Below are 230,686 nucleotides of genomic sequence, written 5' to 3'. Positions count from 1 at the left end.
ACTTTTTGTACAAATTTGCTTTCACACTTTATATATTGATACATCGCAATAACTTTTTCAAGAATTTTGCTTAAAGAAATTGCAAGGGAATTATAGCCATTTTCAATCCCTATTTCTATCCAATTTTCAAACACTCCACAAAAGAACCCAACATAAATTTGTCATAAAAAGGGCATTCAATTTCCCTTTATGACCTTTTTTGACTATACTTAATAAAGAAATAATCGAGAGGAGTGTTAAGATGCAAGAAGTACAAGTAGAGACGTTGCAGGAATTATTGAATTCTTTCGCCAACAAAGACGTTTATATTCATCTTGAGACGACAAACGGTTCTTACGCAGCACACTACGATGAAAAATTTTTTAATGCTGGGGCTTTTATTCGTAATGCCAAAATTAATTACGAACTGGCTAAAGTAGTGGATGACTCTCCACATCGTGTCGGTTTAAAAATGGCACATGGTTGGGTTTATGCTCAAGGTATTACACATTATGAATTAGATGATTTAGGCCTTTTGTTAATGGCTGGACTAGACTATTCAGGTAAATTGGCGATAGCACTGGAAATTAGCGAAACGCCATTTACTTATTAAGGGGGACGACTATTTGAATTTACAACCACAACGTCATATTTTAATTGTTTACCCTCACCCAGATGATGAGGCTTTTTCAGTTGCTGGAACGATTGCCTATTATACTAAAAAGATGAATACACCTGTTACATATGCCTGTTTAACATTAGGTGAAATGGGTCGTAATTTAGGAAATCCACCATTTGCTACGCGTGAATCGTTGCCAGAAATACGCCGCAAGGAGCTTGTCGCTGCTGCTGACGCTATGGGCATTCAAGATTTACGTATGCTAGGCTTACGCGATAAAACAATTGAATTTGAAGACGACGAAAAAATGGTCAAGCTTGTAGAAGGTTTAATTGAAGAATTAATGCCTTCGCTTATTTTTACTTTCCTTCCTGGCTTCGCCGTGCACCCTGACCATGAAGCAACTGCACGGGCCGTTGTAGAGGCTGTGCGTCGCATGCCTAAAGCAGCGCGACCTCAAATTTTCGGCTGCGCCTTTGCTAACGATACAATTGCTAAAAATGGTGAACCACATGTCGAAATCGACATCCGTGAAATGAAGATGGATAAAGTAAAGGCTTTACAAGCGCATGCTTCTCAAACTGGTTGGATGATGCAAGAAACAGAAAAACGCATTGATGACGGCGAGCCAATGAGCGAGAGCTGGCTGAATGTTGAAAAGTTCTACATTGTTAACCCTGATAATTATGTAAAATAATACAAAAAAGCGGTTGTAACCTTTTAAGGCACAACCGCTTTTATTTAGCTATTTTTAATTTATTAAACACATGGATAACCATCGTCAAACCAAAGGCAATGACTAAAATAATAAAAAATAAATAATGCGGTACATATATACCAAATACAGTCACTAACATTTTAAGCGCAATAATCCCAATTATGATAAATGCCGTCGCCTCAAGCTCTGGAATTTTTTCGATAATAATTAAAAATAATCCTGCAATTGTTCGCATCATTAATATACCAAGCATGCCGCCTATTAATAACACCCAAACCTGATCAGATATTGCAAAGGCAGCAAAAATGGAATCAACCGAAAACGCAATATCCATTAGCTCTACAGAAATAACAGTAGCCCAAAATACGCCAAATATCCGCACCATTATTCCAGACTTTTTTACTTCTTTGACACTGTCCTCTTGTCCTAGTTGTAAAAAATGCGCAATACTAATCCACCCTAAATACAACGCTCCCAACACTTTAATAAACCAAAACTCTACTAAATACACGCCAATTCCGATAAATAAAAAACGGAAAAAATAAGCCCCTAGCATACCATACATTAACGCCCGTTTACGTTGCTTATCGGGTAAATGTTTGACAAGTACCGCTAGTACGAGCGCATTATCTGCCGACAGTAATCCCTCAATGACAATGAGCGATGAAATTAATCCCCACGATACTGGATCTGCTAATACTTTTTTCCACATATCCCAATCGAAAAATTGCATATATGTAGATAGTATCCCATGAATAATGTCCAAATGCTTACCCCCTACTTGTCCTAAACTAATATATGCTCGGCGTTCTTCGTTATGAAAGTTTCTCCTTCTGTCATTTTTAAAAAATTTTTGATAATTCAATTTCTAGAAAACTCGAACAATAGACGTTTTTTCTCGAACATCATAAATTATGCTACTTCCATGTAATAAGATAAGAAAATGGACACCGAAAATTTAGAATTTACTAAAAATTTATAACAAAAATCGAAAAAAATATGCTATCATAGATGAATGTTTTACACGTAAAACGGAGGATGAATACTATGGAAGTTGCTGACACTAAAACAGTGCAAGTAGAGAATATCTTAATTGCACATCACTTTTTAAAAGATGTAGTCGTGCATACGCCACTACAGAAAAACGATTATTTATCAGAGAAATACGGAGCTAATATTTATTTCAAACGTGAGGATTTACAGCATGTTCGCTCATTTAAACTTCGCGGTGCTTACTATAAAATTAAAAAAATCGAGGAAGAAGCACGCATTAACGGCGTTGTCTGTGCCAGTGCGGGAAATCACGCACAAGGTGTTGCTTATGCCTGCGCACAGTTAAAAATTCAAGCGAGCATCTTCATGCCTCAAACAACCCCAAAACAAAAAATCGACCAAGTGCGTATGTTTGGCCGTGATTACGCTGAAATTATTTTAGCAGGAGATACATTTGATGATGCTGCTGAAAGTGCAATGGCCTACTGCGAAGAACAAAGTAAAATTTTTATCCACCCATTCGACGATTTTGACGTCATCGCTGGACAAGGCACAGTTGCTGTTGAAATTATGAATGACATGGAAGAACCAATCGACTATGTTTTCGGAAGTATTGGCGGCGGTGGATTAATGTCAGGTGTTTCAGCTTATGTGAAAAACCTTTCCCCAAACAGTAAAATTATCGGTGTAGAGCCAGCCGGTGCAGGCAGTATGAAAGCTGCATTTGCAGAAGGTGGCGCAGTGGCACTCGATTGGATTGACAAATTCGTTGACGGTGCTGCCGTAAAATGCGTCGGTCACCACACTTATGATGTTTGTCGCCGTTATTTAGACGATATCGTGCTTGTTCCCGAAGGAAAAGTATGTACAACCATATTAGATTTGTACAATAAACACGCGATTATAGCTGAACCCGCTGGCGCATTATCAGTTGCTGCTCTTGACAGTTATAAAGAAGAGATTAAAGGCAAATCTGTTGTAGTTATTATTAGTGGTGGTAATAACGATATTGGGCGTATGCAAGAGATTAAAGAGAAATCTTTAATTCACGAAGGATTACTATACTACTTTATCGTAAGTTTCCCTCAACGTGCAGGTGCACTTCGTCAATTCCTAACAAGCGTCCTTGGACCAAATGATGATATTACAACTTTTGAATATACGAAGAAAAACAATAAAGAGAGTGGTCCTGCCTTAGTGGGTATCGAGCTAGGCAATCGCGATGATTATGAAGGATTGTTAAAACGCATGAAAGAGTTTGGTTTCAACTACAAAGAAGTAAATAACGACATCCAATTATTTTACTTACTCGTATAAAGTCTTTTAGGGCTACTAAAAGGAAAATAGCGCACTAGAAATAGTTCTAGTACGCTATTTTTTATAAGTGCCAGGCACTCAAACAATTCTGAATTCTGACATAACGAAGCTCCCTAGATTATAGCATGGAATTATTAACAGTAGCATAGACCCACAAAACAAATAAGAACAATACGAGTCCTAGAATACAAAATCAAAATACAATTTTTCTTGCAAGAGAATCCTCTTTTAACCTAAAATCATATTTGTTTGCATTTTGATATTTCGGATCTATATAGCTAGACTTCTCATCACTTTTTGAGGCTTTTTGAAATTTAGGAAAAGATGTATATTCTTTCTCTTTCCATATCCAAATACCCGTTTCTCCTTTTTCTTTATGGAATACATTCTTTTGGAGTTTATTTTTTTGATTGGCTGTAAAATAGTTGGAGATAAAAATCCGCGATGGTCCAGCGGTTAAAACATTTCTTTCTATCACATTGTTTTTTGTATCATATTGTAATAATAGCTGTCCCCCATCTAGCCCCTTCGTGTCATTTCGATAAAGAATATTTTGAGAGATAGTAGAATTAATCGTACCTCCCCGATTTTCATCATACCCACCAATCGATATCCCAGTGTAAAAGTTTTCATAAATAATATTGTTTATTATTTTAATGTTATCAGCGTATTTTTTAGCATGCTCAGAAGTTGCTTCTATTCCAATATCACTTTTATAAACGGTATTCTTTTCAATGGTTATATTTTTGCCACCATCTACATAAATTCCGCCAGCAGCATAATCTTCCCCATAAGCTGGATTGCCATAAGAGGATATTTCATAAACTATATTATTCTTTACGATGCCATTCCGTACAAAGTCCACTTTTTTATCATTTGAAATGCCTTCATAACCAATTAGGTCAATTCCGATATTATCACTACGGCGAACTATATTATTTTCTACTTTAAAAACGTCAATATTGCCATTTAGAACAAGAGATTCACTTGCCCCTAGTTTCAAGTCTTCCAACGTATTATTTGCAATATTTATATCTTTCATTGTGCCAGTTCCGTATATAGCAATCCCATGGCCATTCCCATCATCTGCATGGGTTTCAATGCGCTGCACATGATTATTGTCTAGTGTAATATGGCTACTAGAACCTGTTACATAAATCCCCATTATTGTTTCGCCTGCTAAATCAGTAGATAAATCCTGGATAGTTAGTCCACTGATGGTCACGTAATTCTTATTATTTATCACCACTAAGGCTACATCCTCTTCAACATCCTTCAAGTCCTTTCCACTAAGGACAACCTTTTCCTTGTTGTAGGCTTTAAATGTAATTGGTTTTGACTTGGTGCCACTATGTTTTACGACAAGTTTTTCATGATAATTTCCTTTTCGTATGAGGACGGTAGTACCGGCGCTTGCTTCTAAAGCCGCTTTTTTTAATGTGCGTAATGGCTTTGATTTTGTACCAACATTATCATCATTTCCATTTGTCGCAACGTAAATAACTTGATCCTGCTTATCTTCATTATTGTTTAAAACAAAGACAATCACCATAGCAACTGCTACCAAGAGGATAAAATAAAATTTTTTCATTAAATCATTCCTTATTGAATATATTTCATAACTTTAATAATACAAGTAACAGGCACCAAAACAATTCAGAATTTTCACTAGCACAATAAAAAACGCCCATACCTATGTATGGACGTTTAATCATTAACCTAGCAATGCACGGTCAGAATTCATTTTTTCACCGCGAATGCGTTCGAATTCAGCCATTAAATCAGGAATTGTCAGTTCATGTTTGCGATCCTCGCCGACCTCCAAGATAATCTGACCTTTATCCATCATAATAAGACGGTTTCCTAAATCCAATGCTTGTTGCATATTGTGCGTGACCATTAGCGTCGTAAGATTGTCCTTTTCAACTAAATGCTTCGTAATACGCGTAATAAGCTCAGCACGCGAAGGGTCAAGCGCTGCGGTATGCTCATCTAGCAATAGAATGGATGGCTTCGTAAACGTAGCCATTAACAGTGATAATGCCTGACGCTCACCGCCCGAAAGCAAGCCAACCTTTGCGGATAAGCGACTTTCTAAGTTTAACCCTAGCATTTCTAATGATTCCTTAAAAAATTGTCGACGTTTCTTATCAACGCCAATACGTAGGCTGCGACTTTTGTTTCTTGAATACGCAAGTGCTAAGTTTTCTTCAATCGTCATAGTCGGTGCTGTTCCCGCCATTGGGTCCTGAAACACGCGACCAATGAAATGAGACCGTTTATATTCTGGCAAACTTGTGACATTATTACCGTCTATTAATACGGAACCAAAGTCTGGTGTTAACGCACCAGAAATCATATTCATCATCGTAGATTTACCCGCACCATTACTGCCGATAATTGTAACAAAATCGCCTGGTTTTAAATGTAAGTTTATTTCAGCAAGTGCAATTTTCTCATCGGGTGTACCTTCATTAAAAATTTTATTAATGCCGTCTAATTTAAGCAAGGCCTTTTCCTCCCTGCTCTACCGTTTTCACTTGCGAACGTTCTGCTGCCCGTTTTGCTTTGCGCTTTCGCTCTTTGTTTTTTTCAACAAACTGAGGAACGACAAGCGCTAAAATAACAATAATAGCCGTAATGAGTTTCATATCACCTGAATCAAGGAAATCGACGCGCAATGCTAACGCTAAAATAATGCGGTAAATAATAGCACCAGCGATTACAGCCAATGTAGTACGCATAATTGTTTTTGTACCAAAGATGGCTTCCCCTATAATAACCGAAGCAAGACCGATAACAATCATACCGATCCCCATACTAACATCCGAAAACTTCGAATATTGTGCGATTAAAGCTCCAGAAAATGCGACAAGTGCATTCGAAAGACCAAGACCAAGAATAATAAGCGTATCTGTATTCGCAGAGAAACTACGAATCATACGTTTATTATCACCTGTTGCTCGAATAGCTAGCCCGACTTCTGTTTTTAAGAACCAGTCCGCAATAAATTTAATTAAAATCGTGATGAGTAAAACTACAATCAACGTACCCCAAGTTGACGGTACTTGCTGAATGCCGATGCTTTTTAATACGTTATTTAATGCCGCATCGATACCTAAATTACTCCAAAATGTTTGAAACTTTGAAAACAAGGTTTCAGAGTTTAATAATGGAATATTCGGACGACCTATCGTATTTTCTGCAGTTAACCCCATGATGCGTAAGTTAAGCGAATACAAGGCAATCATCATTAAAATCCCTGATAATAGCGGATTAATCTTCCCTTTTGTGTGAAGAATTCCTGTCATACATCCTGCAATAAATCCAGCAACAATTGCCACTAAAGTCGCTAAGATTGGGTGGTAGCCAAGCAGAATCATTGTTGCTGCCGTAGCCGCCCCTGTTACAAAGCTTCCATCAACCGTTAAATCCGGAAAGTCTAACACACGGAATGTTAAGTAAACACCGAGTGCCATAATTGCATAGATGATTCCTTGCTCCACTGAGCCAAATATTGCTGTAAACATTGTTGAATCATCTCCTAAAAATTATCGTATCAATTATACCGAGCCGTCATTGCGCCAAGATGTTATCTAGCTTGTTCAAAAGCTTCTCTTAAAATCTGTAAAATTTACTTGGAACTCAAATCTCTTATTGATAAACGTAAAGATTGTCTGCTTGAACAAGTTAAAATGAAGAGAAAGCGGGGATAGTTCTCCCCCGCTTCAGCTCAAATGTAACATGACATATGCATTATTTTTCTAAAAGCTCTGCGCCCCAAGAATCTTTAATTTCAATCCCTAATTCATCAGCAACTTTTTTGTTCACTACTAATTTTAAGTTTTGTGGATATTGAGCTGGTGTATCAGCAGGTGTTGCTTCACCTTTTAAGATTTTGACAGCCATTTGACCAGCTTCATAGCCGATATCATAGTACTCAAAGCCGTATGCAGCTAAGCCACCACGTTCTACAGAATCAAGCTCACCAACAATAAGCGGTAATTTATTTGCTTTTGCTACATCAATAACAGATTCTAATGCAGAAACAACTGTATTATCCGTAATAATATAAAAAGCCTCTACTTTACCAATTAACGATTCAGCCGCTTGTTTAACATCCGCTGAAGTTGCAGCTGAAGCCTCTTTTACTTCAAGACCTTGTTCAGCCATCACTTTTTTCACTTCTGTTACTTGTGCTACTGAATTTTGCTCACCAGCATTGTAAACCATACCGACGTTTTTAGCGCCAAGTTCTTTTAATAATGCTACCGTTTTAGAAATCGTATCAGGATGTAAATCAATTGTTCCCGTTACATTTTTCCCTGGTTTGTCCATCGAATCAATTAACTGCGCGCCCACTGCATCTGTCACAGAAGTAAAGATAATTGGAATATCGCCCGTTGCCGTAGCTGCTGCTTGTGCAGAAGGTGTAGAGTTAGCAAAAATTAAATCTACGTTTGCACTTACTAGGTTATTGGCAATTGTTGTATTTAAGCTGTTATCACCTTGTGCAATTTGTGCATCATATTCCACTTTTAAGCCCGAATCCTCAATCGCTTTTTTGAACCCTTCTGTTGCAGCATTTAAAGATGGATGCTCTACAATTTGAGTAATCCCGATTTTATATGTTTTTTGATCTACACTACCGCTCTCACTTGCACTATTTTTTTCGTCACCTTTTGCATCTGATGAACTAGAACTACCGCTACCACAAGCAGCAAGCAATAATAATAATCCAAATAATAGGAACGAAAGCTGTTTCATATTGCGCTTCACAAATAATCCCCCCGACTAATACTCTATTATCTATCACACTTCACTCGAGCAAAGTGTGAATGTATCGCTATATTATCGTTATTATCGCTATTCGTCAACAACATTATGAATGTTCTGACTTTTAAATTTGACAAAATATTTTACTTTTTCACTTAATTTGTCGCTTTAAACCGCTAAACTACTACATTTCTTAATTTATAATTCTTTTGTAATATAATAATAATTGTATGGCAATTTTTCGAAAGTTAAAGGTTGCCTTCATAATCCAAAAATCGATAAGAGCATAATAGAATTTGGGACAAAAGAGAAAAGCGTTAAATTGACCGCAGTCAATCTAACGCTTTTTTACTATATCGTTGATGTCCACTTCGGATGGTGCTTTCCGGGGGCACACCGTAAGCAGCAAGAATGCGAGGTGTCCTCATCTTGCATTGAGTGCACGTCTTGCCTTCACTGCGCCATTTAATTAACTACTTACAGATTCAATAGTAGCAAAAATTCGCGAGTAAACATCTTGAATATTCTGTTTCTTTCCCAACTTATATCTCCATGTATGTTCTTTAATTTTCTCATCAGTTCCTAAATCGAGAAACCCTGTTGCGAAATTAGCAGGGTCAACATCAATAATATCATCATACTGAACACCTTCATTGACAAATGGTACATGTACTTTAGTCGATTGCATAAAAAATGTAGGAATTTTTAACGACCTATAAGCAGCTACATATTGGTCATCATCTGCTTCATGTAAAAATTCTTTCATAATCATAATGGCATCTAGCTCTTTAGATAGGGATTCCGTATTATTTTTTAACTTCTCAAAAGTAATATCTTGAAAATCTATATTTTCTTCCCTTACTTCTGGAATCGCCCCAATTACCCCAATTTTTAAATCCCGCCCTTGGTAAATGCCAAATTCTGTATTGTTACACCCAACGAGACAGATTAAAACCCAGATAAGCAAAGATGCAATTTTCTTCAAACGACATCCCTCCAGTTACGGATAATATCATTTTACTTTATCCTATCTAATAACCTAACACATCCCGTTTTGTCCTTAAGATTGTTAACGATGCATAATAATTACTAGTTAAGGCAACTGAATAAGTAGCACTAAAAACTGTAGTGACTCCAGCAGTGCCTGTATGTGTAGTTGATGTAGATTCATAAAAGTTTCCATTCACTGTATAATAAAAGTGACCATTGTATAATTCAACTACTATTGTACCATCGAAAGAAATTGGATTTGCTCGAAACTCTTGAAGAAGTGGCTTCGTATTTGTATCTATATATTGCGCACCACCACGGCACACATTCACATACACAAGAAGAGTTGGTTTATAGGATCTATTTGGAATTATTACTGGTGTACTTGTAGCTAACCATCCACAAGACGGATTTGATGTAACAGACCTTGCTATTGGCTTAGCTTGTGCTAAACTATCTGACATTGCCTGGTAAGCTTCGTCTAAAGAAACACCTTTTATTTCTGCATAATGTTCAGCTACTTGTTCATCGGTTAGTTCTATCGTAAATTCTTCACCTGAGTTTAAGATTGCATCCAACTCTTCCTCACTCATATTTTTCCCATCTAATATTTTAATTATGTTTGAATTAGTTTCATCATTAGCCTTTACATCCGAATCAACTAATGGAAAAAAAATCAAAAGAAATAGTGTGAGTTTAAGTATCCTCATCATGCTTTGCACCCCTTTTTCCTTTTCAAATTCAACTTTAATTTATTAAGTCATCTGAAATGGTTGCTATAGCAAATTTAAATATACTCGAGTTAATTTAATTTTATCGAAAACAGTACCGACATTTCAACCGACATTTTTTCTGTCGGTACACCCGTTCTTTATCCTTAAAAACAGGAAATTTTTACATCCCACACAAAAGATGAAATACTACGAATATTCGTGCTATATCTATTTTTCATAGAGCTATTTACAAACCCGCACCATTACTGATATGATTGCTCTTGCTCTACGTGGTTCGTAACCATCCCACGAAAAAAAACTAAGGAGAAATGAATATGAAAGTGAAATTTTTAGCAGCAAGTGGCATTATTGCCGCGCTCTATATTGCTGTTACAATGCTCGTCGCACCATTTGGTTTTACAGAGGTGCAATTCCGCGTATCGGAAATTTTTAATCATTTAGTTGCCTTTAACCCTCGCTTTGCCGTTGGGATTATTATGGGTGTGTTTATTTCAAATCTATTTTCACCACTTGGTGCCTATGATTTAGTGTTTGGCGTTGGACAGACAATGATTACGCTTGGCTTGTTAATTGTGATTTGTAAATTTGTCCAAAATATATGGGCGCGTTTAATCATAAACACATTTTTATTTACATCCACAATGTTTATCATTGCCTTCGAGCTGAACTTAGCATTAGAATTACCATTCCTGTGGACATGGTTAACTGTCGCAGCTGGTGAATTTGTTGTATTAGCAGTCGGTGCACCGATTATGTATATGCTCAACAAGCGCCTAAATTTCAAAAATATGATTTAATAGACGAGTCTTTTCGATTCGTCTTTTTTTTACTTTCGGGCGCACTCCCCCTGCTTCTCCTCTTACAATTAAGGCTACAAAAGTATTTTTTCTTTTTCTTGACACTATTCTGAAAATATATTAAAATTTTTCAATAATAAATGTGTAGAAGAAGAGGAGTAGCAAGCAATCGTACTTTTAGAGAGCTGATGGTTGGTGCAAATCAGTAGTATGGACTTGTGAATGGACTTCGGAGCAGCCTTACTAAAATAAGGTCGAACTAACTCCCCGTTACAGGAGTACAAGCGCGCATTTTTGCGAATAAAGGTGGCACCACGGTTACTCGTCCTTTTTATAGAGGATTGGAGTGACCTTTTTTTATGGAAAATTTAGAATAGAGGAGTCGAGAACAGATGGGTACAGCAGTAGAGCAAAAAGGATATTTTGGTGAATTTGGAGGCAGCTTCGTTCCTGAAGAGCTTCAAAATGTATTAAATATTTTAGATGAGAACTTCCAAAAATATAAAGATGATGAAGCGTTTAATCAAGAACTAGACTATTATTTCCGTGAATATATTGGCCGAAAATCGCCACTGTATTTTGCAGAAAATTTAACGAAGCAACTTGGCGGCGCTAAAATTTATTTAAAGCGTGAAGATTTAAATCATACTGGTTCACATAAAATCAATAATGTACTAGGTCAAATTTTACTTGCAAAACGCATGGGCGCTAATCGTGTTATTGCTGAGACGGGCGCAGGTCAACACGGTGTTGCAACAGCAACTGCTTGCGCTATGTTTGGCATGGATTGCACAGTCTACATGGGACTAGAAGATACAAAACGACAAGCATTAAATGTATTCCGTATGGAGTTATTAGGTGCTAAAGTTGTTGCCGTTGATAAAGGCCAAGGTCGTCTGAAAGATGCCGTAGACGAAGCATTTGCTGATTTAGTAGAAAACTATGAAACAACTTTCTATTTATTAGGCTCTGCAGTAGGACCGCATCCATTCCCTTCAATGGTGAAACATTTCCAATCAGTGATTAGCCGTGAGAGTCGTGAGCAAATTTTAGAAAAAGAAGGCAAACTCCCTACAGCAGTTCTTGCATGTGTCGGTGGCGGTAGTAATGCAATCGGTGCATTTGCAGAATATATCGATGATGAAGGCGTTCGTTTAATCGGTATCGAACCAGAAAAAGCAGCAACATTAAATGAAGGTACTCCTGGTGAATTGCATGGTTTTAAATGTTTAGTATTGCAAGATGCACAAGGTAATCCATTACCAACATATTCAATTGCAGCTGGTCTTGACTACCCTGGGGCTGGCACTGAACATAGTTATTTAAAAACAATTGGCCGCGCTGAATATGTAATCGTATCAAATGACGAAGTGCTAGAAGCATTCCAAGTACTTTCAAAAGTGGAGGGAATTATCCCTGCGCTAGAGAGCTCGCATGCTGTAGCACATGCTATAAAATTAGCACCAACACTATCACCTGACGAAAGTATTATTATTAATATCTCAGGTCGTGGAGATAAAGACGTTGAACAAGTATTCAATATGTTAAAAAATAAAGCTACACTATAAATTACTTTTTTTACATTCAGATGCGTTCCGCGGGCACATGGCAAGCCACAACTCGTATCATATCGATAAAAAAGACAAAGCAGGCTTGGACAAAAGAGAAAAGGTGTTAGATTGATGGCAGTCAATCTAACACCTTTTTTTGCTGCGCCGTTGTTGTCCGCTTCGGCGGTGCGTTCCGCTCAGCACAGTAAGCTGCAACCCTCGCTAATGCGCGGAATGACAGCGTCTTACGGTGTGTGCGTTCTAAGCAGGAGTCACCGCCCTCGCTACCAACAACTAGTGAACACTTCTAATTTTTTATTTTTGCAAAAGCAAGAATGGCTAAGTTCCCATAATAGCAAAAATTTACGAACACCTTTCCTCTGTTCCTTAATTTTTTTTAGTTATGTCCTAGCCTCTTTTCCTATTACACAAGCATATTTAGCTTCGGATAAATTTCCGCTACATTGTCACGTAACTTAGCTTTTAAGAACTTTCCTACAGATGTTTTTGGGATTTCATCTAAAAAGACAATATCGTCTGGCACCCACCATTTCGCAAATTGACTTTCTAGAAATGCTAGCAATTCTTCTTCCGTTGCTGCCATCCCTTCCTTTAAAACGACGCAGGCTAGTGGACGTTCTTGCCATTTGGCATGTGGAATTGCAATAACTGCTGCTTCAAATATAGCATCATGCGTCATTAGTGCATTTTCCAAATCTACAGAAGAAATCCACTCACCACCAGATTTAATTAAGTCTTTTGTTCGGTCAGTAATTTTAATAAAGCCGTCCGCCGTACGAACCGCAATATCTCCTGTAAATAACCAGCCATCTCGATAGGCATCTTTTGTACGCTCATCTCGATAATATTCATGTGAAATCCACGGACCACGTAAACGTAATTCGCCCATGGTCTCACCATCCCATGGCACTTCTCCATGATCATTAATAATACTTGACTCAATCCCAGCCATTGTCATTCCTTGCGTAGCACGAGCTTCAATACGTTTTTCAATCGGTCATTCTTCCATCCATGACATATAATTTGATAACGCAACGATTGGCGTTGTCTCCGTCATACCATAGACAACGATGTATGGAATACCGTATTTTTCTTCAAACGTACGGATTAAACGTGTTGGTGAAGCTGAACCACCACAACAAATCGCGCGAAGCGAACTGATATCTCGCTCACGCTTCTCCTGCTCTTGTAATGCTCCAATCCAAATGGTAGGCACACCTGCAGTCAATGTCACCTTTTCTTGCTCCACTAAATCTAAAATCAAATCAGAAGTAAATTGAGGCCTTGGCAGTACTTGGGTTGCACCGACATTGACACTTGCAAATGGCAACCCCCAAGCATTTGCATGAAACATTGGCACAATTGGCATCACAACATCGCGCTCTGAAATACCCATGGAGTCGGACATACTTAGCATCATACTGTGTAACACTAAGCCACGATGTGAATAAACCACCCCTTTTGGATTTCCTGTTGTGGCACTTGTATAACACATACCAGCAGGTGCTTCTTCCTCTAAATCATCTGGAAATTCGAAGTTTTCATCTGCAGCAGCTAATAATTCTTCATAGGATAAAGCATTCGGTAACGTTGTCTCTGGTAACGTCTCTTCATCAGTCATAATAATATAATGTTTTACTGTTTTTAACTCACTAGCAATATTTTCTATGATAGGGAGCAAATCAACATCAATCATTAAAATCTCATCCTCGGCATGGTTAATGATATAAATTAAATGCTCTTCAGATAAGCGAATATTCACCATATGCAAAATGGCACCAGAACATGGCACTGCAAAATACGCCTCTAAGTGGCGATGCTGATTCCACGCGAAGGAACCAATCTTTTTCCCCTTTTCCATCCCCAGCTTTGTCAGCGCATCTGCTAAACGACGCGTCCTTTTCGCCCATTCTCCATATGTTAAACGGTGAATTTTATGTGCACTTGTACGCGACACGATTGTCTTTCTAGCGAAGTAACTCTCAGCTCGCTTAAAAAAGTTTGTTAATACTAATGGTGTTTGCATCATATTACATCCATCCCTTCTTCTAAGTGAATTCCCCCAAACACTTGTAGAACATCTATGTATTCTTTAACAGAATACTATTAATATTCTGAATATGATTATATTAGAAAATTAATCATTATGCTATATATTCCAAAAATTTTCTTTTTTATACTCTGTTTTTCTATCCTGTTTTTTATTGAATAGTGCCACGTCAACAAAAAACAGGTAAAGAAAAACAATGTCGTTTCTCTTTACCTGCGTTAATTTATTTTCATTTGAAAAAGCTTTTATTTTTATGAAATAGCCTTCTTTTGCAGTTTAATTTTTAATTTCTCCAACATATCGATAGTCATCTTGGCTAAATCATATTCTGCTTTAAAGCCCCATTCATTTTTGGCTGCATCAACATTGATAGAATTTGGCCAACTATCCGCAATTGCTTGACGAATCGGATCGACGTTATAATCCATTCGGAATTGTGGCAAATGTTTTTTAATTTCGGCTGCAATTTGTGATGGTTCAAAGCTCATCGCAGTAATATTAAATGCATTGCGATGAATTAGTTTACTACTATCAGCCTCCATTAAATCCACAATCGCTTGTAACGCATCTGGCATATACATCATATCCATATACGTTCCTTCTTGAATATATGATGTATACTTCCCTTGTTCAATCGCTTCGTAGAAGATTTCTACGGCATAATCCGTTGTACCACCGCCAGGAGGCGTTACATAAGAAATCAATCCTGGGAAGCGTACACCACGTGTATCTACCCCAAAACGATTGAAATAATAGTCACATAATAATTCTCCCCCGACTTTATTTACACCATACATCGTTGTTGGACGCTGTAATGTATCTTGTGGCGTATCATCCTTAGGTGTTGTTGGACCGAATGCACCAATAGAACTCGGCGTGAAAAATTGTAACTTCAACTCACGCGACACTTCTAATGCATTCATTAAACCACCCATATTTAAATTCCAAGCAAGCAATGGATTTCTTTCTGCAGTTGCAGATAGTAGTGCAGCTAAATGCATCATCGTATCTGCACCAAAATCCTTAGCTAAATCATGCATCCTTTGTCCATCCGTCACGTCCAGCACTTCGAATGGCCCCTTTGTATGTTCAAGCTTTCGTATATCTGTAGCTAACACATTGTCCTCTCCATAAATACTACGAAGTTTTTCTACTAGCTCAGAGCCTATTTGACCAAGAGCACCTGTAACCATAATCTTTTCCATTTCTCCAAACCTCCACATATGAACAATTGTACTTCTCAGGAGTACAATATTTTATACTGAAACATTGATTTAATAACACTTCTGATGCATTTCATTATAATGTGTTCATATAAAAAATACAACAACAATCTATACGAGTTTCAAAAAAGGACGTAAATTTCCTTGTTATCAGTATATGGTTTTTGATAAATCTTGTGCTGTCTCACAACACAAAAATACATTTGTACTTTCCAAAAATACAATAATCTATTTTTCATAAAAAAAGAACCTCTTTACACATACATAAAGAGGTTCAACTTTTTTTCTTGTTCCATTAAATTGAAAAACGTTTAACAGCAATTTGCAACACCTTTGAAACTTTTCGTAATTCCTTAATCGTATGATGAAATTGTTGCTGTGCATTTAATTGATCTGTCGTTAACTTCGCTACATGTTTAGTCGAGGCTGCATTCGTATCTGAAAGAGCTGTTAACATACCTGCATCTTCGTTAACCTTCTTTGTATGTTCAGCTATATCTTGCACTGTCGTCGATACTTCTACAATATATGGCTGAATGATATTGACCTTTTCTAATATTTGATCGAAGCTTGTTGCAGTTTCTGACGTTACATTTACACCTTTTTCTGTAGCACTTAGTACACCTTCCATCATCTTTACAGCGTAGTGAGAATCGGTTTGGATATTTTGTACAATGGACGTAATTGTTTGAGTTGAATGTACTGTTTGCTCAGCTAGTTTACGTACTTCGTTGGCGACGATGGCAAACCCTTGTCCGTGTTCGCCAGCTCTCGCCGCTTCGATGGACGCATTTAGCGCCAGTAAATTGGTTTGGGCAGTTATTTTTTCAATCACTTCAACCATATGGTCGATTGTAGAGGCTCTTTCCACTAGTTTAAAAATAGCTATATTTGATTTTTCAACAGCGCGCTTTATGGCTTGAATTTGGGTTAAATTCGCCTGTACAATATCTGTACCACTTTCTGCTTCACGGGCAGTCTCATGTGCAAAGCTCTCTACAAGCTGCACTTTTTCTAAGACAATCTGTACACCGTTTAATACTTCTTCTAATGAGGCAGAATTGGACGCTAATTTACTAGTAGATGCAGTGGTCAAATCTGCAATACTCTGCACATCCTTTGCTATTTTTACTGTAGCTGTAGAAGATCGCTCCGAGGATTCTTGTAAATTTTCCGTCATTCCTGCAACCTCTTGCGCACTATTTGTAACCGTATGTAACAATCGCTTTACTTCTGTTGCCATCTGATTATATGACAATACAACTTCTCCAAGCTCATCATGCGCCACATAGCTCGCATTGGCTGTAAAATCACCTTGTTCTGCACGTTTTAATAGTGATTTCAATTGACGTGTCGGTACATTAACAGCCTTCGTTGCGATGAAACCAATGAAAACGACTAATAGTACGACAAATGTACAAACACTCCCCAATAACCAATAACCAAATTGCACATCCTTTTGGTACGCTTGTTGCTGTTCATCAGCTCTTTGAACTAAATAACTCTGCGTCTCTTCTAAAATTGCATGGCTTTGTTGGCTAACCGGTAAATAGGACTGCTCATAAAACTGCTGCCGTTTTTGCGTATTTAACTGTTGATAACTTTCAACTAATTCTATCTGCTGTGAGAATACCGAATTATACTTCTTTACTTGATGATTCATTTTTTTATCAATTACTATTTTTTCTAAATTACTTAAAGGCTGTTCAATATTTTTTAGTATAGCTGCCATCTCTTGATATTCGCCACCTGAATCCATTAAATAATCCAAGTGTCGTTGCGCTTCCTCAAGCTCATTAAGCCATCCAATCGGTACAAGTGCCTCGGTATAACTTTCGCTTGCATGCCATGACATTTTCCGTAAATAATCCACACTAAATATACCGAGTAGGACATTCGATAGTACACAAACAATCATGAGTACAAGCAGCTTATCTTTTACCTTAATATAACGAAAAAAATGCATTATTTTCGGCTCCTTCTCCAACTATTACCATTAATCATAGTATGGAGATATAAAGCTAGTGTTATGTTTTTGTAAAATTTTCTAACAGAATTATAGAACATTCGATTCTTTAATAAATTCGACACAATATAAAAACTTGCGCAACCTTCTTTACATTCTATCGTTTACTATTAATAGATAATTTTTACAATTATGAAGGAGAGGTGTTTGACTGTTGCATTTAAAAAAATTAGATAGCAGTTTAGCAATAAGTCTATTGTTGCTAGGTATTACTAGTTGCCTCTTCGTACACTCTAGCAGTACAGCGTTTGAACAGTATGCAAGTTTGTTTATCATAAAGCAATTTATCTATTATAGTTTGGGCTTTTTAATGATGTATGGTGTAGCAACACTTGATATTGAGCAACTAAAAAAAATCGGCTGGTCCTTTTATTGGGTTATAGTAGCGCTAACATTCGGATTATTTATTGCACCTGAAAGCATCGCGCGCACCATAAATGAAGCAAAATCTTGGTATCAAATTCCACTTTTAGGGTCGTTACAACCCTCTGAATTTTTGAAGTTCGCATTTTTAATTGTTGTCAGTAAAGTGATTGTCGCCCATCAAGCAAAATATGTGCGTCCTTCCTTTTTATCAGATATGCGATTGCTATTGATGATTGGCATCATTACACTTCCACCAACACTCGCTGTATATAAGCAACCAGATACAGGCATGGTTATGTTATATATGGCGATGATATTACCGATGATTTACTTTTCAGGTATCCAAACAAAATTACTCGTCATTTTCACAGCTATTCCTGTGACCATCGTTAGTGCAATCGTTATTCTCTATGTAAAATTTAATGATTTTTTTACACAAAAAATACTAAGTAAGTTATCTGGGCATCAAGTTTCCCGTATTTACGGGTGGTTACAACCCTATGAATATACGGATTCCTCCTTTCAAACTAGACAAGGCTTTATGGCCATCGGTACAGGAGAATTTACTGGTAAAGGCTATTTACAAAATAATGTCTATGTTCCAGAAAAGCATACAGATTTTATTTTTTCTGCCATCGCTGAAGAATTAGGATTTGTTGGTGGAGCCTTTGTCATTACATTATTATTTTTTGTAATTTATCGTATTGTTCTTATTACAGTAGAAGCAAAGGATCCATTTATGACCCTTATGGGTGCGGGTATCTCCAGTTTACTAGCATTTCAAATTACACAAAATATTGGCATGACGATTGGACTTTTACCTGTAACCGGTGTAACGTTACCGTTTTTAAGTTACGGAGGTAGTTCACTACTATCAAATTTCATGTTAATGGGTATTGTTATGGTTATCCATAATTCTTATAGCGGGTATATGTTTAAAACCTCACAAGTTTAGGAGGACGCATTTATCGATGAATACTCAAGTAAAGAAGCGAATTGTATTATTACTTTTCCTGACAGGAGGCGTGTTGTGCATACTCATTCTTCGCCTAGCCTTTCTGATGCTTTAAAAGCTGTCCTGAAAGCCCTTGATAGCGACTTTTAGAGACAGCTTTCTTTGTACATAATTATATTTTTTTAATATTTTCAATAACAACTTCAATTATTTTATCTAAATCATGTTGGACAATATTAAGTGGTGGTGATAGCGTTAGAACATTGTTAAACCCTGCTACTGTTGCACCATTTTTCCCTATTATCACACCCTGCCCTTTGCATGCAGCAATGACGGCGTTCACTTTATCCACTGGTAAGGGCTCTTTTGACTCTTTATCTACGACTAATTCAATTCCTATTAATAAGCCTTTACCACGTACATCTCCAACATGTGGATGTGTTTTCAAAGCTTGCTGAAGTGTTTGAAGTGTACTAGCCCCCACTACCTTGGAGCGCTCGAATAATGCTTCTCGCTCTAGAATTTCGATATTCTTCAATGCGACAGCACAGGCTACAGGAGAGCCACCAAATGTATTGACATGGCGGAAATAACCGTATGCATCTGAACCTGTAAACGCCTCATAAATTTCGCGTTTCACTGCCGTTGCTGATAATGGTAAATACCCACTTGTAATACCTTTAGCCATTGTAATAATGTCAGGCTTCACCCCATAGTTCATAAAACCAAACGGCTTTCCTGTGCGACCAAATCCACAAATGACTTCATCGACAATCATTAATGCCCCATGTTTTTGACAAACCGCCTCGATGCCCTTCATGTAATTTTCCGGTGGCATGATTACACCACCACCCGTAATAATTGGTTCTAATATCATCGCAGCAATCGTATCGCTAAGTTCCCATGTCATCAACTTATCGACAGCCTTAACACTTGCTAGCTCAACTGGAGCTGTTGCATCATTTTCTGGATCTCGATATTGGTCTGGTGGCGCGACATGAATAAATCCTGGTGTTAGCGGTTCATATTTATATTTTCGTTCTGCTTGCCCCGTTGCAGCTAAAGCTCCAAACGAACTTCCGTGGTAAGCCCGATAGCGTGAAACAATTTTATAGCGCGCACTTTGCCCTTTCTGCTGATGGTATTGGCGGGCAATTTTAAATGCCGTTTCATTTGCTTCAGAACCACTATTCGAAAAGAAAATAACATAATCGCCACCAAGCATTTGATTAATCTTTTCAGCTAATTCAACTGCAGGTAAATGCCCTTGCGATAGAGGTGCATAGGCGTTTTTCATCATCTGCTCATGTGCAACATCTGCTAATTCCTTCCGTCCATAGCCTGCATTGACACACCATAAACCTGCCATCGCATCAATGTATTCAATACCTTCCGTATCAACGATTCTTGCCCCATCCGATTTCTCTACTACATAAGTGGCTTGCGGATTATAAGGCTTCATTGAATGCCAGACATACTGTTCATCCTTTTTTAATACGTCACTCTTCAGATTTGTTTGAACCATTTACATGCACCCCTTTAATTTATAATGTTGTTCCATTATTAAAGCAGTTTGTATTGTTCTAGCGAATATAAAAAACGACCTGATGTCACCCCTTTTTCAAAATTACACTATTTCTTACAAAAAATTTTACAACTTTTAGCAAAACGAAGGAATAGACAACTTGTATAATTCTATGACTTTGTTTTTAACATAATGTAAAATTAGAATAAACTTTCTTTAAAGAAGATATTTCGTAAACTACTAGCTAAATATTCACAGTTGTCGTAAGTTACTATTTTTTATATCATGCAATACTTTGAGTGGAGGGCTACGATGAGTCAATTTAAACTTCAAGTGAAGGATGTATTAAAAAATGAATACTTTCAAAGTGCAGAGGTCATTGCAGGAAAAGACGGATTATTACGCATTGTTAAGTGGGCACATGTTATTGAAATTGTGCAAGTGGATAATTTCTTAGCAGGGGACGAATTAATTTTGACGACGGGGATTAGTTTACAGCATCATCTTGAGGACTTTATCTTTTTCGTCGAGATGTTAATTAAAAAAAACTGTGCAGCACTGTGCATAGAATATGGCACTTACTTACAGACAATACCTGAAGCTATACAATCACTGGTCAATCGCCATGACTTTCCAATCATTGTATTTCATGAGACAGTTCCCTTTGTTCGGATTACACAGGATTTACATAGCCAAATTATGAATCAACAATATTTCATGATTTCTTCATTAGAAAATTACGCACAAACGTTAAACAAAAATGCCCTTCATGGACAAAGTACTGATGACATTTTGCAAACAATTTATCATACATTACGTACACAAGTCATTTTTTCCATTAAAGACCGAGACGTTATCTTTTTCCCAAACATGCCTCTAGCGAAACGACAGCAATTATTAACGTTGCCACAATCAGCGCCACAATTTAAACATGCACCTATTTTTATTGTTGATCAGCATTATGCCGATTTGACCCTTTATCGAACGGATGGATTATTTTCTGAATTTGAATTACTCATTTTAGACCGCACAGCAACGGCACTCGCACAGCTTTTAATGCGTGAGTTCTATATAGAAGAAAAAAGAGATATTGAGGATGCCACTCTTTTAGCGGATTGGATTGATCACAAGCTGACGAAAGAAGAAATCTATAAATTTATCGTATCCCATCATGCTAACTTTACACACTATAGTAACGCTGTCTTTATTTTATCGTCGCCTTATACAATGATGAAAGGTCAAGAGGATATTGTTTATAGCAAACTTTACTATAGAAATTTATTTGAACAAAATGGTTTTGTCCCCTTTTTGTTCGAGCGAAAGAGCTACGTTGTATTTATCTTACTCCACACTAAAGATTGTAAAGCGAGTCGTGATTTATTAAATTCGCTCTTTTCTACGCTCCAGACAACGGATTTTTATAAAAAGCAGCAAGCACAGGGCTATCAACTAGCTATCGGTAAGATTGTGGCGGATGTCGAGGAAATTCCGAAGAGTTATCAAACCGCTTTGGAAACATTATATATTTGTCGCAAAGTTCAAACGACATCATTTTTTTATGATGACTTACATTTATATTACCTAATTTATAAATTACAAATGCAAGTAGACTTGCAAGAAGTCATTCAAGATTATTTACAGCCTGTGATTGAATATGATAAAAAATACAACAGCAAGCTATTAGAAACGCTGCAAGTCTACTTACAAACGAATGGCTCGAAACAACAAACAGCAAATCAATTGTTTATCGTGCGACAAACTCTCTATCATCGCCTAAAGAAGCTTGAAAATTTGCTAGGAGAAAATTTCATGAAAGGGCACAATCGGATTACACTTGAGTTTATGCTTCTAGCTCATTCGTTAATTGAAGATAAGAAATGAAATTAGTCAGAATTGTTCGGGTGACTGGCACCACAGGCATGTTGCGGCTTACGTTACACGCGTTCCCATAGGGGTCTTTGTGAATTTTCAGAATTTTTTAGGTGACTGGCACATGCTATATAATCCTGGTCTGCGGTCATCGTACACTGGAATTCTGCCGCGCACTTCATCGACAATTGAAAAATCAACATCAATAACTGCTACTTCTTCATCGTCTGCTCCAATCCATAACACTTCTCCCCAAGGTTGAATTACCATGGATTGCCCATTGAAGTTTTCTACTTTGTTGGCAATACGGTTAACCGCAATGACGAAGCATTGATTTTCAATCGCGCGTGCCTGCAATAATGTTTTCCAATGGTCAATACGTGGTGTTGGCCATTGGGCTGGCACGAATAACACCTTTGCGCCTGTTAATGCGTGCGCTCTCAACCATTCTGGAAAGCGAATATCATAGCAAATAACGCCTGCCGCCTCAATATCTCCTAGTGCAAAGCGATTCATTTCATCGCCTGCTTCTAAAAATAGATGTTCATCCATCAAACGGAATAAATGTGCCTTACTGTATTCGCCAACTAGTTTTCCATCTTTATCAAACGTATACATCGTATTGAAAAATTTATCGCCCTTCTTCGTTGCCACAGAGCCCCCGACAATATGTACGCCAAGTTCCATTGCTAAACCTTGTAAAAATGCTTTCGCTCGTTCTCCATCCACATCTGCAAGCTCAGGTAATTTTTCAAGCGCGTAACCTGTATTCCACATTTCTGGAAGCACAATAATTTCTGCACCTAATGTTGCAGCCTCACGAATCTTTTCTTCAGCCCTTGCAAAATTCTCTTCCACTTTGCCAAATCCTACATTTAATTGAATACAACCTATTTTCATTTTTCATTCCCCCTGTGTAAAAAATAGTTTTTAAATTCGAGGTATAAATAGCTTTAAACATTTCCAAAAGCGCTGATCCTACTACCGCTTTTCTACTGTTCATTATACTACAGTTAAAAGTGCACTAATTTAGATTTTTTGCACAATTAGTCGATTAAGCTAACTAACAGGCTCCAATTTTACTTAGACCCACTTACACTAAGAATGTATTTTTTTAACGTATGTACGGTTGAAGAAAATCAAATCCGGGTATCTGTTACTGCCCTTCCATTTTTAACGTTTAATGACAATAACCATGTTTATTGCTATATTTAATACATACAAAAACGACAGATTTCTCGATATTATACGAAGGAAGGTAACATCATTTATGGACAGTACATTAATCGCTTTTTTACCTCTTTTAAGTTTATTCATCTACATAGCGCCCGTGATTTTTATCATTTGGTTTCTCCTTAAATTTCTTAAAGTACAACAGGAACAAGTACAAATTCTTAAACGTATATCTGATAAGTTAGATCAACGCTAAAAGGATGGGATTTCCCATCTTTTTTAGTTACTCTACTATTTTTCTAAATACATATCAGTAAAATTTCTCTTTTCGTAATGACATACTTTTCTTCTATATACAATGGGGAATATGGCTTTCCAATAGAATAAAGCGCTTTATCAAAAATGCTAAATGGAAAGAAGGCGTATGATGAAAAAGAAAACAATAATTATCGGGTCTGTATGGCTATTCGTTGCCCTTCTATTACTAGGCACCTATAAATTAATGAATTCTAGAACCTATCAGTTATTCGGGAATATAACTAAACAAGTAGAGACCACCCAAAAAGTGGTCGCTTTAACTTTTGATGATGGCCCAGCAGAAAACGTCAACATAATATTACCGCTATTAGCTAAGTACAATGCTAAAGCTACCTTTTTTCTAATCGGTGAAGAAATCGAAAAGTACCCTGAAGAAACGAAAAATATTGCAAAAGAAGGACATCAAATTGGCAATCACAGCTATTCTCATCATCGAATGGTTTTCAAAAGCCTTTCTTACTACAAGGCAGAGATTGAAAAAACAGATGTATTAATTCGAAATGCTAGATTTAACGGAGAAATCGATGTTCGTCCTCCGAATGGCAAAAAATTAATCGGACTTCCTTATTACCTAAATAAACAGCATCGAGACACGATTACTTGGAATCTCGAACCCGATAGTTATTTCAATACAGTTTCAGACAAAGTAAATGATGTAAAAGAAAATATTAAGCCTGGGTCGATTATTTTGATTCATCCAATGTATGATGACACAGACAAAGTACGTCAAACAATCGAAGGCATTTTACAAGCACTTTCAAATAAAGGCTATACATTTATTACCGTAAATGAACTGCAAGATATATAACATAAAAACAGCGTTAGTTTTGAACTAATCTTCTTTTCTAGCCTGCAATATAGTGAAGCGCAACCTATTTAGCCATATAGGGTCTAGACAATCAGTTGAAAAAGTACTAGTATTTGCAACATATCTACAATAATTATTATATTCTGAAAAAGGTGAACATTCATGGAATTATCTAAAAAACTACAACAACTCCCTACTCAGTTTTTTGCAGCACTTGTGCAAAAGGTCAATGCGGCATTAGCAGAAGGACGAGACATTATTAATCTTGGGCAGGGCAACCCTGACCAGCCAACCCCTCCTCATATTATTAAAGCGCTACAAGAAGCGGCGGAAAACCCTCAGCATCATAAATACTCTCCATTTCGTGGTATAGCCGAATTACGGCAAGCTGCCGCTGATTTTTATAAACGCGAATACAATGTAACAATCAATCCCGATACAGAAGTTGCTATTTTAGGTGGTACGAAAATTGGACTTGTTGAGCTACCAATGGCTGTGCTAAACCCTGGTGATACAATGTTATTACCTGACCCTGGGTATCCCGATTATTTATCTGGAGTGGTCTTAGGAGATGTTCAATACGATGTCATGCCACTTTTTGCGGAAAATAACTTCTTGCCTGACTATGATGCATTGTCCGACGAAGTAAAGGACAGAGCTAAGCTTCTTTACTTGAATTACCCTAACAACCCTACTGGTGGAACAGCAACGCTTGAATTTTTTGAAGAAACTGTACGTTTTGCTAAAGAACATCAGATTATTGTAGCACACGATTTTGCCTATGGTGCTATTGGCTTTGATGGCAATAAACCCGTAAGCTTCTTACAGGCAGAGGGTGCCAAAGAGGTCGGCATCGAGCTATATACATTATCAAAAACTTATAATATGGCTGGCTGGCGCATCGGTTTTGCAGTCGGTAATGCTCAAATTATCGAAGCGATTAATCTTATTCAAGATCATTTATTTTGTAGCCAATTTCCAGCAGTTCAACAGGCAGCCGCTGTCGCTTTAACATCTTCACAAACTTGTGCACAAGAGCTTAGTGCGACATATGAGCGACGTCGTAACGTATTAATCGAAGAAGCACAGCGCATCGGTTGGCAAGTAACAGCGCCAAAAGGCTCGTTTTTTGCATGGCTCCCTGTTCCCTTAGGCTATACGAGCGAACAATTTGCCGATTTATTGCTCGATAAAGCTGATATTGCAGTAGCGGCTGGCAATGGCTTCGGGCAGTTCGGCGAAGGTTATGTACGTGTCGGTTTACTTGTAAGTGAGGAACGCTTACAGGAAGCGATTCGCCGTATAGAAAAACTTAATCTGTTTAAACAATAATTCCACAATACAAGAAGCACCCGCCATATGACGAGTGCTTCTTGTTTCATTTTATTTACGATTTTTCATCCATTCTGGTTTCCCAAAGCCTTTGAAGTCTGCATCAATAATTTCTTCAAATTTAGCTGATTCTACAATTTCCACTAAATCCTTTGATAATTGCGAATCTTTATTCTCTGCCTTTACTGCGATAACGTTGCGGAATTGGTCAGGCATATTTTCTAAAAATACAGCATCTAGTAAATCTAATCCAGCCGCTAAAGCAAAGTTACCAGGAACTCCTGCTAAATCAACACTTTCTACTGTACGTGGAAGTGCTGCCGCCTCAATCGGTTGGAATACTAAATTTTTGTCGTTTTTCACAACATCTTTTTCTGATGCTTTTAATTCTTCGATTTTAGGATCAATCTCGATTAAGCCTTGTTCTTGCAATGATAACAATGTACGTGCTGCATTAGAAGGGTCATTGGCAATTGCCACTGTCGCCCCATTTGGAATTTCATCAATCGATTTATATTTGTTTGAGAAGAAGCCCATTGGCGCTGTCGGCACAATAATTAATGGTTCTAAATCCATGTTATTCTGTTCTTCAAAGTTTTCTAAGTAAATTGTATGCTGGAATAAGTTTGCATCAATATCCCCATTATCTAAAGCTTTGTTCGGTTGTACATAATCACTGAATTCTACTAATTCTACTTCATAACCCTTTTCTTCAAGCTGTGGAATAATAGCTTTTTTCAGCATATCACTATAAGGACCTGCTGTTGCACCTAATTTAATCGATTTGCTTTCCCCTGCTGCATCTGAATCTTTTTTTGAATCTGCTCCTTTGTCGCTTGCGCCACATGCTGCTAAAACAACAGCAAAGATGATTGTCAAAAATGCTAATAACGATTTTTTCATCTTATCAATCTCTCCTCTTTTTATCTTTTATCAATTGATTTTGCAAACCAGTCACCTGCAATTTGTATCGCTTGCACGAGCAAAATGAGTATCGCAACGGTAGCAATCATAATTGTATTATCATAACGGTAGTAGCCGAATCGAATGGCTAAATCACCAATACCACCACCACCAACTACACCTGCCATTGCAGAGAAAGCTACTAAACTAATCACCGTGACTGTCACTGCTTGAATAATGCTTGATTTTGCTTCAGGAATTAAGACATCCTTAATTATCATCCACGGCGTTGCTCCTACTGCAATAGACGCTTCTATTACCCCTTTATCAATTTCTCGTAACGACGTTTCCACTAAACGTGCAAAAAACGGAATGGCTGCAACCGATAATGAAACACTTGCTGCAATGGGTCCAATTGTTTGTCCAACAAGCAACTTCGTCAACGGGAATAAAGCAACCAATAAAATGATATATGGAATCGAACGAATCAAGTTCACCGCAAAGCCAAATACGCTTTTAATCAATCGATTTTCCCAAAACAATCCCTTATCCGTAACGAATAATAAAATACCCAGTGGTAGACCTAATACAATCGACACAGATAAGGAAATACCAATCATAATAATGGTTTCTTGAAGGTACTTTAATAGATCTGGAACCATATCTATTAAATGTGTAACATCAAACATGCAAAACCACCTCCACAATCGCACCACGTTCGGTCATATAGGCTCTAGCTTTCGCTAACTCGCTGTCCTCACCTTGTAGCTCCATTAAAAAAATACCCAGTGGTCGCTCTTGAATGTACTCGATTGTGCCATGAAGGAAATTCCCTTTTACCTCAAAACGTTGCATCGTATCTGAAATAACCCCTTCACCTGCAACATTTCCTTTGAATAAAATTTTAACGATTTGACCCCGTACATCTTTTAGAATTGTTTTTGGAATATCAAAAGATACAACACTACTAATAAACTCCTGTGTTAATATCTTTTGGGGACTGGCAAAAATATCATACACATCCCCTTCTTCTATCACTTTTCCGTCCTGCATCACAGCCATACGATTACAAATTTCCTTCACAACATCCATTTCATGTGTAATAAGGACAATTGTAATGCCTAACTTTTTATTTATTTCCTTTAATAATCGTAAAATTGACACTGTCGTTTTTGGATCGAGAGCTGATGTTGCTTCATCGCATAGCAACATCGCCGGATTGTTTGCTAAAGCTCTAGCAATACCTACTCTTTGTTTTTGACCACCACTAAGCTGTGCAGGATAAACATCTCGTTTTTCTGCTAAACCAACCATCTCTAGTAGCTCATCCACTCGAGCAGGAATCGCATTGGCTGGCATACTCGCTGCTTTTAAAGCAAAGGCAATATTTTCACCAACTGTTTTTTGACTGATTAAATAAAAATGCTGGAATATCATGCCGATTTTTAAACGGGCTAAACGCAGTTCATTTCGGGATAGCTTCGTTAAATCCTTACCATTTATTAATATTTCACCACTAGTAGGTCGTTCTAGTAGATTTATACAACGCAGGAGGGAACTTTTCCCCGCCCCCGAATAGCCTACAATACCGAAAATATCACCACTATTAATTGTTAAGGATACATTATCTACACCAACAACCTCTTTTTTCTTTGCGCTATAAACTTTTGATACATTACGGAATTCGAGCATATTGTTCTCCTTACTCAATTATTCAATATCTAAAAACCTACTATTCTAATATGTTTTATAGAATAGTTTGAATTATGTTATTTGTCAATCTCTTTCGACAATAAGCTTATCCCTCATTATCTAATTTCCGTTTAAAACGATGAATATTGAGCAATATCTCGAAATTTCACAGTAAAACTAACAATGCAAGAAAAAAAAGAGCACTATTGTTCAAATTGAACAATAGCGCTCTGTCTTTATTATTTAATTACACCTAGTTCACGACCTACTTTTTCGTAAATCGCCAATGCATTGTCTAGCATTTCTTTTGTATGAGCCGCTGTCGGCATATTACGGACACGCCCAGTGCCTTTTGGAACAGTTGGGAAAACGATAGATTTTGCATAAACGCCTTCCTCAAATAAGCGACGTGAGAACGCTTGTGTAAGCTTTTCATCCCCAATAATACATGGTGTAATCGGTGTTTCAGAGTCACCAATATTGAAGCCTAACTTTGCTAATCCTGCTTTTAAGTAGTCGCCATTTTCCCATAGCTTATCATGTAGCTCTGTTGAGTCAATAAGCATTTGCACTGCTGCTGTAATGGCCTCAACATCACCTGGTGGTAATGCCGTTGAGAATAAAAATGGACGAGAACGTACTTTCAGCCAGTCAATTAAATTTTTCTTACCAGCTACATAACCACCGACTACGCCAATTGCCTTTGACAACGTGCCGATTTGGAAGTCGATTTCTTTTTCAAGCCCGAAATGTTTTACCGTACCTTTGCCTTTGCCTGTCACACCTGAACCATGTGCATCATCGACATACGTAATTAAATCAAATTCCTTGGCAATTTCTACGATTTCAGGCAGTTTGGCAATATCCCCATCCATTGAGAATACGCCATCCGTAATGACCATCACTTTATTATACAAACCTGATTCTGTCGCTTCTTTTGCCTTTGCGCGTAAATCCTCCATATCCGAGTGATTGTAGGCAATAATTTTCGCGCGCGATAAGCGACATCCATCAATAATCGACGCATGGTTTAATTGATCTGATAAAATCGCATCGTTTTTATCCATAACAGCTGAAATAGCCGCCATATTACAGTTGAAGCCCGATTGATAGGAAATCGCCGCTTCCGTTCCTTTAAATTCAGCGAGCTTTTCTTCTAATTTAACGTGTAGATCGAGCGTGCCGTTAATTGTACGAACAGCCCCTGCGCCTACACCATATTGTTCTGTTGCTTCTTTAGCAATTCGCTTTAATTGCTCATTTGTTGCTAAGCCGAGATAGTTATTAGAGGAAAGATTGATGAGATGCTGACCTCGAACCTGAATAATTGGTCCATTTGCGCCTTCTACTGCGTCAATTTCATTGTATAAGCCTTGATCTCGTAAGGCTTGTAAGTTTTCATCTAAAAATGCGTTTAGTACTTTAGACAAGAGTATCATCCTTTCTACAATTCATTTCTTCTCGGCGTCATAATATTCGGATTTTAGTACATGCATGCATTGTAAAATCCAAGGCTTCAGCCAGAGGCATTCTCTTCATTTAGCTGGCTTTTGAACATCTTTGCAACTAAGGGGTCACTTGCATCGATATTTCTTGAGCAATTAGCTATTAATTGAAGATCGACTAGTCTACCCATAGTGTAGCATAAGCGTGCAATTAGAATAAATTACTTTGCTAATCTTTCAAATAAAGGTGCTGTTTTTTCACGCCATATCGCAGTCGATACACAATGATCCATTAGCTGGCGAATCGTTTTCTCCGCTTCAGCATAACGCGTCGTATAGCCAATTGCATCTTGCATGGCGCTTTTATATTTCACACGGATATCTTCAATTTGAGCTTCGGCTTGCTCTGATAGCTTACAATGCTGACCCATATCAAAAATTTCATCGCCTAATCTTCCATCCTGCGGATTAAATACATGCGGTTCTGTGCTATCAAATATACAAAAATTTAATTCTGGTATGATGACCATATCCACTGATCCAGCATCTAAGCCACACCAAACAATTTGTGCATCTAATCCCCTTGCATTTGCTTCATCAGCCAATCCTTTCATTAATGAAGATTTACCTGTACCGGGCTTCCCTTTAATCATCAATCGTCTTGTTAAATTTTTTGTCATGCTGTCTACTGTATTTTCTGCTCCACGAGGTGTAAGTGTTCCTAATAATCGGTGTGTACGTCGGCTTGTTTTATTTAACACGATGGATTGAAAAATAGTTGACTTTAAACGGGCAACTTGTTCATCTAACGCTTGCCAATCCATGCAACTTTGCGTGACTACTTCCCAGTCATCATGTATTTTTTTTGCAATTTCAAGCATTGTAATACACTTCTCACGCCACAAATCTCGCTCTTTTATCGCAGCAGCCAACTTTTCACCTATTTTTTCAAGCTGTTGTTCTTCTAGGCAATCATAAAAGGACAGCACGCGATGCTTCGTACCAAGTAAAGTTGGTTCAATGCCCCATGTTGAAGTCCAAATAAAAAGTCGATTACAACCTCTAACAAATACTCCTTCTATTACGTTCTCTAACAATGCGTGTTGAAACCACTCTACTGCAAAGCCCTGTTTTACATAAAAATAACCAAGCTCCTTCAGAAGCTCTGACCCTTTAAACGTTGATGCGCCTTGCAGAACGTAAACAAGTTCTGCTTCGTCCATCATTTCTTTATATAAATGTTTGATTCCTTGCCCTGTAAGTGCGTGTCCAAAATAGTAGGTCACATTTCCGTTCAATGTCGCTCCTCCTTTTTTTATGCCATGACAGTATATGAACTATCACAGAAAAAAATGAAAGGGAGCTAGCTCTAATTGTATGAGAATTGTGTGAGTGCCTGACACTAAAAAAACTATCCAAGATTATTCTTGGATAGTTGTAATTGGTGCCAGTTGCGCCTTTGTTACGGCGAGTAAATCATCTAGTTGTATATGCATTTGCATGCCGATTTTTCCTGCACTTACAATAATACTTCCTTGCTCCCGTGCAGATGCATCCACAACCGTCGGATACAGTTTTTTCATGCCGACAGGTGAGCAGCCACCACGAATATAGCCTGTATAACCTAGAAGCTCCTTTACTGCTAGCATCTCAATCTTCTTCTCTCCAACTACTTTAGCCGCAGCTTTTAAATCCAATTCTTCCGCAACTGGAATGACAAAAACAAATAGCTGTTGAGCGCTTGCCTTTGCGACTAATGTTTTAAAGACACAGGACACAGGATGACCAATTTTTTCAGCCACTGAAACCCCATCTACTTGACCATCACCTGTTTCGTATTCCAATACATCAAATTGTATTTTTTGCTGCTCTAATAGTCTAATCGCATTTGTTTTCGTATGCTTTGCCTTTGCCACAGTCAATTCCCCTATCTACACCATTAAGCTGTCATTGAAAACAACGCGTTATCCCCAAAAAGATAACCGTTTTTAGCCATTTTAATGTGTGCTGCATATGTTGCAGACGCCAGTTTAAATGTTCGTGCCTTCAACGCCTCTTCATAACTCTTACCGAAAATTGTATCTGCAAATGGGTCCAATTTCAATGCCTTCGCAAATCGCTCTGGCACCTTTACATCTACCGTTTCTGTAACATAAGCTGGATCTAGAGCCGCTTCTTCCAGCTCTAGTCCATTTAACATTGCCTGAATTTGTTGTATTTGAGTATCTGCACTAGCCGCTACACGTAAATCCTGTGAAGATGGGGCAGTTGGCGCAAGTGCAGCACTTCGAACCTGCTGTAAAATTTGCAACGTATCAACATCACCACTATCTTTATCAAGTGCAACAATCGATGAATCGTCTAATGCTATAGATCCTTCAGCATTCACTTCTGAAGGCAATAACGAGTCATCAGCCTCACCGCCAACTGCTTTATAAGCTTGCTCATGTGCTCTTACACTTTTCTCTGCTTGTTGTAAGTCTTGAATCATAGCTTGTTGTTGTGGCGTTACATCTTTCGCTTCTTCTTTATGTTGCTCATATAAATCTTGATCTGTGCGTCCTAATAAAAGATTTTCGAGCTCTTGCAAAATGGGATTTTTTTTCGGTTGGAAATACTGTGCATTTTTACGATAAGCATCACCAGCCTCTTTACGCTGAAGAATCTTTTTTCGATTATAAAAGGCTGATTGTCTTTCTTGTTCTATTACATTTGATAGTTTCATAATATCACCTCGACTTTCTTTTTTAATATGCAAGTTACATCGTAAATATGAACAATTCACTCATAACGATTTTTATTCGAACAAAAGCATTCTGTACTCTTATTATCGGAATTTTCCATTATAAATTCAAGTACAAATTGATACTAACCTCCTAAAGAAACAATAATCTAAATATAATATAGGTAAAAAGACACCGCGTAAATCCATTTTTTCAGTGAACATTCCATTTCTTTATTACTTTATAATTTAGTTTCAATAAATTTTATCACTTTAAACACGTGGTAAATAGTGTAAACGTAACAATAAAAAACAGCCCATACATAAACGGACTGTTTTTTCTCTTCTTTTTTAAACGTTTCTTTTTGGAAAAATGAGAATACATTTGTAAGCTAAGTATCCAAACCAAGCGCCTAGCGTATTTAAAATCAAGTCATCGACATCCGCAGAACCTACCCTGAATATAAACTGGACTGTTTCCACAGCAAGGCTTGAGAAAAAGCCTGCGCAAACTACAATCCACACCTTCCGAAAGCGCTTTGATAGTAATGGTAACAAAAAGCCCATCGGTGTAAATATTAACAAATTGCCTAATAAGTTTAGGATAATTAAATCTAAATTAAAATATTGGGAGTAGTTGATATAACGTAAAATCGTTTCAAACGGTATAAAATTTGTCGTTACGCGCCAGCTACTATAATCAAATAAACCAATTTCACTTAAAGAATTTTCGCCTCGGAACAAACTAACACTGACATTCACTAAGCGATTAATGACTAATTTGTAAAAGGCGATAAATGTGTAAAAGCTGAAAAATACCCAGCCTATTACTTTAAGCTGTATGTAATACGTATCAATCCACGCGCGATATGGTAATGGTAGCTTGGCATCATCTTGAATACTAGGTATATTATTTTTTACCATGCTAATTCACCCACTTCCTCTTATCCATCCCATATTTTAATATGTCTGACCATCTCCATGCAAGAGGTGAAATATATCAAAAAATGCACACCAGCATGAACTGGGTGCATTTAAGTAAATCCTCTTAGACAGGATTTACACCATGTTTTCGTTGTGAAAATAACAAGTATTTTGACATATACAACTCCAAACGTGTTTCAAGTGCTCTACGTAAGTCATTCGGCTCAATGACATCATCAATAATTAGCTCAGAAGCTAAGCGATAAATGTCAATTTCCTCTTGATACTCTTTCCGTTTTTCCGCAATAAAGCTAGCTTGTTCTTCTTTTGGCAATTCAGCAATTTTATTGGCATATACTGCATTTATCGCTGCCTCTGGACCCATTACCGCAATTTGTGCGCTCGATAAAGCAATACAACAATCTGGTTCAAAGGCTGGGCCTGCCATAGCATAGAGTCCCGCGCCATACGCCTTGCGAACAATTACAGTTAGCTTTGGTACAGTTGCCTCACTCATGGCAAAAATCATTTTGGCACCATGACGGATAATACCCGCCTTTTCAACTTGTGTGCCAATCATAAAGCCAGGCACATCTACGAGGAAAATAAGCGGTATATTAAAAGCATCACATAACGAAATAAATTTTGCCGCTTTATCTGCCGAATCGTGGAACAATACGCCACCCTTCACACGTGGTTGGTTAGCTATAATCCCTACTGATTGTCCATTAATGCGCCCAAGCCCTGTTATTAATTCTGAAGCAAATAATTTCTTTATTTCACAAAATGAATCTTCATCAATCAATCGATCAATTAACTGATACATATCAAACGGCGAGTTCTGATTTTTAGGTATTAAGTCTTCAATTGATTTTTCAAAAGATGCTGGTGGCTTTGGTGCTTCAACTTTGCTACGCTCAGCATAGTTATTCGGAAAATAGCTCAAGTATTTACGAGCATAAGCAATCGCTTCCTGCTCTGTTTTTACAAGCACGTCCCCACAGCCAGATACGGAACAGTGCATTTTCGCGCCACCCATTGTCTCTAAATCTACCTTTTCACCAATCACCATTTCCGCCATACGCGGTGACCCTAAATACATGGAAGCATTACCTTCCACCATCACCACAATATCAGAAAATGCAGGAATATAAGCGCCACCTGCTGCTGAAGGCCTAAACAACAAGCAAATTTGTGGCACTTTACCAGAAAGCTTCACCTGATTGTAGAAAATACGTCCTGCGCCACGACGCCCTGGGAACATCTCTAGTTGGTCTGTAATACGCGCACCTGCCGAATCGACTAAATAAAATAATGGGCAATTTAGCTTCTCCGCCGTTTCTTGAATACGAATCATTTTTTCGACAGTTCGTTTTCCCCAAGATCCAGCTTTAATGGTTGAATCATTGGCTAACACACATACTGTACGACCATGGATTTTACCAATACCCGTAATGACACCATCTGCCGGTAAATCACCTGCTAAACAGTTTGCGTACAGGCCATCCTCTGATTGAAGTCCATCATCTAATAATAATTCCAAGCGCTCTCGGACAAATAGCTTGCCTTGTTGTGCATTTTTATCGTGATATTTTGGCAAACCCCCTGCTAAAATTTGATCTTTCATCGCATTGGATGTGTTTTCTGTAGAGATATTACTCATGTTCCATTCCCCCTTTGCAGTCCATTACTTCCCTAAGTATTGCGGTGCTCTTTTTTCTTGGAAAGCTTGTAAGCCCTCCAAACGATCTTCAGTTGGAATAAGTGCACTATAGGACAGTGATTCAATTTTCAAGCCTGTAGCCAAATCTACTTCCATCCCATTATTGATAGCATTTTTCGCCTGAATCAATGATAGCGGCGCATTTTTCGCCATTTCCAGTGCAAGTTGAAGCGCTCTTTCCTGCACTTCATGCCCCTCATAGACATATTCCACAATACCAAAACGCTGTGCTTCCACGGCATCGATTCGACGTGCTGTATAAATGAGTTCCTTTGCTTTTCCAATGCCTATTAGTCGCGGTAAGCGCTGTGTTCCTCCTGCCCCAGGTATAATACCAAGAGAGGTTTCAGTAAGTCCCACTTTTGTATGTGTAGCTGCTACCCGTAAATCGCAAGCTAAAGCAAGTTCTAGCCCGCCCCCAAATGCAACGCCATTTAATACGGCAATCACAGGTTGCGCCAATGCTTCAACTTTAGCAATTGTTGTGCCGATTTGTTGCACAATTTGTTTTACTTGTCGGTCGGACATACCATTGCGTTCTTTTAAATCAGCACCTGCACAAAACGCCTTTTCTCCTGCACCTGTTAGTAAAACAACCCGCACTACTGGATCAGCATTTATTTTATCTAGTGTTCCACTAAGGTCGTTTAGTAATTGTACAGACATGGCATTTGCAGCTTCGGGTCTAGTAAGTGTAATAAGCCCGATATTACCTGGTAATACATCAAATTGAACGAGTTGTTGTGTCACGTGACATTCGCACTCCCTTCATTACGAACAATTGCCATTTGCTTAGATGCAACGTCCTTCCCTAGCCTCTGTTCGATAAATCGTACTGCATCTAGCAACTTTTCCATGTTAACGCTGGTTGCTATGCCCATGCCGTCTAATAGATACAGCAAATCTTCTGTGGCAACATTGCCGGTCGCCCCTTTTGCATAAGGACAACCTCCTAAACCACCAAGGGAACTATCAAATTTTGTAATCCCCATTTCTAAGGATTTCGTAATATTGGCAAGTGCTGTACCACGCGTATCATGAAAATGCATAGCAAATTTTTCAACCGGATATCTCTTTAACAGCTCTTCTAAAAGATACTCAACTTGTGTCGGTACGCCGACGCCGATTGTATCCCCTAGCGATATTTCATCAACGCCCATTTCTAATAATTTGTCTGTAACTTGTAAAACCTTTTCTGGGTGTATGTAACCCTCGTAAGGGCAACCAATTACTGTTGAGATGTAACCGCGTACGTGCTTGTTTGCAGCCTTTGCCCCAATAACTACTTCCTTTAAAATCGGCAATGTTTCAAGTATCGTTTTGTTAATATTTTTTTGGTTATGACTTTCACTTGCCGACATAAAAATGCTTGCTTCATCAATACCCGCTTGCAATGCACGTTCTAGTCCTCGCATATTCGGCACAAGGGCTGCGTACGTTATATCTTTTTCTCGTTTAATCGCTTGCAACACTTCTACCGCATCTGCCAATTGTGGAATCCACTTCGGATGAACGAAAGACGTTACTTCTATATAATTTAATCCCGACTGACTAAGTAAATTGACTAGCTGTATTTTATCTTCAGTTGCGATGTGTACCTTTTCATTTTGCAGGCCATCACGAGGACCAACTTCCTTCAACGTAACATGCTTCGGTAATTGCATAGAAATGCCTCCCTATTCAATTTCTAAAATATCATCATCTACGTTAATAAAATCGCCCTCATTCGCGATGATTTTTGTGACAATGCCATCCTCTTCAGCGGCAATCGGAATCTCCATTTTCATCGACTCTAAAATCGCAACATCTTGCCCAGCTGTCACCTTTTCTCCTTCTGCCACTACGATTTTCCATACTGTTCCTGCCATGCTTGCTTTTACTGTTGCCATATTAACCCCTCCAAATTGTTAATGACTGTATTTAAGTGCTTAAATCACACTTACATCCATACATTGATTATCATTTTGTAACGCACGCTTACTCACTCCACGCTTTGCATAAGCTACTCAGTATGAAAACATCTTTTCGTCATCTCGTACTTTAAAGCACGCATGCCGAAAGCTCATATCTTATTTTGTTTCTGTTAATTGTGGTAAATAGAATTCCTCGACAAATTTTGTTGTTGTATGCCCTTGTAAAAATTGCTCGTGACTGACAGTTTTCAAAAGCATCGGTATATTTGTTTGAATTCCTTCAATTTTATATTCTTTTAGTGCCTGTATAAGGCGTTGACATGCAATTGTCCGCGTATCTCCCCAAACGATTAATTTACTAATCATTGGATCATAGAAAGGAGTCACCGTTGTGCCTGCTTCTACACCGCATTCATGTCGAATGCCTTCACCTATTGGCAATACCAGTTCTGTAATTTTGCCTGGAGACGGGAAAAACGTTGTAGGGTTTTCTGCATAAATTCGTACTTCAATGGCATGCCCCTGTTTATCAATGCTGTCACGCGTAAAGCTCAATGACTGTCCCGCAGCTACTTTCAATTGCTCTTCCACAAGATCTAGTTTTGTTATTTCTTCTGTGACGGGATGCTCGACTTGCAAGCGTGTATTCATCTCTAAGAAATAAAAATTTTGCTCTGCATCGACTAAATATTCAATTGTTCCTGCATTGACATAACCGATGTGCTTCGCCGCCTGTACAGAAGCTTCTAACATCCTTGCTCTCGTCTCTTCAGAGATGAATGGAGAGGGAGCTTCCTCCACCACTTTTTGATTGCGTCGTTGAATGGAGCATTCTCGTTCAAACAACGGAACGACATTGCCTTTGCTATCTGCAATAATTTGCACTTCCACATGATGTGGATTCGCAATAAAACGTTCCATGTACATCGTGCCATCACCGAAAAATGATTGTGCACGTTTCTGATTACCCTCGAATGCTTTTGCGAGCTCTTCTGCATCTGCCACCAGTTGCATACCGATGCCACCACCACCAGCAGAGGCTTTAAGCATAATGGGATAACCTAAGCGTGCAGCGATTTCAACTGCTTCTGTTACATCTTTAACAGGCGCTTCTACCCCTTCTACAATCGGTACACCCGCAGCTTTCATCGTTTTACGCGCTTCTAATTTACTGCCCATTGACGCAATCACAGTTGCACTTGGTCCAATAAATACGAGTCCTGCCTCCGTACAACGTTTGGCAAAATCGGCGTTCTCTGATAGTAAGCCATACCCTGGATGTATGGCATCAGCACCGCTTTCCTTGGCGATTTCAAGAATGCGTTCAATATTTAAATAGCTTTGTACAACAGGTGGTTTACCTACGCAGTATGCTTCGTCCGCATCTTTGACGTGTAAACTTTCTGCATCCGCCTCGGAATAGATCGCAACCGTTAGAATATTTAATCGCTTACATGTGCGTATAACCCGTCTAGCAATTTCACCACGGTTGGCAATTAATACTTTTTTAAACATTATGTTGCCCCCTTCCTATTTCACCTTCACTGCTGCCAAAAATTCTTCGCGTAGCTTAAATTTCTGTACTTTTCCTGAAGCAGTCATTGGGTAGCTATCGATAAAGAAAATATGTCTTGGAATTTTATGTTTAGAAATTTTATCGCGACAAAATGCTCGAATTTCTTCTTCTGTCGCCTGTTCCCCTTCTCGTAAAATAATCCATGCTGCCGCTTCTTCTCCATACTTAGGATCGGGAACACCAGCGACCTGCACATCTGCAATTTTTGGGAACGTGTATAGAAATTCTTCAATTTCACGTGGATATAAATTTTCTCCACCACGAATAATCATATCCTTCAAACGACCTGTTACTCTGACATAACCATCCTCATCCATCGTCGCTAAATCACCCGTATGCAGCCAACCGTCTTGATCGATTGCAAGTTGGGTTTCTTCTTGGTTGTTATAATAGCCTTTCATCACATGGTAGCCTCTTGTACAAAGCTCACCTTGCTCGTTTATCGGCGCTTCCACATCTGTACCAGGAACAACAATTTTAACTTCTAGATTTGGTAATGCTCGACCTACTGTCTCTACTTTTAAATGGAATGGATCATCTGCTCTTGTTTGTGTAATAACAGGTGAAGATTCCGTTTGACCATAACAAATGGTTATGTCAGTCATCCCCATTTTTTCGATGACCGCTTTCATGACTTCGATTGGGCAATTAGAGCCTGCCATTACGCCCGTACGCAATGTCGATAAGTCGTATGACGAAAAATTCTGCAAATTCAATTCACTTATAAACATTGTTGGTACACCGTGTAATGCTGTACATTTCTCTTTTTCAACTGTTCGTAACACTTCCGCAGGTGTGTATTCTTGTACTGGGACCATTGTTCCACCACTTGTCGTAATGGCTAGTGTACCGATGACACAGCCGAAACAATGGAAAAATGGCACAGGAATACATAAACGATCTGCTGAAGTTAGACGCATACATTCAGCGATGTTAACGGCATTATTAACTAGGTTGTAATGTGTTAACATAACACCTTTTGGAAAACCCGTTGTACCTGAAGTATATTGAATATTAATGACATCATCATAATGTAATGAAGCCTGTATTTGATCTAATTGTTGCTCTGTTACTTGCTTTGCAGATGCCAATACATCTGACCAATTCAGGACACCTGGGTACTTTGTTTCGCCAATTAAAATAACATTTTTTAATAGAGGTAGTCGCTTCGATTGCAAATTACCTGGTTCACAATGTTCAAGCTCAGGACATATTTCTTGGAGTGTATGAATAAAAGAATGGTCACGAAAATTTTCGATTAAAATAATCGTCTTTGCATCGGATTGTCTTAGTAAATATTCCAGTTCATGGGCACGATAATTGGTGTTAACAGTGACAATTGGCGCACCCATTTTTCCTGTACCAAACTGTAACTGTACCCACTCTGGAACATTTGTTGTCCACACGGCAATATGGTCTCCTTTTTCAATTCCAAGGGACAGTAACCCCCTTGCCACTAAACGACTTTGCTGGTTTAACTCCTCATAAGTCAACCGCAAGTCTCTGTCTGCATACACTAGCGCTTCATGTTTAGGATATTTTTTAGCCTGTTCATCGAGCAATTGACCAATTGTTTGATACACAAGTTCTGCCATGAAAATCCCCCTTCAATATGCTATTTAATTTTTAACAGCCAATTAGACGAGAAATAACGAGACGTTGAATTTCAGATGTTCCTTCACCGATTTCCATTAACTTAATATCACGCAAATGACGTTCTACATCATATTCCTTCATATAACCTGAACCACCATGAATTTGAATGGCTTGATTACAAGTACGGAAGCCCATCTCAGAAGCAAATAATTTCGCCATCGCTGCCTCTTTAGCAAATGGTTTTTTCTGATCTTTAAGCCACGCTGCTTTATGTACTAGCGTACGAGCTAGCTCAATTTCCATTGCCATATCTGCCAACTTAAACTGTATTGCTTGAAACTTGGCGATTGGTGCCCCAAACTGCTCTCGTTCATTGGCATACTTTAATGCTTTTTCATATGCAGATTGTGCAATGCCGACTGATAGCGCAGCTATGGAAATACGGCCACCATCCAATGTATTTAAAAATTGACTGAATCCACGTTTTTCGTCCCCTAATAAATTCGTTCTTGGTACGCGAACATTTTGCAAAATAATTTCACAAGTATTGGAACCACGCACACCCATCTTGTCATAATTACAATTGATTGTGACACCAGGCGTATTCGTTGGCACAATAATGGATGAAATAATTTTTTTGCCATCTTCACGTTTACCTGTTACTGCCGTGACAATAATTTGGCGCGCATGACCTGCATTAGTAATCCAGCATTTTTCTCCGTTAATAACGTAATCATCACCATCTATAACTGCTGTTGTACGGGTACCGCCAGCATCAGACCCCGCATTAGGTTCCGTTAAGCCGAAAGCACCTAATGTTTCCCCTTTCGCTAAAGGAACAAGCCATTCACGCTTTTGCTCTTCCGTACCAAAATTATAAATAGGAGCGGCGCCTAAGCTTACTGCTGCTGCATAGCTTAAACCCGTACCACCACACGCACGTCCAATTTCTTCAACAGCTATTGCATAGGAAACCGTGTCTCCTCCAGAACCACCATATTCCTCTGGAAACGGGATACCTAATAAGCCTAGCTCAGCCATTTTTTCAAAGCTTTCTATTCTCATTGTTGATGTCTCGTCGACTTCACGAGCATAAGGTTTAATCTCTTTCTCTGCAAAATCACGTACCATGTCTCGAATCATCGCTTGCTCTTTCGTTAGTTCAAAGTTCATTCCCATTTCCCCCTAATATCCAATTTGCCATAGCGGAATTCATTCAGACGACAGTTACACAATATTTAGACCGACTAGTCGGTCTGTACTAAACATTAATAAAACCAGCTTGTTCTTCTGGCTTCATCTTTACCATAAATTGAGTTGCTTCTTCCATAGCTTGGTCTGTCACAATTGCTCGTAATATCATATCTGTAAATACTTCTGTAATTTCCTCCATTGTTAACGGACCCGTTTGTTTAAACCACATATATGTCCAGTTAATCATCCCTACAATGGTCATTGTTACAATTGTACAAGGCAATTCAGCACGAAAATCCTTTGTCTGTTGCCCTTCTTCAATCACCTTTTGTAAAATATCCCGATATTGGTCCCGCTTCTTATGAATGATTGCACTATATTCTTCTGATAAAGAACGGCTTTCCTCATAAAATACGGTAATATGAGATTGGTATACATCAAACACTTGGGTCAACGTTTGAAGCATTGCACATAAGCGTTTAATCGGTGTATCGTATTTGTCATACGCTTCCTGTGACTGTTTAATCACATAGGAAATAAACACATCATGAACCTCATACAACAGTTCATCTTTCGATTTAAAATTATGATAAAACCCACCTTTTGATGCGCCAATATACTCCACAATGCGTTCAACTGTTACGTTGTGATAGCCATCTTGCTGAAACAGTACTACAGAAGCATCTACAATTCTTTGTTTTAACGTTTTTTTTACCATAGGCATCTATCATCCTTCTTTTATAACACTTACCCCTTTGTTCCCTATAACTAGGACTAACATTTTCTTAATTTTCCTAATTATAAAAACTATGACACTCTAAATATAGCATCACAAAAATTGACTGTCTAGTTTAAAAAAGAATTTTAATGACATTAAAAAGAAAATAAACTACATTAAACAGAATAAAATAATGTACCACTTCCACAAAACACATACAATAACTGTATGCACACCATTTAAAATTCATTACTTGCGTGCCAGTCACTCAAACAATTTATAAAAATACCTCGAGGCGTTGGTGTCGATGCCGAAAGTAGCACGCTGATATAACCTTATACAAACAAAACCAGCAAAACATCTTTCCGATGTCCTACTGGTTTTGTTGAAGTCCCTCTTGAATTGTAGCTAGTTCAACGTGATTGCAAATTCCGAATTCGATGCACCAGCAAATACAACCGTTCCGTTCTTCGGCAGTTTTACTTTGTTATTGCCATTTACAACAGTAAAATTAATACATAATCCCTTGTCATCATACACCGCAAACGAACTATTTGATGGCAACTCCACCGTCATCGTTTTCCCTGCTAACGCTTCCGGGATTGTAAACCAGCTCGCATGTCCATTTGCTTGTAGTGTAACTTTGGATGATTGGCTTGCATTAAGCGGTTTTAAGTTGGTTTCACTTACGTATAAAAATCCGGACATCTCTAAATATTCATCGTCACCTTCTGTATAGAAACGTGTTTCCGTTGTATCACGTCCACCCATCACAGGTATTTGGAGCTGATGCATCGCCGTGTTAGGGCCTATAATTTTACTGCTTCCCCAATAGCCTTCCATCGCTTCCTTGCTATTAATTTGGATAGGCACGATTGGTGCAAAATATAGCAAAGAACTAAATTTCTCACTCACAAGATAAAACTTGACGCCTTCTCGCTTTGCCCATGCGGCAGCTGTTTCTTTCGATAGCACATTGTCTTCAAGTTTCTCGGCTACATAATGCGTAATTGCTATTTGCCCTAAATCTGGCAGAGACGAATATGTGCTCTCCTTCAAATAAGTTCGTCCATTCTTCTCCGTGACGAAGTTAAGCTTGGCGGTACCATTCTCATTCATAAAGCTTCCATCGGCAGTATATATATATTTTTCTTCTGGATTAGTTGGCAAGATTAGTTCGTCATTCTTCGTAATTTCTATTTTGAAATGACCGGAACTATTGCCGTAAAAACCTGCATTCTTTGCTAGGTCTTCAGGCATTTTGTCCTTGACTGGCTTGCCAAAGGATTTACTCGGCTTGATGTCCTTAATTGTGCCCTTCTCTTTAAGCGCAGCGAGCAGTATTTCAGTCGCCATCAGTTGATTTGTCATGCTGCTACCGCCAGATGATAACACAGCCATTGCCATCTTCTGTTCAGGAAGTACGACCAGTGAAGCATGTTGCAATCCCGTGTCGCCGCCTTTAGCCAAACCTTTTATCCCATATTCACTAAATGGATATAGTTTCACACTATCCCAACCAAGACCATAGTTGATAATACTATCTCCATCCTCTGGCCACATTCCTTTTTTATATTCCTCTTGCTCCATCGCCTGAACTGCCTTGTCAGAGAGGATTCCTTTTCCCTGTCCCATAAATATTTGTGAGAATTGCACAACATCTTCGGCAGTGGAAGAAATCCCTCCCGTACCAATCACATTCACTGATTCAGGTGGAAGCTGTCCTTGATATGTTGGAAAATAAAGTCCTGCCCGCTTATCATTTTCCCATTCGTCCTGTGGCGTTTTCGTATGATTTAGCTTTAAAGGTTCTGTAAACTGTTGATGGATAAATTCCGTAAAGCTCATACCGCTGACTCTTTCGACCATTATCTCGGCTAACGTAAAACCGTCGTTGCAGTATACTGAGAACGCGCCAGGATCAGCCTTCAATTGTTGGTTGGATAATTGGCGTAACAAGTTATCATGGGCATAAGTATCATTATCGTTAAATAAAAAAGTATTAGTAAACGTACTACCTTGCAAGCCAGAGGAGTGGTTTAATAGCATACGTGGCGTAATGCTTTTGTAACGCTCATCTTTCATCTTGAAATCAGGAATATAGTGGACAACAGGTTCATCCAAATCGACTTTTCCTTCATCGACCAATTTCATAACAGCTGCAGTTGCATACATTTTACTGACTGAACCAATCCCGTATAAAGTATCTTTAGTCAGCGGCTGTTTCCCTTCCATATCATTCTTGCCTGTCTGACCTGACAAAACAAGTTTACCATTATCAATTAGCGCATACTGCACGCTAGTCGTCTCATAGGAATTCGTAAGTAGCGCAGCCTTCTCTTCCGCAATCTTTTTTAGTTCTTGACTAGCTAATTCTTGGCTAGCCACAACCGCAGTCTGACTGTTAGAAAACGCCAACGCCCCAGTTGGTAGACTTATTGTTAATGCTAATGTAGCGGCTAACACCGCAGATAGTTTATTTTTCATAATTGCCCCCTTAGATAAGTAATCGATTTCATTGCTTCTACCTTGTTTAGCAGTATAGCTCAACTAATCTAGATCAGAACCTCTCCTTCCAACTAATTTGGTAAATATCCACAGCAAATCTGTTATACACAAGATAACACAGTTTTGTTATTACAGTCAAATATTTCTATTAATATAAATATCAAACAAAAAATCTCTCCACTATAGCGTGGAGATGATGTTAATTTTCTTATGTCTTCCGTTCACATACTCTTTAAGTGCGGTGATTAAAATAACTGTTAGTGGAGAGAGTTGGTGTTTGAGAGAAATTGAAGAAGAACTAGCAGAAAAATGTGGACTACAAACTTCTTATTTGAAAAGAAATGGAGCGTGGAGCTAAGAATATTACTTTACTAACGTTAGGCAAAATTCCTATATACGGATTGGGGGGACGGAGATTTTCTACAAAATGCCCTCGAACATTGGTTAGGGAATTTTATTACTAATAATTTGTTGTTTCTACCTTTAGGTACATATAAAATATATAGCTTAATCCTAAAAAAATATCTCCCTGTTGGATAAACAGATTAATCTGGCTATCCAACAGGGAGCAAATCAAATGCATGTATTTCATTAAGAGCGCTACGTTAAATAGCGATTCTATGCCTCGTTTAACTGCTTTGTTAGCGAGTAATATTCTATCTACCCGAAAATAATAGACCTACGATATTCTGCAAAGATTTATTTTTTACATCGAGAAGCTTCTGGTTTAGGTCAATTTATTAGTGGTACCGATATTGAAACATATTTGCCAGAATGAAAACTAAATTTCTACTAGTTAACAGTCTATGGGCAAATTCTATTGAATTTGCCCATAGTCCTAAATCTTCCGATGATTTAATTATCAGAGTTAAAGCCTTTTAATAGATCTGCAAACGGATTATTCAAAGGTTCTTCTTCTTTTGCTTGTTGTTTCAAATACTTTTGTACACTTCGCTTATCCACTTTTCCGCCACCTTCTTTTTTGCGACGAGCTTCAAAGGCAGATAATTTTTCACGATGTCCGCATTTGCATACGAAGATTTGACCATCGCCTTCACCACGTAACTCTAGTTTTTTCTTACATTGAGGACAACGAGCGTTCGTTATGCGAGCTACATTTTTCTTGTATCCACATTCACGATCTTGGCATACAAGCATTTTACCTTTCTTACCGTTCACTTCAAGCATTGGTTTGTTGCAATCAGGGCATGATTTCGTTGAAATATTATCATGCTTATACTTCTTATCGCTTGATTTGATTTCTGCAACTATTTTTTTCGTGTGTTGCTTCATTTCATTGATAAATACTTCTTTCTTCAATTTCCCTTTTGCAATCAACTCCAACTTTTGTTCCCATTCAGCAGTCGTTGCAGGTGAGCGTAATTCTTCAGGCACTAAATCTAATAGCTGGCGACCTTTTGAAGTAATATAAATTTCTTTACCGCCTCGTTGCTCAATCATAAAGGAATTAAAAAGCTTATCAATAATATCAGCACGCGTTGCTACAGTACCTAATCCCCCCGTTGATTTTAAAGTATCGGCTAACTGTTTATCATTACTCTCTAAATACTTTGTCGGGTTTTCCATCGCAGATAGTAATGTTGCTTCATTAAAACGTGCTGGAGGCTTTGTTTGACCCGTTGTTTGTGCAATTAAATGAACTTCTAATGTTGTGCCATTTTCGATTCGAGGGAAAACTTGCTCTTTTAAGTCGTCATTCGATTCCTCATCATCAAAGCGGTTTTCATATACTTCCTTCCAACCAGCTACAGTGATTGTTTTTCCTTTTGCAACAAAATTTTCATCACTAATTTTCGCGCGTAACGTTAATTGTTCAAATTCATGTGCTGGGAAAAATACCGCTAAGAAACGTTTTACAACTAAATCATAAATCTTACGTTCTTTATCATTAAAGTTTGCGAAATTTACGTATTCTTCAGTTGGAATGATCGCATGGTGATCAGAAACTTTAGCATCGTCTACAAACGCTTTAGTTGCTTTTATAGGTTTAGATAAAATTTTGTTAGCAAACGGGCGGTATTCGCCAATTCCGCATGCTTTTAGACGTTCTGGTAACGTTGCTACGATATCGCTTGAAATATATCGTGAATCAGTACGAGGATACGTTAATACTTTATGTTGCTCATATAGCTTCTGCATAATATTTAAAGTTTCTTTCGCAGAGTAACCAAAAATTTTATTCGCATCGCGTTGTAATTCTGTTAAGTCATACAGCCCAGGTGCAAACGATTTTTTAGGCTTACGCTCTACTTCAATTACCTTTGCGTTGTTGTTACCTAGTTTTTTAATGATGGTATCGATTTTACCTTTTTCAAAGCTACGGCTATTGCCTTTTGCATCTTGCCAAGTAAGTTTTAAATTATCTTTTGTTTTTGCTTCAATACCGTAATATGTTTGAGGTTTAAAATTTTTAATCTCTTCTTCGCGAGCTGCAACCATGGCAACAACAGGTGTTTGTACACGCCCGCAGTTTAATTGTGCATTAAAACGTGTTGTTAAAGCACGTGTTGCATTCAATCCGATATACCAGTCAGCTTCACTACGAGCTACGGCAGCATGATATAGATTTTCATAATTTTTGCCTGGTTTAAGATTGTCAAAGCCCTCTTTAATTGCTTTGTCGGTTACAGAAGAAATCCATAGACGTTTGATTGGCTTTTTAGTGTTTGCTTTTTCAATGATCCAGCGTGCTACTAATTCGCCCTCTCTCCCAGCATCCGTAGCTACAATTATTTCTTTTACATCATTTCGAGTTAGTTGCGATTTCACCGCATTATATTGTTTACCTGTTTGCTTCATTACAACCAATTTCATGCGTTCCGGAAGCATTGGTAAATCTTCTAAATTCCATGTTTTATACTTCACGTCATATGCTTCTGGGTCCGCTAATGTTACAAGATGTCCCAGTGCCCACGTCACAATATATTTGTCGCCTTCTAAAAAACCATTCCCTTTTTTTGTGCATTTTAGTACATTTGCGATGTCACGCGCAACGGATGGTTTTTCGGCAATTACTAAACTTTTTGCCATATTTTCATACTCCTTTACTTACATCTGTCATGTTAAATATACCACAAGTAAAGCGTTAAATTTTTTTAGCCACTCTTACTTAGAAGTTCTACTAAGGTGATGAGTGGAATTTTCAAAAATATTAAAGAATGATTTTAAGTATGCATAGGAAGGGTGCTAGTTTATCAGGAGCAGCTAGGCAGTCTAGTTTAACGACAATTTTCATATGAAAATGTAGTTTCACATTGCAAACAACTGGTTCAATATTCAATGGGCTGTAGAGGAAAAGTTGTGTGAAATGATTAGTTGCGTCTTGAATTTTCTTTTTTTCATCTAGTAAAATGTACATAAACTAGTAAAACTTTTAACTGTTGCATCATTCATCGTTCCATCCCTCATATTTGCCTATATTGTATTCCTTTAAGGTTTTATAATTAAACATTTACATAAAAAAGTATTTTTAAAACTGCATACTCCTATTCCCTTAACATATATTGAATTGCCATAATATTCTCAAAATTATGAAGGAGGAGAAGAAAATGCAAGCTCAAGACTTTAGACCACGAAATGTGATTATTATTACGATTATTGTTGTTTTGTCACTTATTATTGGTCACGCGATTTATGTAGATTATATTGATGTTTCTTCATATGTAAATGAAATCGTTGAATAAGTTCTAAGGTATTCCATTGGATTGTGCAAAACTGAATCAAAGTGAAGCTTGTGGCAGTCATTAATATGTAAGTGGAATTATGCCATAAATTTATATAGTAATAAAAAGAAGAATCTGCATAGCACTCTTTACTGTTACGAGGAGGGGTATAGGCAGATTCTTTTTTCAACACTGATGGGAGTTTATAGTGCTTTCGCGGGTAAACCTCCTTACTCCGCGGGTATTTCTCTCACTTTCGCGGGTAAACCTCTTTACTCCGCGGGTATTTCTCTCCTTTTCGCGGGTAAACCTCTTTACTCCGCGGGTATTTCTCTCCCTTTCGCGGGTAAACACCTTTACTCCGCGGGTATTTCTCTCCTTTTCGCGGGTAAACCTCCTTACTCCGCGGGTATTTCGCAACCAGTCATTTGTGTAGCTGTTTGCGAAGATATTGTTGATGGTCAAGTATGCGTTGATCGTTTGGTTTATGGTGGCGTGCTGCTTCATTGTGTTCATAGGCATTTTCATAAAGCCGTAATCGATCATATAATAGACTTAATTGATAATGCGGTATCCATGTTGAGTATGCTCGTTTGTAAACGCCAATAGTGCAAGGCGTTACTTGTAAAGCTTGGGAATACCAATAAATTGCTTCCTTATTTTTCGATTGCGCCATAAAGTGTTGACCGATTCGACAGCATGTTTCCGGTTTTGGCTGATCATACAATAATGATTGAAAAACGGCCTGTGTCGCATTCTTGGTATCTTGTAATTGCTCATAGCAATCTGCTAAATTTAAACAAGCTTGAACTTTCAGATGTTTCGAGTGCTGTATCTAAAAATGTATGATAGTGATTAATTGCTTCTAAAAAACGGCTGTGTTGTTTTAATTCATTTGCATAATGGAAAAAATCTCTTGGCGCAAATGTATATCCGTCTGCTATTAACCGCTCATATATGCGTAGATTACGAGCTGTTTGTTGCTTTACTGGTACATGCACAACTGCTACATCACTTTTATAGATGTTACCTGTTACATCCAAAAACTCATGCACTGCTCCCTGCCACTGATAATGACGTGCTCGCTTTACTAACCGGTATCTTTTTTCACTCGTTGCGACAGTCCCATCCGCCTCTAGCGTTACAACATAATCCATTGAAACTGCATCGATGCTTGGATAAAGAAATTGCTTTAATTGTACTAACTTTTGCTGATGTTCAGATGTGAGCACATCATCTGCATCAAGCCACAAAATATAATCTTTCGTTGCTTGCTGGAAGGAAAAGTTCCGCGCCTTTGCAAAATCATCGCACCACGGAAAATCAAAAATTCTAGAGGTATAGTGCTGTGCAATATCCTTTGTACGATTAGTTGAGCCAGTATCAATAATATTGATTTCATCCACTACATGTTGGACGGAATCTAAACATCTTTCGAGCAAGCTTTCTTCATTTTTGACAATCATACATAAACTAATCGTTATCATTAGGACCCTCCTTTATGTAAGTAATATATGCAGGCTAGAAAATTTGCACGCTGTTATCTAAATGCACAAAAAAAACGAACGGCAACTGCGCCGCTCGTTCTCGCATTTATAAATATTGTGCTCGCCATTGTGGCTGCTCTTGGTCTGTAAGTTGCTGTTCTAGCTCTTCGTCCCATTTATTTAACAAAGTATTCCATACACGAACGTAGATAATATCTTGTTCCTTATCGTAAAGAAGAAATTCTAGACATGGAATATCATTGATTTGTTTCGCTTCTGATGTCACAATGGTTTCGATTATTTTCTGCGAGCTTGATGCTTCTTCCTCTCCCTGCTGTAAAGCTATAAGCAACATTGCCTCATCAAATTGTTCTTGCTGCTCTGCCTCTTTATCAACATAACGATAAGGAGCTGGCAACTCATCAAATTCCTCTATCTCGTCTTCTCCAACAGGGAGAATCGCTTGGTGGCATGGACTAAATAACAAAGTCGCTGTTTCGACTTCTAACTCCTCTTCGAAAATGCCACGTGCCAACTGTTGTTGTCCTTTAAGGGTTAATGTATAGAAGCCCTCTGATTGCTCGATAAGACGCACGCGAGACATTAATGATACTAAATCCTCAATAAACAGTGGGTCTACTAGTAAAAGCTCACTTAACTCCTGCACATTTTGAAAATTCGCTTCCTGCATGCTTATTAACAGCATTTGCATCAAGACATCCATCGTAGAGCGACGAATCGGCTCATATGTTACCTCAATGGTACGAATTGGAATGCACCAATCCGTTGCCTTTACTATTTTGACATGACGATTTTGTTGTAACTCTCTCATTAAACGTTGCTGTATTTTCAACACCCTACATCACCTGTCCTTTATGATTACGTAAGCCATTGTAGGATTTCACCGTTGTTAAAAGATTGCTGTACATATCACGTGTATCCTGATGTTTCGCACGTTTTGCAAACATATCAGCACTGCCGACAAGCATTAACAGTTCTCGCGCACGAGATAGCGCGACATTTAACCTGCGATAATCTCTCGCAAAGCCAATGTCCCCTCCCTTTGGCGTATTCCGTACCATACTCACTAAGATGACATCCATCTCCATCCCTTGGAATTTATCGACTGTGCCCGTTCTAAATTGGAGATGTGGTAACTGTAATTCTTGCTGAAGAAGGCGATTAATTTTCTTCACCTGCTCGCCATAGAAGCTAATAACGCCTACACTTTTCTGTGCATCCTGTGGTATGCGACCAGCCTTTTTCGCTTCCATTACAGCACTATTTAAGTCTGTTAAAATACTGCGGATTGTTTGTAGTTCTCCTTCATTATAACGACTTGTGCCACCCTTAACTTGTTCCTCTAAAAACGGTCTTTCCGCTGGCATATCAATCCATAGCAAATGATCATCACGACCGACAAATTGCCCTTCTAAGCCATGGTCACGGGCTGCATCCGAATCTGGTAATCCACATTGCAAGCCGTTTTCTTCCTTAGCGTAAAATGGTGTAATGCTGTGCATGATTTTTTCATGCATACGATACTGCAATGCAAGCATTTGCTTATGTGTTGAAGGTAGGTTATTAAATAATCGCTCAAATAGCGACTCACGAAGCAAGCTTTTCAACTCTTGCGCCCCATCAAAATTAGGATTTTCTTCTAGCATTCCTTTCAATGTTTCCTCCAACGTATCATCACCGAGCAACGGCGGTAATTGATGATGGTCACCCACTAAAATAATTTTTTTGCCTTTTAGCATTGGTAATAATAGCTCTGGCGGTGTAGCCTTCGATACTTCGTCGATTATTACAACATCAAACGTTGGATAGTTCTCCATAAACTCCTTGCTTGCCGAAGCAACGCATGTTGTGCCGATTACGTTGGCATGACGCACATACAATTTACGAATTTCATCTAAATCATATTCCGTAGCGTTTTGTAGCTTATCGCGCCATTGCTCTTGTAATTTCTTACGTAGAGGTAACTGCTGTTGTTTTCGATGTAGCTCTTCTAAACTTTCATTTGCTGTTTGAATAGCTTCCTTCACTTCTTCTAATGTTCGCTCTGGCGTAGCTTGTAGCAATGTTGTTAAAGCCGTTAGTTGTTTTTCCTTTTTTAGTCCTTCTATATTAATAGCTTTAATTTTTTCTTCTAATTGCGCTAGCTCTTCGTCAATCTCTTGTAAGCTTGCCTTAGCTGTTTGATGTGCCGCTCTTTTCGGTAAAAGCTGTGTATTTGCTTGTTCAACAGCCTGAAGCTGCTGACGGGCTGTTTGCACAGAGGATTGCGTTGTAGTTACGAGCATTTTCAACTGCTCTACAGATTCTTCTGGCATAGTCTCAGCTTGGAACGTATTTGCAAGTTGTTGTAAACGCTCGGTATGAGCTAAATACGGCTGCAATTGACGCTGCAAGCTTTGTACATCGAAGCTTGTAATTGCACATTCTTGGTGTATTAAACTCGCGATATTTTTGCGGAGCGACTCAAATTCACGATCTTTATGCTCCTGTTGTTGGCGAAGTGCCATCCCCTTTTGCCACACAAAATCGCGACGCATATACAGTCCCAGTAAATAGCTTTCTAACTGTTCCACTGACGGTGTTTGCCCTTCTTGAAATGAGGCATTTAGCTGTGCAAAAACGCCGTTTAAATTTTGTAGGGAAAACGATTGAACAGGCTGTTGACGACTTTTCGCAAGCGCCCGCTCTTTCCCATCAGGTGAAACCGACGCTTCAAGTTTTGCAATCGCTTTTTGTAGACGCGTATTTATGGTTGCCCATGCTTCTAAATCTTTCGCATCCTCTAAATGCTCTAGTCGTCGAATTTGCTGCGCTAACACAGGTGAAGGTTGAACTTGATAATGCTGTAAAAACCGTTGGATACGGTCATAGGTTGTTAATGAAGCGATATAATTTTGACTTTCCTTCATGAAAAGCAATCGCTTATTTTCTTGTTCATATTTCACTTGAATATCTTGAAACTGCGTTGTGAGCTCTTGTTTTTCTACAAGTAATTCTTTATATTGAATAGCCGCTTGCCATTGCTCTATTTTGATGGTGTTGTCTTGAATCGTTTGTTGTAACTGTTCAGCGGATGCGTATTCAGCTACTATGAGCTCCTGTGATTGAATAGCGGACTCTAACTGTGCAAGCTGTTTTTCATAATGCTCTTTTTGTGCTTCACTCGCTTCTTTTTCCGCTTTTGCCGTTTTTAACTCTTTTTTAAGCGATTGAATTTCTTTTTGTAAAATGGGTTCGTCGATTGCCGCTTGCTCCTTAGCAGCAATTTCCTTTGTTAGTTCTTCTAGCCACTCTTGCAATTTCGTTAGCTCATCAGTTGTTTTACTTATACTCGCTTGTAATTCTTGTTCACGTTCAGTAAAAGCCGTAATTTCTTCTTCAACAGCAGCTAATGTTTGCTCACGCCAATGTAGGGCAACATTTTCCTCAATGAATTTTTTCCCCTCTTCTTCAATACTTTCTGTTCGGCCATATCGTAAAATACGAATTTCTTGATTGGAGAGAAGTCTTCCTAAGGCATTATCAACAGCTAAGTTTGACTGTGAGGCAACGAGTGTTTTTAAGCCTGCTTTTACGTTTTGCTGGCAAATCTCTGAAATAACCGTTGTTTTCCCTGTTCCAGGGGGCCCTTGAATAACATACAAATCTTCTACAGATAACGCGCCGATGACAGCTTTCCGTTGATATTCATTTAAATTATTATGAAACTCAATATCTTCACGAAGCTTTGCTGTACGGACAGTCGGACGCTTTTCAAATAAAATCGTTTCTAAGCTAGCATTTACTGCTTCACCTTTTTCAAGCTTTGTAAAGCCGTTACGTAAGCGTCGAATTTGACTTAGTGTCGCAAAATTACTAAAGCTTACTTGTTTTGAGCGCAAATTTAGCTGGTCTTTGCGTGCTTGCTCCTGTGCAAAAGGCTTTAAGTCAACTTCCACTGTTTGCTTACCCGCATTCGCTTTTAACACTTGTCCAATTTCACCACGTACCCCTTGGATGCTCACACTTAAACCTTCAAGTTGCTTCCATTCCTTCGCTTTCACATAGGGACATACTAGTGTTAAACGTGAAAAATCTTCATTATAGTAGCTTTGTTTAAAGTCCGTATGAATATCATCGATCGTCGCATCACGTTCTTGAATTTTTAAATAGCCTTCCCAACTTGCAATACGCTTTTTCACATATTCTGTCCGTTCCTCTGCAATCGGTAACTCTCTAATTTTCGTGTGAAGATCAAGCGGGATACCAGCCCCATTATTGGGCTTTGTGACAAATTGCAGTGCCGCTGGTAAACGACGATTCGTACTAATTGGACCACGCATATGTACAAAACGTATATTTGTTGCTAATAACCCTTCCACTTTTAACACACAATCCATAATCGCTGTTTTTCCGGCCAATGTACTGTCTAACTTTTCATTATGCTCTGCATTAAAATAAATCGATAAAAACGTTTCGCCAATTGTTTTTGCTTTTCTTTTTTCAATATAGACGGTCAAAGTTTTTTGTAACGCAAAAAAGGCATGCTCATTTGCTGAGCATTCCTCTACCGCCTCCTTCGCCTTATTCGTCAAAATTAAATTACAGCGTTGTTTCTCTAGTAAAGCGATGTTCTGCATGAGCTGCCCTCCCTTCCGAATTCACTAAAGTACTATTTTATCATATCGTAAAAGGATTTCTGAAAAGAAAAATCCCCTGCACAGTGATTTCCTTCCACTGCACAAGGGACTTTATAATATTGCAAAATTACGCATCAGTGTGACTCTTGCTCGTCATAACTGTTTAGGAACAGTACTCACCTTTGTTTAATGTTGGTCTATTGTTTCTTTCGGTAATGATTTACTCATTTCACAGTACTGGACAAAAACGCGAGCCATTTCACGTAAACGATTATGAACATCCTCGTCTACAATTTTATTGTCTGCATCAAAATGTGATGTATGTGTATAGACATAGTTTGGTGTTACAAGCGCACGGAAGTAGTCTAAAATTGGTTTTAGTTGATTTTCAACTACTAAATGGTGCTGATATGTGCCACCATTCGCTACGATAGAAACAGGCTTATAACGCATCGTTTTCGGATGTAAGAAATCGAATGCATTTTTTAACACACCTGGAATTGAAGCTTGGAAAATTGGCGTAGCAATAATATACGCATCTGCTTCTTCAAATTTTTGTATCATTTTTTTCATATCATCATTTAGTGGTGAACCATCGACAATTTGATGCTTATATTCACTAAAATGCATAATTTCTAAGTCGAAACTAGCATCGAATTCTTTAATATAATGCTCTACTTGCTCTAAAATAGCACCAGTTTTACGCCCAAACATTGTGCCATCAACGAGTAAAATTTTCATATTCATTTTGCCTCCACATTCATCTTCTACAATAATATTGTAACAAATGAATAGAGTCACGGGAAGAATTGTAGCAGTCAAAACATGAAATTCAGTCTTTAGGCGGAATGATATGAAAGGTACCTATTTTTCATTTTTGCGATGAAATGTTACCTCTTTGTCTACTACGCTTTCCTCCACTTTAAATTTATCTCGATTAATGATAACCTCTCGATTTACCTTGTCCGCTTCAGTTACATCTGCACCTTTTCGCTTTTGCCAATTAAATAGCTCCTCACGTGCAAACTCTTCGTGAACCACTTTTGGAAAATCCATTGTAGCTAGCTGTTGGGAAGGATAGATGGTCACTGGTTGCTTCTTGCCATGTAACGCAATAACAAGCATCGCTTTTGCCACCTGTGAAGCATCGATAGCACGCATACGTTTTAATGGTCCTATTAGCAAAGGTTTAGCAAGCTTTAACACCTTTTCCCCAGCCTTCTCACCAAAACGAAACTCATCTCGTTGCCCTACTAACAGAGATGGACGAATAATGGATAAGCGTTGCATACCTAGCTCTATTAAAGCCTGCTCCAACTTCCCCTTCACCCGATTATAGTAAATTTTTGACCGTTCATTTGCACCCATTGCCGTTATAACAAGCAAATGGGGAATCCCTTGTTTTTTCGCTAATGAAGCAATAGCTAGTGGAAATTCAAAATCCACTTTTTCAAATTCTTCACGTGAGCCTGCCTTTTTGATAGTAGTACCTAAACAACAATATAACTCATGAGCAAATTCAATATCCTTTTCTTCTAGTGTGTCAAAGTTACGAATCTTGACCTCTAACTTCGGGTGTTCATAGTGAAGCTTTCTTCGTGCAATAACGATGACCGAAACGTATTCATCATTTTCACATAACTGTTCTATGAGCGAGCTTCCCGTTAACCCAGTGGCTCCCACAACAATTGCCGAACGCATACCCAATCTCTACTCCTCCTATCTGCCTTAACATAGACGGTTACTAGATATGTATAGTATGAATAAGAATATAGCTTATCCTCTCTATTATTCATCGGTATGACAAACGCCATTTTTGAAGTTTAACTACATACTTTCTTTATCTAATGTTAATTTTTACACATACTTGCCCATTTTTCACCATAATTTAAATAGACAGATGAAAGGATGGGATACATTTGCAAAACGAAACACAAACAATAAAACCGAAAAAATCGATTGTTTTCATAATTGAAAGCTGTATTGATAAAGGGCTGTATCCTTTTGAACGGGTTGCAACATTGGCTAAGTTGCTTGTGCAAGAGGACGTTTTCATATTCGTCAAAACCCCTTCTAATGATGGGATTCAAATTTTAATGCATCACAATCTTTCACCAATACTATTCGATCTTTTTGACGAATTACCTAAGCAAATCAAAGCCATACAGCCTGATTTAATTGTCAGGGACGGTCGTAACTCCGAAAGTTGGCAAGTGGAAAGTTTACGACCATTCTGTAAAACGATGATTCATTTTGATGATTTTGGTGATGGTGGCCAAGCCTGTGATTGTGTGTTACTCGCACTCTATCAAGAAGTGAAAGATTATTTTCCATCTCATTATATTGGTGGCAGTTTTGCCTTTGCATTACCAGAAGCCTATCAACATACGGAATCATTACCTGATGTTAAAGTCTCTGAAAACCCTCCTCATATTGTTGTTGCTTTTGAGGATGGGGACGAGCATAACTTAACGTATCGAACTCTTCGCCACCTAACCCAGCTACAAATCCCACTACAAATTACAGTAATGATAGATGATAGCTATCGCCATGCGACGGATGACTTGCAAATGATGGTACTTAGTCGTCGTAATACTGCCCTATTGCGTGATAAAGACGCACTTCTCAAATTGTTACCCAAAGCCGATGTCATTATCTGCAATGCGAACTATACACCTTATAAAATTGCTTCTTACGGTGTGCCTTGTATTACACTTGCACAAACAGAGAACGAGCTATTACATGCTTTTCCTCGTGAGCATAACGGCTTTATACATCTCGGTCTCGGCCTTAAGATGAAACAATCACAAATACAAAATGCGGTGATGGAGTTTTTATTGCATGAGGCTCGTAGTGAGCGGGCTGTAAAAAAACAGCGACAGCTGAATCTCGCAAGTAATAACCAAACATTGGAATCATTATTACTCGATTTCGCTTATGATCGACATAATATCGCTTCAACTTAGTGATTCTTTTAAGGTGAATATGATACAATATATTAGAATTTTTCACTTCTTTTCCCCTTGCTTCTAGTTGAATGTAGGCTAAAATTTTCAAGGGGGTTTAAAGCATCAGTACCCGATTGATTTTAACAATTAAGCGGTGGAGGGATGATAAAACCTCCATCGCTTTTACACGCATTGGTAATACAAATGAAACGATAAAGGAGCGACAAACCATGCCAACAAAAAGCGATATTGAATATCAAATTAAAGAATTAAAAATGGATTATATGAATTTACAAGGCGACATTGAAAAACTTGAATCTACAGGCCATAATGACCAAGTCGCTAAAGCAGAGCAACGCCTAGCTAACATGGAAACAAAGTTAGCCGAATTAAACAAACTACTAGCAGAGCTTTAATATTTTGCATATTGCAACTGTATGTAATAACAGTCGTACAGCGAATCTATCTACACAAGACGTAATCGAAATTATGGAGGAACAACCTATATGGCAATATTAACAGTTGAAAACTTAGGTCATTCGTTTGGTGACCGCACACTTTTTAAAGATGTTTCTTTCCGTTTAGTTGAAGGCGATCATATTGGTCTTGTCGGCGCTAACGGAGTTGGAAAGTCTACTCTAATGGGAATTATTACAGGGCAAACAATTCACGATGCCGGAAAGGTTGAATGGCTACCTGGTACACATTATGGCTATTTAGACCAACATACTGTGCTGACTGCTGGACGTACTATGCGCGATGTATTGCGTGATGCCTTCCTCCCTCTATATAAAAAAGAAGAAGAGTTAAACGAAATTACAGGTAAGATGGCTGAAGCGACACCTGAAGAATTAGAAGAGTTACTAGAACAAATGGCAGATGTTCAAGATGCACTTGATGCTGGTGATTTTTATTCACTCGATATGAAAATCGAAGAGGTTGCACGTGGTTTAGGTTTGGATGCGATTGGACTTGAACGTGATGTAGCTGCCCTATCTGGTGGTCAACGTACGAAAGTATTACTGGCAAAGCTTTTATTAGAAAAGCCAAAGGTATTATTACTCGATGAGCCAACGAACTATTTAGACGAAGAGCATATTACATGGTTAAAAAACTATTTAAAAAACTATCCACATGCTTTCTTATTAATTTCCCATGATACGGAATTTATGAATGAGACTGTAGATGTGATTTTCCAATTAGAGTTTTCAAAACTGACTCGCTATACAGCTACGTACGAGAAGTTTTTAGAGCTAGCTGAAATCAATAAACGTCAACATATTGATGCATATGAAAAGCAACAGGAATTCATCAAAAAACAAGAAGACTTTATCGCCAAAAATAAAGCGCGTTACTCTACAACGGGTCGTGCTAAATCTCGCGCGAAGCAGCTTGATCGTCTAGAACGAATTGACCGTCCTGAAACAGCAGTAAAACCTGAATTTGGTTTCAAAGAAGCTCGTACACCAAGCCGTTATGTAGTGGAAGCTGAAAATTTAGTCATCGGTTACGATAAAGACAAGCCCTTACTACCACCACTTTCATTTATGATTGAACGCGGCGAGAAAATTGCCTTAGTCGGTATGAATGGTGTTGGTAAATCTACATTATTGAAAACGATGCTCGGTAAAATCAATCCGCTAAGTGGTACAGTTATTCGTGGGGATTATTTAGCCCCTTCTTACTTTGAACAAGAAGTAAAGGCAGATAAAATTACACCAATTGACGATGTCTGGAACGCCTTCCCATCCATGGAACAGGCACAAGTACGCGCTGCATTAGCACGTGCTGGATTAAAAACAGATCACATCACTCGCCCACTTAATTCTTTATCTGGTGGTGAGCAAGCGAAAGTTCGTTTATGTAAACTCATGATGGAAGAAGCCAACTGGTTACTATTTGACGAACCGACAAACCACTTAGATGTCGATGCAAAAGAAGAATTAAAACGTGCTATGAAAGAATTTAAAGGCACAATCGTACTCGTTAGCCATGAACCTGATTTTTATGAAGGTTTAGTAACGAAAGTATGGAATGTACAAGACTGGTTCACATCTGGTCAACAAAGCTAAAGTGCAAAGCTAAAGTGCCAGTCACCCACACAATTCAAAATTGTGTGGGTGACTGGCACTTCCTCTAAACTTACATCATTGTAAGCTTATTTAATGAAACTTTTCCCTCTTCCCAGCGTATATTTAGTATAGATTAAAAAATATCATATTCTCTTAAAAGTTTTTTAAATAACTATTGATTTATATATAGCTTACTAGTAAGATATATGTATAACCTATTTAACTTACTGATAAGCTATTCATAAAATATAATCTAACAAAGAAAGCGGGGAATGAAGAATGACAGTTACAATTTACTCACAAGCGAGCTGCTCTTCATCCAGAAAAGCATTAAAATGGTTAAAAGAACACAACATTGAATATAAAGAAAAACGTATTACATCACATCCTCTTACACTTGCTGAATTTAAAGAAATTTTAAGCATGACAGAAGATGGCACTGATGAAATTATTGCTACAAACTCTAATGATTTTAAAAATCTTAATATTGATATTGATCAGCTTTCTATTCAAGAGCTATACGCGATTATTCAGGCGCACCCAAGAATGTTACGTAGCCCTATCCTTATAGATGAAAAACGTATCCAAGTTGGGTACAATGAGATGGACATTCGTCGTTTTATTCCACGTAAAGTACGTGCTTACGAGTTAAACGCGATGACAAGATTGGCTCAAGAAAGTTAAAACTGTTTTGGAGATGACCTTATATGGATCAAGAAAAACAACAAGCCATTACCTCATTATTTGAAGTTGTCTCTTCTATCGAGCGTAAATGGGCAAACGAGTGGAATAATCATAATGTACTCGGCTTTTCAAAATCCCATATTTTAATTTTAGACTACTTATCGCAGGAGGGACCAAAGCGCCCTTCTGCTATAGCTGAGCGCTTAAAAGTTACAACAGGTGGCGTCACGGTATTAACGACCAAACTGATTAATGCTGGCTTTATCGAAAAAACACAGCACGCTACCGATCGCAGAGCCTCGCAATTAGTTATTACGACCGAGGGTGAAGATATCCTTGAAGAATCACGTCAACAAGTTAGCGAAATTATTAACAATATGTTTGGCATGCTGTCAGCAGAAGAGGTGCAAACATTACGTGATATTTTTGCCAAGTGTTTACTAACTGTCGATACTAATCGTCAAGATTAAATTTTCAGCTTTGTGTAGAAACACGAATAAGGATGTATTGCAAATTATTGTTTGCAATGCATCCTTATTTTGATTGGCCGAACGAATACTTCCGTCTAAGTAGTTAAGATAGTGCGACCAATTGTTTTTATTACGCTGGTAGCACAGCCTCGACGATTGACACATCAGCCATAAGCATTTCTTTTAGGCGAGCTTTCGCACGGAATAAACGAGATTTCACCGTCCCAATAGAAACTTTCATAATAGTAGAAATTTCAGCAAGTGAATATTGGTCTATGTAGAAATACCATAATGTTTTTCTATAGATTGCATCTAACTGTCCCATTTTATCCTGTACTAGCTTTGTCACAATTTCTTTTTCAATTTTTTCTTCTGTTGAAATTTCATTATTGGGAACCAAATCTAAAATCGGTACGTCTAATGTTTCAGGTTGGTTCATCATGTACTTACTGCGTCGTACTTTTTTTCGATAGCGATCTCTAAATGTGTTCATTGTAATGGTTGTTAGCCAAGCTTTAATATGTTCTACTTCGGCAACGCTATCTTCGTAGCGTACGACTTTGACCCAAACTTCTTGCATCAGATCTTCTGCTTCTACATTATTACGAGTAAGTTTCAAACATAAATGGTATATATAACGATTATATTCCTCATATACGCCTTCTAATTTTTCATTCATTGTGTATTCCTCCGCTTCTTGTTCTTGCTTCTATACACATTCTCGCAAAATAATGTATTACACTCTATCGTATTGGCTTTCAATTTCATTACAATCGTGTAAGCTTAAATGCTTTTACTTGTAATATTCGTAAAAAATGTTTTACTACTATATCTCTTTTATACGGAAAAACCTATGAAAACCCTTCCAAATTCAAATTTACATAGTCGCATTTAATTATTGTAGGCTTAATATTACTTTTGCTTACATAAAGATTTGTTTATAACTAATAGCGAAGCTTTACACAGTACCTTTATCACTATCATCAAGATATACAAAAAGCTCTTAAAAGGTATTACCCGCTTTAAGAGCTTTTTAAGCTATTTATTGAAAATCTATAATGATTTTTAATGCATGCTCATCCGCCGCATTAGCAAAAGTTTCGTAAGCTTCCATCATGTCGTCAAATTTATAGCGATGTGTAGCTAACCTTTCTGGCTTAACCTTCCCTGTTTCTAACGTTTTTATTAGCATCGGTGTTGTGCTTGTCGATACTAAACCTGTGGAAATTGTCACGTTGCGAATCCATAAATCTTGTAATTGCAAATCGACAGGTTTACCATGAACACCAACATTAGCTAAACGACCTCCTGGTGATAAAATTCGCTGGCAAATATCGAATGTTGCAGGGTAACCTACAGCTTCAATTGCTACGTCAACTCCACGACCATCTGTCATGTCAAATATTCTATCAATTGCAGCTTGGGCATCACGTGAATTGATTGTCTCTGTAGCACCAAATTTCTTGGATTCTTGTAAACGATTATCATCGAGATCAATCATTATAATTTTTGAAGGAGAGTAAAATTGCGAAGTTAATAGTGCAGACATTCCAATTGGACCTGCACCTACGATAGCTACTACATCACCTGGTGACACTTGTCCATTTAATACGCCAATTTCCAAACCCGTTGGTAAAATATCAGAAATCATAACAGCAGCATCATCGGAAATTCCTTGTGGAATGTGGTATAGAGAGTTATCAGCATGTGGAATATGAACATACTCTGCTTGTGTTCCATTGATTAAATGACCTAAAATCCAGCCGCCATCTTCACAATGAGCATATAAAGATTTTTTACAATAGTGGCATTTACCACATGACGTCACGCATGAAATAATTACTTTATCGCCTACTTTAAAGTTTGATACGCCTGCCCCTACCTCTTCAACAATTCCAATACCTTCGTGACCTAAAATTGTCCCCTCTTTAACAGCAGGTACATCGCCACCTAAAATATGCAAATCCGTACCACAAATAGTTGTTTTCACAAGACGCACCACTGCATCGCTATCTTTCACTACACGAGGTTTGTCTACTTCACGTAATTCCTTTTTACCTGGTCCTGCAAATACTAGCGCTTTCATTTAGAATTCTCCTCTCTCAATAGATTTGTAGACTTAATATACTTTAAATATAATTAATTATTCAGAAAACGTCAATTAACTGGACTCTTTTTAGTTAATTTTTATAATTTTTTAGAGACAAAAAAGCCTTCTTAAATATCGCCATTTAAGAAAGCTCTCGTATTCGCATTATGCTCATTACAGATTGAAACATGATCTCTAATCAGTATATTTTACCCAAACTTTATATCTCTCACCATTATCTATTGTGATTTCTGTAAGAACTCTGAATTCATTTATTTGAGCAAGTCTAAAAGCTAAGGAATAAGCTATTTTATAATCTGGTGTGTCATAACCATCAAACAGTCTTGCATATATTTCATTTCCTATTGAATCGGCTCATACATCTGCTTCGTATAAACTATCAAATATAATATTTTCTCGTTTCCATTTAAGTTGCATCTTTAATCCTTCTATCTAGTAAATTTATTTTACTGCACATTCAAGGAAAATCAGTGTAGTATTTTTAACACCTTTGATTTCGGTAGGGTTAAGTGCGAACCAATTAAAGTTAACTATATCGCCGGATTTAAGACCATAATTTTGACCTACTACCTGATAATTTTTCAAACTACCATGAAAACTATAACTCGGTCTTTCATAGTGAGAAGAGTATGGTGAATTAATTCGAGTACCATTTATAGATGCGCTCATACTTACATTTACTGCAGGTCTGAATAGTTCGTAAGCACTTGGTCTTATGTAAAATCCCCATTGGAGTGAACGATTAACTGAACTCGTGTTTGTTTGTATCATCACATAAGAGTGTCCATCAGAACTACTGAATGTTCCTTCGCAAGCACGAACCTCATCATCATACCCTAAACGTTCTATTAAATTACTAGTATTAATAGCCGAAACGGATTCTAGATGGGAAGAAGAAGAAAATGTTAATATTAATACAAGTGAAAAAGTAATAATAGACATTAGCAGTTTTTTCATAAAAAATCCTCCCCTAGTTTTGTTGTTCCAACATAGTCTAAATACATGGAATATTCCAACAAAAATCCAATAAATATTACTAACCTGTAAATTTTTCTACTAAAGAAAGATAGCTTAGAAAATTGAAAAAAAGTAGCCTAATCGGATGTTCTATATGTGCTTCAAATAACTAGGTCAGTTCAGGAAAACTAGTCTTTAGTCAACATCATCCCCTCTTTAACAGCAGGTACATCGCCACCTAAAATATGCAAATCCGTACCACAAATAGTTGTTTTCACAAGACGCACCACTGCATCGCTATCTTTCACTACACGAGGTTTGTCTACTTCACGTAATTCCTTTTTACCTGGTCCTGCAAATACTAGCGCTTTCATTTAGAATTCTCCTCTCTCAATAGATTTGTAGACTTAATATACTTTAAATATAATTAATTATTCAGAAAACGTCAATTAACTGGACTCTTTTTAGTTAATTTTTATAATTTTTTAGAGACAAAAAGCCTTCTTAAATATCGCCATTTAAGAAAGCTCTCGTATTCGCATTATTCTCATTTATCTATGGAAGCATGGCCTCGACGCAATCGATATTGTGCACCCGTTAAAAATGGCACCATCGCTTGTAAACATGCATCATCATATAAATACTCTTTAAAAACAATTGGTGGTACTAACAGCTCTTTTTCTTTACAAGCTTCTTTACAATGTTCAATAAACGCTGGTTGTAGGCTAGTATACAAAACTAATGGCATTGGAAACTGGTCATACGCTTTCTGTATAGCCATTACCATTAAGTCTTCACTTAGTAATTGATCGAAGCTGAAGCCTGTTATTTTCTTTGTATGAACATCTATAATAGACGCCATATAAGCCCATCCTTGATGCCAAGTTGGTACGTAACTTATATTGATTACCCACTTTTCGTTAGCTTTTGTCGTTTCAAAGCCTACATTTACTATTGGTTCCGGAACTTCTTCTACTTGTGCTTCCCTTGCCTTTTTTAATACGCGCTGGACCTTCCGCAAACTCCCTTGAAAGCCTCGCATTTTCAATATTTCATAAAGCTGTGCACCATTATAAAGTTGCCCATCTTCGATAAATATTTGTTCAATTTCCTCTAATAACTCTTCCGATGCCGACTTTCTTGATGACTGTTGCTTTTTTTGCAACCCACTATAGTAAGTACTTTTGGGCAAGTCTAATAGCTCACAGAGTACTTTAACAGCATGTTTTTTACTTTCCCGTTCTATATAATCAATTACATCTGTATCATCTAATTGGCTGCGAATATGGTAATAGCCTTTTTTAATATATCGACCTCTTGTTTTAATCGTTCGTTTTCTTTTTGAACGGTTAATACTTCTGCCTTCGTCATGTCGGTGACACCATCAACTGGTGTATATAACTTTATCCATTTATAAATGGTTACTTCAGATATACCATATTCGCTTGATAATTTACTGACAGCGGTGCCGAGGCGATATTGTTTTACAAGCTCTAATTTAAAGTCAGATGAATATCGTTTATTCCCCATACAACTCCCCCTTTTTTCTCCTATTTATAATAGTTGCTTGTCATAACAATGTCTAGGTTGCTGTAACATGAAAGGGGTTTTGTAGTTGTTGTGTTGCTATAACTGGGTTCATGTTTATACAAACACCTAAATCAAATAGTGCAGTTAAAATTTTTTTGAGCGATTATTTGATAGCTTTGTCAATCGCAGCATCGAGCAAACCCACACATAATTATTTTAAATTAAATACATTTTGATTAATCATTTTATGAAAATAATAATCCATATCTTCAGCAGTTACACTTTCTCTATTCTCCAGCCACCACATAGTTAATTTTTCAATATTTTGCATAAAACGTTATGACTAATTCTTTTGGAATCGAAGAATCCTTGAAAAGTTGATACATTTCATTTCTCTCTTCCATTTGATTATTTACATTCAGTGTGTTTATGTATTCTATAAATTGGCTATCCCCCATTTGTACGGCTAAAATTCCCCTAACACTGGATGATCTAATAGCTGTTCAATCACTGTAAAAGGCTTTGTTACTCGATCATGAATAGGTATTTTTGCTATTTCTTCCCCTAATTGTTGAAGTCCAACTTTTAATAAATCATTTTTATCTTCAAAGTGTTTGTAAAAGGTTGTACGATGCACCATAGCACGGTCACATATTTGATTGATTGTAATTGAAGTATATTTTTGTTTACAGTCCGTCATCAGTTCATACAATGCCTGCCATAATAATTTATGTGTGCGTCTAATCCTCAAATCAATTTGTTCTTCATTATTTTTCATCTACACTTCTCCTATTTTGTTGTTTATCTATACATGTAAAATAATCTGATTCTTCCTAAATATAATCGACATATATATATTAAATTACATACAGTAGTTTATCTATTGTCCATAAAAATTATATGAAAGCGAAGGTAATCATACATGAGCCTATCATCTACGAGTCCTGCTAACCCTAAGATTGATCTTAGAAACATAAAACAAGGTCCGATTGTTTTCGCATTAATATTAGGAGCATTTGTCTCCTTATTGAACGAAACATTGCTTGGAAATGCTTTACCGATCTTAATGAATGAATTTAATGTAACAGCGTCTACGATTCAATGGCTTACTACAGCCTACATGCTAGTTGTGGGTATTTTAGTACCAATAACGGCTTTATTGCAGCAATGGTTCACTACAAGACAGATGTTTTTATCCGCCATGCTAACATTTTTTATAGGAACTTTAATAGCAGCCATTTCTCCATCTTTTTTCTTTTTATTAATAGGTCGAATAATTCAAGCCTTTGGTACAGGCTTAATGCTTCCCCTATTAATGAATACTATCTTAACAATTTATCCATCTGAAAAACGCGGAACTGCAATGGGATTAGTTGGTCTTGTTATGCTCCTTGCACCAGCAATCGGCTCTACTTTATCAGGTGTTATTGTTGACTCTATGGATTGGCGGTGGCTATTTTATATCGTTATTCCGTTAACTATCCTGTCAATCCTTATTGCATTTAAATATCTACAAAATGTAACAGAACTCAAGAGACCTAAAGTTGATTATTTATCTATTATATTATCGACATTAGGTTTTGGTGGTATTGTATATAGTTTTAGTGCTTCTGGTGACCTGGGCTGGTCAGATATAAAAGTGCTATCTTCAATAATAATTGGCGTTTTATCATTAATCTTATTTTCTATACGTCAGTTAAAAATTGAAAATCCTATATTAGACCTGCGAGCGTTTAGCTTTCCGATGTTCACTTTACCCGTAGTGCTAATGTTCATCGTTATGATGACCATGTTTTCTACTATGGCGTTGTTACCTATGTTTTTACAAACAGTATTATTAGTAACAGCTTTTAAATCAGGATTACTCATGCTACCGGGTAGTATTATCAGTGGGATTATGGGCCCAATTTCAGGTAGACTATTTGATAAATATAGAGCTAAGGCAATTATTATCCCTGGGATTATGCTAGTAACCATTGGCGTATTCTTATTTACAACGAACAATGCAGATACATCAATTTGGAAAATTATTGTCATGCACAGTTTACTAATGGTAGGAATTATTTTTGTTATGACGTCCCAAACATTTGGCCTATACCAACTAACACCTAATCTATATCCGCACGGCACCGCAATTTTCAATACTTTATCGCAAGTTGCTGGCGCAATTGGTACTGCTTTAGGGATTTCTAAAATGTCTTCTGGTACATCTGCTTATATGGAAGAATCCCTTGATCCAACCAATCCAATTGAAAAAATAAATGGCCTAACTGCAGGATTCCAAGATGCATTTACGATGGGATTATCTTTAATACTTATTGCTTTAATATTATCCCTGTTTATAAAAGAACAGAAAAAGAAGGTTAGCTGAAAAATCTCTAAGTTGGTTTTAATAAAACATTAGAAAGCATTGCTACGACAGGATTCCCCAACCACATTATGCTATACTATTTCTATTATCGAAATATTGAAAGAGGGATGAATGTATGACGCAATTACAGACATTAAATGCTTATTTTGCTGAACATCGTGAGGCGCACTTAAATGAATTAAATGAATTTTTACGTATTCCAAGTATTAGTTCATTATCTGAGCATAAAGGCGATATTCAGCATGCCGCAGAGTGGCTAGCTGATGCCTTCAAGAAACTCAACTTAGAAAACATTTCTATCACTCAAACTGCTGGTCACCCTGTTGTTTATGCTGACTGGTTACATGCAGAAGGCAAACCAACTATTCTATTTTACGGTCACTACGATGTACAGCCAGTTGATCCATTACATCTATGGGATAGCGAACCGTTCAACCCTACAATCCGTGATAACAAATTATTTGCACGTGGCGCAAGTGATGATAAAGGTCAAGTGTTTATGCACTTAAAAATGATCGAAGCACTATTTGCAACGACTGGTACTTTGCCAGTGAACGTAAAATTCATCTATGAAGGTGAAGAAGAAATCGGTAGCCCTCATCTGCCTGCCTTTGTTGAAGAACATAAAGAAAAATTAGCAGCCGATTTAATTTTGATTTCAGATACAGGTCTTTATGGTCCTGGTAAACCAGCAGTATGCTATGGCTTACGCGGTCTTACAGGCGTACAAATTGACGTGCGTGGCGCAAAAGGCGATTTACATTCAGGCCTATACGGTGGCGGTGTACAAAATGCCATTCATGCACTAGCAGAAATTTTAGCATCCTTCCGCGATGAACACGGTACAATCCAAGTAGAAGGTTTCTACGATAAAGTATTACCATTAACGGGAGAAGAACGTGAAGCTTATCGAGCACTAGGCTTTGACGAAGACTCCGTAAAAGAGGAAGTCGGCGTATCTGAATTGTTCGGTGAAGCAGGCTATTCTTATTTAGAGCGTACTTGGGCTCGCCCAACGTTAGAAGTAAATGGTGTATTCGGTGGATTCTCTGGTGAAGGCATTAAAACTGTACTTCCTGCTGAAGCTGGTGCAAAAATTACTTGCCGACTAGTACCAAATCAGGAGCCAGAAGAAATCGTTGCTTTATTAAAAGCACATATCGACAAACATAAGCCTGCCGGTGTAGACGTAACGATTTCAGAATTCGATAAAGGCCGTCCATTTTTAACACCATTTGATCATCCATTTATTCAAGCAGCCGGTCGTTCCTACGAAAAAGTTTATAATGTACCTACCGCTTACACACGTGGTGGTGGTTCGATTCCAATCGTTGCTGCCTTTGATGAAATTTTAGATTTACCAGTTGTTTTAATGGGCTTTGGTCTATCGAGCGAAAACTTCCATGCACCAAACGAGCATTTCCATTTAGAAAACTTCGATAAAGGTTTACGTGTATTAGGAGACTATTTATATGAGGTTGCAGCACTAAGTCAATCGTAAACAACACAACTTATCCGCGATGTACTTTGCTTTACCCGCGAAATACTTTGGGTTATCCGCGCTTTATTACCATTTACCCGCGGAATACCCGATTTTACCCGCGCTTTACTGCGGTTTACCCGCGATAATAAAAATCCCCTCGCCATCTGGCAGGGGATTTTTCATTTATTTATTCACCAAAATTCGTTACAAACTGTGCTGATGTTTTTCGTTCTTTACCTTTTGGTACTTCATCAAAATAACCGACCTGTAACATCGCTATTACACGTTCACCTGGCTGTACTTTTAATGCTTCACGGAATTTAGGATTATCTAAGAAGCCTGGTGTTTTCCAGCAAGAGCCAATACCTTTATCCCAAGCTAACAGCTGGATATTTTGAATAAAAATACTCGCTGCTGCGTAATCTTCTAAACGCTCTTTTTGACGTGCATCCTCTGGCACAATAACAAATGCATAGCCACCAGGCAATGTGAATTTTGCCATTTGCTTCGCTAAATCTTCACTCGAAAGCTCCTGCCATTTTGGAACAGCTAGCTCTCGTAATAGCTGATGTAGTGCAACTAAATCATCATCGCAAGCAATAACTAAACGCCACGGTTCACGATTACCATGGTTCGGTGCCCAGACAGCATCGTCAACAATGCCCAGTAAATCATCACGTTTCACCAATTGCCCATTAAACTTCTTAATTGAACGGCGATTTATAATTGCATCTCTTACCGATAAAAATTGTTCGCTCATTTTTTTCTATCTCCTTCTAATAATAGTAGTATATATCATTATTCTTCATTTCTATCTCCAACATTATCATAAAATGATGAGCTTTAAAACTGCTAACACTCTAAGCAAAACTATCATCTATATGATAAAAATAATAGGTCATATTTGGGGTATACGCCGTAGAATCCTGATAAAAATAAGCCCTATTAATACTATCTGATGTATGTGCATTGACATAGGGAATTCCATTTTGAATACTCGTAACAATGACCGAATGATCAATTCTGCCATCTCCTTGAAAATCATAAAATATAACGTCCCCAATGTCTAATTGTTCTGCCGTTTGCACGCGTGTTGCCTTTAAACCCGTTTTTGAGCCCTCTAAATACCATCTTAGAGAATGTGCCACGGACCAGCTAAAGCTCCAGTTTCCTTGCTGAATCCACCAGCCTCTTTCCCTATTTGGTGCCCCTCGCATCGGTGCTCCTCCAGCAAGTAAGCACTGTGAAATATAATTCGTACAATCGACATCAAAATTCGGAAATGCCGGATTACGACTATTCCACCATAAATTCGCATATTGTACAGCTGCCTGTCTGTTATACATTTTGGCCACGCTCCCCCTCCTTATGTCCATCATATGACTCCATCGTTGGTTCTATTAATTAGGCGATTCAACGCAAAATTGCTGAAAGCGGTCACATTAGGCGCTATCTTTTCCAATTTCAAGATAGTTTTTGCTACAATAAGATTAAACAAATTGGCAATTTTTTTATTTTACGAACAGAAGGGATGTTGAATGTGAAGCAGCATGCTGAGAAAGAAATTTTACAGCCTACTCTTTTATGCGATAAAAAAGGGAATTTAAATCCAGCTGCTATTGGATTTGCACGAAAACCTCTCATAAATAGCAATTTAAGCGGACATATCATGCGTAAAAAGAAATGGAACTATTGGTGCATCTATGGCGATGAGATTTTATTCTCCGCAACGATTAGTCATCTCGATTACGCAGCTGTGTGCTTCGTGTATTTCCTTGAATATGAAACTCAGCGCTATTTTGAAAAAACAATAACAATTCCACTCGGTGGCAAGCTCAAAATGCCAACACATGTACTGGAATCGGTATCTTTCACGAATAGTGAAATGACAATTGATATGACCTATATTCAAAACGAAACACATTTATCTGTTTCAATCCCTACTTTTGATGGCGATGCCTTGCGTGCCAATTTAATTATTCAGCATCCACCTTCAGACGAATCGTTAAATGTCGTCATTCCTTGGAATCGTAGGACATTTCAATTTACAGGAAAGCATCATATTCTTCCTACTTCAGGAGAAGTAATCATCGGCAATCGCCACTTTACGTTTACCCCTGAAGAAAGCTTTGCTGTACTTGATTATGGACGTGGTGTTTGGCCACGGGAAGCCACTTGGAATTGGGGCATGGCATCTCAACGTGTTCGAGGTAGACGCATCGGGCTCAACTTAGGTGGTAAATGGACAGATGGTACTGGCATGACTGAAAATGCTGTTTTTGTGGATGGGAAGATGACAAAAATACACGAAGATTTGCTGTTCACTTATGATCGAGAGGATTATATGCAACGATGGACAGTCAAAACAAAATTTTCAAATCAAGTATCTCTAACATTCTCTCCATTTTTCGAACGGGTTGCCGCAACTAACGCAAAACTTGTTAAATCAGAAGTACATCAAATGTTTGGTTATTATGATGGAACGATTTTATTAGCTAATGGTGAAACATTAGTTATTAAGCAAATGCTAGGATGTATCGAAGAACATCAAGCAAAATGGTAATAACTATTTCCCATTTCAACCTAAAACACAAAAAAATTCGCCCTCTTTTCGCCATCGATAAAAGAGTGTCGCGAATTTTTTTGTTTCCTTTGGAGTCATTAGTTGTCGTTCAGCAAAGGGTAACTTTGTTAATCTTTATTGATTCCATCTAGTATAGCTTCTGGGTCATCTGTAAATAGGGCTTGTATGCCGAGCTGTTGCAATTGCTGTGCATACTTAACGTCATTAACGGTGTAAACACGCACGGTTGCCTCTTTCTCTAGTGCTGTTGCTATAGGTTTCCTAAATGCAGTAGGTAAACTAACATGAATCGCATTAGCAGGAATGGTTGCTGTATAGGTTGTAAAATCGACTAAAACCTCCGCAAATAAGGCAGCCGTTTCAATGTATGGCGCCATCTGATATACAGTTTGAAGCGATTCATGGTTAAAGGAAGAAATAATGACCCTCTCCGTCATTTGGTGCGTCGCTATTTCCTTTAATACAAGCGCCTCAATTCCTTCGTAAGGAAAGACATCCGTTTTTAACTCAATATTGATACGATGGTGTGTAGCGACAAAAATCTCTAAAACTTCACCTAATGTAGGAATACTTTCACCTTGAAATTGTGCTGCAAACCACGAACCATAATCATATGCACGCAGTTGCTGAAGTGTAAAATCTTTTACATAACCAGAACCATTAGATGTTCGGTCAATTGTTTCATCATGAATCACTACAAGCTCACCATCTGCGGTGACATGAACATCCAATTCAATACCTGCAATTGGTAGCTTAGATGCTGCATAAAAAGCGGCTTTTGTATTTTCGGGATAATGAGCTGAAACGCCACGATGGGCAAATAAATCCAAATGCAAAACCTCCTTCTACTCTTTACTTCATAGTATAACAATAAGCTAAATAGAACGTTTACACTTGATAGGTAAAATTTTGTATAGTAGTATGAGAATCTACTTAAAATTGTAAGTACTTAGGAGGTGCTAAAAATGACTGCACAACACCCGGATTTTCAGGCTGAGTTAGAGCGCCTTGCATACACGCAAAATTATATGCAACAGATTTTAAATGAATCGCAACGAGACCTGCAATCTGCACAAGAAAATATACGAAAGTCTATGGCGGATTTAGATTATCTAGATTCAAGTTTAAGTTATTTAAACATTTTAACAAATGCTCGTTTTTTTGAAATGGCTCGCAATCAAAAAGAAGGTTTAGAGGCTGTACAAAAAAAGCCTTACTTTGCCCGCATTCACTTTCAAAAAACGGGCGATCCTGAAGAGTTTTTGTATATCGGAAAAACATCCTTATTTCATCGTGAAACACATGAACCTATTATTGTCGATTGGCGTTCGCCTGTAGCAAATGTCTATTACGACGGCCGTCTTGGTGATATGGAATATGATGTTCGCGGAGAAGTTCATAAAGGACATTTATTTGCCAAACGACAATATAAAATTGAAGATGGCGTATTGCTCGATATTCGGGATATTGACTTAACAACAAATGATGAATTACTACAAGAAGCATTGGCAGGAAAAGCAGATGTACGCTTAACAGAAATCGTCTCTACTATTCAAAAAGAACAAAACGATATAATACGCGCTCATCTGCGTCAGCCAATTATTGTCCAAGGTGCTGCCGGTAGTGGGAAAACAACGATTGCTTTACACCGTATCTCGTACTTCCTCTATACGATGGGCGAACATTTTAATCCTGAGCAGCTCATGATTTTAGCACCGAATAAGCTTTTTATTGATTATATTGGAGATGTCCTCCCAGAGCTTGGTGTTGATAAAATATGCCAAACAACATTTGCAGACTATGTCCTTGCCGCAACAAAACTAAAGTTAAAGCTACGCAATCCGAATGAACAATTGGAATCACTCGTAATAGGCGGTGCTGATCAGCCAACTCCTTGGATTTCTGAAGTGAAGGGCTCCCTTTATTATCGCGATATAATCGAACGATATTTACAAAAAATTGAATTGCAAATAGCTGAACAATTCGAGGATGTCTATATTGAAAAATATCGTATAATGCGGGCTTCACATTTAAAAAAATTATTCTTATATGAATTTTCTTATATGCCGATTGAAAAACGGTTAGCCCATATTAAAAAGGTACTTGCAAGTCATGTTCGGCAAAAGAAACAAGCCGTCTTAAATACGTTGCATGCAAAATACGATGAAGCCCTTGGAAAAGCGCTTAATGGTATTCGTGATGCTGAGAAACGAAAACACATTGTTACAAAATTTATCGATGAACGCGATGAACGTTTACCCGCCATTGAAAAGGAAGCAAAATCTACCGTTGCTGTCTATATGCGCCGCTTTACAAAATATAATGTAAAAACAGTCTATCGTACGCTGCTAACGAATGCTGAGCTATTAGCAGAAATCGCACCAGAATGGCATTATATGGAACAACAACAATTTTTACAAGCACACGCTAAAGAGCAATGGATGTTAGAAGATTTAGCTGCCCTCTATTATTTACAAGCAAAGCTAAAAGGGATTGCAGATGAATGGAAAATGCGCGTTGTCTTTATCGATGAAGTACAGGACTACAGTCTATTCCAGCTAGCCGCTCTAAAAGCAGGGCTAGAAACGGATATGTTTACAATGGTAGGTGATTTAGCACAAGGAATTCATAGCTATCGTTCCCTAACCGCTTGGGAGCCTGTGCAAAATTTATTTCCCCGCGCTAGCTTTAGAACACTTCAAAAAAGTTACCGAACAACCATTGAAATTATGGAGGTCGCTAACAAAATTTTAATGCAAATGGATGAGCAACTGCCATTAGTTGAGCCTGTAGTCCGTCATGGAGATGCTCCAACATTTGTACAGGCAGCTTCCTTTAATACGCAGCAAATTAGAGAAATTTTCGCTTCCATTAGAGCAAACGGGCACCAATCAATCGCCTTAATTTGTAAAACTACGGCTGAAGCCAAATCAATGCAACAGGCGTTAACGAATGACGCGATTCCTTGTCAACTTCTCACAGAAGATGAATCGATTAATCAGCAAGTATTACTTGTTGTACCAAGCCATTTAGCAAAAGGTCTTGAGTTTGATGCTGTCATTGTTGCTGCCTTTGATACGCCCTTCTTTGATTCGAAAATTGATAGAAAATTACTTTATGTGGCATTAACTCGTGCCATGCATGAGCTATATTTAATTGGTCCTACGAAAAAGGCATTTCTATTAGAAAATTAAATAACACAATAAAAAATAGCACAGTAGGATACAGTCCCTAACATGCTATTTTAGCAGTTGGATAGCCGTGCTCATTCATATCGATTAAATAAATACTGTAAAAACTATTTATGGCGCGGTGGTAATCTGTAAAACTTTCCTTTCGATAAATAAGCTTTCACAACCTTCCACCATGAGCGAGGTGCTTCCCTCGGAGGAGACTTTTTTTTCGGCAATGCTGGCATACGCATGACAACGCCCCCTTTCTTCATCCTTATTAATACTATATGGGCATAGTACACATTTATGATAAAAAAGAGGAATATAACAGAAACTTAAACTTCTTAGCAATAAAAAGGCTGGGACATAAGAGAAAAAGTGTTAGATTGAACCTAATCAATCTAACACTTTTTTGCTATGCAGTTGTTGTCCGCTACGACGGTGCTTTCCGCTCAGTACAGTAAGCCGCAACCCTCTGCTTGCGCGCGGAATGCCCGCGTCTAACATTATGTGCTGTTCTGAGCTGGAGTCACCGCCTTCGCTACCAACAACTAGTGAACACTTCTAATTTTTTTAATTGCAAAAGCAAGAATAGCTAGGTCTCCATATAGCAAAAATTTATGAACAGCTTTCGTCTGTTCCTTAAATTTTTTTAGTTTTGTCCTAGCCTCTCTTTACATTAATTTTTCACATAATAGTCTAGTTGCTGTGCTTTCATAAAGCCTGCCTTCTCATAAACAGAAAGAGCTTTTCTATTCTCGATTTCTACATCAAGCATAACAAATTTAGCGCTTTGTTTACTAGCATAGTCTTTTGAAAAGGATAATAAAGCTGTACCGATTCCTTGCCCTTGATACTGAGGATGAACTGCAAGTGCTGTCACCCATTGAATTTCATTTTCTTCTGCTGTGGTCACCGTACCTACAACGTGACCATCTTTATGTGCCACCCATAGTTTTCGGCCTTGCGTTGACGTATTAAAATCGATTAGCTCCTCCGATTCTGATGGCAAATCCCCAAACGCATCACTATATATAGCGATTAGTTCAGTCTGCTCCCCAGCGTATGGGGCAATTTGAATATCATCTCGAAGTTCAACTGGCTCTGCTTTCGTTTCCAATGTTGCTTCTGAAAAACTGTATGAATAGCCAAACTTTTCGATAAATGTATGCCCGTAAGGAGAGCCATCAATAACAACTGCTAACTGACCTTCTGCTCCTCGCTCTTCTAGTCCAGCTTGTAACACATTGACTAAAGCTGTTCCAATTCCTTTTTGGCGATAAGCTGGTGTCACTACTAACGACCATTCATACGTATGCAGCCCCATCAAATCAATGGCACTTGCAGCACCTACTAATACATCATTGTCATCTTCATAAGCAAGCACCATAAAACCTTTCGATTCAAAAGAACCTGCCGATGGTATATTCATAATCGTTTCATATACACGATAATCGTTTAAAGTTGCTTCTTCACATAATATTTTTAATTCATTCAATGTTTCCCCATCCAAAGGGAATGACACTGTAATCACTGAAATGTTCATTGTTTACTCCGTTCTTATATCAGACTATTGCCCTATTGTAGCAAGAAAGAAAATAAACTGGCAACAAATTATCATACCCGTTTCTAATAATCAGCAATTTTACTTCCAATACAGAATAAATAGAAAGATTTGTACTACTATAGGTCTTTAAAATAAATGAAATTTACTAGAAGCTATTAGTTATAAATCATTATATGGCTTCTCATCCTAAGAAATCGGATAATTACATTTATTGTAATTATTATAACATTAATACAAATAAATTACATTAATAAAAGTACTAAATTTCTACAATAAATTATTATACAACCATTACTATTGGCAGGTGCTTCCAATTAAAAAAGAGCGATTTCTAGAAAAATCGCTCTACAATCAAACTTATCCTACTTTCGTTTACCAGTAATTTGCGGTTCTTTTCCACCGCCATAGTTCTTCCAAACATTACTCTTCTAAATGATATGCGGAGGCGCTTAGCATCTGGGCGTAAATGCCCCCAGATTCAATTAATTCTTGCTGTAAACCTGCTTCAACTAGCTCACCCTTCTGCATAACGAGTATGACATCTGCATTATGCACAGTATTTAATCGATGTGCAATGACAAAGCTTGTGCGTCCTTGCATCAGTCGGTCAAGTGCCTCTTGGATTGCTAATTCTGTTACGGTATCAATGCTACTCGTTGCCTCATCAAGCAATAAAATTTTCGGATTAGCAATTAGTGCCCGTGCAATGGATAATAATTGCTTTTGACCTTGGGAAATTTCACGACCATCTGCTTTGAGAACAGTATCATAACCATCCTTTAGTTTCATAATAAATTCATGCGCATTAGCGAGCTGCGCCGCTTCTATAACTTCCTCATCACTAGCATCTAAACGGCCATAACGTATATTTTCCCTTACTGTAGTTTCAAACAAAAAAGGGTCCTGTAATACAAAGTCCATTTGGGAACGGAGTGCTTGCCGTTCAATTTGCTGTACATTTATACCATCAAATAGCACTTCGCCCTTCGTCACCTCATAAAATCTAGCAATTAACTGTAAAATCGTTGTTTTCCCTGCACCAGTTGCCCCTACCAAAGCAACCGTCTGCCCTGGCTCAACCGTAAAGTTAATATCTTTTAGTGTGTAAGATTCCTGTGCCACATCATATTTAAAAAACACATGTTTGAATGTTACCTGTCCTACTAATGTATGATTCTTTGCAGTAGACATTTCCATTTCAGACTGTTCATCGAGTAATGAAAATACACGCTCAGCTCCTGCAATAGCTGAGAGTACTGTATTAAACTGATTCGCCAAATCATTTAATGGTCGTGTAAATTGGCGAGCATATTCTGTAAAAATAACAATTACACCTATTGATACATGACCGTAAAGTGCAAGCACCCCACCAATACCAGCAACAATCGTAAAGCTCATATTATTTAAAAAGTTCATGACTTTTGGTATATATCCAGAGTACGTCTGTGCCCAAAAGCCTGTTCTTTTCAAACGTAAACTTTTGTCGCGAAATTCTGCCTTTACACGCTCTTCCTGTGAAAAGGCCTTTACAATTCGCTGTCCAGAAATAGTTTCTTCAATCATGCCATTGAGCGCTCCCATTGCTGATTGTTGCTCTTTAAATAACGGAGCAGTTCGACGTGTAATCCAGCGCATTGCCCAAAACATAATTGGAATAATTGTCATTGTTAAGATCGTTAACAATGGGCTCAAGCTTAGCATGATAATAAGCGTGCCCCCAAGCGTTAAAACGCTGGAAAACACCTGTATAAAAGAACTATTCAAAGTAGAGCTAACTGCTTCAATATCATTTGTCATGCGACTCATTAACTCGCCATGTTGCCGTCTATCAAAAAACGAGATAGGTAACTTTTGAAAATGAGTAAAGACACTTGTTCTCAGCCTATATATCGTCTGTTGGGCAATCCCAATCATCCAATAATTTTGTAAAAATAACGAGATAGCTAAAAGCACATAAATTCCGATTAACAGCGTAATTTTACTGCCTAGTCCATTGAGCTCGCCTTGCATCACATATAGATCAATTATTTTGCCGACTATATACGGTCCTAATAGCGCCAAAAGTGAGCTGACCATAACAAGGAATAGTACGATGACTAATAACATCCGTTGTTCATCGACAATTTTCCATAGACGCCATAATGTACTTTTCCAATCTGCTGCTCGTGGCCCTTTCTTTTTCTTTACAACCTGTTTTACATCCTCTTTCGATAAAATCGGCTCATAGCCAAAAGGTTTTTGGAAAAATCCCATTATTTCACCTCCTGCTGGGAGATAGCGATTTTTTGATAGAGCTCAGAAGTTTGCAAAAGGTCTTCGTGTGAACCATAGGCGACCACTTTACCCTCGTCTATTAACAAAATATGATCTGCACCTTTTGCCGTACGAATTTTTTGTGTGACAACGAGCATCGTTGCACTTTCTTCACTAAGCGCATCCCATAGTGCCTGCTCTGTTTTAACATCAAGTGCACTTGTACTATCATCAAGCATTAATATATGCCCTTTTCTTAATAGTGCCCTCGCAATCGATAATCTTTGTTTTTGACCACCTGATAAATTAACTCCCTTTTGCCCAACGCGCGTATCATAACCACTCGGGAAGTCTTCCACAGATGCATGGATTTGTGCCTGCATCGTTGCATTTAACACTTCGTCCATTTCCGCTTTCGTATCCCCCCAACGTACATTATCAGCAATACTACCTGTAAATAATAAAGATTGCTGCGGAACATAGCCTATAATGTCGCGTAGTTCTTGCAAGTCCCATTGTTGAACATCTTTTCCTTCGACATATATCTGTCCTTCTGTCACATCATAAAAACGAGGAATAAGCTGTAGTAATGTCGATTTACCAGCACCAGTAGCCCCCATAATGGCTAATTTTTCACCTGACTTCACTTGAAAACTTACGTTGGACAAGACGGTCGCATCTGTACCTGGGTATTGGAAGCTGACATTATGAAATACCAGCTCCCCTAATTTCAGGTCACTAGATGCCCCCACTATCGATGACGAAGTACTTTCTACTTCATTGTCAACAGCCAACACCTCTGTCATGCGTTCTGCTGAAGCTTTCGCACGGGCATAAAAAATAATAATAAAAGCAAACATTGAAAACGAACCTGTGATACGCATTGCATAGTTGACAATCGCTACAATATCTCCAAGCGGTGCTGTCCCTGTAGCAACTTGCTTTGTACCAAACCAAAGAACTGCCAATAAACTCATGTTCATTACGAACAATAAGACCGGCATAATATATTCCATCGTGCGCAGTGCTTTAACAGTATCCACCTTCAAATGTGATGCCACCTGCTCAAAACGTGAAGCCTCATATTTTCCACGTAAATAAGCTTTCACGAGGCGCATTGCTTGTAAATTTTCTTGAAGCACTCGATTTAATCGGTCTACACGCTTTTGCACTTTCCCAAAATAAGACACACCTTTTGCAACCATAAAAATCAGGAAAAGAAAAATGATTGGTGCCCCAATAACTAAAAACAATGCTAGTTTTGCATTGACAACAAATGCCATAACAATGCTTCCCACAACAGCAAGTGGTGCTCGGAGCATAATACGAAGGCTCATAAACAACACTGTTTGAACTTGTGTGACATCATTTGTTAGCCGAGTAATGAGCGAAGCTGTAGAAAATTTTTGATACGTAGCCAATGTAAAAGATTGTATTTTTTCAAACAAAGCGTTACGCAAATCAAAAGCAAAGCTTTGCGCAGTATGTGATGAAAAATATGAATTAATGACACCGGCTAAAAAGGCGATAAAAGATAAAATAAGTAATACGGCTCCCCATTGTATAATCATCTGTTGATTTTGAGCACGTACACCATCATCAATAATTTTGGCCATAATAAGCGGTTGAATCAGCTCTACGAATAATTCCATAAGCATCAAACATAATGCAATAACGGCTGTCCACTTATAAGGTTTTACATACGAAAAAATTACTTTCACATTCTCTCCCCCTTGTTTGAGAAGAACTAGTATTCTATAAATCTAGTCAAAAACACCTATACAAATAATATTTTTATGCCTTTTCTCCTGCGATTGATAGCCATGTTACACAAACAAGCATAACGAAAACTCCCACTAATTGCCACAATCCAAGTGATGTACCAAATACAATAACTGAGATCACCATCGCCGTTAACGGTTCGATACTTGATAAGATACTTGTCTCTACAGCAGTAATATACTTCATGCTACTTAAAAATAGAATGAAGGCAACTGTGCCCGTAACGATTAGCGCCAGCATTAAACCTGTAATTTTGAAATCTGTAAAAACCGTCCACTGATTGGATTGCCATACACGACTTACTATACCTAACGTCACACCACCGATTAGCATCCCCCAGCCTACGACAAGGAGCACATTCCACTCTTTCATCAGACGTGCGGGATACAATGTGTAAAAAGCAAACGTTAATCCAACTGCTACTCCCCACAATAAGGCTTTATTACTAACTAATAAAGATTCAAAAGAAGCGTTCGTTAGTAGTAGAAATAAACCGAGTAATGTGCCTATAATACCTAATACTTGATATTTAGGTGGCCATTTCTTTAAACTAAGAGATACATAAGCAACAACAAATATTGGCGCTAAAAATTGTAGTAACGTGGCTAATACAGCATTACTTTCATTTATCGCTCCAACGAAAGCATATTGCACACCGAGCATTCCTACAATACCAAAGGTTATAAGCTGTCTACTCCAAAATTTTTGTTGCCATATGCTAAAAATATCTTTACCTGTTAACAATAAGTATGTAAGTAGAAAAATACCTGCAACCGATAGACGAATTGTCAACATAAAAGAAACTGTCAATGCTGTATGATTGAGTAACCATTCCATTAAAGGTCCTGTTGCTCCCCACAACATCGCTCCAGTGATAATAAAAAGTATACCTTTTAATCGTTCCATTCAATTCCCGCTTCCTATATACGTACTAAAAACTGTTATTTTTCTTCAAAACTTTTCTTTAATTTCGTTAGAAAAGTCCTATTTTTTCTCATTATCAAATATTTACAATTATATTCATAATGACTAATTCCCGATAATTATCTATAATATTAGTATATATTGATTACCCAAGGAGATCGAATACTCATGAGTCTTATGCATAAATCATTTACGATAGATGAACATTATATAAATTCACTTCCTTTTCCTGCAATTGTCATAAAGCAAAATGGACAAGCAACAATTTCGGGAAAACACGCTGAAGAACTATTTGGTTTCTCAGTTACTGACATTACAGGACATACTACTCCATCCATACATGAAAATCTACTAAGAAATCTTTCATCTGAGACGTTTCAAGCGATTTTACACAATACAGAAAGTACATATATAGATAAAGTTCAAGTGTACACACATTCTGAAGAAGAAATCTCTTCAGCATTGCTGGCAAAACCATTTATTGAACAAGGTGAACACCTTATTTTAATTATGTTTATGTTACCAGAGTTAATGATTAATTCTGTTTCAAACAGCAGTACATATGTAGACTTAAAGCAAGGCTTAGACTCTACATTTATGACAGTGACTTTGGATCGTGATGGCTTTATATTAGAGTGTAATGCAGAATTTTTAAAAATTAGCCAATGGACACCAAAGCGAGTAATCGGCAAAACTTTTTGGCAACTATTCCCTGAAAACGAAGCGAGTGAAAAAATTACAAATACGATATGGCGCAATTTGAATAATGGCCATACGTGGCAAGGGGAAATCGAGAAGGTTACGAAAACAGGGCAGTCCTATTGGGTACTTCTCACAGCTATCCCAACTTTTAATTTAGAGGCAAATGAACAACAGTTTATTTTAATTGAGAAGGATATTACAAAATCTAAGACCATTCAACACCAACTTGAAAAAATTGCTTATATCGATACAGAAACAGGCTTAATGAATGCCCACCGTTTAGAAAAAGTGATTACAAAAATGATTGAGGAAGAAAAACACTTCTCCTTCGTCTATTTAAGTATCGATAAATTTTATACATTAAAGGAATTACACGATCAACAAATCAATCAAAGCCTAATTATCGAATTTACAAACCGCATCAAAATGTACTTCCAAGACAGTACGATGGCTCGTATTAACGAAAATGATTTTGTTGTCATTACGCCATTAAGTGAATGGTTTATACAAGGCTTCTTGTCCTATTTACAACAGCATCCAATCTATAGCAGCAATATCGCAGTACCTATTTCAATTAGTGGTGGTATTACACGCTACCCTGAGGATCAAACAACCTTCTCTCAACTAATGAAGGCCTCAATCGCAACGATTACGAATGTGCGTGAAGCAGGTGGTGACAAAATTGTCTCCCTTTCAAAAGCAACACATAAAGCATTAAATCGAAAAGCTTTAATTGAAAAACGTCTGCTACAAGCGCTAGACCAGAAAAACCTAAAAGTACTTTATCAACCACAAGTTGACATCTATTCGGGTAAAATTACAGCGGTAGAAGCGCTCGTTCGTTGGGAAGATGAAGTGATTGGTGTCGTTTCACCAGATGAACTAATTCCAATCGCTGAGGAAACGGGTCTTATTAACAATATTGGATCGTTTATGATAGAAAAAGCTTGCGAGCAAGCACTTATTTGGAAGAAGGCTGGTCATAATTTAAAAGTGGCTATTAACTCATCTGTGCGTGAATTCCGCGATAAAAACATGGCCAAATCCATTCTTGATATGTTAGCCAAAACAAATTGCCCTGCCAATCTCATTCAAATTGAAATTACTGAAAAATTCGCCTTAGAAGCAGAAGCTGCTACCTTTATTACACAGCAAATGCGAAAACTTGAAAACGAAGGGATTGCTTTTGTTTTAGATGATTTCGGTACTGGTTATGGTTCATTCCGATACATGCAAATTTTACCAATCGAAACATTAAAGATTGATAAAACATTTACTAGTTCGTTATTAAAGTCCGAAAAAACACAAAAGCTTATGCATGGCATGGTACAGTTAGGAAAATCTATGGAGTTAAAAGTGGTAGCTGAAGGCGTTGAAACAGCCGAGCAAGCTGATCTATTAATCACTTACGGCTGTGATGCTATTCAAGGTTTTTATATTAGCAAACCTGTTACACCAGACGAAATCGAAGCATTACTTATAAAATAAATAATGTGATAAAAAGCTGTTCCGAAGTATCCAACACTTTCGGAGCAGCTCTTTTTATTCACCATATTTTGTATAATGTAAAGTGATACTTTATTTTCGATAAGTTCTTTGCAACTTCGACTTGCTTGAGCGGATAGCACGAAATACAAATTGCATTAGGACCTCTGCAAACACTAAGCCCATCACGATTGCACCTGTAATTAAAAACGCCTTCAGCCCATATTGTAAGCCCTGTAAATAATCATCTTCCACAACATTACGCATTGCATTGTAGGCCATCCCCCCTGGCACAAGCGGAATGATTCCCGCCACAATAAAGATAATCATCGGCATTTTAAAGCGGCGTGCATATAAATGTGCAACAATTGCAATGATAAATGAGCTGAAAAACGAAGCGTCTACAACGTCCAATCCCTGCTCAGTCAAAAGATAATAAATCATCCAGCCAATCACACCAACAAAACCACAATGAAACAAGGTTTTTCTTGGTACATTAAAAATAATCGCAATACCTGCTGTTGAAAAAAAGCTCACAATTAATTGTGTAATTATATCCATCTCTTCCGCCTCCTAAAACGATAGGATGACGGCAATCGCTGAACCAATAGCAAAGGCTGTTAAAAAAGCCTCTGCTCCCTTTGCCATCCCTGACATAAAATGACCTGCCATTAAATCCCTTACCGCATTGGTGATTAAAATACCTGGCACTAGTGGCATAACAGAGCTAATAATAATTTTATCGATTTCTGTACCATAGTTAAACTTCACTGCTAAAAAAGCAATAACGCCAATAATTAACGAAGCCGTAAACTCCGAGAAAAATTTCACTTTTGTTAAATGATTCATTAGAATAAGAGTAAGAAATCCTAGCCCACCTGCAATAAATGCTGTAGGGAAATCAGACCATCCACCCTTAAACATAATCAGAAAACAGCCACTGGCAAGTGCTGCTGCAAATATTTGTATATAAATTGGTAAAAAATAATTTGTTTTTTGTATCGACTTTAGCTCGTCATAAGCGTCTTCTAATGATATTATGTGAGATGTGAGTCTACGAGATACTGAATTTACCAAGGATATTTTTTGCAAATCTGTAACCCTACTGGAAATAGAAGTGATTCTCGTCGGCTGTGTCTTGCCTAACGAAAAAATAATACCTGTAGGTGTAGCATAACATTGCGCATCTAGCATATTTTGAGATTGTGCCATACGCAGCATCGTATCTTCAACACGATATGTTTCTGCACCACTTTCAATCATAATTCGCCCTGCAAGAAGCAAGCAGTCAATAGTAAGTTCATTATCCACTTCACGTGATAGCATTCCAGTTATCTACCTCCTTCAAAAGGTTCCTTGCATATAGTAACGAACTGTAAATAAAAACTCAACAAAAAATCTTCGATATTATCAATTATATTTTGTCATAATTGTATCTGTCGCTAAATGATACAATGCCTTCGGTACAAAATCCATTATCCGTCGAATTTCATTGAGCTAAAATGTGCAAAATACAGTTTGCTTTGAACGAGTCTTTTATAAGTTCTTGTCGTGATAGTTTTTAAACACTGTTACATACTATTTTTTATTGTATTTCTATTAAATTCAACAAAAACTTTGTAGATTTCTACAACTTTTCCGTTGACTCGCACGTCTGATTTTATAGAAGAATAATTATAGAGAGGAGCGTACCAACATTGATTCAGGAACGCAGAAAAAAACGCGGCCCTATGATTGACTTTCTGTTAATTGGGCTTATTGTTACATTAATATCCATCATCCTTGTCATTGTATTGTCTAAGGACCATTTTAAATTCCAAAAAATCAGTGCTTCCAAAGACACAAATAGTGAAGCAACTAGTAATCTATCCACTGAAAACTCTGCGTTTCCAGGTATACGTATTACATCTGACGTTTCTAAAGATAAACGCACACCTTTTGCCGTTCACTATCCACAAACAGAAAGTGAAGTTTTTAACGATGTCGTACTGCAGTATATAACAAAGGCAAAAGAAGACTATCTGTTATCTATGAAAAAAAATAAAGATAAAAAGGCAACAGGTGAGCTTACTATAAATTTAGAGACTTTCCCATATCAGGATCACTACTATTCTTTTGTCTTGACGAAAATGCTGTATTTAGGCGGAGCAAATCATGTCGTCTCCACTAAAACATTTTTCTTTAATAATGAAACGGGTGAAGCAATCAATATCCAAACATTATTACAGAACGACAACAATAACCTGACAACTTTAGCAGCCTATGTTCGCAAAGACTTACAGCAAAATCTTGAGCTAAAAGATCAACTCAATAATGATGAGCTACTGAAAGTAACTGAGCCGAAGTGGGAAAACTTTAATCGATTTGCTATTATCGATGATTCAATCCATTTTTACTTTGATGAGTACGAAATTGCCAGTGGCGCAGCAGGTGCACCTATAGTGAAGCTTGCTCTTTCACTTATTAATCCATTATTAGCATCCGATTTTCAAATTGCTATGGAAACAATGGAACCTACAAAACCTGTTTCTCCAGGGGATCCAAACGCCAAACGTATTGCATTAACGTTTGACGACGGTCCACACCCGAAAGTAACCGAACAAATTTTAAATACGCTCGATAAATACAATGCAAAAGCGACGTTCTTTATGCTCGGAAGCCGTGTGAAACACTATCCTAATATCGCGAGAGATGTTCTCGCACGTGGTCATGAAATCGGCAACCATTCTTGGAATCATCCAGTATTGACTAAAATGCCAATGGAGCAAGTTTTAAAAGAATATACGTCTACTGCAAATGAAATTGAATTAGCGATTAATCAAGGCGCAACTGTTTTTAGACCTCCATACGGCGCTACTAATGATGACATCAATGCAAAAATACCTGTTCCTGTAGTACTGTGGAGCATTGACACTTTGGACTGGAAACATCGTAATTCACAATTATTACTGACATATATTAAAAAAAATATGCACAACAATGCCATCGTGTTAATGCATGATATTCACCAATCAACAGCAGATGGACTTGACGCTGTATTAGCCTACTTACAGAGTGAGGGCTATGAATTTGTGACTGTCTCTGAAATTCTCCCTTATCGTGAATAGCACGAATAGAAAAAGTGTTAGATTGACCGCAATCAATCTAACACTTTTTTGCTATGTCGGTGTTATCCGCCTCACCACGCACACGCTAGTTGCCTCTTACGTTGTGTGCATTTTAAGCAGAAGTCACCACTCGATTTAATCTATTATTTAATAACCAGTGTATCTAGCGCTTTGAAATCTTTTAATTGGTAGCTCTTTACTTCATTGCGAGCAACGGTGTATAAAGTATCGCCAACATAGACAACACGTTGTACAACTTGCTCCCAATTCTCATATTGCTCATTTGTCTTTCCATTTATAATATTTCCTTTTAGCACAATGCCCTTCTCTGCTGTAATTTCGTAAATTTGTGCACCCTGACCTTGGTAGACTATCTCATCGCCTTTTCCTTCTTCATAAAGCACGACTGGGAAGCCGAAGTAATGATAGTCTTTATTGCGGAATAAAGCTTTTGGATTGTATTGTACATCTGAATAAGAGCCTTTACCGCCTATTTTAACGGTAGATTGCTCTTTAGGATTTTTAAAATCTGTCACATCAAACAAGGACATTTTCATATTCGTTGACACTGTGAAATTGCGTTTCGTATAAGCATCATAACGTTCTTCCGTATCATAACCAATGCCTATTAAGTGTGTATCATCAAGCGGATGTAAATAATTGCTATACCCTGGAATTTTCAATTCTCCTAGTATTTTTGGTTTTCGTGGATTAGCTACATCAATAACAAATAGCGGATCCACTTGCTTAAACGTTACGACATAAGCTTTCTCCCCCATAAAGCGGGCAGAATACACCTTTTCCCCTGGTGCCATATCCTTTACTGCACCAATTTCTTTTAAGTTCTCATCTAATATGAACAGATGGTTACGAGAAATATTTTTTTCATCCCACGTATTTCCTTCAGTCGTCACAATGCGGAATTTCCCGTCATACTCATCCATTGAATATTGGTTTAACACGGATCCTTTCACTTCACTCGTGCCTACAAACTTCAAGACCGTTCCATCTAAGTCCCACTTAAACACTTGTGTATCATTTGATTGAGGCATCCAGATTCTATCCTTTATACCTCCCATTGGCGTTATTTGTTTATCGTCATATTTTGGTGTAGTTAAGTAGAGGGCATCTTCTGACATATAAAGTCCACTACTACCACCTAAATAACCTTTCGTACTCGCTGATGTTTTGGCACCATTTTTTAAATCAATTGCTGTAATTAAACTATATGAGCCATCCATCGTGTTTGGTAAAATAGAAATTTTCTCGATAGCTAAGCTTTTGTATTCCTTACTTACTACACTATCATACGTTTTAGGTTTTAAATCTGGTTTACTTCCCTCTTGAAGTATCCAATAATTCGGATGCATGTTACCAATTAAATACAACGTATCATTCGTAATACGTATATCCTGTAAAGAGCCCTCCTGTGCAACTTCCCGTATCACTTTGGGATTTTTCGGATTTGAAATATCATAAAAAGTTGCCGTTGACATACTTGTGCCTGCTTGCTCAATATATTCTTCTCCGATAGCAATTAATAGCTGATCGTATAATGCTAGTTTCGTAATATATTGAGATTCCTTTTGTTTAATTGTCGTTGCAAGTTTCAAATCTTGGGGATTATTAGCGTCAACAACCGTTATACTTTGATCTTTTATAGCGTAAATAAAGCCATCTTTAACAACGACGATATCCCCCTCCTCGACACCTTCTACTTGGTTGTTTGTTGTAGAAGAATTATCTGCAACTGGGGCACTATCTTTACTACTAGAAGCACTATCTTCAAGGACGTTTATTTCTGGTCCTCTATTTCCATTTGCCACAACAGCTTCAAAATATTGTTGTAACTCTTTTTCAGATTTAACAGCCTCTATTTTGTCAATAACAGTAAAGGCAATATCATGCGATGTTGCTTTCAATGTACTATAAGCAAAAGCTTCCTTTTGCACATGTAAGCGGTAACTCCCAGCAGGAAGGTTACTGACAAAAAGAGATTTTTTATCTTCTCCTAATGTAATCGTTGCCGTCACCTTTTTGCCCGACTCATCCGTAACATAGACATATTCATCTGTTACATTTTTTAATGTTTGTGAAAAGGATGCTCGCCAACTTTGCGTTGTCATTATTGTACTTGCTGCTTTAGCTTGTGCCTCTGGGGAAATCATCAATGTAAAAATCCCTGGTAAAGCAGCTAAAACGATAATCATGAATATAGCTAGCCATTTACTTCTCATTATTTTCCACTCCTTCATATTACTTGTTTTATAATTAGACTACTAAAAGGTTATAAAGTTACATTACATGAAAAATTTTCATAAAAATAAAAGTGACTACCACCAAATTCAGAATTGTTTCGGTGCCTGGCACCATAACAAAAGACATCTGGAATAGGTCATCCGGATGCCTTTTGTACAATAAATTTAAAATAGCTGTCGTTTACTCATCAAATGGTCATTTCGGTAACATTTTGGCTAATGGCTTATCGTTTCTTCGACCAAGTACATAATCTGCTTGCATAATTGTATGGATTTCTCGTGTACCTTCATAAATAACGGGCGCTTTCGAGTTACGTAAATAACGCGCTACAGGATAATCATCCGAATAGCCGTACGCACCATGAATTTGCAGCGCGTCATCAGCCGCCTTATTGGCAAAATCACATGCCTGCCACTTCGCCAAGGACGTTTCTCTAGTATTACGAATACCTTTATTTTTCAACTCGCCAACCCGATAAACGAGCAGTCGGCTCATTTGATAGCCCGCTTCCATTTTGGCAATCATCTGTCCGACAAGTTGATGCTCGCCAATAGGCTTCCCAAATGTCTCTCGTTCATGGCAATATTTCACACTTGCCTCAAGACACGCTTGAATAAGCCCAACTGCGCCTGCAGCCACTGTAAAGCGACCATTATCCAGTGCAGACATCGCAATTTTAAAACCCTCTCCCTCTTCTCCTAAACGATTTTCAACTGGAATGCGTAAGTCTTCGAAAAAGAGCTCACCTGTATTGCCAGCACGAATACCGTACTTGCCCTTAATCGCCTTAGAAGTAAAGCCAACCATGGAGCGTTCTACAATAAAGGCACTGATACCGTGGTGCTTTTTCGCTTTATCTGTGTAAGCAAAGACAATAAAATGATCTGCTATATCACATAAGGAAATCCATGTTTTTTGCCCATTTAACACATAACAATCACCATCTCGTATGGCTGTTGTCGTCATGGCTGCTACATCCGAACCCGCACCAGGTTCAGTCAGCCCAAAAGCCCCAATCCGTACCCCCTTCGCCTGTGGTACAAGGTATTGCTGTTTCTGCGCCTCGGTGCCCCATTGCATTAACGTCATACTATTTAAACCTATATGGACGGATACAGCTGTTCGAAAGTAGTATCCCCCGTTCAAGTTCCTCACATACAATGGCTAGTGCGTTATAATCCATGCCGCTACCACCGTACTTTTCTGGCACGCAAACACCCATTAGTCCGAGCTCGGCTAGTCTTGACCAAATGCTTGTATCAAAACTTCCTGCGGCGTCCCATTTTGCAATATGTGGCATTATTTCATCATCCACAAACTGGCGTACGGTTTTTCGTAAGATTTCCTGCTCCGTTGTAAAATCGAAATTCAAGGACTTCACCTACCATTTCACAATCATTGCAGACTTATGTGATGTTTCTTTAATGACAACACCGCGCTTCGCCATTTCTTTAATATACGTCTCCCCTGGAACGATCGTTTCTGGAGCAAACACGCCACGTTCTGTAATCGCGCCATCACCAATCATTTGGGCAACGACAGAAATTGTATTCGCTGTTGCACGAGCCATCGCTGTTTCATTATTCGTCATATCTTTACGTACGACCATTTCGTATTCATATGTGACCTGCTGTTGCGCCTTTTCTCCTGAAACAATTACTCGTAATAACACCGCATCAGGCTTTGTTCCAAGTTCAAGCTTCTTCTTAAGCGCCTCCCTGACAACAGCTCTAACAGGCACTTCTAGGTTATCGACTTCTACATTATTACTTGCATCTAAAAAGCCTAAATCAGCTAGCAATTTAAACTTTTCTGCATGCCCTTTATATCGAATTGTCTTATATTCTAATGTGTGGACATTTGGGAATGTCTTATAAAGAGTGGATATACCACCCGATGTATAAAATGCCTCAAGCACACCAAAATCATCGAAATAGATAGGCTCAATCCCTGATAATGATGGGACTTCTTCAAGTTTCCCCTTTTGAATCATTTTAGAAGGCTCTGTATAGTGGTCAAATACACCATCCAATGAAAAGACACGTGTATAGTGCAACGGTGGCTTCGGCTCTGTTGGAATACCTCCTACATAGAGTTTAATAGATTCCACTTCATCTAGTTTTGTTGCGCCATAGCCCGCTAATATATTGACCATACCTGGAGCTACACCTAAGTCAGGAATAAGTGTCACACCTTTTGCCTTTGCTTCTTCATGTAAAGATAAAATCTTATCCGTTACACCGCCAATATGCCCCCCTAGATCGACAGAATGGACACCGGCTTCTATCGCAGCTCGTGCTACACGTTCATTGAACGAATAGAACAGTGCATTGACCACAACATTACCTTTCGCAATAACCGATGTTAAAGAGTCATCATTTTCCGCATGAAGCTCTACGACTTCAACTTTATCTGTCTTTAACGTCTCAACAAATTGTTGGGCTGTCTTTACATCAATATCCCCTAAAATGACCTGTTCCACTTTACTATTTTTTATTAAATCACGAGCAACCTCTTTCCCCATCAATCCTGCACCTAATACAACAACTTTCATCAAGAACATCCCCTTTCATTGATCTGTTACTTTGTATCGATTTGTGCTCTTTGTAATTTACCGCTGTAGTCAACGTAGATGCTCTTCCATTCTGTGTAAACGTCCAATGCTGCCACACCGGAATCTCGATGTCCATTCCCTGTTCCTTTCGTTCCGCCGAATGGCAAATGGATTTCTGCACCTGTCGTACCTGCATTGATATAAACAATACCTGTATCTAAGTCGCGTTGAGCGCGGAAAATCGTGTTCACATTTTGTGAGAAAATAGAGCTTGATAAGCCAAATTTCACACCATTATTGACTTCGATTGCTTCATCTAAATTTGCAACTTCAATAAGAGAGACGACCGGACCAAAAATTTCTTCCTGTGCAATAATCATATGAGGCTTTACATTTGTAAACAATGTGGGCTCATAGTAAAACCCTTTATCATAAGGTGCTTCATTTAAAATTTTGCCACCTGTTAATAAGGATGCACCTTCTTGTTTACCAATCTGTACATAATGATTAATTTTTTCTAATGCCGCTCTATTAATGACTGGACCGATTTTCACAGTTTCATCCAAACCGTCTCCAATTGTTAAAAACTGCATTGCTTCTAATAGACGATTTTCTAATTCTTCTTTTACATCTTTATGCACAATCACACGACTACATGCTGTACATCGTTGACCAGCGGTGCCAAATGCACTCCATAATATCGCTTCTGTAGCGAGCTGCAAGTCTGCATCCTCCATTACAATGACAGCATTTTTGCCGCCCATCTCTAGCGAAATTTTCTTTAAATGTTTGCCGCCAAGTTCCGCCACCTTACTTCCTGTTGAGGTAGAGCCGGTAAACGATATGACTTTTACATCGGGATGCTCTATTAGCGCCGTTCCGACAGTTGGCCCTGTACCAAAAACAATATTTGCTACTCCTTTCGGTAAGCCAACCTCTTCAAAAATTTTCCCCATTTCATAAGCCATCATCGGTGTTTCATTTGATGGTTTCCAAATAAATGTATTGCCAGCGACAATTGCAGGGAAGGATTTCCACGTAGCAATTGCCACTGGGAAATTCCAAGGAGTTATTAACCCTACTACGCCTATTGGTGCGCGTACACTCATAGCAAATTTATTGGCAAGCTCTGACGGTGTCGTCTCTCCAAATAACCGTCGACCTTCACCCGCCATATAATAAGCCATATCAATTCCTTCCTGTACCTCACCTCTAGCTTCTTCAATCACCTTACCCATTTCTTTTGTTAAAACGGTCGCCAAATATTCTTTCTTGTCTTTCATCTTTTGACCGATGGCATATAAATAATCTGCACGCTTTGGTGCTGGCACAAGTGCCCAACTTTTTTGTGCTGCCTTCGCTACAGCTACCGCTTCCGTCACTTCATTTGCAGTTGAAAGTGGTATTGTTGCTAAGTGCTCTCCGTTTGCAGGATTCGTCACTGCTATACTTTGTAAATGCGAATGTGTAACCCATTTACCACCGATATAGTTTTTAATCTCCATTACACACACCCCCTGATATATCTATGATGCCTTGGCTTCTTTGAACATGTCGCTAATGCTACAGAAAATATCCGTCGCTCTCGCCCTCTATGTGTACTGCATTATATATATGCAGATACAAAATGCCAAAATTCCGAATTTTCATAACAAAGATATGACTCGAATAATAATTTCGTAGCAATGTTAGGTTAAAATATCGGTGGCACTTGCCAAAGGCTTTATCTTCATTTCCAGTAATTTTAACTAGATGATGATACTTTCACCACTAGTAGTAAAACAACTGAAAAAAGATAAATAATACACATTCTAGTTTTTTATATTCGACATTTTCTATCTTAATCCCTTTTTTTCTAAAATTATTAATTATGTAATGAAACTATCCTGCATAATAATCGTATACAATAACAACAAATGATATTGGAGGAATTACACGATGAATAACCATGAGATCGACTACAAAGTATTTGGGGATGACATGCAATATGTGCAAGTTGAACTTGATCCGCAAGAAACGGTGGTAGCAGAAGCTGGCGCCTTAATGATGATGGATGATGCGATTCAAATGGAGACAATTTTCGGAGATGGTTCGAAAGGCAATGGCCAAAGCGGTCTTATGGGGAAATTACTCGGCGCAGGGAAACGTCTAGTAACTGGTGAAAGCTTATTCATGACAACATTTACAAATAACGGTACAGGGAAACGTCATGTCTATTTTGCGTCTCCGTACCCAGGTAAGATTATTCCGATGGATTTAAGTCAACATAAAGGGAAAATTATTTGTCAAAAGGATGCTTTTTTAGCAGCTGCTAAAGGCGTTTCTGTTGGTATCGAATTCCAGAAAAAAATTGGCGTAGGCTTCTTCGGTGGTGAAGGCTTTATTATGCAAAAGCTTGAAGGCGATGGTATGGCTTTTGTACACGCTGGTGGGGCAATTCATCGAAAAACGCTACAACCAGGTGAAGTTTTACGTGTGGATACAGGCTGTTTAGTGGCGATGACTTCTGACGTTGATTATAATATCGAAATGGTTGGCGGCGTAAAAACGGCACTATTCGGTGGAGAAGGTATCTTCTTTGCAACTTTACGTACTCCTGGTACTGTATGGGTTCAATCATTACCATTTAGCCGATTAGCAAGCCGCGTCTTCGCTGCAGCACCGATTTCACAAGGCGGTGGCGGACATTCATCAGGTGAAGGTGGTATCGGTGGTCTATTTGATATGTTCAATAAGTAACTAGCCAAATAGGTCTTAGGCTTTTCTTTAAAAAGGCTGGAACAAAAGAGAAACAGTGTTAGATTGACCCCAATCAATCTAACACTGTTTTGCTATGGCGTTGATGTCCGCTACGGCGGTCGCTTTCCGCTCAGCACAGTAAGCTGCAATCCTTGCTTTCGCGCGGAATGCCCGCTTCTTATGTTTTGTGCGTTCTTGCAGGAGTCGCCACCTCGCTACCATCAACTAGTTTTCACTATGTTTTATCATTGCATGGTGATTGGATAGCGTTTTATCCGCTAAACTTTTTTATATCGCTTTTGTTTCTTCCCTTAGCCATACTTGTTCTTCTTCGTTTAAATAAGGAGCTAGCGTAGTGAATACCTCTTGATGGTAATGATTTAGCCATTGCTTTTCACTTTCTGTTAACATGTCTTGATTGATACCTGCTAAATCAATAGGACAATACGTTACTGCTTCAAACTTCATAAATTGACCAAATTCTGTTTTCTCATCTTCTACTACTGACATCATATTTTCAATTCGAATGCCATACTTACCTTCAAGGTAAATTCCCGGTTCATTCGTAATAATCATGCCTTTTTCTAATGGCACATGATTGGTATGGCGGATGCTTTGTGGCCCTTCATGAACATTCAAGAAAAAACCTACACCATGGCCTATGCCACATTTATAATCCAAGCCATACTGCCAAATTGGTTGTCTTGCTAAAACATCTAAATTAGCTCCTGTTGCACCGTACAAAAATTTCACTGAGCTTAATGCAATAAACCCTTTTAACACTAAAGTAAAATCTCTTTTTTGTTCATCCGTAAGACTCCCTAAAACAATTGTCCGTGTAATATCTGTTGTTCCATCATAATACTGTCCGCCTGAATCAATTAAAAATAGACCTTCATTTTTCAGCGTATATTGTGTTTCTTTATTAGCTTTATAATGCATCATCGCAGCATGGTCTTGATAACCTGCAATCGTATCGAAGCTAGGCCCTACAAATCCTTCTTGCTCTCTTCTGAAATTTTCTAATCTTTCTTCTGCAGCAATCTCTGTAACTTCTTCTTTATCTACAACGTGTTTTAACCATTTTATAAATTTCACCATAGCTAAACCATCTTTTATTTCACACCATTTTAGATTTTTTATTTCCACCTCATTCTTAATCGCTTTTAAGTTAGTCGTCATGTTAGGACTTTCAATTTTCGTTACATGACTGTTAATGGCATTATACAATCTAATATTGGTTTTATTTGTATCTAGACTAACAGTATCTCCGCCCGAAAGGTTTGCTAAAAAAGTTTCAATTTCATGGTACTCCCTTAACGCAATACCTTCCCCCTCCAGTTCTGATTTCAGCGCAGTAGGGACCTTGCAAGAATCAATAAATAAATAACATGTATGTTCTGCTACGATGACATTCGCTATAGCCACTGGATTGTTCGGTACATCTGCTCCTCTAATATTCAATAGCCATGCAATATCATCAAGAGAAGTTAAAATATAATAATTCGCTCCTTGATTTTTCATTTCTGCCCTTACTTCATCTAATTTCTCCGAACGTGATTTTCCAGCATAGTTGACGTCATGACTAAAAATCGTTCCTTTAGGAATTTCTGGTCTATCTCCCCATAACTCACCAATTAAATCTTGATTCATTTTGAATAAGATTGCCTTCGCTTTTAAATCTTTTACCATACTTCTAACCATATCAATTGAAAAAACATTTCCATCAAAGCCAACATTGCTGCCTTCTTCAAGAACCTCTGCTAGCCATTCTGTATAAGAAGGCACCCCTGGATCCATCATTCTAAATAATCTAATACCTGAGTTTTCAAGTTGCTTGTCAGCTTGAATATAATATCTGCCATCTGTCCATAAACCGGCATCATTTAAAGTAATGACTACCGTCCCTGCCGACCCTGTAAAACCTGATAGCCATTCTCTACCTTTCCAATGTTCTGCTACATATTCTCCTTGATGTGCATCAAAACTTGGAATGATATAAGCATCCAGTTGATGTTTTACCATGAGCTCTCTTAACTTTTTGACTCTATCTCTACTATTCATTACGAATACCTCCATTTTCCTTTACATGCATTTTTTTATTTTCACGATCATACAGCCATAAGACCAATGCTATACTAATAGACCCTGCAGTCAGTTTTGCTACTATAAACGCACCTAGCATTTCCGGAGCTACTTCTGATACAAAACCAAATTGACCCCCAAATACAAATGCTCCACTTACGCCAAAAGCCGTACATACCACTTTTCCTTTAGGGTTCATATCCTTATATGTTCCAAATATTAATAGATTACTAGCTAAATTTCCGAGAAGGCCCGCTACTGACACAGCATTTATGCCAACTTTCTCTCCTAATGCTTTAAAACTTTTTTGGAAAATTCCACTTAGCATAGCTAGCATCGGATATGCTCCCGCTAAAATAAATGCAATTTTTCCTACTATAATAATCGATTCAGATAGCGGTGCTAATCCTGAAACAAGCTTTACACCAAATATCACGTCAATGCCTTGGAATAGTAATCCAACAGTACTTAACGTCACTATAAACTTTCCAAATAGATTAAAAGCTTTTATAAAAACATGTGGAGCCTTGAGTAATCCGACCCCTAACATAATAGTAAAAACAAATATAGGAACCAGATTCCATACAAGTAGAATGATATTTATTTTTTGCCATAAGCCTGCTACAAGACATCCAATTGGTATAGTAATAATGCCAATTAGCACACCTTTAGCAAAATATTTTTCATCCTCTTTAGCAAGCATCCCTAACGCAACAGGTATTGAAAAACTAACGGTAGCTCCTAAAGTAGATGCAATAATAATTCCTGAAAATGCTCCCATCTCATTTGACAAAGCAAGCTTTTCAGCCATTTGAAAGCCTCCCATATCGACAGCTAGAAATGCTGCTGGAATAATGGAAGGGTCCAGATGAAATACTTTACTTATTGGACTAATTTGAGCGGATAAAAAATTTGTTAATACAGGTGCTAAAGACAGTATTCCTATCATACCAAGCCCCAATGCCCCCATCGTTTTTATGCCTTCCTCAAATTTTTTGCCCAATTTCAAATGATTACCAGTAATATAATCAATCCCACCGATTACAAAAAAAGAACCAATTAGGTATAATACAAATTTATCCATTCCCATTATCACTTTCTATAAGCTTTATTACTGCTCGCTAGCTGTAGTGTACATCCTACTATTTGAAAAGATAATTAGGTGTGTTAACAGCGATAAGCTTAACCTTTTTATTAGTGTAATTCGCCCAATTGTGAGAGATAGTTGAGTCCATATGAACACAATCACCAGGATACACTTCATGTCGATTACCATTTATGTAAACGGTTAATATACCTTCTAAAACGTAAATAAACTCTTCGCCCTCATGCGTATAAGATAAAATTTCTTCATCTTGCTTTTGCGGTAGAATTTCGATAAGCCTTGGAACAAGTTGTTTATTTTCCAAGTTGGTGCTTAAACTATACTTAATAAATCTACCTTCTACGGCTTCCATTATTTCTTGCTCATAACTCCTTAAAACGATATCTTTCCGCTTATGTGGATAATCAAAAAAATATGTTAAATGGACTCCCAATATTGTAGCTAGCTTTTCAAGTGAATCGACTGCTATCGTCGTAAGTCCCCTCTCTAATTGAGACAAAAACCCAACAGATAGTTCGCTTCTTTCACTTAACTCTTTCAAAGTAATACCTTTGTCCGTCCTCAATTTTTTTATTTCCATCCCTATATTCATCATCTCACCCCTATTTTTCATATTTGTGAATAATATAATATATATCAATCTTATTCGCAATAAATTGTGAAATAAATTCATAATAATGAAATTCATCTTCTAGCATTTCATTAAATATCCCATATAGTGTCTGCACTATCAATCTATAGGCACAAAAAAAGGCGCTTGATCCATTTAGATCTGCGCCTAGATTTATTTACTTTCTATGAGCCAAGCTCCATTCGTTAATCGATTCTATTTGAAAGTGGCTTACCCTGCCCATATGCCATTAGTGCATTGACATTAAGCATTAGCATAGCTGTTCTTGTCTTTAAAGATGCACTACCAATATGCGGTAATACAACAACATTTGGTAGGGTTAATAGTGGATGATCCAATGCAACTGGTTCCTGTTCAAAAACATCTAGACCAGCAGCCCATAGCTTGCCATTTTTCAAGGTGTTATAAAGGGCATTCTCGTCAATAATACCACCACGAGACGCGTTAATTAATACCGCATCTTCCTGCATTAAGGCAAGCTCCTTTGCACCAATTAAACCGACCGTATCTTTATTATAGGGTGTCATAATCACAACAAAATCAGATTTTGTTAAAAGCTCTTCAAGTGATGCATAGCAAAACCCATACATTTCTTCTGCTTCATGGCGACGTCTACGGTTATGATATAAAACTTTCATATCAAAACCTTTTGCTCGTCTTGCAACAGCCTGCCCAATCCGCCCCATTCCGATTATTCCAATTGTTGCGCCTGATACATCTTTTCCAACTAATTGCATAGGGTACCAGCTTTGCCATTTACCTTCACGTAAATAACGCTCGCTTTCTGGTATTCTACGTGCTGTAGCTAGCAATAAACCGAATACTAAATCAGCCGTCGTATTAGTTAACACACCAGGAGTGTTTGTTGCCATAATGCCTCTTTTACGTAATGCTGGCACATCAATATTATTAAAGCCCACTGCTAAATTTGTCACAAGTTTTAAATTGGGGGCGTGTGAAAGCAATTCCTCATCGACTTGATCCGCTATCGTTACCCACAAAACTTCACAGTTTGCAACGGCTGCTAAAAGTTTTGCGCGAGGTATAACGGTCTCCTCTTCCTCCCATTGTTCAATATCATAATGCTCCTCTAAAGGCTCGACAAACTGAGCCGGGAATTTACGTGTAATAAACAATTTCTTTTTCATCATCCAACACCCCTTATTCGTTTCCCCATTTTGCCTATAGCGTAACACTAATATGGGAAGGTCACAAGCAAGCTTTTACATTGATTTTCCCCACTAGATCCCTTTTTAAAAAGCGTTTTATTACTTTTTCATTCCATCCTTCTTTTTAGTAAATCTATCCTTCTGTTCAGGCATTCTATCCGTTCGCTTCAAAAATATTCCATCTAAATTCCGACAGTTCTAGGCAAAAAAATCCCTTTTGTTGTACCTAGCTCAAAATAATATTAAAAGGCATCAAGTAGTTGAACTTAATACCTTTAGTCATGTTTATGCTTTTTTATAGAAAATGAATTTTATATCCAATTGTTAATTGTAGTAAAATGCGGTGATTGTGCTACTTTTAACGAGCAGCAAAATGCTACGTGTTCCGTTAGAAATCTTTAATGGTCGTATCTAGACGACTCGCAACTCGTTCTAATTCCTCGGAAGATTCTCCAATGGATTCAATGACATTCGCCAATTCCGTTATTTGACTTCCGACATTTTGAAAGTTGACAATAGAGCCTTCCACCGAGCCGGATATTGCGTCAAAGGCTTTTAATGAATTCAAGTTTTGCTCGATACTATTATTAACAAGCACTTGAATTTCTTGAATGGCTTGTACAACGTGTTTTGTAATCCCATTGGACATACCGATTAACTCCGCAATTTGCTCTACAGATTCTTTCGTTTGGTCTGCCAGCTTACGCACCTCATCTGCGACAACTGCAAAACCTTTTCCATGTTCTCCAGCTCTTGCAGCTTCAATTGCTGAATTCAATGCTAGTAAATTGGTTTGTCCAGAAATGTTTTTGACCATTTCAATAACATTATTTATTTTTGAAGAGGAATGATTGAGTTCCTCCACCATCATTGCCATTTCAATCGTTTTATCATTGATTTTGCCTGTTTGCTCATTTAACAATACGATTTTCGAATAGCCTTCAGATGAAACCTTTTGCATCATTTTAGCCTCATCGATACTGTCTTTTAAGTATGCATTCACTTGCTTTGTGCTAGAAATAAGCTCCATTACTGACTCATTTGTCTCATGTGACTGTGCCTCTAATTGCGTCGAAATCCCACCCACTATATCCTTTACATGTGTCCGGACACTCATTCGTTGCTCTTCTATTAAAGAATTGGAGTAGTTATTATATTCTTCTAGTACAATCTGTTGTTCGAAATTACACATTTTACTTACTGCATCACAATACTTCTCTTCTTCTTCTTTAGACAAATATAAATTATAAACAGTCTTGCGCAAAGATTTTTCTAAGTTTTGAAACGCAGCTAAATACCATTTGGGATATAAGTTAATTTTTACATGCATCTTGCCTACATTTCGCCTTTTTTCTATAAAGGCATTATCTATTCTTCCTTCAAACATTTCAATTATATGGTGGCGAAGTGTTTGGCGAAGGCGTTCACTCGAACTGTACTTTTGAATAACATCCCGTAAAGTCGGTACACTCTCAACAGCCTTATAAAATGTTTCAACAATATCCACAACATTTTGTTCGATATAAGGCTTTAAACTTTTTATTAACTGCAAGTCCTGTTTTGTGAGATTGACAAGGTGTAACTGTAGCAAACGTTCCTGATCTTGAATAATTACACCTGTATTTGACACATCATTCATAACAATTGTATTTTGCTTAGGTCTATTTCTAAATTGAAACATCTCTCCACCCCATAAATTAAAATATTATGTCTATTCTTTTTGAATGTTAAAACCTATTAGCTAAAATAAGTATTATGACCTTTTCTATTATTGATTATAAAGTGTATGTAATAATAGTTACAATAGTTCGGTAAATTTTATCTACTATACCACGATTTTACACTAATTTCACCCTTTTTATATATCCTTATACCTAATAAATTTTATATATATTATTATCAATTTGACAATAATAATGTTTAAGTAGTACTTATTCTAAATAAAAAGTTGTAAAATCAAAAAAAAGCCACTCATTGTTGTGACAAATGAGTGACTTTTTAATTACATAAATATAATAACACTAAGAATTGCTGCTAACACTAAACGATAGATTGCAAATGGCATTAGTTTTACTTTTGAAATAAGTGCCAAGAAAAACTTAATGGATAATAATGCGAATACAAATGAACTGATAAAACCAACTACATAAAACCCTAAATAATCCATTGAAAGCGTATCCCAGTTTTTCAATACTGATACAAGACTGGCACCTGCCATTATAGGAACTGCCATAATAAATGTAAAATCAGCAGCTACACGGTGACTAATCCCAAAAAGAACCCCACCTGAAATTGTTGCACCTGAACGAGAGAATCCTGGCCATAACGATAAGCACTGTACTAAACCAACTTTAAACGCCATGCCATAAGAAATCTCATCTAATGAATTAACTTTTGGTCTTCTTGGAGCCAATTTATCAGCCGCAATCATTAAAATTGACCCTGCAACTAATGCATAAATAACATGCTCTACTTTAAATAAATGGTCATCAATAAAATCTTTAAAAGCAAAACCTAGCACTACTGCTGGTAACATACCAACAATCACGTGCATTAAGTTAAAACGACCCGTCATCGATTTTGACTGTCCATCAATATTATAGAGACCAACTAGACTTAGCATACGCTTCCACATGACCACGATAACCGCTAAAATTGACCCTAGCTGAACAACAATTTTAAACGTATTAGCTGGATACTTTCCTAAAAACTCTTCTGTCTTCAACCACATATCATCGACAATAATCATATGACCTGTAGATGATACTGGTGCAAACTCTGTCATTCCTTCGACAAAGCCTAAAATAAGTGCCTTTAATAATTCTATTATCTCCACATTGTCACCTTACCTTTTAACGTTATTCTACTTTTGTTCTACGCGGGGGAATCAGAGCTTCCGCAACATAAAGAAATGCCACAAATGATAAAAAGGCTCTGTGTACGTTCCATTGACAATCACCTAGACTACATTCTTTTGTGCCCACGATATTTGAAAGACTTAGCTTTAAGCGATTTTTGCGCACACCAACTTATTATAAGCTACTCCTTTTTCTTATACTACCTCTTTTACTGAAAAGTAATATCAACTACCCATAGCTCAGAGCGACTGCCGATGCGCATTGGTGGTCCCCAAAATCCAAAGCCCGATGAAACAAGTGTATGCATTTGTCCCTTCAGCTTATAACCATAATCTAGTTCAAATACACGTGCCGTAATATACTGATTCGGCCATAGCTGCCCTTTATGTGTATGTCCAGACATATGAAGGTTTACCCCTGTACGCGCAGGTGTTGTCAAATCATCTGGTGTATGATTCATAACAAACCAAGGCAACTGGTCGCTCAATTTCAAAGCTTCAAGATGTTTCCTTTCTTTATTCGTTTTATCTTCTTGGCCTATTATTATAAACGCATTGTTCACTCGAATTGTTTCATCTCGCAAAATTTTAACACCAGCTTTTTTCATTTCTTCTACAAATTCGGGAATTTTCTTTCCGTAATATTCGTGATTACCAAGTACTCCAAACACACCATAAGTCGCTGTTAGCTGTTTCATTACTTCAGCCATTCCCTCTTGAACAAACCATTTTGGATCATCATCCACAATATCTCCTGCTAAAAAAACCACATCTGGCTCCGCTTCATTTGATAACTTAACAAAACGTTGTAAATGCTTTTTGTTTGATAGCACGCCTAAATGAAAATCCGATGCAACGACAACACGCATCGAGGATAGCTCACTATCCTTTTGAGGCATTACAATATTTAAATGCCGGACAACTGGAGAGTATGCAAAATAAGAACCGAAAACCCATAATATAAAGAACATAGCAACTGCTAAACTACCAATTATGCGAATATTATGAAATGGTGTTAGCCACATTACAAGCTGTACAGTTAAACATAATAACAAGCCATATTCAAATATAAACATCCAATAGTTACCGATAACTGAAAATACGCGTAAAGACTCATGTAGCCTGCCGATAATAATGCTAAAAGAAACAATATAAAGTATGAGCCAATAAAAAATGGGATAGTGAAACCAATTCATTGCGTCAAGCCATTGCTTGATGCCCCAGCCCAAATAGAAAGTTAAAGCGCTATATATACTTATAACAACAAATCCTACAACAATTTTTGCCATATAGTAGTCCTCTTCTTTCATATATTCATTGTGATTATAGCATTCCATATAAGAATCGTATTTTTAAAAGCACTTTTATTTTGCACTGTATTTCAGTAACATTATAGATGTACTAGAAAATTTTTGCATAAACGAGCTAATAAAGGGGTGTTGTCTCAATGGGGAAGTACAAATTTGAATCAACTGAGCATGAGTTATTCCGTAAAACATTACGTAAGTTTTTAGCTGAAGAAGCAGAGGTACACTATGATCAATGGGAAAAAGATCACCTTATTCCACTAGAGTTTTGGCACAAGCTCGGACAATTAGGTTATTTATGTCCTCAAGTTGAAGAAGCGTACGGTAGGGTTAGATTTCAGCTTTGGTGTTATTATTCAAGAGGAGTTAGAACGCGTAGGTTCAAGCCTGATTGGTGTCGGTTTGCATAATGATATCGTTGTGCCGTATATCGAGGCATATGGAAGCGCTGCGCAAAAATCGCGTTGGCTTCCAAAATGTGTAACAGGCGAGACGATTACTGCGATTGCTATGACTGAACCAGGAACAGGCTCCGATTTAGCCAATATCCAAACAACGGCTATTCGCGATGGCGATCATTTTATTGTCAATGGTCAAAAGACTTTTATCACAAATGGTATTCATGCAAATTTAGTGGTGGTTGCCGTAAAAACAAATCCTCATGCAGAGAAAAAGCATCGAGGTATTAGCCTTATCGTGATTGAGGAAGGAACACCAGGCTTTACAAAGGGACGCAAACTTGAAAAAGTAGGAATGCATGCACAAGATACAGCTGAACTATTTTTTGAAGATTGCCGTGTCCCAGTAGAAAATTTACTCGGGGAGGAAGGAAAAGGCTTCACCTATATGATGGAAAAGCTCCAACAAGAGCGTCTAGCTGTTGCAATTGCTGCCCAATCAGCAGCAGAAGATATGCTTGCTTTGACGGTTGATTATGTGAAATCACGTCAAGCTTTTGGAAAATCCATTAGTGACTTCCAAAATACGCAATTTAAAATTGCTGAAATGGCCACTAAAATAGAACTTGGCAAAACTTTTTTAGAATCCTTAATTGAAGAGCATATTGCAGGTCAAGATGTTGTGACAAAGGTCTCTATGGCGAAATACTGGATTACCGAAAATGCACGCGACATAGCAGCCCAATGTATGCAGTTACACGGTGGCTATGGCTATATGGAAGAATATAAAATTGCAAGACGTTATCGTGATATACCCGTAATGTCAATCTACGCAGGCACAAATGAAGTAATGAAAATGATAATTGCCAAAAATATAGGCTTATAAAAGCATTGTCGCTCCGAGCCAATGTGACTAGGACAAAAGGAAAAAGTGTTAGATTGCTTTAGTCAATCTAACACTTTTTTTGCTATGCCGTTGTTGTCCGCTTTGGCGGTGCTTTCCGTTCAGCGTAGGGCCGCACCCCTCACTAACACACGTCGAGCAATCCTTCACTATAATCAATAAAGCTTCTCTCATATGAGTGGATATTTTACCAACACAGCTCCTTTAGCAACGTATTTCTCCAAAGTATTTGTTATCGCAGACGCTTTGAAGGCGAGGGAGTTTAATGTCACCGTAACATTTTTTAGCATAGGAGGAGGATAGGATAACTAGCAAGTTTACTAGTTGATTGGAGTGGAAGATGCGACACTCCTTCAGGAACAGCACGAGCTGAAAATCCATTTTTTGTGGCGCATGCTACAAAAATTAGTTGACGCAGTGCCTGCGGAAAGGGAGCGCTTAGAACGGAAATCAACGCTTTACCAAAATTTAAGCAGCGGCAAATAGATATGCCGCTGCTTTTTTATACTGCTGGAATTCGTACAATTACTTTAAATAAATCTCCATCTACTTCTATACTCATACGCGCTCCGTGTAAATCAACAATAGATTGCGCAATGGCTAAACCTAAGCCTGAGCCTTCTGTATGACGCGATGCATCGGCTCGCTTAAAGCGTTCAAACAATTCATCAGCATTTTCGCTTATTTCATATTTCGCAACATTTTTCACCGTGAATTCAGCATCACCATTTGCCACTCTTTTTAACGTAACATAGACACGTGTACCTTCTAGTGCATATTTCAATACATTGACGATTAAATTATCAATCAATCTCCACCATTTTTGCCCGTCCACATAAGCGTAAATCGGCTCATTCGGCATTGTCATACGCAAGTCTAAGCGTGCCTGTGATAAATCCTCTTCATGCTCTCCAACTGCTTGCTGTACAAGCTGTGTGACATCCACACGACTTCGATGGAGCTCAATATTGCCACTCGCCATTTTGGATACTTCAAACAAATCCTCGATTAGCACTTTTAAACGGTCTGATTTTTTATCGAGAATATGAATATACTGCTTACGCTCCTCTTCCGTAATATCTGGATTTTTCAATAAATCCGTATACGTAATGATTGAAGTTAAAGGCGTACGTAAATCATGGCTAACGTTTGTAATAAGCTCTGTTTTTAAGCGTTCACTCTTTGCCTGCTCATGCATTGATGTACGAACACCTTCACGTAAGTGATTAAGATTTTCGGCATGAGCTGCTAATGGGGATTTCCCCTTCACTTTTACATCTCGATTAAGTCGCCCTTCTGCCATATCCTTTGTATCTTTCATAATGCGATTTAAATAGCCCATTTTAGATAGGAAGACAACCATTGCTGGGATACCAACAATCCCACAGATGCCGAATACCATAACCGGAAATCCTCCGCCCATAGAAACACTTGCAACAAAACTACCACCACCAAAAAAGGCAGCTGCGACCATGACAATCGAGTTTAGTGCGATTGATCGATTTAAAAATAAATCAGTCATGGATTCTCCAATTCCCCATAAATAACTGTCTTGTGCATGTTCACTTAGCTTTTCAACAGTATTAACGCGACCATATAACCAAATAACTTGCACGAAAAACGCAACACCAATAATGATCAAAATCAATGCTTTAAAAGCAAAGTCAATTAAAAAACGCACATAATTGTATTGATACATATATTCAATTGCTTCAAATGCAGCATATGAAGAAAACCAATAGATACAACCTGTAATAAACAATATGACAATTTGGATATCAATGCGAAACTTCGCTAGAGATTCTTTTTCTTTTAGTGCCCCAATCGTTGGTAGCAATTCTTTCCGCCCTTTCCAAACAAAGAATGCCGCGATAAGACTTGATATCCAAATCATAAAGAACATATATTGATTGCGTTTAAATCGGTCATAGCCTTCCATAATTGCTGCGGATTGGGCTGCTTTTTTAGAAATCGTAATCGTCCCAGTGTAATCAGTCATTTCATTTAATACGTCGGATTCGATGTATACATCTGAACCGTATAATAAATTACTTGAATTGTTACTAATACTACCTGTTCTTATTGGCGGTTCTATATATGTTTTTTTGTATACATTACTGTCAGTAATATTTCCTGAACGATAGGTTTCACCATTTTCATCTGTTAATTCATAAGAAAAATAATTATAATTTTTTGCGAAATCTTTTGCTTCATCTTTTACAGATTTTATATATTTATCAATAAGCGCGCCCTTTTGCGCCACAATTTTCTTACGAACATATTCATCATCTTCAAAGTTTTTCGTAATATCTTTTATTTTGGCATCTTGCTCATTTTCAAGCTTTGTCTTTAAATCATTGGCATTATTATCAGCTGCTTCTTGAATACGAGACTCATATTGACTTTTTATATTGTCGATTTGCGTGCCGAGTGAGCCATAATAATTTCGATGTTCCTCAATTTCATTTTGCGAAACTGTAATCTTGCTCTTCAATTCCTCTGCGGTTGGTATATTTAACGCGAGCGGTCCTATTTCTGCTAGGAAATTGTCCAGTTCATGTTGAAATTTTTCAGATTGAAAATAAGATTTCCCTACATACTGATAACCAATTTTTGAAAATGTAAACACACCGAATATAAACCACGTTAAACAAATAATTGTAAGAAGAGGTTTCCAATTTTTCATCATGTTTTTAACGCTCCTCTAAAAAATTTTTTCAAAAAACTGTAGCATTTCGGAGGAGCGAGCATTGACCATTTGATAGGCATAAATACCGAAATAAATTAGACCGATTACACCTGCCACAAACCCTGCTATCGTGGCATACTTTTCTATTTTATTTTTCCATTTTATAGCCAACGCCCCACACCACCTTTAAGTAACGTGGATTTTTCGGATCCGCTTCAATTTTTTCCCGTATTTTTCGAATGTGGACTGCTACAATATTTTCTGCATTATAAGCTTCCTCATTCCAGACACGTTCATAAATTTCTCGAATCGAAAACACACGCCCTGCATTTTTCATTAATAATTCTGTAATTTTGTATTCAATGGGTGTTAAGCGAACTGGTTCGCCTTCTAACACTACTTCCTTGGCATCTTCATCTAGCACTAAACCATCAATTTCCACCTTCGCAACCCCGTCATGATACGTCCCAAGTTGTACATAACGACGCAATTGTGATTTAACACGCGCCAACAGCTCTAGTGGATGAAATGGCTTTGTTACGTAGTCATCTGCCCCAACAGATAACCCATGAATCTTGTCTCCATCTTCAGCTTTTGCACTAAGCATAATAATTGGAATATTGCGTTCTGCTCGTATTTTAAACGTTGCAGTGATACCATCCATATTGGGCATCATAATATCTAAAATAATCAAATGGACTTCATTGTTTTCCAGCTTTTCAATCGCTTCCACACCATCTGCTGCCTTAATAACATGATAGCCTTCATTTTTTAAGTAAATTTCAATACCATCACGAATATCTTGATCATCATCTGTTACAAGAACTGTTAACTTCGTCATGATATACACCTCGCTCTCAATTAATAGTGTACAGTTTAAATCTTAAAAACCAACTAGGATAAAAATGAAGAATTTCTTAAGCTTTTACCTATTGTTTATCCTTATTTATTTTTTCTTCCAGTCAATGTTAGAACCACAATTCCTCCAAGCAACATGGCTACACCTACCCAAGATGTTGAACTTAGATGTTCTCCAACTAGCAATACCCCGAGCATAGCGGCAGTCAATGGCTCTGCAAGTGACAACGTTACAGCAGAGGACGAGCTAATTTTCTGGAGCCCACTTAAAAATAATAAATACGCTATGCTTGTACACATAACGCCCATAAAAATCATTGTCCATAAATTTTGCATCTCTGCAAGCCAGCTAAAGCCACTACTGATGGAAAACGGTAATAACAATACTGCACAAATCGAAAATGTCATCGCCACTGCAGGCAATGCTTCCTGCTGCGCCATTAATTGTTTACTCATATTTGTGTACACGGCAAAAGATAATCCTGCACAAACAGCTAGCCCAGCCCCGCCTAAATGAATAGCACGATCTCCACTATTGATGAATAATAAAATACAACCTGTAATCGTCATGATTGTGGCAATACCCCATATTTTAGAGGGGCGTGTTTTCCAAAATAACCACTCTAGTACGCCTGAAAACATTGGAGCACTCCCAATTGTCACAACGGTTCCAATCGCTACACCTGTTAAACGGATGGAAGTAAAAAAGACCTTGGAATAAGGCAATACTTGCTACTAATATTGTCCATTTCCAGGACCATGTCCGAAAAGAGATTTTGCGTATTAACACGGCTACGACTAATAATAAACCCCCTCCAATTGCTGAACGAATCGTCGCTACAGCGATGGGAGATACACCTTTATCTAAAAAAGTTTGTGCTGTCCCTGTCATTCCCCATAAAATAGCTGCTAGAAGAACAAAAAAATATGGATAGACCATTGCTTATCCCTCCTGCCTATAACACGATTACTACTAACTATACAGATTTATCCAAAATCAAACAATTCCCAATTTCCTTTCCTTACATTAATCCATCATTATGCTTTCCATTCGAGAGAAGGTATAATAGGTACATCAAAAGGAGCGACCGCTTATGTATAAAACTATTGAAGAAACAGCCATTGATCTTGGCATGCCAGAGGAGCAAGTACTACGACTTGTTTATGAAGGACGCATCCGTTCCATATATGATGGTCATCAATTACTAATTAACAGTGCACAATTTAGCACCTATTTTGAACAACTAGAACGGATAAAAGAAGAAATAGAAATTTGGCGTAACACACCCATTCCTGAAGATATCGACGTTAAAGATGAAGACTAAAGACTAAAAGTGCCAGTCACCCAAACAATTCAAAATTGTTTGAGTGACTGGCACCACATACTTAAATACTTACAACGAACCCAGCGCGTTTACCGATAATTTCAGCGTAGTCTTCCACCATCACGCTTGCTGTTGGATACATGCCTGCACCTGGTCCTACCAATGTTAATGTACCAATATAGTTTGTTTCTAGCGCAACCGCATTATTAACATCATCTACTGGATAAAGTGGATGCTCTTTATCTACTAGTTGTGGCCCGACTTTTGCCACCACTTTACCGTTCGCTAATTTCTCCACTTCGGCTACATGGCGATAACGTAAGCCTTTTTCACAAGCATCTTTCACCTGTTCAGCAGAGATACAGTCAATACCAATTACTTCAACATCAGCCCAATCTGGTTGTTCACCAAATGCTAAAGCACTTAAAATCATTAGCTTTTTAAAAGCATCTTGACCAGACACATCATTATAAGGATCTGCTTCTGCATACCCTAAGTTTTGTGCTTCTTTTAAGGCTTTCTCGAAGGACCAGCCTTGCGCACGCATTTTTGTTAAAATATAGTTTGAAGTGCCATTCAAAATACCTTGAATTCGACTCACATCATTTACAAGCAAAATATTTTTCATCGTTTTGATAACAGGCACACCACCTGCTGTAGTTGCTTCAAAGCCAACGAAAACACCATTTGCCTTTGCAAGCTCCTGTAACTCTAAGCCACGTTTGGCAAACATCACTTTGTTCGCTGTAATCACATGACATTTATGTTCAACCGCACGCTTTAAATAGCCAAATGCCGGCTCTTCATTGACAATCGCTTCGAATACAACTTGCATGCCAGGCTCTGCTAACACTTCATCCATACTCGTTGTCATTAAGTGAGCTGTGCCCGGAACACGTTCACGACTAGCATCCGTTACTAATATTTTTGCTACTTCTAACTCAATGCCTAATTTATGTTTTAGCTCTTCACGCTTTTCATTTAAAATATGATAAATCCCTTGACCTACAGTTCCAAATCCTAAGATCGCTGCCTTTATAGTTGCCATACTTGATTCCCTCCAACGTACATTTCTCCAGTTTTCTCTCTATATAAAGTTTGTGCCTACAAGCACATATTCAAATAATTCAAAATTTAACCTAAAGAAAATTGTAACGCAAATAAATCCATTGCACAAGAAAAATCTTTCTAGGATGGACATTTGTTTTCTCTAGGCGTGCAAAAGAAATCGGTTTCATTGCCTTTATTATACGTTTTTTTTATAAATCTATAATTTTTGAACAACTATTGACGATTCTTTTATAAAAAAAAATGCCTTTCTTCTATTATATATGTACGAAGATACTACCTATAGAATGGCTGTCTTGAAAAGTCGAAACAAATTCAACAAATAACTTAGCACAACAAAAAGCTCATTCCCTATAGCAGTAGAGAATGAGCTAAAAATTATAAGGGAAAGTTAACTTGCCAGTAAAAATAATCGATAACGATATTGTGCTAAAGCTGATTGTACTAGTTTGATTTCTTCCTGTGTAAAGTTCGGTATGGCATATGTGCGCTCAATTAGTTGAAATGACCCGTATTGTAAGTAATACTCTGTCGCAGGTAGCGCGATATGGTCTGTACCATGAACTTTATACTCTTCAAAAACTTCTTTTACTGTATAGCCTTCTTCTTTAGCATATACGATTTCTTCAAAAGCACTATGTCCAAAGGTTTGTTGCCATTTTGATTCAACTGTCGAAAGTAAGTATTGAATGAGTATATTATTTACAAAATGATGGCTTTCATTTAATTCATATATAAGATAAGCAGTTACATTTTGTGCACGATAAATATTTGCCATTGATAACACTCCTTTTTCGATCAGTTATGGAAAGCGAGAGTAGCTACTGGCTATGTAGCTACCCCCTTTCATGTATATATTCAAAAGTGGGGGAGCACTTATGAAAACAAGTTAGTTGTTTTCGCCTAATGAATGGCGGTGAAAGTTTAGTAACATCAACACTTTGTTCAAGGTTGGTAGCCTTTCGAACGTTTTACTTAATCCCTAGTATACAGCATGGTATTAACCAAGTCAACAATACTTATAAAATTACTAGGTATTATTTATAAAAAATTTCTGAAAACTCACCAAATGAGGTAAGGATTAATGTAGCAACGTTATACGCATTACCAAATGAGGCTTTTCGAATGAGAAAATACGTAAACGCTACAACATACATCTTTGTTTATCTAAATAGGTTATGCTTCTACTTTTTGTTCAGTAGTTGTTACTTGCGCAATAGCTTGTTCTAAATCTGCAATAATATCCTCAACTGCCTCTAAACCGATTGATAAGCGAATGAGCGACTCGGAAACGCCAGTTTGGATTAATTCCTCAGCAGATAACTGTTGATGAGTTGTAGACGCTGGGTGAATAATTAGTGATTTTGCATCGCCTACATTTGCTACGTGTGAAAATAATTTTACGCTGTCTATTAATTGACGGCCTGCTTCTCGTCCACCTTTAATGCCAAATGTAAGCACTGAACCGAAGCCATTTTTCAAATATTTCTTCGCTAAATCATGTGTAGCAAAATCTTCTAATCCATTATAGTTTACATACTCCACAGATGGGTGGTTACGTAAATATTCTGCAACTGCTAATGCATTTTCATTATGTTTAGGAATACGCAAATGAAGCGTTTCTAAACCTTGTAATAAGTTAAATGCAGCATCTGCACTTAATGTTGGTCCAAAATCACGTAGTAATTGCACGCGCAGTTTTGTGGCAAATGCAGCCGCTGCCGTATCAATACCGTATCGTAATCCATGATAAGATGCATCAGGTTCTGTAAATCCTGGGAATCTACCTTGAGTCCAATCAAATTTCCCCGCATCCACAACTACACCACCTAAAGTTGTACCGTGACCGCCAATCCATTTTGTCGCTGAGTGAACGACGATATCTGCACCGAAGTCGATTGGTGTTGAGCCATATGGTGAAGCAAAAGTGCTATCAATAATTAAAGGTAAACCGTTGTCATGTGCAATTGTAGCTACTGCCTCTACATCTAGCACTTTTAAGCTTGGGTTTCCGTAAATTTCAGCGAACACTGCTTTTGTCTTTTCATTAATGGCAGATCGGAAATTTTCAGGATTTGTTTCATCTACGAAAATTGTTTTAATACCGTAGTTTGGTAGTGTATTTGCTAATAAGTTATATGTTCCTCCGTATAAAGAACTTGCTGCTACGATTTCATCCCCTGCTCCTGCAAGATTTAAAATTGAAAATGCGATAGCTGCTGCACCTGATGAAAGTGCTACTGCTGCTGTACCGCCCTCCAATAAAGCGACGCGTTTTTCAAAAACATCTACAGTTGGGTTTGTAATACGTGTATAAATATTGCCCGCTTCTTCTAATGCGAAAAGACGTTGCGCATGAGCAGTGTCTTTAAATACGAAAGCTGTAGAACGGTACACCGGTACAGTTCGAGAGCCTGTCACTGGGTCTGGCTCTTGGCCACCGTGTAATAGTAAAGTTTCTGGTTTAAAATTCGACATGTTTTCTTCCTCCTAAATGGGTTTTTACGATGGTACCGGAGATGAGGAGGATTTATGTGAGAAAACAAAAACCCCCTTCAGTTAAGAAGAGGGTTGCGGTTGCAAGTTTTCCTCCCTTATCTGCCAGATCCAAGTAAGAATCTGTAGGAATTAGCACCTTAGCAAGTTCGTCACTCACTGGTTGCCGGGCATCATAGGGCCTATACCTCCGCCGCTCTTGATAAGAGTATGTGATTCAATTTCCATCGTTGTTACACAGTATAAACATAGACTTTTTTTCTGTCAACAGTAAAATTTATTTTTTTCTGAAACTTCTGTCTGCTCCTTTACGTAATAAGAACACATACACTATATAAAAATGTAGTTTGAAAGGAGTATTTTTATGGTAAAAGCCATGATTATTTTTATTATTATTGGTTATCTAATCGGCTGTATTCATGGCTCTAAAGTGGCACAGTTTCTATCTGGAGTAGATTTAAAAAAGACTGGTCATGGCAATGCGGGTGCCTCAAACGCAACGCTTTCTCTTGGATGGAAATACGGCATATTAGTAGCACTTATTGATATAGGTAAAGGCGTTGCTGCCGTACTATGCGCACTTTACTACTTTACCTCCAATGCTTCACAATTTACTGAAGTACAAATGTGGTTATTAACCTATGCTATAGCTGCTAGTGTAATACTAGGTCATAACTTCCCGTTCCATATGGGCTTCAAAGGCGGTAAAGGAACTGCATCAATCATAGGCATATTGCTCGCTATTGATTGGAAAATTGCATTATTTGCACTTATGTTATTTGTCATTTTATCTTTAACAACAAATTATTTAATCATTGGTGTGCTTGTATTTTATATTGTTTTTTGTACAGCAACTTACTTATGGATACCTGGTATTGGACCAACAATGATTGCAATTGTTCTTTTTGGTATCGCGCTTATGTTGCATATTGAAAATATTAAACGGCTTATCCAAGGGACAGAGCCTAAAGTAACATCTGCCTTTAAAAAATAAACTTAAACAAATTAAAGCCTTGAGAGACAACAAACAAACTCTCAAGGCTTTTTTATATCATTATTTTGCAAATGATGGATCTTGCATTGTACCGTTCTTAGCTAAATTGACATGCCAAGAAAGCGCTTTTTCTAAAATATGTGGTGTATGGTGGCCGCCTGTTGCCTCGTTCGCTTCGTTAAAGTACGCCCATAATTGTTCCTTATAATCTGGATGCGCACAGTTTTCAATAATACGACCTACACGCTCTTTCGGCGCTAAACCACGCAAGTCTGCAACACCTTGTTCTGTGACAATAATATCTACATCATGTTCTGTATGGTCTGCATGCGAAACCATTGGTACGATACTAGAAATTTTACCGCCTTTTGCATACGATTTCGTCACAAAAATACCTAACCGTGCATTACGAGCAAAATCACCAGAACCACCAATCCCATTCATCATTCGTGTGCCAGAAACATGAGTTGAATTTACATTACCATAAATATCTAGCTCAAGCGCTGTATTTACAGAAATTAAACCGAGTCGACGGATAATTTCCGGATGATTAGAAATTTCCTGTGGACGTAATACTAATTTATCAGCATATTTTTCAAAATTTCCATAAACACGGTTTCCTACCTCTTCCGATAGGGTAATAGAAGTAGCAGATGCAAAGCTTACTTTTCCAGCATCCATTAATTCAAAAACAGCATCTTGCAGTACTTCTGAATAAACTTCTAAATTCTCAAACTCGGAATCTTTGAAACCTAGTAATACAGCATTTGCTACTGAGCCTACACCTGATTGTAACGGGCGTAAACTTGTTGTTAAACGACCTACTTTAATCTCTTCGCGCAGGAAGTTCAGCAAATGATTTGCCATAATATCTGTTTCTTCATCAGCTGGAACAATTGTTGATGGCGCATCTAAAATATCTGAAATAACAATACCTTTTACTTTATCTAAGTCTAGTGGAATGCCAATTGTGCCAAGACGATCTGACGCATTTAGCATTGGAATTGGATCACGTTTACCTTGTGGTCCTGGTACAAAAATATCATGCACACCTTCTAATGCATCAAGCTGGGCTACGTTTAGCTCGATGATTACTTGATCTGCTTCTTGTACGAAAATCGGAGAGTTACCAACTGAAGTTGTAGGAATTAATAAGCCATCTTCTGTAATTGCAGCAGCTTCAATAATAGCAAAGTCAATCGGACCAATAATACCTTGGCGTACTAGTTCCGCATTATGTGATAAATGGGCATCAACATAAGTGACTTCTCCACTATTGATCATATTTCGGATACCTGGGTCTCCTTGGAAAGGACCACGTTTGCGAATTACACCCGCTTCGGCTAAGTATTGGTCGACTTCTGGTCCAAGTGATGCACCTGTATATACATCTACTTTGAAGCTTTCTGTTTTCGCTTTCTCCACAAGTGCAAGCGGTACCACTTTCACATCGCCTGCACGTGTAAATCCGCTCATACCAAGTACCATGCCGTCCTTAATCCAAGATGCTGCTTCTTCTGCTGTTACAACTTTGTTTCGTAACTGTTCATTACGAAGCTTTTTTGCTAACTTTTCATCCATTCCTTATTCCTCCATCCCACATTTAATTGCTTCAACTAGATTATTTGTCCTATACATCCGTACACCCACAAATGTCAAAATACAGTAGATAAATAATCTGTCGCCATACATAATTTTACACTAAAGAGAACATTTAAGCTATATCTAACAATATATTTTACTTTACGAGGTATTTTTGTCCTAGCTCAAATTATTTAAAAATAGTTTTTTATAAATGATTTTAAGTTTTTTTATTGAAGTTTATTCGATTTTAGCGAAAAAGCGTGATATGCTCTTGGTATATTTAAGGGGAAAAGGAGAATTTTTAAATGGTGAAAGAATTATTGCGTAACCACTCTTCAGTTCGTATTTACGATGGAAATCCTATTTCTAAAGAAATTATTGAAGATTTAATTGCCACAGCACAGATGGCGGCAACCTCTCACTTTGTACAAGCCTATAGCGTAATTTGGGTAACAGACGAAGCAAAAAAAGAACAGCTCGGTTTGCTCTCTGGCAATCCACGTCAATACGAAACTTCGGGTGGTGCTTTTGTCTTTTGTGTAGACTTTAAACGTCTGCAAATGGCTGGGAAATTAGAAGGTGTTGATATTGTGGCAGACTCGGCTGAAAATGTCCTCGTTGGTGTAGCAGATGTTTCGTTATTCGCACAAAACTTTGTGATTGCTGCTGAATCAATGGGCTATGGCATTTGCTATATTGGGGGTGTACGTAATAAGCCTGAGGAAATTAGCGAATTATTGAATCTACCAGATTATGTATTCCCATTGTTTGGTTTAACAATTGGCGTTCCTGCACGACGCAATGAAGTCAAACCTCGCTTACCAGTAGCTGCTGTCCTACATGAAAATGAGTACAATTGTGATAAATACGAGGAACTTTTACCAGCTTACAATGAAACAATGGAAGCTTATTACAATAGCCGCTCCTCCAATCGTAAAATTGATAACTGGACAAAGCAAATGGCTGATTTTTTAATTGAACAACGTCGTCCTTTTATCAATCGCTTCTTAGCACAGAAAGGTTTTAATTGGAAATGACTTTTTCTTTTGGAGTTACTATCGTATGATAATAACTCCACTTTTTTTATATTTTGAACCCTTTTTTATAGCTTATGTAGTATTTTTGTCTTGAATGGTCTGTTAAATTCAGGTACAAATTAAACGAAAAGACTCTTTCCTTTTCCTACCTTTTCATTAATATTAATAGAAGGACCCTATCTCGAAAGGAGTTATGCAAAAATGTCTTATGTTAATAAGCATCTTGCTCGTACCCTAGAACAACAACATAAGAGAAGCGTAAGAAGTTTATTTTTAAAAATACAAGACTTAAATAACGACTGTGTACTTTTAAGAAAGAGGCTAGAACAACATATTGATATCAAACAATACAAAGAAGCTATTGCCTACGTCGATCAATTCGTTTCCTATACAACCATTTTAAATTTAAAATTTGTCACGAATACGCAGAACCTAGAAGTGGTTGTGCTACACGCACTTTTATTGGAGCATATTATAGAAAGTGAAACATCGTTCTCTTTCGAATATGAAACGAATTTGTTACATGGTTATATTCAAGAGATACTGGCATTAAATGATCATGCCTCTACACTTTTTACAAATCATAAAGAAAAAATGCACCGTTACATTGAAACGCAAACTACATAAAAAAGACGATCAAGCCAACAAAATTCATTGTGCTGATCGTCTTTTGTTTATTGTAACCCTTTAATAATTAGCGAGCGTACTGGTAAAAACTGTTCTCCTGTTTCACCATACGTAATAACTACTTCGTCACCTTCTTGTAAATAAATCGCAAGAGGCTCCGTCTCTGCACTTACTGAATAGTTTTCACCATTATTCAGTAAAAACGATACAATGGTAAAGTCACCTAGGCGTTCCTTATAAACGCGTAGTACTGTTCCACTTGCATTTTTCTCTTCTGCATTCGAACTACCTTCAACCGTACTTCCTCCACGACTAAGCGCTGTTTTATATAATTTCAACGCCTCTTTTGGTGTTGTTGCATAGGCTGAGATTTCAGGATTTGCTGCGGAAACGATAAAATAATTTTGTAAGAAGCCATTCGCATCGAGCACTGCTGTTAACCAACTTGCTTCCCCGTAAAAGTTATACAATACAGGCATTTCTCCTGCCCACTTCTTCTCAATAAATTTCTTTTCAATAATTTGTAGATTTCCTTGTGAATCCATATATGAAGCATCTTGATTTCCTGTATAATATGTCGCTTCACCAGTTCGTGCATTCGTTAATGAATAGCCCAGCATTGAATCCACGCCCTCTTTTGGACTCGTGAAGTCTGTGAAATAGTACATTTCGCCTTCCTCATTAAATATCGGACTTACATTCGATTCAGTCCCTTCATCAGAAGGTAATTTGACATCTTTTTTGCCAAACATACTATTCCAGTAACCATGCACATATTTTCCGTAATAGCTATTTTGTAAACTTACTGTCTCAGGTGAAACAGCTCCATCAATAAATGCTGGAACATCTGCTAATTTCACAATTTCAGATTTACCTGTTAATGCATCTACAAGGACAATCCCTTGTACATCAAAGCCATTTCGAGCAGATATAAACTCCCCGTAGGAACGGATATAGTACGGTTTACCGTCATCATCGATTTCCAGCTGAACATCCCCATAGAAAATAAGGAAAGGATGTTGCAAGCGCATATGACGCTCCAAATTAGCATTTAAATAGGCAGAAGGAACATATTTCATTTCCTGTGCGATAAATTTTGGGTTATCCGCTGAGTCTGTCGCACTCATTGTAAAATAACCAGGTGTCGTTTTGCCGTTCATCCATTTAAAGAAACCTGAAAATTCAACAGGTGCAATATAAACATATTCACCATTTACCTTTTGGATTTGTAAGCGTCCTAGTTCATAATAGCTTGTATTCGGTACTTGGCCGAAAGCTTTTTTCATTTTATTGCGGACGAATTTTGGTGGAACACTCGCTGGCGTTTGTGTTTCATCAAACGGCTTGATTTCAACCTCTTCTTTCATTTCCGCGGATTTGAATTTATCGTTAGCATTCCATAGCGGTGCGGACAATACATACACGCCGACGAATAAGCTTGCTAAAAATAAACCACCTTTCACTTTTCTTTCAATACCACTTGCAAGAAATGCACCACTCAAAGTGAGTAGTATAATCACTGGTCAAAAGACAAGCCAGTTAACATCAATTTTTGTAACATATAGCGTAATACCTGATGCAATAAATCCTATAACAAAGACTCCGATAAAAAAGTAGCCAATTACTTTTTTCGATTGTCCATCTTCACGCTTTTTCGTTATTAACGGTGTTAATAATACACTCGCAATAATTGCAATGACTGCAGAAGCTATCAATAGCTTAGTCATTTCGTTCACCCTCTCCTCACTTACTGTCTTCTTATTTACGGTTACATACTAAAAAAGTTTCAAACATAAATTATACGGACACTTCTTCCCTTCTACTCTTCGGTAAAACAATTCTGAATAATACAGCTTAATGACGAATAAAGGATTTTAAGCATCGATAGAGAATTTCAAAGAAAAGGGGCTGAAAAATTTGGCGAAAAAATGGTTGTTAACGTGTATCATTGTGCTTGGTCTTTATTATATTTTTTTCTTCTCGCATATTGACCAAAATGTAAAACTGATATTCAAGGTCATACCGATGATTTTGATAATCTTTATGGCGATAACCCAAAAAGTACAATCGATTAAAAAATATCAACTATTCATTATTATAGGTCTAGTTTTTTGTATGATAGGAGACTACACATTACAATGGTTTCTTATTGGTCTTACAAGTTTCTTAATCGGTCATGTTTTTTATATCTTCGCCTTTTCAGGTACTAGTGAACAGCCAGTACCAACTTGGGCAAAAATCGGATTACTTCTATATGGTGCCGCAATGACTATCTGGATTGCCAGTACCGTATTTAAATCCGGAGAAACCGTACTTACTTTTGCAGTTCTTGCTTATATTTCTATCATTTTAACGATGGGCTGGACGGCTATTCGTACAGGTTCTCCCTTTGCTATTATTGGCGCTTTATTATTTATCGCATCCGATTCCTATTTAGCGATTAATAAGTTTATCATGCCATTACCTTTTGCGCATGAGGTTATTATGATGACCTATTATAGTGCGCAAATACTTATTGCATTGAGCATCCTTCAATATTCCGAAATCCGAAGTAAAGTGGTACAATGAAAGTGCCTGGCACTCAAACAATTCAGAATTGTTTGAGTGCCAGACACCTACAAAGGAGGCTGCATATACCTATGAAAGAACAAGTAATCGAGCGATTAATTCGCTACGCAAAAATCGATACACAATCCGACTTCACAAGTGAAACTACTCCTTCCACTCAAAAGCAATTTAATTTATTGCATGTATTGAAGGAAGAATTGGCTGCAATCGGCTTAACAGACATTACACTAGATGACAATGGCTATTTATTTGCAACACTTGAAGCAAATACAGATAAAGTAGTTCCCACAATTGGCTTTTTAGCGCATGTGGATACAGCTACAGACTTCACTGGTACAAATGTGAATCCTCAACGCATCGATCACTACGATGGCGGTGACATTCAATTAAACGAAAATTTAATCATGTCTCCAACTGAATTTCCTGAACTAAAAAATTATGTAGGCCTAACGCTAATTACAACAGATGGTACAACATTACTAGGTGCGGACGATAAAGCTGGCATCGCTGAAATAATGACTGCTATGGAATACTTAATAAATAACCCTGCTATTAAGCATGGTAAAATTCGTGTAGCTTTCACACCTGATGAAGAAATTGGTAAGGTCCCACATAAATTTGATGTTGCTGCATTCGGCGCTGACTATGCCTACACAATGGATGGCGGACCACTTGGTGAGCTACAATTTGAAAGCTTTAATGCTGCTGGCGTTAAAGTAACAACAAAAGGGACGAGTGTACACCCAGGTTCAGCGAAAAATAAAATGGTCAACTCTATCACGATGGCAATTGCCTTCCAAAATGAAATGCCTACAGATGCAGTACCTGAAAAAACAGAAGGTTATGAAGGCTTCATCCATTTAATGGACTTCAAAGGAGCTATTGAACATACAGAGCTTTCTTATATTGTACGTGACCATGATCGTCAAAAATTCGAAGAGAAAAAGCAATTAATGCGAGATGCTGCTGCCAAAATACAAGCACAGTTTGGCAAAGATGCACTGACAATTTCTATCGAAGATCAATACTATAATATGGGTGAAAAAATCGAGCCTGTAAAAGAAATTGTTGACATCGCCCGTCAAGCAATGGAAAAATTAGATATTACTCCGAATACATTACCGATTCGCGGTGGTACTGATGGTTCTCAACTTTCCTACATGGGTTTACCTACACCAAATATTTTTGCAGGTGGAGAAAACATGCACGGTAAATTCGAATATGTCTCTGGTGAAACAATGGAAAAAGCAACACAAGTTATTCTTGAAATCGTGCAACTATTTGAACAACAAGGCAAGTAAGTTTAACTTTACTTCGAGCAATAAGAAATATTAAAAAGGAAAGACTTTGTACAAAGTCTTTCAGATACTAAAATCCGCTTGGCTCCCATAGAGCAAGGCACGATAAGCACTGCTTACGCAATGTCGTGCATTTACTTTCTTAGGAGGCAACGCGGATTTTTACTTAACCTTCAGATATTACTTTTTCTGCCGAGATTAATGACTGAATTTTCAAACTACATAAAAGTTAAGGATGATGAATTATGAAAGAAATTGCATTAGGCATCTTAGCCTCACTTTTTTTTGCGGTGACATTTATTTTAAATCACGCGATGGAAATGCAAGGTGGTAGCTGGCTCTGGAGTGCATCACTTCGTTATTTTTTCATGTTGCCGTTTTTACTAGCTATTGTCTTTTATCGTAAAGGCTTTTCACCACTTACCAATGAAATGAAAAACAAACCAAGGGCTTGGCTTTTATGGAGCTTCATTGGATTTGTACTATTTTATGCACCACTTACATTTGCTGCAGCATTCGGCCCAGGTTGGCTCGTTTCGGGTACATGGCAATTTACAATCGTTGCTGGTGTCCTTTTAGCTCCACTTTTTGTATCAGTAATCGCTGGAAAAACAGTACGACAGAAAATCCCGTTAATTTCCTTACTTATTTCATGTGTGATTCTAGTTGGAATATTGCTTATTCAAGTACCACAGGCACAGTCTGCCCCAACTAAAAATCTACTGCTAGGGATTTTACCTGTAGTGATTGCTGCTTTTGCTTATCCACTCGGTAATCGAAAAATGATGGAAATATGCGGAGGACGTATTGATACATTTCAGCGTGTGCTTGGTATGACTATCGCTTCCATGCCTGCATGGATTATCATGGCGCTATATGCTGTTTTAACGGTTGGTCTACCTTCACTAAACCAAGTTCTACAATCATTACTAGTCGGGATTAGCTCTGGTGTCATTGCAACCATTCTATTTTTTATCGCAACAGACCGTGTGCGCGAACATCAAGGCAAACTAGCCGCTGTGGAAGCAACCCAATCAACCGAAATACTATTTGTCATTATTGGTGAGGTGCTACTACTTAACATTGCCTTTCCTGATCCAATTGCCCTTGCTGGACTTGGTATTATTATTGTCGGTATGTTGTTACATAGCTACTATACAATGGTACTTGAAAAAAAGAATGTGGCCTAACACACCTCCCCATCTGAACAGTCTTCATAACATATGAGGGTGCTGCTAAAAAATAAAAAGGACGGCTCATTCATCATAGGAATAAGCCGTCTAGAGATTTTACGTTCCCAAAAAATGAGGGGGGTTTTAGGAGCGCTTTATGAACTAGCAAACTTCTGGAGAAAAGTAGCTAAAGTTCACCCTCTCTACACTCGTTTTGTAGAGGAGGAATAATCTTTACATTGATAATGATAATCATTATCAATTAAATTGTCAACTATTATCTTTAAATTAACTTAAAAATTTTTCAAATAATTACAATGCCTTCTTAAGTGACCTTCTGTATTGCCACTGTTTTAGCTGAAAATGCAAAAAGCAACCGATACAAAAACCAGCAATAGCAACAGATGAAGCGATGGCTACCATTGTTGTCAATACATACCCTACTACATGCCAGTTAAAGAAAAACCCAACGAATCCTCCAGCTAAACATATGCTAGCAATACTAGAGTTAAATTTTTGTTGTTGGCCGTCTTCAGGTATATAGGAAGCTGGTGCTTTTTTCAAAAACAGTTTTCCCAATCGGATAATGGGATTAAAATTACATAAAACACCAAGTAAATTAGCGACTAAAGGAATGACTAATATCCAAGCAAGCCCTGTTATCCATGTCACTATGACACTTAACAAAATGGTCCATTGATTGAGTCGTACAAGTGGTCTTGGAATTGCATATGGCAATGACATTTAAAAACCTACCTTTCAGATATGTTTAATGTATTTTACTATATCGCATTCCATTTGTGAAGTAAAAATGATTAATTTATAATGGATGTTAATGATTGAAAAGAAAAGGTGATGACAGTGCCAGCTTTAACGATGGATCAAGTAAGACAACTGAATTCCTACAGTATTTATACAACAGAACCAAAACGAACATTATTTACATTAGCTGATATACATAAAGACTTTTACCATCCCGATTTTTTAAACCTTATGATGGGTATTACGGATGCGGCAACGGAAACCGCAGCTATTTCCCATTTTGCACGTCGCTATGGTATGTTTTTTGCAATGCAGCTATATATGCTTGCTGCCTATGATGAAGTATGGGATGGAAAGCCAATTGACATTCGTTTTGATGCGGCCAAGGAATTCAATAGCTTTACAGTTGCCATGTTTGTGAACCCTAATGATTGGCGTTACGTGGATGAAGATGAAAGACAATCTGTGATTGAAAAAATTTTATATGATGGGCATGTCATCGTTCAGCAATTGCGCAAAGTAACATCCATCTCTCCTTTAACCATTTGGGAAAATTTCTTTGGTTATCTACTTTGGCATTATCATCAACTGTTGTCTAACCCTGGCTTAGCAGACCAGGCAATGGAAGACATTGAGGCTTTAGAGAACCCTAAAACTTGGGCCCGTTTTTCACAAAAATCTTGGTGGGCTGACTATACTGGTGGTCAAAGCCCTACAAATTTAGTTAACGTTCCTGTCCGTAAATCTTGCTGTTTTTCAAAAGATATCCCTGGCTTACTTGCTTGTGGATTTTGCCCACTCAAGAAATAAAAAAAGCCTTTCCTCTCACACTTTGTGAAAGGAAGGCCTCCTTTTATTCCAAGCTATTTTTCATAAAGTACGAACCAGTCATTTTGTTCTTCATACATGGCAGTTCCCGTATATCCCGCTTTTAACAGTTGCTGCTGCAGGGCAGTATCTCCCATCAAAACAGCTCGTTTTTCAGTATAAACTGGTTGCTCCTGTTGTAAATCTTTATAGAAAATATATCGCAATTTATCAACATACTTAATCTTCAAGCCCTTTATGACAAGACCTTGTGAAAATTTATCTTTTAAGCTCGGTATATTATACGGTTTAACCGTAGAGCAAACATAATCGTAGCAATCCAAATCAATAGCGTTCATCACAATCGTTGCTAATGTTTTTTGTAATCCGTAGCCGCGATAATGTGGCGAAACATTGGAAATCTCTTGATATAAAACACGATGGAACTGATCCTCTGGAATTCCGCAATCATAGCCAAGGTGATCGTTATCAATAGGTGGATTTAATAATGCTCGAAAGCCGATTAACTCATGCTCTACATATGCCCCAATCATCAAACCATTTCCTTGCAAAATGTACTCGAATTCTTCCGTCGTTAAAGGCTGTAAAATGCTTTGGTCTGGCAAAGTCTCGTAAACTTCTTGCTGTAACTTCTCAATCGCAGGTAAATGCTGAAGTTGTAATTTCGTAACATAAAAAGGCGTTTCTCCTAGCATTCCTTCATAAATTCTATCCATGTTAACGCCTCCTTAAGCAGTGACTATTGTTGAAAATTCACATAGTTCCTTAAGTACTGTTTCATCTACATCGACACCTAAGCCTGGTTTTTCTGTTAGACAAATGAACGGTACATCATAGTGTAAATTACCAATATCCTTCGAGAATTTAAGTGGACCTGTTAATTCTACACTAGTCATAATTTTTTTCGAGAATGCTACATGGAAACCAGCCGCTGAACCTACAGATGACTCAACCATTGAACCAATTTGACATTCGATACCTGCCATTTCCGCCATGACAGCTAATTTCATAGCAGGATAAATTCCACCGCATTTCATTAGTTTAATATTTACTTTATCTGCTGCACGCTTTAAAATGATTTCACGCATCTCACGTACGCCTCGAAGTCCCTCATCAATCATTAACGTGACATCAGATTTAGATTTAATTTCTACCATGCCGTCAATATCTTCACTATCAACAGGCTGTTCTAACCAATCAATATTTAAATCTTTTAGTAAACGTAAACCTTGTAAAGTTGTAGAGGCATTACCCCATCCTTGGTTGACATCTACACGAATGGCAATCTCCTCGCCTACACGCTCACGTACCGCTTTAATACGAGCAACGTCACGTCTAACTTCCGTTCCTACCTTCATTTTAAATGATTGATAGCCCATTTCTACGCGTCTAGCTGCTTCATTTGCCATTTCTTCAGGAGTGCCAATACTTAACACGTGGGTAATCGGGAATTTCTCATGATAGCGACCGCCAAGTAACTGATATACTGGTACTTGAAGCGCTTTACCAGCAATATCAAAACATGCAATATCAATTGCCGCTTTAGCAGCAGGTACATCCTTTACGATGTGATTCATTTTATCGTGGAGTTTTTCAAAAGCCATTGGATTTTCTCCAATAATCGCAGGGACAAGTTGGTGTTTTAACACTGCATACGTACTTTCCCATGATTCGCCTGTTACATGCTCATCAGGTACCGCTTCACCATAACCAACAATGCCTGTATCTGTTGTTATTTTCAAAATGATAGAAGGCATTGTATCATAAGTAGCATAACTAATAATAAAAGGATCGATAAGTGGTAATTGGATTGCAAAAATTTCTACTTGTTGGATTTTCATTTTATATCATACTCCTGTAATTTTATAGTTGTCGTTAATATGTCGTTAATTACTTAAAAAATATAGAAAAGGAACGATGCCTATGCCTACAAAAATAGCAATTATATGTTCTAAAGCTTTTATGAAACGTATACTTAGTATCGCACAAAACATAGAGAATATTCAATTAGAATTTTACCTTTACAATCAGCCTTCCGAAGCACCGTCATTATTAAAACAAATCAAACCATGTGATGCTCTTTTACTCGGGGGAACATTACCCTATTTACATGCCCAATCATCCCTCGAATCATTGCCGATTCCTTGGAATTATTTAAAGCAAGATGAGGTAACCATTGCGACGACTTTATTATCACTTATTGCAAATAAAGCAATTTCTTTACAAAGGGTATCTATCGATGTCATGCACCCTATCTTTGTCGATAAGGTTCTATCAGAGATAGAATATACCGGAACAAAACCATATGTTCACCCCATTTGCATTACTGAAACATCAAAACATATTTTGAAAAAACATGTCGCTCTTTGGGAAGCAAACCAAATTGATTATGTTATTACAAGCATTCATAGTGTATTTGATGAATTACAGCTACAGGACATTCCTGCAATGCGCATGTTAGATGCAAAAAGTTCCATTATCCAATGTCTTGAAGAAACGAAATCAAGATCACTGCTTACTAAATCCGAATCGGCAAAAGCAGTCGTAGGATTTTTAGCTGTTCCTGAAAATAACCAATGCGCAGACATTGTACAGCAAATTACAGCAGCGATACGTGCAACCTATAAGGAAATTACCCCTCATTATTATGAGCTTTATACAACAGCTGGACATTTACAAAATGCACTCGACATGGAAAATTTATCGCACCTAATGCAACAAATAAACACGCCCTTTAGGCTCGCCTTTGGCTATGGACACTCCATATATGAAGCTGCTGAAAATGCGACATATGCATTAAAATTTTCCAAACCATATGAAATTTATATTTTAGATGAACAAAAAAATCTTTTGGGCCCATTTCCAAAATCAGCAGGTAAACTCTCTTTAAAAACAAAAGATCCGTATATTTTACAAATGGCTAAACAGACAAGCTTAAGCCCGTTAAATATCTCGAAAATTATTCAATTTAGTAGAGAACGACAATCTTCACAATTTACAGCGCAAAATCTTTCAGAATACTTACAAGTTACTCGTCGGACTACTGAACGTATTATCAAAAAATTAGTTGACCACGGTTATGCGAACATTGTTGGTGAAGAAATGACCCATCAGCAGGGGCGACCACGTACAATTTACGAATTAAATTTTGCAACCTATTCTTAGAACTAACAAGCCCCATCACAACACTTTCCTTGGCGAACGAGCACCTCATCTCATGGTATACATCATGATTACAAAGTCTCTTCTTGCCAACAGTTAGCTGCGTGATGGGGCTTGCCCTCTTTGGCTTTACTAAGCAAAATTCTTCAGAGTATTCCCTCTATTTGAGCAAAACTCGTTTTAATTTAGTCTGCTACGACCATATTATTCATTTCATTTTCTTGCGCATCTTTTTTACGTTGGTTTGCCTCTTCAATTTCTTCTGGTGTCATCTTAACAATGGCAAATCCGACATAACCATAAATAATTGAAATAATTGGCACAACAAAGTTTAGTATTGCATAAGGTGCATATTCCATTGCGCTAACACCTAACGTTGCTAATATAAATACACCACAAGTATTCCATGGGAAGAATACGGATGTTAACGTTCCGCCATCTTCAAGCGCACGCGATAAATTTTTCGAATGCAAGCCGCGGTTTTGATATACGCCTGCAAACATACGAGAAGGTACAACAATCGAAATATACTGTTCTGAACATGTTGCATTTGTTGTAATACATGCGGCAATTGTTGAAGCAATAAGGCTGCCTGTAGATTTAGCAAATTTCACAACGACATCCATCAGTGCTTTTAACATGCCTGAATATTCTAACACCCCACCGAATGTCATGGCTACAATCGTCATTGAAACCGTATACATCATTGAATCTAAGCCACCACGATTAAAGAGCTCGTCCACCATTTCATTTCCTGTCGAAATAGCAAATCCTTCTTGTAATGCTTGAACAGCCATCGTTGGCGATCCACCTTGCACAAAAATTTGTAATAAGAATCCTGAAATAATCCCAATAATTAATGCTGGTATCGCAGGAACCTTTTTTGCCACCATGACAATAACGCCAACTGGGACAAGTAATAACCACGGAGAAATCACAAAGCTTTTTTCCATAACATCAAGCGTAGTCAGTATTTTTTCAGAATTCATGGCTACGTCAGCAAAACTTCTGCCCATAAACCCAAATGCGACAAGTGTAATGATTAATGCAGGTATTGTCGTATATAGCATATGTTTTATATGGTCGAACAAATCTGTATTTGTTAAGCCCGCTGCTAGATTTGTTGTATCCGATAAAGGTGACATTTTATCACCAAAATATGAACCTGAAATTACTGCTCCTGCAATCATCGGTGCAGGAATCCCCATACTTAAACCGATACCCATACCAGCAACACCGATTGTTGCCATTGTTGACCATGAGCTACCGATTGCTAGCGAAACGATTGAACATAATAGCAAGATCGTTACTAAAAACCAAGCTGGCGAAATTAACTTTAAGCCGTAAAAAATCATGGTAGCAACGACTCCACCACCAATCCATGCTCCAATTGTCAAACCTACTAAAATAATAATGACAATGGCTGGAAGTGCTAGACGAATACCTTTATACATCATTTCCTCTATTTCCATCCACTTAAAGCCGTGTTTTTTGGCAACAATTGCTGCCACAATTGTTCCTACAATAAGTGGCACGTGTGGACTTTGCTCTAACATAACTACTGTCACTAGCATTGTCGTTATCATTATTGCAAAAGTCAGGAGCGCCCAACTTGCACTAATATCCTTTTTCATTGTCCCATCCCCTTTTTTTGCACCCAATTATAAATTTGCATTTCATCAGTGCAAATATATTTTTACGATTTTTAGCTTAATATTCAAAAAATATAAAGTCAACGCAAAAATTTTATGCTTCTATAGCAATTCTGAATATTAAAGGGCAAAAAAACGCTTCCAAATAGCAATTACAAACCATTCAAAAACGCGTATTTTTATGCATTTCTTCCCGAAAAGCAAGGAAAAAGGGGCTCTATCCAACGTGTAAAGCTTGGATAGAACCCCTTTGAATTACCTATTCATGGATGGGCTTTTTTTCTAATACACACGCAAGAACTTTCGATGCGTCTATTAATGCACTTCGTTCAAAAGTCATTTTTGGATGATGCAGCCCAGGAACTAAATTAGCACCAATGCCAATCATTGTCGCTTTTAGTTCGGGTTTTTTGACTGTATAAAAATGAAAATCATCGCTTCCTGGTGTTGTAATTTCATCCGCCAAAAATTGCTCTCCGAGTGTTTCTAAAATAGCATTTTTAGCCATTTCAGCAGCAATTGGTGAAACCTCTGCACCGGGTGTGAAATCGACCCATTTCCAATTCATTTCAATTTCAAACTGCTGTTGGATTGATTTTAGTCCCGATTCAATGCGGCTTCGAAGTAATTCTAACTGATGATTATGCTGCGCCCGAATATCCATTGAAAAGCTAGCACTACCTGGAATAATATTCGTGCTACCACCATCCGCAATAATCTTAGTTAGTTTGGCAGAGTGTGGCTCGAATGGAGATAAATGAATGCTATTTAACATTAATTGTATTGCCATAATGACATCAATCGCATTTTTACCTTGATGCGGTCTTGCACCATGGGCATCAATACCATGTATTGTTCCATCTAGAAAATAGGCAGCACCATGGTGGATAGCAGGTGAAACCTTTCCTAAAGGCAACTCTTCAATCGGTCTCAAGTGAACACCAAATAAATGCGAAACATCGTCAACTGCTCCACGGTCAAATGCTGCACAAGCACCATTTCCCACTTCTTCAGCAGGTTGGAATATAAATCTGACGCGATGTTGCAGCGGTCGATCTTTAAGCAATAATAGCGCTCCTAGTACCATTGTAATATTAGCATCATGACCACAGGAGTGATTCGCTTGCCATTTACCATCTACTTCTTGCCATAACGCATCAATATCTGCACGAACTGCTACAATCTCATCGCCTGTACCAATTTCAGCGATTAACCCTGGCACATCACCTAATAAACGGTAAGATACGTTTAAGTCATCTAATATAGATGCAATTTTCTTAGTTGTTTCATACTCCTTCCAACTTACTTCTGGATAATTATGAAAATGTTCAAACCATTGATACATTGATTCTTCTAACATTGCTGCACTTGTCATAACCACACCTCGATATACCTTTTTTTCTCCCCCATTATACATGAAAGCTTTTTAGAAAAGTATATATGAAATTAGTACTATATCCATTTTAAAATCATATAACTTCATAATAAAACGCTTCAACACTTCTTACTATTTTATGTAAACTTCATAAAAAGGTGACTGTACTATACTTTTATGCAATAGTAAAAGGCTGTGTTAAAAGTAGTCGTTCCACTTTTAGCACAGCCTTTTTGAAAATGCGTTATAAACTTGAAAAAAAACCTTCTGGATATTCTTCATATTGGAGTTGATTTGTTTGCTCCTCAATATTTTGGTTTGATGTCAGGAATTCTGCCTCTTGATCCATCAAATACGTTTCAAATTTCGAGTTTAATAATTGTTCCATTCCTCGTCACCCTCCTTTGTTAATTGAATTTTCTGATAATTTTATTATATACTAACTTTTTATTAAAAATCAATAAATAATACTCATTATGCATAATATATATCGATTTCATCTCTTTTTGATATAAGATATACTTAAAATAAATTCGAATAAACAGCAATGGTCATCCCTCTCCATTTTTCCATATCAAAAAAGCATCCAAGTGACTACTTTACTTGGATGCTCTTACGATTTTCTTAAGCTGTTACGCTTTTATTATCATTGTCCATACCGTTACCGCCATACTTATGCTGTGTTAAAATTTGAATCACTACAAGCACAATAAAGATTGCGAGACCTGCCCAGTCAGAGAATTTTTCAGGATAGATGAGCAATAATCCAGCTACGATGGCAATCAGACGTTCAAACCACAACACTTTACGATACCAATAGCCAATTACGCCAGCACCAATTGCAACCATTCCCGTAACAGCCGTAAAGACTACCCATAATATTTGCGGTATCGTTGTATCAATCATTAATAAAGCTGGTGAGAAAACAATCATATACGGAATAATAAATGCAGCAATGGCAAGTTTTGCAGAGTTTACACCAGTCTTAATTGGATCGCCACCTGATATTCCAGAAGCAGCAAATGCAGCAAGTGCTACTGGCGGTGTAATATCGGCAATAATACCAAAATAGAACACAAAGAAGTGCGCCGATAATAAGACAACAACTGGCACTAATTCTTGTGGTGTATTAGGCGATAATAATGCCACAATCGCTGGTGCTGCAATGGTTGATGTAATAACATAGTTTGCCGTTGTTGGAGCACCCATTCCTAAAATTAGTGAAGCAATCATAACGAAAACAAGTGTTAAAATAATACTTCCTCCAGCTAAAGCTACTAAACTATTAGCTAAACTTAAGCCTAAACCTGTTTTAACCACTACCCCTACAATAATACCAGCGCAAGCTGTTGCCGCAACTACACCAAGTGCTGTACGAGCTCCTTCAACTAGTGCATCGATAATATCTTTCGGCTTTAAGCGTGTATCTTTGTTAAACATCGCGACTGCAATGGATATTAAAATCCCATACAGTGCAGCATGCATAACAGGCGTACCTGTTAGCATCAGTATAATAATAGAAACAATTGGTAGTAACAGGTAAATCTTCTTAAATACCTCTTTACGATTTGGCATTTGATCATCACGTAAGCCTTTTAAGCCGACACGCTTCGCTTCAAAATGCGTCATAATCCAAATACCTGTAAAATACAGCAACGCAGGAATAGCAGCTGCTTTTGCAATATCCCAATATGTAATTCCACGTCCAATGAACTCCACCATTAGAAATGCCGCAGCACCCATAATTGGAGGCATTAACTGCCCGCCAGTAGAAGCAGCCGCTTCAACTGCACCAGCAAATTCTTTACGGTATCCTAGCTTTTTCATCATCGGAATCGTGTATGAACCAGATGTGACTACATTGGCAACAGAGCTTCCTGAAATCATACCTTGTAGAGCACTTGAAAAGACAGCTACTTTTGCTGGCCCACCAATTAATTTTCCAGCGAATGCTACAGCCAGATCATTAAAATATTGCCCAACTCCTGTTTTTACAAGAAATGCCCCAAATAATAAGAATACAAAGATAAATGTAGCCGATACACTAATCGGTGTTCCTAAAATACCATCTGTCGTATAAAACATCAGATTCACAATACTTTCAAAATCCTGACCTCTATGCGCCATAAAGGCTGGGAAATAAGGACCGAAATAGGCATAAATTAAAAAACATACTGCGATAATCGTTATCGGTAAACCTACCGCTCGACGTGCAGCCTCAAGCACAAGGAAAACAGCTATTAAACCGACTATAAAATCCAACTGTGTAATGGTCCCATTGCGATTAACAAGTTCTGTATAATTCAATGCCCAATATGAACCGACTACTACCGATAATAACGATAAAATATAATCAAACCATGCAATTTTATGCTTTGGCGCCTTTCTACGGGCTGGAAATAATAAGAAAATCAGAGCTAAGCCAAACCCTAAGTGAATCGTCCGTTGAATGGGTGCTGTAAATTGCCCAAAAATCGCTGTATACAATTGAAACAATGAAAATGCCAATAATCCAAAGAAGATTATATGTTTCATAATGCCTGATATCGTTCGCACATTGGATTCGATATCGTATTTTTCAAGTATCGCTTGTTGCGCTTCAGCGGATATTTGTTCAAATTCTTCTTTTACCTCGGTGTTACGTTCATGCTGTTTTGTCATTTCATCCTAACTCCTTTCCATCGTTCATAAAGCGATAATCGCTTCACCTCAAATAAATAGGACTTACCCCTTTGCAAATCTTTTTTTAAATCGTATTCTTGTTCCTTGTAAACAAACACAAGGTCTAAGTCTAAATCCCCGATATAAATTGTGAAGTTTTCAATGACTTCCTTGTCAAATTGCAAAAAATATTTACCATCTCGTTGTGTTAACGTTTGATTTTCCTCAGCGTAGCCAGGCATCCCAATTGCTAAGTCTTCATACTCCATTCCAATCATTTGAATACGCTGTTCTTCTATACAACGATAATATTCCAGTACATCTGATTTATGGATAGAGTGTGTGTACCTTATACGAAAATCCTCATCAGATGTTAGTGGAATATAATGTACGATTGGATCGTCTACCCTTGTTTCTGTAAATGCGAATACCTTTTGAAGAGGAAGAAAAATAATGATGCCGAGGCATATACAACATACGGCTATTACCAAACCTATTCTCCTCTTTCGCATCACATCTGTTCCCCCACTTTAAAAACTATTCGCTATTTTGCTAGCATCTTTATGTAACAAAAAGGGAAGCTTTACGCAATCCGAGCCCCTTTCATGTTTAAGAAAATATAAAAAACCATTATCAATGTCCAAAAATCACCTTGTTAAACCACGAGCAAATGTTCGTTTTTCAATAGCTTGGAACATGTAAAGCGATGTTGTCCTATTTATTTTCATCAAAGTATTTTTGAGCACCTGGATGAATATCAATACTGATACCATCTAAAGCTGTTTCAGCTTTAATAAATGCACCTTTAGCATGTGAAATTTTGTCTGTATTACTATAAATCGCTTTTGTCATAGCATATACAACATCTTCTGGTAAATCCTTATTCACTGCTAACATCGCAAGAACAGAAACAGTCTCTGTATCATTCGCAATACCGTAAGTACCAGCTTTTACTGTATCTTTTGCATAGTAAGGATATTTGGCAATAAGCTCATCTGCTTTACCAGCATCTACAGCGATAATATTAACTTTTGTCGTCGCATTTAATGCCTCTACAGCCCCTGTTGGTGTACCAGCAGTAATAAATGCCGCATCGATTTGACCTGATTGAAGACCATCAGTAGACTCACCAAAATCAAGATTTTGCGCTTTAATGTCATTCATTGTTAAACCATGAATTTCAAGTAATTGTTCAGCATTGGCATAAGTCCCAGAACCCGGAGCCCCTACAGAAACTTTTTTCCCTTTTAAATCTGCATATGTTTTAATACCAGAAGCTTCAGTTGTTACTAATTGAACAGTCTCTGGGTAAAGTGCACCTAATGCCGCAATCGTATCAATTTTTTTACCTTCAAACATGAATTTACCTTCAGTTGCGTAATAAGCGATATCTGTTTGCACAAACGCAATCTCACCTTTACCTTCTTGCAAGGCAGTCATATTTGCTGCAGAGGCTTGAGAAACTTCTGCTGTCGTTTTAATACCTGTTTCTGTTGTAATTAAATCAGCAAATGTACCACCTAATGCATAGTAAGTACCTTGCGTTCCACCTGTTAATAAACTTAAAAATTTGGGCTTTTCAGAGCTAGCTGTATCACCATTCCCATTTTCCTTATCCGAACCTGTACTACTATCAGATCCACATGCCGCTAAAATTAATAGCGCAATGGCACTTAATAGCATGAATAATCTAAATTGCTTTTTCTTCATATTAACCTTCCCCCTTTGGTTATAATTAAGAATCAATTTAAAATTATCAAATTTAGTATAATTATGTCAACCTATTTATAGTAAATTCAGATAATTATAATTATACAAAATGACATAAATACGAACAACACCCAATTATAATACGCTGTTATTTACCCTTCTTTTTTCTCTAATAAACTAAAAAATACTCTACTACAATAAAATATACTAGTGTAGAAATGTATACATATTGTATAAAAATATACTCCTTGCTAGCTATTTATTTTTATTACATGGAAAATAGGATGAAACTCACAACCAACTACACAACGTAGTGGTGGAGAATGCATAAGCCCCGCCCGTCTATGCGAGCAGCCTGTAACGCAAAAAACCCCCCCACAATACGTAGTGGTAGGGTGTTTCAACTTTATGTTAACAAATTAGCCAACTAACTTCCTGACTGGATTGCTCCACATGCAATTCTTGCACCTGAATTACCAGCAGGGTCTGTTTTATAATCGTCTGCTGCTTCATGGATAACTAATGAAGTACCTTCTCCATCCATTAAGGAATTTTCAGCATTCTTTTGTAATGTTACACCTTCAGCTAAGAAATTTAAATCTACCGTCCCATCTTCACCAACTTCTAAATTTGGTAAATCACCTAAATGATAACCGTTAGGATTTAATTTTCCATGCTCCTTATTTGTTGGATTAAAATGCGAACCTGCCGATTCAAACTTAGGTGCTTCACACTTCGCTACTGAATGGATATGAATACCATGTGTGCCCGCTGGTAAACCACTTAATGCTAAAGTTACTTTAACCCCATTGTCTTCTTCCTCAAAAAAAGCATTCCCATAGCTCTCATTATTTGAACCAATTACTTTTGCAGTTGCCGTTAAAGACGAATTGGCATTAGAGTTAACGGCTACTTTTTCATCTTTCTTATCAAAAAGATTGCACCCTCCGACAAAGACAGTCAAAGAAATAATTAATATAGATATTTTTTTCATGTTATTACCTCCTCTATTTCTGATGGTACCCATCTCTACCAATAGTTATGCAATACATACCGGTGTTTTCTCATCACACCATCAAAAGGTAATATCATGAAAACTGCTTGTAACAGTAATTAATGGCTATAGTCTTTATATTGAGCGTATTCGATTGACCCCAATCAATCGAATACTTACTATGCCGTTGATGGCCAAGCATAGTAAGCCGTAACCCTATGCTTACATTTGTACTGTTTAAGCAGGGGGCACCACTTGCGTTTCCATCAGTTAGTAGTGAAACCTTGTTATCGGTGCAAACTACAACAACAAAGAGGCTGGGACAAAAGAGAAAAAGTGTTAGATTGATGGCAATCAATCTAACACTTTTTTGCAGCGCCGTTGTTGTCCGCTTCGTCGGTTCTTTCCGCGGGCACACACGTAAGCCGCAACCCTCGCTGTCCCGCAGGAGTCACCGCCTCCGCTACCAACAACTAGTGAACACTTCTAATTTTTTATTTATTGCAAAAGCAAGAATAGCTAAGTGTGCTAAGTCTCCATATAGCAAAAATTTATGAACACCTTTCCTCTGTACCTTAATTATTTTAGTTTTGTCCCTGCCTCCTTTTCTATTATGATTGAATAACACCACATGCAATTCTTCCGCCTGATTCACCAGTAGGGTCTGTCATATGGTCGTCCTCGTTTTCATGAATAACAAGCGCAGTACCTTCCCCATCCATCAAAGAGTGTTCAGCATCTTTTTGTAATGTTACACCTTCTGCCAAGACACTCATAGTTGCAGTACCGTCCTCCGCTACCTCTAAATTCGGTAAATCCCCGAGATGATGGCCATGCGGATTATCCTTGCCATGCTCTTTCTGCGTTGGATTGAAATGCCCTCCTGCAGTACCGAAATCCGGCCCTTCGCATTTCCCCACTTCATGTATATGCATACCATGTTTTCCAGCAGGTAAACCACTTACCGTAACGGTTACTTTCACACCATCAGCCTGTTCTTCAAATTTGGCTTCTCCTAAACTTTTATTATCCGAACTCATTACTTTCGCAGTGGCAGTTAAAGCAACCGAGCTATCTGATACTGATTGTTGTTCCGCTTTCTCATCCTTATCAGCGCAGCCCACCAAAAAAACACCTAAAGAAATAATAAATAAAGTTGTCAATTTCATTTTATTACCGTTGCCAAAAATCTATAAATATCTATAAATCTTGTTTAATTCCCTGTTCAACGAGTCCGATTTCGATTGCTACAAGTAACCCATCTACTTTCGTTTGATATAACTCTCCGAGGGCGTAAATTCGGATACAACGCATCCTACATATTAGCGTTATCTTGTTGGTGATATTATGCTAACTTATATTTGGCAAGATTAATACTTGCATTTAAATCCCTATCAATACATAAGCCACAACTACAACTATAAACTCGATCTTTGAGTTTTAAGTCTTTGTTAATCTCCCCACAGTGACTGCAAGTTTTGGATGATGGATAAAATCTATCTGCTACTACGAACTCAATTCCTCTAAATTTACACTTATATTCAAGTTGTCGTTTAAATTCATAATAACCTTATTTTGAGATAACTTTAGATAGATGCTTATTTTTCATCATGCCTATAATATTTAAATCTTCTATTACAACTCTGTATGGCTTGGTTTTCACTATACTTGTTGTCGTTTGGTGAAGATAATTAGTCCGTATATTAGTCAATCTTCTGTGGACTAGTCGTATCCGATTTTCAAGTTTTATAATATTTTTAGTTTTGACATACTCCTTTCCTTTTTTATTTTGTTTATATTTTCTAGTTACTTGTCTTTGTAGTCTTTTTAAGCTCTTTTCATTTTTTCTAACTACATAAGATTTATTTTTCCTAAGAACTGTATCGGCTAAAAATTCGCCTCCATTTTTATAATTTTCTTCTTGTTTTGCAAGTGTCCAATTATAGATAAATCTTGCTGTTCCTACTGATTGCCACAACTTTTGTTCTTGCGATTCACTTGGGTACAATCTAACTTTCTTTGCCAGTATCATTCTCTAGCAACTCTCTTTTGAACTGTTTTGCCTATCTTATTTGCAACAATGCGATTACACTGCAACAACTATAAAATTAACTATTTTTGTATAGATTCATTTAAACTGTATCATCCTCCTTTTTTATAGTTTATCATTTATCAGAATACTCTCGCAACTCATAACTAGGTATTTATCCTCATTACAAATAAAGGGATTTCTCAGAAAAATACTGAGAAATCCCTATGTTGTATTAATTTAAAATTTTTACCGTAACTGTTCGAACACCCCAATTACGAGCTTGTCCATCAGAAGGAATAAATACATCAATTTTATTTCCTTTTATCGCACCACCAGTATCAGCAGCTATCGCTTCGCCATAACCTTCTACCCACACCTTCGTTCCAAGGGGAATAACACGTGGATCAACAGCAATCACCTTTAAATTTGGATTTGAGCGTATGTCTGTCCCGTTTGCTGTAATACCTGAACAACCTTTACAATATGCTGTATAAGCTGTTGCACGCATTGTATATGTCTGACCATTTTGACTCGCTGGAGCACTTGCTGTTGTTGTCGCTTGTTTTGTTGTGGCCGTTTTTGTTGTAGCTTGTTTTGTTGCAGGCTTCTGTGCAATGGTTTTTGCTGTTTTTGGCTTTGCTGCTGAAGCTTTAACAGCTAACGTTTCACCAACTAAAATTAAATCTGATGTGAGGTTATTCCATTCTTTTAAATCGTCCACCTTAACATTATGAACTTTAGCAAGACTGAATAATGTATCACCGGCTTCAATAAGGTGGGTGTCATCTGTCTTTTCTTCCTCCAGTATTTTTTCCATACTCAAGGTCTGATCAGGATTAATCCATATCGAATCAAATTCGTCTAACTGTTGCAACTCGGCTAAACTCAAATTATAAATAGGTGAGATGCCCCAAAGTATGTTGCTCGTCTGACCAGTATATACTCCCTTAGCAGAAGTGGTACTCCCGAACATCCCCATGCCAAGAGTCAATGCTACAGCTAATGCTATTGCCTTTTTCTTCATAATAAGTAATACCTCCAGTTGTTTTATATTTCTGCAATCTGTTGCTAGCACACTAGAGAATTAGGCTCTTAAGTATACAAGCATTATTGTAGAATGCATCTAAATATCACAGGACTTGGACCTGATATTACAAATTATTACTATTTAATCAGTAAAATATACAATTTCAATCAATTTTTTCTCCAATTAAACAATTATATGGAAAATTAAGATCAAATCTCTACAATCTATTTGCATATTTTATATAATGGAAATACAGTTTTTATAGCCGATAAAGTAAGAAAGGAGATGCCTTGAACTCGATTTTATAAAGTGAACTTTGTTAATGGGTTAAACCAAACAGTAATCGAATGGGGATTCACACTACTCTAGTTGCTGTAGAAAAAATGTGTTTAGCAAGTGAATCACTCTGTATACTTATTGCGTTTCCTCTGTTAATGTAAAATAAAGTTTTATTAACCTAATAATTACAATTTAAATACTATATGTAATACCTAAAATACAAATAGTTAGGTCATATACTAATTTGAAAGTTGGTGTCCTACTGTGATTCGAGTAATCATTGCAGATGATGAACCGTTAGCTCTTTTAAACATGGAAAAAAAGTTGAAAGAATTTGATTCAGTAGAGGTTGTTAAAGCTTTTTCAACAATTAAAGATTTGCTTGATGAGGCACCTACATTGGACTATCATGTCGCTTTTTTAGATGTTGAAATGCCAGGAATGGACGGTTTGCAAATTGCTCAAATATTAAAGGAGTGGAAGAAAAATGTCTGTATTGTTTTTGTGACAGCGTATCGAGATTATGCTGTACAGGCATTTGAAATTAATTCCTTAGACTATTTACTAAAGCCTATTTCTAAATCTCGACTTGAGATGACTATCAATAGGATACATGAACTATTCCAATTAGAAATAGCCCCCCCTACTCGAGTGCAACAGAATGAGTACTCCCTTAGTATCCAGTGCTTAGGCGGATTCACTGTTTTACATAATAAGAACATCGTGCATTGGCGAACTGTTAAAACAAAAGAATTATTTGCCTTTCTTTTATCTAATCTCAACAGCCATGTCCCTAGAGATACAATCATCGAAGCATTATGGGCTGAAACTGAATACAAAAAGGCAAGAGTGCAACTTCATACAACAGTTTCTTATCTACGTACGACTCTCTCAGCTTTAGGGTACTTTAACGTTTTACAATATGTAAACGGCTGTTATATTTTACAGCTAGAGAATTTTCAATCTGATGTCTTAGAATTAGAGCACCTGTTAAAGCACAAAGAGGAATTCGGGGAGCTAGATATAGAAAGAGCGGAGGCATTTATTCAAAACTCTCATGGAGAATACATGGCTACATTAGATTACTCTTGGATTCATAGTAAGTCGAATTTCATTCATAACCAAATTACGCTTTTACTAAATTACTTAGTTGAGCATTACAAGGCAACAAACAATGTAGAAAAAATGGAGCGTACTTTACTAGTGATGCTGGACTACAATCCTTATTCAGATAAAATCATCCAAGAGCTTCTTCAACTCTATATTGAAGAAGATAATCGTGCTAATGCAGTAAAAGTTTACAAAGACTTTAAGAAGACCTTGTTTACTGACCTAGATATTTCACCTAATCAAGAGACCATAGAATTATACGCAACAATAGCGCAAGAGTAAAAATGTAGCTGCCTCCTAAGAGACAGCTACATTTTTTGGTTGTTGAAGGTAATTAACTACTAATTCGAGAGAAATCCTCCACCACACGTATACAGTTTCTACCTGATTGTTTTGCCTCATACAATGCCTGATCAGCAATAGCTATTAACTGATTCGGGTCACAAATCGAAGAAGAAAAAACTGTAACACCTGCCGACAAGGTAACTGGACGACCACTAGGATTTTCAGCTTGCGCTTGTTTAACTCGCAATTCCTCTGCTAATTTAACGGCGTCTTCAATTGCCGTATAAGGCAAAATAATTAAAAACTCCTCTCCTCCATATCTAAAACAGCTTCCCTGAACGCTTTCCTTCATTTTGTTTGCAAAAGCTTTTAAAACCTCATCCCCCACTGTATGCCCATATGTATCATTGACACTTTTGAATTCATCTAAATCGATTAAAATAATGGCATGTGGCACTTTCTCTGCAATTAAATTACTTAATACTTGATCCATACTTCGGCGATTCGGAATACCTGTTAAAGAATCTAATTTCAACTGGTCAGTCAATTCCTTAATTTTATTTTGTGAATCAGCTTTTACCTTTAACATGGCATCTTTCAAGTTGCTCGCCTCAGCATACCAGTCATTCACTAATTTTAAATCGTTAATTCCACAGCCCTCTTGTCCACTTTTAACAATATCTTGTAGAGGTCGAATAATTTTCAACACAAACCACAGTACCAATATGAAAACGATTGCTACTATTAACAATAAAGGAAGAAGTATTTTTTTGAAAAACACACTAACAGAGACAACACTTTCTTTTTGTAACTGACTTACTGCCTGTTCAAGCCTATCCTTAACTAAAAATTCTGTTTGTGAGTTTTGTAATGACTCTTGTACATAGATTTCAGCTATATCAGAAACTTCCTCTATAAAAGCTTCCTGTAAAGCATGGTTAGGCTGTGTTAGCATTTCACTGTAACTTTTATAACTAATCCAAATACTGATACTTGATGTAACGAGTACAACAATTATTATCATACTAACAATGACAAACGATAAATTTAACTTAAATTTCTCCACAATAGATCATTTCTCCCATTGAGATGATATTTTGCTAAAGCTATATATAATAAGTTCAATTCTCATATTAAAAGTTTTTATTTCATCATCATACGTCATACCTCTTAAAAAATACTTAACAACTAATCGTTTTAACCTCTGTAACTCAAAACACAATTACTCAAAAAGAACTAATAATGTGTGAAAATCTTCAATTTATATACATAAAGTTTTCTTTAGAGCGAAATGCATATTTTCTTTTTCTTTATTTCATGGCATGGTAAAACAATACAATCTAATATTTTAACTTACAGGAGGCTTTATATTGGCGTTGAGAAAACCTATCGTAAGACATTTGCTAGTTATTTTAATTATTTTTATCGTCTTAACGATTTTCCGTCTACTCTGGCTAGCATATTTTACACCTTCTAATAATCAACCACTTGCACAAGCAGGTGTTTTAGATATGCGCCAGCAAACTTTAACAGAAGATGAGATCTATCAAATCAATGGTGAATGGCTCTATTATCCTGAAGTGTTGTTAAAAACACCTAACAGCAATGAGACAAGCAGTTCCATCGAACAAACTGTCCGTAAAATTCCTATGCAAAGGGGTTCAGCGACAAAACAACATTTTGGTACATATCGTGTAAAAATCTTATTAAGTGCTAATGCCCATTCAAATCACCGTTATGCTATCCGAGTTCCTGCCATTTCTACTGCATCAGCGCTATATATTAACGGGAAACTTGCGGGGCAGTCTGGAGTAGTGTCATCAAATCCTAGCACCCATAAAGGACAGGCCGCACCTTACACCATATATTTCACTGCAGAGCAGTCTGAAATCGACGTCATTTTACATGTATCCAATTTTGATACTCCCTCCAATATGGTTATAGATAAACGTCTTTCATTTAGCTCTGCGTCAGCCATGATGCACCATCAGTTCATTACACAATTATCACTTGTAGCTATTTCGATGTTGCTTATTTTATTTGCGTTATTTAGCATTCTTGTCTTTCTCTTTATTTACCGCAATAAAAAAGTGTTGCTGTTCACTGTCGGCTTTCTTTTACCTTTAGCTGACGAACTTATTACTTATGATCGTTCAATACTTGATTGGTTACATTTGGATTATGTATGGTCGTTAAAGCTATCCAATCTTATTTATCTTGGTGCTTCCTATTTCTTTGTACAGTTTATTCGTGTCTTATTAGTGCGCTATCAACAAGCAAAATATTTCCGATGGTTTACAACATTGTATGCCTTAGGCGCGCTACTTATTATACTATTACCTATTCAATGGCTACACACAGCTAACTTAGCCTTCTTTATGCTTTATGTCGTGTCATTTTTATATGTTGTTGTACTGGCATTAAAAGAGTATATAGGAAATCAAGAAAGTTCAGCTTTTATTGCATTTACAGCTATTGGCACAACAAACGGAATTATATGTTATAAAAATGTCTTTTGTATTAGACATCCCGTTTTATCCATTTGACTATTTAATGATTGCACTGGGCTTTGCAGGTTATTGGTTTAAACGCTTTTATGAAAATCAACAACAGATTAATCTGCTTGTTGCCAAATTACAAAAAGATGGGGAAATGAAAGATGAGTTTTTATTAAGCAATGCACAAAAGCTTTGGGACCCTATGAATAAAATGATTACTTTAGGACAAACAATTTATGATAATCCAAACAATTGTTTTGTTATGGAAGACAAGCAGAATTTAAAATATTTAATTGATATAGGACGCAGTATGTCCTTTACGCTCAATGACATCGTGGATTATACACGATTAAAAGACAATAATTTACACCTTCATAAAAAGAATGTCCGCATTCAAGGCGTGGTGTCTGGCGTATTTGATATGCTACGTTTTATTGCTGTGGGAAAACAAATTCAAATGACATCTTCTATTGCAAGAGACTTCCCTCTTGTGCTAGCCGATGAAAAACGGCTTATTCAAATTCTGTTTAATCTGCTACACAGCTCTATTAAAAATACGAACGCTAGTTCAATCGAAATTAGCGCAACAATAGAAAGAAAGATGGCTGTAATTTATATCAAACTGACAGAGTCTGGAACGAACAATCCTGATATTAATCTTCACGAACATCTCTTTTCTTCTGACAAAGGACTTTCAGATAATGAAGAAATTCATCTTAGTTTTTTGATTTCTAAGCAACTAATTGAATTACACGGAGGTTCATTACTTAATAAAGGAGCAGATTTGCTTTTTACTATACCTATTGTAGATGTCATGGAAGAGATAGAACAATTGGATGATGAGCGAACAGAGGATATTCATTTACAGGAGAATAACACGCAGTTAAAAGCTTCTGCTACTGAAAAACAGTTTAAAATTTTAATGGTCGATGATGACCCTGTAAACTTAACAATGATGCGAAGTCTATTCTCTGCTACAGAATATAATATTACAACCATTACAAGTAGTGAAAAGGCACTGGATTTATTGCGTTTACAAAGATGGGATTTAGTCATTATTGATGCAATGCTCCCTTATATTTCTGGATATGCCTTAATTGAAAACATTCGACAGCATTATACCTTGCTAGAGCTACCAATTTTATTGTTAACTGCTCGAAATAATCCTGAAGATGTGTATACTGGGTTTGCACATGGGGCCAATGATTATGTAACGAAACCCATTAATTCTTTGGAATTAAAAGTACGCTGTCGTGCGTTAATTGATTTAAAATATAGCATCAATCAGCAGCTACATTTGGAAACTGCTTGGCTTCAAGCACAAATACAGCCTCATTTTTTATATAATACACTTAATACAATTGCTTCACTGAGTACAATTGATCCAGATCGAATGATTGACTTAATGCATCAATTCGGGAAATATCTCCACGCAAGCTTCGATGTAAAGAACCTGCAACGAGTTGTACCTCTGCGTCATGAACTCGAACTCGTCCGTTCATATCTTTATATCGAACAGCAACGTTTTGGGGAATTATTACAAATTGATTGGGATATTGATGAACAAATTGATGTTGAGATTCCCCCAATTTCTTTGCAAACGCTTGTAGAAAATGCATTACGACATGGTGTATTAAAACAAAAAGGTGGCGGCACTGTTTGTATTCGAATTAAAGAGCTTGCCGATTATGTGACCGTCAGTGTAATTGACAACGGTATTGGTATGGACGCCACGACATTAGCACAATTACTATCCGATACGGATACAACGAGTAGAGGCATTGGATTACGCAATACGGACCTACGTCTTAAAAGGATTTATGGTCAAAGGTTACAAATCAAAAGCACTCCAAACGAAGGCACAACCATCACCTTCCACATCCCCCAATAATAGTAGTGCCAGTCACTCAAACAATTCTTGCAACCACTCAAGGCACAAGACGCAAAAACCCTCGCATCAGCGAGGGTTGCGGCAGTGCCAGTCACTCAAACAATTTATTACCAAAGCACTGGTTTTGCTACCATCAGCCATAACATAATCAGCAATAATACAATATATATCCATGCTTTACGCTGTAATAATGAAGCAAATTTTTGCTGATGATAGGCGGGCGTATCGAACGTGCGAATAGTTGGTTTAAAGGCTCTAGCTAAAAAGACAATCGAACCACCCATCACAAGAAATGTTAGGATTACCCACGATGTTGTCCATGGATATCCTCCACGCCACATTAATAAAATACCCGAGGCAACTAGCACATGCCCCGCGTGTTTAACGATCGTAATTGCACCTTGAAATACTTGGATATATGGTGGCATTTCAACATGTGCAGCTGTACGCATTTTCTTAACAATTACTAAAACAACAAACAATGGCCCAATCGAAAGGACTGCACTTAAAATATGTATATATAGAAGAAGTGTATAAATCGATAGCATATTGCATACTCTCCCTTTAACAAGTCTTACTCATTATAGCATTCCCCATTGCGTTCTCTCACAATAATTGTGAATCCTTTGTAAATGCAACATGAATCATTGTTAAATTGTTTGAAATTTGAACAAAGAGGGTATGGATTATAGTAACATGCACTTATAGAAACAAAAAGGAGTGATTCTTATAGGAATTCATCAATTTTTTACAAGTCTTAATGATTTAGAACGTATTATTCGTTGCCCTGGCCGTTTCAAATTTGAAGAACATAATGTAGCAGCACATTCTTGGAAAGTCTCACAGTACGCCATGTTCTTTGCAACACTGGAAGAAATGAATGGCGCTACAGTGAATTGGAAATCGCTATATGAAAAAACCATCAATCATGATTTCGCGGAAGTATTTATCGGAGATATTAAAACACCCGTAAAGCATGCTAGCCCAGAGCTAAAACAAATGCTTGCACATGTGGAAGAAAAAATGATGGAAAAATTCATTATGAACGAAATCCCTAAAGAGTTCCAAGACATCTTTTTTGAACGCATGAAAGAAGGAAAAGACGAAACACTAGAAGGTCGTTTACTTGAATTCGCAGACAAATTAGATCAATTTTACGAAGCCTTTGCAGAATTAAAACGCGGCAATACCGACATGGAATTTGTCCACATGTATCAAACGGCACTATCGAAGCTGTTATTGATTCCTCTTCCAGCAACAGTCCGCTATTTCAGAACTGAAATATTAAAAGATGCTGTAAAAGAAAAAACACATATTGATATACAAGCGCTCACAAATGAAGTATTAGACACAAACAAATAACGTGCATGTACAAGTTTTCCGATGAATTGATCGACGGAAGGCTTTTTTTATTTCCTAAAAAAAGTCGTATAATAGGAGTGATAGGAGGGAAAATATTGTCACATGAATGTTCAATTGTAGAAGATTTACTACCTTTATATAAAGCACATGGCCTCCAAGCCGATACGACCGAATTTATTGAACGGCATTTAGCTACATGTAAATCATGTCAGCAGTTGGCCGCTACACAATTATCCACTAATCAAAACTTATCGATGAAAAGCACATTAACCTTTTTTCATCTTGTTTTTATCGTGCTATCTTTTATGTTTGCCCTTAATTCATCTTTACTTGGCAATCATAAAAGCTTCGTCATACTATACGGTCTTTTCGGTTGCCTAACTTATTTATTTTATAAAAACATTTGGATTGTCTTTGCCATAAGCTCTATACCTGTGTTCGTCTGGGCCATTATTAATAATTTTAGCAATCCACTCTATATGAAGAACTTCTCTTTTATCGATATTGGTTCACTTATAGTTGGTGCAAGCTATATAGCTCTTTTACATACTATATTTGCCCTACTCGGTGCCGCTTTTGCCATTGTTTTACGTAGGCTTTGAAATGATAAAAGCATCTCTCCTTACGAAAGATGCTCATTTATCATTTTAATTTTTAAGCTTTTTTCACGAACTCTGATTTTAGCTTCATTGCACCGAAGCCATCAATTTTACAATCAATATTGTGATCCCCTTCAACAAGACGGATACTTTTCACCTTTGTTCCGATTTTTAATGTTGAAGAACTTCCTTTTACTTTTAAATCTTTAATAACTGTTACCGCATCACCATCTGCTAACAAGTTGCCATGTGCGTCTTTTACAATGAGTGTATCTGACTCCTGCTCTGTTGCATTAGTGCTCCATTCATGTGCACATTCTGGACAAACAAAATTTGTGCCATCCTCATATGTGTATTCAGAATTACATTTTGGACAATTTGGATATGCTGCCATCTCTGCTTCCTCCCTCTATTTTTTCGATAGATAAATGATTACGCTCCTATCTTCACACACTTAGTCTGATTTCGCAAAGGTTGTTCGTATTTTTTGTTCGCATTTGTGAAAAATATATGAAACAATCCCTTATTATCCAACTATTTTTCGGCCATAACTTTTTATTTTACAACATGTGCCCATTGACTTTTTTTCATAAACCATCTTACTTGCAACTTTGTTTTGCATGCCTTATTATATCCTTAAAGGCTGCATTGTTCGTATAATATTAAGTTTTAACCTTTAAGCTGTAAAAGGGAGTTTTATTATTGGAGTTGGAATGACGGGCCTCACACCAAGGTGCATGAGGATAAGCAGGAAAACTTCTGCGAACACCCACTTTGAGGAGTGGTGGTTTAAAACTTTCTATAATAACTACGGCATACGCGGCTTTTAACTTTACCATTAGAGCCTCAAGGCTTCCAAGCGACTCACCCTTCTTTATTGGAGGGTGAGTTTTTTATGTTTTTTCTAACGTGTGCAAAAAATCTCCTGTACCATTATTAAGTGGGAAGAAAACTTAGCGAACCTAAAAGACAGCAAAAAGAATGCATCGAAAAATGCGTAGAACTTTACTCAGTCTTTCAATCCTACTCAATTTAATAACTTACTTAACAAATCCGCATGCCAGTCATTATGATTCTGATTGACAACTACATCTTCTTCAATGAATTTATCCGCAGACAACTCTTTTAGTGTTAACAGCGGTATTAGTGGATAATATAATTCCTCAACTTCGTAAAGGACCTCAAATGCTAAATACTCCACATTGTGCATCCTAACTTTTTTAATAAAAACATCCCAATTTATATCCTGTGACTTAATTAGCCGATAGATATCCGTATATTTAAAAAGAGATACATCCTTGTTATATTTTTTATCCTTATAAACGTCTACACATAAAGAGAGTAACGTATCTTCCCATAACAAAACTTTAAATTGAACCCCATCTATTGTTAATATTTGTACATTTTTTAGCAATTCTTCCGTTACATCTTCTTGAAGATTACTCTCACCGAATGAATATGGAAAAAATTGCAATCTAATTTTAAATATACTTAAAAATTTCATCTCGGTGGATTTAACTAAATCAAGCGGTTTTAGGTTTTCAAGTATCCTATCCCCAGTGTCCAAATTCACATCAGCGTTATTTGGCATGTAACCAATAGACTGTAGACATTGTACGACCTTGCCTTTATCTTTATAATTCACTAACACCTTACTATCGTAGTACGGACTGTGAAGACTGTCCTTATAGATCGTTTGGCAATTTGGCAGCCCGTCTAATAAAGCATACGGAATTTCTGCTCTATTTAATATTTCTATCAACTGTAATTGATGTTGTAACTGTTCATTGGCGATCTCTTTGTGCAATTTATATTCTAAATTAGCCATTGTTTTTAATTTTACATACCCGTATTCAAAGTTAGTTTCATCCACTATGTACTTTCTTATAATTACAGATACATTTGGGAAAATATGATGCATTTTTAATAGCCCTATTACTCGTACCCAATCTAAAGGCATTTTAAGTAATTGTTTTAAAGTATCAACCTCTACATACGATAAACTTTCTTTCGAGAGTAATAATATAAGATTATTTTCCCAATCAGTATATACCAATTACTCTTTCCCCTTCCATTTCCCAATAAAATTGAATCAAACTATGACAATATAAAAGGAAAAGGCACCTATAAATGTGCCTTTCTCCATAACCATTCATCTATTCAATTTATTTAACGACTAATAGAAACAAATCCATTACTAACTAAACTTTTCTTGGATAGGCGTTTCTTTAGCATTCACTCGATACGATTCTACTACTGATATACATGCTAGTATTCCAGCAATAGACATTAGAAGCCAAGCTACATTGGAACCTAAAGTTGTAAACACCAAACCAAAAATTAATGGTCCGACAGCTGCCCCTAGAGAAACACCCATTTGACTAATAGCAGTTGCTTGCCCTTCTCTTCCAGGATAAGCAGCTCCTGTTACATAGTGTAGTAATCCAGCCCAGCCCCAGCCACCACCATAGGCTAGAATAGCCCCTACTACTTGTAGAGTGTGTGAAGGCATGGTTAATGCTGCTGTACCTAATGATCCAACGATAAACATTGATAGTAACAATATTTTTTCAAGCCCTCTAAAACGGTCAATTGCTAACCCAGCAAAAACCCTTACTAGAATATTTGTTATCGATGCAACTGCGGCCACCATACTAGCCTTTACTAATGTAATTCCTCCATGTGTTAGAGACGTAATCAAAAATCCACCTAAGCTATTTCCAATTGCAGCGCCTAGGCATCCTGCTATCGCCAACAACATTAAATGTCTATTTAAGCGTAGTTTTGTTGCATTTTTCTTTTTAGCATTGCCATGTTCATCATCTTTTGAATTCATCAGTAAGATTATGCCATAGAATAAAGTTAGTCCAGCAACAAGTCCGAATAGATTTCTCCATCCTATAGGCACTGCTAAAAAAGGAACAGAAAGGCTACAAAACAAAGTTGCTGCAGGTATGGCTGCTTGTTTCAACCCAAACGCAAATCCTTGAATCTTCTCCGGGCACCGTCTGATAATTAGCATATTAGTAAATGGTTGACTGTAGCCGTAGACAGCTCCCCCAAAAGCAGCACCTACCCATAACCCAATTTCCGGATATACGAACGTTAAGAAAAGGCTGAATGCAGTAACTAGAACTGCTATACCTATTATCTTATCTATGGAATGATGGCTATTTATTTGCCTACTAATATAGGCTCCCATAAGAGATCCTAACCAATATAATGTTATTGTTACGCCTATAGCTCCAACACTAAATCCTGTATCCTTCCTTATTAAATCATTTACTGCACCTGGTAAAAATACAGGAGTTGAAGTCAAAATCGTAACAAAAACTACGGTTAGCGCTGTGAAAACACTTCTTGATGTTTTTCTTTCTGATTTATTATGCTCTAACAAGAATTTTTCTCATCTCTTTCTCTTTGTTTTCGTGTTCTGCATGTAATAGACTAATAATTTCTCGTGCAATTGCATCGGATTCACATAATGTAACTGAATTAACCCCAGGTCTAATACCCGCTGCAGTGACCCAGTGAACGCCTTCAGTTGGAACACCAAAAGCAAACCTTCTTGCATGCTCTTTGCCCTCACCGTCTAAAACTTTGTTAAGAGGTCTACTTACAGCTAATCCCCCTGTATCATAAATCAAACCATTGCAACTAGGTATTTTATAAGTTTGACATTGGTTTGTTTTTAACAAATAGGACATTAATGGATCCGCATTTCGCTTTAAATTTGTCTCAGGAAGACGTGCTTCAATGAGGGCCTTAGCCTTTATACCACTATTGTTAACGAAAGGTGACACAGCATAAAATATCGATTCTTCTTCCACTACTTCTACTTTAAGTTTTGGTCCGATAATGTTAACAATTCCTGCTTCCATCAAAGCAATCATTTGTTCAATTCTAATTGCTGGTGGACCAATCGAAAAGAATGCATTTAACGGCGTATACCAATTCTTTAATTCGATTTTATACGAATCTCCATTAATACCTGCGTAATCTACGATAAGACGAATTTCATTACGTAAATCTCGTAACGCGTCTAATGCCGATTTTAAAGGACTGGTCACATTACCTCTTTTGGCCTACTTTAAGTCTAAAGAAAGATAATGAATTAACCAATCATTAAATTCTTCGGGATTATCATAAAAATGATTTTTGACAGGATTAGCAAGCGTTTCCCAATCCCACATTAAATCATCAGGAATGCCAAAGTCCTTTAAAATGCTTCTCTCATGTTCACTTCCATAGGAATAGAGACTATATTTAGCCTGAAACTCCTGTCCAGCATTCAAACCTGATTTCTCTTCAATGATTGCCTTGTAATAAATCGTTTCTATTTCTTTCGCAATAAGTGGCCATACATCATTTTTAAAATCTACGGCTTGTCCGTCTAGCGTTTGGTTATGAAAATTCTTAATCACCTCTGGAGTGATATATATTGGTGTGTGTCTGCCTGATGCACCCTTCTCATTTTCACCACGAGCGTGATATGGAATACCTCTTCGAGAACCTGCATAGATGATAGGCTCTTCCCCTGAAGCTTGGTATACTAATTTGTTTCCTGTTCGTATGAATTGCCCGCCTCTTCCCTGTGTAAACAGTGACATGTAATCGAAGAAATTCAAACCGAGTCCCTTTAAAATAACAGGCTCTCCTGCTTTTATGCACTCTAATGAAACATCGGCTGGATTACTCGGGGTAATATAGATCATTCCCTTTTCAGCTGCGATTTTTCTTAATTTCTCTTCTTCTGGAGATAAACTTACCGGTGTATGACCTTGCGCTAACACGACAGCGTCCACTCTTAAATGAACATTATCCTTTTCAAGCTGTACAATCTGGCTTCCATCATATGCATCATCAATCGCAATAGCTCGTGTTTGATGAGTATATACCATGACGTTACTTGGCATAGTTAAGACAACTTCTTTAAATACCCATTCCAAGTAGTGACCATAAAAGGCACGTGTAGGATAGGAATCTGGTTTTAATTCTTCTGCCTCTCTCATGACTAATTCGCTATATTCCAAATTAGCATTCGCTATCTTTGTTAAAGACTTAGCCCATTCATACAAACAAGGACCTTGCATAATAGGACCTTCACATTCAACACTAAAATCCGTAAACAAAGTAATTTGAGAAGCTACTGTGTTCATCAATAACGTTTTCGACTGATTTGTTCTCCACACTTCGCCAGAACCTGGAAGGAAAGGGTCTATCATATAAATTTCAATTTTACCTGCATAAGAGTCTTCTTTAAAATTTGTACGAAGTCTTTCTAACACAGAAAGTCCTCTTGGTCCGCAACCTACTAAAGCAATTCTAAAAATATCTTTTGTCATTTTAAAACTCCTTCTAATAAATTTATAATGACCAACCCTGTATATTAGCTAAAGTCATACATGATTTTTGTTTACTTGCAGCATTAATGTTTTTATTAAATCTGCCGCTGGAAGAGATTGAGCAAGTTTATAGCCCTGTCCAGCCCATAAAGACATGTACTTTGGATTATCTGACTGAACAGCCTCTTTTCTTAATTTTTGTGTCATATAATGAACTTGTGGATACGCAGCGGGTGCTTCCTTGTCATAAGTGGATAGAAAATAATTTACTAACCCTCTTGCACGCCTGCCCGTAAATGCACGTGTAATATGAGTTGTTGTATAGTCCGAATCCGTTAAAGCTTTTCTATATACTGGATTCGTCCCACTTTCTGGACAAAGGAGAAAAGCGGTACCTAATTGAGCAGCACTAGCCCCTGCCCCTAAAACAGCAGTAATCGTACAACCATCCATAATCCCTCCTGCCGCTATAATAGGAATATCGATTTCCTTTTTCACGATACTTATAAAAACGAGTAATCCATACTCTTCGTGAGGTTCCATATTATTTGAAAAGGAAGCTCGATGTCCTCCCGCCTCAATGCCTTGCAAACATAATGCATCGGCACCCGATTCATTTGCTATTTTTGCTTCTTCTAAATTTGTAACGGTAACAATTACGAAACTTCCATTTTGCTTTAATTCTTTTATAGTTTCAGTAGACGGACATCCAAAAGTAAAACTTACAACAGGTATTTTTTCTTCTTTGATTAAGTCAATTTTGTTATGCCAGTCATCATCATCCACGATTGGATCTCCAACTGTAGTTCCTAATAGTAATGCTTCTTTTTCTAACTTCGCTCGATAGTCGTCCACATTACAATTATCATTGATTTCATTTAGGTTAGGGACAAATAAATTTACACCAAAAATATTAGAAGACAAATTACGAAATTCTTGAATATCTTTTCTTAAATCTTCAGTTGTTTTGTATCCAGCAGCTAGAAAACCTAATCCTCCTGCATTGGATACCGCTGCGGCAAGAGCTGGCGTCGATACCCCTCCCGCCATAGGAGCTTGTATAATTGGGTATTTTAATTTATCTAACATACCGTTCTCCTTTTCATCGATGATTTAATTTTTTGAAAATTAAATTTGTTTTTTTAGAAACTCAGGACTCTTCTCAAATCGAATACCAGTTAGAAGTAAGCCTGCGCCTACTAAAACTACACTGGCCGCACCCAGTAACACAGCATCATAATTCTGAGTGGCAGTTGAGATAATTCCAGCAATTGATGGCACAATCATTTGTCCACCTGCATAGATAGATGTAAGAATGCCAATAATCCGACTACTATTAAATGGACTCATTTGGCGTGCTAATGTTGTAGCAAGGGTTGTGATTCCCATAAAAGTGGCCCCAAATAATAGAGCACTTAAAACTACCCCTATTTGAGATACCCATAAAGCTGGTAGCGCTATTCCAAAAGCTTGCAGTGTCATTGCTAACACCAAGGATTTAACAAATCCAATTTTTTTAGCTAACTCTGACCAGATAATACAAGATGGAATTGCAGCCAATCCAACCACCATCCACACTACGGTAGCATCACCATGAAAGCTCGGTATTTCTTTCGCGATAGATACAATAAATGTACCTGTCACAATATACCCTAACCCTTCTAATCCATAAGCTACAATTAGCCAAGGAATCCATTTTAAAGGAGGTACACATAGAGCACTTTCTTGTTTACTAGTTTTCTCAAAAGACAGTGGTTCGTCTTTCATGCTAATCCAAACTATCAAAACTAGTAGCATACTAACACCGGACAAACCTAACCATACGCCTTCCCAGCTGTATAAACGATTTAATATGGGTATCAGTAAACTTGATAAAAAAATGCCCAGCCCTACTCCACCATAGAAAATGCCAGACCAATTCAATTTATTTCTGATAGCTAGTTTATCTAGCACAATGCCAGTGGCCATCACAAAAACAATGGCGCTGGAAATACCGGATATAAAACGCAACCCATACCAAATAAAATAAGATTGAAATAAACCCATACTAGCTGTTGTTAGGATACTAATAACCAGACTCAACCTTAATATAAACGTTCTATGTTGCTTTACAGGAATAACTCCTACTAAAAATGCCCCAAGTAAATAGCCTGCATAATTACTTGTAGCAAGATAACCCCCTACTGCATTTGAAAACGAAAGATCACTTTGCATCAGTGGAAGAATTGGCGTATATGCAAACCTGCCAATTCCCATAGCAACGATTAAAGATAAAATACCGCCTAATAAAAAAATAGAAGAATGTTTAAATAAAATCACACCCCTTGTAAAATCATTATATAAATATCATAACTTTTTTTTGAATTATAGTATAATTCAGGTAAGTGATAGTTACCATCTTTTATTTATATAGCTAAATGGAGGGTTTACTTATGGACTTACATGCTTTGAATATTTTTAAATCTGTTGCCGAAAAAGGGAGTATTTCGCAAGCCGCTCGTGATCTTAATTACGCACAATCCAATATCACTACTAAAATTCAACAATTAGAAAACGATCTTCAAACCACACTATTTTACCGGAATAACCGTGGCACTACCTTAACTTCCAAAGGGAAGGTCTTATTAACATACGCTGAAAATATCTTTAATTTAATAGAAGAAACAGTCAAGGTGATGCAAGATAATCAAATTCCACAAGGCCTTTTATCTATAGGCTCTATGGAAACAACTGCTGCTGTTCGCTTACCATCCCTACTATCGAAATATCACCACGAATATCCAAATGTAGACTTGAATTTAAAAACAGGGCCAACTCAACAAAATATTCAAGGGGTTTTGCATCATGAACTAGATGGGGCATTCGTTGCTGGTCCTATTGACCACCCAGAATTAACTCAAAAGACTGTTATCGAAGAGGACTTGGTACTAATTACAGATACTGTTCATCCTCCTTTGTCATCTATTAAAGATATCCAAACAAGGACGCTACTAGTGTTTCGAAGTGGCTGCACTTATCGGGCAAAACTCGAACAATGGTTGCATGATGAAGGAATTACACCAAATAAAATAATGGAATTTGGTACACTTGAAGCAATTCTTGGCTGTGTCTCTGCAGGGTTAGGCATAAGTATGCTCCCCTATTCTGTTATAGAAATGCATTTACAAGCTGGGACAATTAGACATCATTCAATCCCAAATCCTTATGGAAAAGTTGAAACAATATTCATCTATAGAAAGGACACATTTATACCTACATCTTTAATTAAATTTATGGATATGTTTTGTGAGGAGAGAAACACTTTTCAACATCCTATTTCCGTTCAATAATCAGAATAGTCAGTTTTAAATAACTAAAAAAAATAATAGCATTAATTTACAGTGCTGTGCCTTATGTATATGGATATTTCCAATGAAGCTAAGCATAAAAATAGTAACGGCTTATGCGTCTTTTATCCCCTCTTACATTTATAAAACATCTTAACCTATTTGGCTAAGATGCTTTTTTAATACATGTGTACAAGCGTAGGCACTACTTTGCATTGATATAGTAGACGAGATGATCAGTCCATTCACCGTCCTCATAGATGAAGCCTTTTCTCGTGTATTCACGGTAAAAGAGTGTGTCTGCTACACTCTTTTAGCGGGGTATCGGCAATTTCTAAAATCAATGGCCGTATTCTTTAATAAAATATTATATATTCTGTTCCTCGTTAGCTTCCCATTTAGCAATTTCCTCTCGAACACGGGGGGCAACCTCTGTCCCGAGCAATTCGATGGCACGCATTACTTGATGATGTGGCATTGTACTTAACGGCACATACATCATAAAACGTGTAATCCCTACATGCTTACGCAAATGAATGATTTTTTCAGCGACTGTATCTGGATCACCAACATACAATGCTCCTTCAAAACTCCTTGCAGCATCAAAGCTTGAACGGTCATAATAAGCCCAACCTCGCTCTTTACCAAGCTTATTCATACCAGCTTGCGTAGATGGGAAAAATGTATCTGCTGCCAATTCTCTGTTTTCCCCTATAAAACCTATCGAGTGAGAACCAACCTGAAGTTTAGATACATCATGTCCGGCACTTGCTGCTGCTTTCTTATATAACTGTACAATCGGTGCAAATTGCATAGGGCTTCCACCAATAATTGCTAGCATAAGTGGCAACCCTAGTAGGCCTACACGGATGGCAGAATCTTGATTTCCACCACTACCTACCCATATAGGTATAGAATTTTGAACTGGTCTTGGATACACACCTAAATTATTTATTGAAGTTCGATGTCTGCCCTGCCAAATTACTTTTTCCGATTGACGAATTTTGAGCAGCAAGTCCAAATGTTCTTCATACAATTCATCATAATCGTTCAAATTATAGCCAAACAACGGAAATGACTCAATAAAAGAACCTCTCCCCGCCATTATTTCTGCACGTCCATTTGAAATGCCATCAAGTGTGGAAAAATCTTGGAAAACGCGTACGGGATCAGCTGAAGAAAGCACAGTTACGGCACTTGTAAGTCTTATATTTTTTGTTTGCGGTGCCGCTGCCGAGAGAACCATCGCTGGAGAAGAGGCAGCATAATCCTTCCTATGATGTTCACCAACGCCAAATACATCCAGCCCTACTTGGTCCGCAAGAATAATCTCTTCGACCACTTCACGTAATCGTTGTGCATGACTAATCACTTCACCACTATAAACATCTGGCTTCGTTTCTACAAAAGATGTAATACCAATTTCCATTAAAATCTCTCCTAATCTAATTAAATTGAAAGTAAAAGTAGTCAGTACCTTTATAGTAGTACTCTTTTGCTAGTAGCTATCTTACAGCTATCCAATCTTTACTCGACTACTTATAACCCAAAAAAGCAGAGCAAAAGCGCTCACAGAAGCACCAAGTGAAGAAACCCCTTCCCAGCCAAAATGTGCGTATATTTGAGTCGAAGCAATTGATCCAGCTGCACTACCAATAGAATAGAAAATCATATATCCAGCAGTAAGTCGACTCTGTGCTTCCCTACGCAATGGAAGAATCATCGTTTGATTCGTGACATGTATTGCCTGTACGGCTAAATCCAGTAGCACAATGCCAACCACTAATGCAAATAATGATTGTTGTAAGTAACTAATAAACAACCACGCAATTAACAATAGTGTTAATGCAATACCAGTAGTTCGTTGTCCATAACCTCGATCGGCAAGTTTTCCCGCACTTGCCGCAGCTAGTGCTCCCGCTACACCAACTAGACCAAATGCTCCTATTGCGCTATGAGATAGAACAATAGGCGGCGTACTAAGTGGCAACACTAGCGAAGTCCATAAAATACTGAAATCCGCAAAAATCAACATAGCTAACACAGAACGAACACGTAATGTTCTTTCTTGCCTTAACAATGTGAATGTTGATCTAATCAACTGAGAATAGGTTATAGATTTCACTTCACGTTCTACATTAGGCAACACTTTAAAAAATAAACTAGCTAACAAAAGCATGATGGTTGCAGAGACAATAAATACCGAACGCCAACCCGCCAAATCTGTTAAAATACCGGCAAAAGTCCTTGCTAGCAGTATGCCAATCACTATTCCACTTGTTACAATGCCCACGATACGCCCTCGTTCTGTAGGAGAAGCAATGTTCGCCGCAAACGCCACGAGCGTTTGTGTAACAACTGCAAGAAGACCTACCAACGCCATACCTACAAAAAGTATTGCACTCGAAAAGGCAGTCCCTACTATAATCAGCGCTATTGTGGATAATAGCATTTGGCCAACAATAAGACGTCGTTGATTTAACAAATCTCCAAGCGGAACGAGTAATAGTAAACCGATTCCATAAAAAATCTGTGTAATAGTAATCACTAAACCAATGAAGGAATCGTCAATACCAAAGTCATTCGATAATTGATCGAGTATTGGCTGAGCAAAATAAATATTGGCAACAGAAATTCCACAGGCAGTTGCAAACAACAATGCCATAATGCGAGACATAGATGATTGTTGTTGGCAATGAGGATTTGATTGATCCTCCATATTTGTCTCTGTTTTGAACACACCTATCCCTCCATTCACAATAAGTTTACAAATATAACATACCGAACGGTACGATATAATTTATTGGTAAATATAGCTTAAACACTTTTCCAATGTCAATAACTTTGTTTTACAAAATAAAGTTTTGCATGAAATAAAAGGATGTGGTTTGACTAATAAAGCAGGTAATCATATAATAATTACATACTGATTGGTATTGAAAAAGAATTATCATTGCAGTATTTAAATCATAAATAATCAAAATTTGAAGAGGAGTATTTTTAATGGCAAGAACCCGTGAATTTGATGAGGATCAAGTTTTAGAAGCAGCTATGCAGTTATTTTGGGAGAAAGGATATGAGGCTACCTCATTAAGTGATCTTACTTCTAGAATGGGGATTCAACGTCCTAGTATTTATTCAACTTTTGGTGATAAGAAAGAATTATTTGAAGCAGCACTTCGCAAATATACAATGACTAGGGCATCCGATATTCGGACTACTCTTCAGAGCCACTCCTCTGTAAAAGAGGCATTTACTATTTTTTTTACTGATATCATTAATGACGAATACGCAGAAGAGCTTAGTAAAGGTTGTTTTTGTATTAATACAATGGTTGAACTAGCGCCACATGATGAGCGTTTTGAAATCTTAACCCGAGAACATCAAATGTATTTAACTGTCATCTTTCAGGAGACGATTGAACGAGGAATACAAACTGGGGAGCTAGAAGCCAACACAAACGCAAAATCTTTAGCACAAGCACTTATTGTCTCATTAATTGGTATAACGGTTATGATGAAATCTCGCCCTCAACGTTCTTTTATTGACAATGCTATCGCCACAACTCTTACATTACTTAAGTAAAAAGATACAATATATAACTTTGAAAATTAGAACGTTGTAACTGAGATTAAATTCTTTTCTTTCTATGGCCACAAAGGCGCTATCCCCTGATAGCTGCCCTTGTCCCACAAAAGTCTACATGGATTTTTACGTTACATCAAACAGGCGAATTACGACATATTTAATTCATCAATACTTAAATTTTTTCTACACGCTTTCCATTAACAAAACACGATAATACTAATCCAGTAAGAGCAATAGCTGCTATAAAGAAGAAAGCATATTTTGTTCCTTCTGCAATTAACTCTAATAACGAGGCATTTTGGAACTGTTCCATATGCTTGTTTTGTCCACTAACCATTAATGTAATGGCTAAAGCAGTTCCTATTCCCCCTGCAATTTGTTGTAATGTGCTCATGACTGCGGCACCATCAGCGTATAATTCACGTGGCAACTGATTTAATCCGTTTGTTTGTGCCGGCATAATAATCATTGATATTCCTATAAAGAAGATTGTATTTGCCAAAATAATTTGCCAAACAGGTGTATGTGCGGAAATCGTAAAAATAAATAGTAAACTTGCACTGAACGTTAACAGAAAGCCCAATGGCAAAAATTTTTTAGCTCCAAACTGATCAAAAAGTTTCCCTACTACTGGTGATAAAACAGCATTCATTGCACTACCCGGTAGAAGAATAAGACCTGCTACTGTAGCACTGAATAGCAATGAACCTTTTAAGTACATTGGTAGCAAAATAGCGGTAGATAAAATTAACAGCATACCGCTAAACAATAGCAATGTTCCTAACGTAAACATCGGATATTTGAACGTCCGCAAATTAATCATAGGCTGCTTCATTTTAAATTGGCGAATAGCAAATAGGATAATTGCCACTAATCCCACAATAAAAGGTAGATATACCGTGGCTGAAGCAAATGATTTTTCTGAAACGGTACTTAAACTGTAAATGAAGCCTCCAAACCCAAGTGTTGATAAAATAATGGAGAAAACATCAATCGCTGGTTTTGTAATCGTAGATACGTTATCGATTTGCTTTAACCCAGCTATCACTAGTGCTGCGTAAAACACAAGGCTAATCCAAAAAATATAAGACCAATTCAACGAGTCTACAATTAAACCTGCCAGTGTCGGTCCAATCGCTGGTGCTGTTGTAATAACAAGACCCATCAAGCCCATAACCGCTCCTCGTTTATGAATTGGAAAAATTAACAAAATGACATTCATCATCAAAGGTAGAATAATACCTGTTCCAAATGCTTGAATAATACGACCTATTAATAAAATCGGAAAGTTTGGCGCTAAAGCTGCTAAAATCGTCCCCAAAATCGAAAAAATTAATGAACCCACAACTAACTGTTTTGTTGAAAACCATTGAATAAGAAGAGATGAAACAGGTACTAAAATACCAATTGTTAATAAATAGCCAGTAGTCAGCCACTGTGCAGTTGCAGCTGACACTGCAAAATCAGCCATAATATTGGTCAGTGCCATATTTAAAGCTGTCTCACCAAACAGTCCTATAAAAGCCGCAAACATAAGTACAAAAGCCATGCTTTTAGGTTTATGTACTGGCACAACTTGCATTGATGAAGCCATAAAATACATCCTTTCTTTCTCCACGATTAATTAGACCGGTCTATATAATATTAACAAAAGAAAGACCCTTTTTACTTTGAAAGCAATAAAGGGATCATTTTGTTAATTTGAATTAAAGGTTCACTCGATTTTTTTGTTACACATAATGTAATGCCGCCTTCAATTAATGCACTTATTGTTCTGCTAATTAAGAAAGCACGCTCCTCACTATATCCACTAACTTTTAATTTCTCAAAGTAAAGATTTCCCCAAATTTCAAAGGTTTCTTCACAAGCCTGACGTAAATTCTCATTTACAAATGCTGTTTCCATTGCGAGTAATCCCATTGGAACATTTTTCAATTTAGATATTGGATCGATGTCATGAAAAATTCCCGAAATATTTTCTATATGGAATTGAAATGCCTTAGCTGGATCATCATAAGCTGCTAAATTTTGCTCTATTTCTGCTGCAATTCTTGTTGCCGATAAGTTAATCGCTTCAACAGCTAATTGTTCCTTACCATTAGGAAAATGATAATATAAAGAGCCTTTAGGGGCCCTACTCTCTTGAATAATTTGACTCAAGCCAGTAGCATGGTATCCTTTCAAATGAAAAAGCTCTGTTGCAGCTTCCAAAATTTTTTCGCGAGATGATTTTTTGCTAGACATAGGCTGTACCTCCCTTAAAATTATAACGAACGGTCTACATAATAATATAAGTCTTTTTGAATGTTGTCAATTTGATTAATGCTGAATTTCACAAAGAAGCACTCCAAATTTAGAGCATGTCTACAATTTCTTTGGCAATTTCATCAAGTTCTTCTGCGATTTCATTTTGCGTAGGGGTTTGGGCAACTCTTATTAAATACTGTTTAAACTGAACTTGCGACTCTACAGGTAATTTAATAACCAAAAAATGCAAAATAAACCACTTCCAGTTATCATCATTTGAAGATAATATCGCTTGCACATGAGAGACAATTTCCTTAGGGAAAGTTAATAGTATCTCCACCACGCCAGAAGCAATATACCAGTTCATATCTTGCGTATATTCGAGGAGGTCTGGCAGTAAAGGTTCTAATACATTTCTATCTAATTTTTTTAGTTTTTCAACCTTATCAACATCGTATATATTTAAAGGGAGATAATCTTCATACCCTTCCAAATCCAGCACCTCCTTGTTTTTCCTTGGTTAACACTCTATTAAAAAACTACGCTACATTAGTAGGACCTTGCTTACTAAGCAATCTTATAAATAACTGACCTAGAATATAGATACTTGAGACAAATATCATAGCACCGTTTTTGCCAAAAGGTTTAAACCAACTGCCATCATCCAATATAAAAAAATGACCCAATACTAATGAAATAACGAGCATCATAATATTTAAACTAAAAAACAAAGGTAAATTCATTTTTCTCGTTAATAGACCTATAACGACTATGCACACTATAAATATAGGAAATAAGAAATCCGCGTCCTCACTATTAAGATAAAAATGATATTCATAAAAATAAAAGAAAAATGGAACTGGAAATAAAGACATTATGCAAATAATAAATTTTTTCATTTATATAAACCTCACTATATTGAACAAATAAGGAAATCAATATTTAGTGTAATTTTACACCAAAAATTGGTTTTTTCATATATTTAATAATTCTTATTTAAGACTCTATTATGTGATTCTCTACCCTCTTTTCTACTTACTTTAGGCAAAAATAAAATGCTGACAATCCACCCTAAATACAAAGGGTATTTTAATATTTCATTTGTTGAATACCCTAATAAATAAGGTAAATGATTATACCGGTTATATACAATCCCAATCCTATTTTGTTCAACATAAGTCACCCCTTCTTTTCAAGAACAAAATGTTTTGTTAATTATAACACCGCCTTTATTATACCATTTATTTACATATATTAATTTATGCAATATTGCTCACATAGCATTTTATTTAGATAACCGTTCGTTCAATAATTGCTTACAGTTGTCCGTTTTTTACGTTTGTGTTATAAAAAACTAAAAATAGAGTAGGAGGAGATTATCATCAAATTAAGAGAAGAATACACTTGTCCGTTAGAATTAGTACAAGATATGATCAAAGGAAAATGGAAATGTATTATTATTTGGCGATTACGGCTTGGACCCACATCTCCATCTAAACTAAGACGGGATATTAAAGGAATCACTGAAAAAATGCTGTTAGAACAATTAAAAGAACTAATGGATTTTCAATTAGTCGATAAAGAGGAATACCTTTCCACATATCCACTACGAGTGGAATATAGCTTAAGTACAAAAGGAAAAGAAGTATTAAAATCATTAGAAATTATGCAGCGATTAGGTATTCAATATCTCGAGGAGAAACAAATAATAGGTAGTCGTTAAATAGAGTACCCTTACAAAAAAGTGGGTAATTTACGATAGTTTTTTCTCCATGTTATCATGACCTCAACAACAACATATGGAGGTAATAACCATGAAGAAAAAATTTATACTATTCCTATCCATCCTTTCACTGTTAGCTATAGGTATACTAGCTGGATGCAGTAATCTAAATAAAAATATTACTGAATCCACAAAAGAAAAATCATTTGTCGTAACAAGTACTGGTATAGTAGATGGCGTTATTCAAGATCAATATGGACAACTAGGAAATTCCTTTAACGAGCATGGCATGCCGACTTATTCATTACCATTAAAGTTTGAAAATGCACCAAAAGAAACTGTGTCATATGCGTTAGTTTTAGAAGATAAAGACGCTTTCCCTATTAGCCAAGGGTTCTCTTGGATTCATTGGACAGCAGCTAATATTCAAAAAGATGAACTGAAAGAAAACGAAAGTCAAACAGCGACTGATTTTGTCCAAGGCGTAAATAGTTGGATAAGTCCTCAAGGAGGTAGCCAAAGTACAGAACTCTCTAGCTTTTACGGGGGGATGGCTCCGCCCGATAAACCTCATACTTACGAGATTCATGTCTATGCATTAGATACGACCGTCGATTTAGAAAATGGATTTTTACTGAATGAACTCTATCATGCTATCGAAGGGCATGTGTTAGCTGACTACACTTTAAAGGGTACTTACCCAAATAAGTAATTACTTATTTCCCCATTTTATCTCAACATTATCTCAATTTAATTTCAAATAAGTCCGGGGCTGTTCGATTTTTTGAGTCTCTGGACTTTTTTCTTTGCTCCTAGTAACATTGTTTTAAGAACAAATTGATTTGATTTTCTACGTTAAATCACTGAAACTTTAGCCAGCTATAGCAACAATTTAGACAAAAAGAGCTTGGCTAATAATTTTTTTGTTTTCATTACTGAAACAATATAGGATATACTTTTATAGTCCTGTTATTGGCACGTAAAATAGAAAGTTAATTTCAAGAAAGTTTTATTGGAGGTTTATTATGAATTACAGAATTATTAACAAACAAGTATTTGAACAAGCACAGCTTCGTTCGGTTTCAGATGTACCATTCACCGAAGAAGAACTTCAACATGGGATGAAAATTGCCGTCTCTAAAGCAGATGATACTTTAGCTTTATATTTACTAGATATCGAAGGTCATAGAAAATTTGAAGTTCGTTGGGACGATTCATCTGAAATTTTCAACGGTTGGTATTCAGCATGGGATAATTTCTCTTGGTGCCTAGATGTAGTAAGCAAATAAATAGCCTTGTGGAATAATATCAACTAGAAACGAACATTCTTTTGTTTTCAGTTGATATTATTTTATTTAACTAGTATTTCTACTTTAGAATAAAGGATTTCTCATTAAACTATTTAGTAGCAGCATTTGCAACTTCATAAACAGTAAATTTCTTGAAGGAGTGATATGATGAAATTTTTTAAGAAGATTACATTTATCCATCCTATAAGAAAGTACATACATGTCCTACTAATCATTTTCATGTTTGCTCTTGTCGTTCCTGCTGGATTCAATCCACTGTATTTAAATTTAATCATGATCCTTTTTGGACTCGTCATATTAAATCGTGGTTTTGATTACAAAGGAACGGACACTAAAGCTTATTACAAATGTTTGTATATGGGCGTAGCGATGTGTTTATTATTTATTGTTTTATTTATTGTTTTATTTACAAAAAATGGATAAAATACGTTACGCATGCCTCTCACTTTCCGATAGTCAGCAATGCACAGAAGATGCTTTTCTTTCATTCGTTAGAAAAAATACTTTAACTCCCTGTTCCTTTGTATAATTCATACGCAATTTGAACATATATGGAGTAACAAGGGAGGAATGAACATGAAAAAACTACTTTACATGTTAGTACTATTCACGCTATTGTTATCAGCCTGTGGAAAGAATGCAGAACCGAAGGAAGCAGCAGTGAATCAAGAGACATCTGTTAAAGATATTGTGGGCGCAACCGTTAAAAATAAATTTACTGTAGAAGAAACGAAAGGTATTGTTACTATTTCGATTCAGGATACAGATGTCAGAGAAGGTTCAAAAAACCAAATGCTAAAAGATTCAGGGAAAATATTTGCAGAGATGTCGAAACTAAAAAGCGTGAAAACACCTTCGATTATTTGGTATGCCCCATTAACAGGTGCTAATAGCAATGAAGAAATGACCGAAGTATTAAGCATTTATTTTAATGAAAAAGATTTTAGAACTGTCAATTGGGCCGACTATTCTCGATTAAATATAGAATCCATTGCTACTGAATATAGGGAAAACCAAGCATTAGGAGATTAAGCATTCAGAAGCGAGTGCAAAATGGAAAAAGTGTAAGATTGACTGCCATCAATCTTACACTTTTTTGCTCTGTTATTGTTTTTCGCTATGGCAATTGCTCCAAAGAGTACTTCTATGCCCGTACTCGCTTGCGTGCAGTATGCCTGCGTCTATTTTTATGCGTCAATCTATGTAATGATTGCGTCGCTTCATTGGCCTCTCAACCGCTTCTGACCTCTAGACAATCAAAACATTCATTTATATGCCCATTGTATTCATTAATACAATACGCCAGCCATCCGGATCTTCAATTGTTACACCTTTTTCAGCCCAATAAAGATTTTCAGGCTCTACTTCTGGATACCCCATCTGCGCCAAACGTTGCGCAATTCGTTGGATTGTTTCAATATTTGGCATATACAACACTAGAAGATTATCTTTTGTCGGTGCTGGACACGGACTCCCCTCAATATGCTCGGTAAACTCCAAATGATAATTAGCATTTGGCAGTACAATCATAATGCCATCGTAGCCTTGATAGCCTGAAAAAGAACCTATTTTTTCTAATCCTACCCCTTCACAATAAAATCTTTCTATTGTTGCTAATTGATTTGTAGGTCTTGCAACACGAACTTGTACAACTTCCTTTGTCCAATCTTTCATTGCCATCTCCCCTTTCAGGACCATTATATACTGGAAAAACTTGAGAGTAGAACGGTCAATAGTCTGAGATTTTAGCCGATTGCCAGATTATATTTGCTTTTTGTAATGGTGATTCCTTTTCTAAGTAATATTGTTCTGCCATCCAATATCTCTGTTTATACTTCTTCAATATCGCTAATTCATCGCCTATATACGAATCACGCTTTAGTACTCTTTCTTTCCTAATCTCTAAAGAGCATTCTAAAAAAACCGTATAATCATAAAATTGTTCCCACTCATGGCGCTGGAGAAAGACTCCTTCTATTAATAAAATACTATTTGGTGGAAATACGCTTTGCATATTTATGATAGTATTCGTTTCCCGATTATAAAAAGGAAGCGTTAGCTCCTGATAATCTTTATGTATTTTGGAAAAGCAATATTTTATGTACGCTATATCCCATTGTAAGTAATAATATTCGTACCATTCTTCATAACCCGTATTATAGCGTTTTTCGCTTTCTACAATGTAATCGTCAATATGTAACACATGAATCGTACATGCATTTTCTAGCATGCTCACTAACTCTTTGACAAAGGTCGTTTTTCCTGCCCCACCTAATCCGTCAATGGCAACAATAAATGGCATTGCTCCTCGATCCGAACTGCAATATTGTTTCATTATTTCGTTTGTAACCTGCTGTAGGCAAAGCAATTCTTCACTCTCCTTAAAATTCAAATAACCAGCTTACCTTCACAAGGTAAACTGGTCTCTTATTAATTAATGGGATAAAGCAACATTAAATGAAGCAGCCGTTTTCGCTTTTACCTCTTCCAATGTCACACCCTCTGCTAATTCGATGAGTTGCATGCCTGCATCTGTAAAATCGAATACAGCCAAGTCCGTTATTAATCTGTGCACGACACCTTTGCCTGTTAACGGTAGCTCACACTGCTTTTTAATTTTTGATTCTCCATTTTTATTGACATGCTCCATCACCACGATAACTCTTTTCGCGCCGACAACAAGGTCCATAGCACCGCCCATGCCTTTAATCATTTTTCCTGGAATCATCCAATTCGCTAGATCCCCAGTTTCCGAAACTTCCATACCACCTAAAATTGCAAGATCAATATGCCCCCCACGTATCATGGCAAAGGAATCAGCGCTATCAAAAAAGGATGCGCCTGGCACGGCTGTCACCGTTTCCTTCCCTGCATTAATGAGGTCAGGGTCTACCATACTCTCCTCTGGATAAGTACAATGCCAAGAAGCCATTTTCAGATTGTAATAATACCTCGTAGTCAGCAGGAATAGCATTGGCAATAAGTGTTGGGATACCAATACCTAAATTGACATTCATACCATTTTCAATTTCTTGCACTGCTCTATTCACTATTCTATGTCTTGTATCCACCATCATGCTTCCTCCTTTTTCACTGTCAAACGCTCAATACGTTTTTCATATTTGTCACCGAGTAAGACACGTTGCACAAAGACACCTGGTGTGTGGATATGATCTGGATCTAGTTCGCCCACTTCCACAATTTCTTCTACTTCTGCAATTGTAATTTTGCCAGCCATTGCTGCTAACGGATTAAAATTACGTGATGTTTTTCTATAAATTAAGTTGCCTAGCTTGTCTGCTTTCCATGCTTTGACAAGCGCAAAATCTGCAACAATCCCTTGTTCTAAAATATATTCTTTGCCATCGAAAACCTTTACTTCCTTGCCCTCTGCAATAGGCGTGCCAACCCCTGTCGCTGTATAAAATCCTGGAATACCCGCTCCACCAGCTCGTAGCCGCTCAGCTAACGTTCCTTGTGGCGCAAGCTCTACTTCTAACTCGCCGTTTAAAAACTGCTGTTCGAAAATTTTATTTTCGCCAACATAGGAAGCAATGATTTTTTTTATTTGTTTATTAGCTAGTAATAATCCTAATCCCCAATTATCCACTCCGCAATTATTGCTTACAACGGTTAAGTCTTTTGTTCCCTTTTGTTGTAATGCTGCAATTGCCTTTTCTGGAATACCACATAAACCAAATCCCCCAACTGCTAACGTAGCACCTTCCTTAATATCTGCAACGGCTTCCTCAAACGAATGCCACACTTTCCCGTTCTCCATATCGAAACCCCCTAAAATTGCTCGTTTATTAAGAAAAATTCTACATCATTCTTGTTTTATAAGTAAAGGAATTAATTGGAATGTTATTTATTCTAAAATCGAATAACTGCATTGTTACTATGTTTCTTCCGATCGTATTGTCTTTAATAATTGCTTTAAAGCATAAGATTGATATGTATTTTTTTTCGTAATAACGCCAAGGCGCCACGGCATATGATAGTTCTGTAACGGTATAATTTTTACATTTTGATTCGTTTGCTTTGCCGCAATAGAATAAGGCAACAGCGTTACACCCAAATTTGAAGACACTAACTCCACGATTAAATCCCATTGTGAGCTTTTGTATCCGATAATCGGCGTAAATCCAGCACTTTTACAGGATTTAATCACATAATCATGCAACGTAAATTCCTCTGTAAAAATAATAAACGATTCATTTTTTAAATCTTGTAATAAAATAGTATCCTGCTGCGCTAAAGGATGCTGTTCATTTATATAGACAAAAAACTGATCTTCCACAAAAGATTGCACAACAAATTTTCGCTCGTCGGTAGGTAAAACGACAATCCCCATATCCACTTCACCATTTTCCACTAAAGTGCCTATTAACTTCGCTCCACGTTCCACTAGCTCTAAATGAACATTTGGATATTGCTGATGAAACTTACGAGCAATTTCTGGGAAAAACAACGTGCCTATCAGTGGTGGAATACCTAATTTTATAGTTCCTGTTTTAATATTTAACAAGTCATCTAGCAATATATGCAAATCATGGACTGAGCGCATAATTTTTTGTCCTTGCTTATATACAATATGTCCTGCATCCGTTAACTCTACATGTCGTGTGGACCGATTCAATAACTCGACGTGAAGATTATCCTCTAATTTTTTTATGCTCTTACTTAATGAGGGCTGGGATACAAAGGACTCACTTGCTGCTTTTGTAAAACTTCCGTATTCCACCACATCCATAAATGCCTTTAAATCACGTAATTCCATTTAATGACCCCTTATTTATTCTTATTTGTTATAAAAAAATTCTAAAAGTGTTTATTAGTAATAAATTCTACTCCTTATCTTTTAATCCTTCTTGCAAAACGTAACGGGAATAAATTCAAGAATGATAAGGTTTTCTTATATGTTCGATAATATTTAAATAGCTAATTTCAGGAGAGCTGTTCCAATTCTTTATTTCTATTTTACGTTTCATTTACTGTCTTTCATACCATTTTTATCTTTATTTACAAGCCACCCTATGTAATATTAGGAATAAGGGATGGTAGAAATAAAAGGGGGTTTACTAGATTGAAAACGTTAACAAAACTATCGAATGCTATTATGGAAAAGTATTTGCCTGACCCATACATATTTGTCACTATACTCACAGTACTAGTGTTATTATTAGGGGTCACACTAACAGATTCCTCTCCATTAGATATGGTTACTTACTGGGGAGACGGCTTTTGGGAGTTATTATCCTTTACTATGCAAATGGTCATTGTTTTAGCTGCTGGACATATTTTAGCGAATAGCCCTGTCTTTAAAAAAGGCTTGTCAGCAGTCGCTAGTAAAATTAAAACGCCAAGCATGGCAATTATAATTGTGACATTTATTTCATTAATTGCTTGCTGGATTAACTGGGGATTCGGACTAGTCATAGGGGCACTTTTTGCAAAAGAAATTGCACGTCATGTTAAAAAAGTGGACTATCGTTTATTAATTGCCAGTGCTTATTCAGGATTTGTTATTTGGCACGGAGGTTTAGCAGGTTCCGTTCCATTATCAATTGCAACGGAGGGGCATCCTTTTGCAAATATTATGGGTGTAATCCCAACAGACGTTACACTTTTCTCTACATACAACTTATTTATTGTCATTGTCATTGTTCTGACATTGCCATTATTTAACCGTTGGATGATGCCAAAGGAAGAGGATGTCGTAGAAATTGAACCTTCTTTATTAATTGAGGAAAAAATAGAGCTGCCAAAAGCTGAAAATCATTTTGCAAGCCGTTCAGAGCGCAGCTACATTCTAACAATATTAATTGGTCTTATCGGTGTTATTTATTTAATTCAGCATTTTATTACAAAAGGCTTTGTTTTAAATTTAAATGTTGTAAATACGATTTTTATTGTACTGGGAATTATTTTTCATGGTACACCGCAGCGTTTTCTTGCCGCTGCACAAGATGCAATTAAAACAACAACAGGTATAGTATTCCAATTCCCTTTTTACGCCGGTATTATGGGGATGATGACCGCTTCTGGCTTAGCGGCGGTATTTTCTGAATGGTTTGTCAACATTTCAAACGACCATACTTTCTATTTATTCACATTTTTCTCTGCGGGGCTTGTCAACTTTTTTGTACCTTCTGGCGGTGGCCAATGGACGGTTCAAGCACCCATTATGTTAGATGCTGCAACGACTCTAGGTGCGGATTATGCCAAAACGGCTATGGCTATCGCTTGGGGAGATGCTTGGACAAATATGATTCAGCCATTTTGGGCCCTCCCTGCACTCGCAATTGCAGGTTTAAAGGCAAAAGATATTATGGGATTCTGTTTATTTATCCTGATCTTTACAGGAATTATCATTAGTATCGGACTGTACTTCTTCTAGTTACTATTGAATTTTTTAGAACCTCACAAAGAGCGTTAATACCGTTCTTGTGGGGTTTTTTGGTTTAGTTTAAGACCTAAGTAACCATTTTATTTTTTATAATGTCGATATATTAGACTAGTTGAGAGTTTTTTGAGAGTTTCATTTCCTATAATCAAATAAGAAATTTGTCATAATTTATCAAAGATTGGAGATAGCACAGATGTTGAAGCAATTGCTTGAAAATCGTACCGTTAATTTGGATTATATGGGTTTCTCATTTCAGCACCACGTATATGAACTACAAAATTGTGTAGAAGTATTAGGAATTGAAGCGAAGTGGCTACAAGTTGAAAATAATCAAATTGCAGTGGCTTATATGGACGATAATAGTATTTTTATAAAAAGTATGCACTACGGGAAAACAATGATGAAGTTAACAGATGGTATTCATGAAGCAAATGTACATCTATCTGTTTTACCTTCAGGAGAGATAAATGTAGAAGTTAAGCCTTACATAGGAAATGCTAATATTGTATCTGTTTATTTCCGAGCAATTTTAGCAGATACTGCGATTGCCATTGATTTAAAAGGGGCACTCAAAAATTTCCTCATTGCTAATCGGTTTATGAACGATGGGGACAGTATTTTGGAAGTACACTATCAATCCATGCATCCCAATGTCTTAAAAGATTCTTATGCAGGTAATTTTGTATTAGGTTGTCATCCTATGGGAGGTTCCATTACAAATTGTAATGAATATGCTTTGGCTAATCGCATAGCCAATTTAAAATTTACAAAAATCGTTATTTTACAAGATGGCGCACACAAAATTATTGCCTTAAAAATGTTATTATCTTTCGTCATTAGCAATCGAATTTTCGTTAATAATGAGCTATCAATGGACTCTCATCTGCCGTTGTTTTAATTATGCTTTCGGATGGGCTTAATTGCTTCTGTTAGGATGTTCATTATTACTGTTAAAAAGACAAATAGTCTTCAGCGACGTGTAGCTGTCAATTGCAGCATGTACAGAAAATGATTTGCGTGCAGCCCCTCTCTCTATACAGAGGGAACGTCATTATAGCTACACCTATGTTCTATCAAATTATATAAAAAGGAATTTTTTTGATGCTGATTTTTTTAATACTGTTTTGTGTCGTAATCATAGGAAGCTATTTGATACGGAAAACGCTGCATATTAGAAAGTGCCGAAAGGAAAAGAAAAAGGTTATGGAGGAACGGCTTAAGCACCTTATTTTTACGAACACTAAGCAGCCACAAAAATAATTTTAACGTACTTTGTTATAAGCAAATATTTTTAAATACGAGCTATACTTTTTATTTCATTTCTCATTAGTTTAGTGTTAAACTATCTATTGTTATTTAAATGAAGTTATATTGAATATGATTTATTTTTATCTGTCAATATTCTGTTTATCACTCATTCTAGGAGGAGTTATGTATGAAACGTGTGGAAAATAAAGTAGCGCTTGTTACTGGCGGCGCGTCAGGCATCGGTTTATCCGCAGCAACTTTGTTAGCGAAAGAAGGAGCAAAAGTTGTTATTGCTGATTTTAATATTGAAGGAGCAAAAGAAGTTGCAGCTTCTTTAGTAAAAGAAGGTTATGAAGCATCCGCAGTGTTCTTAGATGCAGGCGATGCTCAATCTATTGAAGATGCAGTAGAGTTTACGGTTGCACAATACGGTACTATTACCGTTCTATTTAATAATGTTGGTTTAACAAACTTACAAAAAGATTTAGATGTTGTAAATATCGATTTAGATGAGTGGGATCGTCTAGTAAATGTAAACTTAAAATCAGTTTTACTAGGTAGCCGCTTTGCTATTCCTCATATGCAAAAAGCTGGTGGTGGTTCTATCATTAACACAGCTTCTATGGGCGCATTTGCAAGTGACCAAATACGTACAGCTTATGGTACGACAAAAGCTGGCGTCGTTCACTTAACTAAATACATTGCCACTCAATACGGTAAAGATAAAATCCGTTGTAATGCGATAGCACCAGGGTTAATTTTAACACCTGCAGCTAAAAACAACTTACCACAGGATTTACTAGATATTTTCACAAAATACAACGCCCTACCATACAATGGTGAAGCGGATGATATCGGCTACGCAGTAGTGTATTTAGCATCTGACGAATCGAAATTTATGACTGGTCAAACACTTCAAATCGAAGGTGGCCATTACATGGCAAATCCAACTATTGCAGATACAAATATTTGGGCTGCAAATCTACAAAAATAATTACCTTTTAAACTGATTGAACTAGCTTAAAATTGCTATTCGTGTTCAAATTTATCGATATTTATATCCTTGTTGTCTCAGGCTGTAGATCCATTCCGAAATCCGGAATTGTCTACAGCCTGTTTTAATTGTTTGAGTGCCTGAAATTGTTTGAGTGCCTGACACCTAACCCTTTTCTAATGCTAATTTAATGCCGAAGCCAATTAAAACGGTTCCTGTTAGGCCTTCGATTACTGCCTTTGTCATAGGCTTCTTCATAAAAGCACTAATTTTATCTAATAAATAGACATAGAAAACAAACCATAAAGCGGTTAAAGCAGTATAAATAAGCCCCATTAGTAGAAATGGAAAAAATGTACTGTTAGAACCGTCTACAAATTGCGGTAAGAACGTTAAAAAAAAGACTGCTACTTTTGGATTTGTAACATTGGTTAAGAAGCCTTGTTTAAAGCAAGATTGATGCGCATATTTGTTGTCAATTTGCGTTTCTTCATCGACAACGGATGACTGCACGGGCATCTTTTTTAACGTCCATAACGTCTTGGCACCTAAGTAACATAAATACACTGCTCCGACGTATTTTAAAATCGCAAATAGATAGGCTGATTTTACAATTATCGCTGATAGACCAATAACTGCCGCTAATGTATGAATAAATAATCCACAGCAAGAGCCTATAATCGTTTGTAAGCCTCCTCTTTTATTGATTGTTAATGTATTTTTTGTCGCAATAGCTGTATCAGGTCCAGGCAAAATAATTAACAAAATACACATCAGTAAAAACATCGGTATATTTTCCATGCTAACTCCCCCAATTCGTCTGAAAATTATAAAAATAATTCTATCATACGTAATCTGCTTGAAAAAGGGGCGGACTTCAAAATCTGTTACATTCTAATTAATTGACATATAACCATTAGGTGTTATATATTCATAACACCTAATGGTTATATTTTTAAAATAGAGGAGACTATATGATGTCAGAGCAACTGCAAAATATTGTGAAAACTGTTACGTTCAACGCGCCAATCGAGAAGGTTTGGGACACTGTTACAGATGCTAAAAAACTAGGTTCTTGGTTTATGCCCAATGATTTTAAACCAATAGAAGGGCATGCATTTACACTCCAATCACCCTTTGGCCCATCGCCCTGTAAAGTTGAAAAAGTAGATGCACCACATTTTGTCCGTTTTGCATGGGATACTGATGGGTGGTTTGTTACATTTGAGTTAAAACAATCTGGAGAGCAAACAGTATTTACATTAACTCATGGTGGCTGGAAAGAAGCATCTCATCTAATTCCAAAAGCAAACATGCCTGCTGACGCTGTTCGTCAAAATATGGACAATGGTTGGTCGATGCTTGTTGGCAAAAAATTAAAAGAGACTGTGGAAACTGCATGACGCAACTTGCAAACAAGGTTGATGTTTTTCAAGCAATTGCTGACCCGACAAGACGTCATGTACTACAACTATTAGCATCAAGCGATAAACCCATTGCACTAATTGCTGACCACTTTACTATTAGTAGAACTGCTGTCGTCAAGCATCTGCACGTTTTAGAACAAGCCGAGCTAGTATCCGCCCAAAAGAAAGGGCGCGAAAAAATTTACACGTTACACACTGATCGGTTAAAAGAGATTGAAGACTGGTTACAATATTTTGACTTGTTTTGGAATAATAAATTGGCGCAGTTGCAACATATTATTGATAACGACGAATAACGCAAAACTTAAGCCGCTGGGACAAAAGAGAAAAGGTGTTAGATTGATGGCAGTCAATCTAACACCTTTTTTGCTGCGCCATTGTTGTCCGCTTCGGCGGTGCTTTCCGCTCAGCACAGTAAGCCGCAACCCTCGCTAACGCGCAAAAATGCCAACGTCTTACGCTGTGTGCGTTCTGAGCAGGAGTCACCCCTTCGCTACCAACAACTAGTGAACCCTTCTAATTTTTTTTATTGCAAAAGCAAGAATAGATAAGGTCTCCATATAGCAATACCTTTCCTCTGTTCCTTAAACTTTTTTAGTTAAGTCCCAGCCTCTTACATGTTTTTATCTCATATAAAATAATCCACCATTCACAATTTCAATTTTAATTTTTGCATCATATTGTTCTTCTAATGCTTTTTTCTCAACCTCATAACACTCCGGCTTTTCCTCTACATCTTCATAAAAGTAGTCTAAAACACGCTGGTCTCGTTGCCATCTCTTTTTTGCTTGTTCAGCCCATGTATGGTCATCCTGTTGAATAATTGCATCGATTGCTTTATCCAAGCGTTGAAGTGCACGTTCTGGCTTAATAATATGTTGTACATAAAATGCGTTTTCAGACTGTGTGCTGTCCCAATCGATGCTATTTATTGCTTCATGGAAATTATTATTTATCGTTCCTGTCAGTAAGTTAATACCAAAAGAGTACAGCATTTCTTTCGTTCGATCGCAACAATACGACACTTTATAATTTACGCCAAGCCATGGGGTAAGCAATACTTGCCCTATCTCTGCATCCACTTTTTGAAACATTTGAACAAAGGCTCCAAGCTCTCTTGTTGCTTGAAATATTTGATTGAGCCTGGGTGAGCCAAAATGGACAACTTCCCCGATTACCTTTCCTGACATTGCATTTTGCTCTGTAATAAAGGTAACTTGTGCAGGGTTAGGTTCGCCATTGGTTGCTTCTACATATTGCCAGTAAAAAGGGCGGTTCATAATTCTTTTATCCATAGCAATCGTTAATTGTACTGTTAAATAATGCTCATCCTCAAAGACCATATCACATTCATTTTCTAAGAAAAATTGTCGTAAATAATTATGAACTTGTTGTGGATACATGCCCTCTCCCCTTACAATAATTTCATTCACTTAGGCTTTCATTCCCGCCGAAAATGAAGTACATCTTGGACATTCAAACTTCATTAGCAACAATGCATTTCTACCAAAGCAAGTTTAGACGGTTTTTTTGAAATTCGTTAAAATGGCATCTAGGTCGCCAACTACCTTTTCAAACACATCAATTTTTGTATGCAGCAATGCTAAAATATCTATTTCAATCGTATCTTCTACTGCAAGATTATAAATATGAACGTCATGTTCTTGACCTAGACGATGCACACGACCTATGCGTTGTTCCAGCTTCATTGGATTCCAAGGCAAATCGTAATTAATTACGTGATGGCAAAATTGAAGGTTAATCCCCTCTCCCCCTGCCTCAGTTGCAATCAGCACTTGCGCTTTTTCCTTAAATACGTGTTTCATGTAATCCCGCTTGTTTTTATTGAACTTACCATTAAATAAAACACTCGTAATACCGTGTGAGTGTAAATACCACTGCAAGTAAATTTGCGTTGCACGATACTCTGTAAAAATAATGACTTTATCTTTCGCTTGTTCAATAATCTCAAGCGTTTTTTGGGCCTTCGAGTTGACTTCTAACGCCATAACTTTTGCTAGAATTTCTTCTAACGCTTCACGTTCAGCACTGTTTTCAAGCATTTTAGATAATGTAAGTGCAGTCGCCTCTTTACTGCTGCACATTTCCTTTTGCAACGTAATTAATGAAAAGGAGGCTGTAGATGTTAGCGTACCAAGCAGGTGATACACTTCCATTTCTTCAGGGCTAAAGTGAATTGGCACAATTTGAACACGTCTATTAGTCCACTCAATGCCTGTATCCTCCCTTCGATTTCTTACCATCACTTGATTGACTAATTCTTTTAAATAGTCATCATGCTGTAAATCGTGCTTGCTTGCAGAAAATGCAGACTGGAACGTTTCATAATTACCAAGATGACCTGGTTTTAGTAGCGAAATAAGATAATAAAGTTCAAAAACATCATTTTGAATAGGAGTTGCCGTTAGTAATAAGCAAAACTTCTTCTTTAATCCTTGTACGAAATCGTATATTTGGGTTTTATGATTTTTTAATTTATGCGCCTCGTCAATAATAATCATGTCATAATCTTGCGCATAAATAAGTTCTTTATGTGGGCTTTTTTTGGCGGTATCCATGCTCATAATAACAATATCGTAACGCTCAATTGGGCAATTTTTTTTATACGCCATTGCGGGAATGTGGAATTTTTGATTCAATTCTTCTATCCATTGGTTAATCAGAGATGCTGGTGCTAAAATTAAAGCCTTTTTTACAAGCCCTCGTATCAAATATTCCTTTAAAATAAGACCTGCTTCAATCGTTTTACCAAGTCCCACCTCGTCTGCTAATATCGCTTTCCCATTCATACGTTCAATAACGGTTTGCGCTGCTTCTAATTGATGGGCAAGTGGTGTTAGTTTGGGCAAAAATTTAGGTGCTTGTAAACCAGTAAATTCCGGAATTAAATTCATTTTCACAATTTCATAGTTCATTTTGTACAAAGTCCAACTATGCCATTTTTCAGCATTATTTAGCCTATTTAAAAAGCCTTCTTGCCAATCGGACGACCTCTCCACTATCATGATCATCACCTCATGCTATTATTTCTAAATTAGGTTGTCCAAAAAAGAAAAAGCTATGACCATTATTTATAGGAATATCTCAGTAAGTAAGACGATCTTTAAATCGAATAAAACCAACCCTATTTTTCTAGTCTTCGTAAAAAATACATATTTCCTTTGATTTTTAGTTCTATTTTCAAATTTTTCGAAATAAATTTACATTTATAGGATCATTTAATATTCTTTAGTAGAAATAAGCACACAACTTTTCACTAGATTTTAGTAATTGCTTTGGAAGACGGAAATTTTTGCTAGAATAACAAAAATACAAATGTTGAGGAGAGGGTTCCATGTCAACTAATAGTCTTTATCAAAAAAATTATTTTAATCGTTTAGGTGAATTCGCTAACCTTTCACCTGAATCGTTTCATGCCTTTGTTAAATTCGATACACTCGCTTTAAAGGAAGGGAAATTATCAGCTAAATTAAAAGAGTTAATCGCCATTGCTGTGGCTCATACGACAGGTTGTCCCTATTGCATTGAATTGCATATTACACAGGCTAAACAAAAAAATGCTTCAAAAGAAGAGGCTAGTGAGGCTATTATGATTGCTACCGCACTCAAGGCGGGTTCTGCTCTAGCCCACGGGGTCAATGCCTTAAACGCCTATGATGGCAATACGGATGAGGAACTATATAAAGAACAGTACTTTTTACGAATTAAAGAATTTTCTACTCTACATTCTAGCGCCTTTAATGCTTTTATTGACTTTGATACAAAAACAATGAAGGACGGGCTATTAACAGGATATGAAAAAGAACTCATTGCTATTGCTGTTGCCCATACTACAGGCTGCCCTTATTGCATTTCTCTCCATGTCCAAGCAGCAAAAAAATTAGGCGTTTCCAAAGAGGAAATTGCTGAGTCTATTATGGTTGCTACTGCATTAAAGGCGGGTTCTGCTTTAGCCCATGGTGTCAATGCCTTAAACGCATACGATCAAGTAGCCCTTCTTACGTAAAATATTTAGACTGTTTGTTAAAAGAGCAAGAGTGTTAGATTGACCGCAATCAATCTAACACTTTTTTTGCGGTAATCGTTATTATTCGCTAAGGTAACGCGCTTATAAATTCAATGTTTTTTATTAAATGTACGCTTTAAATACTTTTTGTTACACTATTGGAAAAAGAGGTTACTATGAAAAGAAAAAAAATCTTTATTCTACATGAAATTTACGGTGTAAATGATTTTATAAAAGATCAAGGACAAACATATAGTGATTCAAATACAAACGTAGAATGTATTTCTCTGTATTCCAACGGCAAAGTATTTTCATATAGTCAGGAAAAGGAAGCTTATCAATATTTCACGCAAGAAATCGGCTTTGATCGCCCACTTGAACGACTAACACTTCTTCTATTGGAAGCAAAAGTACAATATGATGAAGTGGTTTTAATCGGATTTAGCGTCGGTGCAACATTGGCATGGAGACTCTCTAACTTACCAATTCATCGTATTATTTGTATTTACGGCTCAAGAATACGTCAATACTTAGACGTCCATCCTACATGTCCAACATTGGTCATTTTACCTAGTCATGAAAAAGGCTTTGATGTGAATGAATTGAAAAAGGCAATAGAGCGATTGCCGTTTGTACAAACTGCTCAATTAAGTGGGAAGCATGGTTTTATGGACTACAACAATTCAAACTATTGCGACAATAGTAATTTACAGGCGCAATCTGTCATTCATTATTTTTTACATAAGGAACAGCTATAAGGAGTGCTTAGCATGAACCAAAATAAATATATTGAAATCGAACCTTATATTGAATCAGGAAATATTATTTATCCAAGCTTTCAATTTCCACTGCAACCAGACTGTATTATTGGCATTTATACTGACGTTGCTAAAATCAAGCCCTTAATGGAATGGTTTTTAAAACAACCTAATTGTTATACTTGTTTGCGAGAAAGTGCTTTATATGAGCGCCTGACAGTGATGGAGTATATTCAATTTTGTTTGAAGCTTTATACAATTCCCTTGCACAATAAAGACGAAATTTTAAAGCTTTTAACACTTACCGAACACAAAAACAAAAAAATCAATAAACTTCAAAACGGTGAAAAGCAACGTTTAAAACTGCTTCATACATATCTTAATTCAGCACAAATTCAAGTAATCGAGGAACCATTTCAAAATCTAGATGAATTTTCAAAGCATAGCGTACAACAATTACTTGCCGCTCTACAAAAAAAAGAAAAAACCATTATTTTACTTTCAAATAATTTGGAAGACTTGATTATTTCGAGTGGCGAAATATATAGATTAGATGCATTAGGTTTACATGCACTGGATGTAAAAGAGGATGAAATTGAAACAGTTTCCACACCAATCGACAATGCACCTATCCGCTTTGATAAAATCCCAACAAAGAAAAATGACAAAATCATTTTATTTAACCCACCAGAAATAGATTATATTGAAAGTGTGGAAGGCGTTGTAAGCGTATATGTTGCAAATGAAGCCTATCCTTGCACACTATCTCTTAATGACTTAGAACAGAAATTGACACCATTCGGCTTTTTTAGAAGTCATCGTTCTTATATCGTTAACCTCCAAAAGGTGCGTGAAATCATTACTTGGACCCGCAATAGCTACAGTCTTGCGTTAAATAGCAATGAAAAAACGGTTGTCCCTTTGTCGAAAAATAAACTTGCGGATTTAAAAGAAATACTCGGAATATAGTAGATTTCCCAGGAAATAAACGACTCCTGTCAGCTTAATATTTCTCCCTTGAAGGTCATTTTTCCGCCTTTCACCTGTAATTTAATGTCTACTTCTCCATCACACTGTAAAGTTAGGTTAACAACAACCACAGGAGGTTTACACATGGAGACAGTTATTGATGTACAACATTTAAATAAGGTGTTTAATAGGGAAACTGCCTTACAGGATGTTTCTTTCACGATTAAAAAGGGTGAAATATTCGGTTTTCTTGGCCCAAGTGGCTCGGGCAAAACGACGACTATTAAAATTTTAACTGCACAAACAGAAAAAACTGCAGGTGACGTTTCATTATTTAATCGCCCTGTTAGTGAAATGAAGAGCAGTCAAAATCGTCAACGCTTTGGCATTTTAACTGATAATAGTGGACTGTATACGCGACTTTCAATCGAGGAGAATTTATTACTCTATAGTAGTTTATATCAATTGCCAACTTCAGCAGTAAAAGATGCATTAGATTTTGTGAACCTTTATGCAGAACGTAAAAAGAAAATAAGTCAACTTTCTAAAGGGATGATACAGCGTGTGACATTAGCTCGTGCTATTATGCACAAGCCTGAATTATTATTTTTAGATGAGCCAACTTCAGCACTTGACCCTGTTAATACGCAACATATTTACAATGGTTTACGCAAGCTAAATGAGCTCGGGACAACAATCTTTTTAACAACACATGATATGAGTGAAGCAGAAATACTTTGTGATCGAGTTGCCTTTTTACATCAAGGTAAAATACGTGCGATTGGTTCACCAAAGCAATTAAAAAAAGAATTTGGAGATGAAACCATTACGGTCGAATTAACAAATGGTCACTACGAAACGATTCAACATGGCGAACAGGATGCACAAAAACTATATGATTGGATGCAATCGAATGCAGTTGCACGTCTATACACAAACGAGCCAACTTTAGGAGATATTTTTATGCAAATAACAGGGAGTGATTTAATATGAACATGTCATTTACACGTATTCAAGCAATTTTTATGAAAGACTACAAGGAATTCTCACGAAATTATGCAGTATCTGTTATGGTTTTTTTACCCCTTATATTAGCGTTTGCTTACAACAAGATTGGCACGAGCAGTATTGATGCATACTTTTTACCAATCAACTTAGTATTCGCAGTTGTAACTGCCTATGTACAATGTTGTTTAATAGCTGAAGAAAAAGAAAAAAATACGCTTCGAAATTTAATGCTATCTCCTGCCTCACTGGCAGATATTTTAATAGGAAAAAGCTTGTTCGTCTTTATAGTTACCGTTGTTGTAGTTAGTTTGGCCATTTTCCTTGTTGGTTATGAGCCTGCCAATCTTTTAATCCTAGCAATTGCCCTATTGCTCTCTACCGTATTCTATATTGCTTTAGGAACATTATGTGGATTATTTGCCAAAACGATTATGGAAGCATCCATCATCGTGATGCCCGTGATGTTTATTTTCTCCTTTGGACCGTTTGCCCTATCACTGGCTTCTGCCTACCCAATTTTAGAATTGGCGAAATGGCTACCAAGCTCACAGCTAGTGCTATTAGCAGAAGCTTTAGAAGGTCCCTACACAATGATGGATTGTATTATTCCAATCGTTACGATTACCGTTTGGTCGTTGTTAACATGGGGAATCACAGGATTTATTTATAAAAAATTAAATTAGGTGTCAGGCACTCAAACAATTTAAGTGCCAGGCACCCAAACAATTTCACTTACTTAAAGTAATTGTTGTTCAAGTTGTTCGATTTCTTGTAATGTATCTGCATACCAAATACCAATAAATCGCGATGCTACTTTATTTTCAAAATAATCCCCATCATAAAAGGATAGTGGCACTAGAACACCTTGTTTAATACATTGCTCGATTGTTTGAAAAAATGATGCATTCTCCTCTACACCTTTTGATGCGTAGGAAGCAAATTTATTAACCGGTTTGCCTAACGCTTCATGAAACATAAGCATAGATGTCGAGCCGTTTTGACGGAAGTTTAAATCAATCGCTTGCACATCTCCTGCTTCTGTTACGATTAAATCAAATCCCGCAACACCCACAAAGCCTTCTGCTACTCCACGCTCCATTATATGGCGTCCTACTTCAATCACTTTTTCTGGTACTTTCTCTACAATAACATTTCCTTCATAAATGCCATTGTCATCTGTCATTTGTTTAGAAGCACCCAAATATTGTATACCAAGCGCTTCTGAATAGACGAACTGGCAACTATAATTATCCTTTGCTTGCAATAACTCTTCAATAATAATACTTTCTGTCCCATTCATTCGGAATTGACGTAAACCTTCTGTGAGCTCATCCTGATTCTGGCAAATAATAACACCGTATCCACCAGAAGTGGGCGAATCATCTCCAGGCTTGAGTACAACAGGTGGCTTCCAATTTTTCATTGCATCCGATAATTTATACAGCTCAATGTTTAATCGGCTTGGCACGTATTTACTGTCAATTAAATGATCAATGTAAGCTTTCGTATTAAGCTCATTAAATTTCGCTGCATCCATCCAATAACAATTTCGATTCATATCTTCTGCGTCATGTAAATACTGACAAACAATCGTTTTTCCTTCCGCACACCATGCATCCAATTGTGCTAAATATTCTTCTTGCGTTTCATACGTATACGGTTGCTCTATCCAAGCTAAACCAGCTACTTCGTGTAGCTTTTTAGCTTTTGCTGTTTGTGTTGCACGGTGCACTAAAACAGGAATATCTGCAATAGCTACTTCCCTTGAGGTTAATGCATCTAGTTTATGACAATCATCCATCATCCATGGATTATCGCTATATGGTGTACGAGGTGTATAAACAGCATTGTCACCATATATTTGTCGCAATGTTAATTTTGGCTTCAACATACTAGTCCCCCACTTTTCAAAAATAGATTTTAAATAATCTACCCTTGAATAACTAAAACCACACTTTTTTTGACAAAAACTAGATTATTAGACTACTAATCATCCATTTTTTTACTGATTTTTAATAAGTAAGAGGAAGAGTTAATGTATTTTGAAGTTACTCCATTTCTAACAATATTTCTAAGTGTGCCTTTACTTTTGGCCATTCTTGTAATGTAATACTATACATCACTGTGTGCCGCGTTGAGCCATCTTTACGAATCATATGATTGCGTAGAACCCCCTCTTTTGTAGCTCCTATACGTTCGATTGCCTTTTGTGAACGTAAATTGTCATGATCTGTTTTAATTTGAACTCGTTGTAGACCAAGTACTTCAAAACAATAGGTAAGTAATAAATATTTACAATTCGTATTGACCGCAGTACGCCAAAATGAAGGAGTAAGCCAAGTAGTCCCTATTTCTAACCGTTGATGCTTGCTATCTATATCCATAAAACGAGTTGAGCCGATAATTTGTCCTGATAACTTATCCACAATGACAAATGGATACTCCTTCATGAGGCTTTTGTTAGACAATGCATTTTCCACAAAGTTATGCACATCACTTTCATCCTCAATCGTTGTGGACATATACGACCAAATCTCTGGATAACTGCCTGCAGCCAATAGCGCTGGACTATCCCCTCTCACTAAAGGTCTTAATAATACAACGTTATTTTCTACCATGTTAAATTTCATTGTCCTTCACTCCTTTTTTCATTATTAAACAGGATTTTTGATATGATGAATATAACCAATTTTCAAAATTCTAACCATACCAAGGAGCTGTGAAATGAAATGGAACTAGCTATCTCCTTTATCGGAAATAAGCCTAAATATGCACAGATTTATGAAAACATTAAACATGCTATTCTTTCGAAAAAGCTTCTAGCCCATGAACAATTGCCTTCCAAACGAATGCTTGCAACAACATTACATGTTAGCGTTCATACAATAAAAGAAGCCTATGAGCAACTGCTTGCAGAAGGTTATATTTATAGTAAAGAACGCTCAGGCTACTACATTGCGCAATTGGAGTTTGAATGGCTCCAACCATTACAAACAGAAAAATCCGCTTCATTGCCTATGACCGAACAATCAGTAACCTATGATTTTAGTAATGGTCATGTGGATAAAGATACGTTCCCCTTCTCCATTTTCCATAAGTTAATGAAACAGCATTTTACTATTAACAGTTTATCAACAAGCCCATGGCAGGGAGAAGCAGCTTTACGACAGGAAATTGCCAAGTATGTTGGACGCTCCAGAGGTATTCATTGCGATCCATCGCAAGTATTTGTCTATAGTGGTACACAAAGCCAACTGCAAGCATTATGTCATTACTTTGGTCCACAAACGCATGTTGGCTTAGAGGAACCTGGGTTTAAACGTGTGAGGGCTACGCTACAGCAATGTGGTTTACCCATCTATCCGATTACTGTGGATAACTTAGGCGTAACGGTACCCCAAAAGGCTATTCACATGTTATACACAACGCCAGCTCATCAGTTTCCACTGGGGATGGTTATGTCGGCTGAACGACGTGTAGCACTATTACAATGGGCGAACTTAAACGAGGCATTTATTATAGAGGATGATTATGATGGAGAATTTCGTTATAAAGGGCTTCCGATTCCCTCCCTAGCAAATATGGATCAACTACAGCGGATCATTTATTTTGGGACATTTTCAAAAACATTACTGCCGTCTCTCCGGATTAGTTATATGATTTTGCCTCAATCACTCATTGCATCATTTTCTAGTTTTTATCAGGAACAAAAGTCCGTTGTGTCAAAAGTAGACCAGCTTGTACTAGCTGATTTTCTTGGACAAGGGCTATTTGACAAACATTTAGCTAAAATGCGTACGATTTATCGAAAAAAACAGCAAACGCTACTAGCAGCTATTGCTAATCATTTCTCCAATGAATTTAAAGTTATAGGCGAACACGCTGGTCTACATATTATTGTGAAACTACCAAAAAGATTATCGGAACAAGATGCTCTTCATCTTGCTCATACAGTAGGCGTTAATGTTTATCCTTGTTCGACTTCATTTCAATCCCCTCCTGAACATGCGATGATAATTATTGGCTATGGAGGATTGTCACTAGAACAAATTGAAGAAGGTATTTCCTTACTTGCTTCTGTATGGCATGCCTCTTAATCATTATTCATTAATGTTTATGCATGTACTTGAAACTTTTTAAACTAAATAACGTATTCTAACTAAATGCATTCACAAGGGGAGTAGATAAATGGAGAATCGAGAGCAATTAATCAACTATTTACAAGAAATTGAAGCGTGGGAGAAAGACCAAAAAGGACTATGGTTTTGGGAGAGATTAGGGCGCATTCCATTTAAAATTTTAGATAAGATGACCCCTGCCTTTATTCAACAAAAACTAGCTTTACTTGTCGATGAGCTAGGAAGTTATATTCAATCTGGTGGAAAATATTTAATTAATGAACAAATGATGATTCAAAAAATCCGTAATCAGTCTTCGAATCCTAATATATTTGCAATCTCTGATATCGGGAATATTCCTTTAGAGGAGATGATTGCTCTTAGTGACAAGCTTCAAAAAGAACGCGTGAAATTAGCAACAGTACAAGGTGCTTCGACTGGTTTTGGTGGTATTTTCACATTGGCGATTGATATTCCTTTTATATTAGGAATGGCTTTAAAAACATTGCAAGAAATAGCCATTATTCATGGCTACGATCCGAATGATAAAATGGAACGTATTTTCATTGTGAAATGTCTACAATTTACGTCAGCGGATATTGTGGGTAAAGAAGCTATTTTAGAAGAGCTGTCCTCCATGCACGACAACAAAAACGCATCAGAAACGATGATTTCACAGCTTCAAGGTTGGCAGGAAGTATTTTTCACGTACCGCGATCAAATGGGCTGGAAAAAGCTCTTCCAAATGGTACCGATTGCAGGCATGATTTTCGGAGCATACGCTAATAAAGGCATGATGCAGGATGTTGCGGAGACAGGCATCATGCTATATCGAAAAAGAAGAATATACGAAAAACTAAATTAGTGCCAGTCACTCAAACAATTCTCACACAATTTTAATTAGGATTTTTCCTTGATGTTGACGGCTCTCCATAAAGGTATGTGCCTTTTCCATATCCTCTAAAGCAAACTCTGCTGCTATAGGCACTTGAAAACTTTCATTCTGTAATAATGAAAATATTTCTGGAGCTACTTGTTGCAATAATTCCGGCTTTAAAGCACGCGTCGTTCCTAAGCTAAAGCCTTTTACATTGCGGCAACTACTATGTAAGTCAGCTGTTTTTATTTGACCCACCTGACCACTACTGTTACCAAATTGCACAAGAGTACCATATGGAGCTAAGCAACGGAAACTTTCTTCGGTAATGGCTCCTGCAATCGAATCAAAGACAACATCGACACCAAGACCATCCGTATAGTCATTCACTTTGGCACTAAAGTTTTCATATGTCAGAACATGATGTGCACCTAGCTCATAGGCAATGGCAGCTTTTTCTTTAGTGCTAACAGTACCTATTATTTTCTTCACTCCACGCCTTTTTGCCATTTGAATAAGCATCGTTCCGACTCCACCTGATGCAGCATGAATTAAAATACTATCGTCTGTACCTAGTTGTGTAATTTGATGTGTTAACATATAAGATAAAAATAAAACAGTCGGTATAGCAGCTACCTTTTTAAGAGGTACGTCATTTGGAATGCGAAACACTAGCTGTTCATTTGCGACGACATATTGCGCATATGCACCATTTTTTGGGAAAGCAATCACTTGGTCTCCCTTTTGAAAACCACTGCTATCATCAAAAACCTCTTCTATAACACCCGCAACATCTAATCCAAGGATCATTGGAAAATTCGCTTTCGCTTTATTGCCCGTTCTATTTTTGATATCCGCAAAATTAACACTTGTATAGGACGCCCGTATTAGCACTTCCCCTTTGGAAATCGCTGGTTTTGGACAATCCACAAAAGTTAATACGGAGGGTGGTCCAAAAGCATTTATTGTAATAGCCTTCATCATTTTCCTCCTTCCTGTTATTATAAAATTATAACTAACTTTACATAAAAGAGTTATAATTTTTCAAACCGATAGGAGGAATGATGATGATGAAACCTAGAAAAGATACTTACAATGGCATTGACTGCAATTTCTTTGATATGAATAGTGACAAAATTTGTTTTATGTTCTCTGGTACAGGCTACAACTATGACAAACCCCTACTACATTACGCTACTTCTTTGATGCTTGATCTTGGTTATGATGTTGTTCAAGTATGTTATACATTTGAGCAACAGTTGTTCCACAAGCCGCCAAACGTTATATCTGAAAAAGTTTTTAACAGTGTCGATTCTATTGTGACCTATTATTTACAAACAAAAGCTTACAAAGAAGTTGTTTACATTGGAAAATCGCTAGGAACCCTGCCAATTATTGATTTTTATATGCAACAGGAGACCGTTTTACCTTCCCGCTATATACTGTTTACACCACTGCTATCCTTGGAACATACTATGCAAAACTTAATCAATCGACATTCCTTTTTAGCTATAGGAACAGCTGACCCTCATTTCTCAGTGGAAAGACTTAACCAACTAACTTCTCATCAGCTTACTATTGTAGAAACTGCAAACCATTCACTTGAAATAGCAAACAATACACTAGAGTCGATTAATACCTGTCACACAATATTAACAGCGCTCAAAGCTTACCTTCAAAAATAATGAATTTCCATACAATAAAGAAGCGTAAAATAATATTTCGTAAGACTTTTTACAATCTAACCGTTGGAAAATGTGATTGTCTCTCCGATATTAAATGTTTTACTCTTCTTCAATCCACCTATTCTCAATGTTACAATGATTTTTCCCTTATTTAATAATTCTTTTATATTCTTATTTTCTATTTTCGTATGGTTAATAATGATTTCTTCTTTATATACTATTTCATTCTTTGCTGGATCTTTAAATTGATAAACGGAACCTTTTCAATAGATGTCTTCCCCTAATAATTCACGAAATGAATAGGGATGTCTATTTTTATATCATCAATTTTATTAGAATACTTTATGTTTAGAGTAAAGTTTAGTTTTCTATAGATGTGTTTCTGAGTATTCTCTATATCAAATTTACTTAGATTCTTTTCTCTAATTTTAATTATTTCAGTATTAATATTTATGATTGGATTAAAGCGAGAATATGTAAAAATACTAAACCCAACTGCTAAGAAAATGAACAACAAAACAACTATAATCCGAATTCTCCTCACTTTATCACCTCCTAAGTCATTTCAAATTTCCTCTTTACGCAATATAATTCCGCAATTTAATATTCGAATCCTCTAAACATCCAAGAAGAGTCTTCGCTATATCAATAGCAAATCATTCATAAAGAAGAATCCAACAAAAAATGACCTGTAAATGCTAGACGTTACAGGTCATTTATTAAAAATTATTGTTAAAACTAATTTACCAAGCACGGAAATGAAATATGCGTTGTAGAAAGCAAAGTTGCTCACGGTATAAGGATTTCTTATACAACTTTAATTTTTTCAATTTACTAAAATCAGAAAATTTTATATTATAAGACTATGCAAACAACTTACATAGGAGATGATATTGTGTTAAAAAAGTTTATTTTTTTATTTACACTACTATTATCTTTATCTACTGCTTTTGCAATTGATTCAAAAGCCGCGGAAGTAGTTGATTTAGCAGAAGTAGTTGATTTAGCAGAAGTAGTTGATTCAGCAGAAGTAGTTGATTCAGCAGAAGTAGTTGATTCGGCAGAAATTTCACCTTTTTTTATTAATGATTTCCGATATAGAAAGACAAACGTTAGGACATACTTTGAATGGTCGGACTTTAAGAGAGTATCTGATAATCTAACGACAGGCGCTGCAGGCGGTTCTATTACATCATCTAACACCGTCTCTTTTCAGACAGAAGTGTCTGGAATAATAGATGGATTAGGTTATTCAAGATCAAAATCTATCACTAGCTCAATAGGATATACATTGCACGCTAATCCTAACACAACTGTTTATATGGGATATAGAGCATATTATAAAGTCGAAACGGGTACTAGGGAGCTTTATGATATAGTAACCGGAAAAGTATTAAGACGTAATACCTATACTATAAAGATTCCACAATATGGTGATTATAAATTAATAACAACTTAGCAATTAAAACAAGACTAGCTACTGGCTAGTCTTGTTTTAATTGCGAATAAAGGAAATATCCTAATTTAGAAAGTGAATATAATAAAAAAATAATCAATAAATTTCTAGATATTACATATCCATCAATCGCTAAATTATATCCTTTCGGTACTAAAATTTCACTGTTTAATAAAATATATATTGTAGATAAAATAGGAATTATTATACATAAAACGCCTAATAGTTTATACTTATTATCCATAATTTACTTCACCTACTTAACTTTTTGTTACCAATCTAATACTAATTAATCCCTCATCTTTTTGTCTCTCTAGAAACCCCCTTAGTAAACCACCATTTGAAATAAATCGTTTATAAAGACTATCGATATCTTTTACAGGATATTTGGAAACCTCAAAATAACGGTAGTATCTTTTCATGTACTACTTCTTGCAAAAGTGTAGACTAGAGCTAGTCACTTTAATTTTACACAAAAACTTTTTACATATCAAAATCTAATTAAAGCCTTGTCGAGTTATGTCTAAAGACTATTTTACATCTACTATTTGTTTTCGCTCTCCTCTTTCATTTCTTAATATTGGAATATAGATATTAAGTTTTGAAAATTTCTATAAAAAAACCCTTACAACTGTAAATAGTTGTAAGGGAAACGCTATGCTTAGTATGCTAAGCCGAATAATGCTTTAATGTGTGTCAGATAGCGAATGTTAGACGCTTCTTTCATAAGTGTTGCAGGTAGACCTTTAAGTTGTGTGTTGCTAGCACCAATAGTCGCAACTGCATCTTTACGTCCTAAGCTTGCAAGTGTACCAGAGTTAACTGCAGAGAATGTTTTCATCTCTTGGTTTTTGTATTGTGCAAATAAATTGTATCCTGCACATTCACCCATTTGCCAAGCAACTTGTGCAGTTGGCGCATAAAGTGGACGTCCGCCGTCAGCTGGTAATGCCACAGAAGCATCTCCGATTACAAATACATCTTCGTGTGATGTAGATTGTAGGAATTCGTTGATTGTTGCTTTGCCACGGTCAGCAGCAAGGCCTGATTCAGCAACGATTGGAAGTGCAGCTACACCACCAGTCCAGATGAATGTATTGGCAACGATTGACTCACGGTCTTTAAGTGAAATAACGTTACCATCAACACCCGTTACTGGAGTACCTGTGATAAATTCTACACCGCGTTTTGTTAAGCTTTCCGTTGCACGTTCAATTAGTACATCTGGAAGTACTGGTAAGATTTTAGGACCAGCTTCAACTAGCTTAATTTTAAGATCTGCAAAGTTTACACCGTGTTGTGCTGCGATTTTTGGGAAGTTGTCCACGATTTCACCAACAAGCTCAACACCTGTTAAACCGCCACCGCCAATAACGATTGTTGCATCTGCTTCATCTTTAGATTGTGCATATGCTTTAATACGATCTTCAATGTGTCGGTTAATTTTGTTTGCATCGTTAACAGATTTAAGTACCATTGAATTTTCTTCTAATCCTGGGATACCGAAGAAACCAGTTTGGCTACCTAAAGAAACAACTAATGTATCGTAAGATAAAGTGTAACCAGTATCTAGGTCAACCTTTTTAGTATCTACATTAAATTTCGTTACTTTAGCGATTTGTAAATCAATATCTAAACCTTTAAAGATTTTTTTAAGCGGTAGCGCTACTGCACCTTCTGCAATAGTACCACCAGCTAAACGGTGAAGTTCAGTGATGATTTGGTGCGTTGGGAATTGGTTTACTACTGTGATTTTAGCTTCATCAGCTGATAAATACTTACGCGCTGTTAATGCAGTTAATACACCTGCGTAACCAGCACCTAAGATGACGATTTCTTTTGACATGATTAATTAATCCTCCGTCCTTACGAATTGAATATATCTCGAACTTTATTTTGATTTACGTTCAGCGTTAACTTGTAAAAATGCATTAACAAAACGGAAAACATTTTGAACTTGTGGGTCTTTTAACATTTTCACAAGACCAAATAAACCGATGACTTCTTGGCTTTCAGAAGCGCGATCTTTTGCTTCAATAGCTGTAGCTGCAAGTTGTTTAGCCGATCCTACTACTGGTCCAGCCATTTCTGTTACAGCACCAACAGTATCACTTTTTAACACTTCGTCGGTTGCAACTGCTTGCGCAAACTCATATGATTTAGTTAATAACGTCATCATTTCAGTTAGCTTTGGTAATTGTTCAACTAAAGTTGTTAGAGATTCTTGCACCTCAGGCTTTAATAGTTGGTCTAGTACATCTAATTGTTCTTGACTCACAGTTAATTGTTCAGACTGTGCTTGGTTATTCGTTTCTGACATTTTGAACTCTCCTTTGCCGTCACTAATACTATTTTTTATATTGCCTCCATGTAAAAAAGACCATTAAGCGATCTTCTTAACAGTCGTTACAGCGGATATCTTACATTCACCAGTCACAAGGGCTGGAAAGCGAATTTCATGATTTGTTACATATTTTCCATTTTGCACAAAGCGCATCACAATTCCATCCTTATCTTATCTTGGTGACATTACATCATCCATTATAAGACTGTTTGCGCATTATTTCAATCAACTATGGCACAATCTTTGAAAAATAGTTTAATGGTAAACTATTTTTAGCAGTCTGTACTCTTTTTCTGTTCTTTTTGGAAGAAAAATCAATGTTAACCATGCGATAAAACAACTCAAACGCCATAAATTATGTTATTAGCTACAATTTTTCTCACTTTTCGATGGATAACCAAAAGAAAGCAATAATTTCTTTTGACGCCAAAGATACTGTGTCAAAAAGCCTTTTTCCTTCACCATCTTTAAAGTAGCCCACTGACATTAGCGCCATAAACGTATGGGCAAAAAATTCTGCATTCCCTTTGCGAATTGTCCCTTTTTCCATCTCACTTTGCATCGCTCGCTCAATCGTTTTATACATCTCATTTTCAGAAGCATGTACTTCTTTCAATTGCGTTTGTGATAGATTGATGGTCGCCTCTCGCATAAAGTTCTTCATATCAATATCAACAGTTGCTGATAAATGGACTTCAATCAGTTGCTCTAATCGATCTCTAAATGGAATCGGTTGCTCTAAAATTCGTTCAATATGATGTCTAATTCTATGCATCATTTCAACTAAGGCCGATGTATATAAATCCCCTTTAGTTGGGTAGTAGTAATAGATAGTGGCTTTTGTAACATTACAGGCTTTGGCAACATCATCCATGGACACGTTTTTGTAGCCATCCTTAATAAACAGCATGGTCGCTGTTTCTAAGACAATATCTTTTGTAGGTTTAGCCTTGTCATCATGGCGAGGTCTTCCTAGAACACGCGGTGATTGTTTCAACAAGATCGCCTCCTTATAATGTGTAGTACTAAACATATTATAACATATCAATACTTCTGTATTGATTAATTAACCTTCTAGTATATATAATTAGTGTACATTACATGAAACGGAGGTTTTCTAATGAAAAAACATCCACTTGAGCAATGGGGCTCAATGGTAGCCAGTAAAAAAGGGCGTTTTCTTGCACTTGGATGCTGGGTATTACTTGTTCTCGTCCTTTCGTTTGCTTGGCCGCAAATTAATAGCATCGAAAGTGAAACGGGTAAAAACTTGCCTGACACCGAGATGTCCGAGCAAGCAGCAGCCATTATTGCTGAAGAATTCCCAAATGATGCAGGTACACCTTTATTACTCGTTTGGCATAGAGAAAGCGGTCTAACACCAGCTGATTTTGGAGCTATCCAAAAGGTTTATGCAGAGCTAAATAGCAACCCTTTAGAGCATCAAACATTAGTTCCACCATACGATAAAATGCCACCACAGGCTTTATCAGCATCTGCATCTGACAACGGTTCTACAATTGTCACACCTGTTTTCTTTGAAAAAGATGTTGCCACTGATGTTTTACAAGATAGTCTAGATACATTATCAAAAACAATGGATTCAAACAATGTTCAACTGGATCAAGATTTATCAAGCGACGCACTACATGTTCGCTATTCTGGACCAGTCGGTATTGCAACGGATGCTGTTAGCTTATTTTCACAAGCTGATGTAAAACTAATGATTGCAACCGTACTGCTTGTATTAGTGTTATTAATTTTAATTTATCGTTCGCCATTACTTGCCATTATTCCTTTAATTGTTGTAGGGCTTGCCTATGGTGTTATTAGTCCAACACTCGGTTTCTTTGCAGAGCAAGGATGGATTGACAAAGATTCACAAGCTGTATCTATCATGACGGTTTTATTATTTGGTGCTGGTACGGACTATTGCTTATTTTTAATTTCAAAATACCGTGAAATTTTACTTGATGTTGAAGATAAAGCGACAGCGATGAAGCTCGCTGTAAAAGAGTCGGGTGGCGCTATTATGATGAGTGCGCTTACCGTTGTTATTGGTTTAGCTACACTTAGTCTTGCCCATTATGGCTCATTCCAACGCTTCGCAGTGCCATTTAGCTTTGGCGTATTGGTAATGGGCATTGCTGCGCTAGTTGTTTTGCCAGCAATTCTTGTGATTATAGGGCGAGTAGCCTTTTTCCCATTCACGCCACGTACAGAAGAAATGGCAAAAGCAAAGGGCAAAAAACAGCACAAACCTTCTCATAAAGTGAGTCATAAAATTGGACATTTTGTAACGCATAAGCCATGGATTGTTATTGCAGTCACTGTCTTGCTCCTTGGTGGCTTAGCGGCTTTTGTACCACGCATTCAATATACTTTCGACTTATTATCTTCTTTCCCAGAAGATATGCCATCACGTGAAGGCTTTACTTTAATAGAAGAGAATTTTTCACCTGGCGAGTTGGCACCTGTTCAGCTAGTAATTGATACGCAAGGCTCGGATGTTAATTTACAACAACAGCTTACAAAAATTCCATATATCGATAACGTGTCTGATGTACAAATTGGTACGAAAAATAATTCGATACAATTGTATGAATTATCATTGAATGCCAATCCGTATGCACAAGAGTCTTTAGAGCATATTCCGGAATTGAAAGCTGAAGTTGTTAAACTTCTTAAAGATTCTGGTATAAAAGATGCTGACTCACACGTATGGCTTGGCGGGGAAACAGCAAGCCAATATGATACAAAGCAAATTACCGAGCGCGATGAATCTGTTATCATGCCTACAATGATTGCTTTAATCGCATTATTATTATTTGTTTATTTACGTTCAGTAACAGCAACTGTTTATCTGCTTGCTACAGTTATTATTTCTTACTTTGGTGCGCTTGGTGCGGGCTGGCTTATTTTGCACCATGTCATGGGTGCAGAGGCAATTTCAGGCTCTATTCCGCTATATGCCTTTGTATTTTTAGTTGCACTTGGCGAGGATTATAATATTTTCATGATTTCTGAGATTTGGAAGAAACGAAAAACGAAGGACCATTTAACAGCGGTAGAAGAAGGCGTTGTGCATACAGGTAGTGTTATAACATCCGCAGGACTCATTTTAGCAGGTACGTTCGCGGTGCTTGCTACATTACCAATTCAAGTCCTTGTACAGTTCGGTGTTGTAACAGCAATCGGTATATTACTGGATACGTTTATTGTACGACCTTTACTTGTACCTGCCATTACAACGGTGCTCGGCAAATATGCATTCTGGCCAGGAGCGCTCTTTAAAAAAGGTCATTAAATGGTGACAGGCACTCAAACAATTTAGCATTTAAAATCCCACCGACAGTTTGATCGGTGGGATTTCTTTGTCTATCTTAATTTGTTGGTTTTTTTAAATCCATCGTAGCTGCTGCACTTTCAACTTTTACACGTTTTAAGAAGAACGCTAGTATTAGTGCTAGTACCGTCACAAAAGCAGCGATTAAGAAAGAATGTGTAATGCCGTCTAGTAAAGCTGTTTGCATAATTTGCTCTTTCATTTGTTGCATTTGCTCCGCTGTTGGTGCAACACCAGATTGAGCTGCATGTGCTTTAGCCTCTGCAATTAAATCTTCTGCTGTTGATTTTGTACGGTTATTCATAAATGTAACTAATACCGCACTACCAATAGCTCCAGCTACTTGTTGCAAAGTATTATTAATAGCTGTACCATGTGGATTCATCATCTGTGGTAATTGGTTTAAACCATTTGTCATAATTGGCATCATAACCATCGACATACCAAACATCCGAATTGTATACATCGATACGATAAATGTATAACTAGAATCCATCGCTAATTTCGTTAAGCCGAAAGTAGCCATTGTTGTTATTGTTAGACCGATTATCGCTAATATACGTGGTCCAAATTTATCGAAAAGTTTACCAGTAATCGGAGACATAATCCCCATTGCAAGGGCACCAGGAAGCATCATTAAACCTGCTTCGAATGGTTCAATCCCACGAATTGATTGTACATACGCAGGGGTTAAAATCATCCCCGAGAACATCGCCATTGAAACGATTACGGAAATCGCAGAGCTTAATGCAAACATAGGATATTTGTAAATACGTAATTCTAATAAAGGCTGATCCATACGTAGTTGTTTAAAGATGAAGATAATTAAAGCAGCAAACCCCACTATAATCGTACCGTATACCCAAGGACTCGACCATCCTTTGTCACCTGCCGTACTGAAACCGTATAAAATTCCACCAAACGCTACTGTTGATAATAATACAGAAGGAACATCTAAGTGTACTTCACGTGTTTCCATTACATTGTCTAATTTCCAAATACCAAATAGTAGACTAATAATGGCAAATGGTATAATCATTTGGAACAACATACGCCAATCATGATGTTCAACGATATAACCAGATAATGTCGGACCTATTGCTGGTGCAGCGATCATAACTAAACCGAAAATACCCATTGCCGCTCCACGTTTTTCTTTTGGGAAGCTAGTTAGCATGACGTTCATTAATAATGGTGACATACTAGCAGCCCCTGCCGCTTGCACCATACGCCCTGCCAGTAACATGCCAAAGTTTGGAGCAAAGCCAGCCATAATTGTACCTATCGTAAAGATAGACATTGCCGTAATAAATAAATGTCTATTTTTAAAGCGCGTCACAAAGAATGCTGATGCAGGTACTAAAATACCGCTGACCAGCATATATCCAGTTGCAAGCCATTGTACCTTTGCATACGTAATACCAAAATCTTTCATGATTGTTGGCAACGCAACATTTAACAATGTGTTGTTAAGAAAAGCAACAAAAGCACCCACGAACAAAATAGCAATCATGCCATAAGGGGGCTTTTTCATTGTTAAGTCATTATTCATTTATATCCCTCTATTCTCTCTTGTTGTTTACGATAAAACTTATTTTATACTCGCAGTCTACTTTTTTCAAGAATTAAGATTAATAAATTTCAAAACGTTGATATAACAGCGTTTACATTGTAGAATACTAGTATAATAACTTTAAAAAGGTGAGGTCATGAATAAAAGAAAAAGACAAATAATTACTGCAGCTCGGGAACTTTTTATAGAAAAAGGATTTTTAGATACGTCCATTAACGATATTATTAGTGCAGCCAAAGTTTCAAAGGGCACTTTTTATAATCATTTTGTTTCTAAAAATGAATGTTTAATTGCCATTTTAGATGAGGGGCGTGAGGAGGCTAGTAATCGTCGACACGAGCTTCTTTATGGAAAGGATCCCACTGATTTAGAAATATTAACACAGCAAGTGGCAGTGTTAATGCATGTCAATCGCGAGCATAACCTCATACAAATTTTCGAATCGATTTTCCATTCACGGGATAGTGAACTTAAAAAAATCCTTTTGAATTATCACTTACAAGAATTAGAATGGCTTGCCAATCGACTTGTCCAAGTTTTTGGTGAAGAAATTAGACCGATGAGCTATGAATGTGCCGTACAAACATTGGGGATGGTGAACCTTTCCTTACGTGCAGTCCTAATAGCGGACTACAAATATATAAACCGCGAAGCCATTGTACGAGTAGCATTACGCAATATAAGTGTCATTATACCAACTATGCTTGAATCCAATGAAGTCCTTATAAGTGCTGAAATGTTTAACGCAATACAAAACGTAATTAATTATCAACAAGTAAGTAAAGATGTCGTCATTGACCAATTAGCAGGCTTTACTAAGGGACTGTCAGAGGATGACACGCTTGAAGGTTTTGAATATGCAACATTTCTTTTAGAGGAATTGCAGCAACAAAAACCAAAACTCTTTATTATTGAATCCTTGCTCACCCCTTTCAGAAAAGCATTCGTTGGAACGGAACATGCTGCTGAAGCACGTGATATTGCCAATAGTCTATGGCGCTATGTAAAAATGCAACAACCATCAGAGCAATGTAAAAAGTAATCAAAAACCCCCGATTAGCAATGCTAATCGGGGGCTTTAGTGGTGCCAGTCACCCAAACAATTTTAACGATTTACTTTACGGTCTTTCGGGCCTACCCAGAAGCCAATTATAATACTTAAAGCAACCACTAGAAACGGTGCATAAAAAATAATAAATTGATTCACTGTAAAACCTCCTATACGTGATGATTCCGTTTACCACAAGCATAATCACGATCAAATACAAACCATTTCATCACTAAATAAAGTGAAGGTATGAGTAAAACAAGACCACCAATAAAGGCAATGACCAATGCTATCGCCATCGATTCATTTGTAAAACTATCATGAACCGATAAATATGGGTACAACAAGTAAGGATAATGAGAAATGCCATAGCCGAAAAAGGCGAAGCCAAACTGTACGACCAATAATATAACGGCTAGCCCATATTTTTTCTTAACGCCTAAAAGGATTAGAGTCATGATAAAAAGAACACCTGACATGGCGAATAGCCACCATAAATTCAGCATATTTTCATAGTGCGCAGTATTGTGCCCCTTTAATTCCACCATAATCCCGATAACACTTGCAACAAGTGGAATTGACCAGCCAAGTGCATATTTTCTCATTAAATCGGAAGCGTGTTCATCGTTCGCTCTTTTACCGTACCAAGTTAAAAATACTGCGGAAATATACAGAACCGCTACAACACTTAACAACACGATTGACCAAGTTAAAGGACTAGTAAAAAGTTTCGCAATTTCCAAATGAGGCTGATCCTTTACCATTGTTACGAATCCACCCTCGGAAATCGTCAATACAATGGAAAGGGATGCTGGGATAAATAAACCAGTGACACCGTACATTAGCTTATAGCCAATGTGTCCACTTTTTGCACTATAAGATTCAAATGCATAATAACTCCCCCGAATTGCAATTAAAATTAGAGAAATACTTACGGGTACTAGCAAAATTGTGCCATAATAGTAAGCTGATTGCGGAAAGAAACCAACAATACCTACAAAGAAAAAAACTAAGAAAACATTTGTAATTTCCCACACTGGTGATAAATAGCGTTTTATCACTTGTGATAAGATATGATCTTTCCCAATCATTACACTATAGGCATTAAAAAAGCCTGCCCCAAAGTCAATAGATGCAACGATGACATAACCAAAGAGAAATAACCATAGTACAGAAATGCCCAAAACTTCTAAGCTCATGGTTCTTCACAACCTTCAACTAATTTATGTTCTGCAAGTTCACGTTCAATTGGATTGTCACGGAACATCCGAATAAGCGCTATGATACTACCAATTGCTAAAACGATATATAAGCCCGCAAATAGAATTAACATCGTATCTACTTGCCCACTCGTAGTCGCACCTTCCGATGTTTTCATGTACCCTCTTAAAATCCATGGTTGTCGCCCTACTTCAGCTAACCACCAGCCCGCTTCTATTGCAATAAGTGCAAGTGGACCACCTGCAACAATTACTCTTTTAAATAGTTTAGACGAAACAAATCGCCAATTTCGCCATTTACCCAGAACATAAACAGCTGCCACTACAATTAATAACGTGCCAATCATCACCATTACATCGAATAAATAGTGAATATAGAGTGGTGGTTGTTCATCTTTCGGAAATTGATCAAGCCCCGTCACTTCTGCAAACGGATTATTATGCGCTAATACACTTAAAGCATAAGGTATTTTAATAGCGTATTTTATGTCTTCTCCATCCAATACACCAAATAAAACAAGGGAAGCGTCTTCTTCCGTTTCAAAATGCCATTCTGCTGCTGCTAATTTTTCAGGTTGATATTCCGCTAAATATTTGCCTGAAAAGTCTCCTACTACAAGTGCTGCCAGTGAAAAGACTAACCCTAATTTCATTAGTAAATACAGCGCTTTTTTATGATATACGTGCGCAGACCCTCGTAGCATGCGATAGGCAGCAATGGAAGCTAATAAAAAAGCTGCCGTCATATAAGATGTTACTAAAACGTGCGCTACCTTTGTCGGCATTGCCGGATTAAACATAGCTAGTATGGGCTGAATATTGATTAGCTCCCCATCCACAATATCAAATCCTTGTGGTGCATTCATAAAGGCATTCACGATTGTAATAAATACTGCTGACATAGAAGCACCAATGGCTACTGGTACTAATAATAGTAAATGTCTCTTCGGATTTTTGAAGCGATCCCATGTATACAAATACAACCCTAAAAAAATGGCTTCAACGAAAAACGCGAACGTTTCCATAAATAGTGGTAGAGCAATAATTTGACCAGCTAATTCCATAAAGTTTGGCCATAATAAAGAAAGTTGCAAGCCAATTGCAGTTCCTGTCACAACGCCAATTGCTACTGTAATAACAAATCCACGTGCCCAACGTCGAGCGAGTAATAAATAATGCTCATCATTATTTTTAATCCCAACCCATTGAGCGATCATAATCATCAGCGGTATACCAACACCAATTGTTGCATAAATAATATGGAAAGATAATGTTAATTCGGTTAAGGCACGGCTCCAAAATACAGCTGAATCATTCATATTTATACATCTCCTAGCTACTAAATATTCTCCCGACAAATGACATCAACATTATCCCAGCTATTACAAAACTAATAATGATTAACTTTTTTTCTTGGGATTTATATGCAATACGATTTTGTTGTTTATTTACCACACGAATCAACCCATTGATTCCTCATAAAATTGCATCTCCTTTTTCTTCTATGCAACCAGTATAAGCAACCCAACTTTTTAGAAATATAGGGGTTTTCCACTATAAAAAAACGACATTGACAACTTTGTGAATAGCATGACACTTTCTATTTACATAAAAAAAGATCACTCCAACAACGAGTAATCTTCTTCATTCATATTTTGTTTGTGGCATTAACTAATGAACAGTCCCACCCCAAATAATTAAAAAACCGCTAAGAAGCATGAGCCTCTAGCGGTTTTTTAATGGTTAGCTTGTATGATTAAACATTGTTAGCATAAGGGCAATTTTTCAAGAAATTTTAATTCAAAGATAGTACCATTATTATCTGAATGAACGCATATTGTTCCATTATGCAAATCAATCAGTTGTTTCGTAATGGCTAAGCCAAGACCTGTGCCCGTTGCATCATCTGTTGTATTTGTACCACGATAATAGCGTTCAAAAAGATTGTCTAATTCATCTTGTGGAATACCTGGACCTTGGTCTGTAATCGTTAGCTTAATGCCTTTGTCTATATTTTGAGCCTCTACAAGAACCTTCGTACCTTCTGGTGTGTATTTTTTAGCATTGGTAATTAAATTATCTAAGATGCGCTTTAATAAAAGCTCATCTGCTTCAAGCATTACGTCCCCATATACTTTGATTGATACTTGCTCATCTGCAAATTGGGGTAACCATGTGGCAAGTGCTAATGATACTTTCTCGAGCTGGATTGCTTTATTCTTTAATTGATAAGAATACGTTAAATCTTGTATAAGTAAATCCATATAGTTGGCTTTTTCACGCATTGTATTCGCAAATATTCGCATCTCTTCTTTCGTCCATTCATACTCTTCGGAAGCAAGCATTGTAGAATACCCATAAATCGAGCTTAATGGTGTCTTTAAATCATGCGACAAACCCGTTATCCATTCCTCTCGTAATTGCTCGGATTGCTGAATTTGTCTTTCGTTGGAAGCAAGACGTTCAGATAAATGATTAAGCGATTCATCAACAGGTTGGAATAACTTAAATTTCCTTTTCAATTTACCTGTCTTTTGATGATGGATTTTATTATCACTTACTTCCCTATAATCGAACTGCGTTAGTCGTTCAATACGAGAGATTACATATACAAGGGGCCTTACAAATTGACGTGAAATGCTCATGGATAACAAAATAATCCCTACCAACAAAATACTATGCCCGCCAAAAAATATAGACACAAATAAAATCATTGCTTTATTAAAAGGCTCTTCAAATGGCTTATAGGAGGGGTTTGGCATACGTACTATTAGCGTTGAACCATCTTCTAATGACGTACTTTGCCTAAGCTCGGCTTGCTCAAAAATATCATATTTTTCATCTAGCAACTGCGGCTTATGCAATTTCTTATAATGCTCCCCGATTACCTTTACACGATTCCAACGCTCATTATAAATTTCAATCGCAATCTGATTAGCTTGTAAGCGTTCGAGTAGCTCCGAAGGGAATTCTTTCTTTTCACGAATCACCTGCAAGACCTCATTGAACATAGGCTGCAAAGGCGATGTAGGTAAAAACAACAAATAGTATTTGGGTATTTCCCACGTATGCATGCCTGGACGTTTAAGCGCCATAATTTCACGGTCCGTCATGCTACACAGCTCACAACTATCCCCTGTATAATCGACAATTTCCATGGCATTGTTCAATAAATATAACTGCCCTACATTTTCCTCTGCGCGTTTTTCTAAGAAATCGGCTATTTTTACGGATTTACCATTTTTCACAATTGCATTATCTTCGATTTCAAAAGAACTCATCGTATGGATGTTATCACCGACTCGTTCATTTATAAAAAGTCCAAAAACCACTAAACTAATAATGAAGCCCAAAATGATAAGTAAATAAAATATGATAAAGTAGGATACAAAACGCAGTGATAATTTCCCTGCCGGCTTCATACTTGATCATCTCCAACTAATTTATAGCCAATCCCTCTCACCGTAATAATGCAAGTTGGTTTACCAGGATTCCTTTCTATTTTTTCACGTAACTTGCGAATATGAACCATTACCGTATTATCGTCAAATAAAAAATCGCCCCACACACGTTCATAAATTTGTTCTTTCGATAATACTTGCCCCTCGTTTTCACATAAATACTTCAATAAGTAAAATAAACGACCGCTAATCAATTCCTTTTTTCCGTCTACAGTTATTTCTGCTGCATCTATATCAAAAGTAAAACGGCTACATGTGTAAACGTGACTTCCAGATACATTCTTTTGCTTCATATATCGAGTAAATTGGACTTTTACCCTTGCTACTAGCTCAAGCGGATTAAACGGTTTCGTAATATAATCGTCTGCGCCATTCATAAACCCTCGAAGTTTATCTGCATCACTGCTCTTGGCTGTTAAAAAAAATAGCGGTGCATCACTTTGCTTTCGAATAACTTCCGCCAAATCAAGCCCACTACCGTCTGGTAGCATAATATCTAATAAGTAAAAATCAAAAACATTTTGCTCGATCACTTTTTTCCCATCTTCTATCGTCGTGCATAACGTAATATTTACAAAACCTTCTTTTCTTAAAATAATTTCAATCATTTCCGCAATGGCACGTTCATCCTCTAACACAAATATCGCCGCTTCTTGCACCTTGTCACCTACTTTTAAGATTACTTTAAGGTAGTCGTTAATTCACGATAAGCTTTCCCAACTACACTATATATAAGTTAACCAATAAAGGAGTTAAAAGGCAATGACAGCACATCGTGTACGCTTCATCGATGCAATGCGTGGATTTAGTTTATTTGGTATTTTAATGGCCAACTTGCTCATTTTTCAGTATGGAATGTATGGCAAAGAAAAGTTAGGTGATCTTTCCTTTCTTGATACAGGAGCTTTATATTTTGTAAAAATATTTATCGAAGGCTCATTTATGCCGATTTTCACTATATTATTCGGCTATTCCCTTATTAAAATGATACAGTCCGTTCGCAATAAAAAAGGCAAAAGTCGCTGGTCTATTTTACGTAGAGCGATAGGATTAATCGTTTTAGGCGGACTTCATGCAACATTTTTATGGGAAGGTGACATTTTACTGTTTTATGGATTTATTACATTATTTTTAATTCCATTTATAAATCGCAAACCAAAAACATTAGTTATTTGGGCTAGCGTATTGTTTGTATTAACAACCGCTTTAACTTATGGTTCAGATGAAATATCAGCAAAAGATGACAAAGAAATGGCCGTATATATTGATAAAGCAAATACTACCTATGCAAATGGAAGCTATCAAGAAATTTTCGACTTTCGATTAAACGTCATGCCTCCTGACATAGATGACCCAGTTATGATTTATATAATGATTTTATTTGCACCGTTATTTTTTGCACCATTATTTCTTTTAGGTATGGCGCTAGCGAAAAATCATGCATTTGAAAATATGCAAGATGAAAAGAAATGGTATATCCTCGGCTCATTATTTGTTCCAATAGGCATCACTTGTAAAAGCATTAGTTTTATCGATAGCCCATTTTCTTCTATATTGCTCGTAGGTGGCTCAATGGTGTTAGCAGTTGGTTATATTTGTTTTACTACTCTACTATTTCATTTCCGACCTATTCAACGTCTGTCTATCGCTTTTGAAAGTGTGGGGAAATTATCGCTTACCAATTATTTATTACAAACGGTGATTTGTACGACCGTGTTTTACGGTTATGGACTAGGTTTATTTGGCAAATTGGGCGTTTTTGGCGGCGTTATTTTGGGAATTGCAGTATATAGTTTGCAATGCATATTAAGCATTGTTTATTTAAAGAAATTTAAACGAGGCTCATTTGAAGCGTTGTTACGTATGTGGACAAATTGGTCTTGGACTGGACGCATTAAACAGAAAGGGAGTATGTCCTATGAATAGTGAAACGAAAGAAGATTTCTCAGACACTTGGTGGTTTCTTGGCATTTGTGCAACAGCAACTGTAGTCTTAACAATTTTTGCATTTTAAGCGTCATTATTTTCTTGGGAACTACCGTAAAATAAATAAATATATGGCATCACACCTGCTAGATTTGTCATTCGTGTTCATACGTCCCCTGCTGTATACTTGATACATACAAACAGCTTAGGGGGCGTTTTAGTGCTTCAGCGAATAATTATTACAGGCTATAAACCACATGAGCTTGGCATTTTCAATGATAAACATCCTGGTATCTCCATTATCAAAAAAGCTTTAGAAAATCGCTTGAGAAATCTTTTAGATGAAGGTTTAGAATGGGTCATTATCAGCGGACAACAAGGTGTTGAAACATGGAGCGTAGAGGTTGTCTTAACATTAAAAGAGGAATTTCCTGACTTAAAATATGCAGTTATCACACCATTTTTAGAGCAAGAAAAAAATTGGCAAGAAATGAAACAAGAAAAATATTTGTCACTAGTAGCACAGGCAGACTTTGTAACAAGTGTCACGAAAAAGCCGTATGAGGCTCCTTGGCAGTTTACAGAGAAGGACAAGTTTATTATTCAAAATTCGGACGGTTTGTTACTTGTTTATGATGAAGAAAACGAAGGCTCTCCGAAGTATATCAAGCACTTGGCAGAAAAATATATGGAAACCCACGACTATACGCTTCTAACCATTAATTCCTATGATCTTCAAGTAATCGCAGAGGAAATGCAACAGCAAGATTGGTAGATTACCCTATCCCTCCCCTACAAGTTACATTTCTTCATTCTTCACTATAGATAAATATTGATATAATTTTCTGACAATTTTATAATAGAGAGAATAGTTAGGAATCTTGAAAGGAGCTGTTGACATTTGAATAGAAAAATCGAAATGACCCTTGAGTCTTCACCAGTGAATGTCTCACACGATACGTATCGCCGAGAGTGCCAGTATACGCGAGGAATTCATATTGAGGAACAGGAGTTTAAAGCCATTTTAAACTCGATGTGCCACGATTCGCGCCTATATTTTGATTTTCACAATCCACGTAAAGAGGTGAAAAAGGGAACTTATTTAAATGGACACTCCGGTTTAGCACGAAATATTTATGATTACTATAAAATTCATTACAACATTGAAGTAACTGACATTATAAACGGCAAAGACTTTTATGTAAAAATTATTTAACTGGGTGCCAGTCACTCAAACAATTCTCAAACAATTATCCTGAAAAACAAAAACTACACCATTACTTGTCTAGCAAGTTAGGTGTAGTTTTTAGTTTGCCAATTAATATCTTATTTCCACAATCCGTTTTGCACCATTTTTTCTTTATTACGGAAAGCAACTAAGACAGAAACAATATTCATGATTAACATAATTACAATAATATATAAAACAGCTGTGTAGCTTCCTGTGAAATCAAAAATATAGCCATACGCTGGAAGTGCAATAATTCCCGCTACTGCCAAACCGATTGAAACTGTCGAATAGATTTGACTGTAATTTTTATTACCAAATAAAGCAGAAGTAATAGCAGGCGCTAATGTTCCTATACAAGCTGTGACAAATCCGAAAAGACCAACAGCTACAACGATCGCAATTGTACTTTCAACAAAGAAGAGCAATAAAATCATAGACACTAAACCAATAGACATGGCGATAACAGTCGTATTTTTAGCACCAATTTTATCAATTAAATAACCGAAAATAATTGACCCTAACAGTACACCAACCATTAAAGCAGCCATCACATTACCAGTAAACTTCACACTAAATCCTTGATTTACAAGGTATGTTGGAATATGGATTGAAAAACTTGCTATTGATGTAATAATGAAGAAGAACAGAATTAACAATGAAAATGACAACGATTTTTTAGCATCCGCAAACGAGATTCCCGTATTGCTAGTATCCGTTTCTACTTTCTTCTCTACATTGTTATTGTCCACTGCACCATAAGGTAATAGCCCTTTTTCTTGTGGTGATTTTCTTAAAAATAGCATAATTGTTGGAACGATAATTATAATCGCTGCAACACCTACAATAATATATGCACTTCTCCAACCTTGAGTGGCAATTAAGTTACCAATTAAAGGTTGTGTAAACGCCCCGATTAAACCACCAGAAGCAGTAATAATACCTAATGCTAGTCCACTGCGTTGTTTAAACCATTGATTGACTAAAACAGGTCCTGCCAATACTGTAATTAATACGCCACCAACAGCTAATGGCATTGCAAGGATATACCATCCCCATACAGAACTCATCATACCGAATAAAGCAAATGCACCCGCTTGTAAAATAATTGCAATGCTAAGTAACATACGTGTATCATACTTCGCCATTAACTTCCCGCCAATCGGTAAAAATACCATTGTAACGATAGATGAAATACTTAGATATAACGTTAAATTACCCAGACCTACACCAATGTCTTCAGATACTGGTGATAGGAATAGTCCTGCCGAACTGTTTAATCCTGACTTTGCTAAACCAACTGAAATACATAAACCTAGTAATACTAGCCATGCAAAGTGAAGCCTTTTCTTATTAGCACTCATTTCTCTATTTCTCCTTTTATATAAACGACTTTATTTTACACAAAACGTCAAATTTCGCCATTTGGATACCAATTGGCACATATGCAATGATTGAAAAGATATTTTGTTATATATTTGCATTACTTAACTTGTCCATTAGCTTAAGCTATTGCACATGGTTCAAGTAAGAACTACTTCATAAAAAGAATGAACGGCTTCCTTGTTTAAAGAACAAATGCAGAGGAATCCTTGTACATAGATTGTCTCCAAAAAGCTACTACTTTCTTTTTATTAAGTCTGCGGTAGCTTACTTGTCACAATTCTGCAAGCGAATTCGCAGTTGACCATTTATCCTCTAAAACCGCGCTGTATTAGACTTTATCCTGCTTTCTTGCCACATAATCACCTCCAATAAATGTGAAACTTTTGTGACCTGCAATTTATTTTAACATTAAACTGTTTAATATTAAATTAATTAATTTCACAGAAAATTTATTTATTGAACGAGAAATACTTGCCATAACATTTTCTCTCTAATTGAAAATTTATTTTTGCAATTTCAATATTGATTCCGTAGGTAGTTCTAACTAACATCGGTAAAAATTGAAAATAATTCTTTACTACTTCCAGTTAAAATAACTATAATCAATCTTAATAACTAGTTTAAAGGTAAACAATCCCCTTAATTAGTATAAATTAAACAGGAGGTCTTCAGTGCAATATGATTGAGCAATTAAAATTAATGGACTTGAAAAATAAAAACAAGCTGATGCTTTTCACTTATTTAGCTTCGACAATTTTAGGTTTAGTCGGTACATTATCTTTAAAACCGGATTTTTGGATTATCTTTTTCTATAGTGTTCAAATAATTTTTTATCCTTTGTTATACATAGTCAGTAATCGATATAAAAAAGAGTATGTCTTCCCCTACTTGATAGTAATCATTATGAATATCTTTAATATTAGTTTAGTCATGATTTATGGTGGGGAATTATCCACTGCTCTTTCTATTTTTTTCTTTGCTATCTTCTCTGCTGTTCAATTTAATACCAAAATATTTAGCATCGGCTATAGTTTAGGATTTATAACGCTTGGTTTAATTTATCTCTTCCCTAAACCTGAATTTGCTAGTGAAAAAATGACTTCTTTTGTTATCATTTATTTGTTTATTGGATTTCTGTTAACAATCTTAATACGTATGAATCAAAATCAATTTAAAAAGTTACAAGCTTATAGTGAAATCGCAGAAGCTGATGCAAAAACAAAAGAAGAACATAAACTTCATTTAGAACGGGAAATCGCTATTATTGCTGAAAGCATTAGTAAAATTAACGAAAAAGTTCAATTTGGTTTAAGATCGCAAGAGGAAATTCAACTAGCCATGAATGAAGTTTCATCAGGGAGTATGTTACAAAGTGAGCAAATATCTAAAATAGCGGACAGTGCACAAAGTAACTTAGCAGCAATCCATTCTATGAATGACATAACAGTTCGTTTAATAGATGACTCTATTCAATCTAGCAACTTAGCGGTTGAAGGACAAAATAAAATAAATCATCTTACAACAGAGATGAATAGTCTGCAAAATGTGATAACCAACTTAAGTGAAAACTTTAAAACTTTAACGGAAAAAATTGAAGAAACAAATCAGTTTGCCAATGATATTCAACAAATAACAGAACAGACAAATTTATTGGCATTAAATGCTTCTATTGAGGCGGCTCGTGCTGGGGATGCTGGAAAAGGATTCTCTGTTGTGGCGCAAGAAATACGAAATTTAGCGGATTTAACGAATAATCTTACTGTCAAAATCAGTGAAAATTTAACGGATGTCAATACAACGAATAAATTAGCACAGGTGAACATGACAAAAAGTAGCGACACATTGCATCAAAGTGTCGAATCTACAAAGTTAGTTAATTCAAACTTTATTCAATTAAGCGATATTTTACATTCATTAAAAATAAAATTTAATGAATTTGAGCATTTATCAAATGAAGTAGCTGTGAACAGCAAAAATGTTGACTCGTCGACAAATGATTTTGCTGCCATTATTGAGGAAGCCACTGCCACCTTACAACAAATGAATGCATCAATTGAAAACATCACAGCTGACAACCATATTATTGCAAAGTACATTGATGACACAGCCAAAAGCACTGAAAACATAAAAAATACTTATTGACTGTACAAAAGAGAAAAAGTGCTAGATTGACTTCAATCAATCTAACACTTTTTTGCTATGTTTGTTATGTTCGAAACTTATTTTTACAAGCCTATAAGTCCGAAACTTGTGCACTAACCGCTTTATTATTATACATTTCTGTATCCAACTCTTTCGTTACACGTGCTGTGGTAACACCTGCTGTCATTGACCCACTTACATTTAGAGCCGTACGCCCCATGTCGATTAATGGCTCAATTGAAATCAAAATACCGGCAAGTGCAACCGGTAGGTGAAGCGCTGATAGCACAAGGATAGCTGCAAATGTTGCACCACCACCAACACCTGCTACACCGAACGAACTTATTGCTACCACTGCAATAACTGTAATGATAAATACAGGATCAAGTGGATTAATGCCGACAGTTGGTGCAATCATAATTGCAAGCATTGCAGGATATACACCAGCGCATCCGTTTTGACCAATTGATAAACCAAATGAACCTGCGAAGTTTGCTATCCCCTCTGGTACACCAAGTCTACCAGTTTGCGTTTTAATATTCATAGGTAAAGTCCCCGCACTTGAACGTGAAGTGAAGGCAAATAACAGTGTTTCAAGTGATTTTTTTAAGTACGTAAACGGATTTAGACCGCTTAATGAAATAATTAGTAAATGAACAAGGAACATAATAATTAACGCAACGTAAGAAGCAATAACAAATTTACCTAAGTTGTAAATTGCCCCAAAATCAGATGTTGCGACCGTACGTGCCATAATGGCTAAAATACCATATGGTGTTAAGCGTAAAACAATTGTTACAACACCCATTACTAATGCATGCACTGCATCAATGCCTTTTTTAATGGTTGCAGCCATCTCACCATCTTTACGTGCGACACGTAAATAAGCAAAACCTAAAAATGCTGCAAATATAACAACTGCAATTGTAGATGTTGAACGAGCACCTGTTAAATCAAGGAATGGATTCGCTGGGAATAATTCTATAATTTGCGTTGGTAAATCAGGTGCAGTCATGCCCGTTGTCTTTTCTTCTATATATGCCCCACGCTCTGTTTCAGCGTCTCCTTGCATAATTTGAGTAGCATCTAAATCAAATATTGTAGCCGAAAGAATCCCTACTGCGGCTGATACTGCTGTAGTACCGATTAAAATTGCTAAAATTAAAGCGGCCATTTTGCCAAAATTTTTGCCAATTGTCATTTTCGTAAAGGCAATCAAAATAGAAATAAATACTAGAGGCATTGCCACCATTTGTAACAGTTTCACATAACCCGTACCAATAATGTTGTACCAAGATGTTGTCTTGGTTAAAACTTCTGAGTCAATACCGTAAAACAATTGCAGCCCTAGACCTAGTGCGATACCTAAACCTAGACCAGCAAAAACACGATTTGAGAATTTCACGTGTTTTTTATTCATAATAACTAAAATTCCAACGCAGACAAGTAACAGTGCTACGTTCAGAATGACTTGTAAAGTTGACAATAGAAAGCCTCCTAAGATGTTTTATTAGAATGTAAATCGAATTATATACCTATAATACCTATTATTCAAGTATGTTTTATTAAGATTAAGATTTTTAAACATGTAAGCGGTTCAATTTCTTTGATTTAACAATTGAAAAGGACTAAAATCAAATTAGTTTAATAGTAAACTTATATTGAAAGAGGAGAATAATTATGGGTAAATTGCAAAATAAAGTGGCTATTATTACAGGTAGTGGAGCAGGAATCGGTAAAGAAATTGCGCGTAAATATGCACAAGAAGGGGCAAAAGTTGTTATTGCTGACTTCAATGAGGACGCATTAAATGCTACTGTGAATGAGTTTAATGAAGCTGGTTTTGAGGCATTTGGTGTCAAAGTAAATGTTGCGGTAGAAAAAGATATTCAAAAAATGATGGCTACTACGGTGGCTCATTTTGGTCGTATAGATATTTTAGTCAATAATGCCGGAGTTGGTGACAATATGCAGGCGGCGGCAAATGTTGAAGATGCGGTTTGGCAACGTGTGATGGACATTAATGTAAGTGGTGTGATGCGAGCTATTCGACAAGTATTACCAATATTTATTGAAAATGGCGGTGGAACAATTGTCAACATGGCTTCCATTGCTGGATTAACAGGTGGCCGCGGTGGACTAGCTTATACTACAGCGAAACACGCAGTTGTAGGTATGACAAAAAATATTGCCTCCCACTACGGTTCACAAAATATCCGTTGCAACGCAATTGCACCTGCACATGTAGAAACTGGCTTTGCAGCAGCCATGACGAATGTAGATCCATTTGGTATGCAACAATCTGTACGCGGTGTGCAACTTATGCCAAAAGCTGGTCAAGTTTCAGATATTGCTAATATTGCCCTATTTTTAGCTTCTGAAGATTCCGGCTTTATTAACGGTGTCGCTTTAGCGGCAGATGCTGGCTGGAGTGCTTACTAATAAAAAGCCTACCTCGTTTATAAGACGAGGTAGGTTTTTATGTTGTTCGCGGGTATATTACTTTATTTCGCGGGTATTTCCTTCTGTTCCGCGGGTAAACTACTCTATTTCGCGGGTATTTCCTTCTGTTCCGCGGGTAAACTACTCTATTTCGCGGGTATTCCTCTTTGTTCCACGGGTAAACTACTCTATTTCGCGGGTATCTCTCTGTTCAGCGGGTAATCTACCCTATTTCGCGGGTATCCCTCTGTTCCGCGGGTATACCATACTATTTCGCGGATATTTCCTTCTGTTCCGCGGGTAATCTACCCTATTTCGCGGGTATTCCTCTTTATTCCGCGGGTAATTCACCCTGCATCTTAAAAATTTAATGTATAAGGTAGGTTGCTTTGTCATTAATTAAATAACAGCTTCCACATATCTTTTTGCATTCCTTTTTTAATCGTGCTACTGCATCGGATAGTTGGTCAACTGAAGTAAATTGCTGGTATTCATTTGTAATAACAGCAATAGATAACGAAGTACATGTAAAACGCTCTAATTTTCCAGTCCTATTAGGAACTTGTAATTTTACTAAATCCTCTAGTTCATAAAAATCAATAATTTGCGCATCAAACTCTTCTATAATCGTTTGACAGATGATTGCGACTTCATAGTGTGGGAGTATAGCAACAAAATCATCGCCACCTATATGCCCTAAAAAATCTTCTCCAGCTGCAATATTTCTTTTGAGAACATCTGTTAAATACAGTAAAATTTTGTCTCCTTTATTAAAACCATAGGTGTCATTATACGTTTTAAAGTGATCCAAATCAAAATAAATGAGACTATATTTTTCAAGATGTAATGCAGCTTGTAATTTTTCTTCTATTAATTTATTACCAGGTAAGCTTGTTAGTGGGTTTAAAAAACTTGCAATCGCTACTTGCGTCTCTACAAGCTTTAACAACAGTTCTCTAATACTGACCACACCGAAATAGACACCTTTTTTAATAACAATAATATCATCATATAGGTCCTCTGCACGTCGGCTCATCGCCTCCGTGCTGACTTCAATAATAGGTGTGTCATAATCTACAATTAGAGGATTATCTTTAATAATCAGCTGGTTTTGTCGACCCATAAATAAATTATAGCCATAGCGTGTACCAATTTTTTGATAGAAATGTGTGCGGGTAATATGTCCAATTGGACTGCCATCTCGTACAACAACAACACTTCGCAATGATGGATTGCTTGTAAAAAGTAAATCTACATCTTTGTTTTTCACAAATTCATCAATACTAGGAACGTTTTCTGTGACTTCTCCTATCTGCATGGTCATCCACCCTTAATTCCCCCAATTGAATGTCTTTTGATGGCCTCCCTAACGCATACCCTTGTGCATAATGGATGCCAATGTCTTGCAAATAATTGATCTCCTCTTGCCGTTCTATGCCTTCTGCTATAATTTTTGTTCCAGCTTGCTCCGCATATTTCATAAGCAATGTAACAAGCTGCTGCTGCTCACTGTTTTTATCGATATATTGAATTAACGAACGATCCAACTTAATAAATTCAGGTTTTAAATAAATCAATGTTTTTAAACTATTATAGCCGGACCCCATATCATCCACTGCAATTCGATAACCCTGCGAACGATAATGTGATAATACCCTTTCGAACTCTACAAAATCTAACACAGCGCTGCGTTCTGTTAACTCAAAGACTACCTGCTGTGGTTTAATACCGAGCTCTTTTAGCAGTTGTAATGTTTCTCCACTATTATATTTTTTATCCAGTAATACATTAGGGTGGATATTAAGAAATAGGATATAATCTTGGTTCAGTAACTCCCCGTGAAGGCGCTCTTTGAAGCGTTGCAATGATAGGTTACGACAAAAGCATTCAAATAAAAACACGCAATCCGTTTGACCTACAAATTCATAAAATTGATCGACACTGTTAAATAAATCAGAGGGCGTTGGTCTATTTAATGCCTCAAATCCCATTGTTTGCTCTGTTTGTAAATCTACAATCGGTTGAAAAAAAGTATGTAAATCTTTTGTTTCGATAATTTTATTTAATGCTTTTAAACGTTTTATATATAAAGTATTACTTTGATGCTGTTCATATAGATGATTTAAATATAAGAATAAATTGCTTGTCTTTACGCTTTGTCTCACAACAGACTCCATTTTTTGCACCTCTTAAATTGGTTATTAGTATCCATTGTAAGCTTTAATTGTAAACGCTCTGTGAAGTAGTTGTAAAAAGAACGAAGTTGATTTCAGAATCATCAAGTGAAGGGATTGTACATGAACATAGTTATTTTTTGAACATAGGCTCTATGGAAACAATAAAATTTGCAATAAAAGACAATAACTATATTCATTTATCTTAAAATGATGGTACGATACTTAATAATAAATTACTGGAAAGGTAGCTAGATTCCATAATGAACGTAAAAAACTTTTTGCAATTGCCGATTACAAAGGATTTTACAGTCGTTGCAGGTAGCAACGGTTTACATAAACCTGTCCAAAATGTTGAAATTCTAGATTTTGAATTTTCGCCTGATATTCACACTGTTCGAGAAACGATATTTACACCAAATAGTGTAATCCTTAGTAGCTTATTATTTGCAAAACAACAGCCTGATTATTTAGTAAATGCTGTAAAAAATCTGATTCAGTTAGAAGCAAGCGCTTTAGCATATAAACCCGTTATTTATAACGAACTACCAGAGGAAGTACTCGCCTTAGCAAATGCACATCATTTCCCAATACTGCGATTTGGTGGGGATGAATTTTTTGAAAAAATTATTTTAGAAACAATGGCTTATGCAAAAACGCAAGACTATACATTCTTTCTAGAAACCATTATGAAACGTCTCATTAACGAAGATGTCTCTGCAGAACAAATCACATCTTTTTTACAACAATTGAACAAACCATTTGAAAAATATGTATTCGTAGCGAATTTTCAAATGCAAGCCGTATCGAATGCACAATGGATGCAACCTTTTTTGCAATTGGAACCACTATTAAAAACAGGCGTTATTTGTAAATATAAAAATAGCCTCTTTATCTTAATGACCAATCTATCACAGCATTTTCAATTTGAAAAATTTCTTAATGAATGGCTTACAATGTATGATATTTCGACAGACAAACTGACTGTTGGCTATAGCCAGGTGCATAGCACACAAATGGCACTTCACCTTGCAGTACGGGAAGCTTTCGCTGCCCGCTTAATGGCAGAAATTGATATGACCCCTACTTGTCATTACACACAGCTTGGTTCTGATAGTTTGCTTATTGAGCTACATCGCAAAGATCCTCAATTTGCCATGCATTATGTAAAAAACTATCTAGGGCCTTTACTTGATGAAAAGGTTGATACCGATTTCATCAATACCGCAATCACGTATATCGCAAAAAAGGGTAACATAAAAGAAGTAGCAGTTGCGCACTTCTGCCATCCAAATACTATCCGATATCGCATGACAAAAATCCGCCAATTGGTAGCACCGCAAGATAATGATTATGTTTTTTATGAACGCTTATCAGCAGCCGTTAAATTGTACTTATTACATAGCAAAATAGCAGAATAAATATTCGCTTTGGAATAAGTACAAAAAAACGCCTGAAAGTTTAGAAACAAAGTCAAAATATTTTCTTCCTTCTCATGCTATTCTTATTGGAGTTAGGAGGAAGAAAGATGAAACAATACATAGCTGATGGCATGTTGCTTACAACCGCTATCGTTTGGGGTAGTGGGTTTGTTGTTACAGCCATTGCACTAGAATATTTAACTGCTTATCAAGTGATGGCAGGAAGATTTATATTAGCTTCGATTATACTAACCGTCATTTTTGGATACAAATTAAAAAAAGCAACAAAATCAGTCGTTTGGAAAGGTGTTTTACTAGGCACGATATTGTATATTGCCTTTGCCCTTCAGACAGTTGGTTTACAATATACAACTCCCTCTAAAAATGCATTTTTAACCGCTGTTAATGTAATCGTTGTTCCACTTATTGCTTATGCCGTCTATAAACGCCGAATCGATGGTTACGAAATCATTGGCTCTATTATAGCGCTTGTTGGAATTGGCTGTTTATCATTACAAGGTTCCCTCACAATGAATATAGGAGATGCCCTTTCTCTAGCATGTGCTGTTGCCTTTGCTTTCGATATTTTTTGTACAAACCTTTTTGTACAAAAGGAAGATGCAATCGCTCTTACCATTGTGCAGTTTATAACAGCATCCGTTATCGGTATCTTGGTCGTCGTCAGTCAAGGCGATATCCCTACTAATCTTGAAAAAGAAGCAATCTATTCAATCATTTATTTAGGGATTTTTTCAACTACTATTGCGTACCTTTTTCAAAATGTGGCCAATCAATATACAACTGCTACAAAGGCAGCCATTATCTTGTCAACAGAATCCTTTTTCGGTATGGTGCTTTCGGTAATATTTTTGCATGAAGTACTGACAGGCAGAATGGTGATAGGCGCAGTATTAATTTTACTAGCTATTTTAATTGCGGAAGTAAAACCCGCCTATCCAAAAAAGCGGATGATGAATAACTGACCTTAACGCTCACCTATTAATAGTTTCAGTGTTTACTGAAGCTATTTTTTATTTTGCATAACTGGTTATCATACTTGTCGTAATACCCACTACTAACACAGTAATTATGGAAAGGATTAATGTATTAGAAGATAATAGAAACCCACCTAAAACAATAACAATCGAATCAATAAAAAAAATAAGAATCCCCACATTAATGCCTGTTTTATCACTTAAAAACTGTGCAACTAGATCTGTTCCACCAGTGCTTGTCTGAAAGCGAAGCATTAAACCGATGCCAAAACCTACTAAAATCCCTCCAAAAATTGCACTATAAATCGCATCGATTTGAATTATATTTCTTATAGGCCTAAACAGGTCAATGATAAAAGACGAGCCAATTAACCCATGTACACTATTATAGAAATAAGCTCTGTATTTAAACCAAGCTATAACAAATATTGGAATGCTTAAAATAATAATCATAAGTCCGATTTTTAGTTGATACAAATAGTACAAAATAAGCGCTACCCCTACAACGCCTCCATCTAGTATTTGGTACGGTGTTAGAAATAGATTAATGCCTAATGATATACAGATACTACCTATTATGATGACCAAGCCTTTCTTCAGAAAAAACATACAACCCCCCTCCGAGACTAAGCATGTCTTATAGTATGAAAAAATTGATTTGAACATGTTTGTGGACTTTAGCTAACCACCAAGAGCGTGGGGCAAAAGAGAAAAGGTGTTAGATTGATGGCAGTCAATCTAACACTTTTTTGCTGTGCCATTGTTGTTCCCTTCGGCGGTGCTTTCCGCAGGCATACACGTAAGCCGCAATCCTCGCTAACGCGCGGAATGCCAGCGTCTTACGATGTGTGCGTTCCCACAGGAGTCACGCCTTCGCTACCAACAACAAGTGAACCCTTCTAAATTTTTAACACCTTTCCTCTGTTCCTTAAAGGGATATTTAGATTGAAGACAGAAGCTGAACTAGCCTCCTACCTTATTAATTTGAGGAGAGATGTATTACTTGCCAAGGAGCTAAAAATATAGATGCAGAAGATATTATGCAACAACTAAATCATGCTATCCTAGAAAAAAGAAAAACTATCCAAACTAAAGGATAGCGTCCCTTTTTATTAAGTTGAAAACTTTAATTTGCACATGCTTTTACCAACAAAATAATAACGATGATCATGATAATGGAACCAATATTAACTAAACACCCTTTGCTAGGTGAACCAGTATGCGCTTGTGCCGATGCACTGTTCAAAGCACCTCCAGGGTTTTTTCGCTGTTCTTTCGCTTTTAAATTTTCTCGTTCTTGTTCTGACATGAAAGCCCCCCTTTTTTCAAATTGAACTTCCTCTTCCTTCTTCATAGTATCATTTCCAACAACCAATTCTGCATAAAATCAGAATATTCATTATTTAACTATATTGCAGATTAATGAAGAGAAAAGATAAAATGTTTAGACTTCGCAATTTTTAATTTAAAAAATATTCTATTGAAATATATATGTATTGGTTATATACTACAATCGATAGTGATAATCATTATCAATTATTTTGTTAATAGGAGTGTTATTCTAATATGAATTCAAAGCGTTACTTTTCATTATTTACAATGTTATTTATAGCTATTTTTTCTTTAGCTTTAGCTGGATGTGCAGAAAAAGAGTCCGGTGCTGCATCTAGTGATTCAAAACCAGAATCCGATGCTAGTGATACACAGTATCCAATTGTTATTAAGCACGCTTTTGGAGAAACTGTAATCGATAAAAAACCTGAACGCGTTGCAACGATTGCTTGGGCAAACCATGATGTCGCATTAGCACTTGGTGTTGTGCCAGTGGGCTTCTCTGCTGCAAACTACGGCGTACAGGATGATAGTGGTATGCTGCCATGGACAGCTGACAAGTTAAAAGAGTTAGGTGAAGAAAATCCTAATATTTATCAAGATACGGATGGTTTAGATTTTGAGGCAATTGCTGATTCAAATCCAGATGTAATCTTAGCTGCCTATTCAGGTATTACACAAGAAGACTACGATACATTAAGTCAAATTGCACCAGTTGTGGCGTACCCAGAAATTCCATGGGTTATTTCATGGCGCGACCAAATCCTATACAATGCAAAAGGTATGGGTATGGAAAAGGAAGGCAAACAATTGATTGCTGATACAGAGAAGTTAATTGCTGATAAGGCAAATGAATTACCAGAATTAAAAGGCAAAAAGGCTGTATTTGCTTCGTTCAATGCAACTGATTTATCTAAGTTTTATATTTATACGCCTGCAGATCCTCGTGGTGAATTTTTAGAGGAATTAGGTATGGAATATCCACCAAGTATTAAAGAGCAAGTAAAAGATGACTCTAGCTTCTATATTGAGTTAAGTGCTGAAAATGCAGATGCTTTAAAGGATGCAGAAATTTTTATTACATATGGGGATGATAAAACTTTAGCTGCACTTCAAGCTGACCCTATTTTAGGAAAAGTGCCAGCAATCCAAAATGGTTCAGTCATTGTCATTACTGATAATACGCCATTAGCTGCCGCAGGTAATCCAAACCCATTATCAATTCAATATACAATTGACGAGTACTTAGCATTAATCTCTGATGTTGCGAAAAAGCTGAAATAATATGATGAATACTTCCGTTTCAGAAAATAAGCATGTATGGATGCCACGTAACTTCGGCAAGCTGATTATTTTGCTCGCCTTATTGCTTTGTCTAAGTGTGATGGCATCGCTTATATTTGGTTCTCGGATGATTACTTGGACGCAACTTCTGGATGGTCTATTCCATTCAGAAGTCGCTTCTCATGAGGCAAGTGTTGTTCGACAAAGAGTTGTTCGAACAATTTTTTGTTTTATGTGTGGTGCCGCTTTAGGTGTATCGGGTGCATTAATGCAGTCTGTAACGCGCAATCCAATTGCGGACCCAAGTATACTAGGTGTAAATACAGGGGCATCCTTATTTGTTGTTTGTGGGATTGCCTTTTTTAATATTAGTTCCGCTAATCAATATATTTGGCTGGCCATCGCAGGTGCAATGCTTACCGCTATTTTTGTCTTTACTGTTGGTTCAATCGGGAGTGGCGGCGCAACACCAATCAAACTCGTCTTAGCCGGCGCTGCTACAAGTGCCATACTGTCTTCACTCGTTGTGCCCGTTATGATTCCACGTACGAAAGTAATGGACCAGTTTAGATTTTGGCAAGTTGGTAGTGTAGGTTCTGGTAGCTGGGATCATATCTCACTGTTTATCCCATTTTTAATAGTTGGACTTTGTATTGCTATCTTTTCTGCGCCAGCATTGAATGCGCTAGCATTAGGAGATGATGTAGCGACTGGCTTAGGTGTTAAAACGGGGACAATTCGCCTGCTCGCTTCATTTGGCGGTGTGTTATTGTGTGGTGTGGCAACAGCATTAGCTGGACCGATTGGGTTTATCGGTTTGTTAGCGACGCATTTAATTCGATTAATTATTGGCCCAGACGTGCGCTATGTTATTCCACTTTCAGCATTTGCTGGGGCAATTATTTTAACCATTGCTGATGTGTGTGGAAGACTATTAGGGAGTCCGAGCGAGCTTGAAGTAGGTATTGTAACTGCCTTCATTGGAGCTCCCCTATTAATTTTTATTACAATGAAAGCGAAAATGCGTGCATTATGATGAATGAAACAATGATGTCTATTTATAATTCAAGAATGAAACGAAAACGTCGTTTCCTACTTATGACATGTTTGCTAGCACTTATTTCAATTGTACTTATGGGTTTGATGCTCATGTTAGGCAATACCATTTATCCGGTAAAAGATGTTGTCAGCGTACTTTTAGGTGAGAATGTCAAAGGCGCTTCCTTTGCAATCGGCGCAATCAGATTACCCCGAATGATCGTCGGACTATTTGCTGGCTTTGCATTTGGTGCTGGGGGCTACATTTTCCAAACAATGTTGCGCAATCCATTAGCCAATCCAAATGTAATTGGCATCACTGCTGGGTCAAGTGCTGCTGCTGTTTTTTGTATTATTGTCCTGCATGCGAGTAATGCACTTGTCTCGATTGCCTCAGTAGTTGGCGGTCTTTTAACTGCTATCGTTATTTTTATTTTATCTAAAGGTAGCTCTTTTTCAATTGGTCGATTAATTTTAATTGGTATCGGTATTCAAGCAATGTTAAATGCGTTTATTTCTTATTTAATGGTAATTGGTAATACGCATGACCTACCTTCTGCTATGCGTTGGTTAAGTGGCAGTTTGAATGGGGCGAAAATGGAAAACCTCTATCCATTAATCATAGCTGTTTTAATTTGCACACCCATTGTTCTTTGTTTGGCTAGTCGATTAGAAATATTAGAGCTTGGCGAACTAGCAGCGACATCACTCGGTGTTGCTCCAAACAAAACGAGGTTGGTGCTATTACTTAGCTCGGTTTTAATGATTGCGTTAGCTACAGCAGCTGCTGGACCAATTGCCTTTGTTGCATTTCTAGCAGGTCCTATTGCCAAAAAGATTGTTGGTGTAGGCTTTTCAAATATCGTGCCTGCAGGCTTAATTGGCGTTATTTTAGTATTGGCCGCAGATTTAATCGGTCAGTTTGCATTCGATACCAGATATCCTGTTGGCGTAATTACGGGGATTATTGGTGCACCGTATTTAATTTATTTATTAATTCGTATCAATCGAAAAGGAGATTTATAATATGAAGCCAACACATACATTTCGAGCGGAGCAAATTACTGCTGGTTACGACAATAAAACGATTTTACAAGACGTTAGTGTAACGATTCCTAGCAATAAAATAAGCATAATTATCGGAGCCAACGGTTGTGGAAAATCCACGCTACTAAAAACGTTGGCACGACTCATTACGCCGACTTCAGGGCAAGTAACGTTAGATGGGCAAGCTATTCAAAAAATGCCACCGAAGCAACTTGCCAAAATACTTGGCTTGTTACCACAAAGCCCTATCGTTCCAGAAGGAATAACAGTTGCGGATTTAGTTGGTAGAGGGCGCTTCCCCCATCATAGCTTTTTAAAAGGTTGGTCTAAAAAAGATTATGAGGCTGTCGCAGAAGCGATGGAAATGATGAACATTACAGAATTTGCTGATCGCCATATTGATGAATTATCAGGTGGGCAAAGACAGCGCGTATGGATTGCCATGGCATTAGCGCAACAAACAGATATTTTATTTTTAGATGAGCCAACAACGTACTTAGATATTACGTACCAAGTAGAAATTTTAGATTTACTGACAGATTTAAATCGTAAATATGGCACAACGATTGTCATGGTGTTACACGACATTAACTTATCAGCACGTTATGCAGATTATATATTTGCCCTACATGAAGGGAAGCTCGTGGCAGAAGGACCGCCATCTGACATTATTACTAATTCATTAATTAAAGATATATTCGCACTAGACTGTATGGTAATCGAAGACCCCGTTTCGAACTCACCATCCGTCGTGCCAATCGGACGACACCACAACCACACTGACAGCATAGCGCTGAAAGCAAAATCATGCTAACGAAATCGCAAGCCGTTTTATTGACAAGACAAGGTAAATTGAACAGAAGTTTGACGCTTGTTTCATTTCCCTTGTCTTGTTTCTTTTTCTCATCAAACAATGCCACCTCCTTTTATCAGGAAGTGGCATTGTTTGATTTAAATTTCCCCATGCATTGGGTCATTTTTATGCTTTGGCCCAATCATGTTAAATAAAATGTTTAAGATAATCGCTGTAACCGAACCACAGACAATACCATTTGACGTAAGAACCGATACGTATGATGGCAGTTCCTTGAAAATATCTGGAACAACCGATACACCTACACCAAGGCCAACTGCAATCGCTGCAATCATGGCGTTTTCCGCTGATTCATTCATCACAGGTACAAGCATCCCCATACCTTGTGTAATAACCATACCGAACATCGCCAACATTGCCGCACCAAGTACTGGTGTTGGAATAATTGTTGTGAGTGCTGCGATTTTTGGTAAGAAGCCAAGTGCTACTAGTAAACCACCTGTGATGTAGATGACTTTGCGATCTTTTACGCCAGACATACGCGTAAGTCCTACGTTTTGTGAGAATGTAGTATATGGGAAGGCATTGAAAATACCACCAATAACAGAAGCAAGACCTTCTGAACGATAACCACGTGCTAAATCTTTTGAATCTAGTTTTTTACTGCAAATATCGCTCAGTGCAAAATAGACACCGGAAGATTCTACTAAAGAAACCATCGCGACAAGCGTCATCGTTAAAATCGCAGTCGCATCAAACGTCGGCATTCCAAAATAGAACGGTTGAACCATATGGAATACACCCGCATCTGACACCGGACTGAAATCCACTTTGCCCATAAATACGCCGAGCACTGTACCAACAACTAAGCCAATTAAAATTGAAATCGCACGCACAAAGCCTGTAGTAAAACGGTAAACGACTAAAATAATTACTAATGTAATAAATGCTAAAGCAACATTAGAACTCGATGCAAAGTCTTCTGCACCTTGTCCACCCGCCATATTGTTCAATGCAACTGGTAATAAAGAGATACCAATAATGGACACAACAGAACCTGTTACAACTGGTGGGAAGAATTTTACAAGCTTACCGAAGAAGCCTGCAATGACCATAACGATTAAACCTGATGCAATAATGGAGCCATAAATGTCTGTAATACCTTGTTCAGGGTTTGTCCCAATTGCAATAATTGGACTTACTGCTGTAAAGGTACATCCTAGAACTACTGGTAAACCAATACCGATAAATTTACCTGAATACACTTGAAGTAATGTTGCGATCCCACACATCATAATGTCAATCGCTACTAAATAAGTCATTTGCTTTGAATCAAAACCTAAAGCGCCACCAATAATAAGCGGAACTAAAATCGCACCTGCATACATCGCAAGTAAATGTTGAATAGCTAGCGTCGTTGACTTAAAGGCATTCATTACGCGCGATCCTCCGTTGCAAATGTTACTTTGCCGTCTTCTAAAGAATCCACAATTGCTAATGATTCAACGCGAACACCTTGCTCACGTAATAATTTACCACCGTCTTGGAAGCCTTTTTCAATCACGATGCCGACACCGACAACATGAGCCCCTGCTTGCGCTGCAATATCTAGTAAGCCTTTTACCGCTTCACCATTTGCTAAGAAATCGTCAACAATTAAAACATTGTCATCTTCACTTAAAAAATTACAAGATACTGAAATATCATTCGTTTCGTTTTTTGTGAAAGAATGTACTTTTGACGAATAGAGATTGTCTGATAATGTTAAAGATTTACGTTTACGGGCAAATACTACCGGTGCACCGATTTCAAGACCTAACATTACAGAAGGTGCAATTCCTGAAGATTCAATTGTTAACACTTTTGTAATGATTTCATCAGAGAAGCGATTTGCAAACTCGTGCCCAATTTCTTTCATAAGCTGTGGATCGATTTGATGATTTAAAAAAGAATCAACTTTTAATACAGACGAAGATAAAACTTTACCTTCCTGCATAATTTTGTCATGTAATAACTTCATTGCTGCTTTTCCTTCTTTCATAAAATAATAAAAACGCTGAATACTTTGATTCCATTCATCTACGAGTGGAGCAAGGCATTCAGCGCAAAAACGTCGAAACTAATAGAAAACATCATCGCTAGTATGAGTTTTTCTAAAGCAATGCTACCCATAGTCGATTCATTTACGGTAAATCGGTAGAAACTTACGAGCCATATTCTCGCTATTATATGAGTGAAACAGTATTAAGCTGGTTGAACTTTCTTATTATAAATATCCATTTTTATAATTTCAATATGAATATGCATAATAAGCAGATGCATATCTTCTTTCGGCAGATGCTTATATCTACCACTGAAAAAAGTTTAAATTTTCGGAATTTAATGGTATTTACACATTATTTCATGGTAAACGTTCGTGTTTTGCAATCAATGCTCTGATTATATCAGACTATTTTCGACCTTGCTAGTCATTATTTAGATAAATGGAAAGGTACTGTCATAATGACGACATTTTTGTGAAATAACAGCGATGTACGAATTAATAGACTCGATTGATTGTGTAGCATATGATGCCAACCTTTCTTCGGTAAAAACTGTGGAATGACCACAGTTACTTGATAGCCCGTTTTCGCATATTGGTGCTCTACCTTATCAATAAATTTTTTTAAAGGTTGCGTAATGCTTCGATATGGCGAATAGTACGTAACGAGACGTATATCGGGTTGCCATGCCTTCCACTTCTCTTCAAAAGCTTTGGCATCAGCCTGATCAAATGCTACATAAAAGGCTATAATTTTTTCTACATTCAATGATTGCACATAATGCAGTGAATTTTCTACCACTTTCGTAATCCCCGCTACCGGTACAATAAAAACATTTCCATCTACTATCGGCAATGCTTCTCCATTTAGTCGTAGTTGCTCTCCGACTGCATTGTAATGTTGCTTAATGCGATGGAACATCCAAATAATCATTGGTAAAAAGATAAATACTGGCCATACTTGAGGTAATTTTGTAACAAAGAACATCATCGCCACTACAAAGGAAATGGCTGCACCTATTGTATTTATAACGAATTTCATCACCCAACCATTTGGCTTTTCACGCCACCATTTTCGCATCATTCCAGTCTGCGCTAATGTAAATGGTATAAAGACACCTACTGCATAAAGAGGAATTAAATGCTCTGTAGCACCATCGAACAACACAATAAGGACAATCGCTGCTAATCCGAGCATCATAATCCCGTTAGAATAGCCAAGGCGATCTCCACGAATTTGAAAAATTCTTGGTATAAAGCCGTCTCTTGATAAATTGACTGCGAGTAAAGGGAAGGCTGAATAACCCGTATTGGCAGCAAGCACTAAAATCATAGCTGTCGTACCTTGCACGATATAATAAAAAACATTGCGTCCAACACTCGCTTCGGCAATTTGTGAGACAACCGTTGCCTGAGCGTTTGGTACAACTCCGTAGAAATAGGCTAAGGACACAATACCAATAAACAGCACGGCTAATATACTCCCCATTGCTAATAGCGTTTTCGCTGCATTATTTGGTGCAGGGCTTTTAAAATTCGGGATAGCATTGGATATCGCTTCTACGCCCGTCAATGCCGAGCTTCCTGAAGCAAAAGCCTTTAATAATAAAAACAAACTAATGCCCGCAACTGGCGTCCCGATTTTTGGATGCAACTCAGCAGGAACTTGCCCCGTTGCGACGTTATAGATACCTATTCCAATAAGCATTAACATCACAACAACGAACAAATATACGGGATACGCTAAAACGGATGCTGATTCTGTAACGCCACGTAAATTTAATAGTGTTAGGCAAATAACAAAAAACACTGCAATCGGTACATTATAAGCATGTAAACTTGGGAATGCTGATGTAATAGCATCTGTCCCCGCAGAAACACTTACTGCAACCGTTAAAATATAATCAACGAGTAATGACCCACCCGCTACAAGACCTGCATTAACGCCTAAGTTTTCGCGGGACACTACATATGCTCCACCACCATGTGGATAGGCGAAAATAACTTGTCGATAGGATAACGTGAGTGCCACAAGTAGCACCACTACACCTGCTGCAATCGGTAACGAATACCAAAAGGCAACCGTACTTACTGTCATGAGCACAAGTAAAATTTGCTCTGGTCCGTATGCTACTGATGACAATGCATCAGATGATAATATAGCCAATGCCTTTGTTTTACTAAGCTTTTGTTCCCCTAATGCATCGGATCTCAATGGTTTACCGATAACATAACGTTTGAATGAGGATTTCATTTTTAACACCTTCTAGATTTTTAGAGTGTGTTTCGCCTTTCTAAATCAATTACACCTTTGCATAATCGCTCTTTCTAGCTACTGGGGCTTTGGGTGCCAAATGACAACAAAAAACGTCTACAAGTCATCACTAAATACGACTTGTAGACGTTGTAACGTCTGACAAGCTCCAACTTTTCTGCTCTTAACGCTTACGAGGTTAGCTGTCGGATTCGAGTATGAGTAGCCCTACTCTTGTAAAGAGATTCACCCCAAGAATTGTAGAGACAATCCATCAAAATTGGGTCCCCCGCGTTTAGTTGCTTCAGCGATTTAGAAATTTGAAACTTTTATAATGATGTCATATTACGCCTGTATTAATAAAAAGTAAAGAACAGATTATACGGTTTTCGTAAATTTTTTCCTTATATGTAGAAGCCCATTACTGGTATACGTTTCGGATTATTTTTGCTGATTTCCATGGTTTTATCCGCGATTTAACTCACTTCAGCAGTGATTTCCCTTTGTTTTTTGGCAATGCTAAAAAAATTGAGCAAACTTCTTCACATTTTTCAGTTCTAGCTATAGAATAGTAGTATCATTATTTTCCTATAGGAAACTTTATTTCACTTACGATACTTTTTGAAACGAGGGAACAACATGGCCTATATACCGATTAATAAGTCGGCAGCCGAAGCTGTTTTAGATGGCGACATAAAAGGCTGGCAACGGATTTTACCCTTTCTAGGTCCGGCATTTATTGCAGCGGTTGCCTATATAGATCCCGGCAACTTTGCCACAAATATTACGGCTGGCTCACAGTACGGTTATTTACTTCTTTGGGTTATTGCCTTTTCCAACTTAATGGCTGTACTAATTCAATCTTTATCAGCAAAACTTGGCATTGCAACAGGAAAAAATTTGCCGGAAATAGCAAGAGAGAACTTTTCTAAAAAAACTTCAATATTTTTATGGATACAGGCTGAACTTGTAATTATCGCAACTGATCTTGCAGAGTTTATCGGTGCTGCCCTCGGTCTATATTTATTATTTAACATCCCAATGCTACCAGCGGCACTAATTACGGCAGTCGGCTCATTCGCCATTTTAGAGCTACAACGCAGAGGTTTTAGAGCTTTCGAAGCTGGTATTTCTGGTATGGTGCTAATTGTAGTGCTCGCATTTGCGTTCCAGACATTTTTAGCCCAACCAAATTGGGGTGAAGTGACACTCGGAATGCTGACACCACATTTCGATGGAGTCGATTCCCTATTACTTGCAACAGGTATTTTAGGAGCTACTGTTATGCCGCATGCAATCTATTTACATTCTTCCTTAACACAAAATCGCGTTATTGGTCGTAATGACAATGAAAAACGACGTATTTTCCGTTTCGAGTTTATTGATATTGTAATTGCAATGATTATTGCTGGGGCGATTAATATGAGCATGCTGATTATTGCAGCAGCGGTGTTTCATACGCAAGGATTAGTAGTTGAGGATTTAGACATTGCCTATAATGGATTACGAGATGCACTTTACCTATGGCAGCCGTTTCTTTCGTTGGTCTTCTTATTGCAGGGCTTGCAAGTTCTTCTGTTGGTACACTAGCAGGAGATGTTGTCATGCAAGGCTTTATCCAACGTAGAATTCCTCTCTATTTGCGCAGAGCCATTACAATGATTCCACCATTGGTCATTATTGCATCTGGCGTCAATGCAACCTATGCGCTTGTATTAAGCCAAGTAATCCTGTCATTCGGTATTGCCTTTGCGCTTATCCCGCTTGTGATGTTCACAAGTAAAAAGGACATTATGGGTAGCCTCGTCAATCACCGTATCACAACAACTCTTGGCTGGTGTGTCGTTGTCATCGTCGTAGCGTTAAATATCTACCTATTATGGGAAACGCTATTTGCTTAATATAATAAAGATGAAATAATAGAAAAAGTGTTAAAGTGACTGCGTCACTTTAACACTTTTTGCTATGACAATTAGCTGTTACTGCGAGGTTCATTGTCAAATAGATGTGTACAACAAAAATAAAAACTGCCCTAACATTTAGGACAGTTCTCATTATTATTTTTCCACTTTTAAATCGCATTTTTGTAGTGGAATCATTTTTGTTTTATGTTTTATTTTATAGCCTAGCCACAGTATAACAAAGAGTGGGATACCAATATATGAAACAAGCACGCCATACCAGTCAATTGAATCACCCGTGAATGCTGTATAGTTTTGGCCAATGACAACAATCATACATACGGTGAAAGCAAAGAGCGGACCAAATGGATATAGCTTTGCCTTGTATGGTAGTAATTTCGGATCCAGCCCTTGTGCTTCAAACGCTCGACGGAAGCGATAATGGCTAAAGGCAATACCAAGCCATGCAATGAAGCCTGACATCCCAGAAGCGTTTAGAAGCCACATATAGACAACGCCATCACCAAAAAATGATGCTAAAAATGCTAGACAGCCTACTGCCAATGTAAGCAGTAATGCATAAATTGGAATGCCACGACGGCTTAATTTTGTGAAAATTTTAGGTGCATGTCCATCTACCGCTAATTGCCATAACATGCGGGATGATGCATATAAACCAGAGTTACCTGCAGACAACATTGCAGTTAAAATAATTGCATTCATTAATGAGGCAGCAAAAGCAATGCCTAAGCGATCGAATACTAATGTAAATGGAGATACCGCAATATCTTCAGATAATAAACGCGAATCCGTAAATGGAATCAACATCCCAATCGCCGCAATAGCTAAAATATAAAATAAAATAATACGCCAGAAGACAGATTTTACAGCCTTTGGAATATTCTTTCCAGGGTCATCCGTTTCTCCAGCAGTGATACCTAATAATTCTGTTCCTTGGAACGAGAAACCAGCTGCTAAAAATATACCGAATGTTGCAAGGAAGCCACCATGGAATGGACCATCACTTATAAAGAAATTCGTGAAACCAACCGGTGCTTGCCCTCCTAAAATACCAAAAATCATCAATAGGCTGACGATAATAAAAACAACAACAGTCGCCACTTTTATCATGGCAAACCAATATTCACTTTCACCATAGCTTCTAACAGATAGTAAATTGAATGTTAGTACAATCACAATAAATACTACTGTCCATAGTGCAGAGGAACTGTCAGGAAACCAATACTTCATAATAAGCGAAACAGCTGCAATTTCTGCTGCAATTGTGATCGCCCAGTTATACCAGTAGTTCCAACCAAGGGCAAAGCCAAGTGCAGGATCTACGAATTTTGTTGCATACGTACTAAATGAACCCGATGACGGCATATAGGCTGCCATTTCGCCCAGGCTAGTCATTAAAAAGTACACCATTATACCGATTAATGCGTAAGCAAGTAGTGCACCACCTGGTCCAGCCTGTGCAATAGCGCCACCGCTTGCTAAAAATAGCCCAGTCCCAATTGTACCGCCTAATGAAATCATCGTAATATGACGGCTTTTTAATTCTTTTTCAGCTTCGGTGCTTTATGGTAAGCTGATTAACTTTTATCTCACTCACGTTAAAGCTTCCTTCCTTTTATAAGAGGCAAAAAAATGCCATCACATGAACGTTGTGATGGCTAAGTAAATCCTCTGTTTCTTCAAAATGATAGCGCAACACGTTGTCCAACGTGACAGTTCTGTTCCTTTCGGAGACAGCCCCAGCATGAGGTTTTCAAGTCCCCTCACACTTCGGCGATATTTCCTTTCAGCTAACATCTTTAATGCTTGTCATTTCCATTAGCGTACTCATAAATACCGCGACCTCTACCTCAATACAAACATGAGGCATATAATTATTAAATTTATGATGTCTCTTAGTTTAACATACGACCTTAGACATTTCAATAAAACCATTAATGTTCCGTATTTTATGAATTTTCTACTATTTTTAATAGTGTGATAAAGTGTTATAGTGGTTCGAATTATAATTGTTCTATCAGGGAGGTACAAGTTTTGACAACGAACGAACAATCTACTTATCCTAGCAAAAAGATTAACTGGAAGGGAACAACCCTACTGTTGGTCATCGGTGTAATTTTTCTAGCATCTACATTACGTATGCCCTTAACAGTTGTAGGTCCAATTATATCCTTTATACGTGAAGATCTCGGTATATCCAATGTACTTGCAGGCTTCCTTACAACGATACCATTACTTGCATTCGCAATAGTATCCCCTTTTGCACCAGTAGTTGCAAGAAAACTCGGACTTGAATTAACACTATTTTTATCAACAATTTTATTAGCAGTAGGAATTGTCCTGCGTTCACTTGGGACAACGGGATTACTCGTATTTGGTACAATGATTATTGGTGTCGCCATTTCATTCGGTAACGTCCTTATTCCAGGTCTACTAAAATTAAAATTTCCATATCATGTTGGTTTACTAATGGCGTTTTATACAATGTCTATGAATTTAACGGCGGGAATCGGTGCTGGTATTAGCTATCCTATAGCGAATGCAGTACTGGGCTGGCAAGGTGCACTTGCTATTGCCCTAGCGCTAGTCATATTAACAATTGTGATTTGGTTACCCCAATTAAAGTTTAATAAACCTGAGCCAACTGTAGTCTCTACAAAAGCGCGTATACCATTGTGGAAATCACCAGTTACTTGGGCAGTTACTGGGGCAATGGG

General features: G+C 37.2%; 191 protein-coding genes, 1 other RNA gene, 12 pseudogenes, 5 riboswitches and 1 other annotated feature (1 of these 210 running past the window's edge). Of the genes and pseudogenes, 74 read left to right on the top strand and 130 right to left on the bottom strand.

Annotated features, from left to right (window positions below):
- Window positions 1–241: 241 nt before the first annotated feature.
- Together LO754_RS02110 and bshB2 are read left to right on the top strand one after the other, a co-directional pair.
- Complete coding sequence (locus tag LO754_RS02110) at window positions 242–592, top strand: YojF family protein (RefSeq protein ID WP_231785489.1); 351 nt, start codon at window positions 242–244, stop codon at window positions 590–592.
- Between the two features lie 13 nt (window positions 593–605).
- Entirely contained in the window at window positions 606–1,295 is a 690-nt protein-coding gene (gene bshB2, locus LO754_RS02105) for a bacillithiol biosynthesis deacetylase BshB2 (protein ID WP_024362826.1), read from the top strand.
- Window positions 1,296–1,335: 40 nt separating this feature from the next.
- Here the strand turns inward: bshB2 and LO754_RS02100 are convergent, their stop codons facing one another.
- Window positions 1,336–2,082, bottom strand: coding sequence for a TerC family protein (locus LO754_RS02100; RefSeq protein ID WP_024362825.1), 747 nt, complete (start codon window positions 2,080–2,082; stop codon window positions 1,336–1,338).
- Between the two features lie 281 nt (window positions 2,083–2,363).
- Between LO754_RS02100 and ilvA the strand changes: the two genes are divergently transcribed.
- A complete protein-coding gene (gene ilvA, locus LO754_RS02095; protein WP_231785488.1) occupies window positions 2,364–3,626 on the top strand; it encodes a threonine ammonia-lyase IlvA in 1,263 nt (420 codons plus the stop codon).
- A gap of 193 nt (window positions 3,627–3,819) precedes the next feature.
- On the opposite strand, the gene LO754_RS02090 is transcribed toward ilvA, so the two are convergent.
- The 6 genes from LO754_RS02090 to LO754_RS02065 all read right to left on the bottom strand — a co-directional run bounded on the left by LO754_RS02090 (window position 3,820) and on the right by LO754_RS02065 (window position 9,985).
- On the bottom strand, window positions 3,820–5,217 hold the full coding sequence (locus tag LO754_RS02090; RefSeq protein WP_024362823.1) for a right-handed parallel beta-helix repeat-containing protein: 1,398 nt from the start codon (window positions 5,215–5,217) through the stop codon (window positions 3,820–3,822).
- A gap of 123 nt (window positions 5,218–5,340) precedes the next feature.
- Window positions 5,341–6,135 carry an ABC transporter ATP-binding protein gene (locus LO754_RS02085; RefSeq protein WP_231785487.1) on the bottom strand — a complete coding sequence of 265 codons (795 nt, stop codon included), beginning with the start codon at window positions 6,133–6,135 and terminating at the stop codon, window positions 5,341–5,343.
- Window positions 6,128–7,156 carry an ABC transporter permease gene (locus tag LO754_RS02080; protein WP_024362821.1) on the bottom strand — a complete coding sequence of 343 codons (1,029 nt, stop codon included), beginning with the start codon at window positions 7,154–7,156 and terminating at the stop codon, window positions 6,128–6,130. The genes LO754_RS02085 and LO754_RS02080 overlap by 8 nt, the downstream gene beginning before the upstream one ends.
- Before the next feature lie 226 nt (window positions 7,157–7,382).
- Window positions 7,383–8,405, bottom strand: coding sequence for an ABC transporter substrate-binding protein (locus tag LO754_RS02075; RefSeq protein ID WP_024362820.1), 1,023 nt, complete (start codon window positions 8,403–8,405; stop codon window positions 7,383–7,385).
- Between the two features lie 466 nt (window positions 8,406–8,871).
- Window positions 8,872–9,387 carry a hypothetical protein gene (locus tag LO754_RS02070; protein WP_231785486.1) on the bottom strand — a complete coding sequence of 172 codons (516 nt, stop codon included), beginning with the start codon at window positions 9,385–9,387 and terminating at the stop codon, window positions 8,872–8,874.
- A gap of 46 nt (window positions 9,388–9,433) precedes the next feature.
- Window positions 9,434–9,985, bottom strand: a complete 552-nt coding sequence (locus tag LO754_RS02065; protein WP_137034882.1) for a hypothetical protein — start codon at window positions 9,983–9,985, stop codon at window positions 9,434–9,436.
- Window positions 9,986–10,389: 404 nt separating this feature from the next.
- Window positions 10,390–10,434: riboswitch (PreQ1 riboswitch) on the top strand.
- Window positions 10,435–10,440: 6 nt separating this feature from the next.
- On the opposite strand from LO754_RS02065, the gene LO754_RS02060 reads away from it, so the two are divergent.
- On the top strand, window positions 10,441–10,923 hold the full coding sequence (locus tag LO754_RS02060; protein ID WP_024362817.1) for a QueT transporter family protein: 483 nt from the start codon (window positions 10,441–10,443) through the stop codon (window positions 10,921–10,923).
- A 136-nt stretch (window positions 10,924–11,059) separates the two neighbouring features.
- Window positions 11,060–11,256: a binding site (T-box leader), on the top strand.
- A 59-nt stretch (window positions 11,257–11,315) separates the two neighbouring features.
- On the top strand, window positions 11,316–12,491 hold the full coding sequence (gene trpB / locus LO754_RS02055; RefSeq protein WP_231785485.1) for a tryptophan synthase subunit beta: 1,176 nt from the start codon (window positions 11,316–11,318) through the stop codon (window positions 12,489–12,491).
- 406 nt (window positions 12,492–12,897) lie between these two features.
- On the opposite strand, the pseudogene LO754_RS02050 reads toward trpB, so the two are convergent.
- The 3 genes and pseudogenes from LO754_RS02050 to LO754_RS02040 all read right to left on the bottom strand — a co-directional run bounded on the left by LO754_RS02050 (window position 12,898) and on the right by LO754_RS02040 (window position 17,733).
- Window positions 12,898–14,523 (bottom strand): annotated as a pseudogene (locus LO754_RS02050) (long-chain fatty acid--CoA ligase).
- Window positions 14,524–14,795: 272 nt separating this feature from the next.
- Entirely contained in the window at window positions 14,796–15,749 is a 954-nt protein-coding gene (locus tag LO754_RS02045; protein WP_024362814.1) for an L-threonine 3-dehydrogenase, read from the bottom strand.
- Window positions 15,750–16,062: 313 nt separating this feature from the next.
- Complete coding sequence (locus tag LO754_RS02040) at window positions 16,063–17,733, bottom strand: HAMP domain-containing methyl-accepting chemotaxis protein (RefSeq protein WP_024362813.1); 1,671 nt, start codon at window positions 17,731–17,733, stop codon at window positions 16,063–16,065.
- A 214-nt stretch (window positions 17,734–17,947) separates the two neighbouring features.
- Here LO754_RS02040 and LO754_RS02035 point away from each other — a divergent pair, with 214 nt between their 5' ends.
- On the top strand, window positions 17,948–19,114 hold the full coding sequence (locus tag LO754_RS02035; RefSeq protein WP_231785484.1) for an FtsW/RodA/SpoVE family cell cycle protein: 1,167 nt from the start codon (window positions 17,948–17,950) through the stop codon (window positions 19,112–19,114).
- A 172-nt stretch (window positions 19,115–19,286) separates the two neighbouring features.
- Here the strand turns inward: LO754_RS02035 and LO754_RS02030 are convergent, their stop codons facing one another.
- Window positions 19,287–20,639, bottom strand: coding sequence for an aspartate aminotransferase family protein (locus tag LO754_RS02030; protein ID WP_024362811.1), 1,353 nt, complete (start codon window positions 20,637–20,639; stop codon window positions 19,287–19,289).
- Window positions 20,640–20,951: 312 nt separating this feature from the next.
- Between LO754_RS02030 and LO754_RS02025 the strand changes: the two genes are divergently transcribed.
- Window positions 20,952–22,520, top strand: a complete 1,569-nt coding sequence (locus LO754_RS02025) for a PucR family transcriptional regulator (RefSeq protein ID WP_231785483.1) — start codon at window positions 20,952–20,954, stop codon at window positions 22,518–22,520.
- An 87-nt stretch (window positions 22,521–22,607) separates the two neighbouring features.
- Here the strand turns inward: LO754_RS02025 and LO754_RS02020 are convergent, their stop codons facing one another.
- Window positions 22,608–23,408: a carbon-nitrogen family hydrolase gene (locus LO754_RS02020; protein WP_024362809.1), complete on the bottom strand. Its 801-nt coding sequence runs from the start codon at window positions 23,406–23,408 to the stop codon at window positions 22,608–22,610.
- A 700-nt stretch (window positions 23,409–24,108) separates the two neighbouring features.
- Here LO754_RS02020 and LO754_RS02015 point away from each other — a divergent pair.
- Both LO754_RS02015 and LO754_RS02010 read left to right on the top strand, forming a co-directional pair.
- On the top strand, window positions 24,109–24,807 hold the full coding sequence (locus LO754_RS02015) for a polysaccharide deacetylase family protein (protein WP_024362808.1): 699 nt from the start codon (window positions 24,109–24,111) through the stop codon (window positions 24,805–24,807).
- Window positions 24,808–24,969: 162 nt separating this feature from the next.
- Window positions 24,970–26,139, top strand: coding sequence for a pyridoxal phosphate-dependent aminotransferase (locus LO754_RS02010; RefSeq protein WP_024362807.1), 1,170 nt, complete (start codon window positions 24,970–24,972; stop codon window positions 26,137–26,139).
- A 51-nt stretch (window positions 26,140–26,190) separates the two neighbouring features.
- On the opposite strand, the gene LO754_RS02005 is transcribed toward LO754_RS02010, so the two are convergent.
- The 18 genes from LO754_RS02005 to LO754_RS01920 all read right to left on the bottom strand — a co-directional run bounded on the left by LO754_RS02005 (window position 26,191) and on the right by LO754_RS01920 (window position 48,104).
- Entirely contained in the window at window positions 26,191–27,042 is an 852-nt protein-coding gene (locus LO754_RS02005; RefSeq protein ID WP_024362806.1) for a MetQ/NlpA family ABC transporter substrate-binding protein, read from the bottom strand.
- Window positions 27,043–27,062: 20 nt separating this feature from the next.
- On the bottom strand, window positions 27,063–27,731 hold the full coding sequence (locus LO754_RS02000) for a methionine ABC transporter permease (RefSeq protein ID WP_231785482.1): 669 nt from the start codon (window positions 27,729–27,731) through the stop codon (window positions 27,063–27,065).
- Window positions 27,724–28,734 (bottom strand): methionine ABC transporter ATP-binding protein, encoded by a 1,011-nt coding sequence (locus LO754_RS01995; RefSeq protein WP_024362804.1) that lies wholly within the window; start codon window positions 28,732–28,734, stop codon window positions 27,724–27,726. Before LO754_RS01995 ends, LO754_RS02000 begins: the two co-directional genes overlap by 8 nt.
- Before the next feature lie 239 nt (window positions 28,735–28,973).
- On the bottom strand, window positions 28,974–30,173 hold the full coding sequence (locus tag LO754_RS01990; RefSeq protein WP_231785481.1) for a glycine C-acetyltransferase: 1,200 nt from the start codon (window positions 30,171–30,173) through the stop codon (window positions 28,974–28,976).
- 227 nt (window positions 30,174–30,400) lie between these two features.
- Window positions 30,401–31,477 carry a nucleotide kinase gene (locus tag LO754_RS01985; protein ID WP_231785480.1) on the bottom strand — a complete coding sequence of 359 codons (1,077 nt, stop codon included), beginning with the start codon at window positions 31,475–31,477 and terminating at the stop codon, window positions 30,401–30,403.
- Between the two features lie 123 nt (window positions 31,478–31,600).
- A complete protein-coding gene (gene ybaK / locus LO754_RS01980) occupies window positions 31,601–32,095 on the bottom strand; it encodes a Cys-tRNA(Pro) deacylase (RefSeq protein WP_024362801.1) in 495 nt (164 codons plus the stop codon).
- Window positions 32,096–32,118: 23 nt separating this feature from the next.
- Window positions 32,119–32,904: a putative metalloprotease CJM1_0395 family protein gene (locus LO754_RS01975; RefSeq protein WP_231785479.1), complete on the bottom strand. Its 786-nt coding sequence runs from the start codon at window positions 32,902–32,904 to the stop codon at window positions 32,119–32,121.
- Window positions 32,905–33,252: 348 nt separating this feature from the next.
- A complete protein-coding gene (locus LO754_RS01970; RefSeq protein WP_025218538.1) occupies window positions 33,253–33,825 on the bottom strand; it encodes a VanZ family protein in 573 nt (190 codons plus the stop codon).
- A 124-nt stretch (window positions 33,826–33,949) separates the two neighbouring features.
- Window positions 33,950–35,488: an acyl-CoA carboxylase subunit beta gene (locus tag LO754_RS01965; protein WP_231785478.1), complete on the bottom strand. Its 1,539-nt coding sequence runs from the start codon at window positions 35,486–35,488 to the stop codon at window positions 33,950–33,952.
- A 24-nt stretch (window positions 35,489–35,512) separates the two neighbouring features.
- Complete coding sequence (locus LO754_RS01960) at window positions 35,513–36,298, bottom strand: enoyl-CoA hydratase (protein WP_231785477.1); 786 nt, start codon at window positions 36,296–36,298, stop codon at window positions 35,513–35,515.
- A complete protein-coding gene (locus LO754_RS01955) occupies window positions 36,295–37,212 on the bottom strand; it encodes a hydroxymethylglutaryl-CoA lyase (RefSeq protein WP_024362796.1) in 918 nt (305 codons plus the stop codon). The genes LO754_RS01960 and LO754_RS01955 overlap by 4 nt, the downstream gene beginning before the upstream one ends.
- Before the next feature lie 12 nt (window positions 37,213–37,224).
- A complete protein-coding gene (locus LO754_RS01950) occupies window positions 37,225–37,437 on the bottom strand; it encodes an acetyl-CoA carboxylase biotin carboxyl carrier protein subunit (protein ID WP_107896025.1) in 213 nt (70 codons plus the stop codon).
- 180 nt (window positions 37,438–37,617) lie between these two features.
- Window positions 37,618–38,976 (bottom strand): acetyl-CoA carboxylase biotin carboxylase subunit, encoded by a 1,359-nt coding sequence (locus LO754_RS01945; RefSeq protein ID WP_231785476.1) that lies wholly within the window; start codon window positions 38,974–38,976, stop codon window positions 37,618–37,620.
- 15 nt (window positions 38,977–38,991) lie between these two features.
- Window positions 38,992–40,632: an AMP-binding protein gene (locus tag LO754_RS01940; protein ID WP_231785475.1), complete on the bottom strand. Its 1,641-nt coding sequence runs from the start codon at window positions 40,630–40,632 to the stop codon at window positions 38,992–38,994.
- A 31-nt stretch (window positions 40,633–40,663) separates the two neighbouring features.
- A complete protein-coding gene (locus tag LO754_RS01935; RefSeq protein ID WP_024362792.1) occupies window positions 40,664–41,806 on the bottom strand; it encodes an acyl-CoA dehydrogenase in 1,143 nt (380 codons plus the stop codon).
- Between the two features lie 88 nt (window positions 41,807–41,894).
- Window positions 41,895–42,545 carry a TetR/AcrR family transcriptional regulator gene (locus LO754_RS01930; protein WP_231786274.1) on the bottom strand — a complete coding sequence of 217 codons (651 nt, stop codon included), beginning with the start codon at window positions 42,543–42,545 and terminating at the stop codon, window positions 41,895–41,897.
- Window positions 42,546–42,953: 408 nt separating this feature from the next.
- Window positions 42,954–45,032 (bottom strand): serine hydrolase domain-containing protein, encoded by a 2,079-nt coding sequence (locus LO754_RS01925; protein WP_231785474.1) that lies wholly within the window; start codon window positions 45,030–45,032, stop codon window positions 42,954–42,956.
- An 876-nt stretch (window positions 45,033–45,908) separates the two neighbouring features.
- Window positions 45,909–48,104: a DNA topoisomerase III gene (locus LO754_RS01920; RefSeq protein ID WP_231785473.1), complete on the bottom strand. Its 2,196-nt coding sequence runs from the start codon at window positions 48,102–48,104 to the stop codon at window positions 45,909–45,911.
- A gap of 518 nt (window positions 48,105–48,622) precedes the next feature.
- Here LO754_RS01920 and LO754_RS23410 point away from each other — a divergent pair.
- A complete protein-coding gene (locus LO754_RS23410; protein WP_255313808.1) occupies window positions 48,623–48,757 on the top strand; it encodes a hypothetical protein in 135 nt (44 codons plus the stop codon).
- Between the two features lie 403 nt (window positions 48,758–49,160).
- Here LO754_RS23410 and LO754_RS01915 read toward each other — a convergent pair.
- The 5 genes and pseudogenes from LO754_RS01915 to LO754_RS01895 form a co-directional block, all read right to left on the bottom strand.
- Window positions 49,161–50,223: pseudogene (locus LO754_RS01915) on the bottom strand (glycosyltransferase family 2 protein).
- 106 nt (window positions 50,224–50,329) lie between these two features.
- Complete coding sequence (locus LO754_RS01910) at window positions 50,330–51,079, bottom strand: hypothetical protein (RefSeq protein ID WP_231785472.1); 750 nt, start codon at window positions 51,077–51,079, stop codon at window positions 50,330–50,332.
- Between the two features lies 1 nt (window position 51,080).
- Complete coding sequence (locus LO754_RS01905) at window positions 51,081–54,863, bottom strand: DEAD/DEAH box helicase (RefSeq protein ID WP_231785471.1); 3,783 nt, start codon at window positions 54,861–54,863, stop codon at window positions 51,081–51,083.
- A 186-nt stretch (window positions 54,864–55,049) separates the two neighbouring features.
- A complete protein-coding gene (locus LO754_RS01900; RefSeq protein WP_024362785.1) occupies window positions 55,050–55,604 on the bottom strand; it encodes an NADPH-dependent FMN reductase in 555 nt (184 codons plus the stop codon).
- A gap of 123 nt (window positions 55,605–55,727) precedes the next feature.
- The gene (locus tag LO754_RS01895) at window positions 55,728–56,564 is read right to left on the bottom strand and encodes an NAD(P)H-binding protein (RefSeq protein WP_038510114.1); all 837 of its coding nucleotides are present in this window, start codon (window positions 56,562–56,564) and stop codon (window positions 55,728–55,730) included.
- Between the two features lie 218 nt (window positions 56,565–56,782).
- Here LO754_RS01895 and LO754_RS01890 point away from each other — a divergent pair, with 218 nt between their 5' ends.
- The 5 genes from LO754_RS01890 to LO754_RS01870 all read left to right on the top strand — a co-directional run bounded on the left by LO754_RS01890 (window position 56,783) and on the right by LO754_RS01870 (window position 61,037).
- The gene (locus LO754_RS01890) at window positions 56,783–57,829 is read left to right on the top strand and encodes a CMP-N-acetylneuraminic acid synthetase (RefSeq protein ID WP_231785470.1); all 1,047 of its coding nucleotides are present in this window, start codon (window positions 56,783–56,785) and stop codon (window positions 57,827–57,829) included.
- A gap of 212 nt (window positions 57,830–58,041) precedes the next feature.
- Window positions 58,042–58,227: an SE1832 family protein gene (locus LO754_RS01885; protein ID WP_024362782.1), complete on the top strand. Its 186-nt coding sequence runs from the start codon at window positions 58,042–58,044 to the stop codon at window positions 58,225–58,227.
- Window positions 58,228–58,317: 90 nt separating this feature from the next.
- Complete coding sequence (locus LO754_RS01880; RefSeq protein WP_024362781.1) at window positions 58,318–59,883, top strand: ABC-F family ATP-binding cassette domain-containing protein; 1,566 nt, start codon at window positions 58,318–58,320, stop codon at window positions 59,881–59,883.
- A gap of 279 nt (window positions 59,884–60,162) precedes the next feature.
- Complete coding sequence (gene spx / locus LO754_RS01875) at window positions 60,163–60,567, top strand: transcriptional regulator Spx (protein WP_024362780.1); 405 nt, start codon at window positions 60,163–60,165, stop codon at window positions 60,565–60,567.
- Window positions 60,568–60,590: 23 nt separating this feature from the next.
- A complete protein-coding gene (locus LO754_RS01870; protein WP_024362779.1) occupies window positions 60,591–61,037 on the top strand; it encodes a MarR family winged helix-turn-helix transcriptional regulator in 447 nt (148 codons plus the stop codon).
- Window positions 61,038–61,167: 130 nt separating this feature from the next.
- On the opposite strand, the gene LO754_RS01865 is transcribed toward LO754_RS01870, so the two are convergent.
- The 7 genes and pseudogenes from LO754_RS01865 to LO754_RS01830 form a co-directional block, all read right to left on the bottom strand.
- Window positions 61,168–61,716, bottom strand: coding sequence for an RNA polymerase sigma factor (locus LO754_RS01865; protein WP_024362778.1), 549 nt, complete (start codon window positions 61,714–61,716; stop codon window positions 61,168–61,170).
- 363 nt (window positions 61,717–62,079) lie between these two features.
- Window positions 62,080–63,123: a zinc-dependent alcohol dehydrogenase family protein gene (locus LO754_RS01860; RefSeq protein ID WP_231785469.1), complete on the bottom strand. Its 1,044-nt coding sequence runs from the start codon at window positions 63,121–63,123 to the stop codon at window positions 62,080–62,082.
- Window positions 63,124–63,588: 465 nt separating this feature from the next.
- Window positions 63,589–64,104, bottom strand: a complete 516-nt coding sequence (locus LO754_RS01850; RefSeq protein ID WP_025218523.1) for a hypothetical protein — start codon at window positions 64,102–64,104, stop codon at window positions 63,589–63,591.
- A 200-nt stretch (window positions 64,105–64,304) separates the two neighbouring features.
- Window positions 64,305–64,478 (bottom strand): annotated as a pseudogene (locus tag LO754_RS01845) (alcohol dehydrogenase); the annotation flags it as partial.
- A 173-nt stretch (window positions 64,479–64,651) separates the two neighbouring features.
- Window positions 64,652–65,269, bottom strand: a complete 618-nt coding sequence (locus LO754_RS01840) for a hypothetical protein (RefSeq protein WP_115686519.1) — start codon at window positions 65,267–65,269, stop codon at window positions 64,652–64,654.
- A 104-nt stretch (window positions 65,270–65,373) separates the two neighbouring features.
- Entirely contained in the window at window positions 65,374–65,634 is a 261-nt protein-coding gene (locus tag LO754_RS01835; RefSeq protein WP_024362775.1) for a transposase, read from the bottom strand.
- A gap of 211 nt (window positions 65,635–65,845) precedes the next feature.
- A pseudogene (locus LO754_RS01830) lies at window positions 65,846–66,412 on the bottom strand (TetR/AcrR family transcriptional regulator).
- A gap of 144 nt (window positions 66,413–66,556) precedes the next feature.
- On the opposite strand from LO754_RS01830, the gene LO754_RS01825 reads away from it, so the two are divergent.
- Together LO754_RS01825 and LO754_RS01820 are read left to right on the top strand one after the other, a co-directional pair.
- Window positions 66,557–68,005 carry an MDR family MFS transporter gene (locus tag LO754_RS01825; RefSeq protein WP_231785468.1) on the top strand — a complete coding sequence of 483 codons (1,449 nt, stop codon included), beginning with the start codon at window positions 66,557–66,559 and terminating at the stop codon, window positions 68,003–68,005.
- Window positions 68,006–68,120: 115 nt separating this feature from the next.
- Window positions 68,121–69,506 carry a dipeptidase gene (locus LO754_RS01820; protein ID WP_024362773.1) on the top strand — a complete coding sequence of 462 codons (1,386 nt, stop codon included), beginning with the start codon at window positions 68,121–68,123 and terminating at the stop codon, window positions 69,504–69,506.
- 169 nt (window positions 69,507–69,675) lie between these two features.
- Here the strand turns inward: LO754_RS01820 and LO754_RS01815 are convergent, their stop codons facing one another.
- The gene (locus LO754_RS01815) at window positions 69,676–70,248 is read right to left on the bottom strand and encodes a nitroreductase family protein (RefSeq protein WP_024362772.1); all 573 of its coding nucleotides are present in this window, start codon (window positions 70,246–70,248) and stop codon (window positions 69,676–69,678) included.
- 100 nt (window positions 70,249–70,348) lie between these two features.
- Entirely contained in the window at window positions 70,349–70,843 is a 495-nt protein-coding gene (locus LO754_RS01810; protein WP_024362771.1) for an amidase domain-containing protein, read from the bottom strand.
- Window positions 70,844–71,028: 185 nt separating this feature from the next.
- On the opposite strand from LO754_RS01810, the gene LO754_RS01805 reads away from it, so the two are divergent.
- The gene (locus LO754_RS01805) at window positions 71,029–72,051 is read left to right on the top strand and encodes a DUF2804 domain-containing protein (protein WP_024362770.1); all 1,023 of its coding nucleotides are present in this window, start codon (window positions 71,029–71,031) and stop codon (window positions 72,049–72,051) included.
- 128 nt (window positions 72,052–72,179) lie between these two features.
- On the opposite strand, the gene LO754_RS01800 is transcribed toward LO754_RS01805, so the two are convergent.
- A complete protein-coding gene (locus LO754_RS01800; RefSeq protein ID WP_024362769.1) occupies window positions 72,180–72,902 on the bottom strand; it encodes a glycerophosphodiester phosphodiesterase in 723 nt (240 codons plus the stop codon).
- 135 nt (window positions 72,903–73,037) lie between these two features.
- Here LO754_RS01800 and helD point away from each other — a divergent pair, with 135 nt between their 5' ends.
- Window positions 73,038–75,266, top strand: coding sequence for an RNA polymerase recycling motor HelD (helD, locus tag LO754_RS01795; protein ID WP_024362768.1), 2,229 nt, complete (start codon window positions 73,038–73,040; stop codon window positions 75,264–75,266).
- Between the two features lie 658 nt (window positions 75,267–75,924).
- Here the strand turns inward: helD and LO754_RS01790 are convergent.
- From LO754_RS01790 to LO754_RS01775, 4 genes are all read right to left on the bottom strand, one after another.
- The gene (locus tag LO754_RS01790) at window positions 75,925–76,791 is read right to left on the bottom strand and encodes a GNAT family N-acetyltransferase (RefSeq protein WP_231785467.1); all 867 of its coding nucleotides are present in this window, start codon (window positions 76,789–76,791) and stop codon (window positions 75,925–75,927) included.
- Window positions 76,792–77,232: 441 nt separating this feature from the next.
- Window positions 77,233–79,065 (bottom strand): ABC transporter ATP-binding protein, encoded by a 1,833-nt coding sequence (locus LO754_RS01785; RefSeq protein ID WP_231785466.1) that lies wholly within the window; start codon window positions 79,063–79,065, stop codon window positions 77,233–77,235.
- Window positions 79,065–80,786: an ABC transporter ATP-binding protein gene (locus tag LO754_RS01780; RefSeq protein ID WP_024362765.1), complete on the bottom strand. Its 1,722-nt coding sequence runs from the start codon at window positions 80,784–80,786 to the stop codon at window positions 79,065–79,067. Before LO754_RS01780 ends, LO754_RS01785 begins: the two co-directional genes overlap by 1 nt.
- A gap of 73 nt (window positions 80,787–80,859) precedes the next feature.
- Complete coding sequence (locus LO754_RS01775; protein ID WP_024362764.1) at window positions 80,860–81,753, bottom strand: DMT family transporter; 894 nt, start codon at window positions 81,751–81,753, stop codon at window positions 80,860–80,862.
- Window positions 81,754–81,939: 186 nt separating this feature from the next.
- Between LO754_RS01775 and LO754_RS01770 the strand changes: the two genes are divergently transcribed.
- Window positions 81,940–83,961, top strand: a complete 2,022-nt coding sequence (locus tag LO754_RS01770; RefSeq protein WP_024362763.1) for a bifunctional diguanylate cyclase/phosphodiesterase — start codon at window positions 81,940–81,942, stop codon at window positions 83,959–83,961.
- A 90-nt stretch (window positions 83,962–84,051) separates the two neighbouring features.
- Here LO754_RS01770 and LO754_RS01765 read toward each other — a convergent pair whose 3' ends face one another.
- Together LO754_RS01765 and LO754_RS01760 are read right to left on the bottom strand one after the other, a co-directional pair.
- Window positions 84,052–84,519, bottom strand: coding sequence for a threonine/serine exporter family protein (locus tag LO754_RS01765; protein WP_024362762.1), 468 nt, complete (start codon window positions 84,517–84,519; stop codon window positions 84,052–84,054).
- Window positions 84,520–84,531: 12 nt separating this feature from the next.
- Window positions 84,532–85,284, bottom strand: a complete 753-nt coding sequence (locus LO754_RS01760; RefSeq protein ID WP_024362761.1) for a threonine/serine exporter family protein — start codon at window positions 85,282–85,284, stop codon at window positions 84,532–84,534.
- Window positions 85,285–85,655: 371 nt separating this feature from the next.
- Here LO754_RS01760 and LO754_RS01755 point away from each other — a divergent pair, with 371 nt between their 5' ends.
- Window positions 85,656–87,065 (top strand): polysaccharide deacetylase family protein, encoded by a 1,410-nt coding sequence (locus tag LO754_RS01755; RefSeq protein WP_231785465.1) that lies wholly within the window; start codon window positions 85,656–85,658, stop codon window positions 87,063–87,065.
- A gap of 143 nt (window positions 87,066–87,208) precedes the next feature.
- On the opposite strand, the gene LO754_RS01750 is transcribed toward LO754_RS01755, so the two are convergent.
- The 4 genes and pseudogenes from LO754_RS01750 to LO754_RS01735 form a co-directional block, all read right to left on the bottom strand.
- Window positions 87,209–89,302 carry a beta-propeller domain-containing protein gene (locus tag LO754_RS01750; protein ID WP_024362759.1) on the bottom strand — a complete coding sequence of 698 codons (2,094 nt, stop codon included), beginning with the start codon at window positions 89,300–89,302 and terminating at the stop codon, window positions 87,209–87,211.
- A gap of 217 nt (window positions 89,303–89,519) precedes the next feature.
- A pseudogene (locus LO754_RS01745) lies at window positions 89,520–90,696 on the bottom strand (acyl-CoA dehydrogenase family protein).
- Between the two features lie 9 nt (window positions 90,697–90,705).
- On the bottom strand, window positions 90,706–91,878 hold the full coding sequence (locus LO754_RS01740; RefSeq protein ID WP_024362757.1) for a saccharopine dehydrogenase family protein: 1,173 nt from the start codon (window positions 91,876–91,878) through the stop codon (window positions 90,706–90,708).
- Window positions 91,879–91,904: 26 nt separating this feature from the next.
- Entirely contained in the window at window positions 91,905–93,383 is a 1,479-nt protein-coding gene (locus LO754_RS01735; protein ID WP_024362756.1) for an aldehyde dehydrogenase family protein, read from the bottom strand.
- A gap of 433 nt (window positions 93,384–93,816) precedes the next feature.
- Here LO754_RS01735 and LO754_RS01730 point away from each other — a divergent pair, with 433 nt between their 5' ends.
- Entirely contained in the window at window positions 93,817–94,617 is an 801-nt protein-coding gene (locus LO754_RS01730; RefSeq protein WP_231785464.1) for a TIGR00266 family protein, read from the top strand.
- Window positions 94,618–94,905: 288 nt separating this feature from the next.
- On the opposite strand, the gene LO754_RS01725 is transcribed toward LO754_RS01730, so the two are convergent.
- The 7 genes from LO754_RS01725 to LO754_RS01695 form a co-directional block, all read right to left on the bottom strand.
- Entirely contained in the window at window positions 94,906–96,681 is a 1,776-nt protein-coding gene (locus tag LO754_RS01725) for an aminopeptidase P family protein (protein ID WP_231785463.1), read from the bottom strand.
- Window positions 96,674–97,786 (bottom strand): ethanolamine utilization protein EutH, encoded by a 1,113-nt coding sequence (eutH, locus tag LO754_RS01720; RefSeq protein WP_024362753.1) that lies wholly within the window; start codon window positions 97,784–97,786, stop codon window positions 96,674–96,676. Before eutH ends, LO754_RS01725 begins: the two co-directional genes overlap by 8 nt.
- A gap of 58 nt (window positions 97,787–97,844) precedes the next feature.
- The gene (locus LO754_RS01715; RefSeq protein ID WP_231785462.1) at window positions 97,845–98,402 is read right to left on the bottom strand and encodes a helix-turn-helix domain-containing protein; all 558 of its coding nucleotides are present in this window, start codon (window positions 98,400–98,402) and stop codon (window positions 97,845–97,847) included.
- Between the two features lie 221 nt (window positions 98,403–98,623).
- Window positions 98,624–99,586 carry a 2-hydroxyacid dehydrogenase gene (locus LO754_RS01710; RefSeq protein WP_024362751.1) on the bottom strand — a complete coding sequence of 321 codons (963 nt, stop codon included), beginning with the start codon at window positions 99,584–99,586 and terminating at the stop codon, window positions 98,624–98,626.
- 409 nt (window positions 99,587–99,995) lie between these two features.
- Window positions 99,996–101,288 (bottom strand): globin-coupled sensor protein, encoded by a 1,293-nt coding sequence (locus LO754_RS01705; RefSeq protein ID WP_024362750.1) that lies wholly within the window; start codon window positions 101,286–101,288, stop codon window positions 99,996–99,998.
- A gap of 321 nt (window positions 101,289–101,609) precedes the next feature.
- Window positions 101,610–102,443 carry an undecaprenyl-diphosphate phosphatase gene (locus tag LO754_RS01700; RefSeq protein WP_024362749.1) on the bottom strand — a complete coding sequence of 278 codons (834 nt, stop codon included), beginning with the start codon at window positions 102,441–102,443 and terminating at the stop codon, window positions 101,610–101,612.
- Window positions 102,444–102,673: 230 nt separating this feature from the next.
- Entirely contained in the window at window positions 102,674–103,753 is a 1,080-nt protein-coding gene (locus LO754_RS01695; RefSeq protein ID WP_231785461.1) for a metallophosphoesterase, read from the bottom strand.
- 158 nt (window positions 103,754–103,911) lie between these two features.
- Between LO754_RS01695 and LO754_RS01690 the strand changes: the two are divergent.
- Window positions 103,912–105,055 (top strand): annotated as a pseudogene (locus LO754_RS01690) (acyl-CoA dehydrogenase family protein).
- Between the two features lie 520 nt (window positions 105,056–105,575).
- On the opposite strand, the gene LO754_RS01685 reads toward LO754_RS01690, so the two are convergent.
- The 4 genes and pseudogenes from LO754_RS01685 to LO754_RS01670 all read right to left on the bottom strand — a co-directional run bounded on the left by LO754_RS01685 (window position 105,576) and on the right by LO754_RS01670 (window position 109,560).
- A complete protein-coding gene (locus LO754_RS01685) occupies window positions 105,576–107,762 on the bottom strand; it encodes a sensor histidine kinase (RefSeq protein WP_231785460.1) in 2,187 nt (728 codons plus the stop codon).
- 15 nt (window positions 107,763–107,777) lie between these two features.
- A complete protein-coding gene (locus LO754_RS01680) occupies window positions 107,778–107,933 on the bottom strand; it encodes a hypothetical protein (RefSeq protein ID WP_162832719.1) in 156 nt (51 codons plus the stop codon).
- The gene (locus LO754_RS01675) at window positions 107,911–108,603 is read right to left on the bottom strand and encodes a response regulator transcription factor (RefSeq protein ID WP_024362745.1); all 693 of its coding nucleotides are present in this window, start codon (window positions 108,601–108,603) and stop codon (window positions 107,911–107,913) included. The genes LO754_RS01680 and LO754_RS01675 overlap by 23 nt, the downstream gene beginning before the upstream one ends.
- A 101-nt stretch (window positions 108,604–108,704) precedes the next feature.
- A pseudogene (locus LO754_RS01670) lies at window positions 108,705–109,560 on the bottom strand (DMT family transporter).
- A gap of 154 nt (window positions 109,561–109,714) precedes the next feature.
- Between LO754_RS01670 and LO754_RS01665 the strand changes: the two are divergent.
- Window positions 109,715–109,945, top strand: coding sequence for a MerR family transcriptional regulator (locus LO754_RS01665; protein WP_024362743.1), 231 nt, complete (start codon window positions 109,715–109,717; stop codon window positions 109,943–109,945).
- Between the two features lie 61 nt (window positions 109,946–110,006).
- Here LO754_RS01665 and LO754_RS01660 read toward each other — a convergent pair whose 3' ends face one another.
- From LO754_RS01660 to LO754_RS01650, 3 genes are all read right to left on the bottom strand, one after another.
- The gene (locus LO754_RS01660) at window positions 110,007–110,993 is read right to left on the bottom strand and encodes a homoserine dehydrogenase (RefSeq protein ID WP_024362742.1); all 987 of its coding nucleotides are present in this window, start codon (window positions 110,991–110,993) and stop codon (window positions 110,007–110,009) included.
- 411 nt (window positions 110,994–111,404) lie between these two features.
- Complete coding sequence (locus LO754_RS01655; RefSeq protein WP_231785459.1) at window positions 111,405–111,791, bottom strand: hypothetical protein; 387 nt, start codon at window positions 111,789–111,791, stop codon at window positions 111,405–111,407.
- A gap of 398 nt (window positions 111,792–112,189) precedes the next feature.
- The gene (locus LO754_RS01650) at window positions 112,190–113,491 is read right to left on the bottom strand and encodes an O-acetylhomoserine aminocarboxypropyltransferase/cysteine synthase family protein (RefSeq protein WP_024362740.1); all 1,302 of its coding nucleotides are present in this window, start codon (window positions 113,489–113,491) and stop codon (window positions 112,190–112,192) included.
- A 113-nt stretch (window positions 113,492–113,604) separates the two neighbouring features.
- A riboswitch (SAM riboswitch) is annotated at window positions 113,605–113,718 on the bottom strand.
- Between the two features lie 155 nt (window positions 113,719–113,873).
- On the opposite strand from LO754_RS01650, the gene LO754_RS01645 reads away from it, so the two are divergent.
- Window positions 113,874–114,503 carry a glycerol-3-phosphate acyltransferase gene (locus LO754_RS01645; protein WP_024362739.1) on the top strand — a complete coding sequence of 210 codons (630 nt, stop codon included), beginning with the start codon at window positions 113,874–113,876 and terminating at the stop codon, window positions 114,501–114,503.
- Window positions 114,504–114,563: 60 nt separating this feature from the next.
- Here the strand turns inward: LO754_RS01645 and scpC are convergent, their stop codons facing one another.
- Complete coding sequence (scpC, locus tag LO754_RS01640; protein WP_231785458.1) at window positions 114,564–116,084, bottom strand: succinyl-CoA:acetate CoA-transferase ScpC; 1,521 nt, start codon at window positions 116,082–116,084, stop codon at window positions 114,564–114,566.
- Window positions 116,085–116,392: 308 nt separating this feature from the next.
- Here scpC and chrR point away from each other — a divergent pair, with 308 nt between their 5' ends.
- Together chrR and LO754_RS01630 are read left to right on the top strand one after the other, a co-directional pair.
- Window positions 116,393–117,124 carry a class II chromate reductase ChrR gene (chrR, locus tag LO754_RS01635; RefSeq protein WP_024362737.1) on the top strand — a complete coding sequence of 244 codons (732 nt, stop codon included), beginning with the start codon at window positions 116,393–116,395 and terminating at the stop codon, window positions 117,122–117,124.
- 201 nt (window positions 117,125–117,325) lie between these two features.
- The gene (locus LO754_RS01630) at window positions 117,326–117,751 is read left to right on the top strand and encodes a hypothetical protein (RefSeq protein WP_025218501.1); all 426 of its coding nucleotides are present in this window, start codon (window positions 117,326–117,328) and stop codon (window positions 117,749–117,751) included.
- A gap of 47 nt (window positions 117,752–117,798) precedes the next feature.
- On the opposite strand, the pseudogene LO754_RS01625 reads toward LO754_RS01630, so the two are convergent.
- Window positions 117,799–119,478: pseudogene (locus LO754_RS01625) on the bottom strand (hypothetical protein).
- A gap of 190 nt (window positions 119,479–119,668) precedes the next feature.
- Between LO754_RS01625 and LO754_RS01620 the strand changes: the two are divergent.
- The 3 genes from LO754_RS01620 to LO754_RS01610 all read left to right on the top strand — a co-directional run bounded on the left by LO754_RS01620 (window position 119,669) and on the right by LO754_RS01610 (window position 122,807).
- Window positions 119,669–120,319 carry a lysoplasmalogenase gene (locus tag LO754_RS01620; protein ID WP_024362734.1) on the top strand — a complete coding sequence of 217 codons (651 nt, stop codon included), beginning with the start codon at window positions 119,669–119,671 and terminating at the stop codon, window positions 120,317–120,319.
- A 71-nt stretch (window positions 120,320–120,390) separates the two neighbouring features.
- Window positions 120,391–121,620 carry a peptidase T gene (gene pepT, locus LO754_RS01615; protein ID WP_231785457.1) on the top strand — a complete coding sequence of 410 codons (1,230 nt, stop codon included), beginning with the start codon at window positions 120,391–120,393 and terminating at the stop codon, window positions 121,618–121,620.
- A 242-nt stretch (window positions 121,621–121,862) separates the two neighbouring features.
- Window positions 121,863–122,807 (top strand): DMT family transporter, encoded by a 945-nt coding sequence (locus tag LO754_RS01610; protein WP_231785456.1) that lies wholly within the window; start codon window positions 121,863–121,865, stop codon window positions 122,805–122,807.
- A gap of 294 nt (window positions 122,808–123,101) precedes the next feature.
- Here the strand turns inward: LO754_RS01610 and LO754_RS01605 are convergent, their stop codons facing one another.
- A complete protein-coding gene (locus tag LO754_RS01605) occupies window positions 123,102–123,533 on the bottom strand; it encodes a DUF4395 domain-containing protein (protein ID WP_024362731.1) in 432 nt (143 codons plus the stop codon).
- Between the two features lie 117 nt (window positions 123,534–123,650).
- On the opposite strand from LO754_RS01605, the gene LO754_RS01600 reads away from it, so the two are divergent.
- The gene (locus tag LO754_RS01600) at window positions 123,651–124,361 is read left to right on the top strand and encodes a Fe-S oxidoreductase (protein ID WP_024362730.1); all 711 of its coding nucleotides are present in this window, start codon (window positions 123,651–123,653) and stop codon (window positions 124,359–124,361) included.
- A 53-nt stretch (window positions 124,362–124,414) separates the two neighbouring features.
- On the opposite strand, the gene LO754_RS01595 is transcribed toward LO754_RS01600, so the two are convergent.
- Together LO754_RS01595 and LO754_RS01590 are read right to left on the bottom strand one after the other, a co-directional pair.
- Window positions 124,415–125,095, bottom strand: a complete 681-nt coding sequence (locus LO754_RS01595; protein WP_231785455.1) for a GNAT family N-acetyltransferase — start codon at window positions 125,093–125,095, stop codon at window positions 124,415–124,417.
- Window positions 125,096–125,107: 12 nt separating this feature from the next.
- Window positions 125,108–126,220: a mandelate racemase/muconate lactonizing enzyme family protein gene (locus LO754_RS01590; protein ID WP_024362728.1), complete on the bottom strand. Its 1,113-nt coding sequence runs from the start codon at window positions 126,218–126,220 to the stop codon at window positions 125,108–125,110.
- A gap of 82 nt (window positions 126,221–126,302) precedes the next feature.
- Between LO754_RS01590 and LO754_RS01585 the strand changes: the two genes are divergently transcribed.
- Entirely contained in the window at window positions 126,303–127,544 is a 1,242-nt protein-coding gene (locus LO754_RS01585; RefSeq protein ID WP_229388320.1) for a hypothetical protein, read from the top strand.
- Between the two features lie 182 nt (window positions 127,545–127,726).
- Here the strand turns inward: LO754_RS01585 and nhaC are convergent, their stop codons facing one another.
- The 11 genes and pseudogenes from nhaC to LO754_RS01535 all read right to left on the bottom strand — a co-directional run bounded on the left by nhaC (window position 127,727) and on the right by LO754_RS01535 (window position 138,989).
- Entirely contained in the window at window positions 127,727–129,175 is a 1,449-nt protein-coding gene (gene nhaC / locus LO754_RS01580) for a Na+/H+ antiporter NhaC (protein WP_024362726.1), read from the bottom strand.
- 277 nt (window positions 129,176–129,452) lie between these two features.
- Window positions 129,453–130,568 carry an amidohydrolase gene (locus LO754_RS01575; protein ID WP_025218494.1) on the bottom strand — a complete coding sequence of 372 codons (1,116 nt, stop codon included), beginning with the start codon at window positions 130,566–130,568 and terminating at the stop codon, window positions 129,453–129,455.
- Between the two features lie 244 nt (window positions 130,569–130,812).
- On the bottom strand, window positions 130,813–130,956 hold the full coding sequence (locus tag LO754_RS01570; RefSeq protein WP_162832718.1) for a hypothetical protein: 144 nt from the start codon (window positions 130,954–130,956) through the stop codon (window positions 130,813–130,815).
- A gap of 236 nt (window positions 130,957–131,192) precedes the next feature.
- A complete protein-coding gene (locus tag LO754_RS01565; protein ID WP_024362724.1) occupies window positions 131,193–133,229 on the bottom strand; it encodes a TRAP transporter permease in 2,037 nt (678 codons plus the stop codon).
- Entirely contained in the window at window positions 133,226–133,720 is a 495-nt protein-coding gene (locus tag LO754_RS01560; protein WP_227665400.1) for a DUF1850 domain-containing protein, read from the bottom strand. The genes LO754_RS01565 and LO754_RS01560 overlap by 4 nt, the downstream gene beginning before the upstream one ends.
- A gap of 223 nt (window positions 133,721–133,943) precedes the next feature.
- Window positions 133,944–134,939, bottom strand: a complete 996-nt coding sequence (locus LO754_RS01555; RefSeq protein ID WP_231785454.1) for a TAXI family TRAP transporter solute-binding subunit — start codon at window positions 134,937–134,939, stop codon at window positions 133,944–133,946.
- 427 nt (window positions 134,940–135,366) lie between these two features.
- A complete protein-coding gene (locus tag LO754_RS01550) occupies window positions 135,367–135,933 on the bottom strand; it encodes a superoxide dismutase family protein (RefSeq protein WP_024362721.1) in 567 nt (188 codons plus the stop codon).
- A gap of 611 nt (window positions 135,934–136,544) precedes the next feature.
- A complete protein-coding gene (locus LO754_RS01545; protein WP_227665399.1) occupies window positions 136,545–137,057 on the bottom strand; it encodes a superoxide dismutase family protein in 513 nt (170 codons plus the stop codon).
- A 221-nt stretch (window positions 137,058–137,278) separates the two neighbouring features.
- Window positions 137,279–137,800 (bottom strand): annotated as a pseudogene (locus LO754_RS01540) (RNA-guided endonuclease InsQ/TnpB family protein); the annotation flags it as partial.
- Window positions 137,801–137,842: 42 nt separating this feature from the next.
- A pseudogene (locus LO754_RS23845) lies at window positions 137,843–137,965 on the bottom strand (helix-turn-helix domain-containing protein); the annotation flags it as partial.
- A gap of 232 nt (window positions 137,966–138,197) precedes the next feature.
- Entirely contained in the window at window positions 138,198–138,989 is a 792-nt protein-coding gene (locus tag LO754_RS01535; RefSeq protein WP_024364657.1) for a 3D domain-containing protein, read from the bottom strand.
- A gap of 546 nt (window positions 138,990–139,535) precedes the next feature.
- Between LO754_RS01535 and LO754_RS01530 the strand changes: the two genes are divergently transcribed.
- Complete coding sequence (locus LO754_RS01530; RefSeq protein WP_024364658.1) at window positions 139,536–140,663, top strand: response regulator; 1,128 nt, start codon at window positions 139,536–139,538, stop codon at window positions 140,661–140,663.
- 52 nt (window positions 140,664–140,715) lie between these two features.
- Here the strand turns inward: LO754_RS01530 and LO754_RS01525 are convergent, their stop codons facing one another.
- Window positions 140,716–141,732, bottom strand: a complete 1,017-nt coding sequence (locus LO754_RS01525; protein ID WP_024364659.1) for a GGDEF domain-containing protein — start codon at window positions 141,730–141,732, stop codon at window positions 140,716–140,718.
- A 304-nt stretch (window positions 141,733–142,036) separates the two neighbouring features.
- Here LO754_RS01525 and LO754_RS01520 point away from each other — a divergent pair, with 304 nt between their 5' ends.
- Together LO754_RS01520 and LO754_RS01515 are read left to right on the top strand one after the other, a co-directional pair.
- Window positions 142,037–143,212 carry a hypothetical protein gene (locus LO754_RS01520; protein ID WP_231785453.1) on the top strand — a complete coding sequence of 392 codons (1,176 nt, stop codon included), beginning with the start codon at window positions 142,037–142,039 and terminating at the stop codon, window positions 143,210–143,212.
- A complete protein-coding gene (locus LO754_RS01515) occupies window positions 143,175–145,055 on the top strand; it encodes an ATP-binding protein (protein ID WP_231785452.1) in 1,881 nt (626 codons plus the stop codon). The genes LO754_RS01520 and LO754_RS01515 overlap by 38 nt, the downstream gene beginning before the upstream one ends.
- Window positions 145,056–145,162: 107 nt before the next feature.
- Here the strand turns inward: LO754_RS01515 and LO754_RS01510 are convergent, their stop codons facing one another.
- Window positions 145,163–145,603, bottom strand: coding sequence for a hypothetical protein (locus LO754_RS01510; RefSeq protein ID WP_025218487.1), 441 nt, complete (start codon window positions 145,601–145,603; stop codon window positions 145,163–145,165).
- Window positions 145,604–145,775: 172 nt separating this feature from the next.
- Here LO754_RS01510 and LO754_RS01505 point away from each other — a divergent pair, with 172 nt between their 5' ends.
- Window positions 145,776–146,417: a YfbR-like 5'-deoxynucleotidase gene (locus tag LO754_RS01505; protein ID WP_029747446.1), complete on the top strand. Its 642-nt coding sequence runs from the start codon at window positions 145,776–145,778 to the stop codon at window positions 146,415–146,417.
- Between the two features lie 95 nt (window positions 146,418–146,512).
- Window positions 146,513–147,019: a zf-HC2 domain-containing protein gene (locus LO754_RS01500; RefSeq protein WP_231785451.1), complete on the top strand. Its 507-nt coding sequence runs from the start codon at window positions 146,513–146,515 to the stop codon at window positions 147,017–147,019.
- A gap of 52 nt (window positions 147,020–147,071) precedes the next feature.
- On the opposite strand, the gene LO754_RS01495 is transcribed toward LO754_RS01500, so the two are convergent.
- Complete coding sequence (locus LO754_RS01495) at window positions 147,072–147,410, bottom strand: zinc ribbon domain-containing protein YjdM (RefSeq protein ID WP_108030686.1); 339 nt, start codon at window positions 147,408–147,410, stop codon at window positions 147,072–147,074.
- 243 nt (window positions 147,411–147,653) lie between these two features.
- On the opposite strand from LO754_RS01495, the gene ssrS reads away from it, so the two are divergent.
- A non-coding RNA gene (gene ssrS, locus LO754_RS01490) (6S RNA) lies at window positions 147,654–147,846 on the top strand.
- 197 nt (window positions 147,847–148,043) lie between these two features.
- On the opposite strand, the gene LO754_RS01485 is transcribed toward ssrS, so the two are convergent.
- From LO754_RS01485 to LO754_RS01460, 6 genes are all read right to left on the bottom strand, one after another.
- Window positions 148,044–149,072, bottom strand: coding sequence for a nucleotidyltransferase family protein (locus tag LO754_RS01485; protein ID WP_231785450.1), 1,029 nt, complete (start codon window positions 149,070–149,072; stop codon window positions 148,044–148,046).
- A gap of 141 nt (window positions 149,073–149,213) precedes the next feature.
- On the bottom strand, window positions 149,214–150,413 hold the full coding sequence (locus LO754_RS01480) for an MFS transporter (RefSeq protein WP_231785449.1): 1,200 nt from the start codon (window positions 150,411–150,413) through the stop codon (window positions 149,214–149,216).
- Window positions 150,400–151,086 (bottom strand): hypothetical protein, encoded by a 687-nt coding sequence (locus tag LO754_RS01475; protein WP_231785448.1) that lies wholly within the window; start codon window positions 151,084–151,086, stop codon window positions 150,400–150,402. Before LO754_RS01475 ends, LO754_RS01480 begins: the two co-directional genes overlap by 14 nt.
- 15 nt (window positions 151,087–151,101) lie before the next feature.
- Window positions 151,102–152,361, bottom strand: a complete 1,260-nt coding sequence (locus LO754_RS01470) for an FAD/NAD(P)-binding protein (RefSeq protein ID WP_231785447.1) — start codon at window positions 152,359–152,361, stop codon at window positions 151,102–151,104.
- Window positions 152,362–152,415: 54 nt separating this feature from the next.
- Window positions 152,416–153,450: an NAD(P)H-dependent flavin oxidoreductase gene (locus LO754_RS01465; protein WP_025218433.1), complete on the bottom strand. Its 1,035-nt coding sequence runs from the start codon at window positions 153,448–153,450 to the stop codon at window positions 152,416–152,418.
- Window positions 153,451–153,489: 39 nt separating this feature from the next.
- The gene (locus LO754_RS01460) at window positions 153,490–154,680 is read right to left on the bottom strand and encodes a YbfB/YjiJ family MFS transporter (protein ID WP_231785446.1); all 1,191 of its coding nucleotides are present in this window, start codon (window positions 154,678–154,680) and stop codon (window positions 153,490–153,492) included.
- Window positions 154,681–154,793: 113 nt separating this feature from the next.
- Between LO754_RS01460 and LO754_RS01455 the strand changes: the two genes are divergently transcribed.
- Entirely contained in the window at window positions 154,794–155,690 is an 897-nt protein-coding gene (locus LO754_RS01455) for a LysR family transcriptional regulator (protein ID WP_231785445.1), read from the top strand.
- 364 nt (window positions 155,691–156,054) lie between these two features.
- Here LO754_RS01455 and LO754_RS01450 read toward each other — a convergent pair whose 3' ends face one another.
- Together LO754_RS01450 and LO754_RS01445 are read right to left on the bottom strand one after the other, a co-directional pair.
- Window positions 156,055–157,116 carry an LLM class flavin-dependent oxidoreductase gene (locus LO754_RS01450; RefSeq protein ID WP_231785444.1) on the bottom strand — a complete coding sequence of 354 codons (1,062 nt, stop codon included), beginning with the start codon at window positions 157,114–157,116 and terminating at the stop codon, window positions 156,055–156,057.
- A gap of 87 nt (window positions 157,117–157,203) precedes the next feature.
- Window positions 157,204–158,427 (bottom strand): MFS transporter, encoded by a 1,224-nt coding sequence (locus LO754_RS01445; RefSeq protein ID WP_435892046.1) that lies wholly within the window; start codon window positions 158,425–158,427, stop codon window positions 157,204–157,206.
- Between the two features lie 263 nt (window positions 158,428–158,690).
- Here LO754_RS01445 and LO754_RS01440 point away from each other — a divergent pair, with 263 nt between their 5' ends.
- A complete protein-coding gene (locus LO754_RS01440) occupies window positions 158,691–159,272 on the top strand; it encodes a TetR/AcrR family transcriptional regulator (RefSeq protein ID WP_231785443.1) in 582 nt (193 codons plus the stop codon).
- A gap of 175 nt (window positions 159,273–159,447) precedes the next feature.
- Here the strand turns inward: LO754_RS01440 and LO754_RS01435 are convergent, their stop codons facing one another.
- The 3 genes from LO754_RS01435 to LO754_RS01425 all read right to left on the bottom strand — a co-directional run bounded on the left by LO754_RS01435 (window position 159,448) and on the right by LO754_RS01425 (window position 162,024).
- Window positions 159,448–160,878, bottom strand: coding sequence for an MDR family MFS transporter (locus LO754_RS01435; protein WP_488209310.1), 1,431 nt, complete (start codon window positions 160,876–160,878; stop codon window positions 159,448–159,450).
- 62 nt (window positions 160,879–160,940) lie between these two features.
- On the bottom strand, window positions 160,941–161,519 hold the full coding sequence (locus tag LO754_RS01430; protein ID WP_231785441.1) for a TetR/AcrR family transcriptional regulator: 579 nt from the start codon (window positions 161,517–161,519) through the stop codon (window positions 160,941–160,943).
- A gap of 109 nt (window positions 161,520–161,628) precedes the next feature.
- Window positions 161,629–162,024 carry a DUF5071 domain-containing protein gene (locus LO754_RS01425; protein ID WP_231785440.1) on the bottom strand — a complete coding sequence of 132 codons (396 nt, stop codon included), beginning with the start codon at window positions 162,022–162,024 and terminating at the stop codon, window positions 161,629–161,631.
- 927 nt (window positions 162,025–162,951) lie between these two features.
- Between LO754_RS01425 and LO754_RS01420 the strand changes: the two genes are divergently transcribed.
- The 5 genes from LO754_RS01420 (at window position 162,952) to LO754_RS01400 (ending at window position 165,587) form a co-directional block, all read left to right on the top strand.
- The gene (locus tag LO754_RS01420; RefSeq protein WP_227665397.1) at window positions 162,952–163,245 is read left to right on the top strand and encodes a winged helix-turn-helix transcriptional regulator; all 294 of its coding nucleotides are present in this window, start codon (window positions 162,952–162,954) and stop codon (window positions 163,243–163,245) included.
- Window positions 163,246–163,336: 91 nt separating this feature from the next.
- On the top strand, window positions 163,337–163,957 hold the full coding sequence (locus LO754_RS01415) for a YbhB/YbcL family Raf kinase inhibitor-like protein (protein ID WP_231785439.1): 621 nt from the start codon (window positions 163,337–163,339) through the stop codon (window positions 163,955–163,957).
- A 313-nt stretch (window positions 163,958–164,270) separates the two neighbouring features.
- Window positions 164,271–164,534 carry a hypothetical protein gene (locus LO754_RS01410; RefSeq protein ID WP_024360891.1) on the top strand — a complete coding sequence of 88 codons (264 nt, stop codon included), beginning with the start codon at window positions 164,271–164,273 and terminating at the stop codon, window positions 164,532–164,534.
- Window positions 164,535–164,699: 165 nt separating this feature from the next.
- Entirely contained in the window at window positions 164,700–164,978 is a 279-nt protein-coding gene (locus tag LO754_RS01405) for a hypothetical protein (protein ID WP_231785438.1), read from the top strand.
- 153 nt (window positions 164,979–165,131) lie between these two features.
- Window positions 165,132–165,587 (top strand): hypothetical protein, encoded by a 456-nt coding sequence (locus LO754_RS01400; protein ID WP_024360889.1) that lies wholly within the window; start codon window positions 165,132–165,134, stop codon window positions 165,585–165,587.
- A 237-nt stretch (window positions 165,588–165,824) separates the two neighbouring features.
- Here the strand turns inward: LO754_RS01400 and LO754_RS01395 are convergent, their stop codons facing one another.
- The 5 genes and pseudogenes from LO754_RS01395 to LO754_RS01375 form a co-directional block, all read right to left on the bottom strand.
- On the bottom strand, window positions 165,825–166,229 hold the full coding sequence (locus LO754_RS01395) for a VOC family protein (protein WP_231785437.1): 405 nt from the start codon (window positions 166,227–166,229) through the stop codon (window positions 165,825–165,827).
- A gap of 55 nt (window positions 166,230–166,284) precedes the next feature.
- Window positions 166,285–166,890, bottom strand: coding sequence for a kinase (locus LO754_RS01390; RefSeq protein WP_231785436.1), 606 nt, complete (start codon window positions 166,888–166,890; stop codon window positions 166,285–166,287).
- 99 nt (window positions 166,891–166,989) lie between these two features.
- A pseudogene (locus LO754_RS01385) lies at window positions 166,990–167,629 on the bottom strand (3-oxoacid CoA-transferase subunit B).
- Window positions 167,629–168,336, bottom strand: coding sequence for a CoA transferase subunit A (locus tag LO754_RS01380; RefSeq protein WP_024360885.1), 708 nt, complete (start codon window positions 168,334–168,336; stop codon window positions 167,629–167,631). The pseudogene LO754_RS01385 and the gene LO754_RS01380 overlap by 1 nt, the downstream one beginning before the upstream one ends.
- 117 nt (window positions 168,337–168,453) lie before the next feature.
- Window positions 168,454–169,335: a LysR family transcriptional regulator gene (locus LO754_RS01375; RefSeq protein ID WP_025218418.1), complete on the bottom strand. Its 882-nt coding sequence runs from the start codon at window positions 169,333–169,335 to the stop codon at window positions 168,454–168,456.
- Between the two features lie 306 nt (window positions 169,336–169,641).
- Here LO754_RS01375 and LO754_RS01370 point away from each other — a divergent pair, with 306 nt between their 5' ends.
- The 3 genes from LO754_RS01370 (at window position 169,642) to LO754_RS01360 (ending at window position 173,206) form a co-directional block, all read left to right on the top strand.
- Window positions 169,642–170,955 (top strand): short-chain fatty acid transporter, encoded by a 1,314-nt coding sequence (locus LO754_RS01370; RefSeq protein WP_024360883.1) that lies wholly within the window; start codon window positions 169,642–169,644, stop codon window positions 170,953–170,955.
- Between the two features lie 202 nt (window positions 170,956–171,157).
- Window positions 171,158–171,862, top strand: coding sequence for a hypothetical protein (locus LO754_RS01365; protein WP_024360882.1), 705 nt, complete (start codon window positions 171,158–171,160; stop codon window positions 171,860–171,862).
- A gap of 537 nt (window positions 171,863–172,399) precedes the next feature.
- Complete coding sequence (locus LO754_RS01360) at window positions 172,400–173,206, top strand: SDR family NAD(P)-dependent oxidoreductase (protein WP_024360881.1); 807 nt, start codon at window positions 172,400–172,402, stop codon at window positions 173,204–173,206.
- Window positions 173,207–173,371: 165 nt separating this feature from the next.
- Here the strand turns inward: LO754_RS01360 and LO754_RS01355 are convergent, their stop codons facing one another.
- A complete protein-coding gene (locus tag LO754_RS01355) occupies window positions 173,372–174,007 on the bottom strand; it encodes a LysE family translocator (protein ID WP_024360880.1) in 636 nt (211 codons plus the stop codon).
- Between the two features lie 176 nt (window positions 174,008–174,183).
- Between LO754_RS01355 and LO754_RS01350 the strand changes: the two genes are divergently transcribed.
- Both LO754_RS01350 and LO754_RS01345 read left to right on the top strand, forming a co-directional pair.
- The gene (locus LO754_RS01350; protein WP_024360879.1) at window positions 174,184–174,609 is read left to right on the top strand and encodes an SRPBCC family protein; all 426 of its coding nucleotides are present in this window, start codon (window positions 174,184–174,186) and stop codon (window positions 174,607–174,609) included.
- A complete protein-coding gene (locus tag LO754_RS01345; protein ID WP_024360878.1) occupies window positions 174,606–174,929 on the top strand; it encodes an ArsR/SmtB family transcription factor in 324 nt (107 codons plus the stop codon). The genes LO754_RS01350 and LO754_RS01345 overlap by 4 nt, the downstream gene beginning before the upstream one ends.
- Before the next feature lie 327 nt (window positions 174,930–175,256).
- Here the strand turns inward: LO754_RS01345 and LO754_RS01340 are convergent, their stop codons facing one another.
- Window positions 175,257–176,036 carry a YqhG family protein gene (locus LO754_RS01340; protein ID WP_108030696.1) on the bottom strand — a complete coding sequence of 260 codons (780 nt, stop codon included), beginning with the start codon at window positions 176,034–176,036 and terminating at the stop codon, window positions 175,257–175,259.
- 114 nt (window positions 176,037–176,150) lie between these two features.
- Window positions 176,151–177,665, bottom strand: a complete 1,515-nt coding sequence (locus tag LO754_RS01335; protein WP_029747050.1) for a DEAD/DEAH box helicase — start codon at window positions 177,663–177,665, stop codon at window positions 176,151–176,153.
- 323 nt (window positions 177,666–177,988) lie between these two features.
- Here LO754_RS01335 and LO754_RS01330 point away from each other — a divergent pair, with 323 nt between their 5' ends.
- From LO754_RS01330 to LO754_RS01310, 5 genes are all read left to right on the top strand, one after another.
- Complete coding sequence (locus LO754_RS01330; RefSeq protein WP_024360875.1) at window positions 177,989–178,660, top strand: carboxymuconolactone decarboxylase family protein; 672 nt, start codon at window positions 177,989–177,991, stop codon at window positions 178,658–178,660.
- 176 nt (window positions 178,661–178,836) lie between these two features.
- Window positions 178,837–179,418: a dienelactone hydrolase family protein gene (locus LO754_RS01325; RefSeq protein WP_231785435.1), complete on the top strand. Its 582-nt coding sequence runs from the start codon at window positions 178,837–178,839 to the stop codon at window positions 179,416–179,418.
- Between the two features lie 12 nt (window positions 179,419–179,430).
- On the top strand, window positions 179,431–180,387 hold the full coding sequence (locus LO754_RS01320) for a LytTR family transcriptional regulator DNA-binding domain-containing protein (RefSeq protein ID WP_231785434.1): 957 nt from the start codon (window positions 179,431–179,433) through the stop codon (window positions 180,385–180,387).
- 144 nt (window positions 180,388–180,531) lie between these two features.
- On the top strand, window positions 180,532–181,380 hold the full coding sequence (locus tag LO754_RS01315) for an ABC transporter ATP-binding protein (protein ID WP_025218414.1): 849 nt from the start codon (window positions 180,532–180,534) through the stop codon (window positions 181,378–181,380).
- Window positions 181,377–182,078: an ABC transporter permease gene (locus LO754_RS01310; protein WP_108030699.1), complete on the top strand. Its 702-nt coding sequence runs from the start codon at window positions 181,377–181,379 to the stop codon at window positions 182,076–182,078. Before LO754_RS01315 ends, LO754_RS01310 begins: the two co-directional genes overlap by 4 nt.
- Before the next feature lie 53 nt (window positions 182,079–182,131).
- Here the strand turns inward: LO754_RS01310 and ldmS are convergent, their stop codons facing one another.
- Both ldmS and LO754_RS01300 read right to left on the bottom strand, forming a co-directional pair.
- Entirely contained in the window at window positions 182,132–183,286 is a 1,155-nt protein-coding gene (gene ldmS / locus LO754_RS01305) for an L-aspartate--L-methionine ligase LdmS (RefSeq protein ID WP_038509352.1), read from the bottom strand.
- A gap of 157 nt (window positions 183,287–183,443) precedes the next feature.
- Entirely contained in the window at window positions 183,444–184,025 is a 582-nt protein-coding gene (locus tag LO754_RS01300) for a GNAT family N-acetyltransferase (protein WP_024360869.1), read from the bottom strand.
- Between the two features lie 99 nt (window positions 184,026–184,124).
- On the opposite strand from LO754_RS01300, the gene pdxR reads away from it, so the two are divergent.
- Both pdxR and LO754_RS01290 read left to right on the top strand, forming a co-directional pair.
- Window positions 184,125–185,492, top strand: coding sequence for a MocR-like pyridoxine biosynthesis transcription factor PdxR (gene pdxR / locus LO754_RS01295; RefSeq protein ID WP_231785433.1), 1,368 nt, complete (start codon window positions 184,125–184,127; stop codon window positions 185,490–185,492).
- Between the two features lie 91 nt (window positions 185,493–185,583).
- Window positions 185,584–186,378, top strand: a complete 795-nt coding sequence (locus LO754_RS01290; protein ID WP_029747048.1) for an EcsC family protein — start codon at window positions 185,584–185,586, stop codon at window positions 186,376–186,378.
- A 21-nt stretch (window positions 186,379–186,399) separates the two neighbouring features.
- On the opposite strand, the gene LO754_RS01285 is transcribed toward LO754_RS01290, so the two are convergent.
- Entirely contained in the window at window positions 186,400–187,374 is a 975-nt protein-coding gene (locus tag LO754_RS01285; RefSeq protein ID WP_231785432.1) for a quinone oxidoreductase family protein, read from the bottom strand.
- A 77-nt stretch (window positions 187,375–187,451) separates the two neighbouring features.
- Between LO754_RS01285 and LO754_RS01280 the strand changes: the two genes are divergently transcribed.
- Together LO754_RS01280 and LO754_RS01275 are read left to right on the top strand one after the other, a co-directional pair.
- On the top strand, window positions 187,452–188,075 hold the full coding sequence (locus LO754_RS01280; RefSeq protein WP_231785431.1) for a hypothetical protein: 624 nt from the start codon (window positions 187,452–187,454) through the stop codon (window positions 188,073–188,075).
- An 895-nt stretch (window positions 188,076–188,970) separates the two neighbouring features.
- Complete coding sequence (locus LO754_RS01275) at window positions 188,971–189,534, top strand: hypothetical protein (RefSeq protein ID WP_231785430.1); 564 nt, start codon at window positions 188,971–188,973, stop codon at window positions 189,532–189,534.
- A 25-nt stretch (window positions 189,535–189,559) separates the two neighbouring features.
- On the opposite strand, the gene LO754_RS01270 is transcribed toward LO754_RS01275, so the two are convergent.
- From LO754_RS01270 to LO754_RS01255, 4 genes are all read right to left on the bottom strand, one after another.
- Window positions 189,560–189,775 (bottom strand): hypothetical protein, encoded by a 216-nt coding sequence (locus LO754_RS01270; protein ID WP_024360863.1) that lies wholly within the window; start codon window positions 189,773–189,775, stop codon window positions 189,560–189,562.
- A 417-nt stretch (window positions 189,776–190,192) separates the two neighbouring features.
- Entirely contained in the window at window positions 190,193–191,377 is a 1,185-nt protein-coding gene (locus LO754_RS01265) for an NAD(P)/FAD-dependent oxidoreductase (protein ID WP_024360862.1), read from the bottom strand.
- A gap of 45 nt (window positions 191,378–191,422) precedes the next feature.
- The gene (locus LO754_RS01260; RefSeq protein WP_024360861.1) at window positions 191,423–191,851 is read right to left on the bottom strand and encodes a helical membrane plugin domain-containing protein; all 429 of its coding nucleotides are present in this window, start codon (window positions 191,849–191,851) and stop codon (window positions 191,423–191,425) included.
- 403 nt (window positions 191,852–192,254) lie between these two features.
- The gene (locus LO754_RS01255; RefSeq protein ID WP_036204619.1) at window positions 192,255–192,872 is read right to left on the bottom strand and encodes a TetR/AcrR family transcriptional regulator; all 618 of its coding nucleotides are present in this window, start codon (window positions 192,870–192,872) and stop codon (window positions 192,255–192,257) included.
- A gap of 123 nt (window positions 192,873–192,995) precedes the next feature.
- Between LO754_RS01255 and LO754_RS01250 the strand changes: the two genes are divergently transcribed.
- The gene (locus tag LO754_RS01250) at window positions 192,996–195,182 is read left to right on the top strand and encodes an MMPL family transporter (RefSeq protein ID WP_231785429.1); all 2,187 of its coding nucleotides are present in this window, start codon (window positions 192,996–192,998) and stop codon (window positions 195,180–195,182) included.
- 76 nt (window positions 195,183–195,258) lie between these two features.
- Here LO754_RS01250 and LO754_RS01245 read toward each other — a convergent pair whose 3' ends face one another.
- Window positions 195,259–196,773 (bottom strand): DHA2 family efflux MFS transporter permease subunit, encoded by a 1,515-nt coding sequence (locus tag LO754_RS01245; protein ID WP_025218403.1) that lies wholly within the window; start codon window positions 196,771–196,773, stop codon window positions 195,259–195,261.
- A 157-nt stretch (window positions 196,774–196,930) separates the two neighbouring features.
- Between LO754_RS01245 and LO754_RS01240 the strand changes: the two genes are divergently transcribed.
- Window positions 196,931–197,836: a TetR/AcrR family transcriptional regulator gene (locus tag LO754_RS01240; protein WP_231785428.1), complete on the top strand. Its 906-nt coding sequence runs from the start codon at window positions 196,931–196,933 to the stop codon at window positions 197,834–197,836.
- A gap of 63 nt (window positions 197,837–197,899) precedes the next feature.
- Here the strand turns inward: LO754_RS01240 and cydS are convergent, their stop codons facing one another.
- The 5 genes from cydS to LO754_RS01220 all read right to left on the bottom strand — a co-directional run bounded on the left by cydS (window position 197,900) and on the right by LO754_RS01220 (window position 203,182).
- Entirely contained in the window at window positions 197,900–198,001 is a 102-nt protein-coding gene (cydS, locus tag LO754_RS23840) for a cytochrome bd oxidase small subunit CydS family protein (RefSeq protein ID WP_371830855.1), read from the bottom strand.
- A gap of 11 nt (window positions 198,002–198,012) precedes the next feature.
- Window positions 198,013–199,041: a cytochrome d ubiquinol oxidase subunit II gene (locus tag LO754_RS01235; RefSeq protein ID WP_231785427.1), complete on the bottom strand. Its 1,029-nt coding sequence runs from the start codon at window positions 199,039–199,041 to the stop codon at window positions 198,013–198,015.
- The gene (locus tag LO754_RS01230) at window positions 199,038–200,381 is read right to left on the bottom strand and encodes a cytochrome ubiquinol oxidase subunit I (RefSeq protein ID WP_231785426.1); all 1,344 of its coding nucleotides are present in this window, start codon (window positions 200,379–200,381) and stop codon (window positions 199,038–199,040) included. Before LO754_RS01230 ends, LO754_RS01235 begins: the two co-directional genes overlap by 4 nt.
- A 447-nt stretch (window positions 200,382–200,828) precedes the next feature.
- Complete coding sequence (locus LO754_RS01225) at window positions 200,829–202,484, bottom strand: sensor histidine kinase (RefSeq protein WP_024360854.1); 1,656 nt, start codon at window positions 202,482–202,484, stop codon at window positions 200,829–200,831.
- Window positions 202,481–203,182: a response regulator transcription factor gene (locus LO754_RS01220; protein ID WP_231785425.1), complete on the bottom strand. Its 702-nt coding sequence runs from the start codon at window positions 203,180–203,182 to the stop codon at window positions 202,481–202,483. Before LO754_RS01220 ends, LO754_RS01225 begins: the two co-directional genes overlap by 4 nt.
- 103 nt (window positions 203,183–203,285) lie before the next feature.
- On the opposite strand from LO754_RS01220, the gene LO754_RS01215 reads away from it, so the two are divergent.
- From LO754_RS01215 to LO754_RS01205, 3 genes are all read left to right on the top strand, one after another.
- Window positions 203,286–204,449: a DUF418 domain-containing protein gene (locus LO754_RS01215; RefSeq protein WP_231785424.1), complete on the top strand. Its 1,164-nt coding sequence runs from the start codon at window positions 203,286–203,288 to the stop codon at window positions 204,447–204,449.
- Window positions 204,450–204,669: 220 nt separating this feature from the next.
- Complete coding sequence (locus LO754_RS01210; protein WP_024360851.1) at window positions 204,670–205,224, top strand: SLOG family protein; 555 nt, start codon at window positions 204,670–204,672, stop codon at window positions 205,222–205,224.
- Window positions 205,225–205,350: 126 nt separating this feature from the next.
- Entirely contained in the window at window positions 205,351–205,665 is a 315-nt protein-coding gene (locus tag LO754_RS01205; RefSeq protein ID WP_024360850.1) for a hypothetical protein, read from the top strand.
- Window positions 205,666–205,775: 110 nt separating this feature from the next.
- Here LO754_RS01205 and LO754_RS01200 read toward each other — a convergent pair whose 3' ends face one another.
- On the bottom strand, window positions 205,776–207,041 hold the full coding sequence (locus LO754_RS01200; protein ID WP_024360849.1) for an MFS transporter: 1,266 nt from the start codon (window positions 207,039–207,041) through the stop codon (window positions 205,776–205,778).
- Between the two features lie 700 nt (window positions 207,042–207,741).
- On the opposite strand from LO754_RS01200, the gene LO754_RS01195 reads away from it, so the two are divergent.
- Window positions 207,742–209,205, top strand: coding sequence for a methyl-accepting chemotaxis protein (locus tag LO754_RS01195; RefSeq protein WP_231785423.1), 1,464 nt, complete (start codon window positions 207,742–207,744; stop codon window positions 209,203–209,205).
- A 91-nt stretch (window positions 209,206–209,296) separates the two neighbouring features.
- On the opposite strand, the gene LO754_RS01190 is transcribed toward LO754_RS01195, so the two are convergent.
- Complete coding sequence (locus LO754_RS01190; protein WP_231785422.1) at window positions 209,297–210,691, bottom strand: L-cystine transporter; 1,395 nt, start codon at window positions 210,689–210,691, stop codon at window positions 209,297–209,299.
- A 194-nt stretch (window positions 210,692–210,885) separates the two neighbouring features.
- On the opposite strand from LO754_RS01190, the gene LO754_RS01185 reads away from it, so the two are divergent.
- Entirely contained in the window at window positions 210,886–211,647 is a 762-nt protein-coding gene (locus LO754_RS01185; protein ID WP_231785421.1) for a glucose 1-dehydrogenase, read from the top strand.
- Window positions 211,648–212,014: 367 nt separating this feature from the next.
- Here the strand turns inward: LO754_RS01185 and LO754_RS01180 are convergent, their stop codons facing one another.
- Both LO754_RS01180 and LO754_RS01175 read right to left on the bottom strand, forming a co-directional pair.
- Window positions 212,015–212,965, bottom strand: coding sequence for a GGDEF domain-containing protein (locus tag LO754_RS01180; RefSeq protein ID WP_231785420.1), 951 nt, complete (start codon window positions 212,963–212,965; stop codon window positions 212,015–212,017).
- Window positions 212,931–213,824 carry an EAL domain-containing protein gene (locus tag LO754_RS01175; protein WP_024360844.1) on the bottom strand — a complete coding sequence of 298 codons (894 nt, stop codon included), beginning with the start codon at window positions 213,822–213,824 and terminating at the stop codon, window positions 212,931–212,933. Before LO754_RS01175 ends, LO754_RS01180 begins: the two co-directional genes overlap by 35 nt.
- A 260-nt stretch (window positions 213,825–214,084) precedes the next feature.
- On the opposite strand from LO754_RS01175, the gene LO754_RS01170 reads away from it, so the two are divergent.
- Together LO754_RS01170 and LO754_RS01165 are read left to right on the top strand one after the other, a co-directional pair.
- A complete protein-coding gene (locus LO754_RS01170) occupies window positions 214,085–215,242 on the top strand; it encodes a PucR family transcriptional regulator (RefSeq protein ID WP_024360843.1) in 1,158 nt (385 codons plus the stop codon).
- A gap of 107 nt (window positions 215,243–215,349) precedes the next feature.
- Window positions 215,350–216,225 (top strand): DMT family transporter, encoded by an 876-nt coding sequence (locus LO754_RS01165; protein WP_231785419.1) that lies wholly within the window; start codon window positions 215,350–215,352, stop codon window positions 216,223–216,225.
- Between the two features lie 48 nt (window positions 216,226–216,273).
- Here the strand turns inward: LO754_RS01165 and LO754_RS01160 are convergent, their stop codons facing one another.
- Together LO754_RS01160 and LO754_RS01155 are read right to left on the bottom strand one after the other, a co-directional pair.
- Window positions 216,274–216,846, bottom strand: coding sequence for a YitT family protein (locus LO754_RS01160; RefSeq protein WP_231785418.1), 573 nt, complete (start codon window positions 216,844–216,846; stop codon window positions 216,274–216,276).
- Window positions 216,847–217,363: 517 nt separating this feature from the next.
- Window positions 217,364–217,546, bottom strand: a complete 183-nt coding sequence (locus LO754_RS01155) for a DUF6366 family protein (protein ID WP_024360840.1) — start codon at window positions 217,544–217,546, stop codon at window positions 217,364–217,366.
- 257 nt (window positions 217,547–217,803) lie between these two features.
- On the opposite strand from LO754_RS01155, the gene LO754_RS01150 reads away from it, so the two are divergent.
- From LO754_RS01150 to LO754_RS01135, 4 genes are read left to right on the top strand one after another with little or no spacing between them, the layout of a single operon-like run.
- Window positions 217,804–218,853 carry an iron-siderophore ABC transporter substrate-binding protein gene (locus tag LO754_RS01150; RefSeq protein ID WP_024360839.1) on the top strand — a complete coding sequence of 350 codons (1,050 nt, stop codon included), beginning with the start codon at window positions 217,804–217,806 and terminating at the stop codon, window positions 218,851–218,853.
- Window position 218,854: 1 nt separating this feature from the next.
- Window positions 218,855–219,889, top strand: a complete 1,035-nt coding sequence (locus LO754_RS01145; protein WP_231785417.1) for an iron ABC transporter permease — start codon at window positions 218,855–218,857, stop codon at window positions 219,887–219,889.
- Window positions 219,886–220,917 (top strand): FecCD family ABC transporter permease, encoded by a 1,032-nt coding sequence (locus LO754_RS01140; RefSeq protein WP_231785416.1) that lies wholly within the window; start codon window positions 219,886–219,888, stop codon window positions 220,915–220,917. Before LO754_RS01145 ends, LO754_RS01140 begins: the two co-directional genes overlap by 4 nt.
- 1 nt (window position 220,918) lies before the next feature.
- Window positions 220,919–221,752, top strand: coding sequence for an ABC transporter ATP-binding protein (locus LO754_RS01135; RefSeq protein WP_231785415.1), 834 nt, complete (start codon window positions 220,919–220,921; stop codon window positions 221,750–221,752).
- Window positions 221,753–221,889: 137 nt separating this feature from the next.
- Here LO754_RS01135 and LO754_RS01130 read toward each other — a convergent pair whose 3' ends face one another.
- The 3 genes from LO754_RS01130 to LO754_RS01120 form a co-directional block, all read right to left on the bottom strand.
- A complete protein-coding gene (locus LO754_RS01130) occupies window positions 221,890–223,188 on the bottom strand; it encodes a nucleobase:cation symporter-2 family protein (protein WP_231785414.1) in 1,299 nt (432 codons plus the stop codon).
- Entirely contained in the window at window positions 223,188–223,772 is a 585-nt protein-coding gene (locus LO754_RS01125) for a xanthine phosphoribosyltransferase (RefSeq protein WP_024360834.1), read from the bottom strand. The genes LO754_RS01130 and LO754_RS01125 overlap by 1 nt, the downstream gene beginning before the upstream one ends.
- 131 nt (window positions 223,773–223,903) lie before the next feature.
- Window positions 223,904–224,005, bottom strand: a riboswitch (purine riboswitch).
- A 218-nt stretch (window positions 224,006–224,223) separates the two neighbouring features.
- Window positions 224,224–226,047 (bottom strand): APC family permease, encoded by a 1,824-nt coding sequence (locus LO754_RS01120; RefSeq protein WP_231785413.1) that lies wholly within the window; start codon window positions 226,045–226,047, stop codon window positions 224,224–224,226.
- 174 nt (window positions 226,048–226,221) lie between these two features.
- A riboswitch (cyclic di-AMP (ydaO/yuaA leader) is annotated at window positions 226,222–226,367 on the bottom strand.
- Window positions 226,368–226,686: 319 nt separating this feature from the next.
- On the opposite strand from LO754_RS01120, the pseudogene LO754_RS01115 reads away from it, so the two are divergent.
- A pseudogene (locus LO754_RS01115) lies at window positions 226,687–227,904 on the top strand (Nramp family divalent metal transporter); the annotation flags it as partial.
- Window positions 227,905–228,104: 200 nt separating this feature from the next.
- On the opposite strand, the gene LO754_RS01110 reads toward LO754_RS01115, so the two are convergent.
- On the bottom strand, window positions 228,105–229,490 hold the full coding sequence (locus LO754_RS01110; RefSeq protein WP_231785412.1) for an amino acid permease: 1,386 nt from the start codon (window positions 229,488–229,490) through the stop codon (window positions 228,105–228,107).
- Window positions 229,491–229,649: 159 nt separating this feature from the next.
- Window positions 229,650–229,825: riboswitch (Lysine riboswitch) on the bottom strand.
- 178 nt (window positions 229,826–230,003) lie between these two features.
- Here LO754_RS01110 and LO754_RS01105 point away from each other — a divergent pair.
- Window positions 230,004–230,686 carry the 5' portion of a CynX/NimT family MFS transporter gene (locus LO754_RS01105; RefSeq protein WP_231785411.1) on the top strand. The gene runs 523 nt beyond the window's last position, so the window shows 683 of its 1,206 coding nt (coding positions 1–683); it begins with the start codon at window positions 230,004–230,006; its stop codon lies beyond the right edge, outside the window.

The organism is Lysinibacillus sp. GJ-1, from assembly GCF_021166035.1.
GTDB lineage: Bacteria > Bacillota > Bacilli > Bacillales_A > Planococcaceae > Lysinibacillus > Lysinibacillus sphaericus.
The sequence above is the reverse complement of the archived record's forward strand: the minus strand, read 5'-3'. Positions and strand labels throughout refer to the sequence as shown.

Coding starts and splice junctions, on each gene's coding strand:
- LO754_RS01735 (WP_024362756.1), bottom strand. CDS start 93,383: ATGGAGATTAAAAACTATATCGGTGGTAAATGGGTTACACATTCGCAT.
- LO754_RS01900 (WP_024362785.1), bottom strand. CDS start 55,604: ATGAAAATTTTACTCGTTGATGGCACAATGTTTGGGCGTAAAACTGGT.
- LO754_RS01410 (WP_024360891.1), top strand. CDS start 164,271: ATGAATTACAGAATTATTAACAAACAAGTATTTGAACAAGCACAGCTT.
- LO754_RS01950 (WP_107896025.1), bottom strand. CDS start 37,437: ATGGCAACAGTAAAAGCAAGCATGGCAGGAACAGTATGGAAAATCGTA.
- LO754_RS01920 (WP_231785473.1), bottom strand. CDS start 48,104: ATGGCAAAAAGTTTAGTAATTGCCGAAAAACCATCCGTTGCGCGTGAC.
- spx (WP_024362780.1), top strand. CDS start 60,163: ATGACAGTTACAATTTACTCACAAGCGAGCTGCTCTTCATCCAGAAAA.
- LO754_RS01290 (WP_029747048.1), top strand. CDS start 185,584: ATGGAGAATCGAGAGCAATTAATCAACTATTTACAAGAAATTGAAGCG.
- LO754_RS01815 (WP_024362772.1), bottom strand. CDS start 70,248: ATGAGCGAACAATTTTTATCGGTAAGAGATGCAATTATAAATCGCCGT.
- LO754_RS01230 (WP_231785426.1), bottom strand. CDS start 200,381: ATGAATGATTCAGCTGTATTTTGGAGCCGTGCCTTAACCGAATTAACA.
- LO754_RS01390 (WP_231785436.1), bottom strand. CDS start 166,890: ATGAAACAATATTGCAGTTCGGATCGAGGAGCAATGCCATTTATTGTT.
- LO754_RS01125 (WP_024360834.1), bottom strand. CDS start 223,772: ATGAAGTTATTACATGACAAAATTATGCAGGAAGGTAAAGTTTTATCT.
- LO754_RS01455 (WP_231785445.1), top strand. CDS start 154,794: ATGGACTTACATGCTTTGAATATTTTTAAATCTGTTGCCGAAAAAGGG.
- LO754_RS01250 (WP_231785429.1), top strand. CDS start 192,996: ATGAAAAAACATCCACTTGAGCAATGGGGCTCAATGGTAGCCAGTAAA.
- LO754_RS01850 (WP_025218523.1), bottom strand. CDS start 64,104: ATGAAAAAACTGCTAATGTCTATTATTACTTTTTCACTTGTATTAATA.
- LO754_RS01765 (WP_024362762.1), bottom strand. CDS start 84,519: ATGGATATAATTACACAATTAATTGTGAGCTTTTTTTCAACAGCAGGT.
- LO754_RS01655 (WP_231785459.1), bottom strand. CDS start 111,791: ATGGCAAATATTTATCGTGCACAAAATGTAACTGCTTATCTTATATAT.
- LO754_RS02060 (WP_024362817.1), top strand. CDS start 10,441: ATGAAAGTGAAATTTTTAGCAGCAAGTGGCATTATTGCCGCGCTCTAT.
- LO754_RS01260 (WP_024360861.1), bottom strand. CDS start 191,851: ATGTCAGAAACGAATAACCAAGCACAGTCTGAACAATTAACTGTGAGT.
- LO754_RS01710 (WP_024362751.1), bottom strand. CDS start 99,586: ATGAAAAAGAAATTGTTTATTACACGTAAATTCCCGGCTCAGTTTGTC.
- LO754_RS01880 (WP_024362781.1), top strand. CDS start 58,318: ATGGCAATATTAACAGTTGAAAACTTAGGTCATTCGTTTGGTGACCGC.
- LO754_RS01665 (WP_024362743.1), top strand. CDS start 109,715: ATGTATAAAACTATTGAAGAAACAGCCATTGATCTTGGCATGCCAGAG.
- LO754_RS01180 (WP_231785420.1), bottom strand. CDS start 212,965: ATGCAGATAGGAGAAGTCACAGAAAACGTTCCTAGTATTGATGAATTT.
- LO754_RS01165 (WP_231785419.1), top strand. CDS start 215,350: ATGAAACAATACATAGCTGATGGCATGTTGCTTACAACCGCTATCGTT.
- LO754_RS01380 (WP_024360885.1), bottom strand. CDS start 168,336: ATGGAGAACGGGAAAGTGTGGCATTCGTTTGAGGAAGCCGTTGCAGAT.
- LO754_RS01550 (WP_024362721.1), bottom strand. CDS start 135,933: ATGAAAAAAATATCTATATTAATTATTTCTTTGACTGTCTTTGTCGGA.
- LO754_RS01825 (WP_231785468.1), top strand. CDS start 66,557: ATGAGCCTATCATCTACGAGTCCTGCTAACCCTAAGATTGATCTTAGA.
- LO754_RS01315 (WP_025218414.1), top strand. CDS start 180,532: ATGGAGACAGTTATTGATGTACAACATTTAAATAAGGTGTTTAATAGG.
- LO754_RS01300 (WP_024360869.1), bottom strand. CDS start 184,025: ATGAAATTTAACATGGTAGAAAATAACGTTGTATTATTAAGACCTTTA.
- LO754_RS01705 (WP_024362750.1), bottom strand. CDS start 101,288: ATGTTTCAATTTAGAAATAGACCTAAGCAAAATACAATTGTTATGAAT.
- LO754_RS01585 (WP_229388320.1), top strand. CDS start 126,303: ATGCCTACAAAAATAGCAATTATATGTTCTAAAGCTTTTATGAAACGT.
- LO754_RS01175 (WP_024360844.1), bottom strand. CDS start 213,824: ATGGAGTCTGTTGTGAGACAAAGCGTAAAGACAAGCAATTTATTCTTA.
- LO754_RS01770 (WP_024362763.1), top strand. CDS start 81,940: ATGAGTCTTATGCATAAATCATTTACGATAGATGAACATTATATAAAT.
- LO754_RS01375 (WP_025218418.1), bottom strand. CDS start 169,335: ATGGAATTACGTGATTTAAAGGCATTTATGGATGTGGTGGAATACGGA.
- LO754_RS01345 (WP_024360878.1), top strand. CDS start 174,606: ATGACGCAACTTGCAAACAAGGTTGATGTTTTTCAAGCAATTGCTGAC.
- LO754_RS01835 (WP_024362775.1), bottom strand. CDS start 65,634: ATGGGGAATAAACGATATTCATCTGACTTTAAATTAGAGCTTGTAAAA.
- LO754_RS01120 (WP_231785413.1), bottom strand. CDS start 226,047: ATGAAATCCTCATTCAAACGTTATGTTATCGGTAAACCATTGAGATCC.
- LO754_RS02000 (WP_231785482.1), bottom strand. CDS start 27,731: ATGTTTGATGTTACACATTTAATAGATATGGTTCCAGATCTATTAAAG.
- LO754_RS01925 (WP_231785474.1), bottom strand. CDS start 45,032: ATGAAAAATAAACTATCTGCGGTGTTAGCCGCTACATTAGCATTAACA.
- LO754_RS01650 (WP_024362740.1), bottom strand. CDS start 113,491: ATGTCGAATTTTAAACCAGAAACTTTACTATTACACGGTGGCCAAGAG.
- LO754_RS01630 (WP_025218501.1), top strand. CDS start 117,326: ATGTCTTATGTTAATAAGCATCTTGCTCGTACCCTAGAACAACAACAT.
- LO754_RS01940 (WP_231785475.1), bottom strand. CDS start 40,632: ATGGCAGAACTTGTGTATCAAACAATTGGTCAATTGCTCGATGAACAG.
- LO754_RS01435 (WP_488209310.1), bottom strand. CDS start 160,878: ATGTATTTTATGGCTTCATCAATGCAAGTTGTGCCAGTACATAAACCT.
- LO754_RS01725 (WP_231785463.1), bottom strand. CDS start 96,681: ATGAATAGTAGAGATAGAGTCAAAAAGTTAAGAGAGCTCATGGTAAAA.
- LO754_RS01240 (WP_231785428.1), top strand. CDS start 196,931: ATGAATAAAAGAAAAAGACAAATAATTACTGCAGCTCGGGAACTTTTT.
- ilvA (WP_231785488.1), top strand. CDS start 2,364: ATGGAAGTTGCTGACACTAAAACAGTGCAAGTAGAGAATATCTTAATT.
- LO754_RS01160 (WP_231785418.1), bottom strand. CDS start 216,846: ATGTTTTTTCTGAAGAAAGGCTTGGTCATCATAATAGGTAGTATCTGT.
- LO754_RS01555 (WP_231785454.1), bottom strand. CDS start 134,939: ATGAAGAAAAAGCAATTTAGATTATTCATGCTATTAAGTGCCATTGCG.
- LO754_RS01415 (WP_231785439.1), top strand. CDS start 163,337: ATGAAGAAAAAATTTATACTATTCCTATCCATCCTTTCACTGTTAGCT.
- LO754_RS01685 (WP_231785460.1), bottom strand. CDS start 107,762: ATGATGAAAAATTGGAAACCTCTTCTTACAATTATTTGTTTAACGTGG.
- LO754_RS01595 (WP_231785455.1), bottom strand. CDS start 125,095: ATGGATAGAATTTATGAAGGAATGCTAGGAGAAACGCCTTTTTATGTT.
- LO754_RS02020 (WP_024362809.1), bottom strand. CDS start 23,408: ATGAAAATAGGTTGTATTCAATTAAATGTAGGATTTGGCAAAGTGGAA.
- LO754_RS01170 (WP_024360843.1), top strand. CDS start 214,085: ATGAACGTAAAAAACTTTTTGCAATTGCCGATTACAAAGGATTTTACA.
- LO754_RS01200 (WP_024360849.1), bottom strand. CDS start 207,041: ATGAGTGCTAATAAGAAAAGGCTTCACTTTGCATGGCTAGTATTACTA.
- LO754_RS01350 (WP_024360879.1), top strand. CDS start 174,184: ATGTCAGAGCAACTGCAAAATATTGTGAAAACTGTTACGTTCAACGCG.
- LO754_RS02025 (WP_231785483.1), top strand. CDS start 20,952: ATGAGTCAATTTAAACTTCAAGTGAAGGATGTATTAAAAAATGAATAC.
- LO754_RS01285 (WP_231785432.1), bottom strand. CDS start 187,374: ATGATGAAGGCTATTACAATAAATGCTTTTGGACCACCCTCCGTATTA.
- LO754_RS01145 (WP_231785417.1), top strand. CDS start 218,855: ATGATGAATACTTCCGTTTCAGAAAATAAGCATGTATGGATGCCACGT.
- LO754_RS01265 (WP_024360862.1), bottom strand. CDS start 191,377: ATGTCAAAAGAAATCGTCATCTTAGGTGCTGGTTACGCAGGTGTATTA.
- ldmS (WP_038509352.1), bottom strand. CDS start 183,286: ATGTTGAAGCCAAAATTAACATTGCGACAAATATATGGTGACAATGCT.
- LO754_RS02005 (WP_024362806.1), bottom strand. CDS start 27,042: ATGAAAAAATCGTTATTAGCATTTTTGACAATCATCTTTGCTGTTGTT.
- LO754_RS01730 (WP_231785464.1), top strand. CDS start 93,817: ATGAATAACCATGAGATCGACTACAAAGTATTTGGGGATGACATGCAA.
- LO754_RS02110 (WP_231785489.1), top strand. CDS start 242: ATGCAAGAAGTACAAGTAGAGACGTTGCAGGAATTATTGAATTCTTTC.
- LO754_RS01235 (WP_231785427.1), bottom strand. CDS start 199,041: ATGAGCTTAGAAGTTTTGGGCATTTCTGTACTATGGTTATTTCTCTTT.
- LO754_RS01955 (WP_024362796.1), bottom strand. CDS start 37,212: ATGCAATTACCGAAGCATGTTACGTTGAAGGAAGTTGGTCCTCGTGAT.
- LO754_RS01470 (WP_231785447.1), bottom strand. CDS start 152,361: ATGACAAAAGATATTTTTAGAATTGCTTTAGTAGGTTGCGGACCAAGA.
- LO754_RS01450 (WP_231785444.1), bottom strand. CDS start 157,116: ATGGAAATTGGTATTACATCTTTTGTAGAAACGAAGCCAGATGTTTAT.
- trpB (WP_231785485.1), top strand. CDS start 11,316: ATGGGTACAGCAGTAGAGCAAAAAGGATATTTTGGTGAATTTGGAGGC.
- eutH (WP_024362753.1), bottom strand. CDS start 97,786: ATGGATAAATTTGTATTATACCTAATTGGTTCTTTTTTTGTAATCGGT.
- LO754_RS01975 (WP_231785479.1), bottom strand. CDS start 32,904: ATGAAACTATCAAATGTAATAGAACAAGAAAGACAATCAGCCTTTTAT.
- LO754_RS01185 (WP_231785421.1), top strand. CDS start 210,886: ATGGGTAAATTGCAAAATAAAGTGGCTATTATTACAGGTAGTGGAGCA.
- helD (WP_024362768.1), top strand. CDS start 73,038: ATGACTGCACAACACCCGGATTTTCAGGCTGAGTTAGAGCGCCTTGCA.
- LO754_RS01535 (WP_024364657.1), bottom strand. CDS start 138,989: ATGAAGAAAAAGGCAATAGCATTAGCTGTAGCATTGACTCTTGGCATG.
- LO754_RS01440 (WP_231785443.1), top strand. CDS start 158,691: ATGGCAAGAACCCGTGAATTTGATGAGGATCAAGTTTTAGAAGCAGCT.
- LO754_RS01575 (WP_025218494.1), bottom strand. CDS start 130,568: ATGACAAGTGCAGCAATGTTAGAAGAATCAATGTATCAATGGTTTGAA.
- LO754_RS02090 (WP_024362823.1), bottom strand. CDS start 5,217: ATGAAAAAATTTTATTTTATCCTCTTGGTAGCAGTTGCTATGGTGATT.
- LO754_RS01860 (WP_231785469.1), bottom strand. CDS start 63,123: ATGAAAGCGCTAGTATTTGCAGGACCAGGTAAAAAGGAATTACGTGAA.
- LO754_RS01395 (WP_231785437.1), bottom strand. CDS start 166,229: ATGAAAGATTGGACAAAGGAAGTTGTACAAGTTCGTGTTGCAAGACCT.
- LO754_RS01280 (WP_231785431.1), top strand. CDS start 187,452: ATGATGATGATGAAACCTAGAAAAGATACTTACAATGGCATTGACTGC.
- LO754_RS01310 (WP_108030699.1), top strand. CDS start 181,377: ATGAACATGTCATTTACACGTATTCAAGCAATTTTTATGAAAGACTAC.
- LO754_RS01590 (WP_024362728.1), bottom strand. CDS start 126,220: ATGAAAATCCAACAAGTAGAAATTTTTGCAATCCAATTACCACTTATC.
- LO754_RS02015 (WP_024362808.1), top strand. CDS start 24,109: ATGAAAAAGAAAACAATAATTATCGGGTCTGTATGGCTATTCGTTGCC.
- LO754_RS01245 (WP_025218403.1), bottom strand. CDS start 196,773: ATGAATAATGACTTAACAATGAAAAAGCCCCCTTATGGCATGATTGCT.
- LO754_RS01895 (WP_038510114.1), bottom strand. CDS start 56,564: ATGCGTTCGGCAATTGTTGTGGGAGCCACTGGGTTAACGGGAAGCTCG.
- LO754_RS01340 (WP_108030696.1), bottom strand. CDS start 176,036: ATGTATCCACAACAAGTTCATAATTATTTACGACAATTTTTCTTAGAA.
- LO754_RS01820 (WP_024362773.1), top strand. CDS start 68,121: ATGACGCAATTACAGACATTAAATGCTTATTTTGCTGAACATCGTGAG.
- pepT (WP_231785457.1), top strand. CDS start 120,391: ATGAAAGAACAAGTAATCGAGCGATTAATTCGCTACGCAAAAATCGAT.
- LO754_RS01215 (WP_231785424.1), top strand. CDS start 203,286: ATGACAGCACATCGTGTACGCTTCATCGATGCAATGCGTGGATTTAGT.
- LO754_RS01715 (WP_231785462.1), bottom strand. CDS start 98,402: ATGATGAATATAGGGATGGAAATAAAAAAATTGAGGACGGACAAAGGT.
- LO754_RS01400 (WP_024360889.1), top strand. CDS start 165,132: ATGAAAAAACTACTTTACATGTTAGTACTATTCACGCTATTGTTATCA.
- LO754_RS01155 (WP_024360840.1), bottom strand. CDS start 217,546: ATGTCAGAACAAGAACGAGAAAATTTAAAAGCGAAAGAACAGCGAAAA.
- LO754_RS02080 (WP_024362821.1), bottom strand. CDS start 7,156: ATGTTTACAGCAATATTTGGCTCAGTGGAGCAAGGAATCATCTATGCA.
- LO754_RS01660 (WP_024362742.1), bottom strand. CDS start 110,993: ATGGCAACTATAAAGGCAGCGATCTTAGGATTTGGAACTGTAGGTCAA.
- LO754_RS01135 (WP_231785415.1), top strand. CDS start 220,919: ATGAAGCCAACACATACATTTCGAGCGGAGCAAATTACTGCTGGTTAC.
- LO754_RS01330 (WP_024360875.1), top strand. CDS start 177,989: ATGTCAACTAATAGTCTTTATCAAAAAAATTATTTTAATCGTTTAGGT.
- LO754_RS01970 (WP_025218538.1), bottom strand. CDS start 33,825: ATGGTAAAAAATAATATACCTAGTATTCAAGATGATGCCAAGCTACCA.
- LO754_RS01355 (WP_024360880.1), bottom strand. CDS start 174,007: ATGGAAAATATACCGATGTTTTTACTGATGTGTATTTTGTTAATTATT.
- LO754_RS01335 (WP_029747050.1), bottom strand. CDS start 177,665: ATGATCATGATAGTGGAGAGGTCGTCCGATTGGCAAGAAGGCTTTTTA.
- LO754_RS01865 (WP_024362778.1), bottom strand. CDS start 61,716: ATGAATGAAAAATTAGAAGGCGTATATGAGGAATATAATCGTTATATA.
- LO754_RS01990 (WP_231785481.1), bottom strand. CDS start 30,173: ATGATACTCTTGTCTAAAGTACTAAACGCATTTTTAGATGAAAACTTA.
- LO754_RS01935 (WP_024362792.1), bottom strand. CDS start 41,806: ATGAACTTTGAACTAACGAAAGAGCAAGCGATGATTCGAGACATGGTA.
- LO754_RS01775 (WP_024362764.1), bottom strand. CDS start 81,753: ATGGAACGATTAAAAGGTATACTTTTTATTATCACTGGAGCGATGTTG.
- LO754_RS01420 (WP_227665397.1), top strand. CDS start 162,952: ATGATCAAAGGAAAATGGAAATGTATTATTATTTGGCGATTACGGCTT.
- LO754_RS01885 (WP_024362782.1), top strand. CDS start 58,042: ATGCCAACAAAAAGCGATATTGAATATCAAATTAAAGAATTAAAAATG.
- LO754_RS02030 (WP_024362811.1), bottom strand. CDS start 20,639: ATGGTTCAAACAAATCTGAAGAGTGACGTATTAAAAAAGGATGAACAG.
- LO754_RS01695 (WP_231785461.1), bottom strand. CDS start 103,753: ATGGCAAAAATTGTTGTAGGATTTGTTGTTATAAGTATATATAGCGCT.
- scpC (WP_231785458.1), bottom strand. CDS start 116,084: ATGGATGAAAAGTTAGCAAAAAAGCTTCGTAATGAACAGTTACGAAAC.
- LO754_RS01760 (WP_024362761.1), bottom strand. CDS start 85,284: ATGCTATCACGTGAAGTGGATAATGAACTTACTATTGACTGCTTGCTT.
- LO754_RS01570 (WP_162832718.1), bottom strand. CDS start 130,956: ATGGAACAATTATTAAACTCGAAATTTGAAACGTATTTGATGGATCAA.
- LO754_RS01905 (WP_231785471.1), bottom strand. CDS start 54,863: ATGCAGAACATCGCTTTACTAGAGAAACAACGCTGTAATTTAATTTTG.
- LO754_RS01675 (WP_024362745.1), bottom strand. CDS start 108,603: ATGACGAAGTTAACAGTTCTTGTAACAGATGATGATCAAGATATTCGT.
- LO754_RS23410 (WP_255313808.1), top strand. CDS start 48,623: ATGCAAGCTCAAGACTTTAGACCACGAAATGTGATTATTATTACGATT.
- nhaC (WP_024362726.1), bottom strand. CDS start 129,175: ATGAAAAAGGATATTAGTGCAAGTTGGGCGCTCCTGACTTTTGCAATA.
- LO754_RS01790 (WP_231785467.1), bottom strand. CDS start 76,791: ATGAACATTTCAGTGATTACAGTGTCATTCCCTTTGGATGGGGAAACA.
- LO754_RS02065 (WP_137034882.1), bottom strand. CDS start 9,985: ATGAGTGAGGAAGAGTTGGATGCAATCTTAAACTCAGGTGAAGAATTT.
- LO754_RS01605 (WP_024362731.1), bottom strand. CDS start 123,533: ATGTCATTGCCATATGCAATTCCAAGACCACTTGTACGACTCAATCAA.
- LO754_RS01645 (WP_024362739.1), top strand. CDS start 113,874: ATGGTAAAAGCCATGATTATTTTTATTATTATTGGTTATCTAATCGGC.
- LO754_RS02010 (WP_024362807.1), top strand. CDS start 24,970: ATGGAATTATCTAAAAAACTACAACAACTCCCTACTCAGTTTTTTGCA.
- LO754_RS01405 (WP_231785438.1), top strand. CDS start 164,700: ATGATGAAATTTTTTAAGAAGATTACATTTATCCATCCTATAAGAAAG.
- LO754_RS01430 (WP_231785441.1), bottom strand. CDS start 161,519: ATGTCTAGCAAAAAATCATCTCGCGAAAAAATTTTGGAAGCTGCAACA.
- LO754_RS01565 (WP_024362724.1), bottom strand. CDS start 133,229: ATGACAAAACAGCATGAACGTAACACCGAGGTAAAAGAAGAATTTGAA.
- LO754_RS01740 (WP_024362757.1), bottom strand. CDS start 91,878: ATGAAAGTTGTTGTATTAGGTGCAGGATTGATGGGGAAAGAGGTTGCT.
- LO754_RS01785 (WP_231785466.1), bottom strand. CDS start 79,065: ATGGGATTTTTCCAAAAACCTTTTGGCTATGAGCCGATTTTATCGAAA.
- pdxR (WP_231785433.1), top strand. CDS start 184,125: ATGGAACTAGCTATCTCCTTTATCGGAAATAAGCCTAAATATGCACAG.
- LO754_RS01510 (WP_025218487.1), bottom strand. CDS start 145,603: ATGCTATCGATTTATACACTTCTTCTATATATACATATTTTAAGTGCA.
- LO754_RS01225 (WP_024360854.1), bottom strand. CDS start 202,484: ATGAAGCCGGCAGGGAAATTATCACTGCGTTTTGTATCCTACTTTATC.
- LO754_RS01195 (WP_231785423.1), top strand. CDS start 207,742: ATGATTGAGCAATTAAAATTAATGGACTTGAAAAATAAAAACAAGCTG.
- LO754_RS01610 (WP_231785456.1), top strand. CDS start 121,863: ATGAAAGAAATTGCATTAGGCATCTTAGCCTCACTTTTTTTTGCGGTG.
- LO754_RS01965 (WP_231785478.1), bottom strand. CDS start 35,488: ATGAGTAATATCTCTACAGAAAACACATCCAATGCGATGAAAGATCAA.
- LO754_RS01870 (WP_024362779.1), top strand. CDS start 60,591: ATGGATCAAGAAAAACAACAAGCCATTACCTCATTATTTGAAGTTGTC.
- LO754_RS01365 (WP_024360882.1), top strand. CDS start 171,158: ATGTTGAAGCAATTGCTTGAAAATCGTACCGTTAATTTGGATTATATG.
- LO754_RS01270 (WP_024360863.1), bottom strand. CDS start 189,775: ATGGATAATAAGTATAAACTATTAGGCGTTTTATGTATAATAATTCCT.
- LO754_RS01130 (WP_231785414.1), bottom strand. CDS start 223,188: ATGAATGCCTTTAAGTCAACGACGCTAGCTATTCAACATTTACTTGCG.
- LO754_RS02045 (WP_024362814.1), bottom strand. CDS start 15,749: ATGGAAAAGATTATGGTTACAGGTGCTCTTGGTCAAATAGGCTCTGAG.
- LO754_RS01945 (WP_231785476.1), bottom strand. CDS start 38,976: ATGTTTAAAAAAGTATTAATTGCCAACCGTGGTGAAATTGCTAGACGG.
- LO754_RS01750 (WP_024362759.1), bottom strand. CDS start 89,302: ATGAGAAGTAAATGGCTAGCTATATTCATGATTATCGTTTTAGCTGCT.
- LO754_RS01930 (WP_231786274.1), bottom strand. CDS start 42,545: ATGGTAAAAAAAACGTTAAAACAAAGAATTGTAGATGCTTCTGTAGTA.
- LO754_RS01325 (WP_231785435.1), top strand. CDS start 178,837: ATGAAAAGAAAAAAAATCTTTATTCTACATGAAATTTACGGTGTAAAT.
- LO754_RS01110 (WP_231785412.1), bottom strand. CDS start 229,490: ATGATTTCATTAGGCGGTACAATTGGGACTGGGCTATTTTTAGCAAGC.
- LO754_RS01320 (WP_231785434.1), top strand. CDS start 179,431: ATGAACCAAAATAAATATATTGAAATCGAACCTTATATTGAATCAGGA.
- LO754_RS02040 (WP_024362813.1), bottom strand. CDS start 17,733: ATGCATTTTTTTCGTTATATTAAGGTAAAAGATAAGCTGCTTGTACTC.
- chrR (WP_024362737.1), top strand. CDS start 116,393: ATGGTGAAAGAATTATTGCGTAACCACTCTTCAGTTCGTATTTACGAT.
- LO754_RS01995 (WP_024362804.1), bottom strand. CDS start 28,734: ATGCTCGAATTCCGTAATGTATCAAAAGTTTATAGCGCAAAGAAAAAA.
- LO754_RS01360 (WP_024360881.1), top strand. CDS start 172,400: ATGAAACGTGTGGAAAATAAAGTAGCGCTTGTTACTGGCGGCGCGTCA.
- LO754_RS01495 (WP_108030686.1), bottom strand. CDS start 147,410: ATGGCAGCATATCCAAATTGTCCAAAATGTAATTCTGAATACACATAT.
- LO754_RS01150 (WP_024360839.1), top strand. CDS start 217,804: ATGAATTCAAAGCGTTACTTTTCATTATTTACAATGTTATTTATAGCT.
- LO754_RS01140 (WP_231785416.1), top strand. CDS start 219,886: ATGATGAATGAAACAATGATGTCTATTTATAATTCAAGAATGAAACGA.
- LO754_RS01515 (WP_231785452.1), top strand. CDS start 143,175: ATGTCTTTTGTATTAGACATCCCGTTTTATCCATTTGACTATTTAATG.
- LO754_RS01465 (WP_025218433.1), bottom strand. CDS start 153,450: ATGTTAGATAAATTAAAATACCCAATTATACAAGCTCCTATGGCGGGA.